The following is a 230,686-nucleotide window of genomic DNA, read 5'->3' as shown; positions in this document are numbered from 1 at the left end:
GGTAAAAAAATAATTGCTATGGTTAAAGCCAATGCCTATGGATGTGGCTTAGAATCGGTTGTACCAGTTTTAAGTGATCATGTGTATGCATTTGGCGTTGCATGTCTTGAAGAGGCTATTGCCATACGGAATCTGGGAATAGATAGCGAGTGTATCTTATTTCAAGGTGTCTTTAGTGCTGATGAGTTAACCAAGGTTAGTCAATATAAATTACAGTATGTGTTGCATCAACCCTATCAACTACACTGGTTATTAAATAACCCACTAACATGTAAAATTAAAGTTTGGGTAAAAGTAGATACCGGCATGCATCGATTAGGCTTTGCGCCAGAGCAAGTATATGACATTATCCAATCCTTACAAAATTGCTCGTGGGTAGACTTAGAAATTGGTTTAATGACACATCTCGCCTGTGCTGATGAACCAGAAAATCCTGCTAATCTAGCCCAATTAAATAGTTATCGTGAACTTAAGTTGCCTGAAGGTCAATTTATTACAAGTATTGCTAATTCGGCAGCAATTATTGCGTTGGAGAAGGCGCAAGCAGATGTGGTTAGGCCTGGAATTATGTTATATGGTGTTTCTCCTTTTGCAAATCTTACCTCAGCAGATTTAGGATTAAAACCAGTGCTGAGTTTTATTTCGGCAATCAGTGCAATTCATCATTATCCAGCTGGTGTATCTATTGGCTATGGCGGAACATGGCAAACAAAAAGACCCTCAATTATTGGTATTGTTGCTGCGGGTTATGGTGATGGATTTCCTCGCCATATTAGTTCTAATACACCTGTTTGGGTTAATGGTTCTCTTGCGCCGATTGTGGGCCGGGTGTCAATGGATATGCTGGCAGTTGACTTAACTGATTGTTTTAATATCAAAATTGGCGATCTAGTGGAACTTTGGGGTAAAAATATATTGGTAGAATCAATTGCAAAATCGGCTAAAACAATTCCTTATGAATTGCTATGTCAATTATCACCACGAGTACATCAGAATAAAATTAAAGGAAATGTGGATAATATATAACCTTGATGATAGAATACCAACCGATTTCAAACGTTATACAGGTGAAATTGCATGAAAAAAATACTATTAGCAACCCTTGCTACATCTGTTTTATTATCAAGCTGTGTTCCTATCAACAATGAAGGAGTTGGCTCGTTAACAGGTGGAGTCGTTGGCGGCCTCGTTGGTAGCCAATTTGGTGGTGGTTCAGGCAAAGTAGCTGCAGCGGCTGGTGGCGCATTACTTGGTGCTTACCTTGGTGGTAATATTGGTCGCACTATGGATAGACTAGATCGCTTAGAGATGCAAAGAGTACTGGAAACTGCACCAACTGGTAGACCTGTAACTTGGAGAAATCCAGATAGCGGTAACAGATATACTGTTAAAACAACAAGGACATATTACTCAAATAATCAACAACCCTGCCGTGAATATACTACACGTGCTATCATTGGTGGAAAGAGTCAAGAGATTTATGGCAAGGCCTGTCGTCAAGCAGATGGCTCTTGGCGTGTCATTCAATAATTGCAAATTTTAGGAATACTATAATTTCAATAATTATAGTATTCCATTCTAAAATTTCTCTCCAAAATGCCATAACTAACATTCATCAACTATACTGATAGTAAATTGGGCTTGTTATGAGGATATTATGGCTAATCTAATTTATTCCATTTTACCAAAACCCCGTCGTCCAATTGCTTATATTGAGCCAGCTTTTACTGTGATGGATTGTGTGAACTTAATGGTCGATAAAGATATTGGCGCTTTAGTCGTGCATGATCGCAATGAGCTTATAGGTTTAGTCAGTGAGCGAGATATTATACGCGATTGTCTTCACCAAGGATTAGATCCACATACAGCTACAGCGGGTGACATTGTTTATAAAAATGTAAGCATTTTAGATGTTAATGACACCGTGGAGAAAGCCATGGAAGTCATTACAATGACCAAACGCCGTCATGTTTTGATTAATGAAGATGGTAAGTTAGTAGCGATTATTTCTATTGGGGATGTTTTATTTTCATTAATTGACGATAAATCTCGAGTAATAGAGCATCTAGAAGCTTATATTCATTCTTAATTTATCTATCGCCTGGTATAGAAGACGATAGAAATAATGACCAATCCCATACCAAAAAATTGTGTATTAGTAAGTTGTTCACCCAATAAAGCCCAAGCAAAAATAACCGTGCTAATAGGCATCACTGCCGTAGATAGAGAAGCCATAACACCATCAACCCGCTGGGAACCAAAGTACCAAAAAATATAAAATAAACTAGTGCTAAGACCTAAGCAAATTAATATTCCCCAACTTATTAAAGTAATACTAAATAGGCTGCTAAATTTAAACAATGAAAAAGGTAATAACACCAAGGCATTAATACCATTCATAATTGCTGACAGCAGGAAAACAGGAAAGCGATAAATATGCATTTTGCATAACACATAATAGGCTGCTTCAGGAAGTAGAGCGATAAAAATAATAAAGTCACCTAAAAATGAGTGGTCGCTACTAAGCTTACTAAATTTTTCACAAGCAATAACAAAAAGGCCTAAGGTAGCAAAAAAAATACATAGACTAGTTTTAGCAGACAGTTTTTCTCTTAGAACAACCCAAGAAATTATAGCTATAATTGCTGGTAGTGTGCTGGTAATAATGCCAGCTATGTTAGCATCGGTTGTATGTAGACCTAATAACATAAAGACATTAAATAAAACGCCAGCAGATAAAGCTTGAGCAGCAATAAAGTACCAATCTTTAGCCTTTAAATTACTAAGATGCATAGATATTCTTTGTTTTCTTGCTGGTGTTAACCAATGTAGAGGTAATAAAATAATACTTGCTAATGCAAAACGAATATTTATTAATACTAGAGTAGGGATAGTATTTACCAGTTTTTTCGATAAAACGATATTCATACCTACCATAGTTTGCGCAGAAATGAGTAAAAGGATGCCTATGAGGTAATAACTGCTGTTTTTTTTCATGAAGATTGCATTAGTAGCAAGATGGTACAAATTGCGGATTATTTCAGCCTTTTTTAAGTTATGCAATATTTATCTTTATGTTTAAAATAAAAACATTTAAATAGAGGCAAAATATTAGAAGTCTATTGAGTTTAAACAGCAAATAAGCCAATGTAATTAATTTTAGAATTTAAAGCTCGCCAAGGTAAAAATATTATTATAATTTTAAGTAAAGCACGGAAGGGTCATAAAGAATGTATAAAAAGTTAATTGTGAGCTGCCTAATTTGTTTTTTTATAGTAGTGGGTTGGGCTAATAATTCACCAAACCAATGGTTTACTACAAATGATAAAGATATCACGCTACAAGTTAACCTTTTTACAATATCAACTTGTCCTTTCTGTCAAAAAGCACAAGCATTTCTAAATGATTTTGCTAAACGTAATCCTTGGGTAAAAATAAATCATTATGTAATTAATAAAGATAAGGCGTCCTTAATTACCTTTCATAACTTTTTACAAGAGCAAAACATTGATGACTATTCAGTTCCTGCTATTTTCTTTTGTAATAGCCGCTGGGTTGGTTTTAACAATGTTGAACAATCAGGTGCTCAACTTGCTGCGGGATTAAACTATTGTCATGATCAAATCATTAAAAATGGTCAATTATCTGAATCAACAATACAAACCTTAAAACAAATGTCTCTAGCAAATTGGTATGAGGAAAATATTCAATCGGGCAATTCCAAGCCAGCTTTTATTTTTATAATGGCATTACTTGATGCTTTAAATCCTTCCGGAACCCTCCTATTTCTAACGATTGTTGGTTTTCTAATGTTGTTACCTAATACCAAAACTATACTTATCATCTTGTCTGCATTTGTAGTAGGAATTGGCCTTGGCCATTATTTTCAAATAGCTCACTTATCCCTCTTTCATGATTTTATGGCATTATTTCGAATACCAGCATTGTTGATCGGCCTTGGTTTAATACTTTTTACTTTAATTTTTCTAAAAAAAGCAGTAGCTTTTTTACCTGTAGCTATTACATTTATGACGGCTTTGCTAACAGCCTTTGCTATCCAAAACTATATACAGCTCAATAACTCGCCTAATTTTGCTTTAATTGTTAACCAATGGTTAATTAGCCAGCAGTTTAGTATGGGCAAGCAAATCATTTATCAGTTAATTTATGCTTTTATTTATGTAATCCCTTTTATATTAATTTCTTTGCTTATCATTTTTTTATTACACCGCACCCATTGGCAAAAATATTTAAGTTCATTCCAGCGCTTAGGGAAATCGTTGTTAATCATTATTGGTGCAATATTGGCTATTTATCCTTATATTTTAAATCATATAGCTGTTATCTTTATGACTTTAGTATTAGGCATTTTAATGACATGGTTATTTCCTAAGTTAGGCATTATAAGAGAAAATTTCTAAAATTTTATCTATAGTAATTAAAATAAATCATTCAATTGCAACCTAAGGAATGTTTATGGAAGATGATTTAATTAATTACTTTCCTATAGCCGTTGAAGTCGAAGGGGGCCAAACATATCGTTGGTGTAGCTGTGGTGCAAGTCAAACCCAGCCATTATGCGATCGAGCAGACTGTAATTTAGCGGTTGAGTATTATGCTCCTTTTACTGATGTGGTATACTTTTGTGGATGTAAACAAACCGAAGATCCTCCTTTTTGTGATGGATCACATGCTAAATTATTATTAAAATTACTTGATGAACGTAAAAAGCAAGATAAATAAAGTCTTACTTGATCTTATGAGTATGATTTGGGATTATCAAAGCACTTGTATTGATAGGTATTAACATGAGTAAGTTAATCGATATTCCTGTTGTAGTTGAAAGTGGCCATAAATATAAAACCGAACAGGGGATAACGGCTATTAAAGATGGGATTAAGTCGAGTTCTACTAATGTAGAGAGATTACCTAAACCAAAGTGGTTAAGAATAGTTAATCAAACAACACCTGCTTACAGCAAGGTAAAAGATGAAGTTGTTAAGCATCGGCTAGCAACTGTTTGTGAAGAGGCAAAATGCCCTAATATTGGCGAATGTTGGTCGCATGGCACTGCAACAATTATGCTAATGGGTGCTATTTGTACACGTGCTTGTCGTTTCTGTTCTGTGGATACGGGCAATCCACATGGCTGGTTAGATAAAGATGAGCCCAATAACACAGCCAATACTGTTTTTCTAATGAATTTAGATTATGTCGTTTTAACGTCAGTTAATCGGGATGATTTAGTTGATGGTGGGGCTAAACATTATGCAGATACAATTCGCGCCATTAAAGCACGTTGTCCTTCTACCAAAGTTGAAGCATTAACACCAGATTTTCAAGGTATTGAAAAAGATATTATCACGTTGCTTGATAGTGGCGTTGATGTTTTTGCTCAGAATGTTGAAACTGTTGAACGTTTAACTCATCCAGTTCGAGACAATCGAGCAGGCTATTGGCAAACTTTAAATGTATTAAAATTTGCCAAGCAATATCGGCCAGATGTATTAACTAAAACAAGTTTAATGCTTGGTTTAGGTGAAACTGATGAAGAGATTGTTAAAACTATGGACGATCTACGCGCTCAAAATATTGATATACTTACTCTTGGGCAGTATTTACAGCCAACAAGAAATCATCTAGCTGTTGCCCGTTATGTCACGCCAGAAAAATTTCTTGAATTTCGTGAAATTGGCTTGGCAAAAGGCTTTTACGAGGTTGCTTCAGGACCGCTAGTTCGTTCTAGTTATCGTGCTGACAAAGTGTTTAAGAAAAATAATCTTGATCTCTAACACTAAGCAATGTAAGCAATTAGCTTTTACTACGGAACGGCTCTATTTGGCGTATCTTGCAGGTATTGTTGCGTAGATAAGGATTGTCTTTCCCGCGCAGGCGGGAATCCATCTACAAATTAACTTTAGTTCTAATTGATGAATAGATCCCTTGATTTCACAAACGAAGTGCAACATCGATTATACTCGGTGTTGCTATAGGAAAAACTTATAAACAACTTTCATTGGAGTAGAGATGTAGAATATCCATCTTACAAAGAGAAGGTTATTCACTCCAAAAAATTGCGGCAGTTTTGGCTATTTATTTTTTTTAAATCAGTAGCTAGTAAATAGCAATTTTTGCCTGCTTAAGTTTACTTTGCATAATGTAAGCGCCAAAAATCATAAATGCGCCTGAAATTAGAGCAAAACAGCCTAGCCAAAAATAATAATGGGTATAGATTGGTAATGCTGCAACGACAGAGGATGCTTTTTCAGGAATAGCTACTATTGCTGCTAGCCTACCAGAGATAGTATTGGATAAAGAGCAGGCTAGATACCAAACGCCCATAGCAAAACCTAAGTTTTGGCTATCACAATAAAGTCCAATCATACTAAGCCCGATAGCGCTCACCCATAGCTCAGCTAAAGTAATGAGGATATAGGTTAAACCTATGTAATTACCATTGACATAGCCATTTTGGGCTGTAGTTGATGCAAAAGCCATCAATAATAAGGATAGACCTGCTAAAAGTGTACCCATTGCGAACTGATAGGGGATGGTAAATTTAGGAAAGCGCCGATAAAACCGCGGTAATTGCAACCCCAGTATAATAATTAATAGAGGGTTTAATAATTGATAATGGGCAGGCGAAACATGAAAATTTAATAATTTTAAGTCTGAATTATGTTCTGCAAACAATATGAGCGTGCTATTCATTTGATTATAAATAATAAAAAAAATAATTGCCTCAAGAACAAGGATTAAAGCGATAAGTTGTTTGAGTCGGGCTTGTTTAGATAAACGGATTGTTTTAATTAAAAAGGCAAGTATACCTATTACACAACCTAAGCCGATAATAATACTAGCTAAATAAACTTGCGAGTAGGCAAGTAATGTAAAAGTATAGATGCCAATTATATAAATAAATAATTGTAGTTTTGCCTTTGGTGACATAGGTTGTTTATCACGACCATAAATCACAGTATCGTAGAGAGTGTATCGTTTTGCAAAATTTAGAGCGGCTAATGATTTACCTATAAAAGCTAGCGTTAAAATAGATAAAGGCCCATACGGACTATCCATTAAAATTGGTGCAATAATTGTAGCTAGTAAAGCGCCTACATTGATCGCCATATAATAATAGGTCATTGCCGATTTTGCTTTAATGGCATCATTACTATAAATATGAGAAACAAGACCAGATGACGTACCCATTAATAAAGAATTAGTGGCAGGAATTAAGGCATAGGCGGCAATAAAAAGTTTATCGCCAAAGCCTGCTAGCGAATAACCACTTAACATAACCAATAGATAAGCTAAGGCTAACATAACACTGCCTAATAAAATGGCTCGCCTAAGTCCTAAAATTTGATCCGCCATAAAGCCACCTAATACGGGCATTAGATAACCTGTAGCTTGTGTAACACCAATAAAAGCATAAGCTTTAGCTTGGCTATATCCTAATCCGTGTTCAAGGAGTGGGCGGGTTAAAAACAAAATTAAAACGGTATTTAAAGCGTAAACAGAGAATTGGCTCCAAAAGGTTATCAATACAATGTTATTAGTTTGTTGCTGTTTTAAGTCACTAGTTGGTAAATAATTTTTAATGGTTTGATATAACACCCTAACTCCCTGATGGACTTTATTTTAAACAATTACGCCAAGTATTTACCTTTAATTTCTTAAAATTATTTCTTAGCCAGTATAATGTCAATAACATGCGTATCATGATATGGAAAAGTAAAGATCTTAGTAAATAGACGTTTTAAGCGTTCTAATAAAAAATTCTTAGGTAGCATTCTTATTGAGATACTATTTAAAAACCAAGTGCCTTCAACTCCAAATCGAGCTAATTCATCGACATTATTTAATTGAATTGGTATATGTAAACGTTTGTGTTCAACAACTTTAAATTGATGTTGATTAAATACTTGTAATAACTCATTTAAACTGGCCGAAACCGTGGTATTCCTAACCATAGCTTTATAATAATGACCAACTACGGTGCTTACTAATGAATCCTCCGCAATAAATTGGGCTAAATGTTGCTGAGCAACAGGAAATGATTCATAGGTGGTAGTAATTAAAGAAAAGTAGCTATTTTCATGGGTTAATAAATCTGCTTGGCTAAACAAAGTATGAATAGGAATATAGGCATTTATAAAATGAGCAAGAACTAAGTCCTGACTATGGTGAGGTAAATAGCGACTTGCTTCCGTTGCACTGGCTTCAATCGTTGTTAAGGGTAATGCTTTTCTTGCTAAAGCTAATCTTCTGCTTGAAATATCAATACCAGTGAAGTCAGCATCAGGCATATAAGTATTTAGCTTTGCTAAAAAGGCACCATTACCAACGCCAAAATCAAGCACTTTATAACCTGCGTGATTTCCTAAATGCGCTTTTTTAATTTGATCAATTGCCTCTTGATGACTATGGCTGATAGATTTAAACATATCAGCAGTAGCATAGTTATCAGAAATATTATTGTATTGAGCCTTAAAAGGCATTCGTAATCCACCTTCTAAACATCAAGCTAGTATATCTCGAATTCACTTAAAATGGCGATACTAGTTTTTAAAACCTTATTTTTCAATATCATAGATATAAATTAAATCTAGTAAAATCTTTTGTTATACTAAATATCTAAATAAATTGAATTTAAACTGCAGTTAAAAATAAAATATATTGTTTATTTCCTTAATTATATTACTATTTATAGTTTTTATTTTAATAGACTTAAACTATGGCAATAGCTCAACTTACTTGGCCAAAATATCTCACTAAAGAATCAGTCACGTTTTTATTAACTGCATTATTATTTGCCATTCCAATTAGCTCTAGTGGTAAAAGTATTTTTGCGGGCCTTACAATTGCTGCAATTCTTTTATCAACAAATTTACGTGCTCAAATCAAAAATCTATTAGCACAAACTTGGTGTAAAGCGTTATTAGCTTTTGTTTTTATCGCATTACTTGGCTGTATTTGGAGTCCTGCCAGTATCAAAATAAAATTTTTCGTTATGGAGAAATACAGTAAGTTGCTCTATCTTCCAATTTTCTTAGTTGGTTTTCAAAATGAAAAAGCTCGAAATTTAGGTCTGCATGCTTTTTTACTAGCCATGCTTCTTACAGCTTTTTTATCTATAGGGAAAGATTTAAATATTTTAACCGCGGCAAATCTTTATGCTGATCATGTTTTTCGTAATCATATTATGACCAGCATGATGATGGCTTTTGCAACTTATTTGGCTGGTTATTTATTTTTTAAACGGCAAGGGTATATGCGGCTTACTTATGGCATTCTTATCGCTATTTATAGTTATCAGATACTATTTATTAATGCGGGACGTTTAGGATATGTGCTTTATGTTATTTTAATATCTCTTCTAGCTATTCAAATGTTAACTAAGCGCCAAGCTGTATTTGGCATTTTCTCTATTTTGTTATTATTTGGCTTGGCATATAAATTTAGCCCTATTATGCAAGTAGGAATAACAGCCTTAAGTAATGACTTTAAATATTTTCAACAATGTAAGGATACTCCCATTGGTTTTCGTTTACAGTTTCATAATTATGCGAAAGAGCTTTTTAAAAGAGAACCTCTAATCGGAAATGGTACAGGAGGTTTTATTCATTATTTTAGTCAAGAAAACCCAGTTCCTGGTTGGGGACATAAATTATTAGAACCCCATAGCCAATATTGGTTAACTGCAGCTGAGTTTGGGTTATTGGGCTTATTAAGCTATGCAATTTTATTATTAAGTCTATTTAAAGCTTCCCTTGCCTTAAAAGAATGGCGCTTCCCAGCCATTGCACTTTTAATTTTGATATCAATAGGTAATTTCTCTGATTCTTTATTATTTTATTCGGGCTCGGGTTATTTCTTTATTGTGTTGATGGCCCTGTTTTTGAGTGAAAGGTTGGATTTAGCACATCTTGCACGAAAATAATCATTCAAAATGCGCCAAATCCAACCTTTCACTAAGCGCTTGGCGCATCTGTTCTAGCACCTTGGCTTGTCCGAGGCATCCATAAAATGTTCAAGTAAGAACAACTTTTATCATATAAAGCTTTACTAAGCAGGTTTTATTTATCAATCAAATTTAATTTGTCCTTTGGAGGTCTCGGATAAGCCGAGGCACTTAGGTGTTAATTTATGTCGAACTTCAGTTAGTTAAAATACCTTTTTTAAACCCTTATCATTTTTAATTGGATGATGTTGATATAGGCGATTTTGCTGATTTATTATTATATTGCCTTTTCGCGCTTTCAACCCCAGGTTGATCAAAAGGATTAATATCCCAAATAACACTTTGTGTATATATTTTATGCTCGTAAAGAGCAATTAACTGGCCAATATTAAATGGTGTGAATGAGGTTAATCTAATATGATTTAAAGGCATGTTGCCAGGAATATCGTTATTAAGGTTATGTTTATCTTTTATACCATGGGTTAACACGTTTATTTTTGCCTGACAAAAGTAATTAATCATTTCATTTTGAGAAGATTCAAGACTGAGAAAGTCGCCTGTAACACGATGCGTTCCTTGGCATAGTAATTGAAAATAACTGTGCTGAGCCTGATTTCCAAGCCCACCCCAAACAATAGGGCCTGTGGAATAATCAACGCGCTTTCCATCATTATCAACGGATTTCCCGTTGCTTTCCATGTCTAATTGTTGAATATAAGGGATAAAATATTCAAGTTGTCTAGCATAGGCTAATATGAGGTGAGTATTAATATTTAAAAAATTATTATTCCAAATTCCAATTAAACCTAATAAAACGGGTAAGTTATTAGAAAAATCGTTATTATAAAAATGCTTATCAATTGTGTGGGCCCCAGCCAAAAATTCGATAAAGTATTCATAACCTACGGCAATAACGGTAATAAAATTAATTGCTGAACAAATAGAAAAACGGCCGCCTACCCAATCCCAAAGGCGTAAAATTTTCTTAAAGCCCATGTCCTTAGCATTTGCCGAATTGGCAGTAACGGCTATAAAATGTCGTTCATCAAAATCTTTATATCCGCCCCAAGCTTTGATTTTGGTTAAAGTATGTAGCGTTTCTGGTGTCTTAAATGATTTAGATGAAATGATAAAAAGTGTCGTTTCAGGATTTATTTTTTCTAAAACTTGCTTAGTACTATAAGGATCAACATCAGGGATGAAATGATATTTTAATTTTTTTAATGTCCAGTCTTTAAATGCATTAATACAAAAACGCGGTCCTAAATCTGAGCCTCCAATACCAACATTTACAATATCCGTTACTACTCTATCAGTATAACCTAGCCACTGACCCTGGCGTATTTGCTCAGATAAAATGCGCATCTCTTCGCGTGTATCAATTATGTCAAGCATCACATTATAACCACTAACTAAAATTGGCTGATTATTGGGTTGCCTAAGTGCAGTATGTAAGGCTGGCCTTTGTTCACTTTGATTAACTATTTCACCACTAAATAAGGATTTGATCTTGTCTGAAAGTTTTTTCTCATTTGCGAGATTAAATAGTAATTCAAGGGTTGTATCATCGACCTGTTGGTGTGTAAAATCTATAGTAAGCTCAGGTATAGTGATGTATAAATTTTTATCTCGTACAGAACTTCTCTGTAAGTCACTAAAACTTCTAGCGCTGATTTTCTGTGCATATTCTTTCAATGCACACCAAGATTTTAGTTCAGTTAAATGTTTCATGCTAAGTTAATTCCTTTTATTACAGGTGTAATAATTAATTTGGCCGTAGTTAGAGAATTACATAGGCTGTTACTTTAAATGAAAAAGTATAATTTATCTATTTTCGGTTAAATAAAATTCATTATTTCTTAATATTCTGTTAAGAAACATTGTGTAGAATTACAATCAAACAATTAAAAATGATTGTTTGTTGTTCAAACTGTAGCTAGATTGTGCGCCATGGATGTATCTATGGAAATCAGTAGCTGCAATTAAGGGAGATTAGTCATGTTGATTTTGACTCGGCGTATTGGTGAAACGTTAATTATTGGTGATGATGTAAACATCACTGTATTAGGAGTAAAAGGAAATCAGGTGCGTTTAGGTATTAATGCCCCTAAAGATGTTTCTGTTCATCGTGAAGAAATTTATTTGCGTATTCAGCAAGAAAAAGAATCTGATAACGAAGGATCAGTATAACTCGATTTTACTCGCAGTCATCCAGTCCCCGAGTAACATAGCTTAACTTGGGGCAAACTTATTTGTAAAAGCTTGATTTTTTAAGCTTGTATCGCCAGATGATAAGTAATGGCATTTTCCTTTATCATCAATTAAGCATAATTGCCCTAACTCATTTACTCCGCAAACATGGCCGCTTAAAGTTAAGTGAGGCTGAAAAACGGTAATATAATGGCCATCTAAATAATCAACCTGCTGCCATTCATCATGAAAAGATTTAAAGCCCTGGTCTAAAAATTGTTTCAAAGATAAATCTAAATTTGTTATTAACGAGGCAATTAATCGATTACGATCAAAATATAAGCCTGTCATGTCATATAGTGAGCACCAAGGTGATTCGGAGGAACTTTTATTTTTAGTATTAACATTAATACCAATACCAATAATTATCTCTATGCAACTATTAGCTTCAGCTATTACTTCAATTAAAACCCCAGATAATTTCTTATCTTGCCACAATAAATCATTTGGCCATTTTAAATAAATATCTTTTTGAATATTATTACATTTTAAGCTTGATAGAATGGCTAAGCTTATGGCTAAACTAAGTCCTGAAAGTTTAGAAATACAGCAATTTAGTTGCCAGCGTCCGGAAAAATAAATATTTTCGCCAAAAGGGGAAACCCATTTACGTCCAAAACGCCCGCGCCCTTGGGTTTGAGTTTCAGCACAACATATGGTTGTAATTGCGCTACTAGGTAGGTCTTTTAAATAACGATTAGTTGAATCAATTTCGGCAAACAAATCTAAGTTTAATTGTTTTTTATAATTTAACCGTTGAAGATAATAACGTATTGTTGTTTCATTCAAAGCAATAAATGGATGAGTTAATTGATACCCTTGCCGGGGATTGCGCTTAATATCCAAGCCAAAATCGGTTAATTGACTAATCTGTTTCCAGATGGCTGTACGCGATACGCCAATCTCTTTTGCTATGGCGTTACCGCTCTTGCAATCACCGTTAGCAAGAAAATCAAGTAATTGATGTTGAATTGAAGTAAATCGCTTCATGAAATGATCTGCATTATAAAAGCTTCGCTTATTTTACCATCACTTTTATTAACAACAAATTGACTTATGTCTCAAATAAGGAAAATACAGTAGCAATTAACTAATCGTGCTCAATGATAAGCAAATGCAAATAATAAGGTTATGAGATATATTTTTAAACTAAAAATCTTGATTAGAAGGCAAGGTTATTTTGCGTAGTGTTGAAATTCTGGGATCAGCGCATAAAGCTGCACAACAGGCTATGGTCGGCATAAATGATACGAGAGAAACAAGTTGCTGGCGGAGAGAATCAAATACTGTTTGTCGGCCACAAGGTGACATATTTACTGAAAATTGCTCAGTAGGATAGCTAAGTCCCATGCCGCAAGCTTTAATAAAGGCTTCTTTTAGGGCCCAAATATTAAAAAAACCTAGAGCTTGATAATAGGCAGGTAAGTTGGCTAATTTTTCTTGCTCTTGTAGCGAAAATAAATGTTTCGCGATACCTTTATAAGGTCTTGCAGAAAAAAACTCTAAGTCAACACCTACAGGAAATTGTTGGCCAATAGCTAAAAGGGCTAAATCTTGTGAGTGACTGACGTTAAATTCTAGTTGCTTACTATTGATTACAGAAGGTTTGCCATATTTATTGTAAGAAAATATTAACTTGTTTGGAGCTATTTGTAAGTAGCGACTTAAAATTAGACGTAACATTGTGCGAGCAATTGAAAATCGACGTTTATGATGAGGAAAGTAAAATCGATTTGCTCTCGCTAATTCTTCTTCATTTAAAATTCCATCTAGATTAAAAGGCACTTGTGTCAGAGAAAATTGCCAAATATCAATGCGATTAGGAGCAAGTTCAAAATCATAAGTGGATATTACTTCAAATAAAGAAGAGTTCATGGAGTCAAAGGTAGCATCAAAAGGCAGTTAAAGGTATCATAGCGTACGAGAAGTAATTCGCCAACGAGTAATGTATGAGCCTACAATTTTTAGATTTTGAGCAACCTATTGAAGAGTTAAATCAAAAAATTCAAGCATTGCGCATGGTTGGAAATGATAATGAAGTCAATTTAAGTGAGGAAATCGCCCGACTTGAAGCGAAGTGCGAAGAATTAACTGCTTCTATTTTTGCAAACTTAGAGCCATGGCAAATTGCCCAAATGGCAAGACATCCTCTGCGACCGCAAACGACAGATTATATTGAAAATATTTTTACCGATTTTCAAGAATTGCATGGTGATAGGCATTATTCAGCTGCACCTGCTATTATAGGCGGGCTTGCCCGTTTAAATGATGAGCCAGTTTTAGTATTAGGTCATCAGAAAGGCAAGCGTACTAAAGAAAAAGTTTATCGTAATTTTGGTATGGCAAGGCCTGAAGAATATCGTAAAGCTTTACGCTTATTTAAAATGGCCGAAAAATTTCAATTACCTATTTTTACTTTCATTGATACCGCGGGAGCTTATCCTGGTATTGGTGCTGAAGAGCGTAATCAATCAGAAGCAATAGCTCGAAATTTGCTAGAAATGGCTAAGTTAAAAACGCCTATTATTTGTACGATAACGGGTGAAGCAGGCTCTGGTGGTGCCTTGGCAATTGGGGTGGGGGATCGCGTTATGATGTTGCAGTTTGGTATTTATTCAGTCATTTCCCCTGAGGGTTGTGCCTCCATTTTATGGAAAGATGCGGGTAAAGCCAGTGAAGCAGCAAAGGCCATGGGTATTACAGCTGATAAAATTTTTGAGCATGGTTTAGTTGATAGAGTTATTAAAGAACCTTTAGGAGGCGCGCATCGGAATATTGAAACGATGGCTGCCCGTTTAAAAAGCTTATTTTTAGAAGAGTTACAAGCGCTCAAAGAATTACCCATGAATGAATTACTTGATCAGCGCTACGAAAAATTTATGCGTATGGGAGCTGCTAATTGACACGCTTTTAACGCCTAATTGGGTTGATCAACTTAAGTATTGTCATGCTTTATATGTTGGTTTTAGTGGTGGTCTTGATTCTACAGTATTGTTACATGCCTTAAGTAAGGAAACGTTATTAGCTAATAAAGTAACAGCAATTTACATTAACCATGGTCTAAGTTCCAATGCTGAAATTTGGCAAACTCATTGCGAGAAGATTTGTCAGGGTTTTAAAGTAGCCTTTTTAACTTATAAAGTAAGCTTTAATCAGAATGCTAATGTTGAAGAAAGAGCCCGGCAAGCAAGATATGATTTTTTTCATTCAATCGTTAAAGAAAATGATGCATTAATACTTGGGCATCATCAGGATGATCAAGCTGAGACTGTATTGTTTAAATTGTTTCGAGGCGCAGGTATTGAGGGTCTTTCTGCGATGGCTGATTGGCGAACTTTTGGTCAAGGTTATCTAGCACGACCTTTACTGACCTATCCTCGTAGTTTGCTGAAGTCTTATGCTTTACACTATGGTTTGAATTGGATAGAGGATGAAAGTAATTTTGATTGCGCTTATACAAGGAATTTTCTAAGACAGAAAGTTATCCCGCTGATCCAATTACGTTGGCCGCAAGTTTCTATTAATTTAGCGCGTACAGCACGTCATTGCCAGGAAGCTCAAAATAATCTTAATGAGTTAGCCCATCTGGATTATCCAAATTTAAATAGCGTAAGCAATAAGCTTTCGCTTATACCTTTACAAGGTCTCAATAGAGCAAGAAAACAAAATATTTTAAGGGCTTGGCTTAGGAAAAATACTTTTTACCTACCTGAAGCTAAAATTTTTAACAGATTGCTACCTGAAGTAATAGAAGCTAGAGAAGATAGTAGACCAGAGCTTAGCTGGGGAGATTTTTGTATCTATCGCTATAAAAATACCCTTTACTTAATAAATAAGAAAGAGCAAAAAAATTTAAATTCTATAGAATGGGTTAATTTTCCTAATGATTTAAAATTGCCGGGCGCATTAGGAACTTTAAAAGCCAATTTAAGCCAAGAAGGATTAGTTTTACCTGAAGGGGCGCGCATTTCTATTCATTTTCGCCGTGGTGGGGAGCGTTTTTATTGGCGCAAGCAAACAAAAATTTTAAAAAAGTTACTGCAAGAATGGCATGTGCCTCCATGGCTTCGTGATGAAATTCCATTAATCTATATTAACCAAAAATTAGCAGTGATAGTTGGCTATGCTATAAGTGATCATTTTTATCAATCAGAAAAACAGGGTTATCAATTTTATCTAGATTATTAACTTATAGTTAACTTTAATTAACTATTACCTAGGTTTATCTTACAAATCAATTTAACTATAGTGTGTGGAAATAGCTATAGGAGCATATTGATGATATCACGCGCAAGAATAGCCTTGTTGCTAGCTTACTTATCGGTTCCCTCTATTGCGGGCGTTATTATTACTCCTGCTTTACCGCTTATTCAAGCAAATTTTAAGTTAAATCAAAGTGAGGTGGAATGGTTAATTAGCCTCTTTTTAGTAGGCTATGTCTTTGGTCAATTGATTTATGGTCCAATAGCGAATAGGTTTGGGCGCCTTTTTGCTTTACGGACAGGTTTATTAGTTTATTTTGCAGGCAATCTACTTTGCATCTGTGCTGCACATTATATGAATTACCAGCTATTTGAGTTAGGGCGCTTATTAGCGGCACTAGGATCTGCCAGTGGCTTATCCTGCACATATATGTTGATTAATGAATTGTTACCAGTTGAGCAAAGAAAAACTGCAATGGCTTATACAATTGTATCTGCTACAGTAGGCATTGGTTTAGCGGTAAGCCTTGGAGGCATAATTACAGAATATTGGTTATGGTCAGGCTGTTTTATACTTTTATTACTGCAAAATATAGTGATGTTCCTAGGAACTTTTTTATTTACAGAAACGCTTACTCAAAAGAAACCAATCAATATTAAAACCATCCTTAACAATTATAAAGAAGCTCTAAAATGCGAGACGCTTGTTATTTTTGCCTTAGCTGTTGGCTTTTGTACAATTATTAGTTATTGTTTTGCTGCTGTAGCACCGCATATTGCTAGCGATTATTTATACTTATCGCCTGCTGAGTACGGAACGTGGAATTTAATTAATATGTTTGGCATGCTTGTTGGCGGTCTATGGTCCAGAAAGTTGCTGCTAAGATATAAGCCTATTGACGTTGTTGTAATGGGTTTAGGAATGAGTTTACTGGGTATTATAAACTTATTACTTATGTGGAAGTTACAATCAAATTCACCTTTGTGGTTTTTTCTCAGCACCACTCATTTATATCTTTTTAGTAGTATTGTTTTAGCTAGTGCTTCATTTATTGCTTCTAATGCTTTATCAGATAAAGCTAGCGGGGCTGCTATAATGAGCTTTATTAATATGGGCAGCGCTACAATAGCTGTGATCATTATTAGTAAGCTTTCTACAAATTTATTATTAGCTTTTGTAGAATTATTAATTGGTGAATGGATATTCATCATGAGTTTGGTGCTAGTTTATCAATATAAAAGAAGGGCTTTATTCGTTAGAAACTAATATTACGGCACGTTTAAAAAATATTATTAGCAAAATATCATTCAATTTGGTTCTTTAAAGGCAGCCATTGATAATGCATTTAGATAACTACATCTATCAACAACTATAGCCTTTTTGCAGTTACCAAACTTCATGCTAATGTACCAATATAAAAATTAATTAAATTTTTATATTGGTACATTACGTACAATTCTTTACAACAATAAAAATCCGCACACCCTTATAGAGGATTATTATGGTGGCCTTTTTCCTCCTCATTATCCGCTTCGCTACTCAGCTTCAGGTCATGAGGGTTAGACAAGCATCTATCAGAAAACTTATATTCCTCAGCAAAATCATATAATTTTATTCTTAATTCTAATGGTGCTTCATTGTTCCCTACGTAATCGACAATCTTTTGTTCCATATTAAATAATTTTGTAGCATTTTCCACATCCAAATCATCATCCAATCTACTACCATTAATCCCCTTTAATTCATTAAAAATATGCTTTCCTATCTATTGAGGTAGTGGCATCTGTCATAGCTTCCGTGAAAAATGAACCGGTAGTGTTATCATGTATATCAAAATAAGCCTGATAAGCGCTTAAAAATTCTGTGGGATTACTTAAAGGTTTATTAGGCATATCATCTTTCCTCATGAGTCGTTTCATTAATTAGTATAGCAAATTATCTTTTAACCCTAAAAATAGCATGCATAATTTACTTTTGAATTCAAAAGGTTATAAATGAATTGACATTGTTGCGTAAATAATTGCAGAAATGAATAAGATATAAATAAGCAGAGTTCTTCATAAGATTAGCATTTACCAAAATGCTATAAAATAAGAGATCTTCCATTTATAGTGTAAAAGATAGTTTAAAGGGAGCAAATATTGAAGGATGATTATCGCAGTTTAATTAATCGAGGAAGTATAATCTGCTCTCAAAGAATGTATATTTAATAAAATTTTAAATGAATAATTTAAATACATATCTGCTTTTAGAATATGCAAAAGCAGGTCAATCCATAGTTTTCCTATCCCACCCGCGCAGCCGAATGACATTAGTTCATATAGGGAGGGGGACAGCTATTTATGCAACAATACCAAACAAGCCGCAGCACTTAGATGGGATAAACTATTTACCATACTTTAATTAAAAATTAACATTCAGGTAGATTGACTGCTAAACCACCCATAGAAGTTTCTTTATAGATGGTTTGCATGTCAAGGCCAGTTTGCTTCATAGTTTTGATTACTTTATCTAAAGAAATATAGTGACAACCATCACCCATAAGCGCCATACGGGCAGCATTAACTGCTTTAACAGCACCCATGGCGTTGCGCTCAATACAAGGAATTTGCACTAGGCCTAACACAGGATCACAAGTCATACCTAAGTGATGCTCCATTGCGATCTCAGCGGCATTTTCAATTTGTTCGATTGTACCGCCAAGGACTGCTGCAAGGCCAGCAGCGGCCATCGAAGAAGCAACACCTACTTCACCTTGACAACCTACTTCAGCGCCCGAAATGGATGCTCCCTTTTTATAAAGAATGCCAATAGCTGCTGCTGTAAAGAAATAATTATATATATCTTCTTCATTTAACTTATGATGTGCTTCTTGGCAATATTTTAAAACAGCAGGAATGATGCCGGCAGCGCCATTTGTAGGTGCTGTAACTATACGGCCGCCAGCGGCGTTTTCTTCATTAACCGCCATCGCATATAAATTTAAGCGGTTCATAATATCAGCATGTTCAAAGCTACTTTTAATTCCCTGATGATTAGTTAGTTTTTTAAAAAGTTCAGGCGCCCGTCTTTTTAGTAATAAGCCACCAGGCAATATACCATCATGATGACAGCCACTTTCTATACAATCAGTCATAACTTTGGCAATTTTTAAAATCCCTTCTTTAATAGATGTTGTATCTCGCCAAGTTTGTTCATTGACCATCATTAATTCGGCGATGGTGAAATTATTTTCTCGACAATGGCGCAATAATTCATCAGCAGTAGAAAAAGGATAGGGAAGATTATTTTCTATTAAAGCAACGTGGTCCATTTCTTCTTCAGTAGCAATAAAGCCTCCACCAATAGAATAATAGATCTGACTTAAGAGAATATTGTCATTATCATCATACACAATAAATCGCATGCCATTACTATGCTTAGGTAATAATTCTTTCTGCAGAAATAAGAAATCGAGTGTGTCATTAAAGGGAATTTCATGACTACCATTTAGTTTTATTTTTTGCGTACTAATGATTTCTCGCATCCTTGGCACCATGCTATCGGGATCCACAGTATCAGGTAGTTTTCCTTCAAGACCATTAAGAATAGCTTTATCAGTACCATGGCCCTTACCTGTTAATGCTAAAGAGCCATATAATTCTATTTTAATTCGCTTAACGTTTAATAAACTTTGCTCTAATTCAACTTGTTTAATAAATGTGTTAGCAGCAAGCATAGGGCCAACAGTGTGTGAACTAGAAGGTCCTATTCCGATAGAAAATAAATCAAAGAGGCTAATACTCATGGTTTTAAGGTAAAGAAATAAAATGCCAAGTGTAGAAGGAAAGCTTGTTATAAACAATATAAGTATACGCTAAAAAGAGTAAAAAAAGTTTAAATTAGCTAAATTTTGATTGTAAAAACGTTAAAAAATTAGCAGATGGGATAAATAAAGTTGTTTTTTTATTTACATTGTTTAGGTTTTAATAGTTGTAATCTTTCTATAACTAGCAATTTAAATTAAATTTAGGCAAAATAACCAGGCACTTTTCATGATTTTAAATCTTACGAAGTTAACAAGGGGAATTGTTTATGAAGATGAAATTAGTTGCTGCCGCGATAAGCTTAGTAGTCTCAACGGCCTTTGCTGCACCAGACTCTACTAATGCTACAAATAGTACTAATTCTAGTGCTAATAGTACTAATGCTAGTGCCACAACAACATCTAACACTAGTACCAATTTAAGCAGTGACATGGACAAACTATCTTATAGTATTGGTGCTGATTTAGGACGGAATTTTAAAAAGCAAGGTATTGATATTAGTCCCTCTGCTATGGCTAAGGGTTTACAAGATGGTATGAGTGGCGGCCAACTTCAATTAACTGATGATCAAATGAAAGATGTTTTAAACAAATTTCAAAAAGATCTAATGACAAAAAGAAACGCTGAATTCACTAAAAAAGCTGAGGAAAATAAAGCAAAAGGTGACGCGTTTTTAAATCAAAATAAATCAAAGGATGGCGTAGTAGCTTTGCCTAGCGGTTTACAGTACAAGCCACTCGAAACTGGTAAAGGTGCAAAACCAGGTAAAGATGATACAGTTACAGTTGAGTACACAGGAAAACTTATTGACGGTCAGGTATTTGATAGTACAGAAAAGTCTGGCAAACCAGCAGAATTTAAAGTATCGCAAGTTATTCCTGGCTGGACTGAGGTGTTACAATTAATGCCTGCTGGTTCAACTTGGGAAGTTTATCTCCCACCTTCTTTAGCTTATGGCCCACGAGGTATCGGTGGTGCTATTGGTCCTAATGAAACTTTAATTTTTAAAATTCATTTAATTTCTGTCAAAAAGTCTTCTGGCGCTGACGCTTAATTAAATTAAAACACTTATAGCTTTGGCTATAAGTGTTTTTTTAATTTAGGCTAATTAATTAGGCAAATAAAAAATAATTAAGATGAATAAACGCATATGGATTGTATTTTTATTAGGTTTTTCATCTGGTCTCCCACTAGCTTTACTTACAAGTACTTTGCAAGCTTGGTTTGCCGATAGTGGCATGTCTATATTAGCAACTGGTATGCTAAGTTTAATTGGGCTCCCTTACTTGTATAAAGTGTTATGGGGACCATTTATAGATTGCTATACACCTTTATCTTTAGGTAAAAGGCGTGGCTGGGTCTTAATCACTCAAATTAGTTTATGCATTGGTTTTAATTTAATGGCAATGTTTAAACCTAGTGATTCAGCATATACTTTAGCATTTTTAGCCTTAATATTAGCTATTCTTTCAGCTACGCAAGATACAGCTATTGACGCACATCGAGTTGAGTACCTCGCTGTTAATGAACATGGCTTAGGCGCTTCATTTGCCGTATTTGGTTATAGGTTAGCTTTACTGATTACAGGCGGTGGTGCTTTAATTATAGCCTCTTATTTTGGTTGGTCTGCGACCTATCATTGTATGGGTTTGTTAATGGGTATAGGAATTATCGCAACGTTATACAGTAAAGAACCCACTGTTCAGATTGATAAACCTGATAATTTAATATTATCTTTTTTAAAACCAATTCAAGATTTAATGCAGCGTCCAAATATTTTTTCGCTATTATGGTTTATTTTTTTCTATAAATTAGGAGAAGCATTTACTGCTACAACAAGCGGTATAGTGATGCCTTTTCTAATTCAGGGAATTGGTTTTTCACTTGACACTATTGGTTATATTAATAAGCTACTAGGTATTAGTGCTCTTTTATTAGGTGGATTCGTAGCAGGTCTTGTACTGATACGCGCTTCTTTATTTAAAGCATTATTTTATTTTGGACTTATTCAAGCGTTTACTAATCTTTTATTTATTGCTTTAGCAATAGTAGGTAAAAATTTTGTTTTGTTTGCCGTTGCGGTAGTATTTGATAATGTTGCTGCTGGCATGGGGTCAACTGCTTTAGTAGCATTGTTTATGCGGCTTGTTAATCAGCAGTTTACTGCAACGCAATTTGCAGCCTTTATAGCTCTTTCGAGCTTGCCTCGTATTTTATCAGGCCCAGTTGCTGCTTTATTACAAATGTGGTTTGGTTGGGTAGGCTTATATCAACTATCATTCATTCTAGCTTTAGGTTTTATCCCTTTTTTAATTAAGATCAAGGATCAAACTAAAGAAAAAGAATTAGAATTAACTGGTTTGAAACTAGTGCATTAGTCTGGTACCGAGGGTGGGACTCGAACCCACACGGTGTCACCACCACCGGATTTTGAATCCGGCGCGTCTACCAATTCCGCCACCCCGGCACGTGGGGGGATTATAACAAAGAAATGAACTTAAACAATAGTTGATTCTAAAGGTAAAAAAAATTGACAATAAAATAAGGCAATTTAATAATCATAGTAAGAATGCAACGGAGAGGGTAGTAATGAAAAGAGTAATTCTTTGTATAGCTTTACTGATGAGTCTATTTTGCTCTTTAACCTTTGCTGCCACTTGTCCTGATCCACTTGCAAGTTCGCTAAAATGGGGTGAAATACCTAAACCTTGGGAGGAAAATCCCTTTTCTGAGCATAAACCACAAGGTGATGATAATACTGAGTTCGTTCGGGCTAATATTTTAGTTGCCGGTGCTTATAGTCGTGGAGTGGCTTGTTTTTATAAAAATAGTTTAGGTAATTATTCTATCTGGTGGCCTGTTTTAGTAAAAATTCCTGCACGTGTTGATTATCGTTGGATTGAGACCCTAGGTGGTTATGTTTGTACGGAATCTTTAGAAAATTGTCAATTTTATCCTGCAAGTTAGTTCAATTTTGCAGAGCCTGAAATAGATGTGGTTAGTGGTTAGTTAGGAGTAGGCCCTTCATTGATAGGCGTAAGTAGGTTTTCTTGTATATAGTTCATTCGTTTTGCCAAACTACTATCTGATGTTAGCCGAATACTGTTATTATTGAGCATATCTTGTAGTCGACTTATAAGACAGCCTACACTTTTCTTAGTTTTATCTATATCAGAAAGATTCTCATGATTTATTAGAAACATACGTAAGTTATCTACATAATGACGTCGAAGATGACATGTTAAAGTTAACCAAAAATAAGAACGTACTGCTGAGAATAGTCGACCAGCTCCACTTTGGTGACTTTTTAAATAATCACTCTTGGCCATTTTACAATAATCTTCTAATAATGCTAAGGCGCGATAATAGTTTTGTTCATTCTCCATATTAGATTTAGGAACAGATTCTTGCTTAGAACGTCGTATAATTGGAGAGGATATTGGAGTCGGTTGTCGCTTTGGAGAGAGGGTTGTATTTGAGCGTTGCTTGACTGGTGAAGATGTTGTAAAGCTGTCATTTGGTTTTACTTTCTCATTTAATGCTCTTCCTACTTTATTACAAATTTTTCTATAACTAGAAGGATAAGTTAACTTTTTTTCTTTTGGTATCTTGCTTGGAATGTGATCCGATACCTCTTCTTTTGGAGTAGCTATGGAGGATTGCTTGCTGGCTTTTTCTGGTTTTATCCTATTTTCTAAATTTTCTCCTAAATTAAAAAACTCTTGATGTAAACTCTCTATAGCACTGATATTAGGAACAGCACTAGAATCAAACATAAATGGTATAGAATTTTGCTGGGATAATTTCCTAAGAGCATCTTCATTTTTTTTCTTATTAACTTCATCAACTTTATCACTCTTTGTGCCTACCAACAGCAAATTAGCATTTGGAAAGTTCTTTTTCCATTTTTTTAATGCTTCGCTATGTAGTTCAAATTGACCCTTTTGATCTAATTTGGACATATCCACGCAATAAACAATAAGATCGGCTTTTTCTATTAGGGAGTGATGGAATGTGATATAGGTTTCATCGTTGCTTAATTCATAAATATTGATTATATGTTCCTTGCCATCCATAGCCAATTTCGTTATAAAAAAATCTATTGGATGGGTTGGGCCATACTTATATTTGCTGAGATTAAATTGTATTCCATGAAGTAGAGTTACCCTCTTGGCTAAAGCAGTTTTCCCGGCTTCTGATTCACCAACAAAACATATTTTTACTTCTGCCATTCTAAACCCATTAGCCATGAGTAATATAGTTATGAAGGACTATATTACAGCAATTAATTGTTTTATTTTAACACAATTTGGATAATTAATTCAAAAAAATTTTAACTTTTAAATATATTAGTTTCATTAAATGCTATTTGTATTGCCTTGTTTTGAGTAAAGTACATAAAGAGATTTTTACTTTTGAAAGATAAACCAGTAGTTAAATAGCTAATTGTTAGCTTTTTGGAGTTAATTGTTCTAATTCAGCCTCCTGTACCGCTAAAACCTCAATTAAATATCGCCGTAAAATAGACACCTCTGATACAAGCCCAATGAAATGTTTATGCTCATTAATCACCGCTAGTCGTTTTATTTTATTTTCTTTAATAGAATCAACATAGTTAACAATAGACTCCTTTTGATATACACATGGAATCTTTTTTTCTATCAAATTATAAAGTGATAAAGGAACTGGCTTTCCTAATTCGGTAGCTAATATTTGTTGAGCAATAAGCCCTATAAAATTATCTTTATTGTCTGTAATAGCTAGGTAATTAACTTGGGCGCGGTTTGCAATTAGAGCCGCCTCGGAAATGGGTGTATCAGCCTTCAGAGAAGGTAGTTTAATCAAAGGTAAGTCGTTAAAAGTAAGTGCCTTTAATCTGCCAATATCTTGGGGACCGGTAATATCTGAACCACGAATGTGAAAACGCCAAGTAGAAAATGAATAACCAAAAAGATAGCGGGTTAATAAACTTGCCACAATAACGGAAACCACGGTTGAAAAGACACCTAAATTTAGATTGGCCGTTTCTAATACCAAAAGGATGATAGCTGAGGGTGTACCAATAATAGATGCAGCTACTCCAGACATGCCAGCAACGACTGTAAGATCAAGCGGTATAGCGTCACCAAAAATAGGTAAAACAATAAGGTAATGAATAATACACCCTAAAATAGCGCCTAGCAGAAGGGAGGCAGAAAATAAACCGCCTCGAAATCCTGAGCCAACACAGACAATAGAAGCTGCAATTTTGGCTAAGAGCATTAAAATAGTGATACTTAATATTTTTGAGCCAGCCAACATTTCATTAATAGCATAATGTCCAGGGCCCATCACTTGAGGAATAATAAGCGCAATTAAACCTAACAGAAATCCACCAATTGCTGGTTTTAAGAAAGCAGGGATATGTAGTCGTTTTAATATTGATTCAAAGCTTGTGGTGCCTCGCATGACAATAATACCAATAATAGCTGACATAAAACCTATAAAAATAGCTAATGGAAAGTGCCAGAGTGTAAGGTGTTCGGTGATATGTGCCTTAAAAAGTGGCTCATAACCAAGAAACATATAAACCATAAAACTGCTAAGGGCACTAGCTAATAATGTTGGCATTAAAGCACGAGTAGCATACCCACCCACTACTAATTCTAATGCATAAAAAGTTCCAGCTAGAGGCGCGCCAAAAATAGCAGCTATGCCAGCACCTGTACCACAAGAAACCAGTAAGCGTAATTCTTGCCGTTCTAATTTTAAACGTTGGCCTATAGTACTTAAAGTACCTGCACCTAATTGAGTCATCGCGGCTTCAAAACCTACAGAACCCCCTATAGAAATGGATGCAATAGATAATCCGACAAAAGAGAGTGAATCTAGAAAAGACATTTTTCCACCTTCAACGGCATTAGCCTCAATTGGATCGACAGGTGTTAATCGTCCATAGCGGCTAATTAAAAGCAGAAAAAAGCCTAAAATTAGGCCACCAATAGTAGTAACGCCAGTAATTCTTTCCCAAGCAACATTTGTTGCACTTTGTGCATTGACGTTAACGCCAAAAAGGAAAATTTGAATATGACTAACTAAAGTACGGATAAAGACCACAGCACAGCCTACACCAATTCCCCCTAAGGCAGCTAGGCTAAATAATTTTAAATTAAGATAACTATTGAGTTTGTAAGTTAAGCTATTTCGTAAAGAAATTGCCATGTCTTTATCCCTAAACATTGAAAATAAGCTAGTATAGTGCCACCCACTAAGCTTTATACGGCGTTGTAAGCTTATTCGGCAAAGTACAATACGCCTATGTAGACTCCTTTATTTCACTTCACTTATGCCTTGTTTAAAATTTTTGGGGTGACGCTATATTATTGATTTAAAATAATCAATTATTTAAGCCCTAACCTAGCTTGAGCTTCCTGCGCATCCCTTAGAATGTACTATACTTTTTATGCAGCTTAATTAGGAGTATTAGCATGTCTAGTAAGATAAATCTAGTAAATCAGGATGATGTTTCTGTGCTTCAGCAATATTATCAAAGTATCATCAATTTTTTACCTAATCTCGTTTATATTCTTGATAAGGATTGTACATTAGTTGGCTGTAATAAAAATGTATTAACCTTGCTGGGCCTTACTGACTTATCTGAACTAGAGGAGAGCTTCTACCAACGGTTAGTAACGTTTGCTGAGTGGTCAGAAGAAAGGTCACAAATGCTTAAGCGAGATGATATTAATGCGCTGCTTTCTAGTGTACCCGCTTATTCTGTTGAGGAAAATCCGGTGCTTAATCAAGAAGGAAAGGCTACTTATTATCTTGCTACCCGAATACCTCTTTTCAAACAAGCCGATCAAGTCGAAGGGTTAATGGTAATTTTAATAGATATTACTGAGAAAAAGTTATTAACAGAGCAACTTGAAAAAATTAAACAACAATTACAGCAAAATAATGCTAAACCTAACCCTGTGTCTCTTTCAACTCATCTTAAAGAAACTAAGAAAGATAGGCCTAAAGTATTATTAGTTGAAGATAATGCTATTGCCCAAAAAGCAGGCCAAGCATTACTTATGCAGTTCGATTGCAAAGTTGAGGTTGCTCCTTCAGAGGGTGAAGTAGCAAAGCTTTTTATGCCGGGTAAATATGATATTGTCCTTATGGATATTAGCCTTGAAGATACTTCAGGTTACGTTATGGCAAAAAGAATCCGCCAAATGGAGAAAGATACTTCATTTCATGTACCTATTATTGCACTTACGGGCTATCAAGCTGATGTTGTTAAGTATGATTGTGACGATTATTATATGGAAGGAGCGATCACTAAACCTTTAACAGGTGAACAGGTAAAACAAATTATTCAACATTATATTTATAACATTGATATACCTGTTAGCGGTTTAAAAAGTATTAAATCAGAGCATGAAAATAATTAAGGTAAGTTTAAAAAGCGAACACTGCATAAATAGTATGCTAACTTTAAAATGCGTAATTTAATAAAGATTTTAAAAAAAAGGAAGAAGCATGACAGTGACAACAGGCTTATCAGGAAATGAGCTCTTTTGTTTGGCTCAAAAAGGGTTTTTGCCGGGTAATATTGTTGTTGGGAATAGCGTGCATAGTTTAGGGATTATCGGCAGTGTAGGTTCAAATTTAAAAGCTATGTTAGGCGGTGAATTAACTCAGGTGACCCGCTTAATTGAAGAAGGGCGTGAAACAGCTCTGAAGCGCATGTTTAAAGAGGCTGAGGCTCATAACGCTTCAGGTATTACTGGTGTAACTAGTCAGTTAATATTGCATGGTGCAAATTTAGAATTTCTATCGATTGGTTCTGTCATTAGATCAAATAATCCAGGTTTAAAACTATTTTCAACCTCAGCTGATGGTCAAGAGCTTTATGCCCAACTTGATGCAGGTTATCAGCCTATTTGCTTTGCCTTAGGCAATGTCGCTTACTCAATGGGTGTTGGCCGAGGAATTATTGGTAGTATAAAGACGCTTAGAAGAGGAGAGATAACAGAATATTCAAATATTTTTAATGATACTCGCCATTTAGCTTTAAAACGGATTAAAGCACATGCGATGGCTAACCATGCAAATGCCGTATTAGGAATTCAAACAACTATCTTACCTTTTGGAGGTATCAATGAGATGTTAATGATTGGCACGGCATCAAAGGCACCATTTTTGGTTAGCGATACCGCTGATGCTGTTATTACAAGTGATATGACTAACATTGAAATGTGGAACATGGCCTCATTAGGTTATATGCCTTTACAATTATTATTAGGAACTTCTGTTTATTCCTTAGGAGTAATTGGTGGAATTACTTCAGCAATTAAATCCTTTGCTCGCGGTGAATTAACGGAGTTATCACGGTTAATTTATGATGCTCGAGAGAATTCGTTAGGTATTATTAATGATGCAGCAAAAGCAATTAGTGCTGATGATGTTGTAGGAGTCAAAACATATGTATATCAATTAGGAAATGGTTTAGTTGAATTTTTAGCTATTGGGACAGCTGTTAAGAAATCATCCTCTGTGCAACCACAGTCTTCACAACTGCCACCTCAAGCTATCGTTGTTGATAAAGATACCTATTATAATTTAGTAAGTGACTATGGTTTAAATGTTAATATTAATGAAGGTAGTAAGCCTATCAATAAAAGCGTTAGTTCTGCAGTAAGGACAGTAATTTTATTAATCGTTTTGTTTATTTTTGCTATTTATCATACTATAAAAGCTTTTTTTAATTAATTTATAATAAATTAATAAAAATATTATTCGCGCGATTTAAGTAATTCTTGTAAAGTTTTGGGTAGAAATGATTGTGCTTTAAGTGTTAAAGCTACTTCATTTTTCTGCCATAAAGTCCCTAAATAAATAATGAATAGACCAATAATGGTAAGCACAACAGGAAATAAAATACTATTTTGGAAGACTTGCCAAGCCAAGTGACCTAAATAAATACAACAGCCAATACCACCAAACACAACAAAAACGCGTCTTACTAAAATAACGCCAATGCCTATCATCAATAGATTAATGCACAGATAAAAAAACTTAGAAAGTTCACTATCAGAACTTTGAGCTGTCATCCCTCCCCAAAAGGTAATAACACCAAATATATATAACCAAAATGCATAATCCACTGTATGTCGAGAACGAACATCAACCCAAAAAGCAACAAGAATCATGACTAGGCCAAAATACATAGAAAAAATGGCTTTAAATTCAAAATCGACATAATTTCCCATAATTAATTCAGCGACATCCATAGACATATACCAAAGTGTTACGGCAATGGGCATAATCATAAAGGGGTAGCGATAAATCCATGCTAAAATAAGTCCAACCATTAAAGTGCCAAACTCCATCATGATCCATTGCGCTTGGATAGTTGTGTGAAAATCACGATAATGCGCATCGTCAGTAGGCCAATAGCCTAGCGCTTTTTGTAATGAGAAGATGGCTAGAGGTGTTAAGGCAACTACAAACGTGGCGCAAATCCCCGCAGGCGTTTTATAATTTTTTCTATCAAACAAGGCTGTAAGTACTAGGCCTACTAAAGCATAAATTAAGGTGATAACAAGAACGCCCCAAGCGCCAAAACTCTCCCAAGCAAGCGTCATAAACAAAGTCATTGCGCCTATAGCTACTAGGCCCCCCAGGTAATATAAAACATTGGTAAAATTAAAGGAAACCTCTCGGTTAGCTTGCTGCTTAATAAATTGATATAAGGTTTCAGCTTGTTCGGGACTAATGATCTGTTCTTCCACAGCTTTTGTTAAGTCTGTGCGAGAAATTTTCATATGCTATCCTAAAATTAGACAGACAGTTTTTATATAAATTATAGAGTGTAATTAAAGATCTAATTAGTTTTTTTGTAGCTAATAAATAAATTTTACTCGCAGGGGAAATGTAAAATTATTGAAAAATGTGTTGATTAAATTTTATTTTTAATAAAATAATAGTTGCTTTATCGACCCTTGCTCCCGTGATAGTGATGTCTATGCAAGAAGTACCTAGTTTTTTTGATTTTGCCTCGCTTTCTTCACAAGAAATTGCTCACCTGCTTAATAAATTTAATGTGCGTTTGACTGTTGATGAAGCTCTTTTTATCCAAAATTCACTACTTAAGCGGCCGCCAACCTATGCAGAATGTATACTTTGGTCTATTCAAGGGTCAGAGCATTGCTCGTATAAAAGTAGTCGTAAATATTTAAGTCAATTTGTCACTTCGGCACCACATGTTATTTTGGGTCCAAAAGAGGATGCAGGCATTGTTTCTGTAGCTACTGATCATCAAGGTCACCGCTATGGGATCGTTGTTAGCCATGAATCTCATAATCATCCTTCCCAGCTTGTACCGTATGAAGGGGCAGCAACCGGTGTTGGAGGTAATGTCCGTGATGTAAGTTGTATGGGCGCAGAAGTTATAGCAGTAGCTGACAGCTTACGCTTTGGTGATATTAATAAAACGAAAACTAATTGGATTACAGAAGGTGTTATTCAGGGTATTGCAGGTTATGCAAATCCCTTAGGTATACCTAATATAGCAGGTGATACTTATTTTGATGATGCCTATAATGAAAATTGTCTAGTTACCTTAGTAACGCTAGGTGTTGTTCGTGAAGATCAGGTCATTCACTCTTATGTACCGCCTAATGCTAAAAACTATAAATTCATATTAGTAGGTAAACCAACCGATAATAGTGGTTTTGGTGGCGCAGCTTTCGCTTCTGCTAACCTAGATGTTGCCCAAGAGGAAGACAATAAAGGCGCGGTTCAGGAACCTAATGCTTTTTTACAACGACATATTCTTAAAGCAAATTATGCTTTATTTGAATGGCTGCGGGAAAAAAACCTTATTAATCAAGTTGGTTTTAAAGATTTAGGCGCCGGTGGTATTGCATGTGCATCAGTTGAACTAGCAGATGCAGGCGGGTATGGCGCTGAAGTTAATCTAAATTTAGTCCCCACAAGCATGGATGGGCTCTTGCCTGCTGTTATTTTATGTTCAGAAACTCAAGAACGATTTATGTGGGCAGTACCTGAACATTTAGTGCCTATTATCCTAGATCATTATAATAAACGTTTTGCCTTACCTGATATTTGTGATAATGCCTGTGCAACTGTTATTGGTAGTTTACGTCATGATGGATTATATGTTGTTCATTATGATGATGAGCCTATTGTTTCAGCAAGAGCGCAAGATATTACCCAAGGCATCCTATACGATAGACCCTATGAGTATAAAAAGGATACAAACCCTGAGCCGAGCAATATAGATGCGAATGATTTAAACGCTATTTTGTTAAAACTATTAGCTCATGAAAATATTGCATCACGTGCGCCCATTTATGAACGGTATGATAAGCAAGTTCAAGGCAGAGCAGTTATTGAATCAGGCTGGGCTGATGCTGGCGTTATTGCCCCCTTTAATGAGGATAAATATCCACCTGAAATCCAGTTAACTGGTGTTGCTTTATCGCTTGATCACAATCCTCGTTATAACAAAATTGATGCTTATTGGGGCGCTGTTAATGCTGTTTGTGAATCAGTACGTAATGTTATTGCAGTCGGCGCATGGCCTTTATCGCTCACAGATTGTTTGTGTTTTGGTAATCCTGAAAAACTTAATCAAATGGGTGAATTTGTCGAATCGGTAAAAGGCATTGTTGATGCTTGTAAAGCAGTACAATGGCCGGATGACCCACAGACGACACTTCCTATTATTTCTGGTAATGTATCGCTTTATAATGAATCAGAGCAGGGCGCTATTCCGCCAAGCCCCATTATTAGCTGTTTAGGCTTATTAACTGATTATCGCAATGCTTTAACCTATGATTTAAAACAGCCTGACTCAGCATTATTATTAGTTGGTGAGCGTAGGGATGAGTGCGGAGGGAGTGTTTATTATCAATTGTTTAATAGCCTTGGTAATCAGTTACCAAAGCCAGATTTAAACTTATTTAATCAAGAAATCACAGCCGTTTTTTCTGCCATTAAAAGTGATCTAATCTTATCAGCACATGATATTTCTGAAGGTGGCGTAGCAGTCGCCCTTGCTGAGATGAGTTTTAAAAACAATATTGGTATTGATATAGAGATAGCAGGCCCTTTGTCTCTTGAGAAAAAGCTTTTTTCTGAAACGGGTGGGTTTATTCTTGAGGTTGCACGGAAAGATTTATCAGCAATCGAAGGGATTTTTGATAATTTCTCAGTACCCTTTCAAAATATAGGTAAAACAACAAGAGAGCCTATTCTTAAAATAAATGGCCAATTGCATTTAGCTATTAATCTTGCCAAAACTGCTTGGCAACAAGGCTTAAGGGAGAAATTAACCTAATGACAAGTATTGATTATAAAGCAGCTGGTGTAGATGTTGATGCAGGCAATCAAGCCGTTTTTGCGATTAAAAAAGCTGTAGAAAGTACTTTTTCACCGCAAGTTTTAACTAATATTGGCAGCTTTGGGGCAATGTATGACCTTAAATCGCTTTTAGAAGAATATGAGCATCCTGTGCTGGTTCAAAGTATCGATGGGGTCGGGACCAAAATGATGGTCGCTAAAATGATGCAAAAATTCGACACCATTGGTATGGATTTAGTAAGTGCTACGGCCAATGACATTATTGTTTTAGGTGCAAAACCGCTTACTTTATTAGATTATATTGCAAATGATAAGTTAAAGCCTGAGGTTATTGAGCAAATTGTTAAGGGTATAGTAGCAGGCTGTCTTGAAAATGATATTTCCTTGGTAGGTGGTGAAACTGCTGAAATGCCTGGTACCTACTTACCTGGCGAGCATGATTTGGTAGGCGTTGTTACAGGTATTGTTGAAAAAGGGAAAGCTATTTTAGGGCATGCTATTCAACCTGGGGATTTTGTTGCAACGCTTCCTTCAAGTGGTTTGCATACAAATGGTTATTCACTGGCTCGAAAGTTATTGTTTGAGGTAGCAGGCTATAACGTTGAGACATATATTGATGATTTAAGTCAAACAGTAGGCGAAGCATTGTTAACCCCCCATGTCAATTACACTAAACCTATTTTAAGCGCGTTACAAAGAGGAATTGGTATAAACGGTATGGCACATATAACGGGTGGTGGCTTACTTGAAAATATACCTCGTATTTTGCCTACTAATTGTACTGTAGAAGTTGCTAAGCAAAAAATTCCTTCCCAACCTTTATTTTACTTCCTACAAGAATTAGGGCACTTAGATGATAATCAAATGTACCGAACCTTTAATATGGGAGCAGGTTTAGTATTATTTTTATCAGCTGAAAATTTTGTTGCTTTAAATAAATTTTTACAAGCTGAATTTCCATCTTTTCCACTTTATGAAATAGGCCAGGTTGTTCCAGGTAAGTCTGAGGTGAAGTTGTTATGATCCATATTGGTTTAATTCAATTCCCCGGATCAAATTGCGAACGCGAAACTGCCTTAGCAATAAAGCGTGCAGGCATGCAACCGGTCGAATTTTTGTGGAATGAGTCACTTGAAAAATTAAAAAGCTTTAATGGTTATATTATTATCGGTGGCTTTTCATACGAGGATCGTTCTAGAGCTGGCATTATTGCGGCCCTTGATCCTGTTATTAAAGAAATTAAAGCCCAAAGTGAGCTCGGTAAACCTGTGCTTGGTATTTGTAATGGCGCGCAAATCTTATTAGAATCTGGCTTAGTTCCTGGCTTAGCACAGACTGAGATAGCATTAACAGAAAATAAGCGTATAGCTGATGGCAAAATTTTAGGTATGGGCTTTTATAATGCTTGGGTTAATATGCGCTTAGCTAGTCAATCTAATAAAAGCTCCGCGTTTACTCGTTATTTAAAACCTAACGACCTTATTCACTTGCCCGTTGCTCATGCAGAAGGGCGCTTTATTATCTCTGAATCTTGTTTGCAAGCAATTAAGGAGAATAATTTAACCTTGCTGCAATATTGTAACGAGCAAGGTGAAATTATTAGTGATTTTCCAGTAAATCCAAATGGCTCAGTAGATAATATTGCTGCAATTAGTAATGTTACTGGTAATGTCCTGGCGATGATGCCACATCCTGAGCGGACTACGAATGGCGATCTTTTATTTCATTCTATGCGAGATTACATTATTTCATCGCAACCTGCCCATGAATCTAAAATTAATTCTTATCAAAATACAGTAATTAAGCCAGCACTTTTTGTTGCACCGCCTAAACATAAACAGTGTTTAATTAAATCAATTATTACAGATAACCATGCCCTAACCGTACAAAAAACGTTAAGAAAACTGGGTATTCCCGTGACTGTAAGTCGTTTTATTCATTGGGAAATTGCTTGTGAGGATTCAGAAGAAATCCTTGAAAAAATTAAAAAAAGTGGTGTTTTGTATTGTGATCGAAAAGAGCGTGAAGTTAAATTACCAGCGCGCACTAATGAAAATGATTACTTTTGCTTAATACGGGCTAAAGATAATTTAGTAGGTCAACGTGCAAAGCAAACATTGAGCGACCATTATTTTATTTCAGATGTTGAATCTATAACACATAGTATTTTATGGCACTTTAAGAGTGAGCATGGAAATATTAATTTGATAATAGATGAAATTTTATTAACTAATATTATTGGGAATCAATACGCACATGAATTCTACAGATATAAAGGATAATTATCGCGAAAAAATCAGGGCCGCAATGCCATATTGTCTAAATAAAACTAATTTTTCATTAGGACTTAGGCAAGAAGGAAAGGTGCGAGACACCTATGATTTAGGTGACAAAGTATTACTTGTTACTACAGACAGATTAACAGCTTTTGATAGACCATTAGCTTTAATTCCTTATAAAGGACAGGTGCTTAATTTAACAAGTGCTTGGTGGTTTAAGCAAACATCCTCAGTTGTACCTAATCATCTTTTAGCTGTGCCTGATCCAAATGTAGTTATTGCTAAAAAATGTAAAGTGTTTCCGATTGAGTTTGTTGTTAGAGGCTATATTACAGGCACAACCAATACGTCTTTGTGGACCCAGTATCAACAGGGTGTAAGGGAGTATTGCGGCATTGCATTTCCTGAAGGCCTGAAAAAAAATCAAAAATTAGAAACTCCAGTTCTAACGCCAACCACAAAAGAAAAAGTTCATGACCGCCCAATTTCTCCCCAAGAAATCATTACTGAAGGATGGATGACTAAAGAGGACTGGGAAGAGGCAAGTGCACTCGCAATTAAATTATTTGAGCGCGGTGTTGAACTTGCCAAGCAGCAAAATTTAATCTTAGTAGATACTAAATATGAATTTGGTCGCGATGAACAAGGTAATATTATTGTTGTTGATGAAATACACACGCCTGATTCAAGTCGCTACTGGCTTGCCAATAGTTATGAGCAATGTTTAGCTGAAGGTAAAGAGCCCGAAAATATTGATAAAGAATTTTTAAGATTATGGTTTTCTAAAAATTGTGATCCTTATAAAGATGAGCAATTGCCGCAAGCACCTACTGAATTAGTTGAAGAGCTTTCAGCTCGATATATAAAGCTCTATGAAATGATCACAGGACAAAAATTTAGCTTTACAGTACAAGATGAGCCTATCGAAGAGCGTATTTTGCGTAATATAAAAGATTATATAGATTAGAGAGTTTTACTAAGCTCTAAGTGTTCATGGTTTGTCATTTCTGGTTTGGAGCTTTTATAGTTTGTCATTCCCGCGTAGGCGGGAACCCATCCTGGTGATGATACTATGCCTATAAGTCTATGGATCCCCGCCTGCGCGGGGATGACATTTTATTCGCAGAAATGACGGTTTATCCGCGGGATCCAGTGAGGAAGTAGGATCTATTGGATCCTGCGAACAAGTCGCAAGAGGTCGGATTAGTGAAGTTGCGGAGAGCTGAGATTTAAAGATTTTTTAATTTTTATCTCATATTAAATTCAATCCCCTTTTTATGAACTAGACTGTGATAAAGCTAAAAATTTAAAGTGCTTAAGGTTTAAAGGTAGTCAACATGTGCGGTATAGTCGGTATTCATAGTCAAAAAGCTGTTGCTCATGAGTTGTATGAAAGCTTAATTCATTTGCAGCATCGAGGCCAAGATGCTGCGGGAATTCTTACCTCTGAGCAACGATTTTATTCTAAGTATGGTTTAGGGCTTGTACGTGAAACGTTTACTGCTGAAAATGTACTGTCCTTAAAAGGTTGTGTTGGTATTGCACATACGCGCTATCCTACGGCAGGCGGATACGGTGCAGCAGATGTTCAACCTCTGTGGATTGGTAGCCCACGCGGTATAGCACTTGCTCATAATGGTAATTTATCAAATTATCAGGAATTAGCACATGAAATACGCAAGCAGCATCGGCATTTAAATACAGGCCTTGATTCAGAAGTCTTATTGCTCCTCTTTGCTGATTTACTGGCTATTAGTCCTGGTTTTATTGAAGATGACGATAAATTCTTTGATGTACTATGTAATGTTATTGGTTTGCTTTTTGCAAAATTAGAAGGCGCTTATTCAGTAGTAAGCTTAGTAATTGGCAAAGGACTCATTGCCTTTCGTGATCCACATGGTATTCGGCCATTAGTCTGGGGTACGCGTGAAAACGAAGACGGTACGCTAGATACGATTTTTGCTTCAGAAACAACACCTTTTTATGCTTTAGGTTTTAATCCGCAGGGTGATATTTTGCCAGGTGAAGTGGCTTACGTAGATAGTAAAGGCAAGCTTTACCGACGTGTTATTAAGGCAGCTGAATTTAGACCATGTATTTTTGAATATGTCTATTTTTCACGACCTGACGCGACGATTAATGATATCAGTGTCTATCGGGCTCGATTACGTATGGGGCAGAATTTAGCTATCCAGTGGAAAAATAAATACCCTAATCTTTTACCTGATATTGTTATACCTGCGCCATTTACAGCCAATACCGCGGCGCTTTCCTTTGCCCATGAGCTTGGTGTACGTTATTCAGAAGGCCTATATAAAAATCCCTTTATTGGTCGGACTTTTATTATGCCAGACCAAAATGCACGTACAAGTAGCATCCGTCATAAGCTTACTCCGCAACCAACCGAAATTAAAAACAAGATTGTCTTAATTGTCGATGACAGTATTGTTCGTGGCACGACGTCACGGGAAATTGTTAAAATGGTTCGTGAATCTGGTGCAAAGCAGATTTACTTTGTATCTACTGCACCGCCCTTAAAAAATCCTTGTTTCTATGGTATTGATATTCCCTCTAAAAAAGAGTTAATTGCAGCAAACTCGACTGAAGCTGAAATTGCTGAATTTATTGGTGTTGATGCCTTACTTTATCAGACTAAAGAAGATTTATTAGAAGCTGTTACTAGACGCGGCCAATATAAAATAAATAAAACATGTATGGCTTGTATGGATGGGGACTATTTTTGTAGCAAAATTACACCAAATAAAATGCAAGAAATAGAAATTTATCGCAACGCTTCACGTGGTAAAAATAAGAGTGATATAGAGGATTTATAACAAATGAATATTCTTATTATTGGATCAGGTGCGCGGGAGCATGCCATTGCCAAAGCTTTAACACGTTCTAACCAGAAACCTAAATTATATTGTTATGGCACATTAATTAATCCAGGTATAAAGGAATTATGTGAGCAATACAGCCTGGGCAATATTAATAACTGCCTTGAAGTTAGTCAGCAGGCTAAGGATTGGTTTATAAATTTAGCTATTATTGGTCCAGAAGCACCACTTGAGTCAGGAATGGCCGATGCATTATGGCAAGTTAATATTCCAACAATTGGTCCTAAAAAAGCATTAGCGCAAATAGAAACAAGTAAGGAATTTGGCCGCGATTTAATGCAAAAGTACCAGATTTCAGGCCTACCGAACTACAAAAAATTTACAAGTTTAGATGGAGTCAATGACTTTATATTGGAGCTTGGTGAAGAAAATTATGTCATTAAAGCTAATGGTTTAATGGGAGGAAAGGGCGTTAAAGTTGCTGGCGAACATCTTAAAAATCCTGATGACGCTTTGGCTTTTGCACGCGAAATTTTAGCCAAGAAGCAAACTTTTATTATTGAAGAAAAATTAATTGGTCAAGAATTTTCATTTATGTGTTTTGCAGATGGTAATACCTTAATTCCCATGCCTTTAGTGCAAGATCATAAACGTGCTTATGCAGGTGATAAAGGTCCTAACACAGGCGGAATGGGTAGTTACTCTGATCATAATCATAGTTTACCTTTTTTGACTGAAAAAGAAGTTGCTGACGCTTTCAAAATTAACCAAGATGTATTTTTAGCTTTAAAAAAAGAATGCAAACAAGATTACATCGGCATCTTATACGGTAGCTTTATTGCCACCAAAAAAGGGATCTTTGTTATTGAATTTAATGCGCGCTTTGGTGATCCTGAATGCCTTAACATTTTATCAATTCTTGATTCGGATTTTGTAACTATATGTCAACAAATGGTAACGGGGTCTTTAAAGAGAGAGAATGTACAATTTAAAAGTCAAGCAACGGTCTGTAAATATGTTGTACCAGAAGGATATCCAGATAAGCCTTTAAAAGATTTTCCAATTGATGTTAGTCGCGTTGATGATACACAAAATCTTTATTTGGCAGCTGTTAATGAGATTGATAACCAGACAATTATTGCAACAGGGTCACGTACAGCAGCTTATGTTGGTATCGCAGATACTATTATTGCCGCTGAAAAAGTCGCCGAATCAGCAGTTTCTCAGATTGAAGGTCCCTTGTTTCACCGTAGTGATATCGGCACAGAGCAATTGATTAACTTGCGTATTCAAGATATGAAAAGGATTCATAAATTATGATTCGCTTAGGTATTTTAGGTTCCACGCGAGGTACGAATTTACTAGCGATTATTGATGCAATAAAGCAAAAAAAGCTTAATGCATCAATAGAAATAGTCGTTAGTAATAAAGCAAAAGCACCTATTTTAGAGAAAGCGAAGCAAGCTGGTTTATCTGCAACTTATCTTTCCGCTAAGGGATTAACTCGAGAAGAATTCGATTATAAATTAAGCCAATTATTAAAAGAATATCAGGTTGATTTAATCATTTTAATTGGGTATATGCGTATTTTATCGGCTGAATTTATTCAAAGCTGGCAAGAAAAAGTAATTAATATCCATCCCTCCCTGTTACCTGCTTATGCAGGCCTAATGGATTTGGATGTACATCAAGCCGTATTAGAAGCAGGGGAAACATACAGTGGTTGCACTGTCCATTATGTTAATGAAGAGGTTGATGCGGGCCCAATTATTTTGCAAAAGCAATGTGAGGTATTGCCAATGGATACCCCTTATACGCTTAAAACACGTATTCAACAATTAGAGGGTAATTTACTAGTTGAGGCAATTAAGTTTATTTATAAGAAGTCTAATGAATAATAGTTGAGGAAAAGTGATGACAAAAGCACTAGTAGCAATTTTAATGGGATCAAAATCAGATTGGCCTTTAATGGAGGAGGCAAGCAAAGTACTTGATGCTCTAGATATTCCTCATCAAGTGCGCGCTTTATCGGCTCATCGAACGCCTGAAGCATTATTTGAATATCTTAAGTCTGCAGAGAAAGATGGGGTGGAAGTTTTTATTGCAGCCGCTGGTGGCGCTGCTCACTTACCAGGCGTAGTTGCTGCTAAAACGACATTACCTGTTTTAGGGGTTCCTATTCCTTCATCGACATTTACTAATGGCTTAGATGCACTTTTATCTATCGTACAGATGCCAGCAGGTATACCTGTTGGTACCTTAGCAGTGGGTAAAGCAGGTGCTATTAATGCAGCCATTTTAGCTGCAAGTATTTTAGGGAATAAATATCCAGAATATCAGCAAGCTGTAAAAAATTATCGCGCTGAACAAGCTCGTAAAGTTTTAGATAACTCAGTGATTAAAGGTTAAAATAGCTTTTAAAGCTTAGTTAATTAATAAGCGCTATAATTAGTAGCGCTTATAAAAAGCTAAATGTAATAAACTTAATGTAATACACCTAAATGTTATTAAAAACCATCAAGTTCTGGCGCTTCCTTAGTGTCAGAAATAAGGTTTTTAGGTGAGTGAACACTTGCAGATTTTATTGAAAAAAATGACTGATTTAAAGATTTTAACAAATTTGTTTGCGACAAACTTTGTTTTACTTCATATTCCTTAATAAGTGTAGCAATTTTATCATGTCCCATAATATTAGCTATATCATAAGGTGTCAGTAATACTTCATCCGATCCGCTTTTTCCTTGTATAATCGTTTCAATTTTTTGTCGTAGATCTGCCCCTTTTTTAATTAGGGCAAAGCGTTTTAAGTCATTTACAGTTCGCCGAAAAGGTAAAGTATAATCAACATGTGCCTCTAAGAGCTTTTTAACAGTCATGAAGTGGCCTTCTTGAGCGGCAATGAAAATGGCTGTCATGCCCTGCAATGTTTGGTTTAAATCAATTTTATCTTTGTACTGGGTTAACAATTCTACACTTTCAGCATCCCCCTTTTTAGCTGCTATTAACAAAGGTGTAACCCCCTCTGTATCTTTGTTATTTAATAAGTCAGGGTTTAAGTGTGCTAATTCTTTGATAACCTTAGTACATCCATTATTAGCTGCTACCCACATCGCAGTTTTACCATTTTCATCTACTTGACTTAGATCAACTCCGGCTTGAACTAAAGTTTTAACGGCCTCTGCATGCCCATTATTAACTGCTATAAGTAGTGGTGAAATACCATTATTATCTTTTTCATCTATTTTTGCGCCATGTTTAAGTAATATTTCAATGATTTCAGAATGACCGTATTTAGCTGCAATCCACAAAGGTGTTCTGCCTTTTGCATCTGCTTCATGTAATTTAGCATGACATTGAATTAAAAGTTGAACTATTTCGATATGACCTTTTTTAGCAGCAATCCATAGTGGCGACTGCCTATTGGTATTGGCCATATTTAAAACTGCACCTGCTTGAGCTAATAACTCAACGATTTTTGTATGACCGTATCGAGCAGCCGCCCAAACTGGCGTCGTATTAAAATCATCAGCTTGGTCTAAATTCACTTTAGCATCAATCAATACTTTTACAATTTCTGTATAGCCATTATGCGCTGCAATCGAGATAGGGGTGGTATTATCATCATCGCAAAGATTTAATTCTGCGCCAGTTTGAATCAGCTTTTTAACTTCTTCTAGATGACCATGTTGAGCAGCAATATAGACTAAATTAATACTATCTGTTTTGCGAGCGGCGGTCTCTTTATTAATAAGATGAGTTTTTTTAAATTCTTTTAGCTGTGCCTCTAATGTATTACAACGAGGATCATTCTTAGTTAATATTACTTGAGCATTAAAAGCGGAGTAGGGGCTAATTTTTTTGTAGGTAAAACCATTTTTTATTGCTTGTGCAATCTTTTGGCTAGTGAAGGGAGCTTGAGAGGGATCAAAGGGTGTTTGATTAATATCACGAAAATTCCAACCTACACCTGGTTGATACGTTAAAGCAATAGTATGATCTTCGCTACCGAGTAAAATGCCTATCGGCTCTTTAGATAGCGCATCAGAGGTATTAAATAGTTGACTTAGCTCATCTAAATAAGTTTCAATTTCTTTTACAGTTAATATTAGGGGCTCTGAATAAAGTTGTTTTAATCCACCTCGTTTTTTTATTTCATCAGATGAAGCTATAATGGATATATCTTCCACATCTTCTTGACTAAGGAAATGACGTTTAAATATAAAAGCCCAATCAGCTGGTATATGGAATAATGTTAAACTATCATAGAAACTAAGAATATCAAGTAATTCATAATCTTTCTCTGTTAAATCTTTACCTTTTTTTGCTCTAGCTTCATCAATAGCATCAAGTAATTCAGACAACGGGGTTAACGCGATAAGCTTGATACGTTTTTCAAAGCGTTGTTGTTCTTCTTTGCCTAACAGAGAAGCTTCCAACCAACGTACAGAAAACCCGTTACATAGACCCTCTTCATTAGGATAATTTAAAATATTATGTAGGTCTATTAAAGCATCATGAACACTCATATTAAGAGTAAATTAAAATTAGATAATCTAAAATATAAGTTTAGTACATGTTGATTAAAATAATGTTAAGTAAACACCGTTTAGAAGTTAATTATCTTTTTACTGGGCAAAAACTCTTAAAGGAGCAGAAAAGAGGGAGATAACTCACTGAAGTTAATTGTAATTTATATGCTTATATTGATTGAGATGGGATCATATATGAATTACATCAGCGAGTTAAGAACAATTTTAGGTCATCAACTAGGTTAGCACAAGGCAAGGCTTGATTGCTTTGGGGTATGTTATTAACGTTATTTACAGTAAGAAGTGTTAATTTAAGTGAACTATCAGTAGCGATGCAAGGTAAAGCGTCTATCCACTCGCGTTATAAACGGGTATTAAGATTTTTCGCTTATTTTGAGTTTGATTTTACAAGACTTTCACATTGGATTTATGTGTTATTTTTTACAGATAAAAGTAAAATTTACCTGACAATGGATAGAACAAATTGGTATTGGGTAAGAAACCAATTAATGTTTTTATGTTATCCATTTGCTATGAAGGCCTTGCCATTCCCTTGTTTTAGACGGCATTAAAAAAAGCAGGCAATAGCAATGCTCATGAACAAATTGAGCTGTTGTCATGCTTTGTAAACACTTTTGGCAAGCAATCAATACAAGGCTTGTTAGCTGACCGAGAATTCCTAAGTAAGGCCTTGATTTCATGGCTTGTTTCTGAAAATATTCCTTTTATCTGCGCATCAAAGGTAATGTCGATGTGGGTATTAGCAAGCGAAAAAAATTCATCCAAGCAGCGCAGTTATTTTCTCATCTAGCTACTCACCATCATCAAACCTTTGGCATGAAAGTATCTGTTTTTGGCCACGAGCTTTATCTTGCTGGTAGTAAAAATTCACGTGAACTGTTGATCGTGATCACAAACCAACCGCTAAAAATACGATTTTCTGCTATTTGCGCCCTTGGGAAATTGAAATCCTTTTTTGTGCTTTAAAATATAAGAGTTGGCGCTTTGAAGATACCCATGTCACCAACCAAGATCGTATAGAAAAAATACTCGCTCTCCTTGCTATGAGCTTTGTCTGAGCTCATCGGATTGGTGAGTGGAAAGCTTCTATTAAACCTATCGCTCTTAAAACATTACGTAAGCAAAGAAGGCCGCAAAATAGCTTCTTTCGCTGCGGGCTAGATAATTTTCGCAATTTTTTAACTAACTTTTTCTAAATATATAAAGGGATTTCTTCAATTTATTCAGTGCTTAGCTGTTCTACCGGAGAAGGCTTTTTAAACTTTTGTCCGGTACAAAGTTTAATTATTTTTAACGACTGAGCGAAGTATAAGGCGGTATTTTGACTTAAAATAAGTTTTGTTAATACCGCTATTGATAGAAATTTTTAATGTTTATCTTTAATTTGACGTTCTTCTTTATATTGCCTTAAGAAATAATTTTAATATTTAGAATTCTTCAGATTGTATCGCTTTTATCCTTTGCGCTTCAAAAGCTAAGACTTTAAAATAGTCGTAACTCATATAAAAATTGCCTTTATCGCCAAGATTTTTGCCCCAAGAATTTCTTAAGGTTAGTAAACCCTTATGCTTGTTGCCTTCATCATCTTTCGCAACTGCATTATCATCGAAACCGGTAATAACCATTTCATGGCCTGCTACAAACTCACTTTTCAGCCAAACATCTCGAGCAATAACAGGGGTAAGTACCCAAGTATCATTAAGGGTATTTTTACTACCAACAGCGCCCACTGTACCAAGATCATAATCAACCAATAACACAGCAAAAGTCACCCGATCGCCTGCTAATAAAGCTTTTTTGACCTCTGCTAATGTTTTATTAATATCAACTCGTTCGTTAAATGCTTGGTAGGGATCTAAAATAGGAAATGACTGCACTTTCTCAGGATTAAGAGGCTCGCTTATACGATGGAATTCTTCAGGAGACATCGCGGTAGTTGGATCATCTCCGCCATGCGGATATTTATTTAAACCACCGCAACCCACATTTGCTTCTTGTTCTTTATTAACAATACCGAAAGTTTCCATTTGATTAATAACTGTCCGGCCTAATGAGCCATCCCAGCCGCTAAAATTATAACCATTTTCAGCCAAATAGTTGCCTAACTGTAATAGGCATAGTTGACTTATATAATCTCCTTGGTTAAGGGCTGCGTTCATTGCTGCAGTTACGGCAAAAGTGACACAGGTGCCATGACGCCCTTGATCTAATACAGGTACATCATTCATGCCTAATTGGATTTGGGCTGGCCCTTTAGATCTAGCATTATAATTATTAAGCGCTGTTAAGTTTTTTACTTTTAAGTTAAGTAACTCTTTCTCTTTATTTGATACTTTAATTTTTAGAAGTTTAATTTCTTTTGGTGGTTCAATTTTATTTAATTGATTAGATGTATGAGTGTTAACTATTTTATGTGTTAATGTGCCTGCTACCTCTATTCCTTGCGCAGCTAGTTGATTGCTAATTAAAAATGGCAATATCGCTAATTTTAAAATCCTCATAAAATGTTTCTCTTAATTTTGGGGAATAGTAGTGTAACAGAGGAAAGAATCAGCTGCTATGAGTTTTAAAAAGTAGAATTTTTCTATGTAAGTGGATGTTTATTCATCGATTTTTTAGCTTAAAGAGGCTAATTATTAAAAATAAAAAGGGCGGGATTGCCGCCCTTTTTTTACACTTCTTTTTAGCGACGATCGTTATCTATATCATATTGACGCCAATCGTTTTCTAGATCTGAATAGTCACGGTTAGGGTCACGACGTACACCCATAACAATACCGCCTGAACGAACGCCTTCTTCATATCGGCGTGCTTTATCTTCAGGTATTCCCCAACCAGCTAAAGCACCAATTAAACCACCAGAAAGGCTACCAGCGCCAGCACCAGCAAGTGCTGCTGCAATTGGACCTGCAATAACTAAACCTAAACCAGGAATGGCTAAGTTAGTACCGATAGCAGCAATAGCACCTAAAGTAGCGCCTGCGATAGCACCAACCGCACCACCTACCCCCATACCTTCTTTAACACGATCACCATCAACATTATCATCAGCTATATCAGAATCAGATAATTCAGAATCAGATAAGTTTCTATTTGAGCTTGCTCTGGCTAAATCAGAGTCATAGTGTTTGCGGCGAGTATCTTCAGACATAATGACGTTGATTTCTTTAGGATCATAGCCACGATCCAGATAAGAACGATAAGCATTTTCTGCAGTATCTTTATCACGGAAGTAGCCTGTAATCATTTGATCTTGATCACGATTAAAAGTTTGAGAGCGTGAGGAATCTTTATTCATTCCTTGATTACGATCCATATAATTATCCATAACTATCTCCTAAATTAAGGTTACAATTAAACATAGACTATAAATTAAGTTTCTGCAAATTAATAACTTTTTGCCTAATAACCAGATTAATTAATTTAATTCAGTTGACGGTCAAGCTCACTGGTGTAAAATCGAGACACTTTGCAGTAATTTACTCTTAACCGGTTGTTAGAAGGAAAAAAGTTATGCAAGGCAATGCCGAAAATAATAAAGCTTGTGATTTAATTTTATTTGGCACCAAAGGCGATCTTGCAAGTCGAAAGCTTTTACCAGCGCTTTATCAACTGGAAAAGCAAAATTTATTAAATCCTCAAACGCGGATTATTGGCGTAGCACGTGATAATTTTAGTCAAGATAACTATATTGACTTTGTTGAATCAACTTTAGAGACATTTAATCAAGAACCGCTAGATCAAGACGTTTGGCAAAAACTGCAAAATAAACTGTATTATGTACAAATCGATCTGACTCAAATAGCAGACTATACTAAGCTTAAAGACATAACCGATCCTGAATCACGTATTGCTGTGAGTTATTTTGCAACCTCCTCTTCTTTATTTGGCTATATGAGTGAAGGATTAGCTAATGTTGGCTTAGCTAAAGAACCAGCTCGGGTTGTGGTAGAAAAACCTATTGGTCATAATTTAGCTTCTTCAATTGCCACTAATGACCAAATTGCGCAATACTTCAAAGAAAGTCAAATTTACCGCATTGATCACTATTTGGGTAAAGAGACGGTATTAAATTTATTAGTATTGCGTTTTGCTAATGCAATTTTTGCAACAAACTGGGATTATAATGCCATTGACCATGTGCAAATATCGGTCGCAGAAGAAGTGGGCGTTGAAGGACGTTGGAGTTATTATGACAATGCCGGGCAAACACGAGATATGGTGCAAAACCATCTTCTACAGATTCTTGCTCTTATAGCCATGGAGCCGCCAGTCAGCTTAGATGCTAACAATATTCGTGATGAAAAGTTAAAAGTTCTAAAAGCATTAAGGCCTATTACCTTAGAAAATGTACATGAAATGACAGTACGTGGTCAATACACTGGTGGCTTTGTCGGAGGACGTACAGTTCCAGGTTATTTAGAAGAAAATGACGCAAAAGCAAGTAATACGGAAACGTTTGTTGCTTTAAAAGTTTTTATCGATAACTGGCGTTGGGCAGGTGTTCCTTTTTATTTACGTACTGGTAAACGTATGCCTGAAAAATACAGTGAGGTATTAATTTCCTTTAAGCCACAGCCTCATAATATATTTCATAAAACTTATAAGAATTTAAAAGCAAATAAATTAATCATTCGACTACAGCCTGACGAAGGGGTTGAAATTCAAATTATTAATAAGGTTCCAGGCTTAGGCGAAACGATGCAGTTACAGCAAAGTAAACTTGATTTAAGTTTTGATGAAACGTTTAAAGCTAAACGTATTGTTGATGCCTATGAACGTTTATTATTAGAAGCGATGTTAGGCAATCAGTATTTATTTGTGCGCCGAGATGAAGTTGAGGCTGCGTGGGCATGGGTTGATAGTATTTTAGAAGCTTGGCAAGTTCAAAATGAACCGCCACGTGCTTATCAAGCTGGCACATGGGGGCCAGCTGCAGCTACTTCTTTATTAGCACGTGATGACAGAAATTGGGATGAGTAATATGCATTTGCAGCAATTTAATGATCCTACTAGTTTAGATAGTTACTTTTCTAACAGGTTAAAAGCTATTTTAACGGAGGCCATAGCCGCACGTGGGCATGCTTATTTGGTTGTATCTGGTGGTAAAACCCCGCAATCTTTATTTAAACTTCTTTCTGAAGCAGATCTAGAATGGAATAAAGTAACAATTCTGCTAGCAGATGAGCGTTGGCTACCAGCAAGTTCTAGTGATAGTAATGAAGGCATGTTAAAACGGCATTTACTGATAAACAATGCTGCAAAGGCAAATTATATTAGTTTATTGACTGAAGATGATGATCCTGAGATAGATATTAAGAAAATTGCTGCTCGCCTAGACAATTTACCTCAATTTGACGCGGTAATTTTAGGCATGGGTGAAGATGGTCATACAGCTTCTCTTTTTCCCTGTAGTAAGGAAATTAAGGCAGGTTTAACAATGTCAGAACCAGACGTGATCGTTGTTAAGCCTACAACAGCGCCTTATACAAGAATTTCTTTAACTAAAAATAGGTTATTAAATAGTCGATATATCTTTTTACATTTAGTGGGTGAAAATAAACTGGCTGTACTTAAAAAAGCTGATTCGGGTCAGGATACACTGGCTATGCCTATTCGTGCTTTTTTACACAATCCAGCGGTTGAATTACAAGTGATGTTTTCACCTTAATGAGATCCTTATGAATACAACTATCAAACAGGTCACAGAGCGTATTATTAAGAGAAGCATAAATAGCCGCGCGCGCTATTTGGCACGTTTAGAAAAAGCGCGCTTAAAAGGCCCACATCGAGGCGCCTTACATTGTGGTAATTTAGCACATGGGTTTGCCGCTTGCCGAGAAGGTGATAAGTTAGTAATGCGCCAATTAGTACAGCCTAATATTGCTATTGTTTCTGCTTATAATGATGTTTTATCAGCTCACAAGCCTTATGAGTCATATCCTGCCATCTTGCAAGAAGCCATTAGTGAAATGGGTGGGATTGCTCAATTTGCAGGTGGTGTGCCAGCGATGTGTGATGGCGTTACTCAAGGTCAGCCAGGTATGGATCTAAGCTTAATGAGTAGAGATACTATCGCCTTATCTGCTGCTATTGCTTTATCGCATAATTTATTTGATGGCGGTTTAATGCTTGGTATCTGTGATAAAATTGTTCCTGGATTATTAATTGCAGCATTAAGCTTCGGTCATTTACCTTTTGTCTTTGTTCCAGCAGGGCCTATGCCTTCGGGTATTTCTAATAAAGAGAAGGCCCGTATTAGGCAATTATACGCTGAAGGCAAAGTTGATAGGGAAGCCTTACTAGATGCTGAAGCTGCCTCATATCATACCTCCGGTACATGTACATTTTTTGGTACGGCTAATTCTAATCAGCTTATTGTGGAAATGATGGGTTTACATTTACCAGGTTCATCATTCATTAATCCTAATACCCCTTTACGGGTGGAATTAACGCGTGCCGCTGCTAAGCAGGTTCTGGATTTAACTGATTTGGGTAGTCATTATCTTCCTATAGGCCATATTGTTGAGGCAAAATCTATTGTTAATGGCATTATTGGCTTATTAGCAACAGGCGGCTCTACCAACCATACGATGCACCTTGTAGCAATTGCTCGAGCTGCCGGTTTCCTCATTAACTGGGATGATTTCGCTGAATTATCAAAAGTCACACCGTTGGTCGCTAAAATTTATCCTAATGGTAGTGCTGATATTAATCATTTTCACCGTGCAGGCGGCATGGCTTATTTAATTAATACTTTATTAGAAGCTGGTTTGCTGCATGATGATGTTCAAACAGTAGCAGGCCCAGGTTTACAACATTATACAAAACAGCCAGTTTTACATGATGGTGCATTACAATGGATAGATGGTCCGTCTGTCCCATTAGATGATGAAGTACTTCGTTCTGCTAAAGAGCCTTTTAGTAGCCATGGTGGGTTAGAAGTTTTATCCGGTAATATTGGACGGGCCGTAATCAAAACTTCAGCGCTTAATGATACTAATTTAGTTATTCAAGCCGAGGCAGAAGTATTTAGCAGTCAAGATGAATTTATGGAAGCTTTTAAAGCTGGAAAATTAAATAAGGACTGTGTGGTTGTTATTCGTTTTCAGGGCCCAAAAGCCTGTGGTATGCCAGAGTTACATCAATTAACTCCCCAATTATCTGTTCTACAAAATCGAGGCTTTCATGTGGCGCTGGTTACCGATGGACGTATGTCTGGGGCGTCTGGAAATGTACCTGCGGCCTTACATATTACTCCAGAAGCATTAGATGAAGGTAATATTTCTAAGATCCAAACAGGGGACTTAATTTTACTGGATAGCAAGCAAGGTATTTTGCAACTTCTTATTTCTGATGAGGAATTAATTACCCGCACACCTGCAAAACTTGATACTTCAGACTATTATCAAGGTATGGGACGGGAATTATTTGGCTGCCTACGTACCCAGCTAACTGGAGCTGAGCAGGGTGCTTGTAGCTTGTTTGTTACTGAGGATTGTTTATGAGTACTCAATTAGCTCACGAAACCTGCGTCTATGTAATTGCTGCTGATATTGGTGGCACTAATGCACGTTTTAGTCGTGTTAATTTAATTGACTTGAAAGTTGATGAGGTTGCTGTTTTTCCCTGCGCAAATTTTCCTACCTTAGAAGAGGCTTTAGTTCATTATCGCACAATGCATAATCTTACGGATATAAAAAACGCCTCTATTGCTATAGCGTGTCCAGTTATTAATGATCAAGTATGCATGACCAACGCAAATTGGAATTTTTCAATTAGGAAGCTTAAAGATAATTTAGGCTTTAGTGAGCTCCAGGTGCTTAATGACTTAACTGCGGCAGCTATGAGCTTACCCATTTTAACTTCAGAAGAGAAAGTCAAGATTGGCCCAGGCGAAATTGATCTAGCTAAACCCATGGTTATGTTAGGCGTAGGAACAGGCTTAGGCGTTGCTCATTTAATTCCTACTCCTTCAGGTTTTATGCCTTTATCTGGTGAGGGTGGTCATACGGGTTGGGCTGCACAAAATGAGCAAGAATGGTTTATTCACCGTTTTTTAACTGATAAATTTGGCCATGTTTCTTCAGAACGTTTACTATCTGGTCCTGGATTAGAAAATTTATATTTAGCAATAGCAGCTTATCAGAAATTAGATGTTTCTCCCTTATCTGCTGCAGAAATAGTAAATTCAGCACTAAACAGAAAATCTGAATTAGCAAGTATTGTGATTGATCAGTTTTTTGCAAGCTTAGGAAGTTACGCTGGGGATTTAGCTTTACGCTTATGCACTTTTGGTGGTGTTTATATTACAGGTGGTGTCGTGCCTAAATTACTACCATTAATGGAGCATAGTGAATTTAGAACTCGTTTTGAATCAAAAGGACGATTTAGCGAATTAAATAAAAAAATATCAACTTATGTTATTACCGCGGAGCACCCTGGTCTATTAGGGGCTGCTCTTTACCTAAAACAAATGATGGAAAGTGAAGAGTATGTCTTTAAATAATTGGTCATTACAACCCGATGTTCTATTTAATCAGGGACCTATCATTCCTGTACTCGTTATACGTCACATTGAAGATGCAATTCCATTAGCTACGACTTTAATTAGCTGTGGTATTACTCTTTTTGAGGTTACCTTAAGAACAGCAAGTGCTTTAGAAATAATTTATCGCTTAAGGCAAGAATTTCCAGATATATTGATTGGAGCTGGAACGGTAACATCGCCAACACAATTGGAGCAAGTTATTCAAGTAGGTGCCCAATTTGCTATTAGCCCTGGGCTAACTAGAGAATTATTACAAACAGCAAAAGACTCGACAATTCCATTAATTCCTGGTATTGCTAGTATTTCTGAACTCATGGAAGGGCTGCAATTTGGTTTTAACCATTTTAAATTCTTCCCAGCTGCAGTAGCTGGAGGAGTTAACATGTTAGATTCAATTCATGGTCCATTTCCAAATGTTCATTTTTGTCCTACTGGCGGCATTAATGAACATAACTTCTTAGATTACTTGAACCTTCCGAATGTTTCTTGTGTTGGTGGTTCTTGGATCGTTCCTGAAGAAGCAGTAAAATCAAAAAATTGGGAGAAAATTAGAATGCTAAGTTCAACAGCTATAACTCAGGCAACTAGTGTTTTAGGTAAATCAGTACTACAAAAAAACTAATTTTTAGAATGTAGAAGTATTTACAAAGATGCACTTTTTAATTCTCAAATTTTTAATACTGACATCTAAATTAAATCTTTTTAAAGCTCGGTTAATGATTTCATCATTGATATTAAGTTTTTTCAAAAGTTAGCATTTAGTTGTTTATGATTAAATTTGACTCAAATTAAGGATTGAATATGGCTTGGTTGGTAGCAATTATTGGATCGGTGGCAGGTTTCTTATTTGGTTATGATGAAGGTATTATCGCAGGTTCACTCGATCTGGTTAAAAATCATTTTTCCCTTACCCATACTCATGTAGGTATTATGACCTCGGCACTTCCATTTGGCGCTCTATTTGGATCAATGTTTATAGGCGCATTAATCGCTTCTAAATTTACTAAATATATTGGTAGACGTACAACGCTGTCTTATGCAGGTTTCTTTTTTCTCTTAGGTGCATTCGGAGCAGCCCTTGCTAATACAGAAACTATATTAATTGCCTCGCGGTTTATCTTGGGTCTTGCTATAGGTATTGCCGCTGTAACAACCCCTTTATACTTAGCAGAAACGGCTCCAGTGAAATTAAGAGGTGCTATCGTTGCTATTTATCAATTAGCCATCACCCTTGGTATAGTCTGTGCTTATGGGGTTAATTATTTGCTTATTGAACAACAAGCTTGGCGCGCTATGTTTGCTTCCAGTGCGATACCTGCCTTAATTTTAACAATAGGAATTTTATTTTTACCAGAATCACCGCGTTGGCTTTGTAGTGTAGGTAAACATGATTTAGCTATTCGCGCTTTAAAAAGGTTACGTGCTGGTAAATCGATTGATCAGGAACTTAATGATATAGAAGATACCTTGGCTAAAGAACCGCATAATGGTAAAAATTGGCGCTTACTTTTCCGTAAACCTTTACTTCCGGTATTACTATTAGGCGTTATACTCTTTTGCTTACAACAATTAAGTGGCATCAATGTCATTATTTATTATGCGCCAGAGATATTTAAAAATTTAGGTTTTACAAATACGATAGGGCAAATTTTAGCAACAATGGGTATCGGTTTAGTGAATGCTTTAGTCACTGTCCTTGCTATTTTTTGGGTTGATAAAATTGGTCGACGTAAGCTATTGCTGTTTGGTTTCGCAGGTACCTTCATTAGTCTAACGGCGCTGAGTTTATTCTCGCTATTCCAAGTAAGTGCTTTAGCTTATCTATCGGTGCTTTGTTTAACAGTTTATATCTTTTCATTTGCTATAAGCCTTGGCCCTATCCCTCATATTGCGATGGCAGAGATTTTCCCTTTGCATGTTCGAGGCGCTGGAATGGGATTATCTTCAATGAGTAATTGGGGATTTAATACATTGATGGTATTTAGCTTTCCAATTTTATATAACCAAATTGGTATTGAATATACATTTCTAATGTATGGTGTAATTTGTTTTCTAGGCTTTATCTACTCTTATTATTGGATGCCTGAAACTAAAAATATTAGTCTTGAAGCTATTGAAACTTATTTAATGAATAACAAACCGCTTCGCTATTTAGGTCGCAATCATCAAATTAATCAGCTTGATACGGGCATAAAACGGCCGGAATTATCACCAACGCTTTAATTTCTTACAAATTTAATAAATGCCACGACTGAGTTGTGGCATTCTAAAAAAGTACAATTTGCTGAATTTAATTTAATTCTTTATTAGCATAGATTGTCATAGCTTCTGTCAAGAAATTAAGTAATTTTGGATGGATATTCTCATAAAACTGTTTAAAGTCCTTATGTTCAAGATACATTTGGCTAAGGCCAATATAGCTTTCCTGAGTTGGCGTCCAAAACTTTTTCACCCAATTGTAATGTCTCTTAATTATTTTTTGAACACTATCATTGCTTGGTAATAAGCCAGCTTCCATAGCTATAACTAACTCTTGATTTATAGCATTACCTTTTTCTTGATGAGCTTCCCAATCTTGTTTTTGCCATTTGCTAACTTTTTTCCAGCTTGCATCAATTTCTTTTTGTGTTAAACCTCCCTTGGTAATTAAATATTCTTCATATTCTGATTGTTTATTGGCATTAAACCCTTCATACATTTCAATGTCGCTCATGATTGCTTTTCCTCTAATATGGGCAATGGTTTTATCAATTGTCTTTAAAAGAGCTTTAGTTTTAGTTAGATTATTTAGTAAAGCCGCTTTGTGTTCATGTAATGCTTCAAGTTTATCAAAGTCATGACTGCAAATTATTTTCTGGATTTCACTAAGTGAAAAACCTAACTCACGATAAAACAAAATTTGCTGTAATATCAGTAATTGATCTTCGCCATAATAGCGGTATTTATTACTGCCATAAAAAGCAGGCTTTAATAACCCAATTTGATCATAAAAACGTAATGTTCTTGTACTAACACCTGAAATTTTAGCTAATTGTTTTACCGTTAAAGACATTGCTACTCCTTAAGTGACACTAAAACGATAAAGGTTTACGTAACGTTAATGTCAATAATTAATATAAATTGCTAAAAATTAATTATGGTTATCTTATAAAAGAGGTTATTAAACTAGATGATGGTTATTTCATCAATATGATTTAAATTTAAATTTTAGCTATTAGTTATTTTGGATTTTTAAATACCGCGGTGGGACCGCGGTATCAATTTTTAAGGGAATTATAGAAAACTAATTTGCTATGAGCATATCATTTAACTGTTCACGTACTTTAATAGCTCTTAATACGGAGACATAGCTCCAAGTCAATGAGTAAGCACCTTGTTGTTGACCTGTATAGCGATTGATTTGCTCACTAATATATAAATTAGGAGCATATTCTTTGATAAGATTTAAATAATTATCGCCTTGCTTAAGATAGGAGGTAGAAAGTGCTGTATTAGGCATCATGGTTCCAAGAGTATAGTAATATTCTGCCATAGTTGCTGTTAGAATAAACCAAGGATTACCTTCGCTGTCACCATAGCCATCATAAATATCATCAATATAACGGCCAAATAAAATACCGTCTGTATGGTTTGCATTGATAGGGTAGGTTTGAAACTGATTTTTTAATGCGGTGGCAGTATTTTTAATATACTCATCTGAAGGCGCAAATACATTATCATGAGTATTGCCTAATAAAGTTGCTAGTATAACGGAGGTATCTAATTCTAGTGTCTTTTGCCGGCCAGGATGAGGTGGGCGGGTTGCTTGGATAATTTTATTATTTTTATCAATAAATGAATTAAGATCTTCTGTAATTTGTTTTGCTTGTGCTTCATAATAATTAGCGCGTGATTCGTCATGAAGTTGTCTTGCAAATTGAGCGCCTTCTAGCAGTGCTTTTCTTTGAACCATTTCAGTAAAGAAATGATGACCATAAACTTCTTCCCATAAGTCAAAATTATCCTCACGCCAATGTGTAGCCACAAAATCTAAATCGGTTTTAATAGTACCTATCGTTGAAGACAGAGGATTTGTATTATAAAGGTGAGTATTAACGTAATCTATTTCATTTTCCTTAAGCAGCGCTTGGGCAAAATGCATTTGTGTCAAAGCTCTAAGCGCAGGCCCATCATATTGCGGCCGCCCCCAAGGGCCATCAAAAGGTAAGCCATTTAAATAGAACTTAGGCTCACCTAAGATATGTTGACCGGGTAGAGGATCAACTTGATTTTGAACTTTTTCAGTCCAACGAATGTAATTTAAAAGTCTTTGCTTATCTTCCAAATGATGATTTTTCTCATACCAAGTTTCAATTAAATCCATGGTGATAGCTGCATCTCGAATCCAATCAAAATAATAATTAGGATAAACCTGAGACGGCGAGGCTACTACTGCTCCTTCTTCATTAATGTTGGCTAGAAAATTTTTTTTCAGTAAGTCAATTTCAGCAGAAGAGAAAATATCTGCATAACTTTGAAAGGCCAGTAGACATAAACCTATAGTTAAAATCCGTTTCATTGTTGCTCCTAATATAATTTTTAGCTCAAGCAGAATATCTTAATAAAAATGAAAAAATCAAGCTGCCTAAATTTAGTATTTAATATAACTTGTATCGACTATAGTTAAGATAATTGCGTCTTAGGAAATCACTATGAAAAGAATATTAATTACTGGTGCCAGTCGAGGTATAGGTTTAGAAACGGCTAAGCTCTTTCTTAATAAGGGTTGGCAAGTTATTGGAACATCAACTACGGGCTATAGTAAATTTGAACACCCTGGTTTAAAGATTTATGCGCTGAATTTAGCAAATTCCCAATCTATAAAGCAATTTGCCAATCAATTAGATTCAATCGATATTTTAATTAATAATGCAGCTGTTTTATTAGATCATTGGCAAGAAGTAAAGATTAACTTAGATGAGCTTAGAACAACATTTGATGTTAATGTATTTGGCACCATCGAGTTAACTGAAGGTTGCATAAAGAAAATTAATAAACAAGGTCAAATTATAAATATAGCCTCGGGCTGGGGCGCTTTTAGTTCAAATGATTCACCTTATGCTCCAAATTATAAACTTTCTAAAGTTTGTCTGAATATGTATACAAAATTATTAGCGGAAAGACTTTCAAATATTATTGTTTCAAGTATTGATCCAGGCTGGGTAAAAACAGATATGGGGACGCAAAGGGCTCCAAAATTAGCAGCTACAGTGGCAAAAGAACTATACGATTTAGTGCATTTACCTAAAAAATCTGGTTTGTTTTGGCATGAAGGGAAAGTAAGAGAGTGGTAGTTATTTCCTATCTTTTATAAATTTGTGTGAACTTAACTTATAAGTATTTATCTTGGGTTAGGCATTCTACAAGAAACATCAAGGGCTAAATACTAATTAATATTAGCCAATTCAATTATTTATTAACTTGCTATTAAAAATTAGATTAAGAAATTTCAAATTTAGCACATTACCTAAATTAGTGTAACCAAGATTGTTCTCGACTGCTTATTAGCTGTTTATTAATTTGTCTGATACATTTAATAAGAGAAGGATAGAAAGGATAGAGTATGCAAAAAGGAATTTGGGAGCAGCATCATTTACAGCATTGTAGAGAAAAATTTCCTACAGCTTTTTATGATGATCTAGATCATCTAAATTCCTTTAATCAGGATTTTGGTAGGTTAATAACCTCTGCGGCAAAAGCCATATTTATGCCAAAAGACATAAAATCAATGCAAGAATTTGTAGCTTTTGCTAATGAAAATAATTTACCTATTACCATTCGAGGTAATGGAATGAGTCAATGTGGACAATCCTTAGCACCTTCGGATGGAATCATTCTCAATACCATGGCGTTAGATTCCGTTTATGAATATAAAGAACAATCAATTTGGATTGATGCTAATGCAACCTGGTCAGCATTAATAGAAGCATCCTTACAACAAAATCAAATACCTTATATTACTCCTTATAATTGCAGTTTATCCATTGGCGGGGTGTTGTCGGTTGGAGGCGTTGGAGCAGCTTCTTTTAAATATGGTAGCGCGGTAAATCATGTACAAGCTTTAGAAGTCATTAGCGCTGAGGGTGATCTTTTACAAGTTGATTCTCGCTCAACTCTTTTTCATGCATGCTTAGGTGGGCAGGGTCAATTTGGAATAATTACTAAGGCTTGTATTAAACTTAAACCTTGCAAAGAACAAGTTAGAACTTTTCTGTTAACCTATATAGATGAAAAACAATGGCTACATGATATCGCTTTATTTAGACAACATGCTGATTATATTGAATGTTTTTGTTCACCGTCTGTTCAAGGTGCAAAATTAACTCCATCAGGAAGAAAACCCTTTGCTCAATGGCTGTTTGCCTTGCATGTTTCAATAGAGTTTACGGAACGTCCGCCAGAACTTTCGGATATAACATACGCTAATCCTTGGAAAATTTTACATATACAAGATGAACCTATTAAAGACTATTTACATCGTCATGATGGACGTTTTCAATTAATGAAGTTAACAGGCCAATGGGAATTACCACATCCTTGGTATGAATGTTTTATTCCTAAGCAAGTTTTATTTGATGATTTTCAGGCTTTTTTAGCTTCTTTACCTCTACATTATGTACCTATTTTACAAGTTGTCCCTATTGCTGCAAAAGAGCCACATGGCTTTTTAATGTTACCTAAGGGAGAAGATATTTTTGCATTGATGATCTTAAATCCAGGCATACCTTCGAGCTTAGTACCTAGTTGCTTAGATGCAATAGATAACCTTGATAAACGCTTTTTACCACAAGGTGGAAAGCGTTATCTTTCTGGCTATTTAGGTAACAGGGTAGATAATTATTATTGGCAAAGACACTTTGAAGAGCGCTATGATGAGTGGATAAATTTAAAAACGCAATTCGATCCAAAACATCTTTTCCGGTCTGTGCTTCATCATTGGCAATAATAGAATTAAGCCACGCTGAATTTCATCAAATTAAATAAACTTGTCGTGCTATAGCTTTCTTCAAAGTGAAAGCCTAACGGCTCTATCGTTTTTTGCCATTCAGTTAGTGTACGTTGTCTACCATTTAGTAATACCATCATAACAATATCCATAGTCTTATTAGGGTGTGGTTCATTATCTTCTGGCATGACTTGTTCTGCAATAAATAAGCTTGCAGATTTAGGCATTCGGAGAGCACAATTTGTAATTATTTGCTGCATAATTTGGTCATTAAAATCATGTAATACGCCTTTAAATAAATAAGCATCAGCACTGGGTATTTCCTTTAAGAAATCACCAGCAATTAATTCTACATTGGGTGGAAAATCATCAGGATTTAGTTGATCAATAACAAAAGGAGTATCAAAAAGTATCGCTTTAACGAGAGGATAATGCTTCACAATTGATTTAACCATACCGCCTCGGCCGCCACCCATATCAACAATACTTTGTAATTTTGAAAAATCATAGGCCTTGCTAATAGTATCATCATCATAAGTTGATAATTTTGCCATGCCACGATCAAAATTAGCTTGTTTTTGTGGATTTTGACTTAAATAATCAAAAAACTGCTCATGATGCTGATGATAAAAAGCAGACTCGCCTGTTTTTAAACTCACATCTAATTTAGAAAATGCTTGCCACCAACTATCATCAACCATACATAAAACATCACGTATCGAGTGAGGATCGTCATCACGCAACGGCTTAGATAACTCTGTTAGTGAATAACCAGTAGGGTGGAGATTAACGATCTTATATCCACTTAAAAATCTTAGCAATCTATCTAATAAGTCGGGTTTTGTCTGGGTTTTTTCTGCTAACTCTTCTACAGATATAGGAACTTCTGACATATGATTGGCTATACCAAGCTGTGCAATAGTATGTATAGCACGAGAGATTACATACCAACGTGACATTGTGGCTAATACCATAAATGGTTCTTGTTGATACGTCATAGTGTAATTTCCTTATTTTATTTTCCAAAAAAATCTAGTTAACTATTGAAAGAAGTTTAGCAGAGACTACTTAATTAATAATCTTATAACTTAAATAGTTATAGTCTCTCCCACTAAGTTTCATACTGCGTTACAAGCTTGCTCGGCGAAGTACAGTACTTATTTGTACACTCCTTCGCCTCTCTCCCTTGTGCCTTGTCTGAAACTTAGTGAGAAACGCTATAGTTTAGTAGATTAATAAGATAGTTGGCCAGAAGAATAATCTAACTTTTCTAGATTGGGATTATTCATTTGAGCTTCATCTCTTAAAAATTGTCCTGGTAAAGGATGTTGTTCTTCAAATTCTTTAAGATAATTCCCTAATCGAAACGATCTTAATGCTTGTACCTCATCACTAGAAAACTTTATATTGTTATTGGCTGGTTCCTGTAAAGCCTGAATCATTTTTTTAGCTGCTTGAATGCCGATTGCCTCTGGAGCAGAACAGGCATTAGCCATTTGTGATTTAAAACTGTGCGTTGCAGAGCTTGTTCCTTGTGCCTGAGCTGAGAGTACACTGATATATTGGTTTAACTTATTTATAAAGTTAACAGTTGGATTTTGAATTGGTGCACTAACATGAAAATGAGCTAATATCTTGTCTCTATTCTCAAACATCTGTCTTTCAACAATGCTAAGTCTGCCTGGCGTATGGCCATGAGGACATCCATTTTGATCAATAATTATTGATCGTGGCTCACCGCGGCAGTTTTCGCCATTTATTCTATAGCCGCCATTAAATGGTTCAATACTAGTTACATAATTATCGCCATAGGGGTCTCTAAGTGTAAATGTAGTCACTGGCTTAGAATTATTTTTTGGCGCCGATGGAATAGAGGTTGTTGGCATATCAGTTCTTACCATTACTTTTTTAACATTATTTTCATTAGTAGGACTACAGGTGGCAACAACTATATTTGTGCCAGAAGCTTTAAATTCATCAATCATTGCTATAGCACTGTAAATTTCTGTAAGAGTGCTGTTACTTAGTGGTTTTACTTTACCAAGTTCCTTATCACAAAAAAATAGGGGTTTATCTAGATTATTATTACTTTGTAAATAATTTCTTAATTCCTGTCCCTCATAGATAGCAATTTTACCATCAGGTTTTCTTACAGCTAAAGCGCCACGTTCTAAAACATCATGCGCTGGGGTTGTTAGATTTTCCCATCCTGTTTTGCCTTGAATTAGTCCTTTTTTAAATTGGGAAAAATTGAAGTCTTGTTGCAGCGGCGAAATATTAATATTATGAACAGTATCTTGATACTGGTGCCAGTTTAATTGGTTTCCCTTTTCATCAGTAATGGGCCAAATTTTACCCTGGGAGGTCATTTCTTCTAAATGGCGGTGTTTGTCTGCAAAACCAATGACATAATTATCCTCCATTTTGCCAGGCGTAGTAATCCGATGTTGTTTATCTAAGGAAATTTTTTCTGGAAGTTTAGATCCATGCCCATTAATGACTAATGTCTTAGGTTTTGAAATTGTGTCTTTAGGTTTACTACTTACTGAAGGAGCTATATTAAAATGCGCAAAAATTGCTTTCCTTTCTTGATACATTTGTATTTCAGCAGGCGTTAGAAAGGTATTATGAAATCCTCTTGCTTTACCCGTTTTATCAATTGTGATAGAGCGAGGCTCACCTCGGCAATTTAACCCATTTATCCTATAACCACCATTACTAAGCATATCCACACTAGTGACATAATTATTTCCTTTATTGTTTATCAGAGTCAGTCTCTTGGAAGAGTTGTTTATCGGAGGAGTTCCTATAGAAGTAGAATTTACTGTAGGAGTAGGACTTACTGTGGTAGGGGTAGGTTTTACGGTGGAGGTAGGGCTTACTGTAGGAGCTGAGTTTACCGGCGAATAAGATGCGGGTTTCATTGGTGTCATGGTCGGTTTTTTAGATTGTCTAAAACTCTCATAAGCTTGATAAACTTGAGGATTAGTAATCTTTATTTGTGCGTACTTACTTCCCTGTGGAGTAGTCAATTGCAAGCCTGTAATCCTGCCATTTTGAATTAAGGCATTATTTGTTTGCTGTAGATAATTTATAAAGTTAGCTAATTGGCTTCTAGCAGCCGTTTTATCTATTTGTATTATGTGAGGAGTTACCTCGGGTGAGCGAACTATAGCTGTCGTATTTGGGGTAAAATTAGGATCTAATTTTCTACTAAGATTATCCTGAAAAATATCAAATGTGCCAGCTGTGCGAGTTTTACCATTAATTACCACGGAGGGCCTTTCAGCAGATTGCAAAGTATTAGGATCATTGCTTGGCTTAAAGTTAGAAATATTAGCATCGCCCATGCACATGCCTTTAAAGTTATCAATATATTTTTTTGTTTCAGCTTGCGCCTTATAATCACCATGAATATTTGCTACAGGTACTTTTTCGCCTGTTGCATTATGCGTTAACTCATATTCTGCACCACGATTATTTAAAATAGGTGTTGCATTTTTCGATAGCGTAAACACCTTAGGATTATATAACATTGTGGTACCAAAAGGATGATCCCCTGTTTTCCGCCATTGTGACGCTAAGGCATTGGTATCAATTAGTTTTGAATCTTTATCAAGCTCTTTTAACTTATTGATTAAATATCTAAACTCTTTACTTTTAGGATTCGGTATTTCTTGAAGAGCTAGAAAACCAACGCCTTCTTTAAATGCCTTATAGATTTCCTCCGCTTTTGATTCCATTAACTGTTTGTTATTTTTAGGTAAAGATTTAAATCCATCTACTTGTGCTGCAGGAAACAGGGCAGAGCCAGGGTGCGTTGCATTCAATGTAGCCATGGCACCAAATTTCGTATTTTGTATTATTATATTATGATCGCCTGTAGGCCTTACAATTACTTTTTTGCCTACTCGAAATTTCATGTTCGGGATTTTAAATTTTGGGAGTCGGATATTAAAATTAGGCATGATATTTAAAAAAATAACGATTTGTATAATTTTACTACAAATAGGAAAGACTTGCAAAACTTAACATATTATTAAGGTTGTTAGTCCTAATAACTTCTAACAATTTAATTTACGGGTTTAACTTTGCTTTAACTTGGTAGATAATGTTTAAGTCCTGAATTTTCTACTTATTTTTGCTTTGAATAACCAGAGTTTATAGAATAGGGTTACTAAGTACGCTTAAGTATGTTAGCTTTTAGGTTCTAGTTTATCTTATGGAATTGCGAAAATTGTTTTTGCCCGTTTCTGAATACCAAAAATTAATTGCTATAATAGTTTTTCTTATTATGGCAAGCTTATTTTTTTATCAGGTTATGACTTTTTTAAAACAAGACTTATCAGTAAATGTAACAGCTCAGCCCGCAATTGTTAACTCCAAGCAAATTAAAATTACTACTAATTCAATTATTTTTACTAAACCACTTTTTGGTGATTATATTCCAGTCATTAATGAAGTAGATATTAAAGAATCGACACTTGATGTTGAGATAGTGGGTATTATGTTTTCACCTAACTCTGGAGATTCTCAAGTTATTATTAAAGATACAGCAGGTGAGGAGCGAACGTATATAGCTGGTGATACTTTACCTGGAGGCGCAGTAGTTAAACGTATTAATGAAAATAGTGTGGTAGTTTTATATAATGGATCTTTGGAGAGCTTAAGTTTACCGAAAATTGAGTTGCTCTTTAATAAACCAGCAAAGCCTTTAATCAGTGAGGAATAATGTTATGCAGAGAGTTGTTCGATTGGCTCTGTTGGCAGTACTAGTTATAGTTTTAACAGCTTGTGTGGCTTTAAAAGGGTCTGATTTTTCCCAAGGAATAAAATGCTTCAGAGCTGGGGACTATCGTAAAGCATTTATCCGCTTAAAACCTGAAGCCGATAAGGGACAATGCGATGCTCAATATGCGATCGGCTATATGTATTATTATGGGAGGGGCGTAGTTGAAGATCGCCGTAAAGCTTGGTATTGGATAAGGCGAGCGGCCTCTCAAGGACAGCCAGAAGCTGTTGCAGCAGTAAAAATTTTAACCACTACTAATACAATTGCAAGTGTTTAAAGTATCATTTAATGCGTTGCACTAATAATAAGTGACATGATGTAACAACAATAAACCAAAATTAAAAGACCGCCATGCCAACGTGTAATTTTTTTATGGCGAGTATTAATCCATAAAAGAATAAGTGTAGTTAGCAACATAACAGGCATATCACGCCATAAAATAGCATGGCTAATTAAGGAGGGGTGAATAATGCCTGGAAATATCAATACTGCAAGTAAATTAAATACATTAGCCCCTAAAATTGTCCCAATAGCTATATCATCGGCGCCTTTTCTAATTGCTAAGATAGATGTAATAAGTTCAGGTAGGCTACTACCTATTGCAGTTAAAGTTAATCCAATAAATAAATCACTAAGGCCAAATTGATGAGCTAGACGAGAGCTGTTAATAACAAGGAACTTTGCACTAATAGGAACGACAATAAGACCTACACATAAGCTAAATACGTAATTTCGAAAAGAATGTTTACGTAAAACAGCCTGACGAAATTCTTCAGTAATCTGTCGTTGTGCAGTCGAATTTTTAAGTGTGTATAATAAATAGCCTATAAATAGCAAGCACACTAAGAGTGATAAACAACTATCAATAATACTTATATAGCCATCCAACATAAGTGAATAGATAAATAACATGGCAATAAAAAGTAAGGGAAATTCTCGTTGTAGAAAAGATGGCTGAACTTTAAGGGGCCTTATTAGTGCAATGAGGCCAAGTACTAGCCCAATATTAGCAATATTAGATCCGATAGCATTACCAACAGCAATATCAGCTAAACCATCAAAAGAAGCCCGAATACCTATCATGATTTCAGGCGCTGAGGTACCTAAAGCAACCAATGTAAAACCTATTAATAGTGGTGGTAAGCGATAGTAATATGCCAATCCAGACGCGCCTGAAACTAAATGACTTGCTGACCAAAGTAATGCGGCAAAATTAACTAAAATTAAAAAAAAACTGGTCATTTTATTTCTCAATACTGTTATTAAATCTTTTGCAAACTACTTTGCTGTGTGAATCACTCTTAGGTAATTTTTTATAATAACAGGGTCAATAGAATATTCATGATACTTGATTTAGGTAACAACACAAAGATATTGCTATTTTATTTAACAATTTATTAAATTTTGGATAGTTAACTATTGTTGCATGATAAATACAACATAAGTAGCCTGTGAAACGAAGTGAAACCCAGGTTCCAGCTAAAACATTTTATGAAATACTCTAACTTAAGAAGATGGCTGCTTGCAGGGTATGACAGCGAATTTGACTGACGAGCAAAAAATTCATATGTGTTTCTTAATCTCTCCTGATTTGGCAGTAATTATTTTCTGTGCTAATATACGACAGTGTTTTTCTTTTAAATTCATTTGGTTTGATAATAATGCTTTTATTTTACCCTATGAACATATTGCTACAAATAATAAGAAAATCAGGCACCTTGCTTTAATATTTGATGGGTAGCCTACGCTCAGTAACCTTCACATAATGTCGCCTCTGCTAAGAAGGATTATCAATAAGTTTTTAGTATCTTTGCGAGCGCAGGAAGCCATCTAATTAACGTGAATTCAACATAAAATATATTTGCTATATTTTATGTCAAATTTAGTTATATTTAATCTGGATCCCGTATAAATGCTTCGCATTTTACGGGATAACGTTCGTTTAGCGACATAAAAAAGCCTTTGGCTCTTTTATATCGAACTCACGTTAATTATTTTTTAATTCTTTGATGATGGTATTGCTATGTTTAAAGAACAATATCGCCTTTTACGGCAAAAAAGCCTAAGGCAGTACACATTAAGTTGTATGTTAGCCATGTTTGGAAATGGCTTAACCTACATTATTATGGTTTGGGTATTGATGCATTTCGATGCGTCAGTCGTATCTACTGCTATATTAATGACCTGTTTTTGGTTACCAAATGTTTTATTTGGATGCTTGTGCGGTGTTTTAGCGGATAGATGGGATCGACAGTATCTCTTAATTGCAGTCAATGCTGCACGAACTATTTGTCTTTTTGGTTTTGCGCTTTTAGGTAATGAATATGAAACACCGTTAGCAATTTACATATTAGCAGCTGTTCTAGGCACACTTCTAGCAGCCTACGTTCCAGCAGCTATGAGTTTTGTACGCGAGTTAGTTTCTGATAAAGATTTGCTATATGGCAATGCACTTGCAGACATGGCCTATGAAGTAGGCGCAGTTGCAGGCATGGGCTGCGCTGGGCTTATTTTAGCGCTTAGCTCTTTTACGGCTTGTTTTATGATAAATGCCCTGTGCTACTTGTTGGCAACATATATTCTTATAAAAATTAAATTACCACACCGAGTAAGCAAAACGATAACTAATGAGTCATTTGGATCGCAGTTTGTTCAAGGATGGCGTTACATTAAGGTAAGACCAATTTTACTACTTGTTTATTTAACGCAAGGATTATTTTTTATAAGTTACATGACTGCTCCGGTTTTATTAGCACCGTATGCCAAAACAGTTTTGCATAGTAGTGTTAGTCAATTTGGTTGGCTTGAATCAGGATTATCATTAGGTATTATCTTAGGTGGTTTTATAGCGCCTTACTGTGCCTCTTATTTTTCGGTCTTTAAAGTCATTATTGGACAAATTATTCTAGGAATACTAGGTTTTTATTTGTTTAGTCATACATTTGATAATAATTTGGCTATTTTTTATCATTTTTTAATTGGCTTTTCATTTTCATCATGGGCATTAATTACAACTTTCGCTCAAGAAATGACTGATATTGACTATCAGGGTAGGGTGCAGTCGCTGTTTAATAGCCTCTCAGGTATAGTTATTATATTGTTTTATTATTTACTAAGTCAGTGGAAGGACTTGCCAATCACTAATCTGTATTTTGGTGAAATAGGGTTATTGTTATTAGCAATCTTTATTTTGGTTTATGTTGGATTTAGCAGTAATGTTGAAAGAGAATTAATTAATTAACCTAAGCGTAGCCTACTTTTAGGCTATTTTTTCTAATTTAGGCATATAAGGTTACCAAGATACATCGTTTTGCTTTAAGTCCAAAAAATCATGAATGATCTTATTAATAGGTTTGGCCAAACCTATTTCATTTAATTGACTTATTTGAAACCATTTGCCTGTATTCTCAGCTATGGATTCAGCTACAGAGGGTACTTTAAGTGCTAACGGAATTATATCCAAATGAAAATGGCTAAAGGTATGTCTAAATTCTAATAAGGATTGCACGGGTGTTTTATTGACCTGATAACGATGTAAATACTCCAAAGGTTGAGTTTCCAAATCACAAGTAGGTAGGCTCCAAAGTCCTCCCCAAAGACCAGTTGGCGGTCGTTTCTCCAAATAAATTTTATTATCTGCAGAGTATAATAAGAAAAAATATTGCTTTCTTATAGGCAATATCTTTTTAATTTTCTTAACAGGGTATAGTTCTTCTTTTTGATGTAAATGAGCAAGGCAAGTTGTTCTAACTGGACAGTGGATACAGCTAGGCTTTCTTACCGTGCAACAAGTCGCTCCTAAATCCATTATTGCTTGTGTGTAGTCGGCGCAACGCTGTTTTGGCATGCATTGATTAGCAAGTTGCCATAATTTTTTTTTCACGTCATTTTGCTCCGGCCAACCATCAATCATAAAATACCGAGTAAGAACTCTTTTGACATTGCCATCTAAAATGGCCGTTGCTTGATTAAAAGCTAAGGATGCGATAGCAGCAGCGGTAGAAGGGCCGATACCAGGTAGTTCTAGAAGTTGATTAAGATTACTAGGAAATTGACCTAAATACTTTTCAGCAATGATTTTTGCGGTCTTATGAAGATTCCTTGCACGACTATAATACCCTAACCCTGACCAGTGCGCTAAAATGGCATCATCAGTTGCATCTGCTAAGTGATTTACAGTCGGAAAACTTGTCATAAATCGCTCGAAATAAGGTATAACCGTTTGAACTTGCGTTTGTTGTAACATTATTTCAGAAATCCACACTTGATAGGCTGATCTAGGATGTTGCCATGGCAAGTTTTTACGGCCATATTGGTCAAACCAGTGTAGTAAAGGTTCACTAAAGTTTTGGTAGATTGATTCGTTATTCATAATTAATGATAGAAAAATGTAACGAGCTGCTCTTTTAGTTTTAATACAGGCTTAGCAAGTGTATCTTTAATCCAAACTTTAGCTAAACTTGCATTTATTTTTTTAAAGTCAGGTAAAACGACGGGCTGATTTAATGTGCCTTGGATTATTAAGGGAAATCCTCCGCCTATTAATTCTTGAATATTATTTAATTTGCTATCATCAATAATTAAAGTTGCTAAAAGATGACTAATTAAATTGTAATTAGTTAAGTTCATTTCACCTTCACCTTTTAATTGCAGCATATCTGTCTGCAATAATAAAGTATGGCTAAATAATATTTTTTGGGCAAGTCGGTATTGAATTGCCATAAGTTTGACTGAGGTTGGCTCTCTAGAAAGTAAAATATTATCTTGAAATTCCTTGTCTAAGTCTAACTTTGATTCCTTTTTCTCTTGGGCATTACTTATTTGAATACTTAATTTTTTAACTATTTTATCTAAATCGAAAAATTCGAGCGTACCCTCATGAAGGCTGATATTGCCATTGCCTATTGTTGTAGCCAACCAATCCTGATTAATAAGATTTGATTGGCTATGGAGAGAAAAATCTAATTTTCCCTTGATTAAGGCCTGATTAAATAAGGCGCTCGTTAAGCGAGCAGCATTTATACCGGTTGCTGTTTGGTTTACTTTTAATATTTTTGATAATGAATTAAAACTTAAGTCACCTATTGCTTCACCTTGGTAAATTTTTATAGTAAGAGGATTTAAAGAGAGAACAGCCTGTTTAAAGCTAGTGTTTGCACCTATTTGATTGATTTTAAATCGCCCAATTTTTAAGTTTTGAATAAGAAGTTGCCCTCGAATTAGCGAGGACTTTAATGCTGTTTCAAGTTGATTAAGCGAATTAACAGCTAAATTTGCATCGCCCTTAAATTGTAATTGTGCACTGAGCGGCTGCTGTTTAGCAGCATAATTAATATTAGCTTTTATTTGAAAGGGAAATAAATTTTGCTCTAAATTGATTTGCTCAAGTCTTAATTGTAAAGAATTTAAAGTCAGTAACTGATTATTAATTTGTGTTTTTATCTTCCCGTTAGTTATTAATAGCCTTTCTAAGGCAAATTTTTCCTCTATATTCTTTCCAAAAGTAGAATGCATAGGTAAGTTATGCGAAGTATTTATAGGCGGTTGTTTATAATTAGAATTGATATCCGCTACAAAATTAGTAATTTGAATTTCGTCGAATACAATTTTACCTTGCAATAAAGCTGATGGCTTTAAATTAAAAAATAGTTGCCCTAACTTTATTTGATAAGGACTTTGGGGCTCTTTGTTACCAATACGAATAGATTCTATTTTGATACTGGGTCTTGGGAATAATTGCCAGCTTATATCGCCTTCAATTTTACAGGGTTGTGCAGTATAAGTTTTTACCTTAAGTGTAACAAAATCTTTAAATAATGTTGGACTAACCGTTCTAGTTATGAGCCAAAAGAGAAAGCTAATAAGTAAAATAAAGCCTAGTAAAATTACAACAAATTTTTTAAAAAACCGCATAACAACTATAAGAAGTAAAAAACGCAAGCATAGCGATAACTTAAATCATGTCAAGTTTTATCCAATATGTTTTGATAAAAAACCTAATTATACTAATCCGTAAGTTAACATTTTAGTAGCTCAAATCTGTAAGCTAAGTGGTTTGTACATTTATCGTTTTTTTAGATCAAAATTTAACAAATTATGTAAATTAATTAAAAAATTTTAAAAAAATTTACCAAACCCTATTGCTATTAACGTAAGCTAAGTTTAATCTTAAATTCTTCTATATAGAAGGTTATAAAAATTTGTAGACGTAGGATTTAGTTTTTTAGATGTACTCAGGATGAGTCAAATAAAAATCAAGGAGAACGTCATGCAATTAAGTGAGTGGGAAGTTATTATTCTCAAGCCTACCTATGTATTTTCATCATTTCTAGCTTCACAATTACCCGATATTGAATTACCTGATCCGCATTTGTTAAGTGTTGATAACACCGCTTATGTTATTAAAAAACAAAACAGTGATGAAGAAACATTAAATGAAATAGAACGTCATTTTAAATGTATGTTTCATCATGAAATTAGCCGCTGGCTAGGCGACACTGCACATAATGAGATTGAGAGTAGTTTTTTAGATTTCCTCTGTTGTTTCAAATTTGAGTTGCACTCACATATTGTTTTGATGGAAAAATCCATGTCTCAAGGTGAACAGTTAATACGCGTTAAACCTCGTTCTGTTCTATTAAAGTGGATGAGAACAGCCGTAGAAGAGCAACGAGATTTAACGAGTATTTTAGAAAAAGCAACTGTTTCTAACTTAGCAGAAAATGCTACAGTCGTTGTTAAAAATTTTAAAGATTTATCAGAAATAAAACCATTTCTTCAGGTATATTATCCTCAGATCTTTGAAGCTGAAATGCTTAGAATGTGTGATGAAGCAGATCAGTGGCCAAAGGTTGATTCTTACGAAGCTTTCAGTCGTTATTTTTCTATCGATATTCACTCTCAATTAATACATCTGCATTAAGGAGGTTGGCTATGGGGCCAATAGCTATAGCAGTCATCTGTGCGGCAGTTTTTGGGGTAGTCAGTACTATTACAGCTTTTATCCACCGTCTATTAGCAAGCCGGGATAAGCGGTTAAATGATCTTGCACAAGCTAAAGCATTAACGCAAGAAACGATCGAATTAGAGAAATTACGCCACGAAATGTTAAGTTACAAGCGTTATAATGCTTATTATCAAGTTTTAGGCGAAAATAAGGAAGCAGTGCAATATCTTGATCAAAAAATTGAGGAAATCTTAAAGAAAAAATCAGAGCTTATTGAGCGATATGCTCAAGCAATTGTTAAAGAGTCAAACGCAATTGTTGCTGGTAATAGTTCGCTTGATCGTAAAGAGGTTTGCGATAAATTAAGGCAGGAAATCGATAATCAACTTAAAACCTATGATACAGAAATAAAGCAATTACAACAGCGCCGGTCTAATTTATGGAATTCTAATAAAGAATTACAAGATTATATCCTTGAACAAGAAAAAAAGCGTAATGAGCATATGGACGCTGTTTATCAACAACATTCTGCTTTGCTGGAAAAAATTTTTCTGCGCCATAATGATAATTCTGAAAATGTCACTAAAACACTTATTGATTCAACAACACAAACCTTTAAATCCTTAATTACGGCGCCTATTGAATTTTTATCTAAAACCTTTCGTTTAACTAAAAATGCTTCGTCAAATGTAGCAAAACAAGAACTATTAAAAAGGCAAAATATTGCAGCTTTAGAAGCCTTAATTAATGGTCAAGATGAAGTTGGTAACCCTGGTTTTGATAGAAAAAATAAACAAGAAAATGATAAAATTCCACTAGGTTATGCAGCTAATTTCTCATTTAATATGTAAATTTTTATGAATTCACGGTTAATTTATGTTAATCGTGAATTTTTTTCTATCAATTTACAAAAAATTCGTGCATAATCTCTCTTCTTTATCTCAATAAACATTATTTATAGTTAATTAATGCAAGCTCAAACTTCAATAATAAAATCAAAAACTTTAAAGGGTATTGCAGCAGTTTTAACTTCTTTTTAACATATATGAACCATCTATTGTTAAGTGGGATTTTTAAATAAAATATTGAGCCGCCATATTATGGAGTTGAAGATGAGAAAAAATTTTTGGGCTATTTTAGTCATTTTTTTTATGAGTTTTTTTGCTAGCATTTCAATAGCAAGCACCCAAGATGACCTTTTAAATTATGAAAAAAATACCATAGAAATTTTTCAAAAATTTTCTTCAAAAGTAGTTTCAGTTCATAGATTAGCGACAGTGCAACGTGCCTATACCAAAATGCATGTTCCTGCTGGTGCTGGTTCAGGTATTATATGGGATAATCAGGGGCATATTGTTACTAATTATCATGTAATTAAAGGTGCTGATGACCTTGCTGTTACCATTGGGAATGTTACTGTTCCTGCTAAAGTAATAGGTGCTGAGCCGCGTAAAGATCTTGCTGTACTTTCAATAACTTCAGCAAAGGTATTAAATTTATTAAAAAATGTGACTCCATTTGAAATTATTCACAGCCGTGATTTGTTAGTGGGCCAAAAAGTAATAGCTATAGGTAATCCTTTTGGGTTGGATCATAGTTTAACTATTGGTGTTATTTCTGCTTTAGGCCGCCAAGTCCCAGGCGTGGGGGGCGTTACTATTCGTGAAATGATTCAAACAGATGCCTCTATTAATCCTGGCAATTCAGGTGGGCCACTGCTTGATAGTAAAGGCCGCTTAATCGGGCTTAATACAGCTATCTACTCTAATTCAGGTGCATCAGCAGGTATTGGCTTTGCAGTTCCCTCTGATGACGTGGAGCGTATTGTTCCTCAATTAATAAAACATGGACGAGTAGTTTTAGCAGGTATTGGTATTCGTCGCGTCGAGCCTAGTATTGCAAAGCGCTTTGGTATTAAAAAAGGCATTTTAGTGTTAGATATTTTACCACATTCACCTGCCGCTGCAGCTAAATTACGTGGTACTTTCCGAGATGTTGATGGCAGAATTCACTTGGGTGATATCATCACCGCAGTTAATGGTCATCCTATTCCTAATTATGATACTTTTTATAATTTACTTACCGATATTAAAGTAGGTGAAGAGATTACAATAACGGTTCAACGAGCCGGAAAGCATATCAATCATAAATTAAAGACAATTGATATTGCTAGTTATTAAGCTTCTTTTATCCAGCATATGTAGGTTGTGCTAAACGAAGTGCAGCCTAATAGTCTTAGTCATAAGGCATGTAGCTTATTCATAATTTGTTGGGCTGCACTTCGCTTAGGTTAAGTAGCCTTTAGGCTGGAACCCGGGTTTCACTTCGTTTCACCCAGGCCACTTATGTTATATTTACCACGTAGCAATGCCACGCAAAGAAGACAAATGATGTTAATATTATTTAGGCACCATATAGCTGTTGGTAATGCTGAAGCTGTTTTAATTCTTCATTTAATTGCTTGTTCTTTAAATACGCTATCAAATCATGTATATCAATAATTGATAAAACTTGAATGCCTTGTTTTCGTATTTCACTTATTGCTGATTGTTCCGTTAGACCGCGTTCACAGCGATCAAGCGCAATAATGACAGTTGTTAAGGAGCCGCCATTTTCTTCAATTAAAGTTTGAGCTTCTCGAAAAGCAGTTCCTGCCGTAATGACATCGTCAATAATAATTGTGTCGCCAACTAACGGCGCACCAATGAGTATGCCACCTTCACCATGTGCTTTTGCTTCTTTGCGATTAAAGGTTACAGTGGCATTGATACCATAATCTGCTAAAGCAATACTAGTTGCAGTTGCTAATGGTAAGCCTTTATATGCCGGTCCAAATAAATGTGCGCAATTTATATTATGATCAACCAGTGTTTTTGCATAAAATTGACCAAGTTGTTTTAAATACTGCCCATGATAAAATAAACCAGCATTAAAAAAATAGGGACTTTGGCGGCCAGATTTTAAGGTAAAACTACCAAATTTCAATACGTTACAGCTTAAGGCAAGTTCAATAAAGGCCTCTTTCGTATAATTTTGAGACGTTTGTACTTGATTAATCAAAATAAAAGTTCTCCTAAGTTATAAAAAATATTAACAATCAACAAAAAAGTGCTATGCTAATCTTAATGCTAGTAATTTTTAGCATTGATAGGTATTTATTTAAAATTGAATTTTCTCCTAATTAGAGCTAATAATAAAGGAGTAGTTTAAATTTAGCTGTTAAATACTTAGTGGTTAGATTTTCGATTACAAGCTTCAGACGAAAGGGGATAGCGAATGTCGCAAAGAGAGACTGGCCATGTTAAATGGTTCAATGAAAAAAAGGGATTTGGATTTATTGTCAATCAGAATGGTGATGATATCTTTATTCATTACAAAGATATTAATGGCACGGGCTTTAAGACGCTACATGAAAACGATCTTGTATCTTATATCGTTGATAAAGGACCAAAAGGATATAAAGCGCAAGATGTTACTGTTATTCATGAATAATTAGAGCTATTAAATATTATTGCCTTTATTTAATTTAAATAATCTAGATTATTCAATTAGATTATTAGGCTTTCTATTTGATAAATTATTGCTAATGAAGCATGAATAGATAAATATTTGCCAAAAATAACAAGGCATATCCATTACAGTAAGCCAGCTGGCTTAAGCTGGTCTACCTGTTTTTTATAAATTACTTGGTTTTGTATTGGGTATACAGGATAATATACAAACAGCTAAGTTATTTTCAAAATTTAAGAGCTCTAGTCATGTTATATTCAACCTTAGCAATCACCAGTAGGAGCAGCATTTATGAAAACTGCTAGACGTGTAGCTGTTATAACTGGCGCAGCGAATGGGATTGGTTTGGCATTAACTCAACTTTGCCTGCAAAGAGGTATGAATGTAGTCATGGCTGATAATGACATATCGACTTTATGTGATCGTGTTGAGCAGTTAAGTGTTCAGGCTGAAACAGAAATTTTTGGTGTAACTTGTGATGTAACAAAGCCTGAAAATCTTAAGCATTTAGCGAAGCAAACTCTTGAGCGATTTGATCGAGTAGATTGGTTATTTAATAATGCTGGAATTTGTGGTCATCTTGAGCCTGTATGGGAGCTTACGAATGAGCATATTCGCAAAGTAATGGATGTTAATCTTTATGGCATTATCTATTCTATACAAGCTTTTCTACCGATGATGTTTAATCAAAACCATCGCTCTCATATTATTAATATGTCTAGTTTTTATGGGTTGTGTAGTGGTTCGCAAATGGCAGCCTATGCCATGTCAAAGCATGCATTACTTGCTCTTTCTGAGTCTCTTTATTTTGATTTAAAACGTTTAAATAAACCTGTGGATGTTTCTGTCGTTTGCCCGTCCTTTACCAACACGCAATTATTAGTTAATTCAACGCCTCTAAATGATAATAAGCTTCATGAAATGCTAAAAGATTTAATTGAGCGAAGCAGGCCTGCAGAGGATGTTGCCCAATATATTATTTATGAATTAGAAAAAAATACTTTTTATATATTGCCAGATAAGGAAGTAAAAGAATATTGTAAACAAAGAGTCGAGGCAATAATTAATCAAATGGAACCCCACCAACATAATATTGAAAAACTCATTGCCTCCTTAAGTGAACGAGCCCTTCGATTTAACTCTCATATTATATGAGCTAATAGTTAAATGTATTATCGACAAATTAACTTAAAAATTAAAATAATAGACCAATGCATTTATTAAGTAGTAGATCTTTTTTACCTTTATTCCTCACTCAATTTTTCGGAGCATTTAATGATAATGCTTTCAAATTAGCAATGCTAACATTGATTAGTTACCATTTGAGTACCTCACAAGCTAATTCTGAGCATTATCAATCAATTGCAGCTATTTTATTTACTTTACCTTTCTTTTTATTTTCAGCTATTGCTGGTCAATTAGCAGATACCTATGACAAAGCATTTTTGACTCGGGTAATTAAATTTATCGAGGTTATGTTAATGGGGATGGGAAGTATTGCTCTAACAAAAGGTAGTATTCCTTTTATGTTACTTACCTTAGCTGGACTTGGTATTCACTCTACGTTTTTTGGTCCCATTAAATATGCGATATTGCCTAATCATCTGCCAAGATCGCAATTATTAAGTGCAACAGGTTTTATTGAAGCGAGTACTTTTTTAGCTATTCTTACCGGTACTATTTTAGGTACTTTATCTATAGGAAATAAGAACCATGTGACATATGCTATTTTATTAATTAATTTAGCTTCCCTAAGCGGTCTTATAGCTAGTTTTTTTATTCTTCCGGCTCCACCTGCTCAGTTAAATTTAACGAAAATTGACTTAAATATTTGGCATTCAACAATTAAGATGCTTAAAAAGGTGATAAATAATAAACGTATCTACCCTGTAATATTATTAATTTCCTGGTTTTGGTTTATAGGTGCTGTTGTATTAACCAAACTACCCGATTACACTCATTATATTTTGCGTGCTGATACCACAGTATTTGCCATGTTCTTAGGAATATTTTCGATTGGTATTGCAGCAGGATCCTTATCTATTATCAAATTTTTGGCAGGCCAGATTACACTACGATATGTGCCTGTTGCGATGTTGTTTTTATCAATTTTTGCCCTAGATTTGTATCTAGCATCTCCTTCTACAAAACCCAGCGTGCCTTTAATTAATTTATTGCAGTTTCTTATAGTTTTAAAGTATTGGCGAATTACTATTGATTTTTTCCTTTTTTCATTTTGCGGAGGGTTATTTGTCGTACCCTTATATACGTATTTACAAGTGATAAGTGCGGAAAGCCAACGGGCACAAACGATTGCAGCAAATAATATTTATAATGCATTGGCAATGGTTTTAGGTGGTTTCATGGTGATGCTCATGCTCAAACTTAAGTTTCTGATTAAGGATGTCTTTTTAGCTATTGCATTAGCTAATATTATTGTTGCTATTGTATTAAATCGACTTTATAAAGTTAATCATTTAACCAGTCTTTAGCTGGTAAAAAATCTGTATAAAGCTTTGCTTCTGGGCTTCCTTTCTCGGGCTGCCAATTATAAATCCAGTTTACTTCAGGTGGGAGAGACATCAAGATGGATTCTGTTCGTCCCCCTGATTGTAAACCAAACAAAGTACCACGGTCATAAATTAGATTAAATTCAACATAGCGCCCACGACGATATAATTGGAACGCTTTTTCTTTTTCACCATAAGGTAAATCTTTCCGTTTCCTTACTATAGGTTCATAAGCTTGCATAAAATGATCACCAATACTTTGCATAAAAGCAAAACTGTGTTCGAAATTAACCTCGTTAAAGTCATCAAAAAACAAGCCGCCAATTCCACGGGCCTCTTGGCGATGCTTTAAAAAGAAATACTCATCACACCATTTTTTAAAAGTTGGATGAAGATGCTCACCAAATGGTAAGCATGCTTGTCTGGCAATTGAATGCCAGTGGCGACAGTCTTCATAAAATCCATAATAGGGCGTTAAATCAAAACCACCCCCAAACCACCAAATAGGCGGTAAGTCAGCTCTTTCTGCAGCAAAAAAACGAATATTGGCATGAGTAGTAGGCACATAAGGGTTTTCTGGATGTACTACGACAGAGACCCCCAAAGCATTAAAAGAACGACCAGCAAGTTCGGGACGCGATGCACTGGCACTAGGTGGCAATTGCTGGCCTAAAACATGGGAAAAATTAACACCCGCTTTAGCAAATAAATTCCCTTTTTCTAAAATACGGCTAATTCCTCCTCCACCCAGTTCTCTAGTCCAGATATCTTCCTGGAACTTTTTACCATCTAATCCGCTTAATGTTGAGCAAAGCGTTAGTTGTAGTTTAAGTAAATAGTCTTTAATTAAGTCAATAGCATTATCAGGTAAAAGTAAATTACTCACACAAAGGCTCTTAAGAGAGATAATTAGCTAATAATACTATATTTTGTCTGAAGAAATTAGGCTATTTAAGTGGAATGGCATTTTTCTCTAACCCTTTTTACTTAATTAAGGGTTGTTGAATACGAGAAATAGCGCATTTAATAAAAAATATAGCTGGCATAGCGATTGCATCTATAAATCCAAAGTGACCATTGGAGAGCACCTCGTGTTTGATTTAGATGGTTATTCCTATAAATATGACGATTTAAATCAATTAGACACGTCAACGTCTTCTAATGAAAATGACACAGCTTTTCTGCCTTATATTGATAAGACTTGGGCTTTATTAACCTGGTACCATCTTAATTACATCATTCCAGATTTTAGCAAGCGATTAACTTCTACTTTTCAGTCAAATCAAATTTTGCAAGCCTCAGCTTTAGTAGGGCGTAAAGTAATTATTGCTTCTAATTATTTATTAATCGATAAAGAAGATTCTTGCCGTATACTCGTTGAAGTAATTACCAAAATGAATAAGACTATCGTTTATATTTATGATTGCACTGACAGATTAATACGTAAACTTTTGCTAAGTGAACAACCAGCAGGTTTCTTAGAGTTTGAATGGGATTTATTAGATCATCAGGGTTTACGTATCCCGGCAGGTAAATATTCCATCCATGTGATTGGCTCCATTGCCAATAAGAAAATTGCCCTTAAAACACTGATTATTGCTAATGTAAATGGTGTTAATCTAGATTCAAAAGTCGGTGAAGTTAAGTTAAGTGTTGCCGGTATAGGTGAAATTGCTTTAGAACAGGTTGAATTTATTTCAAATTAATAAGCAATTGAAATTAATTAATTAATTAATTTCAATACTCAAGTCTTAAAGTCTAAAAAAATTTAAGCTAGTATAAACAACTTTTAAATAGCAGCGAGTGTTCATGGCAGAGCCGGTAATTAATTGCCCAAGTTGCAAAAGTGAAGTCAAGCTGACGGAGTCTTTAGCAGCACCTTTAGTGGAGTCAATCAAGAAACAATATCAATCAGAGCTCGCCGAAAAAGATTTAGAAATTGCCACAAAAGAAGAATTCTATAAAAAAAGAGAGGCAGAATTAAAAGAGGCTCAAAAAAAATTAAATGAACAAATAGAAGTTCAAGTTCAAGAGCAATTGCAAAAAGAGCGCTTAAATATTGCTGCTGAAGAAGCTAAAAAAGCAAAATATGCTTTAGGAAATGAATTAGAAAACAAAGCTAAGGAATTAGACGAATTAAAAGCTATTTTAGCAATACGTGATGAAAAACTAGCTACTGCACAAAAAAAACAAGCAGAATTACTCAGACAACAGCGAGAATTGGAAGATGCTAAACGCGAAATGGATTTAACCATCGAAAGAAGTATTCAGGAAGGCTTAGCGGAAATCCGAGTAAAAGCGAAGCGCGAAGCCGAAGACGCACTCCAGCTTAAGGTGCAAGAAAAGGAAGAAACTATTCAAGCGATGCAAAAGCAGATTGAGCAGTTAAAACAAAAAGCAGAACAAGGCTCGCAACAACTACAAGGGGAAGTACAAGAATTACTCTTAGAAAGGATGCTGCAAGCAAAGTTTCCTACTGATATTGTTGAGCCAGTGCCCAAAGGTGAGTTTGGGGGCGATATTTTGCAGCGTGTCTTTGCTTTAGGTGGCCCATGTTGCGGTACAATTTTATGGGAGTCAAAACGAACCAAGCATTGGAATGATCATTGGCTAGCCAAATTGCGTGATGATCAGCGAGCAGCTAAAGCTGATATTTGCGTCATAGTCAGTCAAGCTTTACCTTTACATGTTGAAACTTTTGAACAGATTGAAGGGGTTTGGGTAACGCATCCACGAGCTGCATTTCCGGTTGCCATGGTTTTAAGGCAAACATTGTTAGACATTGCCCTGGTACGTAAAACGTCTGAAGGTCAGCAAACGAAAACAGAACTTGTTTATCAATATTTAACAGGCCCTCGTTTTAAGCAACGTGTTGAAGCCATTGTAGAGGCTTTTTCTGCCATGCAATCAGATTTGGACAAAGAACGTAAAGTTATCCTTAAACAATGGGCTAAGCGTCATGAACAAATTGAACGTGTTATGCAAGCAACTGTTGGTATGTATGGCGATTTGCAGGGTATTGCTGGTAAATCCTTGCAAGAAATTGCCGGTTTGGAGTTAGCTGCTTTAGATAGTGATATCTCAGAGGAAGTAGTTATTTAGCCTAAATTATTTGCTGCGTAAAAATTATAAATTTCTACATTATTGCTTATTATTAAAACACATAAAAGTCGATAACGCACTAAATCAACCTGAATCCTAGCATTTTTTACTTTCTATACATTACATTTTTGTTGAAAAGAGCTTTCTAATTGCTTTATTTTGTCAAGCAAATAGTCAATGAGCTTCTCAGATGAATCTAGTTTTAAATGCCAATCTGCGTCAGGAACTAGTTGGCTAATTATGAAAAGTTCTTGTTTAGCACCCATATGATCTTTAATTGTATCCAGGTCATTAAAATCAATCAAATAAGCTTTAAAATCTCCCTCCGAATTTTCCTCAATTAAAATGTTATCAAGGTTAAAATCAGTATAAGTGAAACCTAGTTTATGAAATTTTTGAATGGCATAAGCGACACTGAGTAGCTGCTTACAGCGAATGAGCTGATTATCACTTAAACATTCACTTAAATTTTCGCCAGGTAAGCAAGGTAAAACTAATCGCAACTCGTCCTCTGTAAATAAGTATGCTTTATTATTAGGGTAAACTAAATTCCATCTTTCACATTCAAGTCTATAGCTTGCTTCCTGTGCTGTATTAATATGCTTAATTTGTTCTTGATTAAATTCACCGAACTTATCGAAATATTTTGGACGTTTAACAAGAAAAAATTTTTCTTTCTCCCTTCCAAAAAATCTATTATCAGCGCTGAAGCCAGCTGAAGGCTTGGCAATTGGAATATAAGTGCTGCCATGATCATCTTCAATAAATGACTGAACTCGAGATAATGATTTACATTTATATTGAAACATAGGTAACTACCTTAATTATTTTAAGATGAATTATTGTGTATAGGATTAATTTTATTTTTACTATCAATCACAGTTACATTTCTGTTAAATAAAAAATTATTTAAGAACGTGATTGCACTAATTTTTACATAATGTCATAAAATTATTCTATTTGTCAAATTATATATTTGTTAGAGTGACTTTTGATAATTAAGAGTACTAAATTTGCTAAATATAGTCGATTTTTATTAATTTATTGATTAATACTATTGTTGATAAAGGCTATGACAGTGTGGAGGTAAGAGGAACTATTCGCAAAAAATCATCCATTCCAGTTATTCCAAGAAAGTATAATTCTAAAATTGGCAATACAGATGTGGATTGGTGTTTTTATAAATTAGGCATTTAGTTGAAAATTTATTCGCTAGAATAAAACATTTTCGTGCAATTTCCACAAGGTTTGATAAATTAAAGCGAAATTATGCCTCTGTTGTGGCTATGCCCTGTGCATTTTTATGGCTACCTATGTAGCACTTCTTGGGGTATTATCTGGATGTTTGCCCAACATTCAGGGAAGTATGATGCATCCATCTTATGTTTATACTCTTGCAAGTAAGCGTAATGGTACGCTTTATTTAGGTTCTACGCCTGACATTATTAAACGAACGTTGGAGCACAAAAATAAAGTCATTCTTACTTCACTGCTAAGTATAACGTACCTATGCTTGTCTATTATGAAATGCACGAATTATATATTGAAGCAGCTCGTCGTGAAAAACGTTTTAAAAATTGGCCAAGACAATGAAAAATAAATTTAATTGAGAATGGCGTGCTCTGTATGAAGAAATTTGCCAATGACTTAGATCGCCTGGATGCCGCGGACACAAGCCGCGGCACGTAGGCGGAAGGAGAATGTCAACTGACCCTAATTTTGAAAAAATAAAATGTTTATAATGTCCTTTAATCTCAAAAGATACATCAAATTTATCTTTGGCCACATCAACATGTAATATGTAACTTCTAAATCATGCATATTCTTCTGAGCCTAAAGTCCAAATAAATGATTGTATATCGATGTAATCGCGAGGTTTTAGTGCTTTCAAATCACTTTTCAATAGTTTTGCAAAGTTCATTAAACTCTGATAGGTATGCCAGGTGGGATGAGAAACATATTCAAAATCATAATCATATTTTTCCGCCGCAACTCTTGTTACCATTGGTTTCAAATATATAAAATGTTTAGGATCTGCAATAAAACTAAATACTGTCACTAAAGGCCAAGTTAAAACCCGACTTTGTTTTCTTGGTAATAAAGAGAGAGTTTCGACAAAATTATTAAAACGTTCACTTTTCTTCCCATGGCCATATATTAAATTATATAAACTTTCTGAGAATTGTTTTGACGCTGAGCGGGTTTTCAAAGCATCGCGTATAGCCATCTTTTCAAAAGAAAATAACAAATGAGTTTTACCCTCTATTGATAAAGCGGTTTCTGCAATCTCTTTATATTTTTTATTTTCTAGTAAATGTGTAAATTGTTTTTTATTTAATAACTTTTGCCAAAGTAGATGTACATTCCATTTATAACCTCTTTCCCATGAGATATATTTAGGATCAGCAAAGCCCGAAGGAAAAAAACCTAAGAATTTTTTATAAGCATTTTTTCTCATATCTTTTGTTTGTTCCCTAATCATTTTCATCTCACTATCCAGTGACAATATTTTGATTATAGTCAAACGATTCAGATATACTCAGAAAGGGCTACAATTTTCTAAGCAATTTGCATCCTTATATGCATCCTGAGAATGTAATGTAAGTTGGGATTGTTAAGTGGCTCAGGGTGTCCTTATCGAGACATAGGTAACAAAATATTCCGGAGACATATGTTACACTCATAGGCATTTCAGGAGAAAGGAATGCCTTGGAAGGGGTGTAATAAAGTGGACGAAAAGATAAAATTTGTAGCAAGATTATTAGATGGTGAACAAATATCTTCTTTATGCCAAGAGTTCGGCATTTCCCGAAAGACAGGGTATAAGATATATGAGCGCTATAAACATAGTGGATTAGAAGGGCTAAGTGATCGCAGCAGAAAACCACATCGTTATGCTAACCAATTACCCTTTCAACTTGAAAAAGAGATACTGAAAGTTAAAAAAGAAAAGCCTAGCTGGGGAGCGCCAAAGATAAGGGAGAAGATACTAAGGCAATATCCTGATGTTAGACCACCAGCAATCAGTACAATACATACTATCTTAGATAGATATGGCCTTGTGGCCAAGCAGAAAAAGCGCCGCTATAAAGCACAAGGGACGAGTTTGTCTTATGCTAAGCAACCTAATCAACTATGGTGTGCAGATTATAAAGGCGAATTTCAATTAGGCAATAAACAGTATTGTTATCCATTAACCATTACCGATTTTAGTAGTCGTTATTTACTCGCTTGTGAAGGTTTAGCAACGACTAAAGAACACTATGCTATTACAGTCTTTGAGCGTGTTTTTAAAGAGTTTGGTTTACCTGATGGTATTCGTACTGATAATGGTATTCCTTTTTCTTCACCTAATGCTTTATTTGGCTTGAGTAAATTATCAGTTTGGTGGCTTCGATTAGGTATTAGCATTGAAGAGGATAAAACCTGGAAACCCTCAGCAAAACGGTCGTCATGAGCGTATGCATTTAACATTAAAAAAAGAAACAACTAAACCCTACAGGAGACAATTTCCTTCAGCAGCAAGAGAAGTTTGACCGCTTCATAGATGAATATAATAATGAACGTCCTCACCAAGCTCTTAAAATAAAGTATCCAGCCGAAGTGTATGAGCCCTCAACCAGGCCATATCAAGGTTTACCCGAAGTAGAGTACCCTTTTCATGATAAAACAATCACTGTCACTCAATGTGGTAGGCTTTGCTTAAAAGGCAAAAAGGTAAACCTCACAAGTGTACTTGCAGGACAAAATGTTGGCATTAAGGAGGTAGAAGATTATGTTTGGTTAGTTAGCTTTATGCAGTATGATTTAGGTTATTTTGATGAACAGACATGTAATTTGTAACCTTTACCCAACCCTTTTGGGCCTAAAGTGTTACCCATGTCCCCGGAATAAACCTGATTATATTGGCGTCCCGGAGAGGATTCGAACCTCCGACCTGCCCCTTAGGAGGGGGCTGCGCTATCCAGCTGTGCCACCGGGACTTAAGCTCAATATTGTGCAGTAAAATGATTTTACTATCCAGAATTATTTTTTACTGAAAAAGAAATATTATAATTCCTAATTTAAAAAGGATAACTTTCTCCATTCCAACCTATAAAATTAGTCATATCCTTATAGATACATAGACTAGGGGAGTTTAGTGTAAAAATCTTTCCAGAATGTATAAATAGTTTATTTAAATTTTCACTAATTTCCTGCAGTAAATTTTGTTTATGCACTATAGGAATATCTTTATATAGGTAACCAAAAGTGATATGAAACGGCCTATGTATATTGCTAATTAAATCGAATTGTTCAGCCATTTTGGTAATGAGCTCATCTTGGTTGGGAGATATACTAACGCGTAGATGAAAGGTTTCAGAAATACTTACTTCTTTCAAAGTGATTTGGAGGCAAAATTGATTTTCTTGCAAATAATTAAATAGCTTTTTAAAAAGAGGTATATAACTTACTAAAAATGCCTGCCAATCAGCATGCCCACATTCAGCCTGATTAAATAACCTTATTGTTGTCATATGATAACTTGGATAAGGAAGTGGCGTGTAGTATTGTTTTGCTAACATTGGTTGAGAGATAATTTAGTAAACTTTTTGCCAGAAAGTCTCATCTTTTTTATTTATTTTAGCAATAATGGTAATACCTGGATAATTACAATAACGCCCTTGAGCATCGATTTTTTCTAAATTCATTTTGTTAATTCCACTATAAATTATTAATTAAATGCTAGAAGTTTATTGGAAAGAGATCTATTGATAAATTCGATTTTTTTTAATGTATTGAATTACCGATGTAGGAAGATCAGCAGTTATTAAATTATCATTTTTAATTTGCGCACGAACTGTTGTTGAAGATAGGTTGTATAACCCTGCATTAAATTGATAAATTAAGCCATGGGCTCTTTTTTGCATATATTCTGCTTTCTGCGTTTCTCGCTCTTTTAATAAATCACGTATAAGTTGCGATTTCAATTGATAGTCTGGCCTTGAAATAACAAGAATATTAGCTAATTGTAAGAGTCGCTCCCACTGATGCCATTGGGGTAACGTTGCAAAAGCATCTACTCCCATAAGTAGTGAAATGGCTATAGTATTACCTAACTCAGAACGATAATCTTCTAAAGTAGTTACCATATAAGAAGGTGTTTCGCGATTTATTTCTCTTGTATCAATTTCAAAATTTAAATCTGATTTATTTGACTCCTTGATGGCGAGCTTTAGCATTTCTAAGCGTTGTGTTGTACTAGCTTGAGCATTGTTTTTTAAAACTGGCACCTTACATGGTAAAAAAATAAAACGATCAAAATGAAAAAAACTTTGTACATTGATCGCAGTATTTATATGGCCATTATGGATAGGATCAAATGTTCCGCCAAAAATAATTAAATTAGACAAAGCAAACCTACCTTTTTAGTTGTGCATAACGATAAAGTAATACCTTCTAAAAGTTGCCATACTTGCTTGCTTTGTGTTGTTTTTATTTGTATGTCAATGTGTTTACAATGCTGTAAAAGGCTACTTAAAAAACTAAAATCATAACGCTTTAAAGCTGCTTGATAAAGATTCAATTTAGTTGACCAGATTTTCAATTGATTTGCTGCATTTTGAAAGGATGCACCATTTTGAGTCAAATGATGAAGTTTCATTAATAGACGAATCTCTTGAGCTAGTAGCCATAAAATTAAGGTTGGCTCTGTTTTATTATGGTAGGTTTGTTTTAAGATTTGTATCGCTTTTGTGGCATCCCCTGCAAGGCACGTTTGAGCAAGTTCAAAAAGAGAATAATTGCTTTGATTATGTAAGTGATCTTTTATTTCGTCTAGTGTTAAAGATTGATGGGGCTCATGTATTAATTCTAATTTTTCTAAAAACTGCGCACAGGCAAATAAATTGCCTTCATTAAATTGATAAATTAAGGTTGCGATATGGGGGTCTGATAGCCCAAATTTTTGTAGGTGTTCATGCAACCACTTCTTAATAAGGGTAGTATTCGGCGTTATTACTTGAATAATTGAAACCAGTTCATGATTAAAGATAAATTGTAGCTGCTTAGGCGGTAGGTTTGGCGCCTTAAATATTAGTAAGCAGCTTGAATTGGGATTTTCTAAATAATTATTAAGAAAGCTTTTCCCAACACTCTCTAATAACTTTTTATCATAACGAACGTCAATTAAAGTTGTATTGGTAAATAAAGCATAACTGTTAGCTTTAGTTTCTAAATTTGTCCAATCTGTAGCGCTTTCAATAAAGACTGTTGTGTTTTCAATTTCATTATCGTGTTGTTTAAGCCAAGCTTGTTTAATTGCTTGGGTAAGCTGATTGATTTGAAAAAGTTCTTGTCCAAGAAGAAAAAATATTGCCGGTAATTTTTTTGGTAATTGCACAGTTAGACTATTGTACTTACTAAACATGTTTTTCCCATTACTAAACTAATGTAATAGATCACCTAACACCGTCAATTTAAGATTTTGTCATTTCCGCGTAGGCGGAAATCTATCTTAACATTTGCACTGTGCCTACCTAGAAATGGATTCCCGCCTGCGCGGGAAGGACAGAGTGGTTCTTGAGTTGACGCCATTAATAGATGACTCGCCGCGCCTAAAAACTTAATTTGGTGCATTTTGAGCTAAAATAATACTTCAATACTTATGTAGAAGGCTATACCGCGCTTTTTCAGTTTTATTGTAGCCCAAATTAGTCTCAAATCTAACTTTTCACCCAAATTCAGGTTATCCAACTGATGTATTACAAACTACCGTAAGTTTGGCCTAAAAGGGAGAAAATCCCTTAGTTGCCAAACAAGCATTATTCCGTAAAATACACAGCATTTAATATAGAAGTCAAAAAACAAGCAGATCAATCGCTTTAAATTGTTTAAAATTCTTTCTGAAATTTATCCATTTGTTCTTTTTATCTCACTAATTTTTAGTTTCGCCAATATTTATTTAATAATACTATTAATAATTAAATTTTTAGCTGGCTTAGCTGAAAAATAATTTGCCTTACAGCATCTTGGCGCATTTCATGATAAAGCATGGCTTCTTCCGAATCAGAGCCTAAGATACGATTATTATTAACAGTCAACTGACGACTTGCAGTCACAGTACGTGAAGTAACAACTTTTTCGCCGCTAGGTTTAAGCAATGAATACTGGGCTGTATAAATCAATAGATACTGCCTGGGTGTAGTGCTTGCACCAACGCCTGTAATTTGTTGTTGTGTTGCATCTCTCTCTAAAATTAATAAATAGCTGGCTTGGCTGGCGTTATCTGTGACATGGATCTTGTAGCCTTGTAAGCTATCTTTAAGCATAGGCCCTAAATCTTGATGAGCGCCCCGAATAAGAATAGCAACATTGTTAAGTGCAGATGGCATTTCAACATAACCACGTAGTTTAAAGCCACATCCAGCTATAAAAATGACAGATAGAAATAACACTAAACGTTTAATCATTATTTAACAACCAAATTGATGAGTTGACGGTGCGTAACAACAATAGCTTTTATAATCGTTTTTCCTACTATAAAGCTTTGTGATTGTTCTTTGGCAATTTCAATTAATTGGCTTTCGTCTGTCTCGGTAGCCACTGTAAATTGCGCTCTTAGTTTTCCATTTACTTGAACAACGAAAGTAATTTCATCGCTCTTCAAAGCATTTTTATCTACTCGGGGCCAGGGCGCGTCAATAATAATTTTATCATAGCCTAATTTAATCCAGAGATGATGACATAAGTGTGGAGTAATAGGTGCTAAAAGACGTAAAAGCACACTCATGGCATTATTTAGAAAAAAACGATCGTCATCTGTTTCGATAGCGTAATTAGATAATTCATTAAATAATTTCATGCAACCAGAAACAACGGTATTAAATTGTTGACGCTCATAATCGTGACTAGCTTGCGCTAGAATTTGATTGATATGACGATATGATTTTTTTAAACGTCCTTCTGCATGATCCCAATCAATATGGCCATTGCCACCATAAATAATATCATTGGTTTCCATAAATAATTGTCGGTGTTGATATCCAAAGGCCCATACCCGTTTTAAAAAGCGATGCGCGCCTTCGACAGCTGTATCAGACCATTCTAAAGATTGTTCTGGAGGTGCGGCAAACATAACAAATAATCTAGCAGTATCTGCACCATAGGTATCAATTAGATGATTTGGATCAACAACATTACCTAAAGATTTAGACATTTTATGTCCATCTTTGAGTACCATGCCTTGGGTTAAAAGACGTATAAATGGTTCATCAGAATTTACTAAGCCTTCATCACGCATGAGTTTGTGGAAAAACCGGGCATATAGTAAATGCATCACTGCGTGTTCAATACCACCAATATATTGATCAACAGGCGTCCAGTATTTAGCACGATCATCTAGCATAGCATTATCTTGCCCCTTACAAGCAAAGCGAGCGTAATACCAAGACGACTCTATAAAAGTATCAAAAGTATCAGTTTCCCTTGTAGCGTCTTGATCACATTTGGGGCAGCGAACATGGGTAAAAGCCATGGAGTTCGCTAACGGAGAGCCACTGCCTGTTAACTCAATATCATCAGGAAGGGTAACTGGCAAATCTTCTTCTGGCACTGGAACAATTCCACAGTCTTCGCAATGAATCATAGGAATAGGCGTTCCCCAATAGCGTTGACGTGAAATTCCCCAATCCCGTAAGCGATAATTAACGGTTAATCGACCTAAATCATGTTCTTCTAAATAATTTGCAATAACCTTGATTGCTTCACTTGACTCAAGTTCATTAAATTGTCCTGAATTAATAAGTTTACCTGCACCAGTAAAGGCTGACTTAGAAAAATCATGTTTTTCATTATTTAAGGGAGTAATAACCTGCTTAACGGGTAAATTATATTTAGCAGCAAATTCAAAATCACGTTGATCGTGAGCTGGAACAGCCATAACGGCGCCAGAGCCATATTGCATTAAAACAAAATTAGCTATCCAAATGGGTAATTCTTCATTGGTAATTGGATGAAGAGCAGTGAAATTTGTATCAATACCACGCTTTTCCATAGTGGCGAGATCTGCTTCTGCAACTCGTCCACATTGGCAACTATCAAGGAAGGATTGAATTTCTTTTGACTGACGAGCTGCTTCTTTAGCAAGTGGATGATCAGGGGCTATAGCTAAATAAGTTGCGCCTAACAGGGTATCGGGTCTTGTTGTATAGATTTTTAAACGTTTAGCATAATTGTTGACCTGAAAATGAATTTCGCAACCTTCAGAGCGGCCAATCCAGTTTCGTTGCATTTGTTTTACTTGAGCTGGCCATTCAGTTAATGTGTCTAAATCTCGCAATAATTCATCAGCATAAGCCGTAATTTTGATAAACCATTGAGGAATTTCTCGGCGTTCAACTAAAGCACCTGAGCGCCAACCACGACCGTCAACTACTTGTTCATTAGCCAGGACTGTTTGATCAACAGGATCCCAATTCACTACAGCATTTTTTTTATAAACTAATCCTTTTTCATATAATTTTATAAAAAACCACTGTTCCCAACGATAATAATCAGGATCACAAGTTGCTAATTCTCTTTTCCAATCGTAAGCATTACCTAGCTTTAAAAATTGTTCCTTCATTGAAGAAATATTTTTTTTAGTCCATTCAGCTGGATGAATACCATGTTTAATTGCTGCGTTCTCAGCAGGGAGGCCAAATGCATCCCAGCCAATAGGTTGAAGGACATTTTTGCCTAAGGCGCGTTGATATCGGGCAATAACATCTCCCAAAGTATAGTTACGAACATGGCCCATATGAAGTGTGCCACTCGGATAGGGAAACATGGATAAGCAATAGAATTTTTCTTTATTTAAGTCTTCAGTGACACTAAAACTCTGTTTTTTATGCCAATATTGCTGTGCCTGTTCTTCAATTTCTTGCGGTTTATAGCTGGTATCCATAGTATATACGTTATATTCAACTGGGCTGGTAAGGATAGCGCCTCTTGTGCTTTGCAGCAATAGTTTGATTAGAGAGTTTAACAAACAAAAGTTGATAAGTAGTAAAGAAAAGAAAAATTAATAGACTAAAAACAAGCATAGGTGCATCACCTAAAATCACCCAAGGCGTTTTTCCACTAGCGGGAAAAACCGTTGCTTTTAATATGCCATCACGAAAAGCCGGTAAAGAATTTTCAATTTTTCCTTGGGAATTAATCACAGCTGACAAGCCATCATTATTAGATGATATCTGATAGCGAGCTGTTTGCATTGAGCGAACTTGGGCCATTTGTAAATGTTGGTAAAGTGCAAATGAATGACCAAACCAGCCATCATCACTAATGGAGACTATCCATTTGGCATCAGGTAATTGTTCACGTAGCAAATTACCATAAGCAATCTCATAACAAATTAAGGTAGCAATAGGGTAATTATGTACTTGTATTAATGACTGATTAGTAAATCCTGGTTTCATATTTGGATCTTCGATACCTAACCAAGAAGTTATAAGTTGAAATGTACTTGGAATATACTCACCAAATGGAACTAAATGCTGCTTCAGATAAGTACCTTTAGCAGCTCCTAGACTTGTTAATGCATTAAAAAAGGTATTTTGATCAATGGTAGTGGGCTGAGGTATACCGAGTAAAATAGCGCTTCCTTTTTCTTTAGCTTTTTCATCTAAGTCTTCTAAAAATTCACTAATGTAGGTCGCGGGTAGTGGAATGGCTGATTCTGGCATAACAATGACGTCAGTTCCTAACAAGGATTTAGCAGCTTGCTGATAACGATCTAAAAGCTGCCAAAATAGCCCTTCATCCCATTTATCACGCATAGATAAATTAGCCTGTATAACACCCACTGAAACCGGTTGTTTGTCATCAATATGCGCCCAGCTAATATTTTTCAATAAAATTGGAGAAGCTAATAGAGTAATGAACAGAAATAGGTAATTATAACGATAAATGCTATCTTTTTTATTTATCGTATTACTTATTAAAGTTGCAGCAAAACAGGAAATGAAACTTACACCAAAAACACCTAGAATTGGTAAAAAGAAGCGTGTAGGTGCATCAATTTGGCCAAAGCCTATAAGTAACCAAGGAAAACCACTTAAAAAGGTTGCACGTAGATACTCACCTATTAGCCAAAGTGCACTAAAGAGTAGACTAGCGCCTATTGTATAAGGTTTAAATACAAAGCGGCGAAATAAGCTAGCAACTAATGCAGGAAAACAAGAGAGATAAAGTAAAAAAAGAAAAGTAAGTAAACCTGATGTAATAGTATTTAGATGACCATAGTTATGAATACTCACATAAACCCAGGAAGTTCCAAACCCAAAGAAGCCAAGTCCAAAAAATAAGCCACTTAAAAAAGGCGAGGTTTCTTTTTTATTATTTAACTGGTGATAGAAAAGTGCGAGACCCAAAAGAGCTAACCCTGGTAGATGAAAAGGCGCAAATCCAAAGGGTAGTAATAGACCAAACAAGAAATATTGAAGATAAGGAATACGCTCTAAAGCACGTGTTGATAAAAGCTCAAATTTATTTACAGACGCACTTATCATTGTATTAAGCAAATACTATAAAAAAAGTAACAATATGATACTAACCTTAAAAGGTCAAGAATTTTACAAGTTAAGAATTATCTAAATTAGAAGTGGAGTGCCGGACTGGGACTGCCCATTACCTCTTCTAATTTATTTAATACTTCTTCTGCATTAGACTGAAAGCGGATTTCGCGATAATCAGAGCCCATATATTCATTTTGCGCTATTACTTCTAATTTATATTTCCCTTCCGTATCTCTAACCCATTTAATATCCAAACTAGAGAATTGAATTTTTTCTAAATTTGAGAAATCTTGTTCTGAAAATTTTGGAGATATATCACTTTCTTTGAATTTCTCTATAAATTTATTGATTAATTTAGCTTTCATAACTTCTCGTCTTAGATCAGTTATCTTTGCTAACATCAGCTCTTGTTGAAGGTCTTGGTTAATTCTACCTGGAGAGATAGCCTCTTTGAACAAGCCTTGATTTTTCAAGATTGCTCCCATCACTATCTCTTTTAAGGAAGGAACATCTTTCTCTTCTGATGCATCACCACTATCAGTTGGCATAACTTAACCATTCTCATAAAGCCATACTTCAAGTATAGAAAATATTAAAATTATTTATAAAATTGGTTTTGTAAAAACAGATCATCTATTGCATTAAAAATAGTAATGTATTTGATTTTAAAGATAAAATTTCAATTTTATGTCAAAGGGTTCTATTTATAATCTTTAACACTAGTTCAAGAAAATCAATTTTTAGTGTAGGATGACTCGTCGTTTTACCATGGAGAAGGAAAGTATGTATAACGTTATGATTACAGGAGCAGGCAAGATTGGCAGTTTAATCGCATGTTTGCTAGCCGGTAGTGGTGATTATGAGGTGCATTTAGCTGATTTGGAGTTTTCAGGAACCGATGTAAGTCGATTGCTTCAAGCTTTACCTAATATCAAAACGGTTGCTCTTGATGTCACTAATGAAGGTTCAATTAAATCTTATCTACAAAAAAATAATATTATCGCGGTTATTTCAAGCCTTCCTTACTTTCTTAATACCTATGTTGCTGAGGCAGCAAAATCATCTAAAGCTCACTATTTTGACTTAACAGAAGATACTGCCGTAACTGAGGCTGTTAAAAAGATAGCAGAGGGGGCGTCTACGGCTTTAGTGCCTCAATGCGGGTTGGCGCCTGGATTTATTAGTATTGCTGCTAACAGTTTAATGCAAGAATTTGAACAATGTTTTCACGCTAAGCTTCGCGTAGGTGCATTACCACAACGCGCTAATAATGCACTTCACTATTCCTTAACTTGGTCAACTGATGGCGTTATTAATGAATATGGTAATCCTTGTTATGGTATTGAACAAGGCGAGTCTATTGTTATGAAGCCTTTAGAAGGTTTAGAGTCTATCCAAATTGATGGTTGTGAGTATGAAGCTTTTAATACTTCAGGTGGTTTAGGTAGCTTAGGTGAATTGTATAATGGAAAAGTTAAAACCTTAAATTATAAAACGATGCGCTACCCCGGTCATTGCGAAAAAATGCGTCTTTTAATGAATGATCTAAAATTAAATGAAGACCGTGAAACATTAAAACGTATCCTTGAGCGAGCTATTCCAAAAACCTACCAAGATATTGTCATTGTTTACGTTACAGTTGAAGGTATTAAACAGGGTGAGCTTACTGAAAAAAGTTATGTTAAGAAAATTTACCCAGAAGTGATTCATGGCCTTGAGTGGTCTGCTATCCAAGTAAGTACTGCATCTGGGGTCTGTGCAGTTGTTGATTTGGTTTTAGGGCAGGCAAATGAATATCATGGCTTAGTATTGCAAGAAAAATTCCGTTTAGCTGATGTTTTAGCAAACCGTTTTGGCCAATATTACGCCTAGGAGTGAAGTATGGATTTTCTTAAGCATTTAAAAATTGAAGCGTTAAACCCAGGTGCTTTTAGCGGGTTAGGCTGGCAAAGTGAGATTAATTCAAATAGGTTTGACTCTATAAGTCCTGCGACTGAAGGGAAATTGGGCGAAGTAGCAGGTTGTTCGGAAGAGGATTATAACACTTTAATGAAGCGAGCAGAGAAAGCGGCTATAGAGTGGCAGCGCTATCCTGCGCCAAAACGAGGTGAAATTATCCGTCAAGTGGGGCAAGCTTTACGGGAACATAAAGATTGGTTAGGCAGTCTCGTTTCTTTAGAAATGGGGAAATCGAAGCAAGAAGGTGATGGCGAAGTTCAAGAAATGATTGATATCGCTGATTTTGCCGTTGGTCAATCAAGAATGCTTTATGGAAACACTATGCATTCTGAGCGTCCTAATCATCGAATGTATGAACAATGGCATCCTTATGGTGTTATTGGTGTAATTTCAGCATTTAATTTTCCAGTAGCTGTCTGGTCTTGGAATGCTTTCCTTGCGGCTATTTGCGGTAATGTCACTATTTGGAAGCCATCTGCTAAAACGCCACTTTGTGCCATTGCAGCGCATAAAATTTGTAGTGAAGTTTTAGCAAGAAATAATTGTCCAGAAATTTTTGGCTTGCTCATTCCGCATTCACATGATGTCGTAGAAAAAATGGTTGATGATGCTCGTATGCCCTTAATTTCTTTTACAGGATCGACTGAAGTAGGTAGGCAAGTTGCAGCGAAGGTAGCAGGTCGGTTAGGAAAAACGATTCTAGAACTTGGAGGCAATAACGCCATCATTTTAGATGAGTCAGCTGATCTTAATTTAGCTATACCTGCTATTGTTTTCGGCGCCGTAGGGACCGCAGGTCAACGGTGTACCTCAACAAGACGTTTATTTGTCCATCAATCGATGTATAGTGATGTCGTAAAAAGATTGCAACATGCCTATGAGCAAGTAACGATTGGTGATCCGCTTGATGTTAAAAACTTGATGGGTCCTCTCATTGATAAACAAGCTGTTGAGCAATTTACCAAAGCTATTGATCGTATTAAATCGGCTGGGGGAAAAATAGCATTTGGTGGTGAGGCGTTGGCTAATAAAGGTTATTTTGTCCAACCAACTTTAGTGACTGATATTGAAAACAGTTGGGATATAGTGCAGCAAGAAACATTTGCGCCAATTTTGTATGTAATGCCCTATAATAATATAGAAGAGGCAATTAACTTTCAAAATGGTGTTCCTCAAGGTTTGTCATCTGCTTTATTTACCCAGAATCTTAAAAATGCGGAGCGTTTTCTAAGCCCCTTTGGTAGTGATTGTGGAATTGCAAATATCAACATTGGTACTTCAGGTGCTGAGATTGGTGGTGCCTTCGGTGGTGAAAAAGATACGGGCGGTGGCCGTGAATCAGGTTCAGATTCTTGGAAGGCTTATATGCGTAGACAAACGAATACAATTAATTGGGGAGACGATTTGCCATTAGCGCAAGGTATTCGCTTTAATTTAGGTTAATTGCTTAATATTTAACCTCAATTTTATTTTCATCCCCGCATAGGCGGGGAGCCACGGTTGATTGGGTATAGTACTAATTTGAACATAGATTCCCGCCTACGCGGGAATGACAAGAAATAAGATCCGGAAAAGACAAGAATAGAATGCGGAAATGAGAAAATTGAGAATGATTAACCCAATTTTTATGTCGTGCAAATAGTATTACTATAACGCTCAGTACCATAGAAATAGAAGAGCAAATATAAAAACTTGATAAATCTCTATCAAATTTACTTTAACTAAGGATGAATCATGCAGGAGCCTTTTTTAATTAAAAAAGTTGCGGTTCTTGGCGCAGGGGTGATGGGTTCGCAAATTGCTGCTCATTGTATTAATGCAGGTATTGAAACCTTACTATTTGATTTAGCTGACAAAGAAGGTAACAGTAACGCCCTGGTTGAAAAAGCAATTGCAAATTTAAATAAATTAAAACCAACGCCAGTAGCGACAACAACGACAGCCTCTTTAATACAGCCCAAAAATTATACGGAAAACTTAAAGGAGCTTGCGGATTGTGATTTAATCATTGAAGCGATTGCTGAGCGCATGGATTGGAAAGAAGATCTTTATAAGCGTATTGCTCCTTTTGTTAATGAGCAGGCTATTTTAGTAAGCAATACATCTGGTTTAAGTATCAACAAGCTATCTAGTGTGTTACCGGAATCATTATATAATCGATTTTGCGGAGTCCACTTTTTTAATCCACCACGCTATATGCATCTTGCCGAACTAATTCCAGCAAAAAGCACATCGATTAAGCTATTAGCGAACTTAGAATCTTGGTTAACGAGTTATTTAGGTAAAGGTGTTGTTATTGCTAAAGATACGCCTAATTTTATTGCCAATAGAATTGGGGTATTTTCCTTATTGGCAACTTTAGAGCATGCCCAAACTATGCAGCTCGGTTTAGATGAAGTAGATGCGCTAACGGGTATATTAATTGGCCGGCCTAAATCCGCTACGTTGAGAACCATGGACGTTGTTGGATTAGATACCATGCAACACGTCGTTCATACAATGTATGAACACTTACCAGATGATCCTTGGCATGATTTATTTAAATTACCTGATTGGTTAAATAACTTAATTGAACAAAAACACCTGGGGCAAAAAACAGGACAAGGAATTTATCGCAAAGCTGGAAAGACGATTGAAGTTTATGATTATTTAAGTGATTCTTATCGAGTTGCTAATGGGCAAGTTAGTCCGGAAATAAAATCAATTATGGCTATTAAAGAGCCTGATAAGTGGATGGATGCTTTAATTGCTTCTAATGATAAACAAGCAAAATTCCTTGTTGCATGTTTTAGAGATTTATTTCATTACTGTGCCTTTCATTTAGAGCATATAGCTAACAGTGTTCGTGATATTGATCTCGCTATGCGCTGGGGCTTTGGTTGGCGTAATGGTCCTTTTGAGACTTGGCAACAGGTTGGCATTGAGCGTATGCAACAGTTAATAGAAACTGATAAAGCCAATAATCAAAACCTAAGTCAGGCAAACTTACCAAAATGGCTAGACGAGCGTCCTGCTTTCTATAATAACGAAGGCGCTTTTTCTCCTAAAGAAAATCATTTTATACCCCGAAGTTCCTTGCCAGTTTATAAAAAACAATTTTTTTCTAATCAACTTATTGGTGAAAAAAATATTAAGCTTGAAAGCTTATATGAAAATGAGGGTGTTAAATTATATCGCTTTAAAGATGATGTTGGCTTACTGTCTTTTAAAAGTAAAGCAAACACGATTGGTCAGTCTGTGCTTGACGGTTTACATCAAGCCGTCGATATTGTTGAGCGTCAATGTCAAGGTTTAATCATTTATCAAAATAGCTCAGAAAACTTTAGTTCGGGTGCCGATTTACGTGGTGTCGCATCATTAGTGCAAGCTGGAAAAATTGCCGCTGTAGAAGAAATGATAGAATCCTTTCAACGGGCTGTCATGCGCTTAAAATATTGCTCAGTGCCTACCATTGCGGCGTTACGAGGACGTGCTCTAGGCGGTGGTTGTGAGCTTATGATGCATTGTCATAGAATTATTGCCGCATTTGAGTCTTATCCAGGACTTGTTGAAGTTGGGGTTGGGCTTATTCCTGCCGGTGGCGGCTGTAAAGAATTGGCGCTCCGAGCAGCTTTTGCTGCAGGTAAAGCTGATTTAATGACCTTTATTCAACCTTATTTTGAGCAAACGGCAACAGCGACAGTTGCAAGTAGTGCACCTGATGCGTTAGAGAAAGGATTTTTGCAACCAGGCGACTTTTGGGTTATGCACAGTGAAGAAGTCCTTTATGCAGCTTTAGCTGAGATAAAAGCCCTTGCAGCAAGAAATTATCAAGCACCCCTTAAACGACAATTTAAAGTAGCAGGGAGAGAAGGGCATGCTAAATTAGAAGCAGGCTTGGTAAATTGGTTGGAAGGCGGTTTTATTTCTCAGCATGATTATTATTTAGCTAATCTACTTGCCGAGGTAATGTGTGGCGGCGATGTGTATCAAGGTACAATAGTTGATGAGCAATGGTTACTTAATTTAGAAAGAAGAGCTTTCATTGAGCTCTTAGAAACACCATTGACCCAGGCGCGTATTGCTCATCTACTCGAAACTGGCAAGCCACTACGTAATTAATCAAGGAGCAATCAATGACCAATATTTATATAGTTGATGTATTACGTACTCCGGTTGGTAAGGCGCCACGTGGTGTGTTTAAGCATACACTACCTGATGACCTTTTAGCCCATACAATTAGGACGTTAATGGCACGTAACCCTTCTGTTGACTGGAAAGCGGTTGGCGATGTAGTGATTGGCTGCGCTATGCCTGAAGCAGAACAAGGTATGAATGTCGCCCGTATTGCATCATTACTTGCTGGCATGCCAAATTCTGTACCTGCCATGACAATCAACCGTTTTTGCTCTTCCGGTGTACAAAGTATTGCAACGGCTGCGACTGCTATTAGTCAAGGCGCTATGCCTCTAGCACTAGCAGGAGGTGTAGAAAGCATGTCTATGGTACCTTTAGGCGGTAATAAGTACACAGCAAATCCTGCTATTTTTCAAAATGAACATGTAGCTATTGCTTATGGAATGGGTATTACCGCAGAAAATGTAGCAAAACAATGGGAAATTTCGCGCGAAGAACAAGATGAATTTGCTGCCGAAAGCCATAGGCGGGCCATTGCTGCACAGCAACGGGGCGATTTTGATCAAGAAATAGTACCTATAGAAATTACTGAGCGTCATCCTAATTTATCAACTGATAAAGTCATTACTCATAAGCGGTTAATCGATAAAGATGAGGGCCCTCGTGCTGATACGTCTTATGAAGCTATTGCGCGTTTGCGTCCTGTCTTTTCAGCTAAAGGTAGTGTAACAGCGGGTAATAGTTCACAGACAAGTGATGGGGCAGCTATTGCTCTATTAGCGAGCGAAGAGACGATAAAGCAATTTGATTTACAGCCTATAGGACGCTTGCTTAGTTATGCAGTTGCAGGTGTTGCGCCTGAAGTAATGGGCATAGGACCTGTTAATGCTGTTCCGCTAGCTCTACAAAATGCAGGAATTACTTTAGAGCAATTAGATTGGATTGAATTAAATGAAGCTTTCGCAGCCCAAGCGTTAGCTGTTATTAAGACACTTAATTTGCCACGTGAAAAAGTTAATCCGTTGGGGGGCGCTATTGCTTTAGGCCATCCACTTGGCGCTACAGGAACAATTCGTACAGCTACCTTGTTACATGGTTTGCGTCGTACTAAAGGACGCTATGGTATGGTCACTATGTGTATTGGCACCGGTATGGGGGCTGCTGCTATTTTTGAAGCTGTCTAAAAAATTAAATTTACAGCATAGTTTTTAAAACTATGTTGTAAATGAAGTTAAATTGATAATTATTCTTGTAATTTTCTCAGTCGTTCTATATCAGTTGGTTTCTTTGTAAATTATTTGCATAATATGCGTATTTAGTGTGTGTAAAATAATTATGAAAAAAAGTATTGGTATATTTTTATTGTTATTTACAATGCAAGTATTAAATGTAAATGCTCTTCCTCTTAAAGAAGATAAGGTAACTGATTTTTTAAAAACTCACTTTCAAGAGCAACTGCAGTTATTAGAAGACATTGTCAGTATTAATAGCGGTACTGCCAATATAAAAGGCGTTAAAGAGGTAGGGGAGCGATTAGAAAGTGAATTAAAGCAACTTGGATTCACTACTAAGTGGGTGAGCTTGCCGCCTACAATGAAGAGGGCTGATACCTTAATTGCTTTTCATCAAGGCAATAAAGGTAAACGACTTTTATTAATAGGCCATCTTGATACAGTTTTTTCAGCCACTAGTTCCTTTCAACGTTTTAACTTAAAAGATAATATTGCAACCGGGCCTGGTGTCATTGATGCTAAAGGAGGTGATGTTGTTATTATTTATGCTTTAAAAGCCCTAGATAATGTGGGTGCATTATCAGATGCAACTATCACTGTTGTATTTACAGGTGATGAAGAGGATTCGGGAAAACCAACAAAGGTTTCTAGAAAGGCATTAATGGATGCCGCAACTCATAGTGATGTTGCATTAGATTTTGAATGGTCAATAACTCAGGATACAGCTACGGTAGCTCGTCGCGGTATTTCAGACTGGGTAATTAAGGCTTCTGGTCAAGAAGCCCATTCTTCGCAAATTTTTAAACCAACAATAGGAAATGGGGCTATTTTTGAGATAACGCGTATTTTAAATGCACTGCGTATTCGTCTCACTAAGGAACAATATTTAACCTTTAATCCTGGACTAATTATGGGAGGAAATACAATTGAAACGAATAACCATTCCCAGAATTTAGTTTTTGGTAAACCAAATGTTGTTGCCAAGATGGCTATAGCTGAGGGTGACATTCGGTTTTTAACAGAAGAGCAAAAAGAGCGTGCTAAAAAAACAATTTCCTCAATTGTACAGCAGCACTTAACGGGTACAACTGCTAAAGTAATTTTTAAAGACGCTATCCCTTCTATGTCACCTAGAGAGAATAATTTAAAACTATTAAACATTTACAATAATGTAAGTTTACAATTAGGTTATGGTAAAGTTACAGCACTTGATCCGGGTATGCGTGGAGCTGGAGATATATCACATATCGCTGCAATTGTACCTTATGCTTTAGCTGGTTTAGGGCCTGTTGGCAGTGGGGCGCATTCTGAAAAAGAAACATTGAATATTCAATCCTTGTTAACTCAAACTGAGCGTGCAGCATTGTTAATGTATCAGCTGATTAATAATCAAGGCATATTTGACACTAAATAACTTCTTAACTAATCTGAATTTTTAGCAAATGCTTGTTTGGAATTTTGGATTACGCTAAACAAACGTTATCCCGAAAAATGCGAAGCATTTGTACAGGATTCAGATTAAACATAAATAAATCTGATATAAAATTTAGCAAATATATTTTATGTCGAATTTACGTTTATTATATTTTTTATCGTAAAAATATAGGACCTTTCGGCCCTACGGCTACCCCGTATTGGATAAAATTAGTATTCATCGAACCCGAGCAGGTGATGCGCGTACCTATTTTATTAAAACGTTAATTGCTGGACAGACTTTTGCTGATTTAGCCAATAATGTAAGAATAACTGCTGTAGTTGTAGGTTGTAATGTGGCTGTTGTTAATGTTAATTAATACTATAGCGTCTCCAACTAAGCTTCATACTGCGTTACAAGCTGCTCGGCGAAGTACAGTACTTGTTTGTACACTCCTTCGCCTCTCTCCCTTGTGCCTGGTCTGAAACTTAGTGGGAAACGCCATAATTATTAAATCCCTTTATAATAGGGCTTTAATTTACAAATTTTTTTTCTCAGAGTTTAGGAAACTAAGCTTATATTTTACAAAAATTTTAAGTCTTTAATGCTTTATACTCTTTTAATCAATGATCCTATTTTCATTTGGTAATTATGTATTTCATTTAATTTGTATTAAAATTATACAGATAAAATTTATTTTGATCAAATTATATGGTTTTTATAGATTATGGTTACAACACATAAAGAAATGAGTCATATTTTAGGCTTAGAGTAAAATCCTTTTTTAAGCTTGAGTGACAATACTGGCTGGCAAATTGATGATGCTCTTGGTAGTACCATAAAAAGATTTAAAATATTTAAACCTAGTTGGCATCTAAATTTTTCCTTATTATCTCCACAATCTTCGAAGCAAATAGACGAACTATTAAATGGTAATTATGTAGGCTTTTTAACCAAATGGCCTAAGCATGCTTATACTTTGCATGCGGTTCGAGAAAAGAAAAATATACATTTTATTTATGTGAATCGTGGGCAACGCCATTTTACTTTAGAGTCTGGCCGCATTTCACAAGTAATAGTTTTTACTGTACAAAGAGAAAAAGCGAGGGAGTTTGCCAATGAGATGTTTGGTGCGTCTAATTCCTACTAATCTATCCGAGGAAAAATATCAGAGTTCCTTATTAAGAATAAAAAAATGGAAAATACTCAATTGGCTTTAATAATAAGTAAGAAGGACCAGAAAACAGGAAATTGTTCGGTAGCAAACTCTAATATCAGTTGGCATTTCCAATTAGCCGCGAATTATATGCAGAATAATCCCTCCAAAACCTTTGGGGAAGCATATGAAGCAACAGGAGATGAATATAAAAAATGCGATTTAGAGATAGAGTGGGAGCATTTAAATACCTTTTAAATGATAGAGACCACTATTTATCTTACCAAGCCTATTTCTATAATTACTTTCAAGCAATTGAAAAATTTAAAAAAAAGGAGAGATTTCCTCTCTTTTAGATAAGCTTAAAAGTGAAAAATTGATTAACCTAATAGTTGAGCCTTTAGCGCGTAATAATTTTATAGAAAATTACATAGAAGCTAAAGTAATTGAATATAAGAAGAAATACAAGCTTAGTGAGTATGAATTAGAATTTTATAAAAAAAGAGCTAGCTAAAAATTTAGGTGCTATAAGAGACGAGATATTAGAATGTGTATTTAAAGAATTACCTCTAGTAAAGCAAGAAGAATATATAAATAATAATCATTCATTATTGAAATATGCTACACCAAGTTTACAAAAAAAGTTCATAGAAAATGATATTCTTTTACTTGATGAAGCCTCTGACGCTGTACAGCTTGAACTCTTAAAAGAAGATTATAATAGATATTCTATTTATGCAAAGCCTAAAGTAATTAGAAAATTAGATGCGTTTCAAGACAGGCAAGATGAAGCTGAAAAGTTTCTAGATGAACGGCTTAATTATCGTTTTAATAGCTTACATACAACAGATATTCAAACTAAAAAAGCTAGTAATAATTAGTTATTTAGGCAGAGTGCTAATAGAAAAGAAGAAACAATTAATAATATGCTTAGAATTTTAAATGCATATGTTTCTGCAGAAGATAAAAATAAGATAAAAGAAGAGTGGGAAAAGCTCTGTTTAGTTTGCGCTGAGCGTAGATTTTACCTAACGGGTGATAAATATTCAATTCATACCCAGTCTATTAAATGGTTAATTGAAAGGATTAGTAAAGATGCGCAATTAAAAGGTATTCTGGGTTTAGGAAGTTCAGAACAAATAATAGAGGGGATCAAAGATATTATTGCAAGAAAGAATGCTGAAATTGCAGACGGAAATGATAATTCTACCTATGAATCAAACTTTGAAAATTCAGATAAAAGTAATAATTATCGACGATAATCAACAAAAAGAAAGACTTATTATACTTTAACTCACACTAATAAGTTAGATAATTCATCAAGGATATTGCTCAAAATTTGATTTGTACTGTGAATATCCTACGCTTTAAGATAAGGGGCGTATCCTAAGGAGCGTGCATGCGTTCATTTATTATTGCTGCGTGTTTGTTTGCAAACGTAGCTTTAGCAGACGAGATCATCGGTTTTACGGCCTTTGAAAATGAGGATTACAATACAGCTTATCCTCATTTAATGGAGTCGGCTAAACAAGGCAATGACGATGCGATGTATCTTCTAGGCAGAATGTATCAATATGGCTATGGTGTTAATCAAGATGACGCTAAAGCTGTTGAGTGGTATCGAAAAGGAGCTGAAAAAAATAATGCTTTAGCTCAACTTAGCTTAGGTTATATGTATGATAATGGTAAAGGCATACAACGAGACTTTAAAGAAGCCTTTAAATGGTATATGAAAGCTGCAGAACAAGGTAATTCAATTGCACAGCGTAATATAGGGCTTATGTATGCTACTGGGGATGGTGTGCAAGCGAGTGATCAGCAGGCATTTGTCTGGTTTAAAAAAGCAGCTGAAAAAGGCTATTCTAAGGCCCAAGTTAACCTTGGGTATCAATATATGACTGGAGTAGGCACTGAGAAAGATGTAGAGAAAGCACTGTATTGGTATAATAAAGCGGCTGAACAAGGGGATCCTAAAGGTGAATACAGCTTAGGTCTATTATATACCGGCAAATTTGGGATAGCTCCCGATCAGAAAGCAGCTTCTTATTGGTTTTCAAAAGCAGCTAATCAAGGTCATCGTAATGCACAAGCTTATTTAGCTTATCAATATTTACATGGATTGGGTACACCCACTGATCCCAAAAAAGCTGCTTATTGGTATCAAGCTGCTGCTGAAAGAGGGCATGCTGAAGCACAAGCAGAGTTAGGTCAACTATATTTGAGTGGTTCAGGTGTTGATAAGGATTATCAACAAGCGGCTTATTGGTTTGGAAAATCAGCGGCACAAGGCGATCCTGTCGCTCAGGGAAAGCTTGGCTATTTATATCTAGCCGGTTTAGGGGTTACTAAAGATAATGCTCAAGCTTACGCTTGGTTTAAGCTAGCTGTGGATAACAAAAATGAGGGTGCTGTCGATGAGCTAGCGCGTCTGGAAACTAAATTAACGCCGCAGGAAAAACAACGAGGTGAACAAATTTTTCAGGAGTTAAAAAAGAAAGGGGCTATTCCTGAGGGTGGAGATGAGGGGGAATAAAATACGATTTTATATGTTAAAATTAAAAAAATATTTTGATGAGTATTTAATCTAGGAATTTATTGAATAAAGATAAAGAATTATTGCTTAATTTTACTTAAGATCTCTATTTGCTCAAGTTGTGGATTTTCACTTTTTTTACCACGATAGAACAGACTATAATTTTTAAAATTTGTAACGCGACTATTTTTAAGTGGTTGAGTATTAAATATGCCTAACCCACCTACTTTTTCTGCAGCTTTGCTATGTTCTTGTTTAAATTTTATCCAGTTTTCTTCACTTTTCGGTGTCGCAAATGGGTTTATCCTTGAATGATGACATAAGATATCTAAATGTTTCACAGCATATTTAATAATGGTAGTAGGATTTTGTTTTCGTGTTTGTGCATCCGAAATCATATTTATAAGTTTCTGTAAAGAAATTGATTTTTCAGAACCATTTGAAAGCCTAGCTATTTCATCAGAAATAAAATTGTTAATATTATTTAGTAATTTATAGGACTCTAAGAAAATATGTTCTTTAGATAAAATACTATCATTTAAAGATAGAGGGTGACCTCTCATTTCTGCTAAGGAACTTAATCGCCATTCTATAATTGTACTGGCTGCAATTCGTTCTGTATTATCATATGTATGAAGGTTTTTAAACTCAATTATTTTGCTTACAATATTATCATATATTGGTTTAATTTTGTCTTCACCCACCTTTTCTTTTCCATTTAGATAATTCAAATAATAAATTTGATCAAATAAATCCGGTACTTTATAAAGTTCTTGCAAGAATTCTGCGAAATCCTCATCAGATATTTCATCTTTTTTCAGTATTTCTTGAAGTTTTATTTTTAATTCAACAGGCTTTGTAAAAGGCGCTAATTCTTCAGCATAAGTTTCTAAATAAGTTGGTAATTGATCAGCCATTTCAATTGCAGTACTAAAATTAAATAAATTTCGATTTTCATAAATTTCTAGTGTGTTAAGAATACCACGTGCCAAAACAGCTGCATTGTAACCAAAAGCATCAAAGAGATTAGGCTCAAACAAGGTTGCTGGTGGAAAACCATTTTGTAATAAAAGGCGAGTTAACAACAAGTTTGCAAAGGTACGGCCATTAGCATCACAAAATGGGTGAATGCGCTCGAAAGCTTGAACTGTTTTACCAATAATGTCGAGTTTATTAGTAATTGTATTTGCTTTAACAATTTCTTCATTATAATGGTTAATGACCCGATTTAATGCTTCCTCTATACTTTCCGTTGGCGGTGCATGATAAATAACTAAAGGTGCCGTACTTAGTTTAGCTGCCAATGTTTCCATTGTTTCTGAAGGATTTTCTTTTAAATAATCAGCAAATGAAATTTGTATGATTTTTCCATCATTGTTTTTAACAGTTTCAGCTCCAAATATGCCATGCAAAGCAGATTGTATATATGCGCCATTTAGATAGCCATTTGGGCCCTTGTTAATTTCATTTATGAGGTCTAGAAAGCCTTCTGGCGTGTTTCGTTCAGGCTGAAGAGTAAACTGTGGCGTTTTTGAGCGAAAGTTTCCACGTGGTCCTTCAATCATTTCACCTGTCACATTTTTTGTGACAGTTTGATGTAGTGTTTTCAAATAGTCTAAAGTCAAGGGAGCTTCTAAATTAGAAGTACATAAATTCAGACCCTGAAAACAAGCTTTTAATGCTCCTCCTTCTCGCGCTTCATAGTCCAACCACCCTTGATTAGAATTTATAGTATAAAGTGCGCCGTCGACAAATAGGCGCCAAATTTCTGTTTTGCTATAATGACTATGGAAATCTTGTAACGCTTCTTCACGAGATTTTATTGGGATGGGAGTATCTTCTAAAGACTGGTCCTCTATTTCATCGGTTAAAATAGCTCGATAATAAGCTACAAAAGACTCAAGCGAACCGTCATAATTAAATCTCATCTTCATTTTAAAATCCAACTAAACTTAATTACTAAATTATAGACTTAAAATCTTGATGCTATTTAAACTGGCGCGATAACAAATAGGTTGAAATAATATCAAAAGTTAAATTTAGAATTTATTAAAGTTAGAAAAAATGGGATTAATGCAAGATTTAATTCATTAATTGGTTTAATTATTATGTGCTGCGAGAGTTTAAATCACAAAGTATTTAAGCTCTCAGCAATGAGATTAACCGACAATTTGCCTTCTTTGTCTTTACTTCGTCTTAAAATAGTAAAATTAGTCACACTTAAATCATCTATTTTGACATTGGCAATACTTAAAAAATACTCACTTTCAATAGTGATAAGCTCTCTACGCAGATTTAATTTTTTTAATAATTGATTAAGTTTTTGTTCATTCAAAATACCCGTTCTCCCTCGAGCATTAATGATGTCAGCGATTTGCTGCTCACTAAATTTATTTCCTAGCGCCATTAATACCTTTCTGGGCGCTGTATTAATATTGATAGGGGTAACAGTAGGTAACGCTGTAATAAAAGGGCTAAGTTGCTGGTAAATTTCACCAGTGATACCTCGAACTAAGCGTAACTCTGACACACTTTGAAATAGTTGTTTACTAGGATAATAAGGTGGTTTTTGTTTTAAATAGTAAGTAATAAATTCATCATTCCCGCGCCCTGGCGTGTAAGGTGTTAGCCATTGCAAAATTGCCACAGCTAAGCGCTCTTGCTCTTGAGGTGGCGTTTTAGTTAAAACATTGCTTAAAAATTTTAAAAAAACGGGATAGTAATTTTTATCACTTAAATTATTTAAATTAAAGAATGCTTGTAAGTCATACAAAGAGCCACTGATGGTAACATTGGGATAAATAGAAGAATACTGCTTAGGAAAATTTTTCACTTTGCCGTGATTATTGGCAATAGTATATTGATTTTTCACATCAATAAGTTCCCCCATAGCCCAAAAAGCAACAACTTGCGAAGCAAGGTATAATTTATCGCTGGTAATAGTTAATTGGGTACGATAAATATCAAGTTGTAGGCGAATACTCATGGCAGTAGCAGCAATAGCAACTAAAGTCATAATGAATAAAGCTGAAATTAAGGCGCTCCCTTTTCTATAAAAATTAAAAGAAAGAATATTTACGTCCTTAACTTGCATATAGCGCCTTAGGAATAGGTAAAAGTAAACTTAACTTATCGCGATGGTTAAGTGTTAAAGTTAGTTGAATAGCTTTAGGTAATGGCTCGACCTGCTCAAGTTCACCAGTACCTACATTCCAGCTAGGCAAGACTTGGAGGCTTTTATTTAAATAAGCAAACTGACATTTATTTAAATTATCTAATAAAACTCTATCGTCATATTTATCTTTATTTGCTGGATCTAAACTTGGCCAAGTCCTCCTTATTAATTGATTATCTTTACACAATAAACCTACCCGTAATAAAGTACTCCTTTTTTCCATGCTATCAGGATTAGCATGGCCACCCCGTGTGAATTCCGAATAACTTGCCTGACCAATAAAGGCGGGAAATAAGTGCATTTCATTGGCACGTACTGGCCTATTGATTATTTGCAAGCTATCTCTTTCCAATAAGCTGATAGCTAACTGTAAGCTCGTAAAACGATCGGCTTGCTCGGTAACGCGGGCACGCGTATTGAATGCATAATATAAGGCAGTAGAAGTTAAGGTAGCCAATATGGCAAATACAGCAATAGCAATTAATATTTCCAGTAAAGTAAATCCGTTAATTGACCTCTTTTGAAATTTTGTGGATATACCCTTATGATTTGTGCCATCTTTACATCTAAAGTTTTTTGGCAGCTTTGCTATGTGTTTTGAAGAATTATACTTGCTCATAAAAATACCGATAAGCAGTTAACGCTTCGCTAAAGGGGCCAGCTTGATTTTTGCTCACTTTAATTTGGATTTCTTGCACAGCGTTCATAGGGGTCTTAGTTATCTTAACTCGCCAATACCAGCGTTGGCCAAGCATAGTTGTTACTTGGGTAACTTCCTCATTTAAAGCAGGATTTAATAATTTAAGCTGTACCATATTTACCCCTTGCAGGGCGATCCAATGACTTAATGTCTTATCTTTAATACGCGCTGTATTAGCAACATTTTGAGCAGTTACTTTTAATAAAGCAGTCAGGGCAATAGCAATGATAGCCAATGCAAGGAGTACTTCTATTAAGGTAAAACCGTCCTGAAAATAGTAGTTAAAGTATTTATTTCTCATTTCATTTTTTGATTATCAAAGGTTAAAGCACCATTATGTTTGCCTATAAGCGTTATTATATTTGGCTCGGCAGATGTACCGAATATCAACGTAAATTCAGTCATACTACCAGAAGGTGTAATTATAATATTAGGACCTATATTATTCTTTAGTTGAGCTTTCAAGGTGATAACCGTATCTTTTGGAAAGAAGCGATGGAAAATGAGACTATTTTTAGGCATAGATTGCCAACTATTATTGCTATGGCGATAAGTTTCATAACCTTCATTATTAATAGTTACTCCAAGTGTTACCATTTCTAATATAGCGCGTTGTTGGACAAGCTTAAGGTACGCACTAAACTGCTCAGCAGTAAGTTTAATTCTTCTACTTGTACCAAAATCGCCAAATGCAAATAAGGCAACACTTGCAATAATGCCAATAATTAAAATTACAACTAATATTTCAATGAGGGTGAAACCACGCTCATTTTGTGTCCCAGTTACCAATTTCTGCATCTTTACCAGTACCACCAGGTTGGCCATCCGCTCCTAAAGTAAATACATCCACTTCACCATGTTCACCAGGATTTAAATACAAATATTCACGTCCCCAAGGATCTTTGGGTACCGATTTTAAGTATTGTTTCCAATCACGCGGTGCAGGGTTACTGGTAGGTTTCTCTACTAGGGCTATTAAGCCTTGATCAGTTGTTGGATAAAAACCGTTATCTAATTTATAAAGATCGAGTGCGTTTTGAATGGCTAAAACATCTTGCTTAGCTTTAACAGCTCGCGCTTCATCTGGACGGCTAATAATTTTAGGTACAACGATAGAAGCTAAAATACCTAATATTACAACCACCACCATGATTTCAATTAACGAGAAACCCTTTTGTGTCCTCATACATTCTCCTGCGAGTAAATTACTAAATGATAAACATTAACTGATCAATACCTGTTTAAGTGACTAACTGCTCCATTGAAAAAATAGGCAATAAGGTTGCTAACACAATAAAAAGCACTACAGCACCCATAAGCATAATGACCATTGGTTCTAAAAGCGTAAGAGCCGTATCGATTAATCGTTTAACTTCATTATCTAAATGAGATGCTGCGCGTTCCATCATTTCCGCTAATTGCCCACTTTTTTCGCCACTAGCAATTAAATGAATCGCCATTGGGCTTAAAAAATGAGTTTCTTTTAAAGCAACACTAATTCCGGTACCTTCACGTACGCGAGTTGTCGCGATATCAAAAGCATTTCGCATAACAACATTGTTCACAACACTTGCTGAAACACGCATAGTTTCTAATACATTAACTCCGGCAGAAAATAGTATACCAAAGGTATGAATATAACGCGCGACATTTGTTGATCGTACTAAATAAGATCCAATGGGAATTTTTAATAAAATTCGATGCCATATTGTTTTGATTACTAAATTTTTTAAACTTCTACGAAATACCATCAGTATTAAGATAAAAGTAATTAACACATATAAACCATAGGCTTTAATAAAATCGCTAAGAATAATGAGCACTTTAGTCATAGCAGGCAATGATTGGCCACTGCTAGTAAATACTTCGATAATTTTTGGCACTACAAACGCTAATAAAAAACTTATAATAGTTATAGAAACAAAAATCATCAAGGAAGGGTAAATAAGGGCATGTTGAATTTTTTGCTTAGTAGCTTGTTGATTTTCGGTATAATCAGCAAGTTTTTCTAGAACTAAGTCTAGACGGCCAGTTTGTTCTCCTGCGCTAACAGTAGACCGATATAATTCAGGAAATGAATTAGGAAATTCCCCCATTGCTTGAGCAAGAGAATAGCCTTCAAGTACTTTAGCGCGAATACCTATCAGTAACCCTCTAACTCGCTCTTTTTCTGTTTGCTCACTTACTCCACGCAGAGATTCTTCTACAGGGATACCTGCTGCTAAAAGTGTCGCTAACTGCCTCGTTAATAGCGATAAGTCTTGGGCAGAAATTTTGTCTCGCCTACGCGGTGTTGCAGTTTGCTTCGTTAAAGCACGAACTTGGGTGGGAATTAAACCTTGATCGCGTAATAATTGCCTAGCTTGACGCTCGGAATCGGCTTCAATTACACCTTTATTTGTATTTCCAGCTGAAGTTAACGCTTGATAATGATAAGCACCCATATTTTTTTTAAAGAATATCCCTTATAACAGTGTAATCTATTAGGTTTCAGAAGTCACTTAAGGTAAACTATTTATTAGGCTTCTGTTGTTACTGAGCTGTGAGGTAATGGAGAAACCTACTTTTTGTGCAATTTTATGCTTAAAAATAATATAGCTTTTGCATGAAGGCATTCTAACATTGAGTTTAATTCAGCCAGAATTGAAAGAGGCCGATAGTTTAACCTTGGAGATAATGATGAGTAACAATGCAGTTCAGGCAGCAATTAAAGAACATGGTGCTAAATTTGTTGATTTGCGTTTTACGGATACCCGAGGTAAAGAGCAGCATATTACGCTGCCTATCTCTGCTGTGGATGAGGATCTTATTGAAAACGGTAAAATGATTGATGGCTCGTCAATTAAAGGATGGCAGAAAATTCATCAATCGGATTTAGCATTAGTTCCAGATTGTGAAAACATTTTAGTTGATCCTTTTTATCAGGATAATACCTTAATTATTCGTTGCAATGTTGTTGATCCGCAAACCATGATTGGCTATGATCGCGATCCGCGCTCACTTGCTAAGCGTGCCGAAGCTTATTTAAACTCAACCGGCATTGCCGATGCAGCCTTATTTGGACCTGAGCCTGAATTTTTTATATTTGATGATGTTCGTTGGAAAACAACCATTAATAGCTCTTTTTATGAAATAGATTCATCAGAGGCTCAATGGAATTCTGGTAAAAGTTTTGATGGTGGCAATATTGGACACCGTCCTCCTATTAAAGGTGGTTATTTTCCTGTTCCTCCAGTCGATTCTTCACAAGATATTCGTTCAGATATATGTCGAACTTTAGAAAGTCTAGGTATTGTTGTTGAAGCGCATCACCATGAAGTGGCTACCGCGAATCAAGGGGAAATAGCAACTAAATTTGGCACATTAGTTAGAAAAGCTGATGAAATGCAGCTTCTAAAATATGTTGTTCATAATGTAGCTCATAACTATGGTAAAACGGCTACCTTTATGCCTAAACCATTGGTAGGGGATAATGGGAATGGTATGCATTGTCACCAATCACTGATAAAAGATGGTGTTAATATTTTTAATGGTGATAAATATGCTGGTTTGTCAGAGACAGCGCTTTATTACATTGGTGGAATTATTAAGCATGCTCGAGCATTAAATGCTTTTACAAATCCCGCTACTAATAGTTATAAGCGCCTAGTGCCTGGTTTTGAAGCACCAGTTTTATTAGCTTATTCAGCTCGAAACCGCTCTGCTGCCATACGAATACCACATGTTGGAAATCCTAAAGGTCGCCGTATTGAAGTACGTTTCCCAGATCCAACAGCCAATCCATATTTAGCTTTTGCTGCGATGATGATGGCAGGCCTTGACGGTATTCAAAAGAAAACTCATCCAGGTGAACCCATGGATAAGGATCTTTATGATCTACCACCTGAGGAATTAACTGATGTACCTACAGTTTGTTCTTCACTTGAGCAGTCCGTTGAGTACCTACGTCAGGACCAAGAATTCTTATTACAAGGGGATGTTTTTACTAAAGACTTTATTGAAAGTTATATTACCTTAAGAGAGGCTGAAATAGCTCAGGTAAGAAGTTTAGTGCATCCGTTTGAATTTGAACTTTATTACAGTTTATAAGAATTGGCAGCCATGCTGTCTATAAACCTAATTAAAGGTCAGTTTTGCTTTTGTGAAACTGACCTTTAAACGTTAATTGATTAAATAGATTCAGAAGTAATTGATCAGAGGATAGGTCAATATCTAAGTGAAGTGTTATCTTTATAGTTGATCACTTACATTCAGAAAGCTTTGCTAGCTATCATTAAGGGACGTTACTTATGATAAAAGTTATTATTTCTATTTTCTTTTTATTTTTTGTTTATCCATTATGGGCTGAAATATATAAATGGACAGATAGTCAAGGCGTTGTTCATTTTAGTGATGAGCCTCATCCCGGAGCAGAAACAGTTGTTTTGCCACCTACACAAAGTAGCAATCCACCTCCTTCTAATGTACCAACTACACCGTCAACCCCAGTTACGGGGAATAAAATTAATAAAAATTCTCTTATTCAACCTGATTACACAGCGACTATTTCTCAACCTAAAAGTGATTCGACTATCCGTAACAACCAGGGATATGTGTCAGTTGCCATTGAGGTTGAACCTGAAATACAACAAGGGGTTATGTTACAGCTAATCTTTGATAATCAACCTTTAGGAAAGCCGCAAGTAGGTAAGAATTTTATTTTAAATAACGTGAATCGTGGTGCTCATACTCTTGCAGTGCAAATCATTGGCGCTGATGGTGAAGTGTTAAGTACAAGTGATCCTATAACTTTTTATATGCAAAGGCCAAGAGTCGGTATGGTACCAAATACACGTCCAGCAAATACCCCTTGAAATTTTACAGATCGACCTCATATTGAAAAACAGTTTTTATTTTATTACATGCATTTTGCAATGCTTTAGGGGAGATTTTTAAATGTCGGGCAAGAAACAAACAATGGGATTCCAAACTGAAGTCAAACAGATGCTTCATTTGGTTGTGCACTCGCTCTATAGTAATAAAGAAATTTTTCTGCGTGAATTAGTATCAAATGCGTCAGATGCGCTTGATAAACTTCGCTTTCTAGCGCTTGCAAACTCATCTTTATATGAAAAAGATTCAGATCTTAAGATTACCATTGATTTTAATGAGAAGTTAAAAACAATTACCATTAAAGATAATGGAATAGGTATGAGCTGGGATGAAGCGGTTGAGAACTTAGGGACTATCGCTAAATCAGGCACTAAAGAATTTTTAAATCATTTAACTGGTGAGATGAGTAAGGATTCGCATTTAATCGGGCAATTTGGCGTAGGTTTCTACTCAGCCTTCATCGTTGCTGATAAAGTAACCGTTAAAAGTCGCCGTGCTGGTCTCGCACCTGAAGAAGGTATTATTTGGCAATCTAATGGCGAAGGTGAGTTTACTATTGATCAAGAAAAACGTACTGAACGCGGCACAGAGGTTATTCTTCATTTAAAGAAGGAAGAGGATGAATTTTTAAGTGACTGGCGGCTCCGCGGTATTATTAGTAAATATTCAGACCATATATGCTGGCCAATTGTAATGAAAAAGGCTAAGGATGAAGAAAAGGATAAGGATAATAGTAAAGTTGAATATGAAACAGTCAATAAAGCGACTGCTCTTTGGACTATGCCTAAATCTGAAATAAGTGATGAAGATTATAAAGCTTTATATAAGCATATTTCACATGATTATCAAGATCCTTTAACTTGGGCACATAATCATGTTGAAGGTAAGCAAGATTATATAAGTTTGTTATACGTTCCAGCGCATGCTCCCTTTGATTTATGGCAACAAGATGTAAAACATGGTTTAAAGCTTTATGTTAAGCGTGTTTTTATTTTAGATGATGCTACTCAATTTTTACCCCGTTATTTACGCTTTATAAAAGGGATTATTGACGCTAGCGATTTACCTTTGAATGTTTCTCGAGAAATTCTTCAAGATAATAAACAAGTAGAATCAATTAAAGCTGCCTCTACTAAACGTGTTTTATCTATGCTAGAAAAGATGAGTAATAATGATACAGAAATGTATCAACGTTTCTGGAATGAATTTGGTTTGGTTTTAAAAGAAGGGCCTGTAGAAGATTTTGCTAATCGTGAAGCAGTGGCTAGATTGCTTCGCTTTGCTACGACCCATAATGACACTGAGAAACAAAATGTCTCTTTGATGGATTACATTTCTCGTATGAAAGAAAAGCAGGATAAAATTTATTATATAACAGCTTCTAGCTATAACGCTGCTAAACACAGTCCTCACTTAGAAATTTTTAAGAAAAAAGGGATTGAAGTGCTGTTATTAAGTGACCGAATTGATGAGTGGTTAGTAGGTTATTTAAGTGAATTTGAAGGTAAAAAATTACAATCCATTAGCAAGGGTAAAATTGATTTAGAACCTGAAAAAGATGAGCCAGATGTCAAAGAGCAGGAAAAATCGTTAGAGCCGATGCTTAAACATATGAAAGAAATATTAGGTGATAAAGTTAAAGAGGTGGCTTTAACCAATAGACTTACTGACTCGCCTGCTTGTATTGTGGCGGATGAACAAGATATGGGCCTGGAAATGCAGCGTATTTTGCAAGCTGCTGGTCAACAAGTACCAGGCGTTAAGCCAATTTTTGAAATTAATCCACAGCATGACTTAATTAAGCGATTACATGACATTGAAGATGATGCTCGTTTTGCTGAATGGGTTATCATGCTGTTTGAACAGGCGGTTCTCGCAGAGGGTGGACAATTAGATAATCCGGCTGATTTTGTAAGTCGAGTTAATAAATTACTTATGACTGCTGCTTAGTTTATAAATTAACTATTATTATCTTTTTTGTTTATATCCATCTTGTCTTATTTAAGATGGATATAAACTTTACTTAAGGGTCAAGTAAGAGCTAGAGGATAGCGCTTAGTTGCGTTGTTTCCTCTTTTTGTTCTTTCTTCCCTATTTCAAAAGCACTAGTATTTTCATTTTGGCTAAATAGGGTATCTTGTGATAATGAAGCAGGCATATTAGATGAACGTTTCCAGCTTGGTAAGGGTTCCTCTTTCTTTTGGTTTAAAACAGGAGAGGTAGAGGATACTTGTTGAGTTAGCGTTGCACGTTCTTTATTTACTAATTTCAATTTAGGCTTGATAAAGCAAACCATGCGATTACGACTAGGATCACCTGCGCGGATCATCTCGACATCAGCACCAGTGACATCGTAATTAAGACCTGCCTCTTTGCATAATGATTTCCAGTGCTCCATTGAACGAAATAACCTAGTTTCATGCAATTCATCTTGCAAACTAGCTCCTGTGACAGCGTTGAAAATCATATGTGCTCCATGTGCCATCACCATATCAGATTGATTGCGAACATCATGATCGACTAGCAGAAAATGTCCTTCTGGCCTTAAGACTCGTCTAACTTCTTGCAAGAAAAATTTTACTTTATTTTCTGGAAAGTGATGTAAGCCAATATAACATGTAATGACATCAGCACTGTTGTCAGGTAGCTTATGTAAATTAGGATCACTATAATCTAATTTAGTAAATTTATGATAAGGTCTTGGAAATCCAGTCTGAACATAATCAGATAATTTTGGGCCTTCGTAAACCGCAACTATATTGCCTGTGACCTTGAAATGTTTCTTAAATCCATCAACGAATCTGCCTGGATAACCAATTTCAACTAAGCCATTTATTTCTTTAGTGCCGTCTAGCAAAACTACTGCTTGTTCAGTTAAATCATTTTTTATTTCAGATAATGAAGTTAATATATTGCGAAAATCTGCCAGCGCATTTGCAGAGATTTCAGGAAGACGACGGCATAATTCCTGGTATATTTCTGCATGGGAATCATTATACCTCATCACGTCTTCTAACAAGCTATACAACTGTTTAGCCTCAACACGTTTAAGAACTACGCTAAGAAAACCGCTAAAACGCTCTTTCATTTCTTTGGTTTTCATTAGTTCATTAAAGTAATTAGGCCTGGTTGTTTTATGTGCAAAAAGGTTGTTATAAATAGGTGCAAGATATTTTTGATAAAATCCACTGACAAATAGTTCATTCGGATCCACTTCATGCTTCATTCGCATAGCTTCAGCGGCTCTTGGATAGGCACGATTAAAGTCTTTTGGATTTGATATATGTTGATAGGGCAAGTAATAAGTACCGCCATGTTCAACAGCTAAATTTTGTGCTTCGCGTAACCACTTTTTCGCTTTAACGATTTGTGAATGCTGCAGTGGTTGGTTAAAACATAACACTACGGCAAAACGATCACCATCATGCGCATAGGACATTGGAGATGCATTGTGTTGTTTTACAAAACGTACTGAAGCATTAATTAATGCTACTTGATTGCTGGTCAGTAGTCGGCTGAGCGCATACAAAAAGTCTCTCAGATTTTCTTCTGGAATAAAATATTCTTGTAACCATTCCGCTTCACTAACAGCATTGTTGAACATGGCATTAATTGGCGGCTGCATAATTTGATTTACTGTCATTGGCGGTGAATCATTTTTTAATAGGCGGCCATACTCTCTTTGCCAATATTTGCCTCTCATCCAAGCAAATTGATTAGCCATATTTACTAAAATACGGTTGAAACGCGAACCATATGTTCCTTCTTGAGTCAAGTTTTCTGTTTTTACCTGCTTTGAATTATCTACTTGAACATAATCAACCGCGACTCCTGTGCCAAGTAAATCTTTTGGATCAAGTGACAAACGGTATAAATGCATACGTATATTATCATTTTGCTCGACGTTTCTACGAAAATGATCTACGTAATCACTTAGCTTAACTTCCGTGCCTATTTCTTTTAATAATTTGTTATCGCTTAACTGAAGGGTTACGCTCGTAACAATACCAAACAGGCCTAAACCACCAGTAATAAAGTGAAATAAGGGTTCTTTTGGAGTAATTGTTTGTTTTTCACCTTGGGCGTTAATGATATCCATAGAAAGTATTGTGTTAGACAGTACGCCCGTACGATGGTTCCAACCATGAATATTGGTGCCAACTGAGCCGCCCGCTGAAAATACATTGGAGGCTTGCTGAACCTCAAGAGCGAGTCCTAATTTGTCTGCATAATTTTGTACATCTTCCCAATGTGCACCTGCACCTATTGTGGCTGTTTTTTCCCTTGCGTTAATTTCTATTGTATTTAAATAACGCATATCGATAGCGATACTTTGTTCACCCTTCGCACCTTCAGGAAAATATTGCTTACCTTGGCTTCTTCCTGAACCTATAGGCATTACTTTATGCCCATTTTTAGCTGCATCTTTTATAATGTCTATAACATTATCAATATTTTTAGGATACTCAATCTTAGTGTTTAAATCCTGGTGTAATTTTCCACCTGATACTAAACCTTGAGTCGGATTATCTGTATTAAAGTGAAGTTGGACAAGTTTTGGTTTAAATAAGCCAACTGGTGACGCTAATAGCGCTAAGACATTTTTACTAAAAAGAGTAGCGTACTTTTTAAGTTTAACTATACGATCATCTTGTACTTCATCTGATCGAGTAAATACACCTATACTGTAGCGGATACCTATTCCCAAGGAAGTTATCATATCAATAGCGGTTGCCGGCAAAAACAATCCACCATAAATAGTACGAAGTTTTATTTCCTTCCATAGTTTTCCAAATAAATTACTTGGCTCGCTTAAGTAAGTTCTTTCTATCATAGCAGCAGGCCATGCACTAAACTTGCCTATCTCTGGTAACATTTTGTCTATCTTAGATCGCATTGATATTTTTCCTAAAAGTTATGGATAAATTTTACTTGAACATTTTCATGGTTATTGAGTGCATTAACAGTTTGCTGTAATTCCTTGACAGGCGTATCAAAGAGACAAATTCGACGATTGGCATTAACTCGGTCACCATATGAGTAGAGAAAGCGAGTATTAGGAACTCGCATGAGTTCTTTTTGACGAAGTTCTACGGAGGATTTATTAGATTCTGTAATTTCACATTTCACTTGGATATTGTTTTGGCCGGCAATTTTCTTTACTTGAATACCTCGCTGGCTCAATGATTTAAGATCTTCCTGAAACGCTGCATAACGTTGCGTTCTAAGCAATGCATAGACAGAAGTATATTTTTTCTCTTCCTTGTTGCTTTTTACATACACATGTAAATTTTCAGTACTGTCTTTAACCTGTTTATCGTATGCACTTTTTCTGACAATAGTTATTTTATCTTTTATCTCATTTAATTTAGATATAAATTCTTGTTGAGCAACTTCAGGATCGACTGCATTTTTTGTATTGAACTTAACCAGCACATCTGTTGTAGCGGGGACAATATTAGTTTCAGAATGATACCAAGCGCTTAAAGGTTTCGAAATCCAATGGCGAGCAAATAACTCCATGGACAGCAATTTCCAGCTAAACCAATCACCCCAAGTTTTAGTGCTTACACTACGATATCCCTCAGCTAACCTCGCTCTAATTTCATTATATTTCTGATCATAAAAAGGGATGGTCTGCAGATCATTGGCGTACTGGGTAAAGTATTGCGCTAATTGACTTTGGATCTCAGTATTATTTTTTGCCTGCAAAAAAAGACTAAAAAACAAAGATAATACGCCTTTGGGCATTAATTCAACTGTAGTAAAAACCCCAATGAAAATATCCATGAACATATATTCTGAAGCCAAAATTGCTTTTCGTGGGCTATGTTTTGTTGCGGAAGAATATGATTTATAAATCACTTGCCACAAATCTACGATTTGCCTGAAATAAGGAAAGCGAAACATTGAATTTCCTTCTTTGACAAACTTACCTAATTCTTCTGCCATTTCGACATTGCGCCATTCAGGGCCAGTCATATATGATTGAAATTGCTCGCGGACGTAGTCAGGTTTTTCAGCAATTTTTAGTTTTTTGTTTAATAACTCTAAAAATTTTCCCATCAAAATTACTCCATGTTAGGTCAAATTATATGAATGAGTTAAATTTGAAAGTAAGTCTTAACTTGCTTAAATTAATAACAAGCTATGATTTAAAAAAGTAGCTCATATAACAATTTCTCAATAAATTAGTTAACCCTTTCTTAAAGGGTGACCGGAATCGAATTTTAAGCATAAGTTAGGATTTGTGAAGTGTCTTGATAATAATTTATTAATTTTTTTTAATAGTGCTTTTCCAATGTGCAACTTATTGATAATTTTGAAAAATTATTATTCAGTTTAGGGCGGTATTTTGCATATATAGTGCAATAAATAAGCTGCATCTAAATCTTAGAAAAAATTCTTGATTGCGTGTCCTTGTGGGTAAATTACTTTATATGATTAAGTTGATCTTAGATTTTGATAGTTCGACTTTTCATAAATAAAAAATTATTTATAAGATTGAACATGGATTCCAACCCTTATGTAAGCTGGGCTCTTGAAGATTGACAGTTGATCTATTTTTATTAAAAAATCCTTCGCCAAGTCTCTCAACCGGCTTTCTCTCATCGAGCGCTTTCAATTTCTGACAGGTATGATTCAAATCACTAGGTACTATTTTTATTTGTTCATAGGGAAGCTCATGTAACTCATTGATTAGATCTGTGTAGGCAGCATTTTTTACAATTACCCACCAATGATCTTCTTTTTGAATCTGTGCTTCATAGTTCAACGACGGTAATATTTTGCGGTGACGGCTTGAAAAACAAACTAAATAGGCCTTTTCTTCATTAATAAATTTAGCGTCTCGACAATGCCAATAATTCTGACTATAACCATGTTCAGCAATTTCCGTAATATCGTTTAAGACAGAAGAGGCTGTTGCTTCTCGACCTGCGCCTGCGCCACTAAAAAAATCACATGTCTCAATTCCTTGTTTAGTGATTAATATTCCATTGCTTGGGCCAGGTAAATCAGCTAATTTTGTTTTCGTAAAGGTTGGCTCTACTGCACAGCTTAGGGTAACTTCACTAGTGTTGACAACTTTCATCTCTACTTGCGCAACTAAGCGGACTGCTCCTCCTAATGTTTTAGCCATATGCAACATGTTTGGAGAAAGTTCAGTAATACCTTTTGTTCTTTCTTTTAATGCGTTATAAGCTTCTTTAATTGAAATGCGAAAAATGATAGCCATAATAATAGCTGCTTTCCTGCTTACATCATGTCCTTTTACATCTGCTGTTGGATCGGGTTCCGCATATCCTGCCTCTTGTGCACTTTTCAGTGCCTGTTCATAAGGCATTTCACTCATTTTATTGAGTAAATAATTACTGGTACCATTAAGTACAGCTTCAAAACCTGTTATAGGAGTAGCTTTTAAAAAGTGAATTATTGGAATAAGGGGGACACCACCCATGCAGCTAGAGTCATATCGTAAGCAAACATTATTCAAATCGGCTAGCTGTAAAAGTTCATCGCCATATTCAGCTATAACAGCCTTATTAGGCGTTACAACATGCTTTCCTAAGCTCAATGCTAACACGATACTTTCATAATCTATTTTTAAGTCGCCGGTAGTTACTACAACTAAATTTACATCAGGGTCGGTAATCGCTGCTTTAATATCATTACTAAAATTTTTTTCTTTAGGTAACTGGATTCCTTTATAGGGATTTGGGGGATTGAGCGTTTTTACTATTGCATGCTTTAAAAGAAAGGGGATTTCTTGCTTATTTAAAAGATTAACGACACCACCACCTACATTACCTGAAGCGCCAATTACAGCAACAATTAATTTAAGCATAATTACTCGTTATTAACGTTTATTTAGAAATGAAACTTAAAAGAGGTCTATTGTATTTTATATAAGCTTATCTAGAAAGGTGGTTGGTATATTTATTTCAAATCAGCCTGTATATAATATGTTCTATAGGATTAAATTAAATCTTTTAGTAACCGAATGAATGCCATAAAAAAATCAAATAAACATTTCAATACACAATCAGTACTAGTAAAAATCAGAAAGTTAATATATATTTTTTTGTACTCCTTGATTTTTTTTGGAGTAAAACTCACCAGCTCACTTTAAGGGATTAAGCCATGTTAAAAAAAATAGCTCTGATTTCTTCGCTAAGCGCCGTCTCCTCCTTTGTCATAGCCGCTAATGCAATTGATCTTTATCAAGCACCTTATACAAGTTTAAATAAATATCAATTGCCAAATGTTGCAAGTAAAACAGCTACTGTTTCTAATAATCAACTTAAACTTGTCCAAGAAACAACGCAAGGAAGCAAAGTAATTTCAACCTACCAACAATTATACAAGGGCATTCCTATTAGTGGAGCACGAGTGATGGTGGTTACGGATAAAACGCAACCACATTCCCTGACTACCTCGGCAAAAGTAAATGGTCAGTTAATTGAAGAGCTTAATATTGATACTCAACCGACCATTACTTCAGCTAAAGCACTTGAGCTTGCGTATAATGCTTATATAAAGTTTGGTGCCCAACCTAGTATTAAAGCTGAACAGGTGGAGTTGCAAATTAGAGAAACTAACAAAAATGAATTCAACTTAGTTTATCAAGTATCTTTTAAATTATTAAATGAAAAAGGTGTACCTTCTTGGCCTTTTTTTGTTATTGATGCACATGTTGGAACTATCTTAGAAGAATGGGAAAATATTAAAACCTATAATGATGTAGGTCCAGGCGGTAACGATAAGATTAATGAATATTGGTATGGTAAAGATGGTTTGCCTCCATTACGTGTACGTCAAAAAGATAGTATGTGTGAGATGGAGAATGGATCGGTTAGAGTAGTGCATTTAGATTCAAACTGGGATTGGGAAAATACATTACTTAATGCCTACCAATATCCCTGTGGGCAAAATAAAGAAGAACTTATAAATGGTGCTTTCTCTCCTGTGAATGATGCTTATCATTTTGGGTTAGTAGTAGTACAAATGTATAAAAATTGGTATGGTATGCCTGCTTTGCAAACCCCAAAAGGAAAGGCAAAAAAATTAATCATGCGTGTACATTTTGGCCAGGCCTTTGATAATGCTTTCTGGGATGGTAAAACAATGTCTTTTGGCGATGGTGATAGTTTTTATCCCCTCGTTTCTTTAGATGTAGCAGGACACGAAATATCGCATGGATTTACTGAACAACATTCGAATCTTGAATATCAAAACCAGCCAGGTGCGCTTAATGAGTCATTTTCCGATATGGCGGGACTTGCAGCTCGTGCTTATCTTTTAGAGAAGCAACCTAAGCTTTTTAATAAGACCAATATTACGCCTAATCAAATGACTTGGGGTATTGGTGAAACAATAGTAAAAGATGATTTTGGGTTTAAAGCGTTGCGGTTCATGAATGATCCATCTCAAGATGGCGATTCAGCAGATTGTTCTAGTAGAAGTCTAGCAGAGCGATCGGGGGAAACTTGTAAAATTAGCTATGCTGAGCTCGTTTCTTTTGCAAAAAAGAATATTCCAAATCCTAGGTATCGACAAAGTTACATTGTGCATACAGGTAGCGGTGTATTTAATAAAGCATTTTATCTTTTGTCACAAAAGATAGGTATTCAACAAGCTTATCATGTCATGTTAACAGCAAATACTACTTATTGGACACCAAAATCTAATTTCATTAATGCAGCATGTGGTGTATTGCATGCAGCTAAAGATTTAAACATTGATGTTAAATCTGTTAAAACTGTTTTTAATAAGGTTGGCGTTAATACGAGTAAATGTCCGATTTGATTTTAAGATTAGCTAGCATGTAAAAATTTAAAGGCCCAATTATATGGGCCTTTTAAATTGAAATTGAATAATTATTTATTCATCAGTTAAGCGGAAATATTTGGTTCCGAAATAACGTAACAGTTTTTTTCGAATAGTGCCCCGGCTTATACCTAGCATTTTAGCTGCTTGTAATTGGTTACCACGGCGCTTTTCCATAACCGCTTGTAGAAGTGGAGGTTCAACTTCCGATAAAATCATATCGTAAAGATCATCAATGGGCTTATTCTTATTTTCTGCAAGAAAACGAGTGACCAACGAGTAAACTAATTCTTGAAGGCCTTGGTCTTGTTTAATACCTTGAGTAGATGCTTGTGTATCAATCACGTTCATCGTAACTTCCTTATTTTCGTTAAAAGCTTTATCCAAATACTTTCGAGACGAAAGCCGAAATATTGTACCTCAAGGTTTTTTGATAATCTACTAACATATGTAGCAAATATTGACCATATAACAATAATTAGATTAAAAAAATATCTTTATGTCTATTTTTATTTCATTGAGATTTAAATGTTGCTGCCGAAGTTATTTTTAAATTAATATTTTGCTAAATATTAAAGACAAGGATTTGTCTAGTTCAGCTTTAATCCTAGGTGACTTGTTCCCAGTATCTAAGAGGGATGATATAAACTTAGGTTAAATTAAATTTTCATTTAAATAATAATAGGGCAAACTCATATTATAAACTTTAATCAATGTCTTAAGCTTATAAAAATATTTGCAACTAGTTGCTATCTTTATATACTGCGAATAAATCATCATAATTAGATAAGAAAGATAATATATCCTTTAATTAATTTGAATTTTATCAGAAAAATAATTTGTATAAATAGGAAAGATTATGACCATTGTTGATTGGCTTATAACTTTAATTGCATTTGATACCACATCATCAAAGTCTAATTTAGAATTAATTAATCATATTGCTGACTGGCTTTCGAACTATAGTATTGATCCTAGATTAACCTTTAATGATAATGCAAAGAAGGCCAATCTTTTTGCCACTCTTCCTGCTGCTAATGGAAAAAAAGCAGGCGGTATTATTTTATCTGGTCATACTGACGTTGTTCCAATTACAGATCAAGCTTGGACTAGTGATCCATTTAAAGCTGAAATTCGTGATGATAAACTATTTGGTCGTGGTGCCTGCGATATGAAGGGGTTTATTGCAGTCGCCTTATCTTTATTACCAAAACTTCAACAATTAAATTTGTCCTTTCCAATCCATTTTGCTTTTTCTTATGATGAAGAAGTTGGTTGCTTAGGGGCACCATTAATGATTGAAGATTTACAATCATTAGATTATACCCCTAAAGCCTGTATTGTTGGTGAGCCAACGAATATGTATCCAATTATTGCCCATAAAGGAATTAATGTATTTCGTTGCCAAATCAAAGGGAACCCGGCACATTCTTCATTAACACCTAAAGGCTGTAATGCTATAGAGCATGCGGCGCAATTAATTTTATTCTTGAAAAATTTAGCTTCTCAATTTAAAGAACAGCAACTTGATAATGATTTTGATGTACCTTTTACTACTTTAACTACTAATTTAATTCAAGGCGGTACTGCTCATAATATTATTCCTGAATTTTGTGAATTTGTTTTTGAGTTTCGTAATTTACCTGACCATGCCGCATTAAGTGTAAAAGAGCAGATTAACGGTTATATTACAGATTATTTATTACCTAAAATGCAGCAAGAGTATCCTTCAGCGCATATTAATTTAAGTGAAGTGGCAAGTGTTACAAGCTTTTCAGCAGATCCAGATGGTAAATTTGTTAAACTCTGTCAATCTATTGCCGGTGAGCAAAACTTAAAGAAAGTTGCTTATGCAACAGAGGCGGGATTATTTCAAGCCGCAGCTATCCCTACTATTGTTTGTGGCCCTGGTAGTATTGAACAGGCGCATAAGGCTGATGAGTTTGTAGCTTTACAGCAATTAGAAAAATGTAGGCAATTTCTGCTTTCTCTCCTTGCTGAAAGTAATCAAAGTTTTTTCTAATTTTTCGACATTTAACTTATTATATTAATGCTGTGAATTGGTTGGTTGATTTAACTTGATCAGCTAATTCATGGCTCTTCTCTTTGGTAGAAGTTAATTGAGGTGTATTGAGCTGAAGTTTACATTTAGTAACTTTGAAAAAAAACTCTGGATTATTTTGGTCTTTATAATGAGTCTCTAATTTTATTTTGACATTATATTCACAAATAGGTACAAGATTATTTTCGGTTTCTTCTAATCGCTCTTTGTCACAATTTTTATAAACGCGTTCAAAGTCTTTTTCCGATATAGGTAATAAGGTTTTACCATCGCTGCATATAGCATAAAATTCTTGTGGTTTATTAGGATCGTTATCTGCAAAGCTGAAGGTATAAATTTTAATATTAACTGTTGCATAAATCTCATTAATTGCTGAATTTTTTGCCCAGTTAATATGACCTTTTACTTTACCGCGCTCCAACCTACCTTGACGACCATCGATAAATTCAATTGTGTTGGAAAATTCATTTAAGACAATAGCTTCTAAAAATTGGCCACCAAAATACATTATTTTACTGGCTTTTGAGTTAGGGTGAGGTAAGTCATTACTGTTAATACTCCTATCACTACCATTACCGTGGCTACTGTTGTCACCTGTAAAATTTTTAATTGTTTGCAAAATAATAGCATCATAGGTATCAACATAATTTGCAGGGACAATTATAGCCCCATAAAAAGTGACACCTTTCCTGCGAACGTCTGGTATTATTGTTGAGTTATCTGAAGATACTAACTCTCGGGTACTTATATTTAAATCTCGAAACGCTTGTGATCCGGCTAGCATAACTTCATCATAATTAATTTTTCTAACAGGTATCTTGTCTAAAGTGTGAGTTAGCGCTTCTTGATAGTAAGATATTAGTAATTGGTGAGTTTCAATTAAGGCTTTGGTGAAATTGCTTGTGATGCCTAACTTTACTTTGGGCAGATCTGGTAAATTAATAGAAATACCAGCATTATTATTTACATTGTTTAAAACTTGATATCCTAATTTTGTCGAAATAAGTTGATTTAATGTTGTATATTCTTCAGAAAATACGGGTAATTCTTCTATTAGTTTTATGGCATGTTCGATATCGGCAATGCTCATAAACTCATTTAAATTTAGTGATTGATAAATCGAATTTACAAAGTTATATTTGTCAAAATTACGAAATATTAATTTCTTGGAGGCAGACTTTGCTTCAGCTTCAATAAAATCTAATAATTTTTTGCTTAATTCATGAAGTATCATAACTTACAACAAATACTACGTGGATTAGGGCGCCTAATATACCCATTTAATCTTAAGGTTATATTAACAGCGGCCATAAGGATAAAAAGAAGTATGAAATTTGGATTGTTTACAAAAGAGAAAGTAGAGGAACACTACAATAAAGATAATTTTTTCTATCTTCCTATTGTCGAAGTATTAAGAGCTGAAAAATGGGATTTAGCAGATACAAAAAATATCTTTAAGCATTTTTATACTTCACCTGAAGAGCTTATTTCTGCCGAGCGCTCTTATATTGATAAATGCCTTAATCTTTCATGTTACAAAGTGAATTTAACAGCAAAACAAGCTGCACGAGTAGAAAAAGGGACTAAAATTCTATACGGATATCGTGCTGCAGTTAGTGTGGCGCCGTGGCAAGTAGAGTGTCGTATAGAATTTAAGCCCAATGGTAATGTTATGCACCAAAATGCCGCTTATTTTAAAAATAATAGCAAAGAAAGCAATATTGACTTTAACTATATAGTCTAGGCTATTGCCAAATTATATTGCATTGATTTTTCTGAGCTGATTTAAGCATATCAATAAGAGGTGCCGCACGTGTAGCTAAACTGATTTCTGGCTCTTCATCTTTATCCAGTTGCATTGACTTTACTTTATCTTTCATTTGCGCAAGGCCTTCAAGTAAATTATGAAGAGATGCTTCAATATCTTCAGCCCTAATAGCACCAGGTATATTATCACTATGGCCCATCAGTTTAATTAGTCGCCTTGCAACATCGCCAAAAAACGTCAATCGGCCATAAGATTCACTAGTAAATGTGACTAACATAATTAAATCCTTCTTTAATAAGAATTTAAAGGATACTGAATTTATTATAAAATTTCTATTTTCTAAAGTCTTTAAACGAGCTTAAGAGGAGCAGCTTACTGAAATCTCTGCTAAATCTTTAGGCGGTGGCAAAGAATACAATTCATACTCAGGCTGTTCATCAAAAGGTTTTTGTAAGATAGTATATAATCTATCAATTTCATTATAATTTTTATTCTCGTAAGCGTCCGTAATAGCTTGTTGAGCTAAATGATTACGCAGAATAAATTTAGGATTGATCTGTTTCATTTTCTGATGCCGATGAACAAGAGGTAAGGTTTCCATTGTTAATCTACTGTTATAGCGTTCAAGCCAAGCATTAAATTTTTCTTTATCCTTAAAAAGATAAGATAATATATCATTCTTAGAATCATAACTGCTTAAGCGCCGAAAAAATAATGTATGATCAACTTGATTTTGCTCAAGTAGATGAAACAGATCAGCAATAAGTTGCTTATCAGTATTTTGCCTTTGCTCTAAACCAAATTTCTCATGTAATAAATGAGAGTAATATGTTTGAAATTCTGTATCAAATTGGGCTATGGCATCTTGCAAATTACTTACGGTAACAAGTGGAGTGAGTGCTTGAGCAAAAGCTAATAAATTCCAAAATCCAATAGCTGGTTGCTGGCCATAGGCATATCGCCCCGTATAATCAGAACTATTACAAATGTGATTGTTATTAAAGGCATTGAGAAAGCCAAAGGGGCCATAATCGATAGTTAAGCCTAAAATTGACATATTATCGGTATTCATTACACCATGGCAAAATCCTACTGCTTGCCACTGAGCAATTAACCTTGCAGTTTTTAAAACTGCCTCTGAAAATAAATGTAAGTAACCTTCAGAATTAGCAGGTGCATCTGGATAATGGCGAGCTAAAACGTAATTAGCTAACTCTTTTAAGGCTTGATGTTGGCTTGTATAATAAAAGTACTCAAAGTGGCCAAAACGGATAAGCGATTCAGCAACACGTGTTAAAATAGCACCAGGCTCAGGAATCTCCCGATAAACAGGCTCATCTGTTTCAACAATACATAAAGCCTGAGTCGTCGGAATGTTTAACGCATGCATTGCACCAGAGCACAAATACTCACGAATAGTTGAGCGCAATACTGCTCGACCATCACCCATGCGTGAATAAGGTGTTTGGCCTGAGCCCTTTAGTTGAATATCCCAATGCTCACCTCGTTGATTTACTACCTCGCCTAAAAGTAAAGCGCGTCCATCGCCTAGTTGAGGTACGTAATAACCGAATTGATGTCCCGAATAAACAGAGGCGAGAGGCTCACTGCCTTGTAGCAGACGATTACCGGCAAAGTAATCAGCAAAGTCCTTTTTCTCTATATCTTTTTTCTTTATTCCTAAGAGTTCTGCTGTATTATAACTAATGTGAACAAGGCTAGGTTTTTTAACAGGCACAGGCGCAAGTTTGGTAAAAAAATAATCGGTTAAGCGCGCAAAACTATTATCAAAATTTAATTTCATAGTGCCTTATTTAAAACAGACTAATTTGATAGCAGTATAGCAGTATAGCAGGTTAGATTTTTAATAAAATTTTTATCTAAATTTAGTTGATTATAGTCTACACTACTGTAAGTATTTGAATATTGGTCTTTTAGATTAAACTAAGTAGAATTATTTAAATGGCTACATTGAATCTATAAATGGACACAAAAAGCATTAGTAATTAACTCTAAGGAGAGGTAATGAACGAAGGGATATCGCTTTGGGAAACAATTAGTAAACGAGAAAAAAATTACCCCATATTAGATAATGATATTGAAGTTGATGTTGCTATTGTCGGTGGTGGTATTACAGCTATTACAGCAGCAAATGAGTTAATTGCAGCTGGTAAGCGAGTAGCTATTCTTGAGGCGCATCAGGTTGGTGGGCTAACAACCGGGTATTCAACAGGTAATTTGTACGTTGCTGTACAGCCTTTCTACCAAAGTATTGAAAAGAAATTCAATTTAGATACAGCACGAGTCGTTGCTCAATCGCGCTTAAAGGCAATTGATTACGTAGAAAAAAACGTTGTTGAAAAAAATATTAGTTGTCATTTTACGCGTCGACCTTGGTATTGCTATTTTCAAGGTGAAGAACGTATCTCTATGGAAAAAGAAGTTGAATTGTTAAAACGTTTAGATATAGATATAGATTATACATCAGAAATGCCACTTGCTGTGGCTTTTAAAAAAGCAGCAGTCATACCTAACCAAGCACGATTTAATCCTTTGCAATACGTTATTTCAATGGCGGCTTACTTACATGAGAAAGGTTGTATGATTTATGAAAATACGCCTGTAACTCATTATGAAGAGAAGGATGTTTGCTTTTTATATACAAAAAATGGCAAAAAAGTTACAGCAAAAAAACTTTTTCTGGCAACGCATTCACCGATCGGAATTAACTACGCACATTTCTTTACTGCGCCGTACCGAAGCTATGTGGTTGCTGTTCATTTAAGAAATAATCAATGTCCAGAAGGTCACTTTTGGGATTTAAGTAAAAAATCACATATCTTTTCAGCGCATGCTTATAAAAGTGATGAGCCGGAGTTAATGATGCTCTCGGGTAGTCATCATAAAACAGGACAAGAATACTATACAGAAAAGCATTATAAAGAGTTAGAGTCAGAGTTAAAATCATGCCTATCTATTGAAGATATTGCCTTTAAGTGGTCAGCACAACATTATCAATCTGCAGATGATGTGCCTTATATAGGGCTTGCAGCTAAAACTGCTAAGCATACTTTTATGGCTACAGGTTATTTTGCTGATGGTTTAACTTACGGCACTGTTGCAGGGCTTGCTATTGCAGATTTAATACTGGATAAAACAATGCCTTTTAATGGCGTGTATCAATCTAATCGCCACACTATTGGTGCTTCCTTAGGGTTTCTTACCAAAGAAAATATAAATGTTGCTAAGCAATATAGTAAGGATTTGCCAATTTTTGCAAAAACTAATTTTGAATCGATAGCTGAAGGCGAAGGGAAAATTGTTGAAATTAATCAAGAAAAATTCGCTGTATGTCGGGATAATAATGAATTGCATATGGTTTCTGCAGTATGTACTCATATGAAATGTATCGTTAATTGGAATAGGGCAGAAAAAACTTGGGATTGTCCTTGCCACGGCAGCCGCTTTACTAAACAAGGCAAAGTTATTGAGGGACCTGCAATGATGGATTTAACTTTAAAAGAAACTAAGTAACTTGAGTGCAACATAAACTATATGTCATCCCCGCGTAGGCGGGGAGCTAGGTCGAATTTAGCTCCGTGCTAATTAATGAATGGATCCCCGCCTGCGCGGGGACGACAGAGCTGCATAGAATGACAGAAGAGGGGCTATAAAGGCTTTTTATATCGTTAAACGAACTTTATTATGTAAAATGCGAATCATTTATATAGGATCCAGAACAAAGAAATCGAGTTTGACACAAGGATTTATAAGATCTTTTGCGTTAAGCTCTAATTAAATAAGGAGTTTACCGTGTTAATTTTTGCGACTATATTTTTTATTTTAGCTGCAATTTTAGGAATATATTTAATTACCTATATTTTTCAAGACAAAGCTACACCTAAAGGAGTCGTCATGATTCATGGTTCTTTAGCTGCAGTCGGTATTGTCTTGCTTATTTTATATCTTTTTTCTAGTCGTTCTGCACCAGTAATTAGTTTAATCTTGTTTATTTTAGCTGCCCTTGGAGGCTTTTATATTGTTTGGCGTGACATTATGCTTAAACCTGTGCCTAAATTTCTAGTGGCAGGCCATGGGTTAATTGCGATTATTGCTTTTATATGCTTAATCATTTTTCAATTTACAGCTTCATAAACTTGATAGGCATTTATGACCGAAGCAATAATAAATAAACACCCTAAAAGTAATTTTTATATTACTTGGTCTGCTATTTTTTCTGCAGCGATAGTAGGCGTGGGACTTAATTTTCTTCTAAATTTGTTTGCCCTTGCGCTAGGGATAGCGAGTTTTACAATACGCTCAACGGGTAAAGTTGAATTCTCTTTATGGGGATTTATCTGTTTTTGTATTGCCGGAATTATTGCAATGTTTTCGGCGGGATGGCTGGCTGGAAGGCTATCTTATCCAACCTTAAAACGGATTTGGGGTTGCTTTATAGGATTTTTAGCTTGGGCATTATTATTAATAATGACAATCGTTTTAATTACTAACATGATTCAGTTTGCTGTTTTTCATGCTAATTTCACGTCAAGCTTGGTTGCTATTAAAATCACTAATGATGCGCCTATGTTAACTGAAATATTTTTAAGTGGAAAAGCACCTATGAGCGTTGCACTTGAAGCAGATAAAAAAGTTATTATTCTTAATGCGCTTATTACATTTATTATGTTTGGTCTAGGTGCGAGTGCTAGTTGTCTTGGTGGCTATTTAGGATATAGCAGAGGATTTGCTAATAGGCAGCATATTAAAGAGTAAATATGAATATTTTAATTACGGGTGCATCTGGCTTCGCAGGTGCATGGATTACTAAAAAACTGATTGAACAAGGACACAAAGTTGTTGCAGCAGTAAGAGATATTCGCTATGCAGAAAAATTATTTCCACACGTTAAAATAGTTGCTTGTGATTTCGTCCAAGATACCGCTATTGAAACTTGGCTACCGCGCCTTAAAGATATTGATATGGTAATTAACTGTGTCGGCATTTTTTATCATTATGATTCAAAAATCATGTGGGCCATTCATTATGATACGCCTAAAGCTTTATTTACAGCAGCTACAAAAAGTAATATTAAGCAGATTATTCATCTCTCTGCACTAGGCGTTGAGGGGTATCAATCAGATTATGCTAAGAGTAAAAAAGCTATTGAAGATTATTTACTCACGCTTAATATTACAGCATTAATTTTAAGGCCGTCATTTATTTATGGCCCTGCCTCTGAGGGTGGTATGGCGCTTATGCGAGCCTTAGCTGCTTTTCCTGTAGTGATACCTGTCGCCGGAAGTGGTTTACAACAATTTCAGCCGATTCATGTAGAGGATTTAGCAAAAGCTGTAAGCAATCTTACTACAGATAATATTAAAGAATCTGTTATTTTAGCTGCCGTATCTGCAAAGCCGGTTACATTGAAAGAAATTTTATTAACGCTGAGGGATTGGTTGCAAATTAGTCGCGGCTATTGTTTATCTATTCCTCTAAAATTAATTAAAATTGGGGCGAAAGTTGGTGATTATCTGCCTTTTTCAACTATTAATACACCTGCAATTACTATGCTTGAACAGGGTAATACTACTACGCTTGAGGAGTCTAAAAAGTTTATTCAGATAGCCGGTATTAAGCCTAAGGATTTTATAGAAGGCGCTTATCAGACGCCTAGCACCAATTCTGATCGTTGGTATGCAAAGTTATTTTTTATTAAACCTATGTTGCGCCTAAGTTTGGCCTTTATGTGGCTTGCAAGTGCAATTGTTAGTGCTTTTTTATTTCCAAAGGCAAGCTCTTATTTTCTTCTAGCAAAAGTAGGCGTAAATAGTTATTGGCAACCAACTTTACTTTATCTGGCTTCTCTTATTAATGGTATCATCGGTATTAGTCTTCTTTTTAATTACAAAACTAAGCTAAATTGTTTAATACAAATAATGATAATGACTGCCTATACCATTATTATTACATTAAAAATTCCATATTTATGGCTAGAGCCTTTTGGTTCTATTGTTAAAAACGTACCTGTATTAATCAGTATTATTATACTTTATTTAATGGAATGATATGCTCTATTTATGGTTAAAATATATACATATTTTAAGCTCAACTTTACTGTTTGGTACAGGTATCGGTACAGCTTGTATTATGTTATATGGTCATTTAAAGAAAAATATTGTTGTCATGGGCGCTATTAACGAATATGTCGTTCTTATTGACTGGATTTCAACAGGAAGTACAATAATTATCCAGCCAGTAACTGGGCTTGCTATGGTTTATATTGCTGGTTTTCCCTTAAGTTCTTTATGGATATTAGTCAGTTTAGTATTTTATATTTTGGCATTAATTTGTTGGCTTATAGTAGTTTACTTACAAATTAAAATACGCAATATTACTTCCTATGCGGCAAAAACAAATTCACCTTTACCAGCTGCATATTACCAATACTTTAAATATTGGTTTATGTTAGGTTGGCCAGCTTTTATTAGTTTTTTAATTATTTTTTATTTAATGACATTTAAACCTTACACAATTCCCTTTTAACAACATCAACCATTGAGCAGTCAGCTTGTTCGCTAGATAAGGATTGTTTTAGCGCAGCTAAACGAGTGGTGATTTTTTTTTGTAATAGATTATCAGAAATTAAATTATTTAAAGTTTTTGTAAGTTCAGTAGTATTACAATCGTATTGCAAAAGCTCAGGTACAATCATTTTATTTTGCAAAAGATTACAAAGCCCCAGATATTTAACTTTAATTACTTTAGCAGCAATTAAATAACTTAAGAAAGACCCTTTATAAATGATACACATTGGTTTTTCCATAAGTGCACATTCTAGGGAAGCTGTTCCCGAGGCAACTACCACATAATGACTACAAGCGAGAACATCAATGGCTTGCCCATTAATAAAACTAATTTTTATAGAGCTATTTTTAAAGAAATCTTTAATTAATTGGGGATTAAGAGTTTGAGCAATAGGAATAACAAAGTGTAAGTTTTGATGAGTTAAAGCTAGGTTTTCAGCAGTTTTTACCAAAACAGGTAGATGTTTTTCAATCTCACTACGGCGACTTCCTGGCAATAAAGCAATTAATCTTTTGTTTTTTGGCAGTTCAAGACATTGATATATCTCTTCAATCTCTTTGGATGGCTTTATACGTTTTACTAATGGATGGCCAACAAAGGACACCGGAATGCCTGCGTTTTGATAAATTTCTTTTTCAAAAGGAAAAATGACAACCATATGATCGACACAGGCTTTAAGCGTATGAATACGGTTAGCTTTCCATGCCCATATTTGCGGGCTTATATAATAGATAATTCGTAGTCCCAATTTATGTTTAGCAAATTTGGCAAGAGGAATATTAAATCCTGGACAATCAACAAGAATAACTAAATCCGGTTTAGTCTCTTTTAAATGTTTTTTGATAATACTAAAGGTTTTTTTAATAACAAAAGCATGCCGAATAACTGCCGTGATGCCTATCACACCGAACTGGGCTAAATTAGCAACGATGTTAACTCCAGCTTCTTGCATGTGTTTGCCCCCCATACCACTAAATTGTAATGAGGGGTCATGAAATAGTAATTCTTTAACTAAGTCCGCTGAATGATGATCACCTGATTCTTCACCCGCAATAATAGCGATATGTTTAGGCATAGGTATCAGCGAGCCGAGATACTAAATCTGTATTGATGAGAGCTGTTATCTTTTGAGCTGTTGCCAGTGCATTACGTCCTTCTTGGCCTGTAACTAAAGGTATGCTATCTGTTTCAATACACTGGATAAAGGCTTTAATCTCTTCTAAAAGGGCATCACCCTTTTCAAAAACAGATTGGTGACGAGTGATTTCAGGAATACCTGGAAACATTTCTCCTTGTCCTTTACAAAAAACAGCAAATTGTTTGTTATGGTAGTCAATTGAAATATAAGAATTAGGCTGGAAGATACGTGTTTTACGTTCCGTTTTAAAACTGATGCGACTTGCTGTAATATTTGCAACACAATTATTCTTAAAACGAATGCGTGCATTGGCAATATCAATAGACGAAGACAGAATAGGCGTGCCTTGTGCATCTATTTTTACAATGGGGCTGTGGACAATCGTTTGAATAATATCAATATCATGAATCATTAAATCTAAAATAACATTAACATCTGTACCGCGAGGATTAAAAGGCGCTAAGCGTTGTGACTCAATAAAAAGAGGTTTATCTAAGTGCTCTTCTAAGGCTAAACGTGCTGAATTAAAACGCTCTAGATGCCCAACTTGTAGCTTTACTCCATGTTTTTTAGCTAATGTAATCAATTCATCGGCCTGTTCAACAGTTTCGGTAATTGGCTTTTCAATAAGTACATGAATGCCATGCGCTAAGCATTCTTTAGCAATTTCAAAATGCTGGTTAGTAGTTGTCGCAATACTAATGGCGTCCACTTTTCCAAATAATTCTTTATAATCATAATAAGGGACGACATTAAATTCTTGTGCTACCTGGTCGCAAACAGTTTGATTAATATCGCAAACCGCAACTAGGGCCACGTTAGGTAAAGTTTTATATTTTTGGGCGTGAAAACGGCCTAGATAGCCGACACCAATAACAGCACATTTTAACACGTTCATGAAGATTGGAGTTGAGTTATGTAAGCGCATGATCGCATTTCTCAACTGATAAATCAATTTGAAAAGTTATTTCAGCTGTTTTAGTATGCAGCAAATAAAAATTAAAATAGTTCTGCGGGTAAGGAATTAAATGATTAAGTATATCGCAGGTGTAGATGAAGCAGGCCGTGGCCCTTTAGCAGGCCCTGTAGTGACTGCTGCTGTCATATTAGAAGAGCCTATTGAAGGTCTTACCGACTCTAAAAAACTCACACCTATCAAACGCAGTCAACTTGCACTTGAAATTCAAGCTAAATCATTAGCTTTTGCCTATGGAAGAGCAGATGTTGCTGAAATAGAACGGTTTAACATTCATCATGCTACCTTATTAGCCATGCGCCGTGCGATTGAAAATTTACCTTTACGGCCGCATCATATTAAAATAGACGGTTTATATGTGCCCAATATAGACATTTCTTGCGAAGCTATTATAAAAGGCGATTTGCTTGTTGCTGAGATTAGTGCTGCCTCAATACTTGCTAAAGTGGCTAGAGATAGTGAAATGGAAGAGATGGAGAAACTTTATCCTGGGTATGAGTTCTCTATTCATAAAGGCTATTCTACTGCTAAACATTTAGACGCTTTACAAAGGCTAGGCCCTTGCGCGATTCATCGCAAGGGTTATGGCCCCGTTGCTAAACTATTGGCTTTACAAGCTAATCAAGTTGAAAGCCTAGAAACTCTAGCAGAGACTGTTTCTGCCTAACGATAGGCATTAAATAAAATTCGATGTGAACTAACAGACATTAAAATGCCAAAGCTAGCTAAAAAAGTAACCATAGCAGTGCCACCATAGCTAACTAGAGGTAAAGGAATACCAACTACAGGTAAAATGCCCATAACCATGCCAATATTGACGAAAGCTGAGAGAAAAAATGTCATAGAAAGGCTAGCTGTTAGTAAACGTGCAAAGCTAGTTTGCGCTTGATTTGCAATCTGCAATCCGCGTAAAGAGATGAGAATAAAAAGGATAATTAAAATAATGCTACCTACAAAGCCAAATTCTTCTCCGCTTACCGCAAAGATAAAATCAGTCGCATGTTCTGGTAAAAAATTTAAATGTGATTGAGAACCTTGTAGCCAACCTTTGCCAAAAGCACCTCCTGAACCAATAGCGATTTTAGACTGAATGATATGATAGCCAGATCCTAAGGGATCTTGTTCTGGATTCAGTAAGGTTATAATACGTTGCTTTTGATAGTCATGCATAACATGCCATAAAAGAGGAGCGAAAAGGCTAGCGATTAATCCTACTGCTAAAATAACACGTACAGAGATACCGGCTAAAAAAATAGCACTTAAACCAGCTGAGGTAACCATAATTGCCGTGCCTAGATCAGGTTGTTTAGCAATTAGAAGTGCTGGCATAAAAATAATGATACTCACAATTCCAGCTGTTCTTAAATCAATAGGTGTTGGTTTTCGATCTAGATACCAGGCTGCCATTAAAGGAACTGCTAATTTCATAATTTCTGAAGGTTGAAAGCGAAATAAACCTAAATCGAGCCAACGCTGTGCACCTTTACCAATTTTACCCATGATCATAACTGCAATGAGTAAGGCAAGACCTATCCCATAAAGCCAAGGGGTCCAAATTTTATATTTATGAGGCGGAATTGCAGCAAATACAAACATGATACTAACAGCGAAAGCTAAACGTATAGCCTGACGAATAATCATATTGGTATTTTCATTGGATGCACTATATAAAATAAGCATGCCAAAAGCCATTAGGGTGATTAACAAACCCAATAAGGGCCAATCAACATGGAAGGATTTAACAGTAAATCTATAAACTGGGCGCGAGTGATAATTTTTCATGCGCTGGCCTCATTCTGTTTAAACTGAAAGTAGGCATCAAGAACCTTGCGAGCAACATTTGATGCAGCAAAATCATTTTCTACTAAGACTGCAATAGCAATTTCGGGTTTTTCAATGGGTGCAAAAGCAATAAATAAAGAATGATCTCTTAGGAATTCAGGAATGTCTTCATAGCGTTTTTTCTCATATTGTCGACCGCTAAATACTTGCGCTGTGCCTGTTTTACCAGCTACAGAATAAGGTGCTGTTCGTCCAAAACGATAACCAGTTCCTTCTTCGCTTTTGATGACTGCCCGCATTGCTTCAGCAACAATTGTCCAATAATTTTCATCCCTTAGTTTTATCGGGTATTCTTCAACTGGTTTAAAGGGATGCACTTCATCTCGATCACTTTGAATTGATTTTTGTAATAAATGGGGTCGATAACGACGGCCTTTTTGACTTAAAGCAGCGGTTGCATTGGCTAATTGCAGTGGTGAAGCAAGCATAAAGCCTTGGCCTATTGCGGTAATCAATGTATCACCTGGAAACCAAGGCACCCCTTTACTGCGCCGTTTCCAGTGAGCATTTGGTACAATGCCAGGTGCCTCTTCATTTAAATCGACATTACTAAGCTGGCCAAAACCAAATTTATGCAACATATCTTCTAACGTTCGAATTCCTATTTTATGACCTAGTTGGTAAAAATAAGTATCACAAGAAACAGTAATAGCTCTAGCGAGGTTAATCATGCCATGGCCTGTTTTTTTCCAGTCACGATATTCATGACTAACGCCAGGTAATTTAAACCAGCCTGGGTCAAATACACGATAATTCGTATCAACGGCCCCTTTCTCTAATCCAGCTAAAGCGATAAAAGGTTTTACGGTTGATGCCGGTGGATATAATCCTCGTACAGCACGATTATATAATGGTCTATCTTTAGCAGTAGCTAATTTTTGATAGTCGTTAAGATTGATGCCGTTAACAAACAGATTAGGATCATAGCTTGGTGAACTTGCCATTGTCAAAATATCACCATTACGAGTACTTATGGCAACTACAGCGCCTCGCTTGTCTTTTAAAGCTTCATAAGCAACCTTTTGCAGGCGCGAATCAAGGGTTAAATAAAGCTTCTCACCGGAGACGGGATTTTGTTTATCTAGCACTCTAATTGTTCGGCCGCTAACATCGGTTTCAACTAATTGATACCCGACTTGACCATGTAAAAGTTTTTCATAAAATTTTTCAATGCCTGCTTTGCCAATAAAATTTGTTGCTCGATAATTAGTTGGGTTTACTTCGCGCAATTCTTGCACATTAATTCTACCAACATAGCCTAAAAGATGTGCCGTTATTTCACCTAGCGGATAATAACGCATTAAACGTGCCTTAATATTTATCCCAGTAAATTGATGTTGGTGGGAAGCAAAAGTGGCAACTTCTTCTTGATTTAATTTAAGTTTTAAGGGAATAGGAACAAATGAGCGATTCTGCCGACGAGTACGATTGAAATTGTCAATATCCTCATCACTTATTGAAGGAAGGAGTTTTCTTAAATCTTCAAGTGTCTTTTTTAAGTTCTTTACATGTTCTGGAATAACTTCTAATACATAAACAGGGACATTTTCAGCAAGAATTACACCTTCTCTATCTAGGATAATACCTCTTGGCGGTGCTATGGGAATAATACTCATCTGGTTTTTTAAAGAGAGAGTCTTATATTGTTTATATTGAGCTAATTGTAGGTACCCAAGTCTGGCAACAATTAAGGCTGAACAGCAAATGATAATTGCAATCAATAAATTTAAACGAGAGCAATGAATATTAAATTCAGCTTGCTCATTTTTAACACGTTGATTTAGGCGCATCTGTTTAGTGTTATTTTTTAAAAGCCAATGAAAAATGAATGAACATCTTAACGCAAAATATCATTTGTGATAAGGGTGATTATAAATAATTGACCATGCACGATAAATGGCTTCTAAGAGAACAATTCTAACTAGAGGATGTGGTAAAGTAAGAGGTGACAACGACCATTTTTCTTGGCTGCGTGCTAAGGTGCGCGGAGTTAAGCCTTCTGGCCCCCCAATAATAAAGCAAATATGACTTGTAATTTGTTGTAGTGCTTCAAATTTAGAAGCAAGCTTTTCACTACTAAATGTTTCGCCACCAATTTCAAGTGCTATAATTCTGGCGGCATCAGGAATGACAGCATCAATGAGTAATGACTCTTTTTCTAAAATACGTTTTAAATCACTGGATTTAGTTCGTTTTATTAAAGGAATCTCAATTAAATTTAATTTTACGTATTCCTTTAATCGTTTGCTATATTCATGAAAGCCTTGCTCAACCCAAGCAGGCATTTTATTACCACATGAGATAATAGTAATTTTAAACATATTAAATTACTGCTGGTTGTCTTGCCATAATCCTTCTAAATTATAGAAGGCTCTAGTATCTGGCTGCATCACATGCAAAACAAAATCACCGAAATCGATTAATGCCCAATCACCACTTTCTAACCCATGAGAACCTAGTATTGGCATATTAGCTTGTTTCATCTTTTCGACCACATTCATAGCAATAGCTTTGACATGTCGAGAAGAACGACCACTACTAATAACCATAAAATCAGTTACCGCAGTTTGCTCACTCACATTAATAGTAACAATATCGATTGCTTGATTATCGTCTAAGATGGAAAGAAGTTTTGTAAGTTCAGGTGATTGTTCTAACATAGTGAAATCAGTTTAAAGCGTTGCATGATAACAGACATACTTAAGACAATTCAAGCTGGCTTAAATTAATGTAAGTTCAATATAAAAAAGCGAATGCTCATTTACAAGCTAACCTAGGTTGGGCTAAACGTAGGGCAGCCCAACAAATGATAATACTATGTACCTTAGGACTGAAATGTTGGCATGCGCTATGTTTAGTCCAATCTACAATTAAAGTCTATTGTGCTATTGGTTTTATTTCTTCGTTATATTGCAATGCTCTTTTGATGACCTTGCGTCCATAAAAATATTTACCAAAAACATTGGTTACCAATTGATTAATCATATGTGGAAGAAAGGGCATTGGCCTTAATACATCAATAATTAAAACGGCTCGATAATCGTCACTCTGATTTCTAACCTCATGCGGCCATGAATCATCAAATAAAACAGCCTTACCTTCTTGCCATGTATAAGATTGATTATTAACAATAATTTCTGGTGGATGATTTTTAGGAATGTGAAGGCCTAAATGGTAGCGCAGATAGCCCATATAAGGACCTTTATGCAGTGGAATAGATTTTCCGGGCTCTAAAATAGAAAAAAAAGCTTGAATTAAATTTGGAATTCCTTTTAATAATTGACAAAGATTAGGACATAAAGTTTGCGCTTTTTCTAGTTCATAGCCTAAAAGATAAACCATAAAAACATTCCAATTCTTTTTTGTTGCATCTGAAATTTCGGCTTCACCAGGGTCAATATCGTGATACCTTGGTAGTTGACCGCTATTTTTTAAAACCTGATAAAACTCTTGCTTTATTTCAATAAAATGTTTGGTTATTTCATTTAATGAAGGGAAAGTTTGTGCGATATCAAAAAACGTTGGACGCTTATCATGGCCAATATAACGGCCATAAATATTATTAATAATATCTTTAAAATAGTGATAATCCATGAATAAGCCTGACATGATTAGCTTTTGTTACCGGTATGGTATTCAAATCCCATGATTAAAGTCAATCGATTATAAATTAGTTAAAAACTTGATTATTTAGATCAAATTCATATTAGCTAAGATAACCATCTCGTTTATGCTGTTAGATTTACTAAATTTTGATAAAATGATTCTTTTAAATTTATTGCCATGTATTTGCAATATTTTAATAGAGAAGCTTACCTAAATGAGTTTTACTTCTTGGTACTATCCTTCATTTATCGCTCTTTTATTATATGGAGCGTGGGGGTATTGGGGCTCTAGAGCAGCTGATTTTATCAATCCTTTATCTATTACTTTTTATTCAAGTTTAGGGGTGCTCATTTCTGGTATTATTTCGCTAGTATTATTAAGTTTCAAGCCGGAGCTCTCTAGTAAAGGAAGTTTTTATGGCTTGCTAAATGGTTTGGCCAGTGGTATTGCTTGCATTTTTTTTATTATGGCATTACGGAAGGGTCCTGCAATACCTGTGGTACTTATAACATCCATGTATCCAGTTGTAACCCTAATTCTCTGCATGATATTTTTAAGGCAGTCAATTACTTATAAACAAGCATTAGGAATGGTTTTGGCTTTTATAGCTTTATTTTTACTTGCTGATGGATGAATGGAATTTTATTAAAGACGTTAATTAGCGCTTATGGACTTATCGTCTGCTAATTTTTGAGCAAAAAAATAAGTTTATTTTTCTCCTCATTATTGAGCCACTCTCTCTTTTTCTCTAACGACTTAAGTTGTTGATGAATTATCGATAATAAAGGTAAATTTATTTGATGTAATTGGGCGTAATCTAAAACATTAAAGATAATATACTGTGATTCTATTTGCCTACCCATTTTAAAATCATAATACATACTTGGATAATAGCCTTTTAGAGTGGCAGTTAGCGCAATTAGTTTTTCAATTTTATTTTCAATTAAAGCGCCATCTTTTTTTGCAACTAAACAAACTTCATACATTATTGCTCTAGCAATATCTTGGTATTGCTTTTGAGTAGCGATAACATCAACGGGTACATCGAGTAAAAGAGATAAGCTACTAAAAGGAGTATTCCATAATAATTTGCTCCAACGAATAATACGGTGATTTTCAAAAAGATGTATTTGAGGAAATGTCCCTTCAGAAAGATTAACAGTGGCCAATTGCCGTTTTATATATTCACAAGAAGAAAAATCTTGTTTATTAAAAGGGGCTAAATTTAATTCACCTAAATGATTTATTTTGATATAGCCAGGTTTTATTCGGGTAGCACCAATAGTTGTCACACCACATATAATTGGTTGTGTGTTAGTAAAAGTAGATAGATGCTCCTCATTACTAATTCCGTTTTGTAAAATAAGTAGTTTACTATTAGGTTTTAAAATAGGCGGAATAATTTTTTTTAGTAAATGATTTTCGGTGGTTTTTAGCGCAATAATGATAATATCGGCTGTTGGAAGTAGCTTATAATCTTTTTCAATCTGGTGGGGTTTTATTTGTCTAACACAGCCATCTGGCAATTCGATTTCATAGTACTTCTGCTCATGCACAATGGAGAAGTCTGATTGCTCAAGATAACAAACATAGCATCCTGCCAAAGAAAATAATCCACCATAAAATTTACCAATGGCGCCTGAGCCAATAACTGTAACGGATATCATTTTATTAATTTTAAGCTAAGTTTATATTGATGATATTAGCATCATTAAAATCTAAAATAATCAATTTTTGCATATTGATTGTCATAATTTTAACGATTTTAATGGTCATAAAAAAGCTCACTTAATATTTTCTTAATCTATTTTGTGTAAAATCAGAGCATTTGTTGACTTGCTATACTACATATGCTGAACATAGTAGAGAGTAACGATAGTTGTTACCAAAGCTTATTAAATTCTCTAGATATATCGCCTAAACTAATGCTTGCTAATGATTTTGATGAAAAAATTTACGCTAATTTATATCAGCGTTTACATCTATTAAGTAGTTTGCCGTCAGAAAATAATTTAAAAATCAATGAATTATGGCAATTGTATTTATTATCTGGCCAAATAAACCTAATCAATAAATTAAACAATAGTCTTATTGCCTCTTTAAGCGATAATTGGGGCGCAAAAGCAGCACATTATCTTGCTTGGTCTGGAAATTCCCAAGCGCTTAAATGGATTAAAAGTCATCATCCTCAATTACTAGAAGTTAGCGATAAAAGGAGTTGTAATATTGCTCATTATGCTGCTTGGTCAGGAAACCCTGAAGTTTTGACCTGGGTTAGAAATTATTATCCTCATTTGCTTGAGATTAAGGATAAAATTGGCTGTACTATCGCGCATTATGCTGCTTGGTCAGGAAACCCTGAAGTTTTGACCTGGGTTAGAAATTATTATCCTCATTTGCTCGAAGTTAAAGATAAAACTGGGTGTACAATTGCTCATTACGCAGCTCGTTCTGGAAATCCTCAAGCACTCATTCGGGTAAAGAATTATTATTCTCAATTACTTGAAGTTAAAAATAGTATGGGTTTTACTATTGCTCATTATGCAATGTTTAGTAATAATCCGGCACAACTCGATTTAGCCTTAACATTAAGTAAAACACCAAATATATTTGAGATAGATATAATTTATCTATCTGATCCCGCTCAGCAAAAAAAGTGTCTACAAACTATTGCTAAGATGCTAGATAGCAATGTCTCTTTAACGTTTATTAAATTTCCTAACAATATAGCGCCAGCAATACAACAAGTAATTGTAGAGGAACTGACAATTAATAGGGCAATCAAGGAGGTGACTCCTAAATTAGAAGAATTGATTATAGGTTTTTATGAGAGAAGTAATCAGTTTTCAAGAGTGCCACAGCAGACTTTATTTGATATCTTTAAGAGTATATTACCTCTAAACATATCTGATAAAAAAGTAAATGCTTTGTTTAACAATATGTTGACTTACTTAAACCCATCTCATCGCCATAATTACTTAAAAAATAAAATAATTGAATTAATTAACAATGAAATTAAATGGTTTTCAGCTTTTCAAATTTCTAAATTCTTAGGTTTAGTGGAAGGCAGTAAAGATAAAATTGCGGCCCTCGAGCAAATAAGAGAAATGATTGCTAATAATAATTATACTTCCCTAGATGAACTAAAAAAATTTGTTATTGATATTTTTGCTTCCTATCAAGATATTTTAAAAAATCAAAGCTATCTACTTTCGCTACTACAAACTAAGCAGCAAACTAGCTCCTGCTATGTAATTGACGCTTGTTATAAACTTTTAGATATTAAACTTAAACATAATTCGCAAGCTTTTAGTAGTGCGGGATAGAGCTTGATTTCTATACTTTTTTCAATGCTTTGCTAAGGTTTAAAATGGTTTTTTTAAATTAAGGTTATTCACAAAATCTGGGGATAACTCTGTGGGGTATTTGGAGAAAACACTTAATTACCCACATTATAAAGGTCGATTCGATTAATTAAAGTTTTGATTAACTTGCTTATAAAACCCTCATAAAAGTTGCACATTAGCAATAGTAACCCCTGTCTTAAAAAAAATTAAAGAGAGATACGGCACTTTATATATGAGCACCCTTTACCCGGCCTACGTCCTGCGGCTTGGCTGCAGGATCTAGTGATATGGCTACATAGATTCCGCGAACAAGTCGCGAAACGTAGGCATAGAGTTAAGCCAGTGTCGCTAACTATAATAACTGTAGCCGCTGCTGATATAATCTTTAAAACTTAACTGCTGTATTAAAGCATATTATTTATTCATTTTTTCTAGATTAATTAACCATTCTTTACGTGCTATTCCACCACCATAGCCACCTAATTGACCATTTTCATTAATAACACGATGGCATGGGATAATAATAGCTAATTGATTTGCACCGTTGGCTTGTGCTACTGCTCTGAAAGCGGAGGGTTTATCGATAGATTTGGCTATATCTAAGTACGTTCGTGTTTCGCCAGCAGGAATCTTTTTTAATTCGTCCCATACTTTTTGTTGAAAAGGGGTTCCCAGAATAAATACAGGCGTTTTAAAAGACTGCAATTTACCATCAAAATATGCAGCTAATTCTTTTTCTATAGATGTAATAGGACATGTTTTTCCTGGTAAAATACATGCTTTTGTCTTAGCTTTCAAATATTCTATTTCTCGTTCTAGACCGCGACGGTCAACAAACTCTAAAAGGTAGAGTGCCGAGTCAGAGCTAATTGCAATCATGGGTCCAAGTTTGGTATCAAGCCATGATGCATATAAAATGAATTGATGCTCTGAGTGTGACGGTGCAATACCTAGATGGCGGGAAAAAGCGTCTCTTAATCCACTTCCGGACTCATAACCTATGGTCAACTGAGTATTAATTACGGAATCACCTTCGCGTATTTGCTTCATCGCTATTCCCAATCTACGCGCTCTAGCATAAGCAACAAAAGTCATGCCAAATCTTTTTTTAAACTGACGGCGGGCAGTCGAGGCATCAACAGAAAGTTGTTGGAAGTCACTTTCTTTCCATCTTTTTTCTGGATTATCCTCAACAGCTTGGACAAGAAATTGAATAAGATCAGAAACCTGGTTTGGAGAAGATAACGGCTGACACCGTTTGCAAGGTCGATATCCTGTTAACAAAGCGTCTTGTGCTTTATTAAAAAATTCGCAATGCTCAAATTTCGGTTTTCTAGCTGAGCAAGTTGGCCGACAAAACACGCCTGTTGTTTTAACACCAACAAAAAAGATACCTTCGTAATTCGTATCTTTATTTATTAAAGCTTGATAATACTCTTGATATTTATTCATAAAGTTAGATATTTATAAATTAGTCTCATTGTTTTACATTATAAATTTTTTATTATCAGCTTACCGCCGAAAATCAGGCATCAATTTTTTATAAAAATTAAGCCTTTAAAAAACTTACTCTCTAGCAATATAAATTGATTAAATTTCCTTGCTAAGATTGTAAAAATAAACAAATTTTACATTTGACATTTCAAATGCAAATGTCTAAATTATTTTCATTTTTTTGTTAATTATGCAAAATAAGTATGAAATATGTGGTTCTCTTGACATTATTTATCATAAAAATGTGACTGGAAATGATCTACGTGGCATTAGTACACCCTCAGAAAATATTGCTTGGCTAAGTGGTAATAATGGCACTATTATTCGCACAATTGATGGCGGTGTAACCTGGAGCGTTAAGGGAATACCTGGCGCTGAAAAATTAGATTTTCGTGATATTAAAGCATTTGATGAAAATATAGCCTATGTAATGAGCGTTGGTTATGGGAAAGATTCTTGTATTTATAAAACTACAAATGGTGGGCAAACTTGGGTTTTGCAATTGCAAGGCCAGCATTCATCAGAATTTTTTAATTGTATGGCTTTTTGGAATCAACATCATGGCTTGGTTCTTTGCGATCCCCAAGAAAATAAATTTAAGCTTTATACGATAAAAGATGGAGAGACTTGGTTGCCGATCCCTTCAGATGCAATATTAACAGCTTCTGATGGGGAAGGAGCATTTGCTGCAAGTGGTAGTTGCATGACTGTTTATGGTGACACAAATGTATGGTTTGGTACAGGTGTCAATAACGCTCGTGTTTTTAGAAGTATTAATAATGGATTTAATTGGACAGTAGCAGAAACACCGATTAAAAAAGATAACTATTCCTCAGGCATTTTTTCTATTGCATTTTCTGATTTAAATCATGGAATGATTGCCGGAGGTGATTTTAATAATCCCGATATGGGTGGCCCAAACTTAGCTGTGACGATTGATGGTGGTGCTTCTTGGGCGAGTTTGGCCATTTCTCCGCAGCATTATTGGTCAGCTATTTCATTTACACCAGATAAGCGGAATTTTATGGTAGTTGGCTCAACTCATGCTGGTTACGCATCAAGTTTTTTTGGTAAGCCATTCCCAATTAGCGATGATTGTAAAATAGATAAAGAGGCAGAAACGAGTGACTCATGTTTAATTTGGGAAAGATCATTGAATAACGTTAACTTAAATGCATTTAGTTTTTGGAAGAAAGATAGTGCTCTTGCGGTTGGACCTAAAGGCAACATTGCTGAAATAAAAATACCATGTCAAAAATTGTAAACAACAAGCTATCAATAAATGACATTTTTTAATAGCTAAAATCTACTACAATGCTTATCCTTTTTTCAATTTATACATGTAAAAAGTATTCTACAAAAAGTTGTGGTGCTTATAGAGGAATAGATATATCTGCCTATTTCTTCATAATAGAAAATGAAAATGAGTAAGTCATTTCAATACTTGCTAATATAAGTTTGATTGGAAGAAAATCTAAAGTAAAATTGGTGAAATTTTCTAAGGAGAGATATGCCCATATATTAATAGGTGTAAAATATAATGAAAGTAACTGATAATAATGATAGTTCAACAGAAGAAAATATTTTAACTAAATTACCGCGAGATGTGCGAAGTTATTTGTTTAGCTTCTTTAATCAAAAAGAACTACGTACGATTGCTATCACAAATAAAAAATTAAAAGAATATTCCACTGAAAAAATTAATGAATTAGCTAAAAAATATAAATTTAATGTTTTTTATACAGTAGGGAATCCTATCCAATTTTCTGATAATACACCTAGCCATTATATTTTAGACTTGTATCCACAATTTACCTATAGAAAAAATATCCCTCCTGCAGAGATATATGACTCCTTTAGTGGAAAAAATATTGAAAACCTACGGCTTTTTCAGAATAAAGAAAATGCCTATGAATATTCTAGGTTTTTAAGAACTGGAAGCCATTTAAACAACGGTGAAGAAGCATTTCAGCCTGCTATTTTTAAAGTTATTTATTTAAAGGAAGTAAACCTTTGTAGTAAAAAAAATGAAAATATAATTATTAATCCTAATTGTCGTTCTACTAGATATGATTTAAATGAGCGCTCTAGAAATATTGAATTTTTTGAGGCAAAGAGACTTGATGTAATACCATTAGAAGGAACATTGAAAATTCATTTGCAGGAAAAAGAAAAATTTCGTGACTATGGGACAGTAAATTATGCTAGCTTTAAAAAAGAAAATCATTATTTTAATTTCAAAAGCTGCACTATTTGCTGAAAATTTATTGTAAGTTGCGTTTAAACTCAACCTATATTTATTATCTACCTATATTAATGTCAGTGGATGAGTACGAATAATTAATTGTTCTTGCTGAAAGCGCTTCTCCAAAGAGATGCGATAATTATGCCACCAATCAAAAGAAAAATGATCATCCATAATTTCAAATATAATTAACTCATCTACTACAATTTTGTCATCCTCCTTTTGCCAAAACCCTTGCATAGGTGCACGCGTATAAGCAGTTAAGCCGCCAAATTCTTTTATTAATTCATCATAAGTTTGTTTGAATAATTTCTCGGAGAATTTTTTCTTTTTATTATCGTAAACGGGTAAAAATAATTCTATAAGCTGCATATTAATCCCTAGTGTAAGACGGTTCTTTAACTATCTATTATGAAATTATACCTATTATCTTTTAATTTAAATATTAAATTTTACTTAGTTTGAGATTTGTTCAATTTTTTGAAAAAGTGTTATTTTTAAATTTATACATCCTATAATTAGATCACTATTTCCTTGACTTAAGCATTTTTAATTTAATAGACTGCGAGAAAAATTATAATAAAAATAGAGAGTTGGCATGCAAAATAAATTCTTACCTTATATTAAAGACTGCTTTGAATCATTAGCGAAACAAGATCCCCACTTATTTAATCTTATAAAAGAAGAGCATCAAAGACAGGATAACTCACTTATTTTAGTTGCTTCATCCGGTGTCGCTTATCCGTCCGTTATTGCTGCCAGTACTAGTGATATTACTAATCTAACTTTAGAAGGATATATCGGGAATCGTTTTCATGCTGGATGTGAAGTGATTGATCAAATAGAGCACTTAGCTATTGAAAGAGCAAAGCTAGTTTTTAAAGCACGCTATGCTAATGTTCAACCCTTAAGTGCAGCCATTGCTAATAATGGGCTACTTTTTAGTTTACTAAATGCTAACGACACCATATTGGGAATGCACCTTGATGCAGGGGGACATTTAACCCATGGCGCGAAAGCTTCTATTTCAGGTAAATACTTTAATGCAGTCTCATATGGGGTCAATTCAGAAGGTTTAATTGATTACGATGAAGTAAGAGCTTTAGCAAAAACGCATCAACCAAAACTTATTATTTGTGGTGCTAGTGCTTATCCTAGACTTATTGATTATAAGATTTTTCGCGAAATCGCTGATGAGGTAGGAAGTTATTTGTTAGCCGATATTTCGCATATAGCCGGCTTAATTGCTGCTGAACTCATACCTAGCCCTATTGATGATGCGCATTTTGTTGTCACTAGTACGTCTAAGCAATTATATGGTCCTCGGGGCGGTTTAATTTTAATGGGTAAAGACGCTGATACTATTGTTAATGGTAAAACACTAGCTAACCTTGTTCAAAATAGTATTTTTCCAGGTATTCAAGGTGCACCTAACTTGGCTTCGGTTACTGCTAAGACTGTTATGTTTGGAGAAATATTATCAAATGATACTTTTCTGCCTATGATGAAACGAGTACAAAAAAATGCAAAATACTTGGCTAATGCATTAACCGAAAAAGGATATCGAGTTGTGGCTGGAGGAACAGATACACATATGGTGCTCGTAGATGTTTTTTCTTCAAAAGCAATGACTGGATTTGTTGCTGAAAAGGCATTAGAACAATGTCGAGTTATTGTAAATAAAAATAGAATTCCAGAAGATCAACATTCTGTTTTTGTTACAAGCGGAATTAGGTTTGGCACCAATACGATTGCATATCAGGGTATGGAAAAAGAAGGTGTAATAGCCTGTGTTGATATTGTAGATAAGATACTTTCTGCAACGCAATACATAGATAAAAAGAAATTTGAATTAAATCCTAAAATAGAGCAAGAAGTTAAGGAAGAGATTATTTATATTAAACAAAATTTATGTAATCAGAATATAAACATACATAGAAAACATGAGTCTTTTGTAGATAGCTTAGTCTAATCTTTATTTTAAGGAATGTGATGTTTTCCATAGTTATCAGCATCTTGTTACTACATTTGGGATTTGTAGCTTTGCCTGGGCCAGATTTTGCCATAGCTTTGAATACAAGTCTTACAAATGGAAGAAAAGCAGGGGTTTTATGTGCCAGTGGTATTGCTACTGGCATGTTACTAAATGGCCTAATAAGTTTTTTATTAGGCTCAGCTATTAATAAAAATTACCCAAAGCTTTATTTTTTATTTATATCGTTGGGGCTTCTCTATTTATTTTATATTGGTTTTAGTTTGATCCTTAAATTTTATTTTTCTGATAGGAGGGCTTATTATAAACCTGCGCCTATTCAATTAAAAAAATCATTTTTCACTGGCTTTATTACGAATCTAACCAATATCAAAATTACGCTTTTCTTTACCTCTATTTTGCCTTTATTTATGAGTCTTAATAAATTTTTTCAGATTATTGTCTTAGCAAGTATTGGTATAACTACTTTTGCCTGGTTTAGTTTCGTAGCTTATTTTTGTGATAAGAAAATTAAAACTATTTTTATTAATAAAATCCACCAGGTCGAATTAATAATGGGCATCATTATAATTATGTTTGCTATAGCAACTTTTTATAAGTTTGTCATATAGATTCAAATATAATAGAGCGCCATTAAATTACGCTAAATTTAGAATATTAAGCTAATTATTACAATAATTAGCTTAATAGCTTTTCTTAAGAAAACGTAGCTGAAAATGCATTGCTATATTCGTCTTTCATCATACGTTGCTGATACCTAGCCACTTCATCTTGGCATTTAGTTGTTTGGTATTTAGAGCTTTGCAAATCTAAAACAGTTTCATTTGCATTATTAACAATAGTAGTATCAATGCGCTTATCTTGTAATAAACGCTTAACACAGGCTAAGTGGCCGCGTTCTACCGCATCATGGAGTGCAGTATAACCAACATTATCTTGTTTATTGATCTCTAATTTAGGATCAGCTAAAAATAAATCAAGAACGGCTACATCACCAATCGATGTTGCCATAAATAAGATAGGCTCGGTTGACCCCATGGTTGCATTAATATTAATGCTTGGCGTTTTTAAAAGCATTTTAACAATTTCAAAAGCCTCTTCATATTCTTTTCCCTTTTTTCCAGCGATGTTTCGTATTGCATCTGTTAAAGGTGTTGTACAATAGAGATTACTGCAATTGGTTACTTTAATATGTGGGAATGCAATTAAGCAGCCACGAATAGCATGCACGTCATTTAAACGAATAGCCACAATTAGATTATCTATATCTTCCTGAATGATACCTGGATTACTAGCCTTAAATTTTTCAAAATAAGCAAGATCTTCTACTCTCTCTTTTTTCTTGCATTCAATCATCCCTCTCAACTTTTCATCTTTGGTCATACTGGCTAAAGAATCGCCCCGATAAGGAGATTTAAATAACGTACCTTGATATTGGGACAATAAAATTACCGTTTCAGGATGTCCATTTTGTAATGCTAACACGGAAGGTGTAGTGCCATTTACATCACAAGCGTCTGGACTTATACCACCATAATAGATCAAGTTAGTAATATTTTCGTTATTACCACTTCTGGCTGCAGCGTGAATAGCAGTACTGTAGTTATGTGTCGGTTTAGTTACAACTCCTGGATAAAAATCCATAAGTAAATGTAAAATTTTGGGATCTTTACTGCCAGCATAATAGGCGCTGTACTCACTTGTTTTAGCCTTATGTTTTAGTAAGGTTTCAACCAGATCTGCCCTGTTTGCTTTAATCGCATAGTCTAAAGGGTTATCAAAATCCATCTTAGAGGTACTTGCACCTGCTTTAATTAAGAGATCAATCATTTCAACCGAATTTACTAAACACAAAGCTTCCTGATCATACCAGTTAGTTACATTAACTGTTTGCGGGAATATTTTAATAAGTGATGCTGTAAGTTTTAAATTGTTATTTTTTACCGCAAAATGTAATAAGGGATAGCCTTGAAATGTTTGTTTTTCTAATGACCATGAACTTATTTCGTTTAAGTCATCATCGGTTACTTTATCATTAAGAAAATGATCAAGTATTATCAAACGAGGATTTAGGTTAGGATTTAAAGTAATACCAAGAGACTGTATTTGCTTAGTGACTTGTTCTGAAGAAGCGCCTTTAAATCCTTGTTTCCACAGGTACAACATGAATTCAGCTTGCATGATCTCTTGGCTTACTTCAGAAGTAAAATGGATTTTTATTAAGTCTTTTACAGCTTCGTCTTTTTTTTCAGGAACTAATTTTTGCACAATTAAGCGCATTAATAAATGCGGAAGAAGAGGATGTTTAGCATAGCATGAAATGAATTCTGCTAAATAGAATTGTTCAAAAAATAAGATAGTATCTGCATATAATTTATCTGCAATTTCTTCAGGTAAAAACAATCGATATTTTACTTTCAAAGCGATTAGCATACTTGCAAGGCTACAATTGCCAACTGTTTGAAATTTTCCAGCAATGGCTTCGTGAAATATTAAACCTAAAAGCTCATGCAATTCTCGTTGAATATAGGGTTTATTTGATTCACGATCACTTTCGTGATAAAGCTTATCGATGACAGAATCAGTTAAATTATCTATCTTAGAAATTTTATAATGCTCCGTGGTAGCATCCATACTACAACCACCTCCATTATTACGATAAAAATCATCTTGTTTGATGATAAGGTCTATTGCATGTTCAGTCCAACCAGTAATTATTTCTGCCCCTATATTTTTACTGTCATCTATGATAGAGGAAAATAAGCTGTTCTTAGAAGCCTTGATCAATGAGTAATAACCGCTCCAGGACTTAGATAAAAAATAAAAGCGCATGGCTTTTATTGTCATATTTCTTACTTGTTTTATAGCACCAAGATAGTCAGTGTTTTTTCCTTTTATCTCACAATCTTTTACAAATGCATTCATTAAATGTGCTAGAAAGGGCGCGGTATCATTGTAATTACTTCCGGTAAGACTAGTAAGGCTATTATTGACTGATATTGAACCACTTAAGGAAAATAAATGGCCAAACATTTTGAAATCTCTAATAGAACTCGAACTACTTTTAGACTGCAAATATCTTTCTTCCCAGGCCAGCATATCATCATCAAAGCAGTCCAGACTAAAAGCTGATTCAGTGATATAATTTATCGCCTGTAATTGTTCTGAACTATTTTCTTTAGTGAGTTTCTTTATGTGAGTATGAATCAAATTTATATCAGGTTTTGGTTTGATTTTTTTAAGGGTGCTATATAGATCATCACGTTCAAAAAAGGGATTACTAAGTGCGACGGAAGCTAAACAAAATTCAATATCCAAATCAATATTTGCTTCAACCAGAGCTTTAGATAAAGTTATGATTGTTGACTCTGATAAGCGATTTTGACGAAAATCATCAAAGCATTCTGATATAATCTTTTTAACAAGCTCGCTATGTTCTTCTTGATTTTTACATAGTTCAAGAATATTTTTAAATTCGGATGTAATGCTGTAGTCTGAACTTCTTAATAATTCACTTAAAATAGTTTTATTATTTAAGTTATTTTCAAAAAATAAAGGTGGATGGAGTTTTAAAATATTTAAAAGCAATGCTGTATTAGCGTATTCTGATCGACCTGCCTTATTTTCTTTAATCAAATCAATTACAGATTTACCGTCCTTATTTCTATATAAAACATTAATCCCTTTCTTTATAAATAATTCAGCAACGTCTTCAGCTGAATGCTGACAATGAAGAATTGCTAATTGTAGATAGTTATTGCCCTCATTATCTAAAATATGAACGTTAAACTGTTCATGGTTAATTAATATATTAATTAATTCTTGATCTTTATATTTATCATTAGATAAAAATTGTGCTAACGCAGTTTGGCCATTATTATTTTTGATATTGGGATTTGTTTTTGCATTTTTAGCTATAACAGGAATGTACTCTCGGTAAGAATACGAATTTTCTGAAAGCATATGCAGTAATATTGAATTATGTTGAGAAGTTTTTTGATTAGGATTAAAATCTTTATGCTCTATCAATCTTTTGATTGATTCTTGTTGCTGGTAAAAATTTGAATTCGAGATTAATTCGAAAAGTGTTAAATCTCCTTGTAATTGCTGATTAATATCAAATTCTTCATTATCAAATAAGAAATCCAAAACTTTACTTGTATAAAAAGAATTATGCTGAAGATAATAATTCAGAAAACTATTACCTTCTTTATCAATAATATTTAGTGGGGCTTCGGCTTTTACTAGTGTTTGCACATAATCTAGAAAATTCATGTCTCCCGCATGCTTAGACTTAGCTAATATATGCAATACCGAATCACCTTCATCAGTAAGCTCAGTCGCTATAAAATTTTCTTCGCGAAGTTTAATTAAAATTTCATTAGGTTGGTTTATATTATTGATTAAATCTAGTAGCTTTGAACTTAACATTTTTTTACCAATCTATTTTTAAAGCCGGCTAGTTTAGCAGGCGAAGATTAATGAAATATTAAGCATTTAAGATTAAATTTGCTCACAATGAATTATATAAAATATTTAGAATAAAGTTGGTAATAAGAAATTTATAGTTAATTGCTAAACATTACTCATCGAAGTGTTCGAAGGCGTTTTGGTAAAAGAAGTAGAATAATTAGCATACTTTACCAGTAAAAACTTAATTATTTTATTGAGTACCATACAAATCGCAGTTGCACTTAGTAATACCGTAAACATGTGAGTAAAAGTATGGCTGTAATGCTGTTTTAGTTCAACAATAGTCATTGACTCTGGGGCAATGGCCGTAAGGTTAGCCAATTTACCCGATAAATAGGCGCCAATTCCTAAGGAAACAAAGAAAATGCCCATCATAGTACTTACTTTTTCTCGGCTAGCCAATGTCGTTATTGCTGCAAGTCCAACTGGTGAAAGTAATAATTCTGCAATTGAAATTAATAAATAAGTAGGTATAAAAAGTAAAGGCGATAATAAGACATTAGAATTTTCAGAAAAATGGCAAACTAAAAGAATAAAAACATAAGCTAATGTTGTAAAACACATAGCCAGTAAAAATTTATTACCAGTCCTTATGCCACTTTGCTCAAGCGTTAACTTCTTTTTATTTTTAGACATAAAATAGCCAAAAAATAACATGCCAAAACTTTGAATGCTTACATAATAAGGTGGGGGGAACTTTATACCTAATAAAGTAGGTTTAACAACCCGGGCAATAAATAAAGTTAAGGATAAAAACATTTGAAAATAAAAGGCCCAAAACATAACTGAGATAATACAAAGCAGGCTTATAACCATGGTTTGATTGGCTTGCTTAGCGGGTTCATGAATATAGGTCAAAATGAGATAACTTAGAGACAATAACACAACAAAGCCAAATGCTAAATCAGCAAAATGAGGATAAAATAAAATGAAAAAGGAGATAGACCAAAGAACAGCAATTAATAAAGCAGCTTTAATGATTTTATTAGAGGAGTATTGATAAGGTTGATAGTCGCAAATATTATAGCGTTTAGCACCCATAGTAAATACTAAAGCTGCAATGATCATACCGAAAGCGGCACTTGTAAAAGCAACAGGCCAACCAAAGTAGAGATTTAAGTAACTAGGTAATGTGGTGCCTAATATAATCCCTGACGTTATACCCATATAAAAAATAGTAAACCCACGCTCTTTCTGTGGTGCATCAGTATCGTAGGCGTTACCCAATAATGAAGAAATGTTAGGTTTAAGTAATCCGGTGCCGACGGCTACCCCTGCTAAAGCTGTAATCAAGCCTTGCGTAGAGGTGACAAAAGCTAAAGCAATATAACTAATAAATAAAAAGAAAGCGCCGGTAAGGATAGTTCGTTTTTGACCAAGCAATTGATCAGCAATCCAACCTCCAATAATGGGCGAAAGATAGGTAAGGGCTGTAAACGAACCTACTAAGGCATAAACCTGCTTGTCTGGCCATTTAAAATGTAAGGCCATATATAAAGCAAGGAGAGACTGAACAACATAAAAGCCGTAACGCTCCCACATTTCAGTGGCAAAGAAAACTCGTAATGCTGGTGGTTGTTTAATAGTATTTTCCACTTTCGTTTAATCTAAGAAAATAGCCATATTAACATAATTGATTGTCTATTTTATATCCTTCCTGTAGAAAAAAATAAGTTTTTTTACTTGCTCTTGCCTCTTCACGAGTAGTTTTTTCATCAGAGTAATATTAAAAGTTCACAGACATGGAATGGTGTATTTTTTTTAAATATTGTATAATTTGTAAACTCATATAAATAAAATGTCTACTTCTATGAAGAAAAATGAAGAAGGTTATATTTCGCAAGGTTTGCAGTTAGATAATGTTCTTAACTTTCACAGTATATTTTCGCAAAAATCTTCTCAGAATAGCCCTTCAAGCATGGCTTCATCAGTAGATCGTTTAAAAGATTTCGCTAATACTAATCAAAATTTATGGCTAGAATTAAGTCGTGACACTATGAAAGAATTGATTAATTTATTAGATACTTTCCCTAATCCTAATCTTAATCTGCGTGCCGATATTCGCTGTCCTGAAGAAGTATTATCTACTAAATTAGGTTGTGCGTATGCTTTTCTAGCAAATAAGCGTCGTGAAATAGCTAAGACCTTAAAACATAAGCCGTTATGTTACCAATTTGGTCTATTTAATAAAGCAGGTTTTGCTTCTACAGACGATTTTAACTTAAATAAACATATACCAAGTCAGTGTAATAAAATTTATGCTTTGCTGTTGGATTTAGTTCATACTAAACATCCTCTAGTCGAAGTGAGCAAATTAAATAAAACACTTACGGCTGATTATTCTGTAGGAGCTGAAAAGAGCACAGAAGATGAAAGTAACCCTGGCGAAGAAGAAAAAGCCACTTCAGTAGGAGTGGAAAATGCTGAAAATTATACCATAAGAATTAAACGAAGCGCTGAAGAATTGAAGCAGATACATCTTATGAGTATAGCTTCAAGTCGACCTTTTATCGAGGATGATACAGCACTTACTATTACTTTTCATAATTATGGTAAGGATGATTTAAGAACCTCAATTATTATTGATCATAATCCAACACCGTTTGCAGAAAATTACGCAAGTGAGTCAAGTTTCTTTAAAGTGCAATTTCAATTATTAGAACCTTATTTTGAAGCCTGTTTAAATTGGAATTCTAAACAAAAGGTTGAGGATTTTTTAATTAATGCAGGTCGAATTTCCTACTCGCTTGCTCGGTTACAGCCAGTAGGACGAGGAAATTCAGCAATTGTAGAGTGGTTAATTCGTTCCCTCGCTCAAGCTAAAAACATTGAGCTAGGTGCTTTTAATTCTGCAGAAGGAATTGCTTGGGACTTTAAAGCTTTTTTAACGGTAGACATGGAAAATTATGCGCAATGGTTTGCAACAAGTGCTTTTACAACAGTTTCTATTAAAGATGTGTTAGCCGAAACCTTCGAAGGTAAAGAAAACAGGACTTTTGCTTTATAATTTTGCAATAATATTTATCACTTCCATCGTGCATTAAATATAATTATTCTCATCGTAATAGCTTCTCTAAATTGATCTTCCTATCTAAATAAGTCAATAATTCACAATTAGGAATAATAAGGGATAAATTACAATTATGGAAAATGTAAGTCATAGGCTGATAAAAGCTAAAACCGGCGCAACACTAGAAGCTAAAAGTTGGCTAACAGAGGCTGCTTTAAGGATGCTTTGTAATAATCTTGATCCAGACGTTGCTGAAGCGCCAGAGTCTTTAATTGTCTATGGGGGGTTAGGACGTGCAGCACGTAATTGGGAGTCATTTAATAAAATTGTTGAAGTACTTAAGCAATTAGATGAAAACCAAACTCTCCTTATTCAATCTGGAAAACCTGTAGGCGTGTTTCCAACTCATAAAGATGCACCGCGTGTCTTAATCGCTAATTCTAATATCGTACCTCATTGGGCAACCTGGTCTCATTTTAATGAATTAGAGCATAAAGGCTTGATGATGTATGGGCAAATGACAGCAGGAAGTTGGATTTATATTGGCTCCCAAGGCATTGTGCAAGGCACCTATGAAACATTCAGTGCTGCAGCTAAAAAACATTTTAATGGTGATCTAAGGGGGCACTGGATACTCACGGCAGGACTTGGTGGTATGGGAGGCGCGCAACCTTTAGCAGCTGTTATGGCCGGCGCTAGTATGCTTGCTGTTGAATGCGACTTAAGCCGTATTAAAAAACGCTTACAAACGCGTTATCTTGATTGTTATACAGATAATCTTGATGAAGCTTTACAATTAATTTCTGACTCTTGTCAAAAAAAAGAGCCCTTATCAGTAGGATTATTAGGTAATGCTGCTGAAATATATCCAGAATTATTACAGCGAGGTGTGAAACCTTCGCTTATTACTGATCAAACTAGTGCTCATGATCCCTTAAATGGTTATTTACCTAAAGGGTGGACATTAGAGAAAGCAGAATTTATGCGCAAAACCTCACCTGATGAAGTTGTTAGTGCTGCAAAGCAATCTATGGCTATACAAGTAAAAGCCATGCTTGGTTTTCAAGAGCAGGGTATTGCTGTATTTGATTATGGTAATAATATTAGGCAGATGGCTTATGAAGAAAATGTTAAAAATGCATTTAATATTCCGGGCTTTGTCCCCGTTTATATAAGGCCCTTATTTTGCGAAGGCATTGGCCCTTTTCGTTGGGTTGCACTTTCTGGCGATCCTAATGATATTTATGCAACGGATAAAAAAGTAAAAGAGCTAATCCCTCATGATCAGCATTTGCATCGCTGGTTAGATATGGCCCGGGAAAAAATTGCCTTTCAAGGCTTACCGGCAAGAATTTGTTGGTTAGGTCTTAAGGATAGAGCGCGTATAGGGCTTGCTTTTAATGAGATGGTAAAAAATAAAGAAGTAAAAGCACCGATTGTTATAGGTCGCGATCATCTAGATTCAGGCTCTGTTGCCAGTCCTAATCGAGAAACAGAAGGGATGCGAGATGGTAGTGATGCTGTATCTGATTGGCCATTTTTAAATGCGTTATTAAACTGTGCAAGTGGCGCTACTTGGGTTAGTATTCACCATGGTGGTGGAGTAGGTATGGGTTTTTCTCAGCATGCAGGAGTTGTTATTGTGGCTGATGGCACTCTAGAAGCAGCAAGACGTCTGCAACGTGTGCTTCATAATGATCCAGCTACTGGTGTTATGCGACATGCTGATGCAGGGTATGAAATAGCTAAGCAATGTGCCAAAGAAAACCAATTATGGTTACCAATGTTATAAAGGGAGTTTTCAGGATGGCAGAGTCTTTTGAGCTAAATCCGGGGCAATTAAATTTACAAGATATTTATTCTTTGCTAAGCACTAGGGCAAAAATTACACTTAGTCCAGCCTGCTTGCAACTTATTGAAGACTCTAATCAAACGGTTAAAAAGATCATTGCTGATGAAAAAACTGTCTATGGTATAAACACGGGCTTTGGCTCACTTGCTTATCAAAGAATATCCTCAGAAAAATTATATCAATTACAACGCAATATTGTTTTATCTCATGCATGCGGTTGTGGTGAATTATTAAATGACGACATTGTTGCACTCATTTTATTATTAAAGATAAATGCGTTGGCTTGTGGTTATTCTGGGGTGCGTAAAGAATTAATAGAAGCATTGTTAAGCCTTTATAATCAGCAAATTTATCCTTGCATTCCTGCGATGGGTTCAGTGGGAGCCTCGGGGGATTTAGCACCTTTAGCTCATTTGGCTTTGCCTTTAATAGGTGAAGGGGAAGTTCGTTTTGAAGGCAAAATTTTATCATCAAAAGATGATAAAATAAGAGAAAGTATACCTTTTTTAGATTTAGGTCCTAAAGAAGGTTTAGCGTTATTAAATGGTTTGCAAGTATCAACTTCTCTATGCCTTAAAGCGCTGTTTGATACTGACTTATTATTTAAAACAGCTTTAATAGCTGGCAGTCTTTCTGTTGATGCTGCTAGAGGTAGTGATAGTCCTTTTGATGATCGTATACATCTTATTCGTGGTCATGAAACCCAACGTCTCGTTGCTAGTCTCTATCGATTATTGTTGTCTGGCAGCCAGATTAGAGAGTCTCATCGATTATGTAATCGCGTCCAAGATCCCTATTCCCTTCGTTGCCAGCCCCAAATAATGGGTGCTGTCTTACATCAAATAAAGTTTGTAGCAGAGACTTTGCAAATTGAAGCTAATGCAGTAACAGATAATCCTCTCGTGTTTGCAGCAGAAGGTGATATTTTATCAGGTGGAAATTTTCATGGTGAAATCATTGCTATGGCTGCTGATAATTTAGCTCTAGCAATAGCTGAGATTGGTGCAAATGCTGAAAGGCGTATAGCGCTCTTAATCGATCATCATTTCAGTGGCTTACCTGCTTTTTTAGTTAAGGATTGTGGTTTAAATTCAGGTTTTATGATAGCTCATGTTACCGCAGCTGCTTGTGCTAGTGATAATAAGGCTTTAGCACATCCTCACTCAGTCGATAGTTTACCAACTTCTGCTAACCAAGAAGATCATGTCTCAATGGCCACAAATGCAGCTAGGCGTTTAAGTAATATGATTTCTAATACTGCAACCATTTTAGCAATTGAATTATTAGCAGCCTGTCAGGGTTTAGAATTCCATACACCCTTACAAACCTCATCACTTCTTAAGGAAGCTTATGAAAAAGTGCGTATGCATGTCTCAGCATTTGAGCAGGACCGCTATTTTTCGCCAGATATTGCCATTATTAAAGAAAAAGTTTTACAGGGCGAATTTAAAAATTATGTGACCGAAAATTTCTTCTAATATAATTAAAGGATAATCGTGACCGATCAAGATGAGTTGCTATCTAGTTTTGAAAATCATCAACGTTTATTTGCTAGTCATCCTTATTTACCCCTTGCAACTAGATTAAATAATTTGCGCTTATTAAAAAAATTACTACAACATCATGCGCTTGGCTTAGCAGAGGCTGTTAATAAAGATTATACGCATCGTGTACGTGATGAAACGCTGCTTCTTGAAGTTTTTCCTACCATTAATGCCATTAATTATTGTTTAAAACACTTAAAAAAATGGGTAAAACCAAGAAAAAGAAAAATAGATTGGTACTTTGGAACTGGAAAGGCATACATTATAGCGCAACCAATTGGTGTTGTGGGTATTATCACCCCTTGGAATTATCCTATTTTTCTATCTATGGTGCCACTGGCTTATGCTTTGGCTGCTGGCAATCAAATTATGATTAAAATGTCAGAATTTACACCCCATGTAGGGCAAAAACTGCAAGAACTTATTAAGCTTATACCAGGCTTAAATGATTATGTTAGTCTGCATAATGGTGATGTTGCTTATGCAGAAAAATTTATTAGCTTGCCATTTGCTCACTTATTGTTTACCGGCTCTACAACAATAGGTAAGAAAATAATGGCCGCTGCCAGTAAAAATTTAACGCCCGTAACCTTAGAGTTAGGTGGAAAATCACCAACAATTATTTCTTCTTCAGCGAGTGCTCGTTTTCTAAATAGAATTTTTATGGGTAAATTGTTTAACGCTGGTCAGACCTGCCTAGCGCCTGATTTTTTATTAATAGCAAGAAAATGGGAAAACGACATAGAAAGATTGGCTAAGGAATTTATACAAAGGCATTATCTCAATATGAGGGATAATAGGTATTATTCTAATATTATTTCTAATAAACATCGCGAAAGGCTTTTAAGCTTATTAGAAGATGCTCGCGTTAAAGGGGGCAAGATTGTTCCCCTTGGTGATTTAAAAGAAAATGAACGTTCTTTACCTCTTTATTTAGTTTTTAATGCCAATTCAACAATGCAGCTTATGAAGGAAGAAATATTTGGACCATTATTACCGATCATCGTTTATGATGAATTTAAAGAAGCTGTTGATTTTATTTTAACTTTGTCCAATCCACTAGCTATTTATTATTTTGGCAATAACAATTTAGAAATTAATCAATTACAATATAAAACATTATCAGGTGCTCTAGCTATAAATGATACAGTGATGCAAGCGGCTATTGATGATCTACCATTCGGTGGTGTTGGCCAAAGTGGAATAGGACGATATCATGGTCAAGAAGGTTTTGATACCTTTTCCAATTTAAAACCTATTTTTAAGCAGGGTAGGTTATCATCAATCACCCTTTTTTACCCACCTTATGGTAAATTATTGTATTATTTTCTTAAGCTTTGGGCAGGTATTCGTTTTTCAAAAGATAGTTCAGATTAACTACTTAGGCTATTTATAAAGGTGTATGTTAATTATCATGACAGTTGAAATATTTACTGATGGCGCATGTAAAGGTAATCCTGGCCCCGGTGGCTGGGGCGCTTTACTAAGATTTAATGGTCAAGAGAAAAAAATTTATGGCGGTGAAATGCTTACCACCAATAATCGTATGGAGTTAACAGCTGCTATAAAAGCTTTACAAGCATTAAAACGACCTTGCACAGTAGAGTTGTATACGGATTCTCAATATTTACGGCAAGGAATGACTACGTGGCTTATGGGCTGGAAGAAAAATGGTTGGCGAAATTCTAAAAGAGAGCCTGTGAAAAATGCCGATCTTTGGCAACAGTTAGATGAGCTAGCAACTAAGCATAAAATTAATTGGCATTGGGTGAAAGGTCATAATGGTCATTATGAAAATGAATTAGCTGATGCTTTAGCAAATCAAGGCATCCTTGAGGCTGTAAAATAAATAATATAGGCTATTATTTAAATAAATCTTTGTTATCAATTTAAAATAGGTATTCATTGCCTAATTAATCAATTTTTATCTTAGGACATCTAATGCGGCAAATAGTTTTAGATACAGAAACAACTGGAATCGATCCCCAAAATGGACATCGAATTATTGAAATAGGTTGCGTGGAATTAATTGATAGGAAATTAACCGGCAATAATTATCATGTCTATTTAAATCCTGAACGTGAAGTAGATGAAGGGGCTTTTAGAATTCATGGTATTAGTACTGAATTTCTTGCTGATAAACCTAAATTTTGTGATGTTGTAGAAGAATTAATAGCATTTATTAAAGATGCAGAGCTTATCATTCATAATGCGGCCTTTGATATTGCATTTTTAAATGCTGAGTTGACATTACTTAAACATCCTCACCAAATGCATAAATATTGCAAAGTGCTAGATACACTTTTATTGGCTCGTGAAAAGCACCCTGGCCAACGAAATAGTTTAGATGCGCTATGTAAGCGTTATGAAATAGATAACTCTAATCGTCAATTACACGGCGCTTTGTTGGATGCTGAAATTTTAGCACTGGTCTACTTAGCAATGACTGGTGGTCAAACTAGTTTGTTTGAAGATAACTTTGAGCACGTCGAATCAGCGATTGTTGATGTGGCAGTTAATGAAGCAAAGCTTAAAAGCTCTTCACCCATTATTTATGCTACTGAACAAGAAATAGCTACCCATCAAGAATTTATTGAGTTTCTAATAAAGAAATCTGGTATTAATCATTGGGAAGACGAGAAAAATTAATTTGAGTTTTTGTTTCGGTTCTCTTCTGTAACTAAAAATTATTGTGGCATTCAAAGGATACTAAAAATACATCAATTATGGCTATTTTATATACTTGATGTATCTAATTTGGCTTTAATTTGCATATTGACTATGATCAAAGTAATCATTGATACACTTCTAGAAGCTGTTGAAAAAAATCTAATATTACAGCACTGTTTAAGAGACTCAAAGTTTCCCCACAACAAATTAATGCGTTTTTTGGCTTTTTAGTAAATGATGAAAGGGATTAGCAAAAGTAGATAATAATATGAAACAGGCAATGCAGCGTCATTTTTTGAATAATGATTTATTTGATTATTTATTGAATTCGGAGGAATTAAGGCAGTTAGATGTAAGAATACCAGGGTGTAGTTTTACTGCATTGACAGGGATATTTGCATGTCAACGCAGTAAGATCTGAGTTAAAGCGAAAAAGATTTAACTTTAACAATTTACCTACCAAGTATATGGGTGCTAAGGAGTACTCAGATGCGCAAAAATTTATTCAATATATAAAGAAATTCCGTCTAATTAGAAATTCACCTACTGAAAATAATAGATTTCAAGAATATTAAACAGAAAAATATTCCTTTAACAAAGCAGTAGCTAAGAATACAACTTTTTCTCAGCTTGGGCTTTTTCCTTTTCGAATAATGAAAAATCTACTTTACCAGCAAATGATTTACAGAGAGTCCCTAGCGTGGATAGAGCATTTAAAATTGACCGGTCAATTAACAACATTTCCTATTTTAATCAATAAACCGACTGATTCAAGCACAGAGTAGATTAGCGCTAGTTTTTAATAAATTTTTTTCTTTATTAATTCAAGGGTTTATTGTATATATTTGGTAGAAATTTAAAATTTGTACAATAAAACTACAAATAGATTAAAAATTATCCTATATTTAAGATAACTTCAATAAAGATAGGACTCATTATGGAAGCTGAGTTAAGAATAAGTCGTTTTGTGGTCTATCTCTTTTCTTTTTCGCTCATTTCCTATTCATCAGCAAATTTTGCTAATACATTCATCTTTAACCCAAAAAAATTAAGTTGGTCTGCTGTTAATCATAACGGTAAAGTGATTCGCAGTGGTAAAGCCTCAGGAGGTAGTCGATATTGTAAAGATGTAAAAAGAGCCTGTAAAACTCCATCAGGTACTTATAGGGTTATTAGTAAACAAGGGCCAGGATGTCGCTCAAGTCGCTATCCACTAGGTAAAGGTGGATCACCGATGCCATACTGTATGTTTTTTTCAAAATACTATGCTATTCATGGCTCTTATGATGTGCCGAATTATAATGCTAGCCATGGCTGTATACGGGTAAAGCCTCATGATGCTAAGTGGTTAAGTAACAACTTCATTCAAATAGGCACAAAAGTTGTTATACATCCTTATTAGACTATTAAAAAAATTACTAACTATTCATCTTCAATGCTAAAAGAAGAACCACAGCCACATGTGGTTTTAGCATTGGGATTACGAATGACAAATTGTTCGCCTTGAATACCTTTTATGTAATCTATTTCTGCTTCATGCAGGAATTGGTAACTCATTGAATCAACTAATAATTTTACAGACGATTTCCCATCTGAGCAAGATTGGGTGATCACTGTGTCATCTGATTGAATCGTCTCATCGAAAGTAAACCCATATTGAAATCCTGAGCAACCACCACCTGTAATATAAACCCGTAAATTTAAATTAGGGTTATCTTCTTCAGCAATTAAAGAAGCGACTTTGTCCGCAGCATTAACAGAGAAATGGAGGCCTGTTTTGGGATGCTCTAGTGCAATAGGTGATGCAGTAGCATTACTCATTATCTACTCCTGAAAAAAATGGTTAGGAAAGCTGCTATTAGTTATTAATTAACCCTCGTCAATTAACAACGATATACAGAACCAAAGTAAATTAATAATTAATTATATTGTAACACTTAACCTAGATTTTTGTGCTTTTTCATCAATTATTTGATTTTTAATTAACGAATAACTTTCTCTATAATGGCGCCGCCTAGACACTGATTCCGCTCATAAAATACAATGTATTGTCCAGGTGTTACTGCACGTTGAGGTATTGAAAACATCACACAGTGCCCATTATCTATAGCCGGTGATATAACACAAGCTTGGTCAGGTTGCCTGTAACGTGTTTTAGCGTAGCAGGTTAAGGGAAGCTTATCTTCATAAGGTGCTAACCAGTGAATATTACTGCAAATTAATCCTTGAGCATAAAGCATAGGGTGATCATTACCCTGAGCGACAATTAATATATTGGCTTCAATATCCTTTTCAACAACATACCAAGGCTCATCGCTACTATCATAGCGTCCACCAATACCTAGACCTTGACGCTGGCCAATTGTATAAAACATTAATCCATCATGCTGACCCAGAATCGTTCCATCACTACTCATTATTTTGCCTGGCTGAGCTAAAATAAATTCATTAAGGAATGATTTAAACTGCTTCTCGCCGATAAAACAAATACCTGTAGAGTCTTTTTTTTGAGAGGTCACTAAGTTAAGGTTAGAGGCAAAAGCACGTATTTCTGATTTTAAATAATCACCAACTGGAAATAAGGTTTTCGCTAGGGCTTCTTTATCAACGGCATTTAAAAAATAGGTTTGATCTTTATCTCTATCTTTAGCTTTAAATAAATTACCATCTTCTATTTTGGCATAATGACCAGTGGCTATAAAATCTGCACCTAGGGTAAGTGCATGATTTAAAAAAGCTTTAAATTTAATTTCTTTATTACATAAGACATCGGGATTAGGCGTGCGTCCGGCTTCATATTCCTGTAAAAAGTGCGCAAAAACTCTATCCCAATATTCAGCAGAAAAATTAATGGTATGAAGGTGAATATCTAATTGATGAGCCACGGCTTGTGCATCAGCTAAATCAATGGCAGCAGGACAATAATTATCTTGATCGTCTTGCTCCCAGTTCTTCATAAATAAACCTTCAACGTGGTATCCTTGTTCCTTCAATAACCAGGCAGCAACGGAAGAATCAACACCACCAGACATACCAACTATTACTTTTACTTTCATAAATTACGACGATTCTTAAAGGTTATATTTATATTTTAAGTTTCAACTCAATGAGGTTAGATATATACTATATTCTAAGTTGTTATCTATTTGTCATTTTGCCAAAAAAGAGAACGTTAAATAAAATTAAAAGCGTCATTATATAATATTTGAGACTTAATATGCTAATTGATCTTAAGACCCAAGCTAAACAACTTGAGAATCAAACTGTTGGAGTGTATGTAACGAAAAGATTACCCAATAGGATTCCTACCCCTTGTTCCCTAATATGTACCTATGAAGTTAAGCCAATAGAAAATTATTTTCTTTTATCAATGGAGGTAAGTGGTCCTGTAGAAATTGAATGCCAGCGTTGCTTAAATAATTTTTTATATGATTATAAAAATACAACGACGCTTGCCGTTTGTAACTCAGAAGCTTGCGCTGAAAAATTAATGGATAAATATGAGTGTATTGTAGCTAATAATTTTTTTATTGATCTGGTAGAATTGGTTACTGATGAATTACACCTTTGTAGCCCGGAAAATCATTTAAACATTGATGAGTGTGACAAAGAAGTGAGCAAATTTATCAAATATCAATCAACAAAGGAAGATAAAAAGTAAGTAATACTTGGATTACAGTCAAAAAATATGTAATATTTCGCACCAATGAATACAAATTGCCTAGGAGTAACGCAATGGCCGTACAACAGAACAAAAAAAGTCGCTCTCGAAGAGACATGAGACGTTCGCATGATGCTTTAAAAGCACCTACCTTAAGTGTTGATAGCACAACAGGTGAAACACATCGTAGACATCATATAACTGCTGATGGTTACTATCGTGGTCGTAAAGTTTTAGATACCGATAACGTTTACGAAGACGAAAAAGAGTAACTCGATTGAAAACTATTACCATTGCAATCGATGCGATGGGTGGGGATCATGGCCTAAAGGTTTTGATCCCTGCTTGTGTTCGCGCTGTGAAAAATAATCCTGATTTAAGATTACTATTAGTCGGTGATCAATCTCAAATTACAGCCCAACTTAAGAAACAAGGTCATTTTAATAATGAGCAATTTGATGTAATTCATGCTTCTGAAGTGGTAGCTATGGATGAACTACCCTCACATGCCATGCGCAATAAAAAAGATTCCTCAATGCGGGTAGCTATAAACCTAGTTAAAGACGGTCGTGCAGAGGCTTGTGTCAGTGCAGGTAATACGGGTGCTTTAATGGCGACTGCACGCTTTGTTTTAAAGACTTTACCTGGTATAGATAGGCCAGCAATTATTGCCGAGTTACCTACTTTACAAAGTAAAACTCGAGTAATCGATTTGGGCGCGAATGTTGATTCCTGCGCGGAACACCTCTTTCAATTTGCCGTGATGGGCTCAGCACTTATTCAAGCAATTGATAAAAAATCGAAACCTAAAATTGCCCTATTAAATATTGGTGAAGAAGAAATCAAAGGAAATGATAAGATTAAGCGTACCGCTCATATGTTAGCTAACTGTAGTTTATTAAACTATGTAGGCTATGTAGAAGGAGATGGCTTTTATTCAGGGGAAGTAGATTTAGTTGTTTGCGATGGTTTTGTTGGTAATGTTGCCTTAAAAGCAAGTGAAGGCCTTGCTAAACTTATGTTAGCCATCCTGAAAGAATCTTTCGTAAAAAATTATTTGACTCGACTAATGAGTATTCTGGCTTGGCCAGCTTTAAAGGGTTTAAAAATGCGCATGGATCCCGCACGTTATAATGGCGCTAGTTTAATAGGTTTAAATGGGATCGTGGTCAAAAGTCACGGTAGTGCGAAAGAACTCGCTTTTCAACATGCTATTGAAGAAGCTATGCTCCAGGTCAAAAACAATGTGGTTGATTTAGTACGCGATCAGATAAATGAGTTTATTAATCAAGGTTTACTATTATGATGCATGCAGTTATTAATGGCACAGGTAGTTATTTGCCTGAGAATAGACTTACTAATTATGATCTAGAAACTAAACTTAATACTTCACATGACTGGATTATTTCCCGTACCGGTATTAGTAGTCGACATATTGCATCTGATTATGAAACGACTTCTTATATGGCAGCCCAAGCAGCCAAAGAAGCTCTTAGCGCTTCAACCATTAACGCTGATGAAATAAATTTAATTATTGTTGCAAGTTGTACGCCTGATAATTTTTTTCCAGGTACTGCTTGTTATGTACAAAATGCATTAGGCATTAAATCTTTTATTCCTGCACTTGATATTGGTGCGGCTTGCAGTGGTTTTGTCTATGCAATGGATATTGCTAAACAATATATTCAAACTGGGTCAGCGAAAAATGTGCTAGTTATTGGTAGCGAAGCCATGTCTCGCGCTGTTGATTGGACGGATCGCTCCACTTGTGTGTTATTTGGAGATGGTGCTGGCGCGGCTATCTTAAGTGCTCAAGAAAGGACGCCAGAAAATTCAGGCATAGTAGCGAGTGTTTTACATGCTTCTTACGATGCAGGTTCATTATTAACCTATCCGAATCGCACTTCTCTTGATAAAAAAGCCTTAATCGGTATGCGAGGCAATGAGGTATTTAAAATTGCAGTTAATATGATGGGCGATATTGTTGATGAAGTTTTAGAGGCCAGTAATTTAACTAAAGCTGATATTAATTGGCTAATTCCTCATCAGGCTAATATCCGTATTATTCAAGGAATTGCTAAAAAACTAGACTTATCCATGTCACAAGTAATAGTCACCATTGAAAACCAAGGAAATACCTCAGCGGCTTCTATACCTTTAGCGCTAGACTTAGCGATTAAAGAAAAGCGTATTAAACGCGGTGATTTATTATTACTTGAATCTTTTGGTGGTGGAATGACCTGGGGTGCAATGGTTGTCCGCTATTAAATTGGTTTACGTAAATTAATTCTTAAATCCCTTAGAGCAAAATAAATATTAGTGAGGGATAACGGTTAAAATTGAGGCTTTATATGTCAAAACTAGCATTTATATTTCCTGGCCAAGGTTCGCAATCTATAGGAATGTTAACAGAGTTAGCTGAAAGTTACCCAATCATTCAAAAAACCTTTAGTATCGCTTCCCAAGAAGTGGGTTATGATGTTTGGCAGCTTATTCAACAAGGGCCTGAAGAAAAATTAAATCAAACCGAAATTACTCAGGTTGCTATGCTAACTGCAGATGTAGCTATCTATAATTTATTATCTAATTTAAAGATAGAGCAACCTAAATGGATGGCCGGCCATAGTTTAGGCGAATATGCGGCTTTAGTTTGCGCTGATGCTCTTAGCTTAGAGCAGGCTGTAAAACTAGTGGCAAAGCGTGGTCAACTAATGCAAGAAACTGTTCCCCTTGGCCAAGGCGTTATGGCAGCTGTAGTTGGCTTGACTGATGAGCAGGTGGATAAAATTTGTGCAGACGTTAGTACGGACAAAGAACAGGTTTCTGTAGCAAATTATAACTCTATAGGGCAAGTTGTTATTGCAGGCCATCGTGCGGCCCTAGAGGAAGCTATCACTAAAGCAGATAGTCAAGGAGCAAGAATGGCTAAAATACTAGCTGTAAGCGTTCCTTGTCATTGCTCACTATTAAAAGATGCTGCTCAGGCTTTCGAAGTATACTTAAATGAAGTATCTTTTAAATCGCCAAGTATAAATGTAATTAGTAATGTTGATTTAAGTGTTTATAAAACACCTGCACAAATTCGTTCTTTGTTAAAAGAGCAGTTATTTAAACCTGTAAGATGGGTTGAAATAATTCAACTTATGAAAAGAGAAGGGGTGAATCAATTTATTGAATGCGGCCCAGGTAAAGTACTCTCAGGTTTAATTAAGCGCATTGATCGCGACTTACTTACATTTAATACTCAAGATAAAAATTCAATTGATTATGCTGTATCGCAAATTGAAGCTTACAAAGTCAATTAGCGATAAATGATTTATTAAACTTAAATTTTTTAAGTTTAAATATATTTTGTATAGTAGGGGTTTATATGATTAGCCTAGAAGGAAAAATAGCTTTAGTAACAGGCGCTAGTCGAGGAATTGGAAAGGCTATTGCTCAAACGTTGGCGCAAAGAGGGGCCTATGTAGTAGGTAGTGCAACTACTCAAGAATCTGCGCTTGCTATTAGTAAACATTTTAATGAAAGTAATTTACCAGGTGAAGGGGTCACTCTTGATGTTACCAGCGCTGAAAGTGTAGAAAGCCTTATGGCGCAGCTTTCTGATGAGAAAAAAGTTCCATCTATACTTATAAATAACGCTGGTATTACTGCTGATAATTTATTATTACGTATGGATGATAATGAGTGGTATCGAGTCATTGAAACTAATTTGAATTCTATTTTTCGCATGAGTAAAGCCTGTGTTAAATCTATGTTTAGAGCAAGATGGGGTCGAATTATTACAGTTGGCTCTGTAGTTGGTTCTAGTGGAAACTCTGGCCAAGCCAATTATACAGCTGCTAAAGCCGGAGTCATAGGTTTCTCAAAGTCTTTGGCCCAAGAGTTAGCAAGCCGTGGTGTCACTGTAAATGTTGTAGCGCCTGGGTTTATTGAGACTGATATGACTGATGCTTTACCTGATTTGGTAAAAGAAGAAATGCTTAAACGCATCCCTATGAAGCGCTTTGGGCAAGTAAATGATATCGCTGAAGTTGTTGCATTTTTGGCATCTGATAGTGCAAATTATATTACTGGCGAAACTATTCATGTTAATGGTGGCCTATATATGGATTAATTAAATTTTAATGGGTAATCTGATAAACTTATATTAATTAAGCTTGCGTTCTGTAAAGAATTGAATAAACTACCCACCATATATTTTTTTAACCTTAAGAAAGGAAATACAAGTTATGAGTACAGTTGAAGAGCGAGTTCGTAAAATTGTTGGTGAGCAATTAGGTGTTAAGGAAGATGATTTAAAAAATGATGCTTCATTTGTTGAAGATTTAGGTGCTGATTCTCTTGACACAGTAGAACTTGTTATGGCTCTTGAAGAAGAATTTGAAACTGAAATTCCAGATGAAAAAGCAGAAAAAATCACAACCATTCAAGAAGCGATTGACTATATTGAATCAAATATGAACAAAGAAGAAGCCTGATAATTAAGGAGCTATTCATTGAGTAAGAGACGTGTTGTAGTGACTGGGATGGGGATGGTAACCCCACTTGGCCTAAATGTAGAAGATACTTGGCAAGGTATTTTGGCGGGTAAGAGTGGTGTTGCGCCTGTAGAAGGGTTTGATGCTACTGACTTCCCAACCAAAATTTGGGCTAAAGTAAAGAACTTTAACATTGAAAATTATGTCCCTCTCAAAGAAGCTCGAAAAATGGATATGTTTACGCAATATGGGCTAGCTGCAGCCGATGAAGCTATAGCCAGCTCTGGTCTTGTTATTGATGAAGACCTAAGTTTGCGTGCAGGTGTGGCTGTTGGGGCAGGTATTGGTGGTATAGAAACGATTACTAATAATCAAGAAAAATTGATGTCAGGCGGGCCCCGCAGAGTTTCTCCTTTTTTTATACCTGCTGGCATTATTAATATGGTCGCAGGCCAAATCTCAATCAAATATAAATTAAAAGGTCCAAATATATCTGTAGTAACCGCTTGTACAACGGGTACACATAATATAGGCCTTGCAGGTAGAATGATTGCATATGGTGATGCTGATATTATGGTTTGTGGTGGCGCTGAGATGACGACCACACCCTTGTGTTTAGCTGGTTTTTCTTCTGTTAAAGCATTATCGAAAAGAAATGATGAGCCAGAAAAAGCCTCACGTCCTTGGGATAAAGACAGAGACGGTTTTGTCATGGGAGAGGGCGCTGGTGTTTTAGTTTTAGAAGAATATGAACATGCTAAAGCCCGTGGTGCAAAGATTTATGCTGAATTGGTAGGATTTGGTATGTCTGGTGATGCTTTTCATATTACAGCTCCAGATGATGATGCAGATGGAGCGTCTCGAGCCATGTTAGCAGCTATTCAAGATGCCAACATATCCCCTAGCGAAGTCAACTATATTAATGCACATGGTACATCAACTTATTTAAATGATTTAAATGAGACTAAAGCTGTAAAGAAAATATTTGGTGATCATGCTTATAAATTAGCGATTAGTTCAACAAAATCTATGACGGGGCATCTACTTGGTGCTGCTGGTTCAGTGGAAGCTATCTTCTCTATATTAGCAATTAGAGATCAAGTTGCACCACCTACTATTAATTTAGAGCACCCCGATGAAGGATGTGATTTAAACTATGTTCCTCATAAACCTCAGTCAATGAAAATTGACTATGTTTTGAGTAATTCCTTAGGATTTGGAGGAACTAATGGCACCTTACTATTTAAACGACTTGCTTCTACTTAAGTCAAATATTGGTATTAATTTAAGCCTTAATTCTATTTGGTTTGTTAGATAATCTAATAAATCTATAATCATCATGGTAACTAGTTAGCTAATCTTAAATATTTTTTATGCAAGGTGCGCTAAATACAGTCTCTCGGTGGTAGGTGCTAATCACTTACGAATTAGATAGTATGTATATTTTTAATTATGACTTCTTCTACCAAAATATAAATTTTATACTTAATTTTTTTAATCGGTAAGCCAATATGTCAATAAAGTTTAAATATCAAGTATTTACTTATGGTGTAATAAATGCACGCTGATGATCCTCGTCTTAATAATCGTAATACTAGATTGAAACATAGGCAATTAATTAAATTTCTTATTACAATTTTAATAATCTTAATGTTAATGAGTGCGCTGTTAGGGTGGTTTATCTTACGTCTAAATACACCAATGGCAACTGAAGGTAGGTCACTTATCGTAGAGGTAAAACCTAATTCAACAGCAAAACTATTAGTGCAAAAACTATATGAAAATGGTTATATCGATTCAAAGTTTATTATAGAAAATTATATTAAATATAAAGGCTTGGCTAATCAATTAAAGGCTGGCGTTTATCAAATTCAACCAGGTGAAACAGCAATAAATTTAGTCGATCGAATTGTAAAAGGCGACGTTTTAATCGCTGCATTTCGTATTATCGAAGGAACTAATATTTATCAAGTTAAGCAAAAGTTATTGCAAGCACCTTACTTGCAATATCAGCCACAAGATTGGACAGTCATTCTAAATCAATATCCAAGTGCTGAAGGATTATTGCTTGCTGATACCTATTATTATAATGCGGGTAGTGATGCCAAACCACTTCTAGTTAACGCAAATAAAAAATTATTAGCTGTTTTAAATTCTAATTGGGAAAAACGAAGCTCAGTGCTACCTTATAAAACGCCTTATGAGTTACTTATTGCTGCCTCTATCATTGAAAAAGAAACTTCTTTACCTTCGGAGCGAAGAATTATTAGTGGTATTGTCGTTAATCGGATAAAAAAGAGGATGCCTCTGCAAATGGATCCGACCGTCATTTATGCTTTAGGACCTACGTTTTCTGGCAAACTAGGGCATCATAATTTAGAATTTGATTCCCCTTATAATACTTATCTTTACCGAGGGCTACCGCCTACCCCTATTGCGATGGTGGGTCGGGATGCAATTGAGGCAGCAGCTCATCCTAAAATTTCAAATTATCTCTATTTTGTAGCCAAGGGGGATGGTTCTCATATTTTCTCGGCAACTTATGAGGAGCAAAAAAAGGCTATTGCTCGTTATATGAATAAGGAAAATCAATGATATTAGGGCGATTTATTGTAGTTGAAGGCCTGGAGGGAGCAGGTAAAACGACTGCTATTGAAATAATTAAACACTATCTAGAAGAGAGAGTAAAAAAGGTAATAGTAACTCGTGAACCAGGTGGAACTTACGTAGGTGAGAAACTAAGGTCTTTAATTAAAGAATCTGTTCCTAACGAACCTCTGGATAGCCTTAGTGAATTACTAATGATATACGCGGCAAGAGTGCAACTAATTCAAAATGTTATTCGGCCAGCTATAGCTCAAGGCGATTGGATAATAGCGGATCGTTTTGAGCTGTCTACCTATGCGTATCAGGGAGGCGGGAGAGGTATAAGTCAAGCTATCTTAGATAACCTATCTAGTTTTTGCCTTGCAGGATTAAAGCCGGACTTAACGCTCTTTTTAGATATTGCACCCGAACAAGGCCTGCAAAGAATACATAAACGAGGGGAAATTGATCGTATTGAGCAAGAGTCTTTAGTGTTTTTTAACCGTGTCTATCAAGCTTATCACCAAAAATTGAAACAGACTGAAAATTCAGTAATTATTGATGCCAGTATGCCTCTTGAACAAGTGCAACAATCTCTTTGCCTACAGCTTAAAACATTTTTGGATGAAAATGCCTACTCTTAATCCTATTATCATTGAGGCTGAGCACCTGAAATTTTGGCAGCATTTTAAAGACGCTTATAGTAGCAAGCGTTTGGCTCATGCGCTTTTATTACGAAGTTCATCTATAAGTAAGTTAGCAACGCTTTATAATCAAATGTTGGCTACTCTTTTGTGCAAGAATGATAATCATCAGCCTTGTGACTCTTGTAAGTCTTGCTTGTTAATTAATCAAGAAACGCATCCCGATCTATATCAGATTAAACCTGAAAAAACAGGAACTGCTATTAAGGTCGAGCAAATTAGAGATTTACATCATTCTTTATATACTTCACCGCAAGTCTCTGAAAATAAAGTAATTTTAATTTTAAATGCTGAAAGGATGAATCATGCAGCAGCAAATTCTTTATTAAAAATTTTAGAGGAACCGCCCGCTAATATTTATTTCATTTTAACGATAGAATCAATCAGCACTCTTCCTGCAACTATTTTTAGTCGTTGTCAGCACTGGTTTTTTCCTGATTCGAACCATGAAGATGATTATTTTTTACAAAATGATAAATATCTCTCAGAAAATACACAAACTGAATTGTTTAAGCAAAAAGAAAATTTTATAGATGATTTAATAGCTATTAGAAGAGAAAGAGCTTCAATTAATATTATTGCTGAAAAATGGGCCGCTTATGAATTGGTAGAGTTGACACGATTGCTTTATTTACTAACAGCGCAAATGATTCATAATTATTTTTATAAAGATGTCACACAAACAGCGCTGACACTTAAATTGAATGAATTAATTCAAGGTGTAAAAGTTACGCATTTGTTTGCATTAATTGATAAGTTAAATCAACTTAGTAAAAATTTAAGCTATAGTATAAATGTAAATCAGTTGCTTACTATAGAGGATTTACTGCTAAGCTTTCTGTAAAGATAGGAGCGCCAATGATTGATGTGCCTATTGTAAACGGAGATTTCCCTACAGAAGCCGCACTTTATATGGCTTATATGCCATTTATTAAGGGTGGTGGGTTATTTATTCGTACTAACCTAACTCTGCCCTTGGGTGGTAAAGTTAAATTATCTATTAAATTAATTGATGAGCCAGATCCTTATGTTATTCCTGCAAAAGTTGCCTGGATAACACCCAGAGGTTCTCAGGGTAACAAGCCCGCAGGTTTAGGTTTTCAGTTTCAAGGAGAAGACGCCCGAGTTTTAAAAAATAAAATAGAAACCTATTTAACTACCATGTTAAAATCGACCCAAATCACTGACACACTGTAATTATGTTAACTGACTCGCACTGTCATTTAAATCTGCTCGATTTAAATGATTTTAATAACCAATTAGATAATGTCCTTGCTGCTGCTGCTAACAATGATGTTCATTCACTTTTATGTGTTTGTGTCGACTTAACAGATTATCTTATACTTTGTAATATCGCAGATAAATATCAACAAGTTAAGATATCCGTAGGGTTGCATCCTAATAATCCTATAGCTCAAGAGCCTAAAGCAGAATTACTCATAAAATTAGCTAATCAGCACCCAGCCTGTATTGCGATTGGTGAAACAGGACTTGATTACTATCGTGTCCATGAGGCTCAGGCCCAAAAACAGCAAAGAGACCGTTTTCGCGAGCATATTCATGCAGCTATTACTTCTCAAAAACCACTAATAATTCATACTCGACAGGCAGCAGAAGATACTTTGCAGGTTATGGCAGATGAAAATGCAAGTGAAATTGGTGGTGTTATGCATTGTTTTGCTGAGGATTTAAATATCGCCAAGCAAGCTATTGATATGAATTTTTATATTTCATTTTCAGGTATTGTCACTTTTAAGAATGCTACTACTTTGCAAGAAGTAGCTCAAAAAATCCCTTTGGATCGATTGCTAATTGAAACAGATTCGCCTTATTTGGCGCCTGTGCCCTATCGAGGCAAACAAAATCATCCTGCCTTAGTCAAATATGTCGCTCAAGCTATAAGTGAACTTAGGCAGATTAGTTATGAAGAAGTTGCTATCCAAACAACGGAGAACTTTAAACGTTGTTTTAAGCTAAAATGAACAAACCAAAAGGTTAAGTATGGAAAATGAAGCTCAGGTAGTGATTATCGGTGCAGGTCCTGTAGGCTTGAGTACAGCTATCGGCTTAGCTAATCAAGGTATTAAAAGCATTTTAATTGAACGCCATGCTTCTACAACTGATCATCCAAAAGCTCGTGGTGTTAATACAAGGACCATGGAGATTTTTAGATTATGGGGCATTGATACGCCATTACGAAAGCATCAACTGCCAAGAGAGGCGCACCGCTTTATCTGGCTAGAATCTTTACAAGGCAAGGAATTAACCCGTATTAGCGCTAAGCCTAGACCCAATTTAAGTAGTCCAACGACAAATGCGTCTATCTCTCAAGATTGGGTTGAACAAGAGCTTTTGAAGAAAGCACAAACTTATTCTGAAATTACTTGCTATTTTAATATGGAAATGCTTGATATTCAGCAAACAAATACTAAGGTTATCAGCACTGTAAAAGATAAATTATCAGGTAATCAATATAAGATAAATTCGGATTATTTAGTGGCAGCAGATGGCGCCTCAAGCCTAACTCGTGAGTTACTTTCGATTAATATGCAAGGCCAAGATAACCTAGGTGAGTTTTGTAATATTTATTGCGAAATGGATTTGGCAAAGTATGTGCAAGATAGGCCTAGCATAGGCTATATCTTTACGCGTAAAGATATTATGGGTACTGTACTATTGTCCAAAGATGGATTACGTAAATGGTTAGTTGGTATACGTTACGATGTCATTCCTGAGTTAACGAAAGAAAGCTTTACTGATGCGTTTTGTGTGGAATTGATTAAAAATGTTATCCAGGATAAAAATGTTGATATCAAGCTCATTAATACAGGTTTCTGGACAATGGCGGCCCTAGTTGCGGAGCGATTCCGTGACGGTCGAATTTTATTAGCTGGCGATGCTGCGCATAGGTTACCGCCAACAGGTGGTTTAGGTATGAATACCGGTATTCAGGATGCTCATAATCTTGCCTGGAAGCTAGCTTTTGTTATTAATGGTTATGCTGATGACAAACTTCTAGATACTTATTTTAGCGAACGCGCACCGATTGCAGTCAAAAATATTGAGTGGAGTGCTAAAAATGCTAAGCGTTTCAATACTATTTTTACCGCTCTTTATAATAGTGATTATGAAACCATGATGACGGCAATCGAAGAACAAAATGAACACGTAAATCAAATAGGCCTCGATTTAGGTTTTTGTTACGAAGAAGGTACTCTTATTGCAGAAGGTGGCTCAGTGCCAATTCTAAACCTTGATACTTATGTTCCATCTACTTCTCCAGGCTGCAGGGCTCCCCATTATGTGCTGAAGAAAGGAAAGCAGCTTTTATCTACACTTGATTTATTTAATGATAAATTTGTTTTATTAAGCGCCGATAAAACAGATTTATGGAAACAGGCTGCCGCACATTATAGTCATTTACCCCTTGTAAGTTACTGTATTGGTGAATCTGGCGATTTACAAGATCCTGAAGGGCAATGGTTAGATGTCTATCAAATAAATGAGCAAGGAGCAGTTTTAATAAGGCCAGACGGTCATGTTGCTTGGCGGACTCAAGATAAAACCGATAATCCAAAACAATGTTTAAAAAATATTTTCCAGAAACTTTTATTTAAGTTAAATTGAACTGCTGAAAAATTAACAGGGTAATTTGCAGATTTTTGAAGGCTATTTAATATAGGCTAGTAATGGCGTCCTTTTTATCATCTTCTTCCTCATTATTCCTAATCTTAAACTCATTTGAGATAGCCTGGTTAAGGACACCTGGTCCAGGTGGAGAAAAAAAACTATGATCTAGCAGTGTTTTTATAAAAGTTTTTAGATACTTAAGTCGTTCCTCAGGGCTATCAAGTTGTAATTGTTGATCAAATTCGTTACTTCTCTTCATATTTTCTTCAGGGATATAACTGGTTAGCACAGGTGGAGGAAGATCTACTTCAGGGTCAACTTTGCTACCTTTAAAAATAGGTGTTTTAAAATAATTTGTCTTTGTCCCTTTGGTATTAATGATAAACCCGGTTAAAAGCATGCCTAAAATATTTTTCATATCTTTAACTAATAAGGCGCTTTTACATTCTCCTGAAAAAAGGAGGTCATTAGCTAATTCAATATGATGTTTTTTAAAAAACGACTTTAAGGCAGCCCTTGCCGTCCGCCAAAGCGAATCATGTTCACTGACTACTTTACCGTGATCTATTCTTACGCCGCGCATGATAAGAATTTGCACTTTTTCAAACTCATTGGGTTTGAATTCCCATTGAGCATTAACTACCACATAGGCGTGTGTATAGCGCTCTGAACAATCAGTAGAAATAAGGTCTTTGCCAATAGGTACTAAAAACTGCTCTTTTTCAAAATCACTAGTATTATTTAAGTGATTTTTACGGTTTGCGCCAATGACTATTCCGTTTTCATTAAAGATAATGACACTATATCCTTTAAATCCTAGCTCTTCATCAAAAAAATAATCTTCCGGGGCTGCTATATTTTGGGTAGTAGGTTGAGTAGATAAACTAGCAGTCGATTTAATTTCATTAGCTTGTTTCATAATTATCTCTGAGTACAACTCATAAATTAATATTACTTACGTTACCTTAAGAAACTATTAAGAACTGGATTTATAAAAAGCTTTTTTACTTTATTAATTTCATTTGGTAATTTAATAAAACTAAATGTATATAAAATATACTAAAAATGAGTTAGTCTTTACGGTTTCAAGATTGGCTAATTTAGAAAACTAACGGAATGTACTGATGAAGAAAGTTTTAAAATAATTTCATGCCTGATAATTAAGACTCATGTATTATATGGTTTAGTTAACAATGAGGAAGCTATAGGGTATTTTTAGAATTGGAGAACCGAAAGATATGAACGCCCATAAATAATGCAGAAAAAATGGAGGTAGTTAGAGAATGAAGCTGTACATTGGAATTATGTCAGGCACTAGCATGGATGGGATTGATGTTGCACTTGTTGATATAAATAAAAATGAATTTATCTATGGTACTACCTTTCCTTATAGTAGCGTTATTAAAGAAATGCTTAAAGAATCTATGGCACTTCAGCCACATGATTTAGGTTACTTTAGCCAGTTGCATACGTTGCTAGGAAAAGAATTTGCTAAAGCAGTTTTATTATTATTAGAGCAAAGCAAACAATCAGCCCAAAATATTATTGCTATTGGTAGTCATGGACAGACATTATGCCATGATACTACTGCTGCCATTCCATACACGGTCCAATTAGGGTGCCCGCATACTATTGCTGAGATGACTGGTATTACGGTAGTTGCTGATTTTAGAACCCGGGATTTAGTTATTGGTGGACAAGGTGCTCCTTTTGCTCCAATTTATCATCAGGCTATTTTTAAAGACTTTAATTCTCCTTTAGCTGTAGTAAATATTGGTGGTATAGCTAATTTAACTTATCTTAAGAATGAATCGGAAGTGATTGGGTATGATGTGGGGCCCGGAAATTGTTTAATGGACGCATGGATTTATAAGTGTCAGGGACTTGATTATGATATGGATGGTAATTGGGCAGCAAAAGGTAGTTTAGTAGAGTCTTTGTTAAACCTTTTATTACAAGATCAATATTTTTCTCGTCAAGCACCAAAAAGCATAGGTAAAGAATACTTTTCTCTTGATTGGTTAGCTAATTACGGAGGTTATAATTTTAAAGCGATTGATATACAAGCTACTTTATTACATCTAACGGCAATATGCATTACAAACAATATAAAAGTTTTATCCCCTCAACCAACACATTTATTCATTTGTGGAGGCGGCGCTCATAATAAAACGCTATTGCAAGAACTTACTCGTTTATTGCCGCAAATTAATGTTTTACCAACTCAAGAAATTAATATCAATCCAGATTTTATTGAAGCCTCTATGTTTGCTTGGCTCGCTGATAAAGCATTAAATAATGTTGCTCTAAATCTTAGAGGTATTACAGGGGCTACTCGACCTACAATTTTAGGGGCAATTTATCCTGCAGGGATTGACAAAGGAAATTAGCTTAGGGTGTAATGCGTGTTTTAATTTGAACACAGATCCTATTTTGCAAACAGTAAAAACACAATTAGAGCGGCCTTCTAAATTAAGTGCTTATACCATTTTTATTTTATCAGCCACATTTTATTTGTATGAATTTGTATTACAAGTTGCGCCAAGCGTTATGGCTGATTCCATGATGAAAACATTTAATGTTGGCGCAGCGGGATTTGGTATTGTTTCTGCTTTTTACTTTTATGCGTATGCACCTATGCAGCTACCTGCAGGCCTTTTATTTGACCGCTATGGGCCAAGAAAATTAATGACTTTTGCTTTAGCATTATGTGCATTAGGTTCGTTTTTCTTTGCATCTACAGATAGTCTTTTTACAGCAGCTATGGGACGTTTTTTAATAGGTATTGGCTCAGCGTTCTCCTTTATTGGTGTTTTAGTATTGGTTTCGCGTTGGTTTCCTGCAAAACAATTTGCATTGCTGGCTGGGATTGCTCAACTAATGAGTTCAGTTGGTGCTATGTTTGGTGAGGTGCCTTTAGCTGCTTTAATTCAAGCAGTTGGTTGGCGGCAGGCTAGTTTTATTCTTGCATTAATAGGTTTTGCTTTATCTTTATTGATCTGGTTAGTGATTCGAGATTACCCTTATCAACCAACACAAATTGTAACCCGACGTCAGATTCGTGATGAATGGTACAGACTTATACAAGTTTGTACTCGTTCTTACACTTGGATTATTGGCGCTTACTCGTGTGCAATATGGACACCCATTGCTGTTTTCGCTGCATTATGGGGCGTGCCTTATCTACAACAAAAATTTCAGATTAGTGTTCTTGAAGCTTCAGGGCTTTGCAGCATGATTTGGTTAGGTATAGGTGTTGGTAGTCCATTGCTAGGATGGTTAAGTGACAGAGTTTATAGTCGTCGATTGTCGCTTGTTATGAGTGCAAGTTTGGGTTTGCTAGCAACAATTTTATTGTTATATATCCCTGGTATTTCAATAGGCTGGATGTACCCAATTTTATTTGTACTTGGACTTGGTGCTGGCGGGCAAACAGTTAGCTTCGCTGTAGTAAAAGATAATAATCCGCCCGAGCTAGTAGGTACAGCATCGGGTTTTAATAATTTATCTGTTCTTATTGGCGGCGCAGTATTTCAACCTTTAGTAGGTATTTTTCTAAAAAATAGCAATAATTTGCTGCAAAATAGTATGAATTTTTATAGTTTATCAAGTTACAACAAAGCATTAATAGTAATGCCTTGTTGCTTCTTTATAAGTTTTATTATTGCTCTTGTGATTTTAAAAGAATCTCATCCGAGTCATGTAAAATACAATTAAGATTGAATTTCACAATTAGCCATAACGGATGAATTACCTTGGTTGGTAATTTCAACCATTGCACTACCTGCAACACTAATGGTTAACTCGCTATTATTTTTAACGCTAAGTGAAACACTCTCACCTTCTTTAAGAACATGATTGTTCACGGTACCTGTGTATTTTAACATCACTGCAGTTAAAGTATTTTCCTTATCTTGAGTAGATAAGTTACATTTCATAGTCAATTGCCATATAAAGGGATTTGTTAATACCTTTGCTTCATTTGGTTTAAACTCATATTGCCTTGATGCCAGGTCAGTTGCGAAACAGACGCTTGATAAAGCAATAGCTATTAAGCCAAGTAATCCTTTTTGTTTTATCTTCATAGTTTTCCCTATATTTTAGTTATAATTTATGCCGACTAATCATTTCATAAATTTAAGTGATTGTGTAGTTTTAAGTTTTAAGAGCTTGTTAAATAGTATTGAATGAATTTTTAAAAAAAATCAGCTAAGCTAATTAAAAAATAATGAATATAACTATGACCCAACAAGCGAAAATAATTAAAAAGCTAGATCTCCATAAAGGTTACCTAGAAGTAGCCAAATATGATTTTGAAGTTTCAAGTCTATCGCCTAATCAAAAGGTCACTTTTGTCACTAATCGGGAAGTGATTAAAGCGTCAAATTCTGTATCTGTTCTTCTTTATATTCCAAGTCAAGATAGCTTTATATTTTGCCAGCAATTTAGGCCAGGGGTTTTTTTAAATAGTGATAAAGAACATTGTTTTACTTTGGAATGTGTGGCAGGAACTATAGATAATTCTTCTGATGATCCAAAACAAACAGCTTGTCGTGAAATTAAGGAAGAAACAGGTATTGAAATTAAAAAACTGCAATTAATCGCAAAAGCATATAAAAGCCCTGGCCTGATGACGGAAATGAATTACCTTTTCTACGCCGAGGTAGAAACGCCTCCTCAAGGAAACATACATGGGGTTGATGATGAAGAAATAGTAACTCATGTTATTAGGCGTGAAAAAGCTTATGAATTAATGAATGACTTGCAGCTAGTTGATGCAGCTACATTAATAATGCTTAATTGGTTTCGTGCTAATTATTCTTAGAAGAATATAAATATTTGAACTTTAACTAAAAAAATTCAATAAAACTGTCTGCTAACAAGGCTATAGATTTCTTTTAAATGGATATAAACGAAATAGGTAAATAATATGCTTTATGTTTGGCTTTTAATCTTTGCAATAGCTATTTTAATTAAATTTAAAAATTTAACGCGATTAAATATCACTAATATCATTCCTGGGTACATCACTTTAGATGACACCAAAGCTAAAATTAGTAGTGGTTTAGAACATAATGATTTGCTTCAATTAATGGAGCGTTTTAACTATAAGCCTGGTGAAGGGATTTGTTTTGGTTTTACCATTACTTGGGCACAAGAGTCAGTATCTCAAAGAGAAGGCACATTTTATGAAAGAATTAATTTAATTCGTAAAGAAAAAGAGAATTTAGTTGCTAAGGTTAGGAGAATTACAAATAAAATTAAGCGTAATCAGCAGGTTAATTATCAAGAAGAACAACTACTTGAAATAAACGCGCTTATTGAAGCAGTATGCATTGCACAGTCACCACATAGCTATGAACCTATCTATAACGGGCGTATAACTCAAACGAATATTGATAATATTCTTGATACTGCTCAACAAGGTTTAGCATGTGGAGGTGCGATTAAAAAACTTTTTACCAAAACCGTTGCTATGGCATCTTTAATCCATGTAGATGATTATTTTAAGTATTTAAGCTCTTTGATCCATCTTCATGACAATTTAGTTATGATAGTTAGTAATGAACAGCACTCTATAGGTTTAAAAAGACATCCATATGGTTGGCTATTACTAGATACTAATTACTTATATAAACAATCCTCCGACTATCCTTATCTTCTTCTTAACGAGCGGCAATTAAGTAGTCAATTAAATAACAGTTTTGAAGAGCGAGGTACGCTTATTATTAATATCGATTTTATTGCATTTGATAATTTAAATTTAAGACATCGTTTACAGCAATTAAATAATAGTTATCCAGTAACTTATCAACATTTTTGGTATAAAAATTGTCGGAATATTAGTTTTATGGAAATTTGTGTTCAAAGTGGCGATGATCTAAGTATTAGAGAAATGGCTCGTTTACAAAATAAAAGAGGCAATTTGCTAACTCAAACGCAAGTCAAAGACGCTTTAAGGTTAACCGTTGATTGCAACCAAAGTAAAATTTTAGCTATTTTAATGGAGATTCGTGATTTAGATATTAATATAGCATGTCAATCTGATGGCAAAACAGCACTAGGGTTGGCCTGTAAATTAGGAAATTTACCCTTAGTTAAATTGCTGATAACACATCCGCATATCGATATTAACCGGGCTGATGATAAAGTTAATACGCCCCTTATGATAGCTTGTAAATACTCTAAACAAAGTATGGAGTTAATTACGCTGTTACTGCAAGCTGGTGCTAACTTAATAATACAAAACTGTGATAGAAAAAATGCCTTAAGAATTGCTAGAGAAAATGACAATAAGATAGCTATTGCAGCGATTGGAAATTTTAATCGATCACAACGCTTATTAGCGGCTGGCAACGATAATTTAGCGTTTTTAGAAAGACGGTATGGTCTTTCACAGGTAACAGCTTATGGATGTACTTTTTTTACTACGAGAAGGGCTATGTATGCTAATAAAAGTATTCAACCAGAAACCAGTTTGCTGCATATTAGCGATATGATGTAGCATCTATATTTCTGTCTAGATGCTACATAAACAAAATAGGTATTAGGGCACGTCTCTTTCTTTTTCACCTGTATAAAGTTGACGTGGGCGGCCAAGTTTAGACCGGCTAGCAACCATTTCCATCCAATGAGACATCCAACCCACAGTTCTTGCTAAAGCAAAGATAACAGTAAACATGTTAGTTGGAATACCGATAGCGCTTAAAGTTAATCCTGAATAAAAATCAACGTTAGGATAGAGTTTTTTCTCAATAAAATATTCATCTTCAAGAGCAATGCGTTCAAGTTCCATGGCTAGTTTAAATAAAGGTGAATCAAGTGCGCCGACTGCTTGCAATACTGCATGACATGTTTTACGCATTACTTTGGCACGAGGATCATAGCTTTTATAAACTCGATGGCCAAAGCCCATTAAGCGAAATGGATCATCTTTATCTTTCGCACGTTTAATATAGTGATTAATATTTTTGATATCCCCAATTTCATTTAACATATTAAGACATGCTTCATTAGCTCCACCATGAGCGGGGCCCCATAAAGCGCCAATACCTGCTGATATACATGCAAATGGATTAGCCCCAGTTGAACCAGCAAGGCGTACCGTTGAGGTCGATGCATTTTGTTCATGGTCTGCATGTAAAATAAAGATAGTATCCATTGCATTAACAATAATAGGATTAGGAGTAACATTCTCAGATGGGACTCCAAACATCATATGTAAAAAGTTTTCTGCATAAGACATTTTATTTAAAGGATACATATAGGGCTGGCCAACCGAGTATTTATAACTCATAGCAGCCAGTGTTGGCATTTTAGAGATTAATCGTATTGCTGAAATATATCTATCTTGTTGGTTATTTAGATCCATTGAATCATGATAAAAGGCAGATAGAGCACCAACAATGCCCACCATAATTGCCATGGGATGCGCATCGCGTCGAAAGCCATTTAAAAACTGATACATTTGTTGATGTACCATTGTATGGTTATTAATAAGGCTTACGAAGTCCTTTTTCTCTTCTTCATTGGGTAGTTCTCCATTTAAAAGGAGATAGCTTACATCTAAAAAGTCCTTTTTCTCTGCTAATTGCTCGATAGGGTAGCCCCGATATAGCAATATCCCTTTCTCGCCATCAATAAACGTTATTTTGGATTCACAAGCAGCTGTTGAAACAAATCCTGGATCAAAAGTAAATAAACCAACTTGGCTTAAATTATTAATATCAATAACATCATTACCAAGTGTAGGACTATAAATAGGTAATTTTACCGGCTCATGGCCCTCTAGGCTAAGTTCGGCATACTTTTTGGTCATAGCGTCTCCTAAGTAATGGCTTGAGAGCCTCGCTGCGTAAAAATGGAAAAGACTATATAAAAATGATCAGTACGAGTCTACAATTATTTTTATACTAAATGTTTAATTATAATACATATTGACTTTTTTAAGAGGCAGATGTTTAAATTAAATAAGCGCAAAATCAATTTTTTAGATACAATAATATAATTAGATAAAAAGAAAAAGCTTTCTTGTTATAAAGTCTTAATAGCTGTTTTTGCCTGATTCAATTTAAGCTATCTGTATGGTATCCTTACAGGCTCTTATTTTCTAAAAATTGCATAAGGATCTTTCTTCGCCATGGTTTATTCTGCCAGAGAAATTATATCAGTAAATATTGAAGATGAATTGAAGCAGTCCTACCTTGACTATGCAATGAGTGTCATTGTAGGTCGTGCTTTGCCTGATGTACGTGATGGATTAAAGCCCGTTCATAGGCGTGTCTTATTTGCGATGAATGAACTAGGTAATGACTGGAACAAGGCATATAAGAAGTCAGCGCGGGTTGTGGGAGACGTTATTGGTAAATATCATCCACATGGCGATACGGCAGTATACGACACTATTGTACGTATGGCTCAACCCTTTTCTATGCGTTATCTATTGATAGATGGTCAGGGAAATTTCGGTTCAGTAGACGGAGATAGAGCTGCAGCAATGCGTTATACCGAGATACGCATGTCAAAGCTTGCCCATGCCTTATTAGCAGACTTAGAAAAAAATACAGTTGATTTTGTTCCTAATTATGATGAAACAGAATTCGCACCCTCTGTATTACCAACACGGGTGCCTAATTTATTAGTCAATGGTTCTTCGGGTATTGCTGTTGGAATGGCTACTAACATTCCACCGCATAACTTATCAGAAGTCATTAATGCTTGTATCGCCTTAATTAAAGAGCCTAGTTTAACGATTGAAGAATTAATGGATTATATTCCAGCACCTGATTTTCCTACAGCCGCCATTATTAATGGTAGGGCAGGAATTGTGCAAGCTTACCAAACAGGCCGTGGTCGAATTTTTATTAGGGCTCGTACAGAAATCGAAACGGATTCTCATAGCAGCAAGCAAGCAATTATTATTACCGAGCTTCCTTATCAAGTAAATAAAGCACGATTAGTAGAGAAAATTGCTGAGTTAGTTCGGGAAAAGAAAATAGAAGGTATTTCGGGTTTAAGAGATGAATCCGACAAGCAAGGGATGCGCGTTGTTATTGAATTAAAACGCGGTGAAGTAGCAGAAGTTATCCTAAACAATCTTTATGCCCATACGCAAATGCAAAATGTGTTTGGTATTAACATGGTTGCTTTGGTAGATGGGCAGCCCCGGACTTTGAATTTAAAGCAGGTATTAGAGCATTTTATCAAACACCGTCGCGAAGTAGTTACTAGACGGACTATTTTTGAACTTAAAAAAGCACGTGAAAGAGCACACTTATTAGAGGGATTAGGTATTGCTCTAGCTAATATTGATGAAATGATAGAATTAATAAAGGAATCACCAACGCCTCAAGACGCTAAGGAGCGTTTACTTGCTAAAACCTGGAGTGCAGGCTTGGTAAAAAGTATGTTGCAAGCTGCAGGTAGTGATGCATGTCGTCCAGATAATCTTTCTGCAGACTATGGTCTAATAGATGATGTTTATCGGCTTTCACCTGAACAGGCGCAAGCAATTTTAGAGTTGAGATTACATCGTTTAACCGCTTTAGAACAAGATAAGATTATTAAAGAATTTGAACAACTTTTAGAACATATTAAGGATTTACTCGATATACTTGCCTCACCTGAAAGATTATTACAGGTAATTCATGATGAGTTTGTCGATATTAAAACCCAATTTGGCGATAATCGACGTACAGAAGTTATTGCCTCTCAAGAAGATTTAACAATTGAAGACCTAATCACGGAAGAAGATGTCGTTGTAACTTTATCGCATGAGGGATATGTAAAATATCAACCTTTATCCGCTTATCAAGCGCAACGGCGAGGTGGTAAAGGTAAGTCGGCAACGAATGTTAAAGATGAGGATTTCATTGAGAAACTTATTATTGCTAGTACTCATGATACCTTGTTATGTTTCTCCAATCATGGCAAGCTTTATTGGTTAAAAGCCTATCAATTACCGTTAGCTAGTCGAATTTCTCGTGGTAAACCCATTATTAATATCTTGCCATTGGCACCAGGTGAGGCAATTAATGCAATGTTACCTGTTAGAAGTTATGATGAAGGTTACTTTGTGTTTATGACAACGAAGCATGGTACTGTTAAGAAAGTACCGCTTAACGCTTTTAGTAGGCCACGTTCTAATGGGATTATTGCAGTTGATTTGGTTGAAGATGATTGCTTAGTTGGTGTTGATATTACCGATGGCAACAGAGATATTATGTTATTTACTGATGCTGGTAAAGTTATCCGGTTTGATGAACAATTAGTTAGACCTATGGGTAGAACAGCGCGTGGGGTAAGAGGAATTCGCTTGCATGACGATCAGTCGGTAATTTCTATGGTAGTCGCAAAATCTGAAGGTACTATTTTAACGGCTACGGAAAATGGCTATGGTAAGCGAACAGATATTGCTGAGTATCGCGTTTCTGGCCGAGGCGGTCAAGGAGTTATTTCTATTCAAGTTAATGAAAGAAATGGCAAAGTAGTTCGTGCCTTGCAAGTGGAGGAAGGCGACGAGGCAATGCTAATTACGGATAAAGGCACCTTAGTCCGTTTTAGAATTGACGAATTATCAGTAATCGGTAGGAATACTCAAGGCGTACGATTAATGAATCTTCATTCAGGCGAGCAAGTTGTAGGAATGCAGCGTATTGTTGAGCTTGATGAAACACAAGATGAGCTAGTTGATACTGAAGAAATGACTAATGAATAGAGGTTATAATTTTGGTGCAGGCCCTGCGATGTTGCCCACCGAAATATTGCTTGAAGCTCAACAAGAGTTATTAAATTGGCATGGTTCAGGCATGTCTATCATGGAAATAGGCCACCGTACTAATGAATTCCTCACACTTATAGAAGAAGCCGAGCATCGCTTGCGTCGGCTTTTAAATATTCCATATAACTATTATGTTCTATTTTTAGGCGGAGCTGCACGCACCCAATTTAGTATGATTCCTATGAATTTACTAAAGAAAGGAGAGCAAGCAGGGTTTTTTCTTACGGGAATATGGTCAACTATGGCCTATGAAGAAACTAAGAAGCTTAAGCAAGCTTATGTGATTGCTTCTAGTGAGCCTAATGGGTTTACATCTATACCAAAGAAACCTGTATGGCAATTTAAAGAAAATACTTCATACATTTACTATACGCCTAATGAAACAATTAATGGTATACGATTTCCAATACCGCCTAAGCATAATAATATCCCTTTGATTGCCGATATGACTTCATGCCTATTAGCAGAGCCTATAAATATTGATGATTATGGTTTAATTTTTGCTGGCGCGCAGAAAAATATTGCTAACTCTGGATTAACAGTTGTAATTATAAGGCAAGATTTAGTAGAAAAGATTAAGCATAAAAAGCTGCCAACGATGCTCGATTTTCGAGTTCATGTTGAAAATAAATCAGTTTATGCAACCCCTCCGACATTTAATTGTTATCTAGCTTTGAAAATGTTTAAGTGGATTGAAGACCAAGGTGGCGTTGAAGCACTTTATAAGCAAAATTGCGAAAAAGCGGCAAAATTTTATAACTATATTGATAATAATCCTTTTTATCAGTGCAAAATTGCTAAAGATGCGCGTTCGATTTTAAATATTTGTTTTACTTTGTCTCACAAGGAACTTGAAGAAAAATTTCTTGTTCAAGCTGCAGAGAGAGGGCTATTAGCGTTAAGAGGGCATCGAACTGTAGGCGGCCTACGAGCAAGTATGTATAATTCTATGCCCTTAGAAGGTGTTGAGCGTTTAATTGAATTTATGAGTGATTTTGCCAAGGGGCAGAGTTTATGAATGTAGTTGATTTTATTAGTAGTCCAGTTGAGAAATTGCTGGGAGATATAACTGTTCCTGGCGATAAGTCAATTTCACATCGGGCGATTATGCTTGGCGCTATTGCTCATGGTACCACAACGATAAATGGCTTTTTGGATGGAGAAGATTGTCTAGCTACACTGAAAGCTTTCTGTTTAATGGGTGTTTCTATTGAAGGTCCTATTTCTCAACGAGTTATTATTCATGGCGTAGGTAAATATGGTTTACAGCCGCCTACGGATACTATTGATTGTGGAAACTCTGGGACAAGCATACGACTTTTAGCAGGATTACTGGCGGCGCAGCCATTTGATAGCTCATTAACGGGTGATGCAAGTTTACTTAAAAGACCCATGGAAAGAGTTAGCCGGCCCCTTAATCAGATGGGCGCTAATATTAATACGACTGAAGGCAAGCCGCCGCTTTTTATTAAAGGTGGCAAGGAATTAGTAGGTATTACTTATGAGATGCCAGAGGCAAGTGCCCAAGTTAAGTCAGCATTATTGTTAGCGGGTTTATATGCGTCTGGTGATACAACTATTATAGAACCAGGTTTCACCCGCGATCATACTGAGCGAATGTTAACAACGTTCTCATACCCTATTCGCAAGTGTGAAAATAAAATAATAATTAACTCAGATGGTGAGTGCATTAGCACAGATATTATTATCCCAGGTGATATTTCTTCTGCAGCATTTTTTATTGTTGCAGCCACTTTGATTCCCGATTCAGATATCTTAATAAGAAATATTGGTATTAATCCTACTCGTACCGGCGTAATTCAAATTCTACAACAGATGGGCGCTCATATAGATTTGAAAAATAAACGACTTTATGGTGAGGAATTAGTAGCTGATTTACATGTACGTTATGCGCCTTTAGAGGGGATTGATATTCCTTCTAACTTAGTTCCTCTCGCTATTGACGAATTTCCCATTATTTTTATAGCGGCTGCTTGTGCGAAAGGACAAACCAGATTGCATGGTGCTAAGGAGTTGCGTAATAAGGAAAGTGATAGAATTAGTGCGATGGCTGATGGTTTACAGCGTCTAGGTATAGAAATACAAACTTTTAGTGACGGCGTATTTATTAATGGCGGTACTATCAAGGGTGGTAAAATAGATAGTTATCATGATCATCGCATAGCGATGGCTTTTTCTATAGCTGGTGCTGTTGCCAAAGATAAGGTAATAATAAAAAATTGTGCTAATGTAGCTACCTCATTTCCAAGTTTTGTAAAAACGGCCAATATGATTCATTTAGCTATTGAGGAACAGTATGATGAAGCTAGATAAAGTCATTCCTGTCATTACTATTGATGGGCCAAGCGGCACTGGCAAAGGGACTTTATGCTATATGTTAGCTGATCATTTAAACTGGAATGTGCTAGATAGTGGCTCAATTTATAGAGTACTTGCTTATGCTGTTAGACAAAAAGGGATAAATTTTAATGATGTTCCTAGTATGGTGGAGCTTGCTCATAATTTAAATGTAAAATTCGAAACAGATCCCCATTTAAAATGTACAGTTATTTTAGATAAACGAGATGTTTATAAGGAAATACGTAGTGAGCAATGCGGTCAAGATGCTTCAAAAATTGCTGTTATACCAGAGATTAGAACAGCTTTATTAGCTCGACAACGGGCGTTTGCTCAGTCGCCAGGGCTTGTTACCGATGGTCGAGATATGGGCACAGTTGTTTTCCCAGATGCATTTCTTAAGATTTATTTACATGCAACACCTGAAATTCGAGCAAATAGACGATATTTACAGTTGAAAGAAAGTGGAATTGATGTTAGCCTCGCCGAGGTCATCAATGAATTAACTATGCGAGATGAGCGTGATATAAGCCGTCAACACGCGCCTTTAACACCTGCTGCAGATGCAATTCTTATTGATACAACTGGCTTAACTATTGTACAAGTGTTCAATAATGTTTTAAAATTAGTGAACAAGCAATTAAATTCTGAATAATGTTCAAAATTTGATTCAGTTTGAAGTTCTTTTATATTAATGTTAAATGAATTTACTTAAGTATAAGAGAAATATAAATAATTATTGGGAGGCTTTGTGATCCGGATATCACATGGCTATTTTTTTTACTAGAGAGTTAATTAACATGTCTGAAAGTTTCAAAGAGTTGTTCGAGCAAAGCATCGCTGGTGCTCAATTTTACCCTGGCGCTATAATTACCGCAAAAGTTATTGATATCGATGATGATTATGTAACTTTAAATGCTGGCTTGAAATCTGAAGGTATTGTTGCTGTAGAAGAGTTTCAAGATAAAAATGGTAAATTAGAAATCCATGTTGGGGACACAGTCGAAGTTGCTCTAGATTCTGTTGAAGATGGGTTTGGTGAGACGTTATTATCGCGTGAAAAAGCGAAGCGCCAAGAAGCATGGCGTAAATTATCGAAATCGCATGAAAACAATGATACTGTAACTGGTTTAATTTCAGGTAAGGTTAAAGGTGGTTTTACAGTTGAAATTGGCTCGATAAGGGCATTCCTACCCGGTTCTTTAGTTGATGTCAGACCTGTACGTGATCCTTCTTATTTGGAAGGAAAAGAGCTTGAATTTAAAGTAATAAAAATGGATTTAAAGCGTAACAACATTGTTGTTTCACGTCGAGCTGTAGTAGAGGAAGAGAGTAGTGCTGATAGACAAGCATTATTAGATTCTTTACATGATGGACAAATACTAAATGGTATCGTTAAAAACCTTACTGATTATGGTGCATTCATTGATTTAGGTGGTATTGACGGTCTATTACATATTACTGATATTTCTTGGAAACGCGTTAAACATCCAAGTGAAGTGCTTACTGTAGGCCAAGACGTTAAAGTAAAAGTCTTAAGTTTTGATAGTGAACGTAATCGCGTTTCTTTAGGTATGAAGCAGCTTGGTAATGATCCATGGGTTGACCTTGTTGAGCGTTATCCTGTCGGTAAGAAAATGAAAGGCAAAGTAACCAATATTACTGATTACGGCTGTTTTGTAGAAATAGAAGAAGGCGTAGAAGGCTTAGTTCATATGTCTGAAATGGATTGGACTAATAAAAATGTTCATCCAAGCAAAGTAGTATCAATGGGCGATATGGTCGACGTTATGGTTCTCGAAATTGATGAAGAACGTCGTCGTATTTCTCTAGGTATGAAGCAATGTGTAGGTAATCCTTGGCATCAATTTGCTCAGACACATAATAAAGGTCAAAAAGTATCCGGCAAAATTCGCTCAATTACTGATTTTGGAATCTTTATTGGGCTGGAAGGTGATATTGATGGTCTTGTTCACTTATCTGATATATCTTGGACTATTCCAGGCGAGGAAGCGGTCAAGCAATTTAAGAAAGGACAAGAGCTTGAAGCAATCATTCTTGCTATTGACCCTGAAAGAGAGCGTATTTCTTTAGGCCTGAAGCAACTTGAAGGTGATTCTTTTGCTACTTTTGTTGAAGAGCATAGTAAAGGTGCGATCGTTAAAGGTAAAGTACTTAGCGTTGAGCCAAAAACTGTAACTGTCGACTTAGGTCGGGAAGTTATAGGAACTATTCGGGCTACTGAGTTATCAGAAGATCGAGTCGAAGATGCGAATTCTCTCTTTAAAGAAGGAGACGAGTTAGAGGCTAAAATCGTTAATATCGATAAGAAAAATCGTACGATTTCACTCTCAGTGAAAGCAAAAGATGCTCATGAGCAAGCAGAAGCAATTAAAAAATACTCTCGTAGTGAAGTAGCTTCAACTACCTTAGGAGATTTGCTTAAGGAAAAAATGGCTCATAGAGAAGCAGAATAACTAAAGGTTATTTCTTATAACTGTAAAAAAGCGTAGGTAACTACGCTTTTTTTATTTCTAAATTTAACTAAAACCAATAATATTATTAGAAGAAATTAAATTTGATATGAGAGGATTTTCTGAAGATTATTAATAATTTGTATCCTATTTTCTCTAAATTAATAAATTGAATTAAAGTTATCTATAACTTGAAATTTGTTAAAGTTAACAAAATTTAATGCCTAAAAGATTTTTATTTTAGAACTTGGCTTCGAGTTGCTAGGCTGTGGCATTACGACGTAAATAATAGATGTCCTATTCCTATATAAAGCCAACGTCGTTCCCACGCAGGCGGGAATCCAGGTGAAATTTAGCTTATTGCTAATTAATGAATGGATCCCCGCCTGCGCGGGATGACAGGGGGGTAAAGTGGTGTAATTGGCTTTGGAAATTTATCCCACGCGGCAATGCTCTAGGATATGATAAAAGGTCGTTTTTTACAGGTTCTAATATTAAAGTTTAAATCTGCTTTAGATTAAGCAGATAAATTTTTACGTTCCTCATAAGGATTAATCAATGCGTCTTGTAATGATAATATTATATTTATTTTTAATAATACTAGGGGTGAGCTTTGCTGCTTTAAATGCAGCTTCGGTGCCAATAAATTTATATGTCACTACGTTAACATTACCAGTTTCTGTATTAATTGCTGTAACGTTAGGCATTGGACTTATTCTAGGGTTTTTAATTTTTTTAGGTCGTTATTGGCGCCTTAAAATAGAATGTTTTAAAATTAGGAACCAATTAAAAATTACAGAAACGGAAATTAAAAATTTAAGGACTATGCCTCTGAAGGATCAACCCTAGCATAAGATATATTAAGCTCCAAAAAGGATTTAAATAGGTTGCTTACCCTATACAACACTAATATTTTTAGGGTAAGTGCTTAAATCTTTCACTAAGCGGTTTAATTAGATCATGTTGAAAAAAATTTATGCTCCGCCAAAATAGGGCTTACTTTCTTAATTTATTACTTTTTAGGACATTAATTTATCTCTAAAATTAGATAGTACTAGCAAAAATGGTTCAGTTAGCATTACAATAACTTGCGCTTATTGATTCTGATAGGGAATCTTTCAATGATCAACTTATGGCCTTTACTGTTACCTGCTGCAGCGTTATCAGGCTGGTGGGTTGCTAGCCGTAATTATTCACATAAGGGATCCAAAAATAGTAATTATCTATCACGAGAATATGTTGTTGGTTTAAATTATCTTTTAAATGAACAGCCCGATAAAGCTGTAGATATATTTATTCAATTGCTCGATGTCGATAGTGAAACAGTTGAAACTCATCTAGCCTTAGGCAGTTTATTTAGACGCCGTGGAGAGGTTGATAGGGCAATCCGCATCCATCAAAATCTGATTGCAAGACCTCAATTAAGCCTTACTGAGCGAAAGGAAGCGCTGAGAGCGTTAGGTCAAGATTATATGAGTGCAGGTGTATTTGATAGAGCAGAGCGAATTTTTTTAGAGGCTGTTAAATTAGGTGGTAATCAAGAAGTTCATAGTCTACATGGCCTATTAGCTATCTATCAACAAGAGAAAGCGTGGGAAAAAGCGTTAGAGATAATTCAAAAATTAGAAAGTTCTACTGGCCAAAGCTTACATCATCAGGCAGCTCATTATTATTGTGAGATTGCTGAACAGGCATTAAAAGCTAATTTGCTTGATAAAGCACAAAATGCGACTCGTCAAGCTCTGCATATAGATAAAAGATCCGTTCGTGCTAGCTTGTTACAAGCATCATTAGATATAAAAAATGCACGCTATAAACAAGCCCTCCGCTCTTTAAAACGTGTGCCTGTTCAGGATCCGGATTTTCTAACGGAAATTATTGAACCATTGGTTTTTTGTTATCGTCAATTAGAAGCTATGGACGAGTGTATTGAGTATTTACAACAGACCTTGGTAACAAACCCACGGGCGTCAACTATTTTTGTTATAGCTGACCAATTACAAAAAGAGAAAAATATTGATACAGCAATTGATTTTGTATCAGAAAAATTAAGTACTTATCCTTCCATTAAAGGTTTAAATCGCCTTATTTATTGGCATTTGGAAAGTGCTCACGGTAAAGTGAAAACTAAATTACAAATTTTATATAATATAACCAGTAAATTTTTAGAAAATAAACCTAAATATCGTTGTGAGCAGTGTGGTTTTGGTGGTAAGCATTTGCATTGGCATTGCCCAAGCTGTAAACAGTGGGGTAAAATGAAGCCCGTATATGGGTTAGAAGGTGATTAGGCGTTTTTATTGAATTAGTAATTATTAATCCATTTTAAAAAATTTAATTTAACTTTATTTGTTTAGGCTATTGACGACGGTTTTATAAGCTCTATGTGATGTATTTGCGTGCCTTACCCAATAAATTAGGGGGGGCTATGAACAAGCCGTGGCATGAAAGAGGCTTTAAGTAATATAAAATGAATAGGCCCTGGTTAAATTAATCTTTTAAAATTTAAAGTTTGCAATAAATCATGGGGGTATTATTACTATCTTGGTGATGAATTGTTTTTCATGCAAGATGCGCCAAATACAGCCGCCGGGGGTAAGGGCTGATTACTTACTAATACGACTTATTAATTACAGAACAGTCTAGTAAATTTATTAAATTTTAGAGAATTTTATGCAATTTATCGATTTAAAAAAACAATATAAGTTAATCGAAAAGGATATCTTAAATAGTATTCAAAATGTACTCAATCATGGTCAGTATGTTATGGGACCAGAAATTGTAAGTTTAGAAAAAAAATTAGCTGATTTTATTGGTGTAAAGCATGCTATTGCCAATTCAAGTGGTACAGATGCTTTATTAATGGCGTTGTTAGCATTAGATATAAAACCAGACGATGAAATTATTACTAGCCCCTTTAGTTTTTTTGCTACTGCAGAAGTTATAGCATTATGTCAGGCAAAACCTGTTTTTGTGGATATTGATCCACTTACTTATAATATTGATCCTAATAGAATAGAAGCAGCTATTACTCCCAAGACAAAGGCTATTATGCCTGTAAGTTTATATGGTCAATGTGCTGATATGACGGCTATTAATGCAATTGCAAGTAAATATCAAATTCCTGTTATCGAAGATGGCGCGCAGAGTTTTGGAGCGACTCATTTTGGCCATTATTCGTGCGCTTTATCACTAATAGGCTGTACAAGTTTCTTTCCATCAAAACCTCTGGGTGGTTATGGTGATTCAGGTGCTTGTTTTACCAATGATGATAATATTGCAGCTAAATTAAGAGAAATTCGTAACCATGGTCAAGAGATACGTTATCAACATAAACGTATTGGGTTTAATGGACGTATGGATACTTTACAGGCAGCAGTCTTAATAGAGAAGATGAAATTGTTTTCTCATGAAATTAATTTACGTAGTACTGTGGCTAAACGTTATAACGATTTATTGGCAAACCTATTAAAGACACCGTACATTCAACCAGCTAATAAAAGTGTATTTGCACAATATACAATTGAGGTGCCTCATCGAGATGAATTTCAGGCGCAATTACAGAATTTAGGTATTCCAACTGCCGTTCATTATCCTATAGCATTACATTGCCAACCGGCGTTAGATTATTTAGGCTATCAGGAGGGTGACTTTCCAAATGCAGAGCGTGTAAGTAAAAGGGTAATAAGTTTACCTATGCATCCTTATTTAAGTCTTGATGAACAACAAACCATAGCAAAAGCTATCAAATATTGTCTTAATGATTTACGAGTGACAAGTTAAATGAACCCTAGAATTATTGTAGCCTTAGATTTCTCTAAACAAAATGACGCTTTAAACTTGATTAATGAACTTAATCCTAAAGAGTGCGCTTTAAAAATTGGCAGTGAAATGTTCACTTTGTTTGGTCCTGATTTTGTACGTACTTTAGTAAATAAAAAATATAATGTTTTTCTGGATTTAAAATTTCATGATATCCCTAATACCGTAGCGCATGCTTGTAAAGCAGCTGCTGAACTTGGCGTATGGATGATCAATGTGCATACCTCTGGCGGATTTAAAATGATGCAAGCTGCTCGAGAGGCACTTATCCCTTTTGGCCCTCATAAGCCTCTCTTGATTGGGGTAACTGTGTTAACGAGTATGGCTAGCGAAGAATTATCAACCATTGGAATTAATTCTTCTCTTGAAGAGCAAATTAGCCATTTAACTAAACTAGCAAAGCAAGCGGATCTTGATGGAGTTGTATGCTCAGCCCACGAAGTACAGTTAGTAAAAGCGCTTTGTGGCGCTTCTTTCCTATCTGTTACACCTGGTATCCGATTGTCAACAGATAATGCAGATGATCAAGTAAGGATTATGTCACCTAAGGAAGCTTTAGATTTAGGCAGTGATTATCTAGTGATAGGTCGTCCGATTACGCGGGCTAAAAATCCTCAATTAGCTATCAATAAAATTATTGATTCTCTAGCTTAATTGCCAGGACCAATTAAAGAATCCCAATACCTGTTTTGATGTTTACCTTGCAAATCCCATATTAGATAAATGGATTTATTATTATATTTCATAAATATTATATTTGTGATAATCGTCTATACTAACATTAGAAATTTTCAATGTGTGCAAAAAATACACGGGAAGTGATAATGGTTAAATTTTATGAATCGCAAATTTATGGGAAAAATCGTCAGGCTTCATCATTATTTCTATTACTTGCGGCCGTATCAGATGAAAATCTTCTTTATGAAATGAATGCATCTAATATTTTTTTATTGCTTCAGGGTTTCCAGGTTAGACTTGCACTAAAGAATGTTTTGTCCAGCCTCAAACCACCAACTCAACTTCTCAAAAACTCAAGTGCAGCTTCTGAAGAAGTTACAAATACTCTAGTTTTTAATAACTTAACCGCAGCTATTAATGCAGGTAATGAATTAGTTAAAAAATTAGGAGCAATGAATCCAAAATTTTTTATCTACGACGACAGGAAAAATGCTTATCCAGAAAAAGATTTTTTCCATGTTTTAGAAGTTAAAAATACTGATATAGATACACTTAAAAAAAATATTTTGGACTTTCTTCAAAAAAATTTTGAACCCTTAGCGAATCAATGTTATTTTTTATATAATCGAAATGGTGATATAATCTTTAAAAATGATGAAAGTGTAATAAAAGCTGCAATATTTGAAAGTCCAAAAAAAGCTCCCTAAGCTATCAATTCAAATTCAAGATTTATTTTTACTGTATTAAATCCTTTAGTAGTTAGTTTAATAACCATAATTTGATTTACTTTAAAGCATAGTCATTTGTTATCTTAGTAACTCATTACTAATTTTAGAATTTTTATTATTTTAAGTCATCTGGCTAACTCAAATTTTTCTATTAACAAGCATCTTTAAAATCAAGTAAGTGGCTTGATTACTAACCCAATTAAACGTTTTTTAAGCAAATATAGCTGTTTTAACTATTAATTAGTTGATCGTTAGCTATTCATTTCTATCAAAAATTATGTTAGTTATTAAAAGGACTAAAGTTTTATTAAGGAATATTTTGCTGACTCAAACTATCTTTAAATAATGAATTTTCCTATAAAGTAGTCAGACGATCTTAGCTGGAAGCAAGAATATTATAAGCTTTGCGTAACCACAAAAGATGGATCTGACCTTTTTAAAGACAGTAAGTTTTTAAAAAGTCTATTGGGAGCAAGCTATGAAGAAAGGAAAGGTACTAAGCGAGCTATTGAGTCAAAACGGTCAAGGCAGTCCTAATAGTATTTTATTAAAAAAATACTTGCTTTGTGTCTATTATGGATGGTTTAGGATAAATGGACTTTCCCCGGACAAACAATTTTCTCTAAGTGATTATTTATTTGATGATGAACGGCTTATTTTTGACTTTACCCATTTAAGTAAGCCTTCGCGTGAGGAATTTTTAAACTGGTTTTTATCAGCTCATTTACCGAATGCACAACGTACTTTTTTAGTAGGTGCAAAGACTAATGATTATCGTGGTTATACAGCAGAAGTTGGCCTTAATTGGTGGGGAAGAGTAACCAATTTATTATTTTATCGTAAAAAAGCATATAAGTGGCATTTGGGCTCATCCAAATTGGGGCAAGCGCATCAATTAAATAGTATTGAAATAACCGAAGGAGAAAATGGTTTACTTATTGGCTTTAATTTAAATGCAACTAAAGAAACTGATAATAAGTATCATCTTGATAACGATAATCAAGATAAGCCTTTACGTAATACTAAACGAGTCTTTTTGAATGATGCTCTAGTTAAGCAATTAATAAACACTGACTTAAAAGCGCATGATTATATTAACATAACATTAAATCCTCATCCTTTTTCAACTCATGTCCATTCATCAGTACAGCGAATTCAAGCTATGCTGGAATATCGTAAAGTTCAGTCCCTTATCACTACGTTACCTTGGCTCATACGCTTTTGGCGATGGCTAAAATCTCATTTTATTAATAATCCGCCGGTTGAAAAAAAGGCAACACAGCCACAACAAGAGCGGAAAAATTTTACTAAGCATCAACTTTTAACAAAAAAAGATACAGTCCAAGTTTACCGCCGGCCTGATACAGGCGAAATTTTAATTATTGAAAAACGGCCTGATTTAGATACTGGTGTTTATTGCGGTGGCGGAGTAAGATTTTTTGGCCATATTGGTGCTTATAAAGCATTTGAAGATGCAAAGATTAAATATAAAAAATTTGCTGGAAGTTCTGCTGGCGCAATTATGGCAACGCTTTGTTATTTGGGATTTTCATCAAAAGAAATTTTCGAATTCTTTAAAAATTTTCGTCAAGAACACTTCGTTTTTTATGATATTGATCGCTATGGCATCTCTGATAAACGAGCTTTAAAGGCTGCCCTTGATTTTATGATTTTAAAAAAAGTGAATGAAATTATTAAACAATATAATTTAGATCAAACTAATGAAGGTAAGGAGTTTTTAACAACTCAAGTTTTTAAAAATGGCAAAATAACTTTTGAATCCCTTAAAAATTTAAAGAAAGCATATCCTGATTGCAGTCTAGGTGAAGAATTAATTGTTACAGCGACTAATATTGAAAAACGTGAAACACGATATTTCTCAGCTAGTTTAACTCCTACGGTAGAAATTAGTGAAGCTTGCGCGATTTCTGCTAGTTTTCCAGTCATCTTTAAGCCGACTATTTTTGAGGGAGAAAAATATAATGATGGCGGCATTTTAAATAATTTACCGATGGAAGTTTTTTATGATGATTATTCTACCTTCTTAGAGTCACCTTATAATAACAGCTTAAGCCTAATTGCTTTTCAGTTTGATAGTGGTCAAGAAAGAGGTATTGTCGATAACTTTTTTACACAAGTTTATCGAGAAAATTTTATTTTAAATTGGATATATGGGCTTTTAACAGGCGTAAAAGATCCAGTAAGTGCATGGGAGCGCGAGCGTATTAAATTAAGAAATTACGGTAATCAGATAGTGTTGATTTCGTCGGCGGACATTGGCTCTACTCAATTTAACTTGGATGCCCAAGGTCAAGTGAAATTATTTAAAAGTGGCTATGAGGCAGCAAAAAATTATATTAATACACGTTATAGGCAAGATGATTTAAACGCACCAGCAGTAAATGAAGAATATTTATTTTCGACTTTTACGAGCGTTTTTGAGGCAATGTATTATGCTTGTTATCGGGGCCATAAAGATTGGTTCGAATATTTTGCAAATCTATGTTTATTAGAAGGGGCAAAAGAGTCTGATATCAATCAACTTAGAAACCGTTATTTTGTTAAACAGGATAATAATCAAGATAAAAATGAAGAAGATATTATCGCTGAAAAAATTGATACGTCCATGGAAATTAAAGACCTAAGTATAAACAGAATCCTATTTACAGCGATATATCCAATTTTCTTAAAGTTGCCATGTAATTTTATTAATAATGCTTTTGATTTAAAATTATTTAAATGGGCAAGACACTCGTTTTCTAGCCTAGAACCTTTAGAATGTCTTACCTATCTTCAGAAGTTACAGGGTGAAACTCATCTTTTAATTAACATTTTTATTCATTTACTTTCTGATTTTAAAGCAGCAATTATTGATATAGAAACATTATGTCGGAGGTTAGGCATTTTCGAATCCCTGCTAGGCACTGAAGATAAACTTTACGATCCTAGTTTCTATGGAACATGGCACTCAATGAGTAGTCAACTCCAGCATATAGTGAAAGATTTTGAAAAAATTGAATGGTCTACGTTGGTATCCTTTTGTAACTCACTTAAAACACCGGAAAAGAGTAACCCTCTACCTACTATCGTAGCAGCAAATGAACCCTTAAATGACGCAGCTACAAATAGTCCATCTTCTATTGATGAACAATCATCGAGTATGGTTAGGCAATTGATTCATTAAGGTATATACTTAACGTTAATTTGACATACAAGAGACTTCGTCTCTTTCATGTCGAGTTTATTGAATCTGGATCCCGTACCAATGATTTGCATTTTACGGGATAACGTTCGTTTAGCGACACAAAAGAGCCTGCGTCTCTTTCATGTCGAGCTCACGTTAATTATTTGGTTGTTGTAAAGCACTTATGGCAAAGAAGGATCATGTATATTATTTGCAACAAATGGGCATAGATGTTTGGGCTTCACGTCAACCTAAAAATTGTTCAAATAAATTGATTGATTTAGCAAATACCGTTGCTCATTGTACGAAATGCCCAACTTTATATCAAAGTCGTACTCAGACAGTATTTTCTCGCGGTAACCCATCTGCAAAATTGATGATCATAGGTGAAGCACCTGGTTTTAACGAAGATAAGCAAGGGCTCCCTTTTGTAGGTAGGGCGGGCGTGCTATTAAATCAAATGTTAAAAAGTATTGGTCTTACTGAGGATGATGTCTATATTGCCAATGTTATAAAATGTCGTCCTCCTGAAAATCGTGACCCTCGCCCTGAGGAAATCTCGCAATGTAGCGGTTATCTCATACAACAAATTGAACTGGTAGCACCTAAATTATTATTAGCATTAGGACGTTTTGCAGGTCAATTTTTATTAAATGAACTTCAAGCACTTAATCGCATGCGAAATACAGTCCACTCTTATAAGAATATTCCTTTTATGGTGACTTATCATCCTGCTTATTTGCTACGGAAGCCAAGCGACAAAAAGAAAGCATATATGGATTTACTTGGAGTCCAGGAGTTATTAAGCAGTAATGAAGTTTAAAGTCGGTTTTACGCTACTAGAATTATTAATTGTAATAAGTATTGTTAGCCTTTTATTATTATTTTCAATTCCTAACCACCAACAATTATATGAGCAAAATCAGTTAAAAATCGTTAGTGACAAATTAAAAAATGCTGTTCAATATGGGCAAACTATGACTTTTGTTCGCAATGTGATATTAACCCTTGCCCCATTAGATAATCAAAATTGGTCACAAGGATTGGTGCTATTTATTGATAATAAAAATCATAGGCCAGGAAAAGATAAAATTATACAAATATGGCAATGGCCTTCTCATATGATTCAAGTTAATTGGCAAGGTTTTCAATCTTCAAAATATTTAATTTTTTCGCCAAATTTAAAAAATGCCAGTTGTAACGGGCATTTTTTGCTTAAAACTCAGGGTAATTTGTCTAAAAAAATAATTGTTAATAGATTTTGCTATATACATGACGAGTAATTAAAGGTTCATTTTATAAAGGTGAACAGCTATAAATAATCTCTATTAGAATAAAATCATCTATACTCATCATTAGGATGAAGAATAGGAGCAAGGAATGTGAGAAAAATAGCTGGTTTTACTCTCACCGAATTTTTAATAGCGATGGTACTGGCAGGTATTTTTTTGGCGTTAGCTGTTCCTAGTTATTATTCAACCATCCAAAATAATAAAGTAGTATCTGTTGTAAATGAAATGTCAGCAGCCGCACATTTAGCGCGCATGGAATCAATCCGACGGGGTGTCCGAGTTGTAGTTTGTGCAGCGAATTCTTCGCTAACTGCCTGTGGTAATGCCGCACAATGGACTCAAGGTTGGCTAATTTTTATTGATGCAAATAACAATAATAGTATTGATTCTCAAGCTGATATAATTCGTATTCATGAAGCTTTACCTACGAATTTATCTATAACTGCCAATAATGCTTTGGTTAGTTTTGATAGTAGTGGGTTTCTTACAAGCGGCGCTTTTGCGATGACTGTCAATGCGCCTGGATGTCGTGGCGATAATGTACGTATAATCAATATTTCAGCGAGTGGCCGTTTAAGCCTTTCAAGAGGATTATGTAGTTAGTTTAAATTGATGCAAATAACTTTCAAGTACTTGCAACCTGCAGAAAATAATATAGTTAAAATTCAAATTAATTAAAAATACTAATATTTAGGCAAATTTAGTTATAAAAACTAACATTGGAAAGTAAAAAAGCTTATACTAGTATTCACTATATTTTACTTAAAATAACATGTCCTTTATTTTCAAAGATATAGCGTCCAAAGATATACCCCCTTCATCTCTGCTTCCATGGCTTACTTATGAGCAATCATTAACTAAGCGTTTACAAAACCTAACAGGAGAAGCTCCTAAGTTAACAGTACTTAAACAACATTGGTGTTATGTTAATTGGTGGGATAAATATGTTCTAGGTCTTAAAGAGGGTGAGTCAGTTATACATCGAGAAATTACAATTTCTGCGAAAAATAAAAAATGTTGGTACGGGCGAACAATTATTCCAGCTTCAACTTATCAATCTTATGAAGACTTTTTTGCCCGTTTAAATCATGAAAATTTAGGACAGCTTATTTTTAGTAGTAAATCAATATCTCGTTTTTATCATAAATTTTATGCTATTAAACCTGAAACAATAGAATATTATTGGGTAAAACCTCTGATTTATGATAATGACGTGCTATGGGCCAGGTTTGCTGTGTTTGCCATAAATAATCAAGCGCAATTTTACTTAATTGAAATATTATTACCAGACCTCTTAAAGGTAACTAATGAATTGGTCTAACTATTATCGATTAGCACGTTTTCATAAACCAGTAGGTACTTTTCTGCTTTGGGCACCTACTGCTTGGGCATTATGGGTTGCTAATCAAGGAAAACCGCCTGTATCTTTAATTATTTTATTTTTTTTAGGTACAGTGTTTATGCGGGCAGCGGGATGTATTATTAATGATATAGCCGATCGCCATATCGATTTGCATGTAGAGCGCACGAAAGATAGGCCACTTACATCAGGGAAGGTATCGCTTATAGAAGCGTTTCTTTTATTGTTCTTATTTCTGACTGCATCATTAATTATTTTATTAAATTTACCTTTTAATTGCTTTTATTACGCTTTATTTGCGCTTTTTATAACATTTGTATATCCATTTTGTAAGCGGTTTATTGAGGGACCACAACTCATTTTAGGTATCGCATTTTCGTTAGGGATTCCTATAGCATTTATTGCTTCTAATACACCTTTTGATAAAAGTATATTTTATCTACTGCTAATTAACTATACTTGGATAGTAGCTTATGATACCCAATATGCGATGGTTGATCGGCAAGATGATTTAAAAATTGGCGTAAAATCGACCGCTATTTTATTTGCTAATTCTGATCGTTTAATCATAGGATTATTACAGTTCTTTTTACATTTTATTTGGATTTTGTTAGCAAATTATCTTAATTTATCTAATGCTTTCTTTTTTATCTGGGCCTTAGGTGCTTGTATTTTACTTTACCAGCAGTGGTTAATATTAAATCGTAATACACAAAGGTGCTTACGTGCATTTTCTTGGAATGGTTGGTATGGCCTTTTAATGTGGTTAGGTATTGTTTTGGGGTTTAATTGCTAAGTCATTTAAGTAGCTCCATTTTAATAAAAAGCATTTATCGTCATTATTTCTTTGTCAAGTTCAGTAAAAATTCTCACACTTGTTTGTAGGTTATTAAAGGTAGCTGTAATTAGGGAGAGTAATAAAAATTAGTCGTTGTTCTTAATATTTATTTAATCTAAATCATTTATAATAGTTTAAAAATTAAGCAAATTGGTGGATTTATGCCTAAAGTAATAATTTTTGCAGATTTTGATGGTACGGTGACAGGCAGAGCGGGTGGTGGTATTAATGGTGCTGTTTTTAGTGACTTCTATAGGAAATTGTTAAATTCTGACCCTAATAAGTATGATTACAAAAATGATCCTATGAAAAGCCAAGAAGATGTACAAAAAGCATTTGAAGTTAAATTTGGTAAGTATAGTAAGGATATCAATTATAATATGCCTGATGCAGATTTATTAATGACTGCAACAGCTGTTGAATTTTTTCGGGAAATGCTTAAGTTAGATAATGTTGAAATTAATATCGTTACAAGAAATCGATGGGATTACATCGTCAACGTATTCAAATATCATGGCTTCACGGAACAAGAAATTGGTAAAATAAGAATACTGGATAGCTATACTAAAGATTATGAAGTAGCAATGTGTTTAAAGAAGGGGGGCCATAAGGTATTTATCCTTGATGATAGTGAAAATGATTTAAAAAAAATGATTGAAGGTACACAAAAAGTTGGTTATTCAGAAGAAGATGTTAGTTATGATGTTGAGTATGATAAGAATAAGGCTTATTCTGCAGAAAAGCCAATTCAAGCAATTCAACATCAGCCTGGCCAATTTACCTGGGATATTTATGAACAAGAAATTAAAAAGGTTGTTAATCTAAGCATGCAAACTGATATAATGACAGTTGAAAGCAGTTTAACGGAAAGTTATCCTAAAGAAATGCTCAGTAACTATACAGGTATTCAAAATGGCACTGATGTAGAAGATAAAAATTTCCCTAAAACTATGCTCGATAATCATACAGATATTAAAAATGGCACTGATATAGAAGAAAAAAAATACCCTAAAAGAATGTTTAGTAACCGCACTGCTATTCAAAATGGTACTGATATAGAAGAAAAAAGTGAAATAGTACTTAACTAAAGGAAGGTATTTAGCCATTTAGTAAGTTCATGCTTATCCATTGGGGTAAGCATTTTTTATAGTAAGATTTAAGCAAGCTTTAAAATAAACTGTTTAACTAGATGATTCAGTTTTTCAGCAGCTTTTGTTGCCATTAATACGACTGCTTCATGACTATGACTACAAAATGTTAAACCAGTAGCATAATTTGTAATAGTCGCAATCACAGCTACTTTCATACCACAATGATTAGCTACTAAAACCTCAGGTACTGTCGACATCCCAACAGCATCTGCTCCTAAAATTCTAAATGCCCTGATTTCAGCTGCCGTTTCATAATTAGGACCTAAAACAGATAAATAAACGCCTTGGTGTAGAGTAATGTCTTCTTGGTGAGCGGTATTTAATAAACGCTCACGCATACTTAAATCATAAGCATTATCTAAAGGAAAGAAGCGGGGGCCAAACTCATCATCATTCGGGCCAACTAACGGGTTGCCAGGTTGCATATTAATATGATCAGTAATTAGCATTAATTCACCTGGACCTACATCTTCACGTAAGGAACCGGAAGCATTCGTTGCTAAAAAATAATCGCAACCTAATAAACGCAACGTTCTTACATAGGTTCTAACTATCTCGTACTCAAATCCTTCATAACTATGCGCTCTGCCTTGTAAACATACAACGCCTACGCTGCCTAAATAACCTAATATTAAATTACTTTTATGGCCATAAACAGTTAACCTAGGAAACCCCGGCAGGTCATCATAGCTAATTGTCACGGCATTTTCTAATTGTTCAGCAAAGCTTCCTAAGCCTGAACCTAAAACCACGCCAATTGTAGGTTTAAAAGTAGGACAGCGTTCTTTAATAGTTTTAGCAGCTTGGTGAGCAGGAGTTTGTTTTACCGAAGTCATAGAAAGTCCAAATTATGTGTAGCTATTAAGGTTAGCAAGAGCTCTAATTTTATATGAAAGTAGGAATTGTACCAAATAGAGATTGAATAAAGTTAATAATTTTACTTAAAAAGAATGTTATAGATTATTACTTAATGGCGGCAACTTAAGAACAACCCTATCCTTCCCGCGTGACATTGTTGTGTGGATAAGTTTTAGAGTTAATTATAATCAGGGGTAATCCTATGTCATCCCCGCGTAGGCGGGGATCTATTCATCAAATTAGTACTGAAGTTAATTTGTAGATGGATTCCTCCTTGCGCGGGAAAGGCATTCATTAACCGAGCAACAATGCCTTCGAAGAAATGACAAAAACCTTAAGTTGTCGCCATTGCCTACATCTATTACACAACTAATAGTTAATTTAAAAATAAAGTCAAAGTTGACAAATGGCTAAATCCAATTGAGCATTTGTGTCTTTTACCTCACGCATAGTAGCTGCTTCGCAAAGCCTGACGCTTAAACCATGATAGCCAAGCTGCATTTGAGGCACTATGCCAATTGATTTATTCATACGCAGTAAAATTAAATGACAAGACGTTTTGGCTGGTAATGGACATTGATAAAAGCCGTTATTAGTTTGAATTTGTTTGAATTGAGCCGTATCGCGTAATAACTGTAAATATAAATTTACAACGGAATAAAGAGTATGCAAATAAGATTGCCATAATAAAAGATCACGTTGTCTAAGAGCCGAATTTGATTCTAACCATAATAATAATTGTGGTGAAAAAACTTCCGCGTCAACATGAGGTTGAGCAATTCTTATAGAGTGTAAAAAGGGATCAATATGGATCTTCTCACCAAAGCGTCCTGCTACATGATTTAAAGTATAAATTTGTGCGTGTAATCGTTTATTCAAATCATGAGAGGGTGCTAAATTTGATTTATTGAGGAGATGTTCTATGCGCATTAACTCCTTTAAAAAACGGCTCTTAAGCTCAGGTTTTTCTATAAGTTGAATAATTTCAATGATATTTTTTAATGCATAATGGTGAATAACAGGGTGGGTTTCTTCACAAGCTTGATTAATTGTTTGATAAAGAGTTTCCAGGCGTAGAGCAATTTTTGGTAAATAATGAGTAGCTAATTGAAAAATTATAATATCAGATGACATAAGATGTTATTCTTTTAAGCACTATTATTAAATAATAATTACAAGTGAGATATTAAGTTTTATGATGACTTTTCATGTGCCAATTGTAAATACTTTCTATGCAATTTTCTAATATTTGCCTCTAAACGCTCGATGCTGGAATCATTAAGCAGGATATCATCTGCAAGTTGCAGCCTTAAGGATTCATGAGGCTGTGTTGCAAGCATGGCAAAAACTTGCTCTTTTGAGCATGAATCGCGATTAACAACGCGCGAAACTTGCATTGTGGGAGAGGCGAAAATAACTAAAATTCGATCTAAATAAGGATAGTCTTTGCGATTCGTTAATAAAGGAATTTCAATAACACAGTATGGACCTTGGCTATTTTTAACTTTGTCTTCAATAGCTTGGCGAATTAAAGGATGTAATAAATTCTCAAGCCACAATCGTTCTTCTTTATTGTTAAAGATAATTTCTCTTAAATGAGATCTATTAAGTTGACCTTCAGGCGTAATAACATTTAAACCAAAATGTTCTTTAATTTTTAACAAAGCAGGTTGTCCAGGTGTTGTAATTTGACGAGCTATTTGGTCGGCAATGATAACTGTTGCGCCTAATGATTTAAAAAAGGAAATTGCTGTCGATTTGCCGCTACCGATATTACCTGTTAAGCCTATACAAAACATTATCTTATTTCCGTAAATTAACGTTTTTACAAGTTAATAGATTGACATAACAAGTATCAGGAAAGCCACTACGTTGTTGACAATATTCTCTTGCGGCAATTGCGGCATCATCTCGATTTGAATAGGAATTACTTCGCCAGACTTGCGCCATTTGATCTAGGGCTGTACATTGCCAGGCAGGCGTTGTTGAAACGCCATTTACATACAACTCACAATTGCTTTTTGAAATTTTACATGTTTCAGGATATTGGCTCTCATTTTTACATACATCCATAGCCTTATTGATAGCGGCTCTTTGATAACTGCTAATAGCCAGCCATTGACGATTTGCGCCATCTTCGGCAGTACAGTGCCATTGTGCCAAAGAAATCTGTGAATAAATAGAAAGGCCAACCATAAAATAAAAATTTTTTTTACTCATGCTGTTTCCCTGTATTAATTAACTTAAATTGGACATAAAACATATTTTATGTCCAATTTAGTTATATTTAATTTGGATCCCGTACAAATGCTTCGCATTTTATGGGATAACGTTCGTTTAGCGATATAAAAGAGCCTTCATCTCTTTTATATCGAACTTTCGTTAATTAGCAACTCTTGTAATTGCTTAATATTTATTGCCTTAGCTATAAACCATCCTTGTAAAAATTCAACCTTTTTTAAAGTTAGATAATTAAATTGCTGTTCAGTCTCCACGCCTTCAGCAATAATTTTTAATTTTAAAGTATTAGCCAGATTAATAATGGCATCGTTTAAAGTTTCAGTGATAGCCCCCGTTCCAATTGATTGAATAAAAATTTTATCTATTTTTAAATAATTAAATGGAAAATGCTGGAGATAATTAATACTTGCATGTCCTGTGCCAAAATCGTCAACTGCGAGTGAATAACCTTTACTTCGTAATTCTTTCATTTGATTAATGGCTTTTATTTCATGCTCATTAAATAGCTCACGCTCTGTAAGTTCTAACATGATTTGTTGAGGGGGAATATTGTAGTAGTTGCGCAGGATTTCAAAATCATTAAAAAATGTTTCACTTTTAAAATGTGCAGGACATAAATTAAAACCTAAATGAAAATGTGGATTTTTTGCTAAGAGAGTCGCGCATTCAGTAAAGGATTTTTCAATTAATTGCAGCGTAATAGGCACTATAAGGCCAGAAAATTCTGCTTCTTTAATAAAATGATCTGGCATAATAAGTTCATTATTATTCAGCCAACGAATTAAAACTTCAGCGCCGCAATATTGCTTGTTTTTGGTGCAAAATATTGGTTGATATGATGGATAAAACTCTTGCTGTCTTAAGGCATCATTTAAGGCAGTAATGATGGAAAAATGCTTTGTCATCGTTTGTTGAAAGTAACGATGTAATATCCAAGATAGAAATAAAATTGGCAAGGTTGTTAATAACAATCGAATTAATAATTTGTTTTTAAAATTAGCTTCACTAGTATTAATAATTAAATTAATATTTTTTACAGAATCAAGGGGTATGCTTAATAACTCATTCTTTTTCTTATTATCTAAATTATTAAATGATTGATTGTCTTTAGCATCAATGAGCGTACTGCTGCCTAAGATCACTTGATTTTCACGGGTATCATATAAATAAACTGATTTAAAATTTGCATCATCAATATGAATAATAAGTTCGAGTGAGGATTTTAATAAATAAATACCTATATAAAAATTCTTATAAGGTTGCTGTAATAAAAAAAAATCTTTATTAACTTGCTGAGTTTTCATTGGGCCTAATAAGACGGGCTGTTGGATATAGGGATTAGGGAGAGATGCCTTTGGATCAAAGGTTGTACAAAAAGATTTAGATTTACTATTATAAACAACTATTCCATCGATAAGCGGGTTATTGAAAACAATACTTTGTAGCTGTGGCATAAGAAAAGTTTGGCACTCCTGTGCTTGGGATTCATCAAGAGGTAGTAAATCAATAGATTTAAAAATTGAATCAAGAAAATTATCTATTTTATAGCTTAGGTTGCTTGCTTGAAGTTGCAGACGGCTGTTTTGTTCATATTCTAGGTGTTCCCACTGATAAAAACCAATAAATAAAACTAAAAGCAAGGTTAGAATAGCCCAAGCTAATTTAAATTTTTGCTGTAAACTGTCCTTAGGTGTTGGATTAAGCATACCTTAGATCGTATTATAAATCTTATAAATAGAGTTTAGAGTGATCTCTGCTAAATGCATAATCGTTTTTTCATCTGTATTTAGAGGAGGAAGCCAGTAGAGTGTTTTTCCAAGGGGCCTTAAGAAAGCACCGTGTTTTAATGCCTGCTGATAAAATTTAAACCCCACGCGCTCATTTGGTTGGTCTTCTAGATCGCCAGCAACCATAGCCCCAATCGACCTTATGTCACTTAATTTTCCTGTTTTATCGCTAATTTCTTGAAATAGTTTAAGCATTTTCTGCCCTAACAAAGTTGCTTTTTGATTAAGGCCTTCCTCCTCGATCGTTTTAATGGTTGCTAGGGCAGCACTTACAGCTAACGCATTACCACTATGCGTATGTGAGTGCAAAAATGATTTTCCCGATTCATAATCAGCATAAAATAATTCATAAATAGCATGGTCAATTGACACACAGCTTAGCGGAATACTGCCTGAGGTTAAGCCCTTCGAAAGACATATTAAATCAGGTTTCATTCCAGTATATTCACTTGCTAACCAATTACCTGTACGACCTATGCCTGTCATAATTTCATCAGCAATAACATAAATACCTTGGCTTTGTGCCCAGCTCATAAGTCTTTTTAAAAAATCTGCACTATAGCACTGCATACCGCCAGCCCCTTGTAAAATAGGCTCGACAATTATTGCGCAGGTTTCATATTTAATTTGTTCTAAATAAGTAAGAGCCGATTGCCATTGACTGGATGCATTATGCCAAAGTGGATCTTCCACACCACTAACATAGGGAATTTCTTTAAGGAAATAACAAGACAAGCCAAGGTTATTATAAGGCTCTTTATAGATTCCTAAATCGCTTACACTTAAAGCGCCTATTGTTTCACCATGATAACTATTTTTTAAAGAGATAAAACCTTGACGTTGTGGCTTACCAAGGATTTTTTGAGCGTGTAATGCTAACTTAAGTGCAATTTCTACAGCACAAGAGCCATCACTGGCAAAGAATAAATGTTGATTGCCCGTAATCGCTGCCAATTTCTCTCCAAACTCAGCTAGGGCTTCATGCGTGGTATTCGCGGCAATAACATGTTCAAAAGTACCAAGTTGTTTTTGAATAGCATTAATTACCGCAGGGTGACCATGCCCTAGTGATTTACACCACCAACTAGAAATACCATCAATCAGCCTGCCTTGATTTGTTTCTAAATAACTGCCTTGTGCACTATAAACTACAACAGGGGCACTTTGTTCAAAATCTTTCATCTGCATGCAGGGATGCCAAATATGATTTAAATCGTTATTAATTATTTTTGTTGTGTTAACCATAATTTAATTTTAAGTTGACAATAAAAAACGACAATTTATCATGTTACAAAAAAATAACAAAAAAAAATTTGTGAATAAAAGAATGATGAAATGGACAAAGGAAGAAATTGAAAAAATATATACTCAACCTTTTAACGATTTAATTTATGCAGCACATATGTGTCATCGCGAGCATCATAAACCTAATCAGCTACAGCTTGCTGCTTTATTAAATATTAAAACAGGGGCTTGTCCAGAAGATTGTGGGTATTGTTCTCAAAGTGGACATTATAAAACACCTATTCAAAAAGAAAAATTACTTTCTCTTGATGAAATTATTGCAAAAGCAATACAAGCAAAGGCTGCAGGTGCGACACGATTTTGTATGGGTGCAGCTTGGCGAAGCCCACCAGCAAAAGCAATGCCTACGTTAGTAGAGGCAATTAAACAAGTAAAAGAACTTGGCCTTGAAACCTGTATGACTTTAGGTATGCTCAGTACAGAGCAATCAATCGCCTTAAAAGAAGCGGGCTTAGATTTTTATAATCATAACATTGATACTTCACCATCCTATTATAACAAGATTGTAACAACGCGAACCTTTAACGATAGACTGCAAACTCTTGAAGAAGTACGTAAGTCAGGTATGAAAGTATGTTGTGGTGGTATATTAGGTTTAGGTGAAACAAGGGATGATAGAATTGAGTTCTTAATGACGCTCGTTAATTTACCTTCACCTCCAGAAAGCGTACCGATTAATAGTTTAATTCCTGTAGAGGGAACGCCTTTAGCTAAAACAAAGCCTATAGATAGCATTGAACTGATTCGCACGATTGCCACGGCACGTCTTCTTATGCCTAAAAGTATGATAAGGCTTAGTGCTGGGCGGGCCAAAATGAGTGATGAACAGCAAGCTCTCTGTTATTTTGTCGGTGCAAACTCAGTTTGGGCAGGTGAAAAATTATTAACTCAAGAAAACCCCGAAGTTGATAAAGACCAACAACTATTTAATAAATTGGGGTTACAAGCACAGCTAGCATGATTAATCAATTGTTAAAGCAACATAAACTTTCTTTGCAACAGCAAGGTTTATACAGGAAGCGATTAGTCTTAGATACCTCAAAAAAAGATATACTTAATTTTAGCTCTAACGATTATTTATCATTAAGAGATAATAGATATATTAAACAAGCCTATAAAAAAGGAATTAACTTATATCCTGTTGGTAGTGGAGCTGCAATGTCTGTTTGCGGTTACCACAATATTCATCGGGAGCTTGAAAATACATTTGCCCACTATTTAAAAGCGGATAGTGGCTTGTTATTTAGCTCTGGGTATGCTGCTAATTTAGGTATTGTTCGGTTACTTGCCCAAATAAAATGCCAGTTATTAATTGATAAAGCAGTTCATGCATCCGTTTATGACGGTATTAAATTAACAGCGATAAATCATAAGCGGGTTTTACATAATAATTATGATGATTTAAAGGGAAAAATACATAATACAATTGCTAGTTCTGTCTTTATGACAGAAGGTATATTTAGTATGAGTGGTCAGCAAGCAAATTTAAAAACTATTGCCAACATTTGCGCAACAAAGAAAGTACCAGTCATCGTTGATGAAGCGCATTCATTTGGTGTAATAGGCCAATGTGGCCTAGGTGCTGTAACTTATTACCAATTGAATCAACACCAAGTTCCTTTACGCTTAATTACTTTTAGTAAGTCTTTGGGTGGGCAGGGCGCTATTGTAGTTGGGCAAGGCGAATGGATAGAAACGTTGTTTCAGTATGCACGCTCTAATATTTATTCAACAGCAATAAGTCCTGCCTTAAGTTATGGCGTACTAGAAAGTTTACCTATCTTGATGTCCCTTGATTATGAACGTAAAAAATTAACGGAGTTGATTGCTTATTTTAATCAATGTGTAAAGGATTCTCCTCTACAGTGGCGCCAATCAGACACACCTATTCAGCAATTACAATTAGGTTGCCCGCGTCGAGCACTCTATTATTCTTTACAATTAAAAAAGCAAGGCATAATTTGTCAAGCAATACGTCAGCCTACTGTTTGTCGACTTACAACAGGACTGCGAATAGTTTTAAATTCGCACCACGAAAAAAGTGATATAGATAAATTATTTAACAGGTTGTATCAAATTGAGCATCTTAAACATTAATAAAATTGGTCAAGGTAGCCAGGCGTTGGTTTTATTGCATGGCTGGGGTTTTGATCAAAGAATTTGGCATTCACTGTTACCAAAACTCAGTAAAAATTTTACTTGTTATCTAGTTGATTTACCTGGTTTTGGAGAAAGTAATTTGATGCATTGGGAAGAATTTAAATCAAAGCTTTTAAATTATCTACCAGAACGATTTGCCATTTTAGGTTGGTCTTTAGGTGGCCTCTTTGCTACCAAGCTTGCTATAGAAGTACCCCTCCGCCTGACTCATTTAGTTAACGTTACATCCTCACCTTTTTTTATTAAAGAGATAAAATGGCCTGGAATAGAACGGCTAACGTTAGAGCGTTTCTTTATTAATTTAAGTCGTGATCCGAAAAGAACTACAATGGAATTTATTACTTTACAATTAAGAAATTTTCCGCTGAAAAACCTTAAATTTGATTTAAGTGAATTTTCTTCGTCACAGGAAGCGCTTACAAATGGTTTATTTATACTTGCCAATTGGGATTTACGAGCCGATTTAACTCAATTAAGAATCAAAACTTGTTATATGTTTGGTCGTTTGGATGCTATTGTTCCGCGCCAATTAGCATTACAAATGCAGGAATTACATCCCTATTTTAATTATATTTTATTTCATAAAGCAGCACACATGCCTTTTATTACCCACCCAGAAGATTTTATTTTTGAGCTAGAGAATTTCTTATTATGAAACGCATTTTTATTACAGGTACCGACACTGATTGTGGTAAAACGTATGTAGTATGTAAATTATTAAATTTTTACAATCAAAAGTTTAAAGCACAAGCTTTAAAACCTGTAGCCAGTGGTTGTGAAAGAATAAATGGACATTTAATAAGTCAGGACGTAATGAGGTTGCAAGCCTATAATAATGAGCCTTCGCTTTGCATCAATCGCTGGCTTTATGAGCCACCCATTTCTCCCCATCTCGCAGCACTTTTTGCTAATAATGAGTTTGATATTAACGAAATTGACCAGTTTAGTCAGCAAGAAGAATTTAACAATTTTGATTATTTGCTCATTGAAGGAGCGGGGGGGTTACTAGTTCCAATTAATAATTATGAAACTTGGCTCGATTTTTTAAAATTAACCGCCATACCAGTTATTTTGGTTGTCGGTATGCGTTTAGGTTGTCTCAATCATGCTCTATTAACGGATGCAGTACTTAAAGCTAATCAAATTTTTTGCCTTGGTTGGATTGCAAATTGTCTAGATAAAGAAATGCTTTTTCTTGAAGAAAATATTAATACATTAAAATCTAAAATGCATATGCCCTTCATTGGGCGTGTTCCATATAATTTACCAAACGATAAAGAAATAAAATTCGCAGACCATATTTTGTTTAATTAATCGCTAATCTTATAAGTCGTAAATAGTTTTTAAAACGAGAGTTTATAAGAGTTATGCATTGTTTATATTCGGTGAGTTAGTTATAATTTAGTATAATTTTTTGCTGTTTTTTACTAAAAATCGCTGGTTTTGCTAATTTCACTGAAATTTTTAGTTAAGCGTATTCTATAAAAGGTAGATTGCGTTGTAATTTTACATTTTTCTATTATTAAACGGTTTTCATGGGGAGTCTTGGATGCCAATTTATGAGTATGAGTGTTCAAATTGCCATCACAAATTCGATTTGATACAAAAAATACACGATGCACCTGCAACTCAATGCCCGCAGTGTTTTCAGGATACAGCCGTTCGACTTGTTTCAGCTGCTGGTTTTCAATTAAAGGGAAATGGTTGGTACGTCACAGATTTTAAAAATAAAGGTACGCAACCGGCTCAGGCTAATAAAGATAAAAGTACAACTGGTGATAAAAAACCTGAAGTAAAAACAGATTCAACTTCAAAAGGTGAAAAAGATTGAAATCTAAATCATTTCGCAGCTTTCTATTTGCCGGGTTAATAATTTGGCTGCCTATTCTAGTTACCTTTGTTGTTTTAAGATTTATTATTGATATCTTAGATTCGACAATTGCGCTTCTACCTAGTGCTTATCAACCAGAGCAACTGATTGGCATGCGTGTACCAGGTTTGGGCGTTGTGCTTTCGCTATTGTTGTTAATTATAACGGGTATTGTTGCAACTAATATTCTTGGCCAACGAATAATGGGTTGGGGAGAAGCTTTACTTGCGCGTATTCCTTTGGTGCGCACGATTTATAATACATCAAAGCAAATTATTCAGGCTGTTTTTGCAACGAACAGCCAAGCTTTTCGAAAAGTTATGTTAGTTCAATATCCTCGCAAGGGAATATGGTCTTTAGCTTTTCAAACGGGTATGGCTAATGCTGAGATTATTTCTCATACGGGTGATGAAATGGTAAGTTTATTTATACCTACAACACCTAATCCTACTTCAGGTTTTCTAATTTTAGTGCCAAAACGCGACGTTATTGAGTTAGCAATGACAATTGATGAGGCATTAACATTTATTATTTCTTTAGGTGTTATGCCATCGCCAGATAGTAAAGCACCCGTTACTTATACTTATTAAAATAGGTGTCCCATGCGATCACATTATTGTGCAAAAATTAATGAAACAATGATAGACCAAACTGTAAGTATTTGTGGTTGGGTTCATAATCGTCGTGATCATGGTGGCGTTATTTTCTTAGATATTCGGGATCGCACTGGATTGGTGCAGGTCGTATATGAGCCAGAGTTAGCAGAAATATTTAAAATAGCAGAAAAATTACGTCATGAATTTGTAATTTATGTAAAGGGTAAAGTACGAGCTCGCCCTGCAGGCATGATTAATCCTAAGATGGCTACTGGCCAAATTGAAATTTTAGGTTTTGAGCTTGAGATTCTTAATCAATCTCAGATACCGCCATTTTTACCTGATGAATATCAATCAATAAGCGAAGATTTACGTTACCGATACCGTTATTTAGACCTGCGTCGCCCAGATATGCAGAAGAATTTAATTTTAAGACATAATTTAATTAAATGTATTCGTGAATATTTAAATACCCAAGGTTTTTTAGATATCGAAACGCCTATGTTAACAAAGGCTACTCCTGAAGGTGCTAGAGATTATCTAGTGCCATCACGCGTTCACCCAGGTTCGTTTTATGCTTTACCGCAGTCGCCCCAATTATTTAAACAGTTACTAATGATGTCAGGATTTGATAAATACTATCAAATTGTACGTTGTTTTCGCGATGAGGATTTAAGAGCAGATAGGCAACCTGAGTTTACTCAGCTTGATCTTGAAATGTCATTTATTGATGAACATGCAGTACAACATGTCATTGAAGAAATGCTAGTGAAAGTGTTTAAAGACATTTTACAAATTGATTTGCCACTGCCTTTACCTAAAATGAGTTATGCAGAAGCTATGCGTCGTTTTGGCAGCGATAAACCAGATTTACGTATTCCATTAGAGCTTACTGATATCGCCGATTTAGTGAAAGATTCTGAGTTTAAAGTGTTTGCCAGTGCAGCAAATAGTACAGATGGCCGCGTAGTCGCACTAAGATTACCAAATGGCATTAAATTAAGTCGCAAAGAATTAGATGATTATGCAACTTTTGTAGGAATTTATGGGGCTAAAGGCCTGGCTTATATTAAAGTTAATGATAGAGCACAGGGTATGGCTGGATTACAGTCACCAATTCTAAAATTTTTATCCGAAGATATAGTTAATTCGATTTTAGATAGATTAGATGCGCAAACGGGTGATGTTTTATTTTTTGGTGCTGATAAATCCTCTATCGTTAATGAGTCAATGGGTGCATTAAGGATAAAGGTAGGTCATGATTGTGGATTAGTTGAAGCAGGCTGGCAATTACTTTGGATAGTTGATTGGCCAATGTTTGAAGTTGATCCTAACACACAAGCTTTACAACCTATGCATCATCCTTTTACATCGCCTAGAGAGCTCGATAAGGAAGCTTTAGTGAATGCCCCAACTAAAACGTTGGCCAAAGCTTATGATATTGTCATTAATGGCTATGAAATTGGTGGTGGCTCTATTAGAATACATCAGCCAGAATTACAACAAACTGTTTTTGATTTAATAGGTATTACAGAACAAGAAGCTAAAGATAAATTTGGTTTTTTACTTGATGCATTACAATTTGGTTGCCCTCCACATGGCGGTATAGCTTTAGGAATTGACAGGTTAGCAATGTTGCTAACAAATTCTTCCTCTATACGAGATGTAATTGCATTTCCTAAAACTCAATCGGCTTCATGCCTTTTAACTAATGCGCCTACACCTATAGGCCAAGCTCAACTTACTGAATTGGGAATTCGTCTTGCACCTAACTTATCAATATCCAAATAAAATACCAAAAGGATATTATGCAATACTAAGGAGTTGGTTATGGATTGCAGTAATCTTATTAATGAGTACTGCAATTGCTTCTGCACGGTCATCCACTACTAATTCCAGCAAACTCATTGAATATTTAACGCAAGAAAAAACGAATTTAAGTTTAGTTATTAGTGAAGCTAAATTATTTAACTCACCTACAAATGAAGAAGATTATTCAAAACGGATTCAACAAAATGAAGCTTTAATTGCTTTAAATAAAGCAAAAATTACAAGCCTTGAGAGTTTTTTAATAACTCAAAAGAAACTTCAAGCAGATTTTGGTTTGCGTCTTAAACAGCTTCAGCAATTCCCTGTGTCTGATTCTCCTCAAATTAATTCGCAAGCTAAAATTGAGAGAATTAACGCGCTAAATGAAGTAAATAAAAAAACAATAGAACTCATTAATGAAAACTTAAATTTAGCAACTCGTTATCAGGATTTATTATTAGAACAAAGACAAAAGCTTGATCTTTGGAAGTCAAAAGCAGAAATGCGACAACATTTAAATGACTTACACGCCCAAGAAGATAAATTAAATCAATCCCTTGATAAATTATATGAAAATAGCTTAGCGCTGCAGCAAAAAATTAAAGCTGAAAACAATAGTAAAACTACTTATTTGCTTGAAGCAAGATTATTATTAAACAACCAAGTCATTAATCTTACTCAACACAAAATAGCAAGTCTTAATTTGCAGAGGAAATTAAGCAAGGCTGATTATGAGTTATTAAAAACGCCTGATATTCGTACGTTGCAAACTGTCACTGATGTTTATAAAAATACTATCTCACAGCTGTCAGATATGGAGCAAGCTTTAAAAAAGATGGTGAACATGTTAGATGCTGAGCAGCGTCATCTTACTGAATCTAATATTAAGCAGCAGTTTACCACCTTAATTAAAATTATTAATAAGCGTATTGCTGATATAACAATTCAAGAACAAACCTTGCAAGAAGATTTAGAAAATCATCAGCAGGAATTAAAAAAACAATTATCAGTAAGGCAAAGCTTATCAGAATATCGTATTGATAGTTGGCCAACTATTATGCATGAATTATCACGTATACCCATGCAATTTTATAATTATATAAAATCATTAACCTTTAAAACACGTGACAATTACCTATGGCAAGATACCTTTCCTGCTGTCCTTATTTGGATTACATTAATGGTTGCAGCAGCTGGATTTTACTTTTTGCATCATTTATTAAAACGTTTAACTCAAGATAAAGAGCGATCTAGGCTTTCTGGTCATTTATATGATGGAATTTTGACGTTAGTTAGTCGCAACATGCCTTATTTGGCTTTAAGTGGTTTTTTATTTGTTGTGCTCTATCTTAATAAAGTTCCCTTTAGTAATTATCAGCTTTTATTTAATCTTATTTTAGTTTGGTTATCTTTTCGAACTGTTTTGTTAGTTGCCCGTCTAATATTACTGGAACGTATTAGTGATTCATCTGGTAAAGATGTCAAATTATACTATCGCGTTAAATGGTTGTTATTAGCAGGTGGCTGGACTACTGCTTTTATGGTATTTAGTTACCAGTTGCCCCTCCCACTAATTTTGCAAGATATTTTTAACCGTCTTTTCATGTTGTTTTTGGTCGCGGTTTCTCTTTTAGTTTTGAAAAGTAAAGAGGTGATTTCTCATCTTCTTTACCCCGTTTTAAAAACTAAAAAACGCTATGTACGCAATGCGGTAATGATATTAATGGTGTTAACGCCACTTACCTTACTTGTTACCGCAATTATAGGTTTAATAGGTTATATCAATCTGGCTTGGACTATGAGTAGGTATCAAGTTCAAGTGCTCTTTATTATTACCAGTTACATTGTAATTCGTGGTTTATTATTTGATGCTTTGGAACTTATATCGGAATGGATGATTTCTAATTCCACAAACGGCTGGTTGTGGATAGAGGTTATTTTAAAACCGGTTGATAAAGTTTTAAGAGTGCTTCTGTTAATCTGTTCGCTCGTTGTGTTTTGTCAGTTATTTGGTTGGCTATCTGACTCCATGATGCTGGCAAAATTACAGCGTATTAGTGAATATCCGTTAGTCAATATCTCTGGTATTCATATCACATCAGTAAGTCTTGTTGAGTTTTTTATTGTGCTTGCTGTTTTTTATTGGGTTGCTAAATGGACGCGGGAATTTTGCTATCGATGGTTATATCGGAGCACGCGTGATGCTGGTATTCGCAATAGTTTGGCTGTCTTTACTCAATATGCGGTTATTTTAATAGGTAGTATTATTACGCTACGAGTATTAGGCTTTGATTTTAGTGGCATGTCTATGGTTATTGGTGGTCTTGCTGTAGGTATGGGCTTTGGACTGCGTGATTTTGCAAGCAATATTGTCGGTGGTATTATGTTGCTTATTGAACGTCCGGTAAGAGAAGGGGATTTAATTACTTTGGGAAATTACGAAGGACGAGTGTCACACATCGGTATACGCTCAATGCGCGTTTCTTCTTGGGATAATATGGAGGTATTAATTCCTAATGCTGAAACGTTTAATAAACCCTTTACCAACTGGACACATCAAGATAGCATTATTAGGACGGTTGTTCCTATCAAAGTAAGTCGTGCTGACGATCCTAGTGTTGTACAACAGTTAATTTTAGATGTATTAGCAACGAGTCATGAAATTGTTAGCGAACCACCAGCCCAAGTTTTTTTGAAAAAAATTGATGAAGCTTTAATTGAATTTGAAGTACGTTACTTTATTAATGTACAAACGCATACGCGTTTTGAAGTACGCTCTAATGTGTTGTTTGCTATTATGGAGCAATTTAGAAAGGCTGGTATTAAGCCACCCATACCACCAATTAGTGTGCAATTAAAAGAATTAGAAGAACAAGAATTAAAAGAAAAAAAATATGAGCGGGCACTTATTAAAAGTACCACCGATTAATGAAAAAGAATTACTTGCTCGATGCCTTCAAATTGAAGGCATCAGTTTTGCTCAACTTGCAAACTTAATTCAAACTACTATTCCTAAAGACCAATCAAGACGAAAAGGTTGGGCGGGCCTCGCAATTGAAATTATTTTAGGTGCTACGGCAGGCACTAAAGCCTTACCTGATTTTATGCATCTAGGCGTGGAATTAAAAACAATACCTTTTAATGCACTGGGTAAACCTGCTGAGTCTACTTTTATTACAACTATCCCGCTTTTAACGGTTCATCAGCAAAACTGGCTTAGTTCAGAGTGTTACAAAAAGCTGAAACGTATTCTTTGGATTCCAGTTGAAGGCGCCCGCGAAATTCCTTTTGAAGAGCGTCGCATTGGCCATGCTTATCTTTGGTCTCCGACAGCTGCAGAGGAAGCTATTTTAAAAGAAGATTGGCTTGAATTAACAACTATGATAGGCATAGGTCGTTTAGAAGAAATTGATGCAACGTTAGGTCAGTATTTGCAAGTTCGTCCTAAAGCTGCAAATGCCCGATCGCTTTGTTATGGTTTCAATAGTGAAGGTAGTAAAATTCTCACTTTACCACGTGGTTTTTACCTGCGTCGACAATTTACTGAGGCAATATTTGCCATGAAGTAAAAATTAAAAACAACAAAATAAATTTATTAAATCAAATGGTTACATTAAAAACAAGGCAGCCATTTATAATAAGAATTTGATTGATATTGAAAATAAGTACTGTTATTATTCAAACGTGGCGAATGCTTTGATAAAGCTATGAATTTTTTCATAAACAAGGATGAAGGGATGAAAACAATATTATCTAAAATTATAAATAAGTTTACATTAGGATTGTTCATTGCTCTGGCTAATTCTGTTGCCTTTGCTGCTGGACCAGTAGCTCCTAGATGGTCTTGGTCTCCAGGTTGGATAGCAGCTGGTGTTTTAGTTGCAGCAGTTATTGGTGGTATTATCGCTTTTGTTGGTCATGATGACGATGACGATGAAGCTAACATTCTTGTTTGCCAATAAATTTAGCTGCTGATGTATTTTAATGCTAGCAGCTATTGCCGTTGCTAGCGTTACAGCCTTTTAAGTTATTTGAGAACTTAGCTATGACTAGTCATTCAATGCGTTATTCATGGCAAGTAATGCATGCTTCAGTTTTTGCTCTAGTTATTCGTGATATTCAAAAGAAGTTTATTAAAACAGTAAATACAGAGCGCTCACTTGGCATTATATGGGTAATATTAGAACCTATAACACATATTGCTATATGGTTATTAATTCGTCTGATGCTCAATCGAAATATTCACACTCAAATTCCTATACCTTTATTTATTTTATTAGGTATTATTCCGTTTCTTTTATTTCGAAATACTATAAATAGTAGTCGGGGAAGTATTAAAGGGAACAAAGGTTTTTATTTGTTTCGACAAATTAAACCTTTAGATCCGATTTTAGCTAAAATTATTAGTGAATTTGTAATTTCAGTGTTTGTTTTCCTAATTTTGCTGACCGGATTTAGTTGGTTCAATTTAAAATGGACGCTTTATAATTTTTCATCTTTACTATTTAATACAGCTACTTTTGTAGGGTTTATTTTAGGAATCTCCTTAATAATAGCTATCGCTTGTTTTTTCTTCAATTTTATGGTTACCGTCGTTATGATTTTTAACCGTATGTCTTACATTTTTTCAGGGGTTTTTTTTAGTGCAGATATGCTACCTAAGCCTATAAGAAATATAGCCTTGTATAATCCTGTTTTTCAGTTTATTGAGTTAGCCCGAGAAAATTTTAGTGCACCTTTCTCTTTTACTTCCTATGCTTCTAGCGCATATTTATTTAAATTCTCATTAATTACACTGGCGATTGGGTTAGCACTTTACCTCGCTTTATACCAAAAAATAATGATTGAAATTGAGCAGCGATGATCGAAGCAATAAATATTAGCAAACATTACAAAGTACAAGGAAAAAAGCATACTGTATTTAATAATTTATCTTTATGCATAGAACCTGGTGAAAGAATTGCACTAATGGGACCAAACGGCGCAGGTAAGTCAACCTTGTTGCGTATTTTATGTGGTATAGAAAAGCCCAGTAGTGGAGTTGTGAATATTACTAGTAGCTTATCTTGGCCTGTAGGGGTAGCAGGAGGATTTATTGGTAATTTAACCGGACGGGAGAATGTAAAATTTGTCTGTCGGCTTTTTATGACAGATAGGGATGAAACAAAACATAAAATAAATTTCGTCCAAGATTTTGCTGAAATTGGTCATTATTTTGATATGCCTATGCAAACTTACAGTTCTGGAATGCGGTCACGCTTAGCCTTTGGTTTATCTATGGCTTTTGATTTTGATTTTTACATCGTTGATGAAGCCTTAGCTGTAGGAGATGTGACTTTTAGAAAAAAATGTAAACAAATCTTCAATCAGAAAGCTGAATCTAAAGGTATTATTATGGTTTCCCATAGTATTGGTTTAATACGAGAATTTTGTACTCAGGGTGTTTTTTTGAGTGGCAGCTCAGCAACTAAAGTCAATACTATCGAAGAAATAGCTAGTTTGTATAGGACATTAGCTTAATATGGTTATTAAATTTTTTAAAGCTTACTTTCTAGCTTTAATGAGTAATTTATGTTACTGTTTTTACGCGAATTTGGAGTTGCTTTATTAAAGGAAGTACATGGAACAAGTATATAAAGGAAAGAGGGTTCTCATTACCGGTGCTGCAGGAACAATTGGCTGTGTCTTAACTTCAAAATTATTGCAATTGAATGTCAAAGAAGTAAAAGCGCTCGATAATAATGAATCTGAATTATTCTATTTGAATGAAAAACATCGGAAAGAATCTCGCTATAATGGTTTTTTTGCTGATATTAGAGATTTAGATAGACTTAAGTATCTCGCTCGTAATGCAGATATTATCCTCCATACAGCAGCAATGAAGCACGTTATTATCAGCGAGCAAAGTCCCTTTGAAGCCGTACGAACTAATGCTGAAGGCACACTTAATGTCATTAGTGCTGCCATTGAATCTTCAACTGTTAGTCGAGTAATTTATACCAGTAGTGATAAAGCTGTTAATTCTACTAATGTAATGGGTACAACTAAGCTTTTAGGTGAGCGGCTCATTACTTCTGCAAGTAATATCAAAGGTTCTAGTAATATTGTTTTTAGTAGCACGCGTTTTGGTAATGTTATTGGTTCCCGAGGTTCTGTTTTACCTATTTTCTATTCTCAAATCAAAGAAGGTCAAAATATTACTATTACAGATAGCCGTATGACGCGGTTTTTCATGACTGCAGATGAAGCTGTTAAGTTAGTTATTGAAGCTTCACTACTAGCTAAAGGTGGTGAGGTTTTTATTACAAAGATGCCAGTGATGCGTATCATCGATTTAGCGACAGCCATGATAGAGCTTGTGGCTCCTAAATTTGATCGCAATCCAGATGATATTGAAATTGAATATATAGGAACAAAACCTGGTGAAAAGCTCTATGAAGAATTAATGACTCAAGATGAAACTGAAAGGGCTTATGAACTTAAACATATGTTTATGGTAAAACCTGCCATGCTTCCCTTGTATGAAGAAATAGATTATAGCAATTATGAAACCTTAGTTAGTAAAAATGTCACCAAGCCTTACATTAGTTCAAGTGAAAAGTTTATGACAGTAGAAGAGATAAAAGATTACTTACTCTCACACTTCCTTCTTGATTGTTATAAATACCAAGGCGCTGTACCGAATAATATTACTAAGCGAGTTGTGCCTGTAGCCGAATCTGAGGTCAATAAAAATTATGCTGCGTTAATTGTATAAGTCTTAAGGAGAAGTAAAGTGCCTCATGTTTTAATTTTAGGTGGAGATGGTTATCTAGGTTGGCCTACTTGTATGTATTTTTCAAATCGTGGTTACGAGGTAACAGTTGTCGATAATTACTTAAGACGTAACGCTTGTGTTGAGCTTGATGTAGGTATGCTTTATTCAGTTCCATCTCTTATCGAGCGCGCAAAAATTTGGCATGAATTAACAGGCAAAGAAATAAAAGTTGTCATTGGCGATCTTGCTGACCCTGAAATAATGCGTAATTTATTTAATGGCCATGTGACTTATCAATGGGCTACAAATCAGCAATTTACAGGAATTCCTGATACAGTAGTTCATTATGCCGAACAACCGTCAGCGCCATACTCTTTAATTAACTATAAATACGCAAATAATACTATTCAGAATAATCTATTAGTGACTAATAATATTTTGTTTGCTCTAAGAGATTTTTCGCCAGATACCCATTTAATAAAACTAGGTACCATGGGCGAGTATGGTACGCCTAATATTGATATTGAAGAAGGTTGGCTTGAAATAGAGCATAAAGGACGTAAAGATAAGTTTTTATTTCCACGCCAAGCAAGCTCGATTTATCATACTACGAAGGTTATGGATACAGACTTGATTTGGTTTGCTGTACGTATGTGGGATCTTAAATGTACTGATTTAATGCAAGGTCCTGTCTATGGCATAGATACACCAGAATCACAAATAGACGAGCGTTTGAAAACCATTTTTAATTATGACGAAATTTTTGGCACGATTATTAATCGTTTTATTACCCAAGCTGTCGTAGGTTACCCGTTAACTGTTTATGGCAAAGGTGGCCAAACACGCGGTTATTTAAATATTAATGACACACTACAATGTGTCCATGCGTCTGAAAAAACGCCTGTACAAACAGGTGAGTTACGTATATTTAATCAAATTATGGAAACGTTTACAGCAAATGAGTTGGCTGAGTTAACTAAGAAAGTCGGAGATAACCTTGGTTTTAACGTTCAAATTAAAAATATAGAAAATCCACGTAAAGAAAAAGAAGAGCATTATTACAATCCTGCTTATCAAGGATTACAAAATATCGGTGTAAAACCTCATTATCTTACTGAAGATTCTATGCAAAGTATTTTTGAAGTTGTAAACCGCTATAAAAACAATATTCGCAAAGACATTATTTTTAAAGGTATTAAGTGGTAGTGTTTAAATAGGATAAAAATGAAAATCGCTATAATTGGATGTGGTAAACAAGCACTGAAACATTTAAATGGATTTATACAAAATCAAATTGATGAATTCGTTTTATACGATCCCATTATTGAACGATCTCAGGAACTAGCTGCTAAATTTAACTGTCAGTATACTGATAATCTCAATGATATCTTTACTGATAATACTGTAAAGGCAGTAGATATTTGTACTCCAGTAGAGTTTCATAAAGATTTAGCAATAAAAGCTATATTTTCTAAGAAGCATTTCTTTTGTGAAAAACCATTAACAATTTCTCTTGCTGATGATGAAATGATAAGAGATCTTGCTATTCAGCATAGAGTAGTAGGAATGGTCGGTTATATTTATCGTTTTTCTCCTATTTTGCAAGAGGTAAGAGAAATTGTTAAAAATAATATTATAGGAGAAGTGCATTCAGCGCTGTTTCGAATTGGAAGTAAGGGAAATCATGCCCATTGGAAACATTTACGTAGTACAAATGGTGGGGCCTTAAATGAAATGGCTGTGCATATGATTGATTTAGCTTTATGGTATTTCGATGATATTAATGAGATTCAATTGCTAGATGCAGAGATATGTTTACCTGTTCGTATGATAGAAAATCAAGCTTTACTTTCTGATACAGAAGATTTTGTTTTAGCCAAATTACGTACTAAGCAGGGTCAACATATCCTTTTAATGGCAGACTTTTTGTCATCAGACTTTAATCAAAGTGTTGAGCTACAGGGAAGTAATGGTAGTTTAAAAGCATCTATTCAGCCTAATTATCCTCATGAGTTAAACCTTATTAAATCTGCAGGGTCATATAATCAAGGTAAAACAAAGCTAATTTGTCGGGATGATGATCTTTATGAAGCGCAGATGCATCACTTTATTAATTTAATAATAAATGAAGGTTTTATGAGTAATAATTTTTCTTTGGTAGAAAGCTGTAAGGTTTCAAAAATCCATAATTATCTAAGGGATGAAATCTTAAAAGTAATTCCAAAGCAAAATTATCCTCAAGAAAAGGTAAGTAATAATGGATTTATCAATGCATCAGAACCAGCAGGTATGTTTTAGCAAAAGTTATGCCGTAGATTTTATCTCTAAACCAGTAAAGGTAGTTGGCGCAAATGAGATTTTATTAAAAACCCTGATTAGTGGAATAAGTGCCGGTACGGAGGGGATGTGGTATAAGGGAGAAGCTTCCGCTTTGCAAAGTGGAAGAAAAAATTACCCTTACTATCCTGGGTATGAATTAATTGGTGAGGTGATAGCGGTTGGTACAGAGGTAAATGACTTTAGTTTAGGAGACAAAGTATTTGCTATGAAACCTCATGCTACTCATGCTCTCTTAGGTGAAAATGATATATTTTTTAAAATTCCTTCTGATTTTAATTTAACAAATGCTCTTGCTATTTCTTTAACAGGCACCGCTCTTCATGCTATTCATCGCTCAAATTTAATGATAGGTGATCAATGTGCTGTAATAGGAATGGGTATTTTAGGATTCGTTTTAACACAAGTTTTGACTAATGCAATGAGTTGCAGAGTCACTACAGTATCTCGCTCTCATGAGAAAAAGGATTTAGCCCTAAAGTTAGGTGCGCAAGAAAGCATTGATTATAAAGAGATTGATAAATGTAAAGAAAATATCTATTGCGCTTTCGATACTACAGGTTTAAATTTAGGAATTAATGCAGCAATTCGTCTAATTCACTCTCAAGGTGAAGTCATTGCTGCAGGTTTTTATAACAAACCACTAGAAGTTGATGGAGAACTCCTATTTGCAAAAGAATTAACCCTGAAAGGTGTCAGAGGAGTAGGTCATTCTATTTATAATTTAGAATTTAACCGATGGGATAGATCTAAGACTATGCAGCTAGCCTGTAATCTAGTTCTCACGAATAAAGTCATTATCGATAGCCTCATTACTCATCAATTTAAGGCCCATAATATCGCTGAGGCATATCAAATGATAGCTCAAAGACAGGAAGATTATATACAAATTTTAATTGATTGGACTGACTAATTAAATTGGAATCTTTATGAAATATATTATCACAGGTGGATGTGGGTTTGTTGGGCTAAATTTAATTCAAGAGTTGTTTAAAAATGGAGTCCATCCTGGCAGTATAAAGATCATTGATAATGAGTCAGTTTGCTCAAGAGAAAATCTTTTGTTAGTGGGTGATTATATTGAGACGGGCGGCAGCTGGAGACATTCAGGAGATAAAATTATATTTACTCCCATAGATGTTCGAGACACTCGTGAAATACAACTAGCTACAGAGGAAGCAGATGTTATTATTCATTTAGCTGGTTCAACGGGTGTAGTTCCAGCATTAAAAGATCCGCTTAACGATTGTACTTCTAATATTATAGGTACACTCAATATTCTTGAAGCTGCGAGGAAAAATAATGTAAAGCGGATAATTTATGCATCTTCTGGTGCTCCTTTGGGAGATACAAGTCCACCTATTCATGAAGAAAAGCTTCCTAACCCCATTTCGCCATACGGCGCAAGTAAATTAGCTTGTGAAGGGTATTGTCGCGCTTATGCAAACTGCTATGGACTAGAGACGGTTATTTTGAGATTTGGTAATTTGTATGGCCCTTTTTCACAACATAAAATTAGTTTGGTTGCCAACAGTATTAATCAAGTAATTAATGGTAGGAAAATAGAAATTCATGGAGATGGTTCAGCAGTACGTGATTATCTTTATGCTCCTGATCTTGCAAGAGCAATATTAATTGCTTCTCAAAAGGAAAAATTAAGTGGAGATATCTTTCAAATTGCAACAGGAAAAGGGGTATCTGTTAATGATTTAATGAAAATTATGCTCCCTATTCTGGAGGAGTTTGGATTTACAGTAGATATGCAATTAACTAAACCCAGGTTATCAGATATTGTTTGTTCCTATGCAGATGTAAAAAAAGCTTATAACGTTCTTGGATGGAAACCTTTTTTTGATTTACCTCAAGGAATTAGAGCAACAATAGAATGGTTTATTAAGTATAAGAAGACATTTTTATCAGATCAAAAATGTGTTTTAGCTTAAATTTATTCATTTCAATGTAGCGAGGATTAAGATGTCTAAGGCAGTTTACATTTTTGGGGATAGTCATGCCAATACTTTCCTTCGAGGAAAAGAACTGATTGAGAAGAGCATTAAAGGAGTGACTTTTCACATAAGACCCATAGCAGCTGGCAAGATTGTTGATGAATTCGTATTTCAAAATAGTAAGAACCAGCTTATTATAAATCCCGTTCTAACAATTGCGCTATCAAAAGATGGTCTTTATCCAAAAGCTACATTTGACAAAACGATACTGAAATACGATCAGGTAAAACTATGTATTTTATTAGGTACAGGTTTACCTCACAGATTGTTGGTTAATGGTAATTCTATTCGTAGGCGATATTTTGAATACTTTATTGTTAGGGAAAAAAAACAAGATTATCAAACTGTTCCTCTTTTAAAAGATATGTTGAAAGATGAATTAAGAAAATGGCAGATTAGCTTTTTTAAAGGTCTAGATTTATTGAAAGAACAAGGATTTAATGACATAACTCTTTTAGCTTCGCCCCCATTACATAGAGATTATAATTATTTATTTGAAAAAGTTAGCTTTTTAGAGCCATTAGCTAAAGAAAAGGGGCTTGAGCCAAAATTTTGCTTTGCATCAGATTATCTAAGACAATTTCTTTACAATCTTTCTGAGCAAATCATCGAAGAAAAAGCTAAAGAATTAAATTATCAGTACATATCCAATCCTAAGGGTGTGATGGATAAGCAGGGATTTTTAAGACCAAAATATAACTATGATGGTGTTCATGCAAATGTCCATTATGCATTAGATTTTGCTAAATATATAGCTCAAGGAGTATAGAGTGAGTGGATCTAAGCATTTAAGTTGTCCATATAAAACTCGCCCCAACCATTCTTACTGGAAAAACAGTATAGCAGGACCTAAAGCGAATCAGGTTGACCCCGTTATAAAGCCTAAATTTAAATTTCATAAAAAAACTAAGGTTGCTACTGCAGGGAGCTGTTTTGCTCAGCATTTATCTAGACATATAAAGTTGCTAGGTTTTAATTATTATGTTCCTGAATCAGCACCTAGAATTATCTCAGATGAGATAGCTCAGCAATATAATTATGGTGTTTTTAGTTGTAGATACGGAAATATTTATACTTCTAAACAGTTAGTGCAAACTTTTGATAGGGCATTTGGTAACATTCAGTTTGATAAATATTGGAAAGAGGGAAATCAGTTTTATGATCCACTTAGACCATTTGTTAATCCAAATGGGTTTGCTTCTTTAGATGAATTAATAAATGACCGAATCTATCATCTATCGAAGGTCAAAGAGATGTTTGAAAATCTGGATATCTTTATATTCACTTTAGGTCTAACAGAAAGTTGGATTGATAGGGAAAATGATATTGTTTATCCTGTATGTCCAGGATGTGGAGTAGGAAATTTTAATAAATACAAATATAAATTTTATAATGAATCTATTTATGATGTTATAACAAACTTACTAAATTTTAATCGAAAGTTACTTGCCGTAAATC

At 35.0% G+C, this 230,686-nt stretch carries 208 protein-coding genes, 2 tRNA genes and 5 pseudogenes (2 of these 215 only partly in view); 143 read left to right on the top strand and 72 right to left on the bottom strand.

Annotated elements, in window-relative coordinates:
- The 3 genes from alr to E1P04_RS04920 form a co-directional block, all read left to right on the top strand.
- Positions 1–1,026, top strand: the 3' portion of a protein-coding gene (gene alr, locus E1P04_RS04930) for an alanine racemase (RefSeq protein WP_131781806.1). 78 nt of this gene lie to the left of the window's left edge; 1,026 of the gene's 1,104 nt are visible here — the last part of the coding sequence; its start codon lies beyond the left edge, outside the window; the stop codon is at positions 1,024–1,026.
- Between the two features lie 51 nt (positions 1,027–1,077).
- Complete coding sequence (locus E1P04_RS04925) at positions 1,078–1,530, top strand: RT0821/Lpp0805 family surface protein (protein ID WP_131781805.1); 453 nt, start codon at positions 1,078–1,080, stop codon at positions 1,528–1,530.
- 127 nt (positions 1,531–1,657) lie between these two features.
- Positions 1,658–2,089, top strand: a complete 432-nt coding sequence (locus E1P04_RS04920; RefSeq protein ID WP_131781804.1) for a CBS domain-containing protein — start codon at positions 1,658–1,660, stop codon at positions 2,087–2,089.
- A gap of 5 nt (positions 2,090–2,094) precedes the next feature.
- Here E1P04_RS04920 and E1P04_RS04915 read toward each other — a convergent pair whose 3' ends face one another.
- Positions 2,095–2,997: a DMT family transporter gene (locus E1P04_RS04915; RefSeq protein ID WP_131781803.1), complete on the bottom strand. Its 903-nt coding sequence runs from the start codon at positions 2,995–2,997 to the stop codon at positions 2,095–2,097.
- Positions 2,998–3,230: 233 nt separating this feature from the next.
- Here E1P04_RS04915 and E1P04_RS04910 point away from each other — a divergent pair, with 233 nt between their 5' ends.
- The 4 genes and pseudogenes from E1P04_RS04910 to E1P04_RS18360 form a co-directional block, all read left to right on the top strand.
- Positions 3,231–4,421 (top strand): thioredoxin domain-containing protein, encoded by a 1,191-nt coding sequence (locus tag E1P04_RS04910; protein ID WP_131781802.1) that lies wholly within the window; start codon positions 3,231–3,233, stop codon positions 4,419–4,421.
- A 55-nt stretch (positions 4,422–4,476) separates the two neighbouring features.
- Complete coding sequence (locus E1P04_RS04905) at positions 4,477–4,743, top strand: CDGSH iron-sulfur domain-containing protein (RefSeq protein ID WP_131781801.1); 267 nt, start codon at positions 4,477–4,479, stop codon at positions 4,741–4,743.
- Positions 4,744–4,808: 65 nt separating this feature from the next.
- Positions 4,809–5,792, top strand: a complete 984-nt coding sequence (gene lipA / locus E1P04_RS04900) for a lipoyl synthase (protein WP_131781800.1) — start codon at positions 4,809–4,811, stop codon at positions 5,790–5,792.
- A gap of 197 nt (positions 5,793–5,989) precedes the next feature.
- Positions 5,990–6,091: pseudogene (locus tag E1P04_RS18360) on the top strand (helix-turn-helix domain-containing protein); the annotation flags it as partial.
- Between the two features lie 23 nt (positions 6,092–6,114).
- Here the strand turns inward: E1P04_RS18360 and E1P04_RS04895 are convergent.
- Together E1P04_RS04895 and E1P04_RS04890 are read right to left on the bottom strand one after the other, a co-directional pair.
- A complete protein-coding gene (locus E1P04_RS04895; protein ID WP_131781799.1) occupies positions 6,115–7,617 on the bottom strand; it encodes a peptide MFS transporter in 1,503 nt (500 codons plus the stop codon).
- Between the two features lie 65 nt (positions 7,618–7,682).
- On the bottom strand, positions 7,683–8,501 hold the full coding sequence (locus E1P04_RS04890) for a class I SAM-dependent methyltransferase (protein ID WP_131781798.1): 819 nt from the start codon (positions 8,499–8,501) through the stop codon (positions 7,683–7,685).
- Positions 8,502–8,737: 236 nt separating this feature from the next.
- Here E1P04_RS04890 and E1P04_RS04885 point away from each other — a divergent pair, with 236 nt between their 5' ends.
- Entirely contained in the window at positions 8,738–9,943 is a 1,206-nt protein-coding gene (locus tag E1P04_RS04885) for an O-antigen ligase family protein (protein WP_131781797.1), read from the top strand.
- Positions 9,944–10,198: 255 nt separating this feature from the next.
- On the opposite strand, the gene pgi is transcribed toward E1P04_RS04885, so the two are convergent.
- Entirely contained in the window at positions 10,199–11,695 is a 1,497-nt protein-coding gene (gene pgi, locus E1P04_RS04880) for a glucose-6-phosphate isomerase (RefSeq protein ID WP_131781796.1), read from the bottom strand.
- 267 nt (positions 11,696–11,962) lie between these two features.
- On the opposite strand from pgi, the gene csrA reads away from it, so the two are divergent.
- Positions 11,963–12,154, top strand: a complete 192-nt coding sequence (gene csrA, locus E1P04_RS04875) for a carbon storage regulator CsrA (RefSeq protein WP_115330851.1) — start codon at positions 11,963–11,965, stop codon at positions 12,152–12,154.
- Positions 12,155–12,196: 42 nt separating this feature from the next.
- Here the strand turns inward: csrA and E1P04_RS04870 are convergent, their stop codons facing one another.
- A complete protein-coding gene (locus E1P04_RS04870; protein WP_131781795.1) occupies positions 12,197–13,204 on the bottom strand; it encodes a biotin--[acetyl-CoA-carboxylase] ligase in 1,008 nt (335 codons plus the stop codon).
- 159 nt (positions 13,205–13,363) lie between these two features.
- Positions 13,364–14,089, bottom strand: coding sequence for a 4'-phosphopantetheinyl transferase family protein (locus tag E1P04_RS04865; protein ID WP_131781794.1), 726 nt, complete (start codon positions 14,087–14,089; stop codon positions 13,364–13,366).
- Positions 14,090–14,163: 74 nt separating this feature from the next.
- Between E1P04_RS04865 and E1P04_RS04860 the strand changes: the two genes are divergently transcribed.
- From E1P04_RS04860 to E1P04_RS04850, 3 genes are all read left to right on the top strand, one after another.
- Positions 14,164–15,117: an acetyl-CoA carboxylase carboxyltransferase subunit alpha gene (locus E1P04_RS04860; RefSeq protein WP_131781793.1), complete on the top strand. Its 954-nt coding sequence runs from the start codon at positions 14,164–14,166 to the stop codon at positions 15,115–15,117.
- Positions 15,062–16,402, top strand: a complete 1,341-nt coding sequence (tilS, locus tag E1P04_RS04855; RefSeq protein WP_131781792.1) for a tRNA lysidine(34) synthetase TilS — start codon at positions 15,062–15,064, stop codon at positions 16,400–16,402. Before E1P04_RS04860 ends, tilS begins: the two co-directional genes overlap by 56 nt.
- 90 nt (positions 16,403–16,492) lie before the next feature.
- Complete coding sequence (locus E1P04_RS04850) at positions 16,493–17,683, top strand: MFS transporter (RefSeq protein ID WP_131781791.1); 1,191 nt, start codon at positions 16,493–16,495, stop codon at positions 17,681–17,683.
- 220 nt (positions 17,684–17,903) lie between these two features.
- Here the strand turns inward: E1P04_RS04850 and E1P04_RS04845 are convergent, their stop codons facing one another.
- The 3 genes from E1P04_RS04845 to E1P04_RS04840 all read right to left on the bottom strand — a co-directional run bounded on the left by E1P04_RS04845 (position 17,904) and on the right by E1P04_RS04840 (position 20,204).
- On the bottom strand, positions 17,904–18,134 hold the full coding sequence (locus E1P04_RS04845) for a hypothetical protein (RefSeq protein ID WP_131781790.1): 231 nt from the start codon (positions 18,132–18,134) through the stop codon (positions 17,904–17,906).
- A 28-nt stretch (positions 18,135–18,162) separates the two neighbouring features.
- Positions 18,163–18,309: a hypothetical protein gene (locus E1P04_RS17575; RefSeq protein ID WP_165482679.1), complete on the bottom strand. Its 147-nt coding sequence runs from the start codon at positions 18,307–18,309 to the stop codon at positions 18,163–18,165.
- Positions 18,310–18,827: 518 nt separating this feature from the next.
- A complete protein-coding gene (locus E1P04_RS04840; protein WP_131781789.1) occupies positions 18,828–20,204 on the bottom strand; it encodes an L-serine ammonia-lyase in 1,377 nt (458 codons plus the stop codon).
- A gap of 287 nt (positions 20,205–20,491) precedes the next feature.
- Between E1P04_RS04840 and bamJ the strand changes: the two genes are divergently transcribed.
- Entirely contained in the window at positions 20,492–21,277 is a 786-nt protein-coding gene (bamJ, locus tag E1P04_RS04835) for a BamJ family beta-barrel-assembly machinery protein (RefSeq protein WP_165482678.1), read from the top strand.
- Positions 21,278–21,359: 82 nt separating this feature from the next.
- Positions 21,360–22,601, top strand: a complete 1,242-nt coding sequence (locus tag E1P04_RS04830; RefSeq protein WP_131781787.1) for an AmpG family muropeptide MFS transporter — start codon at positions 21,360–21,362, stop codon at positions 22,599–22,601.
- A 2-nt stretch (positions 22,602–22,603) separates the two neighbouring features.
- On the opposite strand, the gene E1P04_RS04825 is transcribed toward E1P04_RS04830, so the two are convergent.
- Positions 22,604–22,690 (bottom strand) — tRNA-Leu (locus tag E1P04_RS04825).
- Positions 22,691–22,812: 122 nt separating this feature from the next.
- Here E1P04_RS04825 and E1P04_RS04820 point away from each other — a divergent pair.
- The gene (locus tag E1P04_RS04820) at positions 22,813–23,190 is read left to right on the top strand and encodes a DUF3757 domain-containing protein (RefSeq protein WP_131781786.1); all 378 of its coding nucleotides are present in this window, start codon (positions 22,813–22,815) and stop codon (positions 23,188–23,190) included.
- Between the two features lie 38 nt (positions 23,191–23,228).
- Here E1P04_RS04820 and E1P04_RS04815 read toward each other — a convergent pair whose 3' ends face one another.
- Complete coding sequence (locus E1P04_RS04815; RefSeq protein ID WP_165482677.1) at positions 23,229–24,455, bottom strand: Rab family GTPase; 1,227 nt, start codon at positions 24,453–24,455, stop codon at positions 23,229–23,231.
- Positions 24,456–24,672: 217 nt separating this feature from the next.
- Positions 24,673–26,424 carry a chloride channel protein gene (locus tag E1P04_RS04810; RefSeq protein WP_165482676.1) on the bottom strand — a complete coding sequence of 584 codons (1,752 nt, stop codon included), beginning with the start codon at positions 26,422–26,424 and terminating at the stop codon, positions 24,673–24,675.
- A 266-nt stretch (positions 26,425–26,690) separates the two neighbouring features.
- Between E1P04_RS04810 and E1P04_RS04805 the strand changes: the two genes are divergently transcribed.
- Positions 26,691–27,644 (top strand): ATP-binding response regulator, encoded by a 954-nt coding sequence (locus E1P04_RS04805; protein ID WP_131781783.1) that lies wholly within the window; start codon positions 26,691–26,693, stop codon positions 27,642–27,644.
- An 88-nt stretch (positions 27,645–27,732) separates the two neighbouring features.
- Positions 27,733–28,965 (top strand): heavy metal-binding domain-containing protein, encoded by a 1,233-nt coding sequence (locus E1P04_RS04800; protein WP_131781782.1) that lies wholly within the window; start codon positions 27,733–27,735, stop codon positions 28,963–28,965.
- A 23-nt stretch (positions 28,966–28,988) separates the two neighbouring features.
- Here the strand turns inward: E1P04_RS04800 and E1P04_RS04795 are convergent, their stop codons facing one another.
- Positions 28,989–30,020, bottom strand: coding sequence for a DUF2157 domain-containing protein (locus tag E1P04_RS04795; protein ID WP_131781781.1), 1,032 nt, complete (start codon positions 30,018–30,020; stop codon positions 28,989–28,991).
- Between the two features lie 200 nt (positions 30,021–30,220).
- On the opposite strand from E1P04_RS04795, the gene purL reads away from it, so the two are divergent.
- The 8 genes from purL to purE all read left to right on the top strand — a co-directional run bounded on the left by purL (position 30,221) and on the right by purE (position 40,108).
- Complete coding sequence (gene purL / locus E1P04_RS04790; RefSeq protein WP_131781780.1) at positions 30,221–32,560, top strand: phosphoribosylformylglycinamidine synthase subunit PurL; 2,340 nt, start codon at positions 30,221–30,223, stop codon at positions 32,558–32,560.
- Positions 32,560–33,606, top strand: coding sequence for a phosphoribosylformylglycinamidine cyclo-ligase (purM, locus tag E1P04_RS04785; protein WP_131781779.1), 1,047 nt, complete (start codon positions 32,560–32,562; stop codon positions 33,604–33,606). The genes purL and purM overlap by 1 nt, the downstream gene beginning before the upstream one ends.
- On the top strand, positions 33,603–34,865 hold the full coding sequence (purQ, locus tag E1P04_RS04780; protein WP_131781778.1) for a phosphoribosylformylglycinamidine synthase I: 1,263 nt from the start codon (positions 33,603–33,605) through the stop codon (positions 34,863–34,865). The genes purM and purQ overlap by 4 nt, the downstream gene beginning before the upstream one ends.
- Positions 34,840–35,829: a phosphoribosylaminoimidazolesuccinocarboxamide synthase gene (locus E1P04_RS04775; RefSeq protein ID WP_242604386.1), complete on the top strand. Its 990-nt coding sequence runs from the start codon at positions 34,840–34,842 to the stop codon at positions 35,827–35,829. The genes purQ and E1P04_RS04775 overlap by 26 nt, the downstream gene beginning before the upstream one ends.
- Positions 35,830–36,199: 370 nt before the next feature.
- Positions 36,200–37,696, top strand: a complete 1,497-nt coding sequence (gene purF, locus E1P04_RS04770; RefSeq protein WP_131781777.1) for an amidophosphoribosyltransferase — start codon at positions 36,200–36,202, stop codon at positions 37,694–37,696.
- Positions 37,697–37,699: 3 nt separating this feature from the next.
- Entirely contained in the window at positions 37,700–39,019 is a 1,320-nt protein-coding gene (gene purD / locus E1P04_RS04765) for a phosphoribosylamine--glycine ligase (RefSeq protein WP_131781776.1), read from the top strand.
- Entirely contained in the window at positions 39,016–39,597 is a 582-nt protein-coding gene (purN, locus tag E1P04_RS04760; protein ID WP_131781775.1) for a phosphoribosylglycinamide formyltransferase, read from the top strand. Before purD ends, purN begins: the two co-directional genes overlap by 4 nt.
- Before the next feature lie 16 nt (positions 39,598–39,613).
- Positions 39,614–40,108: a 5-(carboxyamino)imidazole ribonucleotide mutase gene (gene purE / locus E1P04_RS04755; protein WP_131781774.1), complete on the top strand. Its 495-nt coding sequence runs from the start codon at positions 39,614–39,616 to the stop codon at positions 40,106–40,108.
- A gap of 98 nt (positions 40,109–40,206) precedes the next feature.
- Here the strand turns inward: purE and E1P04_RS04750 are convergent, their stop codons facing one another.
- Positions 40,207–42,225, bottom strand: a complete 2,019-nt coding sequence (locus E1P04_RS04750; RefSeq protein ID WP_131781773.1) for an ankyrin repeat domain-containing protein — start codon at positions 42,223–42,225, stop codon at positions 40,207–40,209.
- 266 nt (positions 42,226–42,491) lie between these two features.
- Between E1P04_RS04750 and E1P04_RS04745 the strand changes: the two genes are divergently transcribed.
- Both E1P04_RS04745 and E1P04_RS04740 read left to right on the top strand, forming a co-directional pair.
- Positions 42,492–42,800, top strand: a complete 309-nt coding sequence (locus E1P04_RS04745; RefSeq protein ID WP_165482675.1) for a hypothetical protein — start codon at positions 42,492–42,494, stop codon at positions 42,798–42,800.
- Between the two features lie 181 nt (positions 42,801–42,981).
- Positions 42,982–43,215, top strand: coding sequence for a hypothetical protein (locus tag E1P04_RS04740; protein ID WP_131781771.1), 234 nt, complete (start codon positions 42,982–42,984; stop codon positions 43,213–43,215).
- A 461-nt stretch (positions 43,216–43,676) separates the two neighbouring features.
- Here the strand turns inward: E1P04_RS04740 and E1P04_RS04735 are convergent, their stop codons facing one another.
- Both E1P04_RS04735 and E1P04_RS04730 read right to left on the bottom strand, forming a co-directional pair.
- The gene (locus E1P04_RS04735) at positions 43,677–44,750 is read right to left on the bottom strand and encodes a C1 family peptidase (RefSeq protein WP_131781770.1); all 1,074 of its coding nucleotides are present in this window, start codon (positions 44,748–44,750) and stop codon (positions 43,677–43,679) included.
- A gap of 182 nt (positions 44,751–44,932) precedes the next feature.
- Positions 44,933–45,577: a hypothetical protein gene (locus E1P04_RS04730; RefSeq protein ID WP_207385982.1), complete on the bottom strand. Its 645-nt coding sequence runs from the start codon at positions 45,575–45,577 to the stop codon at positions 44,933–44,935.
- Between the two features lie 185 nt (positions 45,578–45,762).
- On the opposite strand from E1P04_RS04730, the gene zwf reads away from it, so the two are divergent.
- The 6 genes from zwf (at position 45,763) to E1P04_RS04700 (ending at position 53,023) form a co-directional block, all read left to right on the top strand.
- Positions 45,763–47,232 carry a glucose-6-phosphate dehydrogenase gene (gene zwf / locus E1P04_RS04725; protein WP_131781769.1) on the top strand — a complete coding sequence of 490 codons (1,470 nt, stop codon included), beginning with the start codon at positions 45,763–45,765 and terminating at the stop codon, positions 47,230–47,232.
- A complete protein-coding gene (gene pgl / locus E1P04_RS04720) occupies positions 47,225–47,920 on the top strand; it encodes a 6-phosphogluconolactonase (RefSeq protein ID WP_242604385.1) in 696 nt (231 codons plus the stop codon). Before zwf ends, pgl begins: the two co-directional genes overlap by 8 nt.
- Before the next feature lie 10 nt (positions 47,921–47,930).
- The gene (gene edd / locus E1P04_RS04715; RefSeq protein WP_131781768.1) at positions 47,931–49,757 is read left to right on the top strand and encodes a phosphogluconate dehydratase; all 1,827 of its coding nucleotides are present in this window, start codon (positions 47,931–47,933) and stop codon (positions 49,755–49,757) included.
- Positions 49,754–50,758: a glucokinase gene (glk, locus tag E1P04_RS04710; RefSeq protein WP_131781767.1), complete on the top strand. Its 1,005-nt coding sequence runs from the start codon at positions 49,754–49,756 to the stop codon at positions 50,756–50,758. The genes edd and glk overlap by 4 nt, the downstream gene beginning before the upstream one ends.
- Positions 50,745–51,422 carry a bifunctional 4-hydroxy-2-oxoglutarate aldolase/2-dehydro-3-deoxy-phosphogluconate aldolase gene (locus E1P04_RS04705; RefSeq protein ID WP_131781766.1) on the top strand — a complete coding sequence of 226 codons (678 nt, stop codon included), beginning with the start codon at positions 50,745–50,747 and terminating at the stop codon, positions 51,420–51,422. The genes glk and E1P04_RS04705 overlap by 14 nt, the downstream gene beginning before the upstream one ends.
- A gap of 179 nt (positions 51,423–51,601) precedes the next feature.
- Positions 51,602–53,023, top strand: a complete 1,422-nt coding sequence (locus tag E1P04_RS04700) for a sugar porter family MFS transporter (RefSeq protein ID WP_131781765.1) — start codon at positions 51,602–51,604, stop codon at positions 53,021–53,023.
- A 67-nt stretch (positions 53,024–53,090) separates the two neighbouring features.
- On the opposite strand, the gene E1P04_RS04695 is transcribed toward E1P04_RS04700, so the two are convergent.
- Together E1P04_RS04695 and E1P04_RS04690 are read right to left on the bottom strand one after the other, a co-directional pair.
- A complete protein-coding gene (locus tag E1P04_RS04695; RefSeq protein WP_131781764.1) occupies positions 53,091–53,852 on the bottom strand; it encodes a MerR family transcriptional regulator in 762 nt (253 codons plus the stop codon).
- A gap of 231 nt (positions 53,853–54,083) precedes the next feature.
- Positions 54,084–55,358 (bottom strand): glycoside hydrolase family 15 protein, encoded by a 1,275-nt coding sequence (locus tag E1P04_RS04690; RefSeq protein ID WP_131781763.1) that lies wholly within the window; start codon positions 55,356–55,358, stop codon positions 54,084–54,086.
- Positions 55,359–55,491: 133 nt separating this feature from the next.
- Between E1P04_RS04690 and E1P04_RS04685 the strand changes: the two genes are divergently transcribed.
- Positions 55,492–56,133, top strand: a complete 642-nt coding sequence (locus E1P04_RS04685; protein WP_131781762.1) for an SDR family NAD(P)-dependent oxidoreductase — start codon at positions 55,492–55,494, stop codon at positions 56,131–56,133.
- Positions 56,134–56,402: 269 nt separating this feature from the next.
- The gene (locus E1P04_RS04680) at positions 56,403–57,785 is read left to right on the top strand and encodes an FAD-binding oxidoreductase (RefSeq protein WP_131781761.1); all 1,383 of its coding nucleotides are present in this window, start codon (positions 56,403–56,405) and stop codon (positions 57,783–57,785) included.
- Positions 57,786–57,790: 5 nt separating this feature from the next.
- Here E1P04_RS04680 and E1P04_RS04675 read toward each other — a convergent pair whose 3' ends face one another.
- Together E1P04_RS04675 and E1P04_RS04670 are read right to left on the bottom strand one after the other, a co-directional pair.
- Entirely contained in the window at positions 57,791–58,783 is a 993-nt protein-coding gene (locus E1P04_RS04675) for a methyltransferase (RefSeq protein WP_131781760.1), read from the bottom strand.
- A gap of 234 nt (positions 58,784–59,017) precedes the next feature.
- A complete protein-coding gene (locus E1P04_RS04670) occupies positions 59,018–61,708 on the bottom strand; it encodes a hypothetical protein (protein ID WP_131781759.1) in 2,691 nt (896 codons plus the stop codon).
- 299 nt (positions 61,709–62,007) lie between these two features.
- On the opposite strand from E1P04_RS04670, the gene E1P04_RS04665 reads away from it, so the two are divergent.
- Positions 62,008–62,517 carry a type II secretion system protein N gene (locus E1P04_RS04665; RefSeq protein ID WP_131781758.1) on the top strand — a complete coding sequence of 170 codons (510 nt, stop codon included), beginning with the start codon at positions 62,008–62,010 and terminating at the stop codon, positions 62,515–62,517.
- A 4-nt stretch (positions 62,518–62,521) separates the two neighbouring features.
- Positions 62,522–62,854 (top strand): SEL1-like repeat protein, encoded by a 333-nt coding sequence (locus tag E1P04_RS04660; RefSeq protein WP_131781757.1) that lies wholly within the window; start codon positions 62,522–62,524, stop codon positions 62,852–62,854.
- Positions 62,855–62,862: 8 nt separating this feature from the next.
- Here the strand turns inward: E1P04_RS04660 and E1P04_RS04655 are convergent, their stop codons facing one another.
- Positions 62,863–63,819 carry a calcium/sodium antiporter gene (locus E1P04_RS04655; protein WP_131781756.1) on the bottom strand — a complete coding sequence of 319 codons (957 nt, stop codon included), beginning with the start codon at positions 63,817–63,819 and terminating at the stop codon, positions 62,863–62,865.
- Positions 63,820–64,108: 289 nt separating this feature from the next.
- Between E1P04_RS04655 and E1P04_RS04650 the strand changes: the two genes are divergently transcribed.
- A complete protein-coding gene (locus E1P04_RS04650; protein WP_131781755.1) occupies positions 64,109–64,318 on the top strand; it encodes a hypothetical protein in 210 nt (69 codons plus the stop codon).
- 282 nt (positions 64,319–64,600) lie between these two features.
- Entirely contained in the window at positions 64,601–65,818 is a 1,218-nt protein-coding gene (locus E1P04_RS04645; RefSeq protein WP_131781754.1) for an MFS transporter, read from the top strand.
- Between the two features lie 51 nt (positions 65,819–65,869).
- Here the strand turns inward: E1P04_RS04645 and mutY are convergent, their stop codons facing one another.
- On the bottom strand, positions 65,870–66,949 hold the full coding sequence (gene mutY / locus E1P04_RS04640) for an A/G-specific adenine glycosylase (RefSeq protein WP_131781753.1): 1,080 nt from the start codon (positions 66,947–66,949) through the stop codon (positions 65,870–65,872).
- Between the two features lie 2 nt (positions 66,950–66,951).
- Complete coding sequence (locus E1P04_RS04635; protein ID WP_131781752.1) at positions 66,952–68,490, bottom strand: AsmA family protein; 1,539 nt, start codon at positions 68,488–68,490, stop codon at positions 66,952–66,954.
- Between the two features lie 355 nt (positions 68,491–68,845).
- Between E1P04_RS04635 and E1P04_RS04630 the strand changes: the two genes are divergently transcribed.
- From E1P04_RS04630 to E1P04_RS04620, 3 genes are all read left to right on the top strand, one after another.
- Positions 68,846–69,499: a hypothetical protein gene (locus E1P04_RS04630; RefSeq protein WP_131781751.1), complete on the top strand. Its 654-nt coding sequence runs from the start codon at positions 68,846–68,848 to the stop codon at positions 69,497–69,499.
- An 11-nt stretch (positions 69,500–69,510) separates the two neighbouring features.
- The gene (locus E1P04_RS04625; protein WP_131781750.1) at positions 69,511–70,374 is read left to right on the top strand and encodes a hypothetical protein; all 864 of its coding nucleotides are present in this window, start codon (positions 69,511–69,513) and stop codon (positions 70,372–70,374) included.
- Between the two features lie 261 nt (positions 70,375–70,635).
- Positions 70,636–71,703 (top strand): S1C family serine protease, encoded by a 1,068-nt coding sequence (locus E1P04_RS04620; protein ID WP_427853175.1) that lies wholly within the window; start codon positions 70,636–70,638, stop codon positions 71,701–71,703.
- A gap of 223 nt (positions 71,704–71,926) precedes the next feature.
- On the opposite strand, the gene pyrE is transcribed toward E1P04_RS04620, so the two are convergent.
- Complete coding sequence (gene pyrE / locus E1P04_RS04615; protein WP_131781886.1) at positions 71,927–72,580, bottom strand: orotate phosphoribosyltransferase; 654 nt, start codon at positions 72,578–72,580, stop codon at positions 71,927–71,929.
- Between the two features lie 219 nt (positions 72,581–72,799).
- On the opposite strand from pyrE, the gene E1P04_RS04610 reads away from it, so the two are divergent.
- From E1P04_RS04610 to E1P04_RS04600, 3 genes are all read left to right on the top strand, one after another.
- Positions 72,800–73,015 carry a cold-shock protein gene (locus tag E1P04_RS04610; RefSeq protein ID WP_115330898.1) on the top strand — a complete coding sequence of 72 codons (216 nt, stop codon included), beginning with the start codon at positions 72,800–72,802 and terminating at the stop codon, positions 73,013–73,015.
- Between the two features lie 309 nt (positions 73,016–73,324).
- Complete coding sequence (locus E1P04_RS04605) at positions 73,325–74,188, top strand: SDR family NAD(P)-dependent oxidoreductase (RefSeq protein ID WP_131781748.1); 864 nt, start codon at positions 73,325–73,327, stop codon at positions 74,186–74,188.
- A 56-nt stretch (positions 74,189–74,244) separates the two neighbouring features.
- On the top strand, positions 74,245–75,525 hold the full coding sequence (locus E1P04_RS04600; RefSeq protein WP_131781747.1) for an MFS transporter: 1,281 nt from the start codon (positions 74,245–74,247) through the stop codon (positions 75,523–75,525).
- Here the strand turns inward: E1P04_RS04600 and hemF are convergent.
- Entirely contained in the window at positions 75,503–76,429 is a 927-nt protein-coding gene (gene hemF, locus E1P04_RS04595) for an oxygen-dependent coproporphyrinogen oxidase (protein ID WP_242604384.1), read from the bottom strand. The genes E1P04_RS04600 and hemF overlap by 23 nt on opposite strands.
- Positions 76,430–76,634: 205 nt before the next feature.
- On the opposite strand from hemF, the gene E1P04_RS04590 reads away from it, so the two are divergent.
- Together E1P04_RS04590 and E1P04_RS04585 are read left to right on the top strand one after the other, a co-directional pair.
- Positions 76,635–77,249 (top strand): FLgD tudor-like domain-containing protein, encoded by a 615-nt coding sequence (locus E1P04_RS04590; RefSeq protein WP_165482674.1) that lies wholly within the window; start codon positions 76,635–76,637, stop codon positions 77,247–77,249.
- Positions 77,250–77,352: 103 nt separating this feature from the next.
- A complete protein-coding gene (locus E1P04_RS04585) occupies positions 77,353–78,645 on the top strand; it encodes a DUF2130 domain-containing protein (RefSeq protein WP_131781744.1) in 1,293 nt (430 codons plus the stop codon).
- Positions 78,646–78,758: 113 nt separating this feature from the next.
- On the opposite strand, the gene E1P04_RS04580 is transcribed toward E1P04_RS04585, so the two are convergent.
- Complete coding sequence (locus tag E1P04_RS04580) at positions 78,759–79,454, bottom strand: lipopolysaccharide kinase InaA family protein (RefSeq protein ID WP_131781743.1); 696 nt, start codon at positions 79,452–79,454, stop codon at positions 78,759–78,761.
- Between the two features lie 244 nt (positions 79,455–79,698).
- Between E1P04_RS04580 and E1P04_RS04575 the strand changes: the two are divergent.
- Both E1P04_RS04575 and E1P04_RS18000 read left to right on the top strand, forming a co-directional pair.
- Positions 79,699–79,964, top strand: a pseudogene (locus E1P04_RS04575) (transposase); the annotation flags it as partial.
- A gap of 50 nt (positions 79,965–80,014) precedes the next feature.
- Positions 80,015–80,235: pseudogene (locus E1P04_RS18000) on the top strand (GIY-YIG nuclease family protein); the annotation flags it as partial.
- 223 nt (positions 80,236–80,458) lie between these two features.
- Here the strand turns inward: E1P04_RS18000 and E1P04_RS04565 are convergent.
- Positions 80,459–81,127: a hypothetical protein gene (locus E1P04_RS04565; protein WP_131781742.1), complete on the bottom strand. Its 669-nt coding sequence runs from the start codon at positions 81,125–81,127 to the stop codon at positions 80,459–80,461.
- Between the two features lie 222 nt (positions 81,128–81,349).
- On the opposite strand from E1P04_RS04565, the gene E1P04_RS04560 reads away from it, so the two are divergent.
- The 4 genes and pseudogenes from E1P04_RS04560 to E1P04_RS17990 all read left to right on the top strand — a co-directional run bounded on the left by E1P04_RS04560 (position 81,350) and on the right by E1P04_RS17990 (position 82,488).
- On the top strand, positions 81,350–82,102 hold the full coding sequence (locus E1P04_RS04560) for a helix-turn-helix domain-containing protein (RefSeq protein ID WP_242604383.1): 753 nt from the start codon (positions 81,350–81,352) through the stop codon (positions 82,100–82,102).
- Positions 82,103–82,106: 4 nt separating this feature from the next.
- Positions 82,107–82,181, top strand: a complete 75-nt coding sequence (locus E1P04_RS18355; RefSeq protein WP_427853176.1) for a hypothetical protein — start codon at positions 82,107–82,109, stop codon at positions 82,179–82,181.
- Positions 82,174–82,227, top strand: a pseudogene (locus tag E1P04_RS18515) (hypothetical protein); the annotation flags it as partial. The gene E1P04_RS18355 and the pseudogene E1P04_RS18515, both read left to right, overlap by 8 nt.
- A 21-nt stretch (positions 82,228–82,248) precedes the next feature.
- Positions 82,249–82,488: a hypothetical protein gene (locus E1P04_RS17990; RefSeq protein ID WP_242604381.1), complete on the top strand. Its 240-nt coding sequence runs from the start codon at positions 82,249–82,251 to the stop codon at positions 82,486–82,488.
- A gap of 63 nt (positions 82,489–82,551) precedes the next feature.
- Here E1P04_RS17990 and E1P04_RS04555 read toward each other — a convergent pair.
- The 8 genes from E1P04_RS04555 to E1P04_RS04520 all read right to left on the bottom strand — a co-directional run bounded on the left by E1P04_RS04555 (position 82,552) and on the right by E1P04_RS04520 (position 90,730).
- Positions 82,552–82,628 (bottom strand) — tRNA-Arg (locus E1P04_RS04555).
- Positions 82,629–82,709: 81 nt separating this feature from the next.
- Positions 82,710–83,210, bottom strand: a complete 501-nt coding sequence (locus E1P04_RS04550; RefSeq protein WP_131781741.1) for a hypothetical protein — start codon at positions 83,208–83,210, stop codon at positions 82,710–82,712.
- A 183-nt stretch (positions 83,211–83,393) separates the two neighbouring features.
- Positions 83,394–84,038: a nicotinate-nucleotide adenylyltransferase gene (gene nadD, locus E1P04_RS04545; RefSeq protein ID WP_131781740.1), complete on the bottom strand. Its 645-nt coding sequence runs from the start codon at positions 84,036–84,038 to the stop codon at positions 83,394–83,396.
- Positions 84,026–85,054, bottom strand: a complete 1,029-nt coding sequence (gene holA, locus E1P04_RS04540; RefSeq protein WP_131781739.1) for a DNA polymerase III subunit delta — start codon at positions 85,052–85,054, stop codon at positions 84,026–84,028. The genes nadD and holA overlap by 13 nt, the downstream gene beginning before the upstream one ends.
- Positions 85,055–85,607: 553 nt before the next feature.
- A complete protein-coding gene (locus E1P04_RS04535) occupies positions 85,608–86,096 on the bottom strand; it encodes an LPS-assembly lipoprotein LptE (RefSeq protein WP_131781738.1) in 489 nt (162 codons plus the stop codon).
- On the bottom strand, positions 86,096–88,570 hold the full coding sequence (leuS, locus tag E1P04_RS04530; RefSeq protein ID WP_131781737.1) for a leucine--tRNA ligase: 2,475 nt from the start codon (positions 88,568–88,570) through the stop codon (positions 86,096–86,098). Before leuS ends, E1P04_RS04535 begins: the two co-directional genes overlap by 1 nt.
- 16 nt (positions 88,571–88,586) lie before the next feature.
- Complete coding sequence (gene lnt, locus E1P04_RS04525; protein WP_131781736.1) at positions 88,587–90,176, bottom strand: apolipoprotein N-acyltransferase; 1,590 nt, start codon at positions 90,174–90,176, stop codon at positions 88,587–88,589.
- Between the two features lie 86 nt (positions 90,177–90,262).
- Positions 90,263–90,730 carry a hypothetical protein gene (locus E1P04_RS04520; RefSeq protein ID WP_131781735.1) on the bottom strand — a complete coding sequence of 156 codons (468 nt, stop codon included), beginning with the start codon at positions 90,728–90,730 and terminating at the stop codon, positions 90,263–90,265.
- A gap of 235 nt (positions 90,731–90,965) precedes the next feature.
- Here E1P04_RS04520 and E1P04_RS04515 point away from each other — a divergent pair, with 235 nt between their 5' ends.
- The 11 genes from E1P04_RS04515 to E1P04_RS04470 all read left to right on the top strand — a co-directional run bounded on the left by E1P04_RS04515 (position 90,966) and on the right by E1P04_RS04470 (position 102,592).
- Positions 90,966–92,054 carry a saccharopine dehydrogenase C-terminal domain-containing protein gene (locus tag E1P04_RS04515; RefSeq protein ID WP_131781885.1) on the top strand — a complete coding sequence of 363 codons (1,089 nt, stop codon included), beginning with the start codon at positions 90,966–90,968 and terminating at the stop codon, positions 92,052–92,054.
- 9 nt (positions 92,055–92,063) lie between these two features.
- Positions 92,064–93,584 carry an L-piperidine-6-carboxylate dehydrogenase gene (gene amaB, locus E1P04_RS04510; RefSeq protein WP_131781734.1) on the top strand — a complete coding sequence of 507 codons (1,521 nt, stop codon included), beginning with the start codon at positions 92,064–92,066 and terminating at the stop codon, positions 93,582–93,584.
- 291 nt (positions 93,585–93,875) lie between these two features.
- A complete protein-coding gene (locus E1P04_RS04505; protein WP_131781733.1) occupies positions 93,876–96,242 on the top strand; it encodes a 3-hydroxyacyl-CoA dehydrogenase/enoyl-CoA hydratase family protein in 2,367 nt (788 codons plus the stop codon).
- Positions 96,243–96,256: 14 nt separating this feature from the next.
- A complete protein-coding gene (locus E1P04_RS04500) occupies positions 96,257–97,441 on the top strand; it encodes an acetyl-CoA C-acyltransferase (RefSeq protein ID WP_131781732.1) in 1,185 nt (394 codons plus the stop codon).
- A 151-nt stretch (positions 97,442–97,592) separates the two neighbouring features.
- Complete coding sequence (locus tag E1P04_RS04495) at positions 97,593–98,903, top strand: M20/M25/M40 family metallo-hydrolase (RefSeq protein ID WP_131781731.1); 1,311 nt, start codon at positions 97,593–97,595, stop codon at positions 98,901–98,903.
- A 220-nt stretch (positions 98,904–99,123) separates the two neighbouring features.
- Entirely contained in the window at positions 99,124–99,282 is a 159-nt protein-coding gene (locus E1P04_RS17570) for a hypothetical protein (protein ID WP_165482673.1), read from the top strand.
- A 411-nt stretch (positions 99,283–99,693) separates the two neighbouring features.
- On the top strand, positions 99,694–100,053 hold the full coding sequence (locus E1P04_RS04490; protein ID WP_131781730.1) for a hypothetical protein: 360 nt from the start codon (positions 99,694–99,696) through the stop codon (positions 100,051–100,053).
- A gap of 45 nt (positions 100,054–100,098) precedes the next feature.
- Positions 100,099–100,317 (top strand): hypothetical protein, encoded by a 219-nt coding sequence (locus tag E1P04_RS04485; protein WP_131781729.1) that lies wholly within the window; start codon positions 100,099–100,101, stop codon positions 100,315–100,317.
- 353 nt (positions 100,318–100,670) lie between these two features.
- A complete protein-coding gene (locus E1P04_RS04480; protein WP_131781728.1) occupies positions 100,671–100,940 on the top strand; it encodes a hypothetical protein in 270 nt (89 codons plus the stop codon).
- A gap of 45 nt (positions 100,941–100,985) precedes the next feature.
- A complete protein-coding gene (locus E1P04_RS04475; RefSeq protein ID WP_131781727.1) occupies positions 100,986–101,321 on the top strand; it encodes a hypothetical protein in 336 nt (111 codons plus the stop codon).
- Positions 101,322–101,458: 137 nt separating this feature from the next.
- The gene (locus tag E1P04_RS04470) at positions 101,459–102,592 is read left to right on the top strand and encodes a tetratricopeptide repeat protein (RefSeq protein WP_131781726.1); all 1,134 of its coding nucleotides are present in this window, start codon (positions 101,459–101,461) and stop codon (positions 102,590–102,592) included.
- Between the two features lie 80 nt (positions 102,593–102,672).
- Here E1P04_RS04470 and E1P04_RS04465 read toward each other — a convergent pair whose 3' ends face one another.
- The 7 genes from E1P04_RS04465 to lspF all read right to left on the bottom strand — a co-directional run bounded on the left by E1P04_RS04465 (position 102,673) and on the right by lspF (position 108,911).
- A complete protein-coding gene (locus E1P04_RS04465; RefSeq protein WP_131781725.1) occupies positions 102,673–104,526 on the bottom strand; it encodes a Fic family protein in 1,854 nt (617 codons plus the stop codon).
- Between the two features lie 194 nt (positions 104,527–104,720).
- Positions 104,721–105,686 carry a type II secretion system minor pseudopilin GspK gene (gspK, locus tag E1P04_RS04460; protein WP_131781724.1) on the bottom strand — a complete coding sequence of 322 codons (966 nt, stop codon included), beginning with the start codon at positions 105,684–105,686 and terminating at the stop codon, positions 104,721–104,723.
- Positions 105,676–106,386, bottom strand: a complete 711-nt coding sequence (gene gspJ, locus E1P04_RS04455) for a type II secretion system minor pseudopilin GspJ (RefSeq protein ID WP_131781723.1) — start codon at positions 106,384–106,386, stop codon at positions 105,676–105,678. The genes gspK and gspJ overlap by 11 nt, the downstream gene beginning before the upstream one ends.
- Positions 106,373–106,768 (bottom strand): type II secretion system minor pseudopilin GspI, encoded by a 396-nt coding sequence (gene gspI, locus E1P04_RS04450; protein WP_131781722.1) that lies wholly within the window; start codon positions 106,766–106,768, stop codon positions 106,373–106,375. Before gspI ends, gspJ begins: the two co-directional genes overlap by 14 nt.
- Positions 106,765–107,265: a type II secretion system minor pseudopilin GspH gene (gene gspH, locus E1P04_RS04445; protein ID WP_131781721.1), complete on the bottom strand. Its 501-nt coding sequence runs from the start codon at positions 107,263–107,265 to the stop codon at positions 106,765–106,767. Before gspH ends, gspI begins: the two co-directional genes overlap by 4 nt.
- Positions 107,234–107,653 carry a GspG family T2SS major pseudopilin variant LspG gene (lspG, locus tag E1P04_RS04440; protein ID WP_131781720.1) on the bottom strand — a complete coding sequence of 140 codons (420 nt, stop codon included), beginning with the start codon at positions 107,651–107,653 and terminating at the stop codon, positions 107,234–107,236. The genes gspH and lspG overlap by 32 nt, the downstream gene beginning before the upstream one ends.
- A 55-nt stretch (positions 107,654–107,708) precedes the next feature.
- Positions 107,709–108,911 carry a GspF family T2SS innner membrane protein variant LspF gene (lspF, locus tag E1P04_RS04435; protein WP_131781719.1) on the bottom strand — a complete coding sequence of 401 codons (1,203 nt, stop codon included), beginning with the start codon at positions 108,909–108,911 and terminating at the stop codon, positions 107,709–107,711.
- A gap of 235 nt (positions 108,912–109,146) precedes the next feature.
- On the opposite strand from lspF, the gene glnA reads away from it, so the two are divergent.
- The 3 genes from glnA to htpG all read left to right on the top strand — a co-directional run bounded on the left by glnA (position 109,147) and on the right by htpG (position 113,289).
- Complete coding sequence (glnA, locus tag E1P04_RS04430; RefSeq protein ID WP_131781884.1) at positions 109,147–110,556, top strand: type I glutamate--ammonia ligase; 1,410 nt, start codon at positions 109,147–109,149, stop codon at positions 110,554–110,556.
- 200 nt (positions 110,557–110,756) lie between these two features.
- Positions 110,757–111,320, top strand: a complete 564-nt coding sequence (locus E1P04_RS04425; RefSeq protein WP_131781718.1) for a DUF4124 domain-containing protein — start codon at positions 110,757–110,759, stop codon at positions 111,318–111,320.
- An 82-nt stretch (positions 111,321–111,402) separates the two neighbouring features.
- Positions 111,403–113,289, top strand: a complete 1,887-nt coding sequence (gene htpG, locus E1P04_RS04420; protein ID WP_131781717.1) for a molecular chaperone HtpG — start codon at positions 111,403–111,405, stop codon at positions 113,287–113,289.
- Between the two features lie 91 nt (positions 113,290–113,380).
- Here the strand turns inward: htpG and E1P04_RS04415 are convergent, their stop codons facing one another.
- The 3 genes from E1P04_RS04415 to E1P04_RS04405 form a co-directional block, all read right to left on the bottom strand.
- Positions 113,381–116,236: an FAD-binding protein gene (locus E1P04_RS04415; RefSeq protein ID WP_131781716.1), complete on the bottom strand. Its 2,856-nt coding sequence runs from the start codon at positions 116,234–116,236 to the stop codon at positions 113,381–113,383.
- Positions 116,237–116,247: 11 nt separating this feature from the next.
- A complete protein-coding gene (locus E1P04_RS04410; protein ID WP_131781715.1) occupies positions 116,248–117,405 on the bottom strand; it encodes a hypothetical protein in 1,158 nt (385 codons plus the stop codon).
- A gap of 430 nt (positions 117,406–117,835) precedes the next feature.
- Complete coding sequence (locus E1P04_RS04405; RefSeq protein WP_131781714.1) at positions 117,836–119,185, bottom strand: homoserine dehydrogenase; 1,350 nt, start codon at positions 119,183–119,185, stop codon at positions 117,836–117,838.
- 296 nt (positions 119,186–119,481) lie between these two features.
- On the opposite strand from E1P04_RS04405, the gene E1P04_RS04400 reads away from it, so the two are divergent.
- Positions 119,482–121,146: a M4 family metallopeptidase gene (locus E1P04_RS04400; protein WP_131781713.1), complete on the top strand. Its 1,665-nt coding sequence runs from the start codon at positions 119,482–119,484 to the stop codon at positions 121,144–121,146.
- A 75-nt stretch (positions 121,147–121,221) separates the two neighbouring features.
- Here the strand turns inward: E1P04_RS04400 and E1P04_RS04395 are convergent, their stop codons facing one another.
- Positions 121,222–121,518 carry a helix-turn-helix domain-containing protein gene (locus tag E1P04_RS04395; RefSeq protein WP_115330935.1) on the bottom strand — a complete coding sequence of 99 codons (297 nt, stop codon included), beginning with the start codon at positions 121,516–121,518 and terminating at the stop codon, positions 121,222–121,224.
- Positions 121,519–122,026: 508 nt separating this feature from the next.
- On the opposite strand from E1P04_RS04395, the gene argE reads away from it, so the two are divergent.
- A complete protein-coding gene (gene argE / locus E1P04_RS04390; protein ID WP_131781712.1) occupies positions 122,027–123,190 on the top strand; it encodes an acetylornithine deacetylase in 1,164 nt (387 codons plus the stop codon).
- A gap of 19 nt (positions 123,191–123,209) precedes the next feature.
- On the opposite strand, the gene E1P04_RS04385 is transcribed toward argE, so the two are convergent.
- Positions 123,210–124,463 (bottom strand): hypothetical protein, encoded by a 1,254-nt coding sequence (locus tag E1P04_RS04385; protein WP_131781711.1) that lies wholly within the window; start codon positions 124,461–124,463, stop codon positions 123,210–123,212.
- A gap of 93 nt (positions 124,464–124,556) precedes the next feature.
- Between E1P04_RS04385 and E1P04_RS04380 the strand changes: the two genes are divergently transcribed.
- The gene (locus E1P04_RS04380) at positions 124,557–124,973 is read left to right on the top strand and encodes a hypothetical protein (RefSeq protein ID WP_131781710.1); all 417 of its coding nucleotides are present in this window, start codon (positions 124,557–124,559) and stop codon (positions 124,971–124,973) included.
- Between the two features lies 1 nt (position 124,974).
- Here E1P04_RS04380 and E1P04_RS04375 read toward each other — a convergent pair whose 3' ends face one another.
- Together E1P04_RS04375 and E1P04_RS04370 are read right to left on the bottom strand one after the other, a co-directional pair.
- Positions 124,975–125,274 carry a DUF1840 domain-containing protein gene (locus tag E1P04_RS04375; protein ID WP_131781709.1) on the bottom strand — a complete coding sequence of 100 codons (300 nt, stop codon included), beginning with the start codon at positions 125,272–125,274 and terminating at the stop codon, positions 124,975–124,977.
- An 81-nt stretch (positions 125,275–125,355) separates the two neighbouring features.
- On the bottom strand, positions 125,356–126,801 hold the full coding sequence (locus tag E1P04_RS04370) for a protein adenylyltransferase SelO (protein ID WP_131781708.1): 1,446 nt from the start codon (positions 126,799–126,801) through the stop codon (positions 125,356–125,358).
- Between the two features lie 221 nt (positions 126,802–127,022).
- Here E1P04_RS04370 and E1P04_RS04365 point away from each other — a divergent pair, with 221 nt between their 5' ends.
- The 5 genes from E1P04_RS04365 (at position 127,023) to E1P04_RS04345 (ending at position 131,543) form a co-directional block, all read left to right on the top strand.
- The gene (locus E1P04_RS04365; RefSeq protein ID WP_131781707.1) at positions 127,023–128,531 is read left to right on the top strand and encodes an FAD-dependent oxidoreductase; all 1,509 of its coding nucleotides are present in this window, start codon (positions 127,023–127,025) and stop codon (positions 128,529–128,531) included.
- A 279-nt stretch (positions 128,532–128,810) separates the two neighbouring features.
- Positions 128,811–129,152, top strand: coding sequence for a hypothetical protein (locus tag E1P04_RS04360; RefSeq protein WP_131781706.1), 342 nt, complete (start codon positions 128,811–128,813; stop codon positions 129,150–129,152).
- 15 nt (positions 129,153–129,167) lie between these two features.
- A complete protein-coding gene (locus E1P04_RS04355; protein ID WP_131781705.1) occupies positions 129,168–129,773 on the top strand; it encodes a hypothetical protein in 606 nt (201 codons plus the stop codon).
- A 2-nt stretch (positions 129,774–129,775) separates the two neighbouring features.
- Positions 129,776–131,065, top strand: coding sequence for an SDR family oxidoreductase (locus tag E1P04_RS04350; protein ID WP_131781704.1), 1,290 nt, complete (start codon positions 129,776–129,778; stop codon positions 131,063–131,065).
- A 1-nt stretch (position 131,066) separates the two neighbouring features.
- Complete coding sequence (locus E1P04_RS04345; protein ID WP_131781703.1) at positions 131,067–131,543, top strand: DUF2269 family protein; 477 nt, start codon at positions 131,067–131,069, stop codon at positions 131,541–131,543.
- Here E1P04_RS04345 and lpxB read toward each other — a convergent pair.
- Both lpxB and E1P04_RS04335 read right to left on the bottom strand, forming a co-directional pair.
- Positions 131,518–132,666: a lipid-A-disaccharide synthase gene (gene lpxB / locus E1P04_RS04340; RefSeq protein ID WP_165482686.1), complete on the bottom strand. Its 1,149-nt coding sequence runs from the start codon at positions 132,664–132,666 to the stop codon at positions 131,518–131,520. The genes E1P04_RS04345 and lpxB overlap by 26 nt on opposite strands.
- A complete protein-coding gene (locus E1P04_RS04335; protein WP_131781701.1) occupies positions 132,653–133,621 on the bottom strand; it encodes a Gfo/Idh/MocA family protein in 969 nt (322 codons plus the stop codon). Before E1P04_RS04335 ends, lpxB begins: the two co-directional genes overlap by 14 nt.
- Positions 133,622–133,751: 130 nt before the next feature.
- Between E1P04_RS04335 and rnhB the strand changes: the two genes are divergently transcribed.
- Positions 133,752–134,366, top strand: a complete 615-nt coding sequence (gene rnhB, locus E1P04_RS04330; protein WP_131781700.1) for a ribonuclease HII — start codon at positions 133,752–133,754, stop codon at positions 134,364–134,366.
- On the opposite strand, the gene rodA is transcribed toward rnhB, so the two are convergent.
- From rodA to E1P04_RS04305, 5 genes are all read right to left on the bottom strand, one after another.
- A complete protein-coding gene (gene rodA / locus E1P04_RS04325; RefSeq protein ID WP_131781699.1) occupies positions 134,363–135,481 on the bottom strand; it encodes a rod shape-determining protein RodA in 1,119 nt (372 codons plus the stop codon). The genes rnhB and rodA overlap by 4 nt on opposite strands.
- On the bottom strand, positions 135,478–137,331 hold the full coding sequence (mrdA, locus tag E1P04_RS04320) for a penicillin-binding protein 2 (protein ID WP_131781698.1): 1,854 nt from the start codon (positions 137,329–137,331) through the stop codon (positions 135,478–135,480). The genes rodA and mrdA overlap by 4 nt, the downstream gene beginning before the upstream one ends.
- Before the next feature lie 60 nt (positions 137,332–137,391).
- A complete protein-coding gene (rlmH, locus tag E1P04_RS04315) occupies positions 137,392–137,862 on the bottom strand; it encodes a 23S rRNA (pseudouridine(1915)-N(3))-methyltransferase RlmH (protein WP_131781697.1) in 471 nt (156 codons plus the stop codon).
- Positions 137,863–137,868: 6 nt separating this feature from the next.
- On the bottom strand, positions 137,869–138,201 hold the full coding sequence (gene rsfS, locus E1P04_RS04310; RefSeq protein WP_131781696.1) for a ribosome silencing factor: 333 nt from the start codon (positions 138,199–138,201) through the stop codon (positions 137,869–137,871).
- Between the two features lie 217 nt (positions 138,202–138,418).
- Complete coding sequence (locus E1P04_RS04305; RefSeq protein ID WP_131781695.1) at positions 138,419–139,135, bottom strand: aspartyl/asparaginyl beta-hydroxylase domain-containing protein; 717 nt, start codon at positions 139,133–139,135, stop codon at positions 138,419–138,421.
- A gap of 226 nt (positions 139,136–139,361) precedes the next feature.
- Between E1P04_RS04305 and E1P04_RS04300 the strand changes: the two genes are divergently transcribed.
- The gene (locus E1P04_RS04300; RefSeq protein ID WP_131781694.1) at positions 139,362–139,781 is read left to right on the top strand and encodes an EamA family transporter; all 420 of its coding nucleotides are present in this window, start codon (positions 139,362–139,364) and stop codon (positions 139,779–139,781) included.
- Between the two features lie 49 nt (positions 139,782–139,830).
- Here E1P04_RS04300 and E1P04_RS04295 read toward each other — a convergent pair whose 3' ends face one another.
- Complete coding sequence (locus tag E1P04_RS04295) at positions 139,831–140,814, bottom strand: ketopantoate reductase family protein (RefSeq protein WP_131781693.1); 984 nt, start codon at positions 140,812–140,814, stop codon at positions 139,831–139,833.
- 183 nt (positions 140,815–140,997) lie between these two features.
- Between E1P04_RS04295 and E1P04_RS04290 the strand changes: the two genes are divergently transcribed.
- A complete protein-coding gene (locus E1P04_RS04290; protein WP_131781692.1) occupies positions 140,998–142,473 on the top strand; it encodes an ankyrin repeat domain-containing protein in 1,476 nt (491 codons plus the stop codon).
- A 435-nt stretch (positions 142,474–142,908) separates the two neighbouring features.
- Here E1P04_RS04290 and E1P04_RS04285 read toward each other — a convergent pair whose 3' ends face one another.
- A complete protein-coding gene (locus E1P04_RS04285; protein ID WP_207385981.1) occupies positions 142,909–143,946 on the bottom strand; it encodes a bifunctional transcriptional activator/DNA repair enzyme AdaA in 1,038 nt (345 codons plus the stop codon).
- A gap of 232 nt (positions 143,947–144,178) precedes the next feature.
- Here E1P04_RS04285 and E1P04_RS04280 point away from each other — a divergent pair, with 232 nt between their 5' ends.
- Both E1P04_RS04280 and E1P04_RS04275 read left to right on the top strand, forming a co-directional pair.
- Positions 144,179–145,252, top strand: a complete 1,074-nt coding sequence (locus E1P04_RS04280; RefSeq protein ID WP_131781690.1) for a WD40/YVTN/BNR-like repeat-containing protein — start codon at positions 144,179–144,181, stop codon at positions 145,250–145,252.
- A gap of 276 nt (positions 145,253–145,528) precedes the next feature.
- On the top strand, positions 145,529–146,248 hold the full coding sequence (locus tag E1P04_RS04275; RefSeq protein WP_131781689.1) for a hypothetical protein: 720 nt from the start codon (positions 145,529–145,531) through the stop codon (positions 146,246–146,248).
- A gap of 48 nt (positions 146,249–146,296) precedes the next feature.
- On the opposite strand, the gene E1P04_RS04270 is transcribed toward E1P04_RS04275, so the two are convergent.
- Entirely contained in the window at positions 146,297–146,605 is a 309-nt protein-coding gene (locus E1P04_RS04270; protein WP_131781688.1) for a hypothetical protein, read from the bottom strand.
- Positions 146,606–146,831: 226 nt separating this feature from the next.
- On the opposite strand from E1P04_RS04270, the gene E1P04_RS04265 reads away from it, so the two are divergent.
- Together E1P04_RS04265 and E1P04_RS04260 are read left to right on the top strand one after the other, a co-directional pair.
- Positions 146,832–148,205, top strand: a complete 1,374-nt coding sequence (locus E1P04_RS04265; protein WP_131781687.1) for a serine hydroxymethyltransferase — start codon at positions 146,832–146,834, stop codon at positions 148,203–148,205.
- 20 nt (positions 148,206–148,225) lie between these two features.
- The gene (locus E1P04_RS04260) at positions 148,226–148,837 is read left to right on the top strand and encodes a LysE family translocator (RefSeq protein WP_131781686.1); all 612 of its coding nucleotides are present in this window, start codon (positions 148,226–148,228) and stop codon (positions 148,835–148,837) included.
- Between the two features lie 85 nt (positions 148,838–148,922).
- Here the strand turns inward: E1P04_RS04260 and E1P04_RS04255 are convergent, their stop codons facing one another.
- Together E1P04_RS04255 and E1P04_RS04250 are read right to left on the bottom strand one after the other, a co-directional pair.
- A complete protein-coding gene (locus E1P04_RS04255; RefSeq protein WP_131781685.1) occupies positions 148,923–152,657 on the bottom strand; it encodes an ankyrin repeat domain-containing protein in 3,735 nt (1,244 codons plus the stop codon).
- Positions 152,658–152,801: 144 nt separating this feature from the next.
- Positions 152,802–154,295: a peptide MFS transporter gene (locus tag E1P04_RS04250; RefSeq protein ID WP_131781684.1), complete on the bottom strand. Its 1,494-nt coding sequence runs from the start codon at positions 154,293–154,295 to the stop codon at positions 152,802–152,804.
- A gap of 214 nt (positions 154,296–154,509) precedes the next feature.
- On the opposite strand from E1P04_RS04250, the gene E1P04_RS04245 reads away from it, so the two are divergent.
- The 7 genes from E1P04_RS04245 (at position 154,510) to E1P04_RS04215 (ending at position 163,177) form a co-directional block, all read left to right on the top strand.
- Positions 154,510–155,706, top strand: a complete 1,197-nt coding sequence (locus tag E1P04_RS04245; protein ID WP_131781883.1) for a hypothetical protein — start codon at positions 154,510–154,512, stop codon at positions 155,704–155,706.
- Positions 155,707–155,842: 136 nt separating this feature from the next.
- Positions 155,843–157,501 (top strand): urocanate hydratase, encoded by a 1,659-nt coding sequence (gene hutU, locus E1P04_RS04240; RefSeq protein WP_131781683.1) that lies wholly within the window; start codon positions 155,843–155,845, stop codon positions 157,499–157,501.
- 14 nt (positions 157,502–157,515) lie between these two features.
- Positions 157,516–159,039, top strand: coding sequence for a histidine ammonia-lyase (gene hutH / locus E1P04_RS04235; protein ID WP_131781682.1), 1,524 nt, complete (start codon positions 157,516–157,518; stop codon positions 159,037–159,039).
- 18 nt (positions 159,040–159,057) lie between these two features.
- Complete coding sequence (locus tag E1P04_RS04230; protein WP_242604379.1) at positions 159,058–160,482, top strand: aldehyde dehydrogenase family protein; 1,425 nt, start codon at positions 159,058–159,060, stop codon at positions 160,480–160,482.
- 37 nt (positions 160,483–160,519) lie between these two features.
- Positions 160,520–160,954 (top strand): ribonuclease HI, encoded by a 435-nt coding sequence (gene rnhA, locus E1P04_RS04225; protein WP_131781681.1) that lies wholly within the window; start codon positions 160,520–160,522, stop codon positions 160,952–160,954.
- A 92-nt stretch (positions 160,955–161,046) separates the two neighbouring features.
- Entirely contained in the window at positions 161,047–161,754 is a 708-nt protein-coding gene (gene dnaQ, locus E1P04_RS04220; RefSeq protein ID WP_131781680.1) for a DNA polymerase III subunit epsilon, read from the top strand.
- A gap of 958 nt (positions 161,755–162,712) precedes the next feature.
- On the top strand, positions 162,713–163,177 hold the full coding sequence (locus tag E1P04_RS04215; protein ID WP_131781679.1) for a L,D-transpeptidase: 465 nt from the start codon (positions 162,713–162,715) through the stop codon (positions 163,175–163,177).
- Between the two features lie 20 nt (positions 163,178–163,197).
- Here E1P04_RS04215 and erpA read toward each other — a convergent pair whose 3' ends face one another.
- Positions 163,198–163,596, bottom strand: a complete 399-nt coding sequence (gene erpA, locus E1P04_RS04210) for an iron-sulfur cluster insertion protein ErpA (protein WP_131781678.1) — start codon at positions 163,594–163,596, stop codon at positions 163,198–163,200.
- 161 nt (positions 163,597–163,757) lie between these two features.
- Complete coding sequence (gene mnmA / locus E1P04_RS04205; RefSeq protein ID WP_131781677.1) at positions 163,758–164,831, bottom strand: tRNA 2-thiouridine(34) synthase MnmA; 1,074 nt, start codon at positions 164,829–164,831, stop codon at positions 163,758–163,760.
- A gap of 161 nt (positions 164,832–164,992) precedes the next feature.
- Between mnmA and E1P04_RS04200 the strand changes: the two genes are divergently transcribed.
- From E1P04_RS04200 to E1P04_RS04135, 14 genes are all read left to right on the top strand, one after another.
- A complete protein-coding gene (locus E1P04_RS04200; RefSeq protein ID WP_131781676.1) occupies positions 164,993–165,436 on the top strand; it encodes a YceD family protein in 444 nt (147 codons plus the stop codon).
- Positions 165,437–165,510: 74 nt separating this feature from the next.
- Complete coding sequence (rpmF, locus tag E1P04_RS04195; protein ID WP_115330975.1) at positions 165,511–165,708, top strand: 50S ribosomal protein L32; 198 nt, start codon at positions 165,511–165,513, stop codon at positions 165,706–165,708.
- Positions 165,709–165,713: 5 nt separating this feature from the next.
- Entirely contained in the window at positions 165,714–166,742 is a 1,029-nt protein-coding gene (gene plsX / locus E1P04_RS04190) for a phosphate acyltransferase PlsX (RefSeq protein ID WP_131781675.1), read from the top strand.
- On the top strand, positions 166,739–167,704 hold the full coding sequence (locus E1P04_RS04185) for a beta-ketoacyl-ACP synthase III (protein WP_131781674.1): 966 nt from the start codon (positions 166,739–166,741) through the stop codon (positions 167,702–167,704). The genes plsX and E1P04_RS04185 overlap by 4 nt, the downstream gene beginning before the upstream one ends.
- Before the next feature lie 83 nt (positions 167,705–167,787).
- Positions 167,788–168,741 carry an ACP S-malonyltransferase gene (gene fabD / locus E1P04_RS04180; protein ID WP_131781673.1) on the top strand — a complete coding sequence of 318 codons (954 nt, stop codon included), beginning with the start codon at positions 167,788–167,790 and terminating at the stop codon, positions 168,739–168,741.
- Positions 168,742–168,806: 65 nt separating this feature from the next.
- On the top strand, positions 168,807–169,553 hold the full coding sequence (gene fabG, locus E1P04_RS04175; RefSeq protein WP_131781672.1) for a 3-oxoacyl-ACP reductase FabG: 747 nt from the start codon (positions 168,807–168,809) through the stop codon (positions 169,551–169,553).
- Positions 169,554–169,668: 115 nt separating this feature from the next.
- On the top strand, positions 169,669–169,917 hold the full coding sequence (gene acpP, locus E1P04_RS04170) for an acyl carrier protein (protein ID WP_115330980.1): 249 nt from the start codon (positions 169,669–169,671) through the stop codon (positions 169,915–169,917).
- An 18-nt stretch (positions 169,918–169,935) separates the two neighbouring features.
- The gene (gene fabF / locus E1P04_RS04165; RefSeq protein ID WP_131781671.1) at positions 169,936–171,183 is read left to right on the top strand and encodes a beta-ketoacyl-ACP synthase II; all 1,248 of its coding nucleotides are present in this window, start codon (positions 169,936–169,938) and stop codon (positions 171,181–171,183) included.
- A 291-nt stretch (positions 171,184–171,474) separates the two neighbouring features.
- A complete protein-coding gene (mltG, locus tag E1P04_RS04160) occupies positions 171,475–172,512 on the top strand; it encodes an endolytic transglycosylase MltG (protein ID WP_131781670.1) in 1,038 nt (345 codons plus the stop codon).
- Positions 172,509–173,147 (top strand): dTMP kinase, encoded by a 639-nt coding sequence (gene tmk / locus E1P04_RS04155; protein WP_131781669.1) that lies wholly within the window; start codon positions 172,509–172,511, stop codon positions 173,145–173,147. The genes mltG and tmk overlap by 4 nt, the downstream gene beginning before the upstream one ends.
- Positions 173,134–174,051: a hypothetical protein gene (locus tag E1P04_RS04150; protein WP_165482672.1), complete on the top strand. Its 918-nt coding sequence runs from the start codon at positions 173,134–173,136 to the stop codon at positions 174,049–174,051. The genes tmk and E1P04_RS04150 overlap by 14 nt, the downstream gene beginning before the upstream one ends.
- Positions 174,052–174,065: 14 nt before the next feature.
- Positions 174,066–174,404, top strand: coding sequence for a PilZ domain-containing protein (locus tag E1P04_RS04145; RefSeq protein ID WP_131781667.1), 339 nt, complete (start codon positions 174,066–174,068; stop codon positions 174,402–174,404).
- Between the two features lie 2 nt (positions 174,405–174,406).
- Entirely contained in the window at positions 174,407–175,189 is a 783-nt protein-coding gene (locus E1P04_RS04140) for a TatD family hydrolase (protein WP_131781666.1), read from the top strand.
- 19 nt (positions 175,190–175,208) lie between these two features.
- Positions 175,209–176,834, top strand: coding sequence for an FAD-dependent monooxygenase (locus tag E1P04_RS04135; protein ID WP_131781665.1), 1,626 nt, complete (start codon positions 175,209–175,211; stop codon positions 176,832–176,834).
- 46 nt (positions 176,835–176,880) lie between these two features.
- Here the strand turns inward: E1P04_RS04135 and E1P04_RS04130 are convergent, their stop codons facing one another.
- Entirely contained in the window at positions 176,881–177,756 is an 876-nt protein-coding gene (locus E1P04_RS04130) for a hypothetical protein (RefSeq protein WP_131781664.1), read from the bottom strand.
- Between the two features lie 364 nt (positions 177,757–178,120).
- On the opposite strand from E1P04_RS04130, the gene E1P04_RS04125 reads away from it, so the two are divergent.
- Together E1P04_RS04125 and E1P04_RS04120 are read left to right on the top strand one after the other, a co-directional pair.
- Complete coding sequence (locus E1P04_RS04125; RefSeq protein WP_131781663.1) at positions 178,121–179,227, top strand: anhydro-N-acetylmuramic acid kinase; 1,107 nt, start codon at positions 178,121–178,123, stop codon at positions 179,225–179,227.
- 25 nt (positions 179,228–179,252) lie between these two features.
- Entirely contained in the window at positions 179,253–180,554 is a 1,302-nt protein-coding gene (locus tag E1P04_RS04120) for an MFS transporter (RefSeq protein WP_242604378.1), read from the top strand.
- On the opposite strand, the gene E1P04_RS04115 is transcribed toward E1P04_RS04120, so the two are convergent.
- Positions 180,551–180,922, bottom strand: a complete 372-nt coding sequence (locus E1P04_RS04115; protein WP_131781662.1) for a hypothetical protein — start codon at positions 180,920–180,922, stop codon at positions 180,551–180,553. The two genes, E1P04_RS04120 and E1P04_RS04115, sit on opposite strands and share 4 nt — an antisense overlap.
- Positions 180,923–181,077: 155 nt before the next feature.
- On the opposite strand from E1P04_RS04115, the gene E1P04_RS04110 reads away from it, so the two are divergent.
- Together E1P04_RS04110 and E1P04_RS04105 are read left to right on the top strand one after the other, a co-directional pair.
- Complete coding sequence (locus E1P04_RS04110; RefSeq protein WP_165482671.1) at positions 181,078–181,662, top strand: NUDIX domain-containing protein; 585 nt, start codon at positions 181,078–181,080, stop codon at positions 181,660–181,662.
- Between the two features lie 105 nt (positions 181,663–181,767).
- Positions 181,768–183,342 carry an ankyrin repeat domain-containing protein gene (locus E1P04_RS04105; RefSeq protein WP_131781660.1) on the top strand — a complete coding sequence of 525 codons (1,575 nt, stop codon included), beginning with the start codon at positions 181,768–181,770 and terminating at the stop codon, positions 183,340–183,342.
- A 42-nt stretch (positions 183,343–183,384) separates the two neighbouring features.
- Here the strand turns inward: E1P04_RS04105 and gltA are convergent, their stop codons facing one another.
- On the bottom strand, positions 183,385–184,656 hold the full coding sequence (gene gltA / locus E1P04_RS04100; RefSeq protein ID WP_131781659.1) for a citrate synthase: 1,272 nt from the start codon (positions 184,654–184,656) through the stop codon (positions 183,385–183,387).
- Positions 184,657–184,977: 321 nt separating this feature from the next.
- On the opposite strand from gltA, the gene gyrA reads away from it, so the two are divergent.
- The 17 genes from gyrA (at position 184,978) to E1P04_RS04015 (ending at position 205,439) form a co-directional block, all read left to right on the top strand.
- Positions 184,978–187,554, top strand: coding sequence for a DNA gyrase subunit A (gyrA, locus tag E1P04_RS04095; RefSeq protein ID WP_131781658.1), 2,577 nt, complete (start codon positions 184,978–184,980; stop codon positions 187,552–187,554).
- Positions 187,547–188,635 carry a 3-phosphoserine/phosphohydroxythreonine transaminase gene (gene serC, locus E1P04_RS04090; protein ID WP_131781657.1) on the top strand — a complete coding sequence of 363 codons (1,089 nt, stop codon included), beginning with the start codon at positions 187,547–187,549 and terminating at the stop codon, positions 188,633–188,635. Before gyrA ends, serC begins: the two co-directional genes overlap by 8 nt.
- Positions 188,632–189,951, top strand: a complete 1,320-nt coding sequence (gene aroA, locus E1P04_RS04085) for a 3-phosphoshikimate 1-carboxyvinyltransferase (RefSeq protein WP_131781656.1) — start codon at positions 188,632–188,634, stop codon at positions 189,949–189,951. The genes serC and aroA overlap by 4 nt, the downstream gene beginning before the upstream one ends.
- Positions 189,938–190,630: a (d)CMP kinase gene (gene cmk / locus E1P04_RS04080; RefSeq protein WP_131781880.1), complete on the top strand. Its 693-nt coding sequence runs from the start codon at positions 189,938–189,940 to the stop codon at positions 190,628–190,630. Before aroA ends, cmk begins: the two co-directional genes overlap by 14 nt.
- A 145-nt stretch (positions 190,631–190,775) precedes the next feature.
- Positions 190,776–192,452 carry a 30S ribosomal protein S1 gene (gene rpsA / locus E1P04_RS04075; protein ID WP_131781879.1) on the top strand — a complete coding sequence of 559 codons (1,677 nt, stop codon included), beginning with the start codon at positions 190,776–190,778 and terminating at the stop codon, positions 192,450–192,452.
- Between the two features lie 555 nt (positions 192,453–193,007).
- The gene (locus tag E1P04_RS04070) at positions 193,008–193,298 is read left to right on the top strand and encodes a LapA family protein (RefSeq protein WP_131781655.1); all 291 of its coding nucleotides are present in this window, start codon (positions 193,008–193,010) and stop codon (positions 193,296–193,298) included.
- A gap of 272 nt (positions 193,299–193,570) precedes the next feature.
- Entirely contained in the window at positions 193,571–194,740 is a 1,170-nt protein-coding gene (gene lapB, locus E1P04_RS04065; protein ID WP_131781654.1) for a lipopolysaccharide assembly protein LapB, read from the top strand.
- A 382-nt stretch (positions 194,741–195,122) separates the two neighbouring features.
- Entirely contained in the window at positions 195,123–196,232 is a 1,110-nt protein-coding gene (locus tag E1P04_RS17855; RefSeq protein WP_131781653.1) for a DegT/DnrJ/EryC1/StrS family aminotransferase, read from the top strand.
- Positions 196,233–196,925 (top strand): orotidine-5'-phosphate decarboxylase, encoded by a 693-nt coding sequence (gene pyrF, locus E1P04_RS17850; protein ID WP_131781652.1) that lies wholly within the window; start codon positions 196,233–196,235, stop codon positions 196,923–196,925.
- 170 nt (positions 196,926–197,095) lie between these two features.
- Entirely contained in the window at positions 197,096–197,656 is a 561-nt protein-coding gene (locus tag E1P04_RS04050; RefSeq protein WP_131781651.1) for a hypothetical protein, read from the top strand.
- A 499-nt stretch (positions 197,657–198,155) separates the two neighbouring features.
- Positions 198,156–200,861, top strand: a complete 2,706-nt coding sequence (vpdC, locus tag E1P04_RS04045; protein ID WP_131781650.1) for a Dot/Icm T4SS effector VpdC — start codon at positions 198,156–198,158, stop codon at positions 200,859–200,861.
- Positions 200,862–201,045: 184 nt separating this feature from the next.
- On the top strand, positions 201,046–201,684 hold the full coding sequence (locus tag E1P04_RS04040; RefSeq protein ID WP_131781649.1) for a uracil-DNA glycosylase: 639 nt from the start codon (positions 201,046–201,048) through the stop codon (positions 201,682–201,684).
- Complete coding sequence (locus E1P04_RS04035; protein ID WP_131781648.1) at positions 201,674–202,144, top strand: pilus assembly FimT family protein; 471 nt, start codon at positions 201,674–201,676, stop codon at positions 202,142–202,144. The genes E1P04_RS04040 and E1P04_RS04035 overlap by 11 nt, the downstream gene beginning before the upstream one ends.
- Before the next feature lie 99 nt (positions 202,145–202,243).
- Positions 202,244–202,756 (top strand): GspH/FimT family pseudopilin, encoded by a 513-nt coding sequence (locus E1P04_RS04030; RefSeq protein ID WP_131781647.1) that lies wholly within the window; start codon positions 202,244–202,246, stop codon positions 202,754–202,756.
- A 169-nt stretch (positions 202,757–202,925) separates the two neighbouring features.
- The gene (locus E1P04_RS04025) at positions 202,926–203,474 is read left to right on the top strand and encodes a chorismate--pyruvate lyase family protein (protein WP_131781646.1); all 549 of its coding nucleotides are present in this window, start codon (positions 202,926–202,928) and stop codon (positions 203,472–203,474) included.
- The gene (locus E1P04_RS04020; RefSeq protein WP_131781645.1) at positions 203,461–204,309 is read left to right on the top strand and encodes a 4-hydroxybenzoate octaprenyltransferase; all 849 of its coding nucleotides are present in this window, start codon (positions 203,461–203,463) and stop codon (positions 204,307–204,309) included. The genes E1P04_RS04025 and E1P04_RS04020 overlap by 14 nt, the downstream gene beginning before the upstream one ends.
- 203 nt (positions 204,310–204,512) lie before the next feature.
- On the top strand, positions 204,513–205,439 hold the full coding sequence (locus E1P04_RS04015) for a hypothetical protein (RefSeq protein WP_131781644.1): 927 nt from the start codon (positions 204,513–204,515) through the stop codon (positions 205,437–205,439).
- A gap of 68 nt (positions 205,440–205,507) precedes the next feature.
- Here E1P04_RS04015 and E1P04_RS04010 read toward each other — a convergent pair whose 3' ends face one another.
- The 6 genes from E1P04_RS04010 to bioA form a co-directional block, all read right to left on the bottom strand.
- Positions 205,508–206,338, bottom strand: coding sequence for a purine-nucleoside phosphorylase (locus tag E1P04_RS04010; RefSeq protein WP_131781643.1), 831 nt, complete (start codon positions 206,336–206,338; stop codon positions 205,508–205,510).
- 415 nt (positions 206,339–206,753) lie between these two features.
- Positions 206,754–207,494, bottom strand: coding sequence for a cell division protein ZapD (gene zapD, locus E1P04_RS04005; protein ID WP_131781642.1), 741 nt, complete (start codon positions 207,492–207,494; stop codon positions 206,754–206,756).
- Positions 207,495–207,553: 59 nt separating this feature from the next.
- Complete coding sequence (gene coaE, locus E1P04_RS04000; protein ID WP_345788916.1) at positions 207,554–208,159, bottom strand: dephospho-CoA kinase; 606 nt, start codon at positions 208,157–208,159, stop codon at positions 207,554–207,556.
- Between the two features lie 4 nt (positions 208,160–208,163).
- Positions 208,164–208,580, bottom strand: coding sequence for a hypothetical protein (locus tag E1P04_RS03995; protein WP_131781640.1), 417 nt, complete (start codon positions 208,578–208,580; stop codon positions 208,164–208,166).
- A gap of 146 nt (positions 208,581–208,726) precedes the next feature.
- Positions 208,727–210,307 carry an EAL domain-containing protein gene (locus tag E1P04_RS03990; RefSeq protein WP_131781639.1) on the bottom strand — a complete coding sequence of 527 codons (1,581 nt, stop codon included), beginning with the start codon at positions 210,305–210,307 and terminating at the stop codon, positions 208,727–208,729.
- 3 nt (positions 210,308–210,310) lie between these two features.
- Positions 210,311–211,633: an adenosylmethionine--8-amino-7-oxononanoate transaminase gene (gene bioA / locus E1P04_RS03985; protein ID WP_131781638.1), complete on the bottom strand. Its 1,323-nt coding sequence runs from the start codon at positions 211,631–211,633 to the stop codon at positions 210,311–210,313.
- 70 nt (positions 211,634–211,703) lie between these two features.
- On the opposite strand from bioA, the gene bioB reads away from it, so the two are divergent.
- The 19 genes and pseudogenes from bioB to E1P04_RS03890 form a co-directional block, all read left to right on the top strand.
- A complete protein-coding gene (bioB, locus tag E1P04_RS03980) occupies positions 211,704–212,654 on the top strand; it encodes a biotin synthase BioB (RefSeq protein ID WP_207385983.1) in 951 nt (316 codons plus the stop codon).
- Entirely contained in the window at positions 212,651–213,790 is a 1,140-nt protein-coding gene (locus E1P04_RS03975) for an aminotransferase class I/II-fold pyridoxal phosphate-dependent enzyme (protein ID WP_131781636.1), read from the top strand. The genes bioB and E1P04_RS03975 overlap by 4 nt, the downstream gene beginning before the upstream one ends.
- Positions 213,771–214,508: an alpha/beta fold hydrolase gene (locus tag E1P04_RS03970; RefSeq protein ID WP_131781635.1), complete on the top strand. Its 738-nt coding sequence runs from the start codon at positions 213,771–213,773 to the stop codon at positions 214,506–214,508. Before E1P04_RS03975 ends, E1P04_RS03970 begins: the two co-directional genes overlap by 20 nt.
- Positions 214,505–215,167: a dethiobiotin synthase gene (gene bioD / locus E1P04_RS03965; protein WP_131781634.1), complete on the top strand. Its 663-nt coding sequence runs from the start codon at positions 214,505–214,507 to the stop codon at positions 215,165–215,167. The genes E1P04_RS03970 and bioD overlap by 4 nt, the downstream gene beginning before the upstream one ends.
- Before the next feature lie 235 nt (positions 215,168–215,402).
- On the top strand, positions 215,403–215,684 hold the full coding sequence (locus E1P04_RS03960; protein ID WP_131781633.1) for an FmdB family zinc ribbon protein: 282 nt from the start codon (positions 215,403–215,405) through the stop codon (positions 215,682–215,684).
- On the top strand, positions 215,681–216,313 hold the full coding sequence (locus E1P04_RS03955; protein WP_131781632.1) for a DUF502 domain-containing protein: 633 nt from the start codon (positions 215,681–215,683) through the stop codon (positions 216,311–216,313). The genes E1P04_RS03960 and E1P04_RS03955 overlap by 4 nt, the downstream gene beginning before the upstream one ends.
- 12 nt (positions 216,314–216,325) lie before the next feature.
- On the top strand, positions 216,326–218,110 hold the full coding sequence (aspS, locus tag E1P04_RS03950) for an aspartate--tRNA ligase (protein ID WP_131781631.1): 1,785 nt from the start codon (positions 216,326–216,328) through the stop codon (positions 218,108–218,110).
- Between the two features lie 61 nt (positions 218,111–218,171).
- On the top strand, positions 218,172–221,057 hold the full coding sequence (locus E1P04_RS03945; RefSeq protein WP_131781630.1) for a mechanosensitive ion channel domain-containing protein: 2,886 nt from the start codon (positions 218,172–218,174) through the stop codon (positions 221,055–221,057).
- Positions 221,023–221,697: a DNA mismatch repair endonuclease MutH gene (mutH, locus tag E1P04_RS03940; RefSeq protein WP_131781629.1), complete on the top strand. Its 675-nt coding sequence runs from the start codon at positions 221,023–221,025 to the stop codon at positions 221,695–221,697. The genes E1P04_RS03945 and mutH overlap by 35 nt, the downstream gene beginning before the upstream one ends.
- A gap of 168 nt (positions 221,698–221,865) precedes the next feature.
- Positions 221,866–222,090 carry a hypothetical protein gene (locus E1P04_RS03935; protein ID WP_131781628.1) on the top strand — a complete coding sequence of 75 codons (225 nt, stop codon included), beginning with the start codon at positions 221,866–221,868 and terminating at the stop codon, positions 222,088–222,090.
- 83 nt (positions 222,091–222,173) lie between these two features.
- Positions 222,174–222,992, top strand: coding sequence for an ABC transporter permease (locus E1P04_RS03930; RefSeq protein ID WP_131781627.1), 819 nt, complete (start codon positions 222,174–222,176; stop codon positions 222,990–222,992).
- A 68-nt stretch (positions 222,993–223,060) separates the two neighbouring features.
- Positions 223,061–223,648 (top strand): annotated as a pseudogene (locus E1P04_RS03925) (ABC transporter ATP-binding protein); the annotation flags it as partial.
- 100 nt (positions 223,649–223,748) lie between these two features.
- On the top strand, positions 223,749–224,885 hold the full coding sequence (locus E1P04_RS03920; RefSeq protein ID WP_131781625.1) for a polysaccharide biosynthesis protein: 1,137 nt from the start codon (positions 223,749–223,751) through the stop codon (positions 224,883–224,885).
- Between the two features lie 18 nt (positions 224,886–224,903).
- Positions 224,904–226,091: an NAD-dependent epimerase/dehydratase family protein gene (locus E1P04_RS03915; protein ID WP_131781624.1), complete on the top strand. Its 1,188-nt coding sequence runs from the start codon at positions 224,904–224,906 to the stop codon at positions 226,089–226,091.
- A gap of 18 nt (positions 226,092–226,109) precedes the next feature.
- Positions 226,110–227,183: a Gfo/Idh/MocA family protein gene (locus E1P04_RS03910; protein ID WP_131781623.1), complete on the top strand. Its 1,074-nt coding sequence runs from the start codon at positions 226,110–226,112 to the stop codon at positions 227,181–227,183.
- Positions 227,155–228,135 (top strand): zinc-dependent alcohol dehydrogenase, encoded by a 981-nt coding sequence (locus tag E1P04_RS03905; RefSeq protein ID WP_165482669.1) that lies wholly within the window; start codon positions 227,155–227,157, stop codon positions 228,133–228,135. Before E1P04_RS03910 ends, E1P04_RS03905 begins: the two co-directional genes overlap by 29 nt.
- Positions 228,136–228,151: 16 nt before the next feature.
- Positions 228,152–229,165, top strand: a complete 1,014-nt coding sequence (locus E1P04_RS03900) for an NAD-dependent epimerase/dehydratase family protein (RefSeq protein ID WP_131781621.1) — start codon at positions 228,152–228,154, stop codon at positions 229,163–229,165.
- A gap of 31 nt (positions 229,166–229,196) precedes the next feature.
- Positions 229,197–229,997, top strand: coding sequence for a hypothetical protein (locus tag E1P04_RS03895; protein ID WP_131781620.1), 801 nt, complete (start codon positions 229,197–229,199; stop codon positions 229,995–229,997).
- A gap of 1 nt (position 229,998) precedes the next feature.
- Positions 229,999–230,686 carry the 5' portion of a GSCFA domain-containing protein gene (locus E1P04_RS03890; RefSeq protein ID WP_131781619.1) on the top strand. Its footprint extends 383 nt past the window's final position, so 688 of the gene's 1,071 nt are visible here — the first part of the coding sequence; the start codon lies at positions 229,999–230,001; its stop codon lies beyond the right edge, outside the window.

The organism is Legionella gresilensis (genome assembly GCF_900639865.1).
Classification (GTDB): domain Bacteria; phylum Pseudomonadota; class Gammaproteobacteria; order Legionellales; family Legionellaceae; genus Legionella_C; species Legionella_C gresilensis.
The sequence above is the reverse complement of the archived record's forward strand: the minus strand, read 5'-3'. Positions and strand labels throughout refer to the sequence as shown.

Bases quoted from the DNA above. Each gene is read 5' to 3' on its own strand.
- rpmF (WP_115330975.1), top strand. From the start codon at position 165,511: ATGGCCGTACAACAGAACAAAAAAAGTCGCTCTCGAAGAGACATGAGA.
- vpdC (WP_131781650.1), top strand. From the start codon at position 198,156: ATGAAGAAAGGAAAGGTACTAAGCGAGCTATTGAGTCAAAACGGTCAA.
- E1P04_RS04345 (WP_131781703.1), top strand. From the start codon at position 131,067: ATGCTCTATTTATGGTTAAAATATATACATATTTTAAGCTCAACTTTA.
- E1P04_RS04685 (WP_131781762.1), top strand. From the start codon at position 55,492: ATGAAAAGAATATTAATTACTGGTGCCAGTCGAGGTATAGGTTTAGAA.
- E1P04_RS04110 (WP_165482671.1), top strand. From the start codon at position 181,078: ATGACCCAACAAGCGAAAATAATTAAAAAGCTAGATCTCCATAAAGGT.
- E1P04_RS04660 (WP_131781757.1), top strand. From the start codon at position 62,522: ATGCAGAGAGTTGTTCGATTGGCTCTGTTGGCAGTACTAGTTATAGTT.
- E1P04_RS04905 (WP_131781801.1), top strand. From the start codon at position 4,477: ATGGAAGATGATTTAATTAATTACTTTCCTATAGCCGTTGAAGTCGAA.
- E1P04_RS04650 (WP_131781755.1), top strand. From the start codon at position 64,109: ATGACAGCGAATTTGACTGACGAGCAAAAAATTCATATGTGTTTCTTA.
- E1P04_RS04130 (WP_131781664.1), bottom strand. From the start codon at position 177,756: ATGAAACAAGCTAATGAAATTAAATCGACTGCTAGTTTATCTACTCAA.
- purL (WP_131781780.1), top strand. From the start codon at position 30,221: ATGCAAGAAGTACCTAGTTTTTTTGATTTTGCCTCGCTTTCTTCACAA.
- E1P04_RS03945 (WP_131781630.1), top strand. From the start codon at position 218,172: ATGAGTACTGCAATTGCTTCTGCACGGTCATCCACTACTAATTCCAGC.
- E1P04_RS04285 (WP_207385981.1), bottom strand. From the start codon at position 143,946: ATGAATAAATATCAAGAGTATTATCAAGCTTTAATAAATAAAGATACG.
- lspF (WP_131781719.1), bottom strand. From the start codon at position 108,911: ATGGGTGCTTATCATTATCAAGCGTTAACTTCAGCTGGAAATACAAAT.
- E1P04_RS04300 (WP_131781694.1), top strand. From the start codon at position 139,362: ATGAGTTTTACTTCTTGGTACTATCCTTCATTTATCGCTCTTTTATTA.
- E1P04_RS04695 (WP_131781764.1), bottom strand. From the start codon at position 53,852: ATGTCTTTAACGGTAAAACAATTAGCTAAAATTTCAGGTGTTAGTACA.
- holA (WP_131781739.1), bottom strand. From the start codon at position 85,054: ATGTTTAGTAAGTACAATAGTCTAACTGTGCAATTACCAAAAAAATTA.
- dnaQ (WP_131781680.1), top strand. From the start codon at position 161,047: ATGCGGCAAATAGTTTTAGATACAGAAACAACTGGAATCGATCCCCAA.
- gspI (WP_131781722.1), bottom strand. From the start codon at position 106,768: ATGAGAAATAAATACTTTAACTACTATTTTCAGGACGGTTTTACCTTA.
- E1P04_RS04870 (WP_131781795.1), bottom strand. From the start codon at position 13,204: ATGAAGCGATTTACTTCAATTCAACATCAATTACTTGATTTTCTTGCT.
- rpsA (WP_131781879.1), top strand. From the start codon at position 190,776: ATGTCTGAAAGTTTCAAAGAGTTGTTCGAGCAAAGCATCGCTGGTGCT.
- E1P04_RS04295 (WP_131781693.1), bottom strand. From the start codon at position 140,814: ATGATATCCGTTACAGTTATTGGCTCAGGCGCCATTGGTAAATTTTAT.
- E1P04_RS04620 (WP_427853175.1), top strand. From the start codon at position 70,636: ATGAGAAAAAATTTTTGGGCTATTTTAGTCATTTTTTTTATGAGTTTT.
- E1P04_RS04565 (WP_131781742.1), bottom strand. From the start codon at position 81,127: ATGATTAGGGAACAAACAAAAGATATGAGAAAAAATGCTTATAAAAAA.
- E1P04_RS04400 (WP_131781713.1), top strand. From the start codon at position 119,482: ATGTTAAAAAAAATAGCTCTGATTTCTTCGCTAAGCGCCGTCTCCTCC.
- E1P04_RS04020 (WP_131781645.1), top strand. From the start codon at position 203,461: ATGAATTGGTCTAACTATTATCGATTAGCACGTTTTCATAAACCAGTA.
- purQ (WP_131781778.1), top strand. From the start codon at position 33,603: ATGATCCATATTGGTTTAATTCAATTCCCCGGATCAAATTGCGAACGC.
- E1P04_RS04630 (WP_131781751.1), top strand. From the start codon at position 68,846: ATGCAATTAAGTGAGTGGGAAGTTATTATTCTCAAGCCTACCTATGTA.
- purN (WP_131781775.1), top strand. From the start codon at position 39,016: ATGATTCGCTTAGGTATTTTAGGTTCCACGCGAGGTACGAATTTACTA.
- E1P04_RS04370 (WP_131781708.1), bottom strand. From the start codon at position 126,801: ATGAAATTAAATTTTGATAATAGTTTTGCGCGCTTAACCGATTATTTT.
- lnt (WP_131781736.1), bottom strand. From the start codon at position 90,176: ATGATAAGTGCGTCTGTAAATAAATTTGAGCTTTTATCAACACGTGCT.
- E1P04_RS04150 (WP_165482672.1), top strand. From the start codon at position 173,134: ATGCCTACTCTTAATCCTATTATCATTGAGGCTGAGCACCTGAAATTT.
- E1P04_RS04260 (WP_131781686.1), top strand. From the start codon at position 148,226: ATGTTTTCCATAGTTATCAGCATCTTGTTACTACATTTGGGATTTGTA.
- E1P04_RS04350 (WP_131781704.1), top strand. From the start codon at position 129,776: ATGAATATTTTAATTACGGGTGCATCTGGCTTCGCAGGTGCATGGATT.
- pgl (WP_242604385.1), top strand. From the start codon at position 47,225: ATGAGTAATATGCATTTGCAGCAATTTAATGATCCTACTAGTTTAGAT.
- E1P04_RS04625 (WP_131781750.1), top strand. From the start codon at position 69,511: ATGGGGCCAATAGCTATAGCAGTCATCTGTGCGGCAGTTTTTGGGGTA.
- gyrA (WP_131781658.1), top strand. From the start codon at position 184,978: ATGGTTTATTCTGCCAGAGAAATTATATCAGTAAATATTGAAGATGAA.
- E1P04_RS03900 (WP_131781621.1), top strand. From the start codon at position 228,152: ATGAAATATATTATCACAGGTGGATGTGGGTTTGTTGGGCTAAATTTA.
- E1P04_RS04830 (WP_131781787.1), top strand. From the start codon at position 21,360: ATGAATAAACGCATATGGATTGTATTTTTATTAGGTTTTTCATCTGGT.
- zapD (WP_131781642.1), bottom strand. From the start codon at position 207,494: ATGTCATCTGATATTATAATTTTTCAATTAGCTACTCATTATTTACCA.
- rsfS (WP_131781696.1), bottom strand. From the start codon at position 138,201: ATGTTAGAACAATCACCTGAACTTACAAAACTTCTTTCCATCTTAGAC.
- E1P04_RS04705 (WP_131781766.1), top strand. From the start codon at position 50,745: ATGTCTTTAAATAATTGGTCATTACAACCCGATGTTCTATTTAATCAG.
- E1P04_RS04515 (WP_131781885.1), top strand. From the start codon at position 90,966: ATGTATAACGTTATGATTACAGGAGCAGGCAAGATTGGCAGTTTAATC.
- E1P04_RS04425 (WP_131781718.1), top strand. From the start codon at position 110,757: ATGATAAAAGTTATTATTTCTATTTTCTTTTTATTTTTTGTTTATCCA.
- cmk (WP_131781880.1), top strand. From the start codon at position 189,938: ATGAAGCTAGATAAAGTCATTCCTGTCATTACTATTGATGGGCCAAGC.
- E1P04_RS04635 (WP_131781752.1), bottom strand. From the start codon at position 68,490: ATGCGGTTTTTTAAAAAATTTGTTGTAATTTTACTAGGCTTTATTTTA.
- E1P04_RS04500 (WP_131781732.1), top strand. From the start codon at position 96,257: ATGACCAATATTTATATAGTTGATGTATTACGTACTCCGGTTGGTAAG.
- tilS (WP_131781792.1), top strand. From the start codon at position 15,062: ATGAATTACTTGATCAGCGCTACGAAAAATTTATGCGTATGGGAGCTG.
- E1P04_RS04885 (WP_131781797.1), top strand. From the start codon at position 8,738: ATGGCAATAGCTCAACTTACTTGGCCAAAATATCTCACTAAAGAATCA.
- E1P04_RS04655 (WP_131781756.1), bottom strand. From the start codon at position 63,819: ATGACCAGTTTTTTTTTAATTTTAGTTAATTTTGCCGCATTACTTTGG.
- E1P04_RS03935 (WP_131781628.1), top strand. From the start codon at position 221,866: ATGAAAACAATATTATCTAAAATTATAAATAAGTTTACATTAGGATTG.
- E1P04_RS04920 (WP_131781804.1), top strand. From the start codon at position 1,658: ATGGCTAATCTAATTTATTCCATTTTACCAAAACCCCGTCGTCCAATT.
- gspK (WP_131781724.1), bottom strand. From the start codon at position 105,686: ATGCAAGTTAAGGACGTAAATATTCTTTCTTTTAATTTTTATAGAAAA.
- hutH (WP_131781682.1), top strand. From the start codon at position 157,516: ATGGCAGAGTCTTTTGAGCTAAATCCGGGGCAATTAAATTTACAAGAT.
- E1P04_RS04355 (WP_131781705.1), top strand. From the start codon at position 129,168: ATGACCGAAGCAATAATAAATAAACACCCTAAAAGTAATTTTTATATT.
- E1P04_RS04465 (WP_131781725.1), bottom strand. From the start codon at position 104,526: ATGAAGATGAGATTTAATTATGACGGTTCGCTTGAGTCTTTTGTAGCT.
- E1P04_RS04610 (WP_115330898.1), top strand. From the start codon at position 72,800: ATGTCGCAAAGAGAGACTGGCCATGTTAAATGGTTCAATGAAAAAAAG.
- mutH (WP_131781629.1), top strand. From the start codon at position 221,023: ATGAGCGGGCACTTATTAAAAGTACCACCGATTAATGAAAAAGAATTA.
- lapB (WP_131781654.1), top strand. From the start codon at position 193,571: ATGATCAACTTATGGCCTTTACTGTTACCTGCTGCAGCGTTATCAGGC.
- E1P04_RS04800 (WP_131781782.1), top strand. From the start codon at position 27,733: ATGACAGTGACAACAGGCTTATCAGGAAATGAGCTCTTTTGTTTGGCT.
- E1P04_RS04665 (WP_131781758.1), top strand. From the start codon at position 62,008: ATGGAATTGCGAAAATTGTTTTTGCCCGTTTCTGAATACCAAAAATTA.
- E1P04_RS04670 (WP_131781759.1), bottom strand. From the start codon at position 61,708: ATGAAATTTCGAGTAGGCAAAAAAGTAATTGTAAGGCCTACAGGCGAT.
- E1P04_RS04890 (WP_131781798.1), bottom strand. From the start codon at position 8,501: ATGCCTTTTAAGGCTCAATACAATAATATTTCTGATAACTATGCTACT.
- E1P04_RS17855 (WP_131781653.1), top strand. From the start codon at position 195,123: ATGCAATTTATCGATTTAAAAAAACAATATAAGTTAATCGAAAAGGAT.
- pgi (WP_131781796.1), bottom strand. From the start codon at position 11,695: ATGAAACATTTAACTGAACTAAAATCTTGGTGTGCATTGAAAGAATAT.
- E1P04_RS04270 (WP_131781688.1), bottom strand. From the start codon at position 146,605: ATGCAGCTTATAGAATTATTTTTACCCGTTTACGATAATAAAAAGAAA.
- E1P04_RS04215 (WP_131781679.1), top strand. From the start codon at position 162,713: ATGGAAGCTGAGTTAAGAATAAGTCGTTTTGTGGTCTATCTCTTTTCT.
- E1P04_RS04735 (WP_131781770.1), bottom strand. From the start codon at position 44,750: ATGAGGATTTTAAAATTAGCGATATTGCCATTTTTAATTAGCAATCAA.
- E1P04_RS03920 (WP_131781625.1), top strand. From the start codon at position 223,749: ATGGAACAAGTATATAAAGGAAAGAGGGTTCTCATTACCGGTGCTGCA.
- E1P04_RS04280 (WP_131781690.1), top strand. From the start codon at position 144,179: ATGCAAAATAAGTATGAAATATGTGGTTCTCTTGACATTATTTATCAT.
- bamJ (WP_165482678.1), top strand. From the start codon at position 20,492: ATGAAGATGAAATTAGTTGCTGCCGCGATAAGCTTAGTAGTCTCAACG.
- E1P04_RS04820 (WP_131781786.1), top strand. From the start codon at position 22,813: ATGAAAAGAGTAATTCTTTGTATAGCTTTACTGATGAGTCTATTTTGC.
- E1P04_RS04520 (WP_131781735.1), bottom strand. From the start codon at position 90,730: ATGCCAACTGATAGTGGTGATGCATCAGAAGAGAAAGATGTTCCTTCC.
- E1P04_RS03990 (WP_131781639.1), bottom strand. From the start codon at position 210,307: ATGCTTAATCCAACACCTAAGGACAGTTTACAGCAAAAATTTAAATTA.
- argE (WP_131781712.1), top strand. From the start codon at position 122,027: ATGACCATTGTTGATTGGCTTATAACTTTAATTGCATTTGATACCACA.
- E1P04_RS04255 (WP_131781685.1), bottom strand. From the start codon at position 152,657: ATGTTAAGTTCAAAGCTACTAGATTTAATCAATAATATAAACCAACCT.
- E1P04_RS03995 (WP_131781640.1), bottom strand. From the start codon at position 208,580: ATGAGTAAAAAAAATTTTTATTTTATGGTTGGCCTTTCTATTTATTCA.
- E1P04_RS04395 (WP_115330935.1), bottom strand. From the start codon at position 121,518: ATGAACGTGATTGATACACAAGCATCTACTCAAGGTATTAAACAAGAC.
- gspH (WP_131781721.1), bottom strand. From the start codon at position 107,265: ATGCAGAAATTGGTAACTGGGACACAAAATGAGCGTGGTTTCACCCTC.
- E1P04_RS04535 (WP_131781738.1), bottom strand. From the start codon at position 86,096: ATGATTAAACGTTTAGTGTTATTTCTATCTGTCATTTTTATAGCTGGA.
- E1P04_RS03905 (WP_165482669.1), top strand. From the start codon at position 227,155: ATGCATCAGAACCAGCAGGTATGTTTTAGCAAAAGTTATGCCGTAGAT.
- hutU (WP_131781683.1), top strand. From the start codon at position 155,843: ATGGAAAATGTAAGTCATAGGCTGATAAAAGCTAAAACCGGCGCAACA.
- E1P04_RS04040 (WP_131781649.1), top strand. From the start codon at position 201,046: ATGGCAAAGAAGGATCATGTATATTATTTGCAACAAATGGGCATAGAT.
- E1P04_RS04415 (WP_131781716.1), bottom strand. From the start codon at position 116,236: ATGCGATCTAAGATAGACAAAATGTTACCAGAGATAGGCAAGTTTAGT.
- E1P04_RS04645 (WP_131781754.1), top strand. From the start codon at position 64,601: ATGTTTAAAGAACAATATCGCCTTTTACGGCAAAAAAGCCTAAGGCAG.
- coaE (WP_345788916.1), bottom strand. From the start codon at position 208,159: ATGTTTTGTATAGGCTTAACAGGTAATATCGGTAGCGGCAAATCGACA.
- E1P04_RS04860 (WP_131781793.1), top strand. From the start codon at position 14,164: ATGAGCCTACAATTTTTAGATTTTGAGCAACCTATTGAAGAGTTAAAT.
- serC (WP_131781657.1), top strand. From the start codon at position 187,547: ATGAATAGAGGTTATAATTTTGGTGCAGGCCCTGCGATGTTGCCCACC.
- E1P04_RS04505 (WP_131781733.1), top strand. From the start codon at position 93,876: ATGCAGGAGCCTTTTTTAATTAAAAAAGTTGCGGTTCTTGGCGCAGGG.
- E1P04_RS04585 (WP_131781744.1), top strand. From the start codon at position 77,353: ATGGCAGAGCCGGTAATTAATTGCCCAAGTTGCAAAAGTGAAGTCAAG.
- E1P04_RS04375 (WP_131781709.1), bottom strand. From the start codon at position 125,274: ATGTTAGTCACATTTACTAGTGAATCTTATGGCCGATTGACGTTTTTT.
- E1P04_RS04690 (WP_131781763.1), bottom strand. From the start codon at position 55,358: ATGAAACGGATTTTAACTATAGGTTTATGTCTACTGGCCTTTCAAAGT.
- E1P04_RS17575 (WP_165482679.1), bottom strand. From the start codon at position 18,309: ATGCCTAATAAACCTTTAAGTAATCCCACAGAATTTTTAAGCGCTTAT.
- aspS (WP_131781631.1), top strand. From the start codon at position 216,326: ATGCGATCACATTATTGTGCAAAAATTAATGAAACAATGATAGACCAA.
- E1P04_RS04840 (WP_131781789.1), bottom strand. From the start codon at position 20,204: ATGAGTATTAGCCTCTTTGATTTATTTTCTATCGGAATAGGACCTTCT.
- mnmA (WP_131781677.1), bottom strand. From the start codon at position 164,831: ATGAAAGTAAAAGTAATAGTTGGTATGTCTGGTGGTGTTGATTCTTCC.
- E1P04_RS04815 (WP_165482677.1), bottom strand. From the start codon at position 24,455: ATGGCAGAAGTAAAAATATGTTTTGTTGGTGAATCAGAAGCCGGGAAA.
- E1P04_RS03960 (WP_131781633.1), top strand. From the start codon at position 215,403: ATGCCAATTTATGAGTATGAGTGTTCAAATTGCCATCACAAATTCGAT.
- E1P04_RS04265 (WP_131781687.1), top strand. From the start codon at position 146,832: ATGCAAAATAAATTCTTACCTTATATTAAAGACTGCTTTGAATCATTA.
- acpP (WP_115330980.1), top strand. From the start codon at position 169,669: ATGAGTACAGTTGAAGAGCGAGTTCGTAAAATTGTTGGTGAGCAATTA.
- E1P04_RS04015 (WP_131781644.1), top strand. From the start codon at position 204,513: ATGCCTAAAGTAATAATTTTTGCAGATTTTGATGGTACGGTGACAGGC.
- gspJ (WP_131781723.1), bottom strand. From the start codon at position 106,386: ATGAGCAAGTATAATTCTTCAAAACACATAGCAAAGCTGCCAAAAAAC.
- csrA (WP_115330851.1), top strand. From the start codon at position 11,963: ATGTTGATTTTGACTCGGCGTATTGGTGAAACGTTAATTATTGGTGAT.
- E1P04_RS04750 (WP_131781773.1), bottom strand. From the start codon at position 42,225: ATGAGTGTTCATGATGCTTTAATAGACCTACATAATATTTTAAATTAT.
- purD (WP_131781776.1), top strand. From the start codon at position 37,700: ATGAATATTCTTATTATTGGATCAGGTGCGCGGGAGCATGCCATTGCC.
- leuS (WP_131781737.1), bottom strand. From the start codon at position 88,570: ATGGATACCAGCTATAAACCGCAAGAAATTGAAGAACAGGCACAGCAA.
- gltA (WP_131781659.1), bottom strand. From the start codon at position 184,656: ATGACCAAAAAGTATGCCGAACTTAGCCTAGAGGGCCATGAGCCGGTA.
- E1P04_RS03895 (WP_131781620.1), top strand. From the start codon at position 229,197: ATGTCTAAGGCAGTTTACATTTTTGGGGATAGTCATGCCAATACTTTC.
- E1P04_RS04305 (WP_131781695.1), bottom strand. From the start codon at position 139,135: ATGGATTATCACTATTTTAAAGATATTATTAATAATATTTATGGCCGT.
- E1P04_RS04185 (WP_131781674.1), top strand. From the start codon at position 166,739: ATGATGCATGCAGTTATTAATGGCACAGGTAGTTATTTGCCTGAGAAT.
- E1P04_RS04275 (WP_131781689.1), top strand. From the start codon at position 145,529: ATGAAAGTAACTGATAATAATGATAGTTCAACAGAAGAAAATATTTTA.
- E1P04_RS03910 (WP_131781623.1), top strand. From the start codon at position 226,110: ATGAAAATCGCTATAATTGGATGTGGTAAACAAGCACTGAAACATTTA.
- E1P04_RS04365 (WP_131781707.1), top strand. From the start codon at position 127,023: ATGAACGAAGGGATATCGCTTTGGGAAACAATTAGTAAACGAGAAAAA.
- mrdA (WP_131781698.1), bottom strand. From the start codon at position 137,331: ATGCGCCTAAATCAACGTGTTAAAAATGAGCAAGCTGAATTTAATATT.
- E1P04_RS03975 (WP_131781636.1), top strand. From the start codon at position 212,651: ATGATTAATCAATTGTTAAAGCAACATAAACTTTCTTTGCAACAGCAA.
- E1P04_RS04470 (WP_131781726.1), top strand. From the start codon at position 101,459: ATGCGTTCATTTATTATTGCTGCGTGTTTGTTTGCAAACGTAGCTTTA.
- E1P04_RS04200 (WP_131781676.1), top strand. From the start codon at position 164,993: ATGCTAATTGATCTTAAGACCCAAGCTAAACAACTTGAGAATCAAACT.
- E1P04_RS04145 (WP_131781667.1), top strand. From the start codon at position 174,066: ATGATTGATGTGCCTATTGTAAACGGAGATTTCCCTACAGAAGCCGCA.
- E1P04_RS04115 (WP_131781662.1), bottom strand. From the start codon at position 180,922: ATGAAGATAAAACAAAAAGGATTACTTGGCTTAATAGCTATTGCTTTA.
- lipA (WP_131781800.1), top strand. From the start codon at position 4,809: ATGAGTAAGTTAATCGATATTCCTGTTGTAGTTGAAAGTGGCCATAAA.
- fabD (WP_131781673.1), top strand. From the start codon at position 167,788: ATGTCAAAACTAGCATTTATATTTCCTGGCCAAGGTTCGCAATCTATA.
- E1P04_RS04140 (WP_131781666.1), top strand. From the start codon at position 174,407: ATGTTAACTGACTCGCACTGTCATTTAAATCTGCTCGATTTAAATGAT.
- E1P04_RS04105 (WP_131781660.1), top strand. From the start codon at position 181,768: ATGCTTTATGTTTGGCTTTTAATCTTTGCAATAGCTATTTTAATTAAA.
- E1P04_RS04775 (WP_242604386.1), top strand. From the start codon at position 34,840: ATGAATTCTACAGATATAAAGGATAATTATCGCGAAAAAATCAGGGCC.
- E1P04_RS04675 (WP_131781760.1), bottom strand. From the start codon at position 58,783: ATGACGTATCAACAAGAACCATTTATGGTATTAGCCACAATGTCACGT.
- E1P04_RS04010 (WP_131781643.1), bottom strand. From the start codon at position 206,338: ATGACTTCGGTAAAACAAACTCCTGCTCACCAAGCTGCTAAAACTATT.
- E1P04_RS04245 (WP_131781883.1), top strand. From the start codon at position 154,510: ATGAAGAAAAATGAAGAAGGTTATATTTCGCAAGGTTTGCAGTTAGAT.
- E1P04_RS04865 (WP_131781794.1), bottom strand. From the start codon at position 14,089: ATGAACTCTTCTTTATTTGAAGTAATATCCACTTATGATTTTGAACTT.
- E1P04_RS04925 (WP_131781805.1), top strand. From the start codon at position 1,078: ATGAAAAAAATACTATTAGCAACCCTTGCTACATCTGTTTTATTATCA.
- htpG (WP_131781717.1), top strand. From the start codon at position 111,403: ATGTCGGGCAAGAAACAAACAATGGGATTCCAAACTGAAGTCAAACAG.
- E1P04_RS04385 (WP_131781711.1), bottom strand. From the start codon at position 124,463: ATGATACTTCATGAATTAAGCAAAAAATTATTAGATTTTATTGAAGCT.
- rnhB (WP_131781700.1), top strand. From the start codon at position 133,752: ATGATTAAGTATATCGCAGGTGTAGATGAAGCAGGCCGTGGCCCTTTA.
- edd (WP_131781768.1), top strand. From the start codon at position 47,931: ATGAATACAACTATCAAACAGGTCACAGAGCGTATTATTAAGAGAAGC.
- E1P04_RS04025 (WP_131781646.1), top strand. From the start codon at position 202,926: ATGTCCTTTATTTTCAAAGATATAGCGTCCAAAGATATACCCCCTTCA.
- erpA (WP_131781678.1), bottom strand. From the start codon at position 163,596: ATGAGTAATGCTACTGCATCACCTATTGCACTAGAGCATCCCAAAACA.
- E1P04_RS04795 (WP_131781781.1), bottom strand. From the start codon at position 30,020: ATGAAAATTTCTCGCACAGACTTAACAAAAGCTGTGGAAGAACAGATC.
- E1P04_RS04380 (WP_131781710.1), top strand. From the start codon at position 124,557: ATGAAATTTGGATTGTTTACAAAAGAGAAAGTAGAGGAACACTACAAT.
- E1P04_RS04125 (WP_131781663.1), top strand. From the start codon at position 178,121: ATGAAGCTGTACATTGGAATTATGTCAGGCACTAGCATGGATGGGATT.
- E1P04_RS04580 (WP_131781743.1), bottom strand. From the start codon at position 79,454: ATGTTTCAATATAAATGTAAATCATTATCTCGAGTTCAGTCATTTATT.
- purE (WP_131781774.1), top strand. From the start codon at position 39,614: ATGACAAAAGCACTAGTAGCAATTTTAATGGGATCAAAATCAGATTGG.
- glnA (WP_131781884.1), top strand. From the start codon at position 109,147: ATGAGTAACAATGCAGTTCAGGCAGCAATTAAAGAACATGGTGCTAAA.
- E1P04_RS04605 (WP_131781748.1), top strand. From the start codon at position 73,325: ATGAAAACTGCTAGACGTGTAGCTGTTATAACTGGCGCAGCGAATGGG.
- pyrF (WP_131781652.1), top strand. From the start codon at position 196,233: ATGAACCCTAGAATTATTGTAGCCTTAGATTTCTCTAAACAAAATGAC.
- E1P04_RS04070 (WP_131781655.1), top strand. From the start codon at position 193,008: ATGCGTCTTGTAATGATAATATTATATTTATTTTTAATAATACTAGGG.
- rodA (WP_131781699.1), bottom strand. From the start codon at position 135,481: ATGAAAAATTATCACTCGCGCCCAGTTTATAGATTTACTGTTAAATCC.
- rnhA (WP_131781681.1), top strand. From the start codon at position 160,520: ATGACAGTTGAAATATTTACTGATGGCGCATGTAAAGGTAATCCTGGC.
- mutY (WP_131781753.1), bottom strand. From the start codon at position 66,949: ATGAATAACGAATCAATCTACCAAAACTTTAGTGAACCTTTACTACAC.
- E1P04_RS04680 (WP_131781761.1), top strand. From the start codon at position 56,403: ATGCAAAAAGGAATTTGGGAGCAGCATCATTTACAGCATTGTAGAGAA.
- E1P04_RS04035 (WP_131781648.1), top strand. From the start codon at position 201,674: ATGAAGTTTAAAGTCGGTTTTACGCTACTAGAATTATTAATTGTAATA.
- E1P04_RS04405 (WP_131781714.1), bottom strand. From the start codon at position 119,185: ATGCTTAAATTAATTGTTGCTGTAATTGGCGCTTCAGGTAATGTAGGT.
- bioD (WP_131781634.1), top strand. From the start codon at position 214,505: ATGAAACGCATTTTTATTACAGGTACCGACACTGATTGTGGTAAAACG.
- purM (WP_131781779.1), top strand. From the start codon at position 32,560: ATGACAAGTATTGATTATAAAGCAGCTGGTGTAGATGTTGATGCAGGC.
- E1P04_RS04050 (WP_131781651.1), top strand. From the start codon at position 197,096: ATGGTTAAATTTTATGAATCGCAAATTTATGGGAAAAATCGTCAGGCT.
- E1P04_RS04410 (WP_131781715.1), bottom strand. From the start codon at position 117,405: ATGGGAAAATTTTTAGAGTTATTAAACAAAAAACTAAAAATTGCTGAA.
- E1P04_RS04495 (WP_131781731.1), top strand. From the start codon at position 97,593: ATGAAAAAAAGTATTGGTATATTTTTATTGTTATTTACAATGCAAGTA.
- E1P04_RS04290 (WP_131781692.1), top strand. From the start codon at position 140,998: ATGCTGAACATAGTAGAGAGTAACGATAGTTGTTACCAAAGCTTATTA.
- fabG (WP_131781672.1), top strand. From the start codon at position 168,807: ATGATTAGCCTAGAAGGAAAAATAGCTTTAGTAACAGGCGCTAGTCGA.
- zwf (WP_131781769.1), top strand. From the start codon at position 45,763: ATGCAAGGCAATGCCGAAAATAATAAAGCTTGTGATTTAATTTTATTT.
- E1P04_RS03930 (WP_131781627.1), top strand. From the start codon at position 222,174: ATGACTAGTCATTCAATGCGTTATTCATGGCAAGTAATGCATGCTTCA.
- bioA (WP_131781638.1), bottom strand. From the start codon at position 211,633: ATGGTTAACACAACAAAAATAATTAATAACGATTTAAATCATATTTGG.
- E1P04_RS04485 (WP_131781729.1), top strand. From the start codon at position 100,099: ATGGAAAATACTCAATTGGCTTTAATAATAAGTAAGAAGGACCAGAAA.
- E1P04_RS04910 (WP_131781802.1), top strand. From the start codon at position 3,231: ATGTATAAAAAGTTAATTGTGAGCTGCCTAATTTGTTTTTTTATAGTA.
- amaB (WP_131781734.1), top strand. From the start codon at position 92,064: ATGGATTTTCTTAAGCATTTAAAAATTGAAGCGTTAAACCCAGGTGCT.
- tmk (WP_131781669.1), top strand. From the start codon at position 172,509: ATGATATTAGGGCGATTTATTGTAGTTGAAGGCCTGGAGGGAGCAGGT.
- E1P04_RS04850 (WP_131781791.1), top strand. From the start codon at position 16,493: ATGATATCACGCGCAAGAATAGCCTTGTTGCTAGCTTACTTATCGGTT.
- purF (WP_131781777.1), top strand. From the start codon at position 36,200: ATGTGCGGTATAGTCGGTATTCATAGTCAAAAAGCTGTTGCTCATGAG.
- lspG (WP_131781720.1), bottom strand. From the start codon at position 107,653: ATGAGGACACAAAAGGGTTTCTCGTTAATTGAAATCATGGTGGTGGTT.
- E1P04_RS04335 (WP_131781701.1), bottom strand. From the start codon at position 133,621: ATGAACGTGTTAAAATGTGCTGTTATTGGTGTCGGCTATCTAGGCCGT.
- E1P04_RS04810 (WP_165482676.1), bottom strand. From the start codon at position 26,424: ATGGCAATTTCTTTACGAAATAGCTTAACTTACAAACTCAATAGTTAT.
- E1P04_RS04475 (WP_131781727.1), top strand. From the start codon at position 100,986: ATGCTTAGAATTTTAAATGCATATGTTTCTGCAGAAGATAAAAATAAG.
- E1P04_RS04730 (WP_207385982.1), bottom strand. From the start codon at position 45,577: ATGGATAATTATATGGATCGTAATCAAGGAATGAATAAAGATTCCTCA.
- E1P04_RS04560 (WP_242604383.1), top strand. From the start codon at position 81,350: ATGCCTTGGAAGGGGTGTAATAAAGTGGACGAAAAGATAAAATTTGTA.
- E1P04_RS04915 (WP_131781803.1), bottom strand. From the start codon at position 2,997: ATGAAAAAAAACAGCAGTTATTACCTCATAGGCATCCTTTTACTCATT.
- aroA (WP_131781656.1), top strand. From the start codon at position 188,632: ATGAATGTAGTTGATTTTATTAGTAGTCCAGTTGAGAAATTGCTGGGA.
- E1P04_RS04600 (WP_131781747.1), top strand. From the start codon at position 74,245: ATGCATTTATTAAGTAGTAGATCTTTTTTACCTTTATTCCTCACTCAA.
- E1P04_RS04805 (WP_131781783.1), top strand. From the start codon at position 26,691: ATGTCTAGTAAGATAAATCTAGTAAATCAGGATGATGTTTCTGTGCTT.
- E1P04_RS04135 (WP_131781665.1), top strand. From the start codon at position 175,209: ATGGAAAATGAAGCTCAGGTAGTGATTATCGGTGCAGGTCCTGTAGGC.
- mltG (WP_131781670.1), top strand. From the start codon at position 171,475: ATGCACGCTGATGATCCTCGTCTTAATAATCGTAATACTAGATTGAAA.
- rlmH (WP_131781697.1), bottom strand. From the start codon at position 137,862: ATGTTTAAAATTACTATTATCTCATGTGGTAATAAAATGCCTGCTTGG.
- E1P04_RS04700 (WP_131781765.1), top strand. From the start codon at position 51,602: ATGGCTTGGTTGGTAGCAATTATTGGATCGGTGGCAGGTTTCTTATTT.
- glk (WP_131781767.1), top strand. From the start codon at position 49,754: ATGAGTACTCAATTAGCTCACGAAACCTGCGTCTATGTAATTGCTGCT.
- E1P04_RS04550 (WP_131781741.1), bottom strand. From the start codon at position 83,210: ATGTTAGCAAAACAATACTACACGCCACTTCCTTATCCAAGTTATCAT.